Here is a 230686-nt window from a genome sequence, read left to right as displayed (position 1 = left end):
TGTCGTAAACGCTCGGTTAAAGCCTGAATGAATGGCCTGCTGACTCGGCAAACCGTTCGCAAGCTCTTCTTTAATCCGCGAGAATATGAGTACGTTTGCGTCGACCGCCATACCCATTGTCAATACGATCCCGGCTATACCTGGCAAGGTTAAGGTTGCGGACATTAAAGACATGAAAGCCATCAACAATACGATGTTCAGAATCAAAGACACATTCGCAAACACACCGAATACTTTGTAGTAAATCAGCATGAATAACATCACAACCAACATACCAATCTGAGCAGAGGTCACACCCAATTTTATGTTTTCAGCACCTAAGCTTGGACCAATTGTGCGTTCTTCGACAAAGTAGATTGGCGCAGCCAATGCACCTGCGCGAAGTAGCAAAGCCAATTCTGATGATTCACGAGGGCTGTCTAGACCGGTAATACGGAAAGAGTTACCCAAGGTCGTTTGAATCGTGGCCAATGAAATAATGCCTTTTTCACTGTAACTACGACGCACTTCTTTTAACGAGCCGTCTTCTTGTTCTACAAAGCGAGAACGACTTTTATGCTCAATAAACACAACCGCCATATTTCGGCCAACAGCAGATCGCGTTACTTTCGCCATCTGTTTGCCGCCTTTTGAGTCTAGGCTGATGTTTACCTGCGGACGTCCATTCTCATCAAATGAGGAGTTCGCATCTGAGACACTGTCACCTGTTATGATGATGTCTTTCTCTAATTGCGCGGTACGACCACTGCCATTACGGAAGGTTAGCGTTTCGGTATCAGAAGCATTTGCGTCTAGACCCGCTTCTAAACGAAACTCTAGGTTTGCCGTTGCACCGATAATACGTTTCGCTGCCGCTGTATCCTGCACACCAGGAAGCTCTACAACAATACGATTACTACCTTGACGCTGCACTAACGGTTCCGCCACACCAAGTTCGTTAACTCGGTTACGAAGTGTCGTTAAGTTCTGCTCTAATGCATACGCTTCGATTTCTTTCTGTTCGGCCTCACTAAAGCCGATCGTCAAGAAGAAGCTTTTTCCGTCTTCCACAGTACGGTATAGATAATCGCCAAAATCATCTTTTAACAGTGACTCAGCTAAATCACGATCAGAATCTTTTAGGAAACGAATCGACATCACACCATCTTTGATTTCAACACTGCGATAACGGATACGTTCTTTTCGAAGTGCAGCCTTCATTTCACTACCAGCAACCTCTAAACGTTGCTTAAGCGCTGCCGGAGTATCCACTTCCAATAAGAAATGCACACCACCGCGAAGGTCCAAACCTAGTTTAGCGGGACCTGCACCGAGTGACGCTAACCAATCCGGCGTTGTTGGCACCAAATTTAGCGCGGTGACATAACCATCACCTAATGCTGCAGCTATAACTGGCTTCGCTGCCAATTGGTCCTCACCGTTATCGAAACGCAAGGTACCACCAGCAGAGGTCAATTCTGCTGCTTTTAATTCTATTCCAGCTTTATCAAGCGCATTTCGTGCTGTTTTTAACGTTCGCTCATCTACTGTGCTGGTCGCTTTTTGGGTCGAAATTTGTAGGGCTGGATCATCTGGATATAAATTGGGCAATGCGTAAACTACGCCAAACACCAATACGGCCAAGATGAGCAGGTACTTCCACAAGGGATACTTGTTGAGCATGAAAGATCCTTTACACTGGATAATGTTACGGTATTAAAACAAGAAAGCGCCCTCTATCGGGCGCTTTCTCACCATATTAAATGGATTTCAGCGTTCCTTTCGGAAGAACGGAAGTAACAGATGCTTTTTGAAATTTCATTTCAACTTCGTCTGATACTTCTAGAACAATGTAGTTGTCGTCTACTTTGGTTACTTTACCAAGAATACCGCCGCTTGTTACCACTTCAGTTCCTTTCGCCAAAGAAGCAATCAAGTTGCGATGCTCTTTTGCACGTTTTGCTTGTGGGCGCCACATCAAGAAATAGAAAATGATAACGAAGCCGACAAGTAGGACAATATTAAATATGCCTGCGTCTGCTGGTGCGCCACCTTCAGCGTATGCTGGTGAGATCAATGCGATCATGGTGTTTACTCTCCAATGGTTTATGAAACTCTCGTCTCGCTATTTACAGTTACTAAACGCGAAACTATTACTATAAATACGACGCTTTTACTTAAATGCAAAAACGTTATTATTTAGACAAAGGCGGTGTTTCCATTCCGCGTTTTGCATAAAACTCATCAACAAAGGCGTCAAATCTACCTTCATCAAGCGCTGTGCGCAATCCTGCCATCAACGTTTGGTAATATCTCAGGTTATGAATGGTATTAAGTTGTGCACCTACCATTTCTTGACACTTATCTAGATGATGTAAATAAGCCCGAGAAAAGTTTTTACAAGTGTAACAATCACATTCTTCATCCAAAGGACGAGTATCGTGACGATTTTTAGCATTTCGGATACGAACAACGCCGTCAGATGTAAACAAGTGTCCGTTACGAGCATTTCGAGTTGGCATAACGCAGTCGAACATATCAACGCCACGTCGCACGCCTTCCACTAGATCCTCAGGCTTACCGACACCCATTAAGTATCTTGGTTTATCCTCTGGCATTTTGTGCGCCACATGATCAAGCACCTTCATCATTTCGTGCTTAGGCTCACCGACGGACAAACCACCGATCGCGTAACCATCAAAACCAATGTCTGTTAGCCCTTCCAACGATTCATCTCGAAGGTTTTCGTACATACTACCTTGGATAATACCGAACAATGCAGACGGGCTATCACCATGCGCATCTTTCGAACGCTGCGCCCAACGCAAACTCATGCGCATAGACTTAGCGGCTTCCGTTTCGGTTGCAGGGTAAGGTGTACATTCGTCAAAAATCATTACGATATCGGAGCCAAGCTCTCGCTGCACTTCCATCGAGATTTCAGGGTTTAAAAATACCTTGGAACCATCAACGGGAGAACGAAAACTCACACCATCTTCTGTGATTTTTCGCATTTCACCTAACGAAAACACTTGAAAACCACCAGAATCCGTCAGAATCGGTTTTTTCCACTGAGTAAAGTCATGCAAATCGCCATGCTCTTTAACCACTTCCGTTCCGGGACGTAACCATAGGTGGAACGTATTACCCAAGATGATGTCTGCACCGATCTCTTCGATGTCTTTTGTTAACATACCTTTAACGGTTCCATAGGTACCGACTGGCATGAAAGCGGGCGTTTCGACGTTGCCGCGTGGAAAGCTCAATGTCGCACGTCGCGCTTTGCCCGACGTTGCGTGAACTTCAAAGTCCATAAAACATTCTGGACGTTTTTCTGACATTTCTTTTATTCCTCTGACTGCGGACCGCTTGCTTCTGGGTTCCGCGTAATAAACATGGCATCACCGTAACTAAAGAAACGATACTTCTCGTCTACCGCTGCTTTGTAGGCTGCCATCACGTTTGAGTAACCTGCAAACGCACTGATTAACATAATGAGCGTGGATTCTGGCAAATGAAAGTTTGTCACCAACGCATCCACCGTTTTGAATTCATACCCTGGATAAATAAAGATGCTGGTATCATCCGCCATTGGCTCGATCTGCCCAGACTGACTCGCAGATTCTAGCGAACGAACACTGGTTGTCCCCACTGCGATTACGCGCTTACCATTCGCTTTTGCCTGTCGCACTTTATCGACAACCTCTTGCGAAACTTCGGCATACTCAGAATGCATGATATGGTCTTTAACATCGTCGACTTTTACAGGTTGGAATGTCCCCGCTCCTACGTGCAAAGTAACGAATGCCGTATCTACACCTTTCTCAGCGAGTTTCTCCAACAGCTCATCATCAAAATGCAAGCCAGCGGTTGGTGCTGCGACTGCGCCCGGTTTTTCATTGTATACCGTTTGGTATCGCTCCTGATCGCTGTCTTCATCAGGACGCTCAATATAAGGAGGCAATGGCATATGGCCTACTTTTTCGAGCACCTCTAAAACCGGATTCTCAAACTGTAAACGAAACAGATTAGCATCACGCTCAACCATTACCGCTTTGAAGGATTCGTTTCTGTCCGTACCAAGATAAAGTTCATTGCCGGGCTTTGGCGACTTACTCGCACGAACATGTGCCAGTATTTCGGTGGATGAAAGTAAGCGTTCGACAAGCACTTCAACCTTCCCACCTGACGCCTTTTGACCAAATACGCGCGCAGGGATAACGCGTGTGTTGTTAAACACCATTAGATCGCCAGGTTCAACCAAAGAAAGCACATCACTGAACACCCCATGCTTTAACTCTCCAGTTTGACCATGAAGCTGCAACAAACGACTCGACGAGCGTTCTGGCATCGGGTAACGAGCAATAAGCTCATCAGGTAAGTTGAAATGGTAATCGGATACTTTCATAAGGTTTCAATAACGGCAATCTAAAAAAACGACGCGGCATTTTAGCGAATTTCTTGTCCATTTGGTACGATTCAAGCGGAAAACCTGAATGAATAAACCTAGAAGGGCTTAATTAACGGCTTTTTTATAAAAAATTAAATTAAGCATTGACAGCCTTAAAGAAATCACGATAATACGCCTCACCTTTTTCAAAGCCAGTGTGATGGAATTGGTAGACATGACGGATTCAAAATCCGTTGCCTCACGGCGTGGCGGTTCGAGTCCGCCCACTGGTACCAAATTAAAAAAAAGCCCGTTAAGTTCGTTCTTAACGGGCTTTTTTTTAATTTGGTATTTTTACTTTTCTGAGAGTGATAAATTCGCCTCGTCTACTCGCACATATTCCCACTTACCAAGACTCTTATTCAATTGATAAAGAATCATTCCATCTTTATCGAACACCTCTTTAACCAAACGCTGTTTGGATCCAACCCCCTTCAAATTGCGAACCCAAACACCATTAATGTACTCCGTATTCACATATCTCGATTTACCTCGATAGTCTTTATATTCACAGACTCCAATCACAAACTTACAAGCTGAGTCCGAATAATATGGGATCAGATCACCCCCCTTGCCTACTCGATATAAAACACCATTTTTCCACGCTATGACATTTTCATAGGTCTTATCTTCCTCACCTACATATACGGAATAATAGAACGCAGCACCTTCTATTTTAGTAAGTGTCGCATTAAGCGGAACACTTAACTTTCCTTCCGTATCTGCAATTTGATTCTGCAGAATATACCTATGCCCCAAAGATAGATGGGAATGATCAAATTCCTGCTCATCCCCTGGAGCCAGAATTTTGTCTTTATACTTAATCAGCACTTGGTGCAACGCGTTAGATTCTGGCTCAGCCTTGAGCAAAGATTTTGAACTATAGTTAGCTTTACACGCTTCAAGACGATCACTGTTTTCAACCATTATTTCAGCGAGCTCATATTGAGCCGAGGAAGCCCTTCCTCTTACTAACTTACGTTTCAAACCATCAGGAGTAACCTCACTCAGCACATCCACTTGGCACGAACAAAACTCGTCATTCTCTTTATTTCTGATGGAACAAGTTAACTTATTCACAAACCTAAAATCTGCGTCTATTCTTTTCATTTGAGCCTCGGGGTCAGTAGCCCGACCAGCACAAGCGCTTAGAATAACGGCGAACACAACCAGAACAATAGATCTCGCATAACTCACAAAGACAATCTCCTACACAAAATTAATTCACCAACCATTAAATCATTACTAAACGCTAAAATCTCCCTATTAAACTTCCCTCATCCTCTTCCTTTTAGCTCAACCCAGCTAAAGACTCACTGAAAGCAAAAAGCCTCATTCAAAAGCACAGCCTCTAAGCCCCACGAAAATATGTTTTTAACTGTAATATTTCCTTCACTAATATTTTAAACTCAAATAAATACTCATTATATCCAGCAAAACCTTGATAAAAGACCAAAAATAGCCGTATCATTTATTTAGTACTCTAAATATTAAAATAAAAAGGAGCCTATTTTTTGCTAGAAAGTAGAGCAATTCGTTTCCATGAACCGATTCGTCTGAATGGCAAAGAGGTGTATGACCTCGTTAAGAACAGCCCTCCTCTGGATGAAAATTCCATGTATTGTAATTTTCTACAATGCGAGCATTTTTCTGATACCAGCGTCTGTGCAAAGCAAGGGGACACATTAGTCGGTTTTATTTCTGCGTATTTATTGCCCAATAACAACAACACCTTGTTTATTTGGCAGGTTGCTATCTCCAAGGAGGCCCGAGGACAAGGTCTGGCTCTCAAAATGATAGAGCACCTTCTGGAGCGCCTCCATCTCAAAAACGTATGCCACATAGAGACCACGATTACCCATGAAAACCAATCGTCTTGGCGCCTATTTGAAAAAGTGGCAAGCGCCCTATCTTGTGAGATCCACTCGTCTGAATGGTTAAACAAAGAAACCCATTTCCAAAGCCAACATAGCACTGAAATGCTCGTAAAAATTGGCCCTTTTCAAACCCAACACTAGTTACCGGAATCAATATTTAATGAAGATCTTCGAAGAAATCGAATCAGAAGTGCAATGCTATGCCCGCTCATTCCCGTGCGTTTTTAACCGCGCAAAAGGCGAGTTTATGTGGGACGAGGACGGAAACCGCTATTTAGACTTTCTAGCGGGTGCTGGCACGTTAAACTACGGCCACAACAATGCTTTATTGAAAAAAGAGCTTCTTAACTACATAGAAAACGACGGTATTACACATGGTTTAGACATGCATACCAAAGCAAAAGGTGAGTTTTTACAAACCTTTAGCGATAAAATACTCAAACCGAGAAACCTAAGATATACCGTTCAATTTACCGGCCCAACAGGCACCAATGCGGTTGAAGCGGCAATGAAAATTGCGCGAAACGTCACGGGGCAGTCGAACATCGTCACCTTTACAAATGGGTTCCACGGCGTAAGCCTTGGTGCGTTAGCTGCGACAGGTAACTCACACCATCGAGATGCCGCAGGAACGAGCCTCACTGGCACGCATCGCATTCCTTATGATGGCTATCTGGGCGACAACATCGACACGACAGAGTACTTAGACAAGGTGCTTTCTGACTCCAGTAGCGGCATCAACTCCCCCGCTGCAGTTATCGTGGAAACCGTTCAGGGTGAAGGCGGCATCAACGCGGCGCGCATTGAATGGCTACGCAGTCTACAAACGGTTTGCCGCAAGCATAGCATTCTATTGATTATCGACGACATTCAAGCGGGCTGCGGCAGAACGGGCGATTATTTTAGTTTTGAAGAAGCCGGTCTTGAGCCAGATATCGTTACTTTATCCAAGTCACTAGGCGGTTATGGACTGCCCTTTGCCGTTGTTCTTATGAAGCCTGAACTAGATCAATGGAAGCCGGGTGAGCACAACGGTACTTTTAGAGGTAACAACCTTGCCTTCGTCACAGCCAAACATGCAATTGATCACTATTGGTCTGACAACCACTTTTCCAATGAGATAAAACGTAAAGGCCAGTATGTATCGCAGCGTTTAACAGCGATGGCAGACAAGTTTGGCGACGGTAAATTTACTGTCAAAGGCAGAGGTATGTTTCAAGGTATTAACTGCATCAATGGTGAGATCGCGGGAAAAATCACTAAGAATGCATTCACAAAAGGATTGCTGATCGAAACCAGCGGCGCAGACGATCAAGTCGTTAAACTGTTATGCCCTCTTATTATCGGTGACGAAAACCTAAAAGCCGGCTTAGACATCGTTGAACTGGCTATTCAGGAAACCTGTGAGGATTTCGATTCTTTCCCCAATGAAACACTCTACTTCAAAGCCAGTTAAGGAAACCACTCTATGATTGTTAGAAATTTAGCCGATGCTGAGAAGTCGAATCGCCGTATTGTTTCTCCTGAAGGAAGCTGGGAAAGCACAAGACTGCTTCTAAAAGACGACAATATGGGATTCTCATTCCATATTACAACGATTTATAAAGACGCAGATTTCCAGCTTCATTATAAAAATCATCTTGAGTCCGTATACTGCATGTCTGGCAGAGGCGAGGTGGAAGATCTCGCGACTGGAGAAAAGCACCCAATAACGCCCGGAACCGTGTACATTTTAGACAAGCATGACAAGCACATGCTACGTGCATTCGAGGAAATGAAAATGGCGTGCGTTTTCAACCCGCCTATCACGGGGGCTGAAGTACATAATAGCGAAGGTGCGTACGAACTTGAGGACACACCTCTCGCAACGTTATAAGGAGATCGACGCCTGACATGCAAGGTCATGTAACCTGAGAGTCATCAAAAGCGCCCTCTAAAGTGCCATTCGCCTTCGTCTATATCGTTGCGAATGGCTTCTTTAATGTCGTCATCAATTTCATTCGATGCCATATCGTATAGCCCTGACATAGAAAGCGCTTTTTTCCTGTCTAAGCTCTTACCAAGATATTCATAAACAACACGAACACAACACGGTACGCGTTCGCCCGACCCTGATACCCCTAACCGAAGCCCTTTTAGTCGCTCTACGCGATTTTTAAACGATGGATATAAGATCGTCTGAGTAACTTCTACTTTGGTATGTGCTTCATAATCCATCAAGAAGAGACGGTCAGAAAGAAATTGAACCACCCCCTGATAAATACCATGAAAGGGCTTTTTACTTGTTTTTGGATTAAAACGCTCTATGCGCTGGTAATAGGTTTTACCATCTTGCGATTCAATATGAACAAGCGTCCTTAAAATCTGCCCCGGACAGGACATAGAAATATAGTATTCAAAGTAATATCCACAATACTTGTCGAGGTCTTTCTGCCCCACATGATTCAGCCGATCAAAATGAGTTTGCTCGATACTTCGTTCAGAAACCGAGGTGTCCTGATTGATGGGGCGAGCTTGTACCAATCGCTGAAATTGATTATGAGGAAGAAGCATCTCGCTTTGTGTCACACCAAAAAAGTCGCATATGCGTCGCATAGTGCTGTCTGCCGGAACCGTCTTGCCATTTAAATAACGATTAAACTGCGGGCGGTTAATTTGCAAACGGCGACATACTTCGGCGATGGATTTGTAATAACTGCACAGTAAGCGCAAATTATTTTGAAAATCTAAGTTCATCGTTACTACCTACCCCACCCTTTCGTTAACCCCTACGATAGTACTAGAGAAACGCTTGTCATTCATTAGTCACTATGACGCTAGTAGACGCTAATTTAGCACCTAATAGCATCTATTGGTATCAACTTACAAACTCCTTTTATCACCCAAAATTCGTTTCAATATATGAGCAATGATCACCCTTAGCGAGGGCTGATTTGAGAGCTTGATTTAAGCATTATCAGCTCTTGGGCACCCTCGCATTTTTTACGGATTAGCTCGATATGAACACTCGCTCTGAATACGATCTACTTGGCACTCTCGATGTACCCGCTGACGCTTTCTACGGTATTCAAACACTACGCGCCGCAAATAACTTTTCAATTACCGGTGTGGCGATTTCTCATTTTCCTGAGCTTATAAAAGCGATGGCGATGGTAAAAGCCGCTGCCGCTCACACTAATTTCGAATATAAACTATTGGAAGAGCATCAGACTAATGCCATCCTATCAGCCTGTCAGGAACTGATTGACGGGCATTATCACAACCAGTTTATCGTCGATGTTATTCAAGGGGGCGCGGGGACGTCCACCAATATGAATGCGAACGAAGTGATCGCAAATATCGCGCTGACTAAAATGGGGTATCAAAAAGGCGACTATAAAAAGCTGCATCCAAACGATCATGTAAACCGTTCCCAATCTACAAATGATGCCTACCCTACCGCAGCCAGCCTTAGTATCCAATTCGCAGCGGATGCGTTCGTTCCTGTTTTGTCGTCTTTAAAAGCCTCTTTGGAAGAGAAAGGTCGAGAGTTCGCCAGTGTGTTGAAAATGGGGCGCACTCAATTACAAGACGCGGTCCCTATGACGCTAGGTCAAGAATTTGACGCCTTTGCGGTCAACCTAGGAGAAGATATCGACCGCATTCAAGAAGCGTGCACTCTACTATGCGAAGTAAATTTAGGAGGCACTGCAATTGGTACTGGCATCAACACGCCAGCAGGTTATGCAAAAAAAGCCGTGGACCACTTAGCCAAGATATCTGGCAAGCCCGTTGTACCAGCCACAAATTTAGTGGAAGCCACATCTGACATGGGCGCCTTTGTCTTCTTTTCGGGGATTTTAAAACGCCTTGCAACGAAACTAAGTAAAATGAGCAATGATTTACGCTTGCTGTCCAGTGGACCTCGTACAGGCTTTGGCGAAATCAAGCTCCCAGAAATGCAGCCTGGATCATCAATTATGCCAGGAAAAGTAAACCCAGTGATCCCCGAGGCAATGAACCAAACTGCGTATCAAGTTATTGCGTCTGACCTGGCGGTGACGCTCGCTGCCGAGGCAGGCCAGCTTCAGCTAAATGCCATGGAACCCATGATCATTTACAACCTGCTTAACTCTATCAAAATGCTAAAAGAAGCTTGCCACATGATGGAACATCGTTGTATCAGAGGCATTGAAGCAAATGTCGATGCGTGCGCAGCGCATGTCGAAAACAGCATTGGCATTATCACTGCGCTCGTCCCTCACATTGGTTATGCTAACTCGTCGCGCATCGCGCGTAATGCGTTAATGTCCGGTGCGACAATTAAAGCTCTGATTCTGGAAGAAAAGCTTCTAACGGAAGCTCAACTCAATGAGCTTTTGAAGCCCGAGAATATGATCTCGCCGACACCTTCGGCGCAGACATCATCGCAAACATCTTCATATCCATCGCCCTCATCTATATCGCCCTCACCAACAACTGAGGGTGTTTAATGATGAATAAAATACTGATCGTTTATACTGGCGGCACCATTGGCATGATGGAAACCGACAGTGGATTAGCGCCTTCATCAGGCTTACGTACGAGAATCCATCATGCGGTCGGAGACAATCTTGCTGAGCTGCCATTATTTGATGTCATCGAACTAACCCCTCTTATCGACAGCGCCAATATTGCGCCGGATCATTGGGCTCGTATCTATGACACCCTGCAAGACAAATGGAATGAATACGACGGCTTTGTCGTATTGCATGGTACCGACACACTTTCATATAGCGCTTCGATGTTGTCGTATATGTTTGGAGCCTGTAATAAAAACATCGTCATCACTGGGTCTCAGATCCCGTTGGGCATGAAACGAAGCGATGGACTTGCGAATTTAGAGGCGGCAATGAGCGTTGCCGAAACACCCTCTCTTGGCCGTGTTACCGTCCTTTTTCATCACTATTTAATGGAAGGCACACGAACAACGAAATTTAGCAGCCACAAATTCGATGCGTTTAAATCATTCAATACAACGCCACTGGCAGAACTGTCTATAACGCAAGCCTTGCCGAAAAGAGCGTTGTCAGCACTTGTTCCACCAAAAATACGTGATATCGAGTTTAAAACAGAGGCCGTTGGCATTCTTACACTGCATCCGGGTTTACCTTCGTATTCCTATCAAGGGTTTCTAGACGACCAATGCAAGGGTCTTATATTGCAAACCTACGGAGCAGGAAACATCGCTGACCACAATAAAGGCCTGCTGACCTTTCTAAAGCAAATGAAAGAACAAAGAAAAACCGTCGTAAACGTTACCCAGTGTCATCATGGTGGAACCTCTATCGGCTCTTATGCAGCCGGTTCGGCACTTACTGAGCTTGATGTACTCGATGGAAAAGATCTCACCTTAGAAGCAGCTTTTACTAAGCTTCACTGGTTACTTTCGAACAATCTTTCGTATGACGATATAAAAAAAGATTGGAATAAAAATATTAGTTACGAAGCCTCCTTTTAGAGCTATCTAGAAGAGTTGCTGATCTAGAAGAGTTTAAAAGAAGTTTCGTTTTCTAACTTTAGAAAGCACCCTATTCATTACACTCTATAGCCGCCTTACACTATAATCGGGAGCACTGTCATCCGTTACATTCAGAGCTCATCAGGACACTTATTTAATGATTATCACCTTAACGACCCCAGCTATGCTTTTTCCAGCCGTTTCTTTGTTGCTGTTGGCTTACACCAACCGTTTCGTTACGCTGGCGTCGATCATCCGTAATTTCGCTCCTGATGAGAATAATGACGTCATAACAGAACAGATCACGAATCTACGTCAGCGGATATATTTGATTAGGCGAATGCAGGAAGCGGGTGTGATTAGTTTTTTGCTTTGTGTCTTGGCTATGCTTGCCATCTACATCGAGTATCAGAAAATTGGCAGCTATATTTTTGGGGCAAGCCTTGTTTGCCTAATGTATTCGCTATATTTATCTGTCAGGGAAATTCGAATATCGTGTGACGCGCTTGACGTTCATTTGAAGGAGTTCAACGTGTCTTTCAAGAAGAAAAAACGCAAAAGTAACTAGCAGCCAACCCTTCACAAAGATTCATAAAATAGGTTCGTTAAATAAACTTACCCAGATTAATGCGCTTCTTCTAACAAGGAAGTGCATTGAACAGGCACCCACCCAAAACGGCCTTCTTCATTTTGAACGTAGTACCATTGATTGAGCTCTTTGAGCACAACAAGTACATCACCACGGTCAATATTCAGCTCACAGGCATTGTAATCACATTTGGCATACCCGATGAGACCTCTTGAGGTTGGCTCAATGTACTGCACGGGCGCCCATCCGCGATTTTTATCTTCTGTTTCCACGCGAATCCACCCTTCAAACTCTGCGTCCAGCTCTCCTAGTATAAGCTTATCGCCCGGCTGGAACTCAATAGGATTAGGGTAATTCGAAATATGTGAGTTGATTGCTTTAACTTTCATAGTCCTACCTTACGAAAGAATATTGAGTCGATCAATTTCCAAACATGTATTTTTATGTATATAACCATACCGCCTCAGTAGTTTTTTGTACATAAGCACACAATCAGATGGAAATATGTAAATTAGACTTTACATATGAATTAGCTGTATATACTTAAAATAATACGCGAGAACTATCGACCAGAGAGAACAACACATAGAACTAGCAGCCAGATAAAACAACACATAAAACTAGGTTGATCTAGATTCGAGAGTTTTATATATGAAAAAATTAAACATTCACGACTGCCCCTATGACTTAAGCATAGAAAGACTTAAAACAGCGTCTATTTTTGGCGCCCTCGGACCTGATGCTATCGAATTTCTACTCACTAATGGCAATTTGGAAGAATTCGAAGAGGGAGAGACCGTATTTGAAAAGGACGAGGTTGCCGATGGTTTTTATATCATCCTAGATGGTGAAATCGAACTGTTTAAAGACAAAGAAGCCTATGAAAAAGCCATGAAATTTGGCGAAGGCTCAATCGGTTTTGGCGAAGAACTTGGGTATTGCACAATGATCGCCTTACTCCCTCGCGCCGCCAACGCACGCACCAGTAAGAAGACACTTGTCTTAAAAGTCGACTCGTATGTGTTTGGACAGTTTCACGACTATTACGCATTCGATTTCGGTATTCTGATCCTAAACTTATCACGCGATATGGCTAGAAAATTAAGATTGTTAAGCGGCACGTTATCCGAGCATGATATTACAGTTGATAGGTCGTAATCCTAGCACCTCTTTGCTCTCCGGCAATCGTGCCTAAAACGTCACAACCGCTCAATAAAACAGAACGTGTCGCGTAACTGCGTGGCACTAAACATCGCGAGTTCCCCGGTCAAATACTGGCTTGTAGACACGATCCATGATTTCTTATGTCGTTAATTCCTTATAAATTATAGGCTTATATATTCAAATGACATTTAATATGAATGCACTTTGAATCGTTGAAATTGTGTGAAAAAAACGCTCTAAATGCGAGAACAAAACAAATTTTATGAATATTCAATTGACAAGCCTGAGCACTTGAAATTAAATCGATAACCGTTCTCAACTTTGCTTATCGCCAACATGGAGCCGTCAATTTATGTCTACCCCTCGTATTCGTGAACTTACCGTACTTAGAAAGCACTACGTTACAGAAAATATGCTTCGTGTCACACTAGGCGGCGAAAACATGGATACCCTTCCAAAAGATCATGAGGGCGGTTACGTTAAGCTTGTCTTCCCAAAGGGCGACGGTCGATTAATGCGCACCTACACCATTCGAAATCAATCGGAGCAAGAGCTCGACATTGATTTCGTTATTCACGGAGCGCATAAAGAGCAAGTCTCTGGACCAGCATGTACTTGGGCTCGCGAATGCATTCCAGGAGACAAAATCAATGTTGGTGGTCCGGGGCCGAAAAAACTCGTCTCAGAAGACGCTAACTGGATTTTAATCGCAGGCGATATGACAGCACTGCCCGCCATCAGCGTTAATATAGAGAATCTATCCAATACAACAAAGGGTCATGTGGTTATTGAAGTAATGTCTGAGCAAGACATTCAACCACTCACGACACCTGATGGCGTCGAGCTGCATTGGGTTATTAACCCACATCCGGGCAAGGACTCCGATTTCCTATTAAATAAAATCAAATCATTGAATTGGTACGAAGGGAACACTGCTGTTTGGGCTGCCAGTGAATTTAGCTCGATGAAGAAATTACGTCACTTTTTCAAACAAGAAAAAGGACTCGATAGAAAAAACATGTATATCTCAAGCTATTGGAAAAATGGCATTAGTGAAGACGAGCATAAGGTTGTTAAAAGTGAAGATGCAGATAAGGAATCGTAGCCTCATAGCAAGGTTTCGTACCCTGTACCTTAAACCTTAAAACGGATGGAGATGGCCAGTTAAAGCAAGGGAAGGTACGAATAAGTCAGAGAAGCAGCCTAAGACGTTGCCTTTACTTGCAACAAACTAGCACCAAGTCCGACAAAGATCCCGCCGCTTAAGCGATGAAACCAGCTAATATTATTGCCTCTTGAAAGAAAGTGTTTAGCACGGTTTGCTAGTGCGCCATATATCGTCAAACTGATAAATGAGTAAGCCATAAACAGACTTGTCATGATGGCGAACTGAGGGGCAAGCGATGCATTCGTATTCAAAAACTGTGGGAACAAAGCAACGAAAAACAGAATCGGCTTCGGGTTTGTTACGGCGACAAAAAAGCCTTCTTTGAAGTAAGAAAAAAGTGTTTTTCCGCTTTCTTCTTTTTGATAAGAGACTTTTTGAGCACCTTTGAATGTTGCCCAAATTTGCTTAATGCCTAAATAAATCAGGTAACTTGCACCCACTACTTTTACGATGGTAAACAGGGTGGCCGAGGCCAACAACAATGCGCTTAATCCACTGATAGAACAGCTCGATAAGACCAGCAATCCCAATATATTGCCCAGCGCAGAAGACATGACCACTTTAAGTCCGTTGACAGCGCCGTTATACAAAGCGAGGAAAACAGCAGGACCAGGGCTTATAACATAAAAAAACGCGACAACGGCATACAGTAAGAACGTATCAATACTCATTGTTTATCTCCTTATTTTACGTCTTGGTGATGAATACACTAAAAAACTCGGAGGACAATAACAAGCCTTGATCACGTTATTCTTACTGTGTGCACAATATTTAGTAAGCCGCTATATCGTATAATCAATCGCCGCAATGTTATCAACGTACACGCCGTTAAAGCGCATAATATCCTGATGTTTAGGGTGCTCCTGATACGCTCTTAGACTGTCTAACGATTCGAATTTCATAATCAGGATCAAATCCCAGCTACGCCCTTCTTTAAGCTCATCTCTGCCGATCTCTAGATACTTAACGTGCTCAATTTCCTTTTCAAGCGTTCGCATTCGAGCAATAAATTCGTTGATGTGAGACTCTGGTGTCTCTGGTTGATATTTCAATACTACATAATGTTGAAGCATAATCCGTTTCCTATTTCAGCGCAGAGACATCAATTGTTGCGGGAGATTGGTTGAGTTTTTCCATCTCATAACCTGCAGCGGACTTATAGCGTAACATCGCTTCTTCGCGATCCGCCTTTGGAAATACCTCTTCGATATCATCAAACTCGCCATTACAACGTTCATCCAACATTTTTAATAGAATGAATGGGCCCAACCCTCTGTTTCTCAACACGACTTTTGATATGTCTTCACATAAACGCCCATTAAAGGCTTCCAAAGCCTGTGCCGACACACCATTTTCAATCAGGCAAGCACCTAAAATACGTGCATCGACGATGGCTTGAGTCGCGCCATTAGAGCCTGTTGGGTACATTACATGGGCAGCGTCACCCAGAAGGATTACGTTTTTATCTTGCCATGTTGGTACCGGATCGCGATCAATCATCGGGTATTCATATATATCTGATGAACCGCGCAACATTGAAGGAACGTCTAACCAATCGTAATTCCACCCTTCAAAATGGTGAACGATGTCTTCAACGTCTACTTTTTTATTCCAGTCGCCATTCAAACCGTCTGACGTATCCATGGTGACTTCGGCAATCCAGTTTACATCAACCAGACCGGTTTCAGGATCAGGCTCAGAAATAGGGTAAAAAACCACTCGGTGATCGTGACGTCCGACGCCCACAAAAGAAGCGCCCGTACGGATCGGTAAGCTTTTCGCGACGCCGCGCCACATCACAGCACCACCCCAATGTATAGGCGGTTGATTTGGGTGCATTTGTGCACGCACTGCAGAGTGCAAACCATCGGCTGCGACGAGAAGCGAGCCTTGAACGTCAATCAATTCACCTGACGCTAATTTAACCTTCGCGACAACGCCTTTAGAATTTGAAAGGTTCTCGTACCCTACGACTTTGTGTCCCGTTTTAATGGCATCGGAACCTAATCGCTCTTTCGCTAATCGATACAAAAGCATTTGTAGCTCACCACGATACACAGAGTATTGTGGCCATTTATAACCTGCCTCTAAGCCACGAGGCTCGGAATACACGTCTTTACCATTCAATCCAACCAGTGCCCACTCTTTTGTCTTAATGCCTATGGACTCAAGCTCGTCGTCAGTAATCCCCAGATCGTAGAGCTCTCTCACTGCGTTTGGTTGAATATTGATGCCGACGCCCAGCGGTTTCAGCTCAACGACAGACTCGAAAACAATGCAAGGAATACCAATTTGATGGAGGGTTAACGCAGTAGCAAGCCCACCAATTCCACCGCCGGCAATAAGAACAGGAAGAGATGAAGTATGTTGATTTGATGTCATAATTATTTTTTCTTAGAGGGAATCCATTTAGGCACGGACGAGATCAAAATGCGGATTCGACAACCACATAGTCTGGGCATACGTGCCTAAACATTACTTTTTGCTGTTTAAATCAGGAGGAAAGATTATACAGAGACTATCGGGCATTGCACCCGAATCGTCGAGTATTTTGAAATAAGGCTCAGTTTCTTTATCGCTGTCTAGGACTACTTATTCTAGGTAAGTACTATCTAGATAAGTACTACTTAGATAGATACTACGCAAGCTTTGACCAGACCGCCCATTCATTGCCGCACGGATCAAGGAAGTGGAAACGTCGTCCACCCGGAAACTCGAAAATTTCCTGCTCAATGCTACCGCCATACTCTTTGACCCGCTCTAGCGTCGTTTCGAGTTCAGACGAATACAATACCACCAACGCAGCGCCATTCTGTGGCCGAGACGCAAAATCAGCCTGAAAGAAACCGCCATCCAAACCCGCGTTTTCAAAGGCCGTGTATTCCGTTCCAAAATCCTGAAACGACCAACCAAATGCTTTTTCAAAAAACGATTTGTTCAGCGTTAAGTCTTTGGCTGGCAATTCAACGTAATTGATCTTATTTGATTCCATACTCATTCCTCTAATCGTCAGCACTTTTATAACCAGCGCGTTTATACGGCCGCAATGGTGACAAGAATAACACTAATTAAAATCATTGTGCCGCCGACCCATTGCTGCGGTGTCACTTTTTCCTTAAATTTTTTCTTTGAGTAATAAAGCGTCCCCAGTATTTCTATTTGTCCCAATGTTTTAACTAGCGCAGGGTTTACCAAAGCAAAGCCAGTAAACCAACCAATAGAGCCTAAAGAACTCAATACACCCACCTTGCAACTTAGCCCAAATGACTGAGTAATCGGAGCCAATACATTACGCGTTCTATAGATTTGAATACTGCATAATAAAATAGATTGTGTGGCTAGCACATACCACAGCGCCACCCCAGCCGACGTAATCACAGAACCCTCCAAAGCATGACTGGCTTTCGACGCGGTCACCGAGGTTATCGCAAAACACAACCCGCTTCCCAAACCTGCCAGAAGCGACATATCTCTATGGGCGTGGCGAATGTTATTAAATTTTACACTCATTATCAGAGCACCGAACACACCTAACGTAATACCTAACCAAGCCGTCACATCGAGCGAGTAATGCAGCAAAGGAATTCCAATAACAGCCGCCAGTACCGCTTCCGTTTTCGCTAATAATGTCCCTAATGCAAAGCTACCCGATTGAAAAACACGCAACATGAGGTAAGTTGCCAAAATTTGCATGACTGAGCACACACTTGCATAAATGAAAAACTCGGAAGCACTCGGCATTTGAACGCCACCGAACAACCACCAGCACAGCATCAAATACAGAGAAACCAAGGGCAAACCGAACAAAGATCGCGCCATGGTGGCGTGTAAAAAGCCTTGTTTTTGAGAAAGCGTTTTTTGATGAGCCGTCCGCATAGACTGACATGCGGCGGCAAAAAGTGTGACTAAAATCCACATAATAGCGTTATACAAACCAATAGTTAGAGTAGAAATGAAGCTCGCTGTCATAAGAGCCGCCTAAATATCTACGTCAAATAGACATTTAGCTCTCTCTGTTACCTGCGATTTAGGCGTGAGAATGCGCGTTGCTTAAGGATTTGTAAAAGGAATAATTTCTATAGTTTGCATTCCATCTAGGAATTCACATTTTTTTAATGATGCGCGGTATAAAATCTTTTTATGAAAAAGTCTACGTTTATACAGTTTATTAAATTTAGCCTTGTTGGCTTGATTAGCTTTGTCATTGATGTGTTCGCAATGTGGGTATTCAGTCATTGGTTACCCTTAGTGCTCGCTAGAGCAGTCGCCTTTGTCCTTGCAGTATTGACCAACTGGGTATGTCATCGACTCTACACGTTCAAAAGCCACGCGAGCCGCCAAGCGAAGCTGAAAGAAGCGATCACCTTCCTTACCGCTTCTCTGGTTGGCATGATCCCCAATGTCGGAATTTATTGGTGGATTGTTCATTCGGACTGGTATGTAAACTACCATTCCATGTCGCTCGCCCCTCTTATTGCAATGATTCCGGGCATCGTCGCAGGGCAAATCACGAACTTTGTTCTGTCTAAATACTGGGTATTTAAAGAACAACCCGTTGTAGCCGTTCACCCAGACCATTAAACACCAACGTCATTAGACAAACGGCAAAGGATCAGCCCTCGTTAAAGGGCATGAGTATTATGGCGTCTCTTCACGCCCGTCAGCATAGAGCGCAAAACGTCGTGGGGTTTCGCCGTGCGTTTGATCTGACGACGGCCAACGCCAGCCTCCAAATTGCGTTTGCTGGTAGTCAAAAAATGCTTGCTGTAGCTCTTGGCGAGTATTCATAACAAACGGGCCATGTTGTTCCACATTTTCGTTTATCGGCTTGCCTTGCAAGAGCAATATCCTAACACTTTCAGACCCTGTATTTTTGATAGCCAGAGGCGCGTCGCTTTTTACTTGTAGCGCAACATTCACGGGGACAGTGCTATCCTCAGCCTGAACTTGCTCCCCTTCAAAGACATACAAAGTACGACTGAGGTCTCGAACCGACGCAGGCAGTGTCCAACTTGCTTCGACCTCTAAATCGATAATCCAAATGGCCACATGATTTTCTTTGTCATTGGCCCATGAATTCGGCGGACAGGGTAAAGATTGAAGCGCACTCCCATCTACGTTCAAGCTACCAGCCACAACCTTTATCTTGATCCCCTTATCATTTTCATCGCGTAGCGTTGCAATAGGGGTGTCCTCTTTCCAAAGCATGGAAAAGTGAGGTTCAACCATTTTGTTGTACGAAGGTAGGTTAAGCCAAATTTGGAACAATTCGAGAGGGTTGCTCTTTTGAGTATGAACCAGTGGCATCATTTCGGAATGCTGCACCCCCTTCCCCGCCGTCATCCATTGAGTATCACCTTCGCCATAACGACCTGCTGCGCCCATAGAATCAGCATGATCAACATAGCCTTTATTCACAACCGTGACGGTTTCAAACCCTCGGTGAGGATGCGCAGGAAAACCAGGAACCTTACTGCCGTGATACATGCTCCAACCGTCTTTTTGACTGAAGTCCTGACCGATTTGACGGCCGCTTAGTGACGCGTTTGGCCCCAATTTACCATTACCAGCCGGATAGGCGTCGTTATGAAAAGCGCAGAACAAAAAAGGGTCGAACGTCGGCCAAAACATTTGCAGTGGTATCGTTTTAATAATTGCTTTCACAGTCTCTACCTCGTTCTTTTTATCAATATAAATATTTTATATCAGTTAGAGAGACAAAAAACGGGAGATAACAACGAAATTATTGATGAAGATGATCAGAATATTACGGGGAAACACAGATTAAAAAGCAAATAAGGAACATCAAAAAGTCAGAAACTGACTTTTTGATGTTAGTCGTAATAAGTACGATAGCAGCACAGAATGACTGCACCTAAAGCTAAAGCTAAATAGACGGTGTTAGTTTTTCGACATCAAAGGGTAATCGGTATACCCCTCAGCCCCCGGAGAATAAAAAGTTGCTTCGTTTGGTGTATTCAATTCAGCACCGACTTTAATGCGCTCAACAAAATCTGGATTAGCGAGGAACCCTGTTCCAAAGGCAATACTATCGGCTTGACCGCTTGCCAATACTTGATTTGCTTCTTCCGATTGATAACCCATATTAAGCATCAAGTGACCTTTATAATGCGCTCGGGCAACACTGACAACGTCCGCTTGTTGAACACCAAAGAAGTCCGCTCGCATCAAGTGTAAGTAGGCCAAGTTAAAATCATTTAAACGCGTAGAAAGATACTCGGTCAATGCAACTGGGTCACTGTCTTTCATATCGTTAAAGCTGTTTAAAGGAGATAAACGTATGCCCACTTTGGCAGAGCCAATCGCATTTGTCACCGCTTCGACGACCTCAACTAAGAAACGTGCACGATTTTCAACGGAACCACCATAGTCGTCTGTACGTTTATTACTTCCATCTCGCAAGAACTGATCAATAAGGTAGCCATTAGCAGCATGAATTTCGACGCCATCAAATCCAGCCTCAATTGCGTTTACCGCGGCTTGACGAAAATCTTCAACTAACGCTTTTATCTCATCCCGAGAAAGTGCTTTCGGTTGGGAGTAAGGCTGTTTTCCTTCTGGTGTGTGTGTCTCACCGTCAATGGCAATAGCACTTGGTGCGACAGCATCTTGACCACCATTGAAAGAAGGGTGAGCCGCACGACCCGCATGCCAAATCTGCATGAAGATTCGACCACCAGCTTGATGAACCGCTTGTGTGGTTTTCTTCCAGCCCTCTACTTGTTCTTGTGAATAAACACCGGGATCATTACCAAACGCTGACGCACCTTCGGTCACAATTGAGCACTCAGAGATAAGTAGACCTGCAGAAGCCCTTTGTCCGTAGTATTCAGCCATCAGCTCATTCGGTAGATGATTCGTTGCACGACAACGCGTAAGTGGTGCCATGACAAAGCGATTTGCGAGCGCAATGTCGCCAAGCTCCACGGAGCGAAATAAATCAGCATTCAAAGACATGTTCAGGCTCCTGAAACAAAGTTTATATTAGATACTTCTAACATTGGTTTGTTTTGTTCGAATTCAAGCTTATTTTGTTCGAACTCAACTTAGTGCACGTTAGTTCCTTGTTCTGAAGGCTTTTCGACAATAGCGACACATCCGTAGGAGCCAACGCGTTCTGACAGCTCAAACTGATAACCGTATTGATTGCAAATGTCTTTCACGATGACCAAACCTAGACCGTGTCCGTCAGGATTATGAGTGCCACTTAGACCCTCTCCCGAATCCATCAAACCAAATTTATGGTTTGAAACATCCAATGAAATAACCTGCTCTTCGTCGAGCGACTCGACGCCATGTATTACCGCTTCAAACGCATTTTTAAGTAAGTTGACCACCACTATTTTGAAGGCGGGTAACGGCATTGCAAAAAGCACGTCATCCGGCATCGTTAACTCAAACGATACCTGACTCGTTTTACTCGTTACATGCAAATCATCAAAGTGCGTTATCCATTCTTGCACCTCTTTTCGGCTTACATTGATCTCCACCAACTCATCCATTTCGCGGTCAATTTGAGACAACATTAGCAAGGTTTCGATATAGTCGGTCATTTCATGTGTTGCTTGCTCTAGACGATGAACTTGTCGTTGCTCAAATTCGGACGTCACCTTACGTTTAAGCAGATTCGCAGCGCCCCGAATAACCATAAGAGGCGTTCTCAGTTCGTGGCTCGCTCTTCGATTAAATGCCCTTTCGCGTTCAATCAACCGAGCATTTTTTTCCTGTAGCAGATTTAGTTGATTAACAAGTAGCACGATCTCTCGGGTTACGATTCCATCTGGCACAGGAATAGCTGATTGGTCATCTGTTGCGCGGTTTTCAAGATATCGGGTTAAATTCGATAATGGCTGAGTCAGTCGTCGAGCAATGAGCAACACAACGATCAAACTCACGAAAAGCAAAAGAATCGATATCGATAATTGAATAAACTGATTCTTGAATACTTTACCTTCGCTGGCTTCGTATACTTCGTCATAGTGAACTAAGTAAAGATTTCTCTCGATGCCCTTTTCGTCGATGTACTGTTCTTTTACCCCAAACATTTCAAGATCGGGTTTATAACCTTGAATGAGCTCAACCACTTCGCCAGATTTCACTGATTCCGGAAAAAGGACATACGACGGCAGCGACTCGTCTCCCAAATAAGCGCGTGACATTTTCGACAATACGACCTTTTTTTCACCATGATGATGAAAATAGATTTTTGCCTCTTCAACGTCTTTGGATATGCGCTCCTTCGCGTACACTCTCTCCATGGTTTCAATCATGGTGTCTATCATTGCAAAGTGAAAGGTAATAATAGCGAACGCAACAATAGCGAAATAAATGAAGGTAAGTTGTCGAGAGGTTCTAATCGGCGCGTTCATCTGGCCTTTCCAATCGGTATCCGGACTTTGAAACGGTTTTTATATAAGGATGATCAAACGGTTTATCGATCAGATTACGCAGTTGATAGATGTGTGTTCGAAGGATCGAAGGATCTTGCTCTTCTTCCCCCCACAATTCGTGGATGATTTCAGCGCGTGAAACCATGTCCGGCGCTTTTGAAATTAAGAGTTTGATGATTTTATATTGCGATGGGTTCAATGAGTATCTACCCCCTTCTCGCTCCACAATACGACGCCCACAATCAAGCGTTAGCTCGCCAAACGTTAAGGTTTTATTGGATTCACTATCTGCTTTGTTCCTGCGAATCAAAGCGTCCACTCGCGCCCCAAGAATGTCTAAGTCGAACGGTTTTACCAAATAGTCATCCGCTTGGCTTTTAAAACCGTCTAAAATATCTTCCCGTGTGTCACGAGCTGTCAACATGATAACCGGCGTTGTAATGCCTTCACTGCGTAGCGTTCGACAAACGGTTAAACCATCCATCTTAGGCAACATAATATCAAGAATGATCACGTCATAGACGTTTTGTCTTATAAGGTTCAAGCCTTGTTCGCCATTGCTCGCGTAATCAAGAACGTCGTCCCTCAGTTCGAAAAAGTCGTAGATCACGCCTGCAATGTCTTTGTGATCTTCCACTACCAGTATTTTCATAAGCACTCTCATTCATAGGACAGGCGGTTAAGGAAGGTACGAAAACACATTTATAGCACATGAAGCGTTTCGTCGCGTCACAGTAACACTTGCCTATTTTGACACATAAACGTGAAAAAAATGTTGATGACGTTTTTGTCACAGTCGTTTTAGTAACGTTGTAAACATCCTTACTATAAAGAATCACGAAAATGTCTTCACAACTATTGTCTTTAGTCGAGCAACAGAGGCCTATTCCTAGTGGTTTGCCACTGGTTAGCATTGTCGTTCCATTCTTTAATGAATCCAAAAGCATAGAGGCTTGTCATAACGCTTTGGTTAAGGTGTTGGACTCATTACAGACACATTGCGAAATTGTCTATATAGACGATGGTAGCAGCGACGATAGTTGGCGTCAGGTGTGCTCATTCCGATCTCAAAAACACCAAATTTCGCGCATTAAGCTGAGTCGGAATTTTGGTAAAGAAGCCGCCTTGTCAGCCGGATTAAAAGCATCTAATGGGCGCGCTGCTATTCCGTTTGATGCGGATTTACAAGACCCACCTGAATACATCCCTAAAATGATCGACGCTTGGCAGGCTGGTGCCGATATTGTAGAAATGAAGCGCAGCGAAAGGCTTGGCGAAAGTACCATGAAGAAAACCAGCGCTAAGCTATTTTACAAAATACTCAACCTGCTGAGCGACATCGAGTTGTCGGAAAATGTTGGCGATTTTAGGCTACTCGACAAGCGCGTTGTTGACGTGATTAACAGCCTGCCCGAGAGAAGCCGTTATATGAAAGGGTTGCTAAGTTGGCCGGGGTTTAAGCGAAAAACATTACTTTTCAACCGCAACCCTCGACAGACTGGGGAGTCAAAATGGAATTATTTTGCCTTGCTTCATTTGGCTTTTGAAGGCATCACCTCATTCAGTATTAAGCCTTTGAGGTTGGCGACCATTGCAGGTGTTCTAACGTCTTTTATCGCGCTGTCTTACGCACTTATCACCTTATTTAAAACACTGATATACGGAGACCCTGTTGCGGGTTATCCCACTCTCGAAATTACTATGCTGTTCCTCGGCGGAGTGCAGCTGCTTTGTATCGGGTTATTGGGAGAGTACATTGGCAGACTATTTATTGAGTCTAAACAACGTCCACTGTATGTGATTATGGATAAACAACTCACCTCCCCTTGCCATCAAACAGCTAATAAAGAAGAAAAGTAACCGCTAAATGAAAACACTCTCCTTAAATAAGTACCACTTAATCAGTTTAATCGCCGTTTGCCTGATTTTGCGATTAATATCCCTCGGCCTCTACCCTTTGATGGATACAACCGAGGCTCGCTATGCATTGATGGCAAACATCATGCTAGAGACACACAATTGGATTACTCCTATGTTCGACTATGGCGTGCCTTTTTGGGGTAAACCTCCGATGTTTACTTGGATCTCTAGCCTCGGACTCTCCTTATTTGGCAACAACGAATTTGGCAACAACGAATTTGGCGTTAGATGTTTTCACTGGTTTGCAGGTGTTTTCACCATTGTCTGCGTATATCTCTTCTGCAAGAAGCAATTTAATCAAACGATACTTGGCTGGTTTGCCGCTGCGGTGCTTGCCTCGACGACCCCCTTTCTTATTTTTATCGGCGCAGTGATGACAGATTCATTGCTTACACTGTCGATGACCGGAGCCTTGTTGTGTTTTTGGCAGGCCATCAATATTGATGCCGATAAGACTAGCGATCGGCCACATTCTCAGAAATCAAAGAATCAAGGCACTTACTTCAAGTTTGGTTTTTTCGCTTTTCTTGGTATGGGGTTATTGGCAAAAGGCCCCGTTATTCTAATTCTAGTGGCTATTTCAATCGGTTCGTGGGCTCTCTTTTCAGGTGTTTTTTCACAGCTCCCCTTTATTAGCTACCTAATAATGCTTTGGCGCTCCCTTCCCTGGATCAAAGGAACGCTCCTAATGTTAGCGATCGCGTTACCCTGGTATTTACTCGCGGAATACAAAACCCCCGGTTTTCTCAATTATTTTCTAATCGGAGAGCACCTTAAACGTTTTCTCGTATCGGGTTGGCATGGAGACCTATATGGCACCGCACATAAGCATATAAGAGGAACGATTTGGTTATACGGCATTATCGCATTACTTCCGTGGAGCCCATTTTTAATTTGGAAATTGTTCCAGCCAAACAAACGATTTGGTGCCAAAGATAAGCGAGTGAAACAGCAACATGGCGTACTTGAAAATAGAAACGACAGAAAAAGCAACAAGACCCTTTATCGATCAACGCACGATTTCACGTCCTATTTGATCTGTTGGCTAATATCCCCGATGATTTTATTTACCTTTGCGGGCAACATATTGGTCACTTACATCATGCCCGCTATACCGGCCAGCGCCATTTTAATCACACACTTTTATCGCGTTCGCCCGTTTTCATTTAAATGGATTTACCTTGGCTGGCTTAGCCCGCTGACATTGATCATCGTTGTCGTCGCTTTGAATACCTCACTCGTAAACAAAGTAAGCGATAAACACTTAATAAGCGCATGGCAGCAACAACCCGAATGGGCAGCAAGCGAGCTAATATTCGTCAACAAACGGTCTTTCTCGGGAGAGTTTTATGGCGGCAGAGCGGTTTCTTTTACGCCCTCTAATCAATTTGACCTATTAAAAACTAAAAAAGCGTTTTCCAATCAATTTGTAAATGGTGTTTTTATTGTTGATCGCGGTACAAAGAGCGACACTGCGCAACAGTTTGGGTGTCAAAGGCGCTATTCAAACACAATTAAAAGTCTCTATTTTTGCCCGAGTTCAATGAACAAAAAGAACTAATCGATCATCCAAAAGTTACAAAAGACCCTTTTAATTACATTAATACTTTGATGGCTTTCTCTAATGAAATGTATTGATAGACTTGCGCCCGCAAACTCATAACAAACACAAAAAGAGATCCATCCTATGATGATAAATAATGCAATTCATCAGAGTGAGCAGCACACTACGAAAGTCGTACTGGCTCTAGCTGCACTGATCATTCTACTTGCTACATTCAATAATCAAATGCCTGTTGGGATGATAGGTGCACTTGGTGCAATGGTTGTTGTTGGGTACGTTCTAAACTATGTTGGTGATAGAACTCCGATTGTGAATCAATTTTTTGGTGGCGGAGTCATCGTTGTGATCTTTGGTTCATCGTATCTTTTCCACAGTGATATTTTTGCAAACGATATCTCCAAACAAATCACAACGTTTACAAAAAGCGGTGGTTTCCTATCTTTCTATGTTGCGAGCCTTGTGACTGGCTCTATTCTAGGCATGAGTACGGAAACACTGAAAAAGGCAGCGCTAAAGTACATTCCGGTTATCTTAGGTGCTGTGGCGGTGTCGTTCCTATTCACTTGGGTTATCGGCATGATTGTTGGTAAAAATTTCTTTGAATCGGTGATGTTAATCGCTTTGCCTATCATGGGCGGCGGCATGGGTGCTGGTGCGGTGCCTTTGGTGGAAATCATGTCAGGCAATACAGACATGTCCCCTGAAACCTTGATGTCTCTTATGGTTCCAGCATTGGCTATCGGTAACGCGATTGCAATCGTCGTTGCAGGCCTATTAAACAAACTAGGTGAAATCGTACCAAGTTGGACCGGAAACGGCGAACTGATTCGTGGTCAAGAAGCACACGTTGAAGACGAGACTCAAACGACATTAGACATTAAGGTACTAGGTACTGGCGCCCTTCTTGCAATCGCTATGTTCTACCTTGGGACTGTATTGTCAGGCTTCATCAGCATGCACACTTACGCACTGATGATACTGTCTATCGCCATTATCAAGGTCACTGGCCTAATGCCAAAAGTATTAGAAGAAGCCGCTTATTCTTGGTACAAGTTCGTTGTTGGTAATTTAACACCTGCTTTGTTAGTCGGTATTGGTGTGGCTTACACAAACCTAGATCAGATCCTTGCTGCGTTGACTCCTATGTACTTCATCATGGTGTTTACGACAGTGATCGGTGCGGTTGTCGGTGCAGGCATTATTGGTCGTCTAATGGGCTTCTACCCGATTGAAGCAGCGATCACAGGCGGCTTGTGCATGGCAAACATGGGTGGAACAGGTGACGTTGCGGTACTTGCTGCAAGTAAACGTATGCAGTTGATGCCGTTCGCACAAATTTCATCTCGAATCGGCGGCGCCTTTATGCTGATTCTTGCGACTTTTGTGATCGAACTATTTATGTAATAACCCTTTTTACTAAAAAAAGCGGACGGGCAGATAACGCCCATCCGCTTTTTTCGTTTTTACTTTGCTTTTATTTCCACGCTCCCAGACGATTCGTTGCTTTTAGAAAATCTAGGGTATAATCCTATGCTGAATGTTAATGGCTCACGATCTTCTATGACGTTAAAAACCTATTTAGGCCTGATTCTATTTGGCACGACGACGTTTCTTGTCGCTGTGTTTGGCATCATTATCAGTTACAGTGTTCAGCAAACGTATCTAAATGACCTTAGTAGTAAGGGGTTAGAGATTGCTCACATGCTCGCTCTCGATCCATCCATTATTCGAAGTGTGGAACACTCAAATGCAGGTCAGCAAGTCAATATACGCCCTTATGTAGAATCCATTCGCGCACATACTGACGCGTCATTTATCGTTATTACCAACCAAGATGGCATCAGACTAAGTCACCCTATTGCTTCTCGAGTGGGTGAGCATTTCATCGGCGACGATATCGTACCAACCTTAACGGAAGGAAAAAGCCACTCAAATGTCGCCGTCGGGTCGCTCGGCAAAGCCATTCGTAATTTTGCCCCTGTCATATCAAACAACAACGTCATCGGGGCAGTGTCCATTGGCTACCTAACGAGGACAACAGGCGAGCTCGTTCAGGAACACATCAATAACTTTATCATTTGGGTCGCATTCATCTACCTGTTTGTGATCAGTATCATCTCCATCTCTATCTTCAAGCTAAAAAGAACGTTTTTACAAATGGAGCCAGAAAAGATCGTTCAAAGATTTCGCGAACGCGAGCTGATCTTAAACAGTATTCGAGATCGCATTGTCGCGGTCGATCAGCTCCAACACATCACCGCCATTAACGAAGCTGCCTATGAGTGCCTCGTGCCGATATACGATGTAAACGAAGAGGGTCGACAAGACGCTTATTTAAGCGAGCCTCTTGAAAACCTTTCTCGAACACTCTCCAACATTGTGTTTGAAGCAAACGGTAAATTATTACGGACGACAACCCAAATTAGTGGACAAAGTCATGCCATAACCGCCTACCCTGTCACCAACGATGCGCAAACAATGGGTTACGTTCTGGTCTTTCAGCCAGATTACAATGAGACCAAACTAGAAGAAGCATTGCAGGCAAAAACCAACTACGCGAATCACCTAAGAACCAAAACCCACGAACACACCAATAAGTTAAATGTGCTGTCAGGATTGTTACAGACCGGAAAAGTGAACGACGCTATCGAACTGCTTCAGCAAGAAAGCGACGCACACCAACAGATTCTTGGGCAGCTGATCAAAACCATTGAAAACAGTTCGGTGGCAGGAGTGTTGTTAGCGCAATACAACAAAGCCGCTGAATACGACGTATCATTTTTTATCGATGATGATAGTCAACTGGCCGATTACCCCAGTACAATATCGGAACCCATCTCAACCATGCTCGCCAATTTATTGGATAACGCGACGATGGCAGCGTGGGAAAACAATCAAAATAGAACGCCTGAAGTGACACTCTACATCAGTGATCGAAGCAAGCACTTCGTCATCGAAGTTGAAGACTCAGGAAGAGGCGTTCCAGAATCACTCTCCAACAACTTGTATGATTTTGGCGTTTCAAGCAAAGTCAGCAATGAGCAAACAGGGGTTGGGCTATATTTAGTGAACCAAATCGTCCTCCAATTTCAAGGAAGTTTGGATTGGGAACGCAGTGAAAACAACACCACTGTCTTTAGTGTGTATTTAGACAAAAGAGCTTTTAACCTTTTATGACGCCATTAACCGTAATGATTGTTGAAGATGATCCTCGTGCTTCGTATGCGCTGGAAAATGCAATCAATCAACATGACCGATTTAAAGTCATCGCAGCCAGTGAACGTATTTCGGAATCTTTGACTGATGCACTGAATCACAAACCTGATCTCATCATGGTAGACATAACGCTTCCTGATGGCAGTGGTCTAGATTTGATTAGTAGATTGAAACAGTCTGGTATCAACACATCGTATATTATGACAACGGCTGAACGCGACTCTGCCGTGGTCTCCGAAGCCATACAGCTTGGAGTAATGGACTATCTTGTAAAACCTTTACGCGTCTCACGAGTCCACCAAGCCTTAGATGACTTTATTACCTTTAAAGAAACCATCCACAAAATGAAAAAAGTGGATCAAGTGGAAATCGACCACTTGTTTCGTAAAAACACAAGCAACAAAGGTCGACGCACACCTAAAGGCATTGATGAGAACACGCTTAGCAAGTTGATGGATTATATCAATCAAACAGGCGAAAACAGCTTCACTGCCCAACAAGCGGGCGATGCGGTAGAGCTTAGTCGTATTACGGCACGTCGTTATCTGGAATATTTGGAAGAACAAGGCGTTGTTGAAATGAATCTAAACTACAATACAGGTGGTCGTCCTAAACAACATTACAAAAGAAACTATTAGCATCAAAATCGAAAAGAGAGACAATGATAAATGGGTATCTTTCAATTTATAAAAAAAGCCATTACAAAGACAACTCATGCTCATTCATCCAAAAAAATCATTGTAAATGGTGTTGATTACCCTTCTTTTAATCTTGCCTCCGAGTTGCTAAAAACGGGCTGTTACAATATCATCGCCTTTATTGATGAGGAGCCTTGGTCTAACAAAACAGAGCTTCTGGGGACAACTTTACGCTATCCTAGCGATATACAGGCATTAATTTATCGTTATAACGTGGATGCAGTTATTGTATTTGAAAAGACGCCTCCTATTTTTTCCGAATCATTACTCAGGGAAATTAATGACACCAAGGCGACTTTAGTGTCATTAAACAAAACCGATACAGTAACGAAACATGTAAGCGAAGTTGCAAGAAAGTTAACGCTGAGTTCTATATAAACAATAAGAGTGCGGCTTTCTTCAAGCAACGACAGCAACTTTGGAAACCCACCATCTTCTAGGAAGATTGCCGACAAAAGTGCCTAATAAAATACTAACCAGAGCAATTATCAAACCGACTGTAACACTTTCACCAAACAACGGAATGGCTAAAATACTAGCGAAAACGGGCACTAAAGCCATCAATGCGCCCATTTTGGTTGCGCCGATCATTTGAACCGCTTTGCCAAAGCACACCATTTGAATAGCCATTGCTAAGAACCCTTGATAGATTGCTTGAGAGACCAACATCGAAGTTGAAACCTGATCTAGCGCTATTGGCAAAAACAGTAAATAGACAGGAACGTACATCACACAGGTCGTTGCAACGATAGCAAGCATCATTTCGAATGCTGGCACTTTCCAACGCTTTAGCAACACCGTCATAAGCCCCCAAAAAAAGCACGCAAGCACAAAGTACATATCGCCTTTAAGAGTTGCTGTACTACTGATCAAAGTCTCAATCAATAACGCACCAATCCCAATACTACTGAGTAAAATCCCCAGCTTAACTTGATGGGAATGCCTTTCACCTGCTAACAAATAGGCCATAACGGCAATAACGATTGGCATAAGGCCAGGTAGTAGTAGCGCGGCATGTGTAGCCGGTGCATATTCAAATCCGGAAAAAGCACTGAAGCCGTAGGCCACCCCGCCCGTTCCACCCAAGACAAACATTTTCGGTGTAAATAATCGGGCTCTATACTTAACGATAAACGGTAGAAGCAAAATAAAGGCGGTACCAAAACGGATTGTTATCATGTCTGCCGCGCCTAACGCACTTAATGAACCCGCTCGTGATACTAATATAAAACCCACCCAGATAATGACCGCAACCATTCCGTAAAGGTAACCTCTATTCGATGTGTTTAGCGTTTCCATTTTCTTCCCCTATAAAACTGTCTTAGCCATCTCTCATACAGACAGTGTACAAAAATAACTTTTTCAATAATAATGAATAAAAATGAAAGACTCTTTCTAAATATAAGAAGGTTCATCCCATGGATATTAATGATTTATCCGTTTTTGTCGCGGTTATTGAACAAAATGGCATTACACCTGCGGCAAAGCACCTACACCGTGTTCCGTCCAATATAACGGCGCGAATTCAAAAACTGGAAGAGGAGCTTGGGCAAAGCTTATTCTTTAGAGAGAAAAACCGACTGAAGCCCAATAACGCAGGTTTAAAATTACTGGGGCACGCCAAACAAATATTAAAACTCCAACATCATGCACTTCAGGATCTCACCGATCAAGAACCATCGGGGCTTTTAAGGCTTGGCTCAATGGAAAATAATGCGGCCTCTCGATTACCCTACATTCTTTCCCATTTCCATAAGCAATATGATCGAGTTGAAATGGAGCTTAAAACTGGCGCATCGGGGCAACTTGTCGAGATGGTGCTGTCGGGGGCTCTTGATATTGCGTTTGTATCAGATCCACCATCAGACACCCGATTAGAAAAAGCGTTTTGCTTCGACGAAGAGCTCGTAATGATTCTTCCATTGGAATATGCACACTTACCTTTGCCAGAAAAGCTCACCATGGTCGGCTATAATCGTGGTTGTTCTTACAGAGCGCGGTTAGAAAACTGGTTTAAACGCAACAGTCATATATGCGACCGAGTCATAGAAATCCCAAGCCACTACACGATGATAAGCTGCGTCATTGCGGGAATGGGTGTCGGTATTGTTCCGAAATCCGTTCTGGCACTTCACCATTTTAAAGGCGAATTTATTGAGCGAAAGATAGAAAGCGAGCTGGCAATCGCAACGACATACCTCGTATGGCGCAAAGATAATGTGGGTGGTGCCATTAATGCATTTTTACATTCTATAAAAAGCAATCAAGCCTCTCATATGCACAAAGTCAGTTAGTTCCTAAAAGGAGATCGAGTGACAATTAAGACACTCGTTCTTTTAATTTACTTTGTTTTACTCTCAAGTTATGCCAACGCACTTGATTAAGTAACAACGAACCAAGAACAATCGCGATTCCAGCCCATTGAGCTCCCCCCAAATTTTCTCCTATAAACAACACGCCTAATGTCACAGCAGTAACCGGGTTCAACAAAGAGAAGATACCAAATGTGGTCGCGCCAAAAATATTTAACGCCCGAATCATAACAACATAACCAAGTGCCGTATTTAGGCCAACTAACCACACTAAACCGGGTAGCTGCTCAACACTTGGTATCACGATGGGACCCGAAACAACCCAAGCAATCGGAAACAAAAACACGCCCCCTAAAATCAGCTGCCATGCCGCCAGACCGATCACATCATCAGACTTCCATCGATACATTAAAATGGAAGCGACTGCGATTAAGAAGGTTGCAAAAAGCGCAGCGGCAACGCCAATAGGGTCAAGGTCTGCACTTGGGTTTAAAATCAACGCAACACCAATCAATCCAAATATCGATGCCATTAGCGCTTTGACTGCCGGCTTTTTCTTGAAAACTAACCATTGGATTAGAATCAGTTGAAGCGGTAACGTCGCGCCAAGCGTACCTGCAACGCCACCAGGCAAACGATAGGCTCCAATTAAAAGGAAGCTAAAGAAAAGCGAAATATTAATAAAGCCTAAAACCGCCACTCGTTTAAAGGGAACTCTTGGCGCCCTCCTGATCATCAACAATAAAATCAGTCCAGCAGGCAACGCTCTCCAAAAAGCCAGCCATATGGAAGGAATATCAGTCAAGTAAAGACCAATCGCGGCGTATGTACTTCCCCATAGCACGGGTGGCAATAAGCCCAGAAATATATTCATAGTGTACCCAGTCGGTGCGAATTAAAGAGGTTACCCCCGAGAATCTATCTTTTTAGAAAGATTCTTTTTTGAAAGATATTGCAATACAGCCTTTGAATCAAGTATCTTTTTAAAAAGACATTTTGTTTGCACAAAAGGAAAAACATGAACGACCACGTAGACTTTATTTTGCAGCAATGGAAAAAAGCCAGGCCCGAATTAGACTGCAGCCCTATGGGAGCAATTGGACGGTTAAACCGTATATCCAAGTTTTTAGGGACTCAAATAGATGAATGCATTACATCGTTCGGTATTTCTCGACTTGAGTTTGACATACTAGCCACCCTTAGACGTGCGGAAGCGGCCTTAACCCCAACTCAACTGTATAAAGACACCATGCTTTCGTCTGGAGCGATGTCAACGCGATTGGACGCACTTGAGAAACGAGGCTTAGTCGCTCGAATTGCAAGCAAGGAAGATCGTAGAAGTGTTGTCGTGGAATTGACAAATGAAGGAAGAGAGTTCATTGACGAAGTCGTTGAAGCTCACGTAGACAATGAAAAAAATCTATTAGATGTGTTTTCCGACGAAGAAGAAGCTCAACTAAACTCACTCCTTAGAAAATGGCTGTCACACTACGAACAATCACAATGATGGATCGCATCGCCAAAATGCGAAGACTGACGTAATTAGCCATAAAAAAATCCCCGCTGCTGCGGGGATTTTTTAAACTTTAACGTTATTAACGTAAAGTTGGGCTATCTAACAGATCTTACCAACCAGTAAGTTCTTTAAGACCAGCACCGATGTCAGCAAGAGAGCGAACTGTCTTAACACCAGCATCTTCTAGTGCAGCAAATTTCTCAGCAGCTGTACCTTTACCGCCAGAGATGATTGCACCAGCGTGACCCATACGCTTACCAGCAGGTGCAGTAACACCAGCAATGTAAGAAACAACAGGCTTAGTTACGTTTGCTTTAATGAAAGCAGCCGCTTCTTCTTCAGCAGTACCACCGATTTCACCGATCATAACGATCGCTTCAGTTTGCGGATCATTTTGGAACATTTCCAAAATGTCGATGAAGTTAGAACCAGGGATTGGGTCACCACCGATACCTACACAAGTAGATTGACCGAAGCCTGCGTCTGTAGTTTGCTTAACCGCTTCGTAAGTCAATGTACCAGAACGAGATACGATGCCTACTTTACCAGGCATGTGGATGTGACCAGGCATGATACCAATTTTGCTTTGTCCAGGAGTGATAACACCTGGGCAGTTAGGACCGATAAGACGAACACCTAGCTCGTCACACTTAACTTTACAGTCAAGCATATCAAGCGTTGGAATGCCTTCAGTGATACAAACGATTAGTTTGATACCAGCGTTAGCAGCTTCCAAGATAGAATCTTTACAGAAAGGAGCAGGAACGTAGATTACAGATGCTTCAGCGCCTGTTTCTTCTACTGCTTCTTTAACTGTGTTGAATACAGGAAGGCCTAGGTGAGTTTGACCACCTTTACCAGGTGTAACACCACCAACCATTTGAGTTCCGTAAGCAATCGCTTGCTCAGAGTGGAAAGTACCTTGACCACCAGTGAAACCCTGACAGATAACTTTAGTGTCTTTGTTGATTAGAATAGACATTATTATTTGCCCTCCGCAGCTTTAACAACTTGCTCAGCTGCGTCTTTCAAACTTGTAGCAGCGATGATATCAAGATCAGAGTTCGCTAGAACTTCACGACCTTTCTCAGCGTTCGTACCTTCTAGGCGAACAACAACAGGAACGGTTACACCAACCTGCTCAACTGCACCGATGATACCTTCAGCGATCATGTCACAACGTACGATGCCACCGAAGATGTTAACAAGTACGGCTTTAACATTGTCATCAGACAAGATGATTTTGAATGCTTCAGCAACACGCTCTTTAGTCGCGCCACCACCTACGTCTAGGAAGTTAGCTGGCTTACCGCCGTGTAGATTTACGATGTCCATTGTACCCATCGCTAGACCTGCACCGTTAACCATACAACCAACGTTACCGTCTAGAGCTACGTAGTTTAATTCCCACTGTGCTGCATGCGCTTCACGCTCATCTTCTTGAGACGGATCGTGGAACTCTTGCATTTTCTTCTGACGGTATACAGCGTTGCTGTCGATGTTGATCTTACCGTCTAGGCAATGAAGGTTACCTTCATCAGTGATTACAAGCGGGTTGATTTCTAAAAGTGCGAAATCGAAGTCGTGGAACATTTGAGACAAACCTAAGAAGATCTTAGTGAACTGCTTAGTTTGCTCTGGGCTTAAGCCCATTTTGAATGCCATTTCACGAGCTTGGTAAGGTTGTGCACCTACTAGAGGGTCGATGATTGCTTTGTGGATCAACTCAGGAGTTTCTTCAGCAACTTTCTCGATTTCTACACCACCTTCTGTAGACGCCATGAAGACAACTTTACGAGTTGAACGGTCTACAACAGCACCTAGGTATAGTTCGTTTGCGATGTCTGTGCAAGACTCAACAAGAATTTTCGCAACTGGCTGACCATTTTCGTCAGTTTGATAAGTAACAAGGTTCTTACCTAACCAGTTAGCAGCGAATGCTGATACTTCTTCGTGAGAATCAACAAGTTTTACACCACCAGCTTTACCACGGCCGCCGGCGTGAACTTGAGCTTTTACAACCCACTTATCACCACCAATTTTCTTTGCAGCTTCTACCGCCTCTTCTGGCGTATCTACTGCGTACCCTTTTGACACTGGCAAGCCATAATCAGCAAAAAGCTGTTTAGCTTGATATTCATGTAGGTTCATTTGATTCTTCCGCTCATCTTATAATGATTGATATACGCTCTGACTGATGAAAGCGCTAAGTCTAGTCTAACGCTTCCTCAGTCAGAAATTACCGACTCATGGCCGGCAAATCGAATTATTTACGTTTTTTACGGTTAGCAACATGGATTGCGTGGCCGTCTACAGCAAGCGCTGCTTCATGAACTGCTTCACTTACCGTTGGGTGAGCAAAGACAGTAAGCGCGATGTCTTCAGCAGTAGAGCCAAACTCCATCGCAATAACCGCTTGTGCGATCAAGTCTGCCGCGTGACCACCAACAATATGACAGCCTAGGATACGGTCTGTATCTTCACAAGCAATGATTTTAACAAAACCATCTGTGTCATTCGCAGCCATTGCACGACCTGACGCAGCAAATGGGAATTTACCCACTTTGTATTTAACGCCTTCCGCTTTAAGTTCTTGCTCTGTTTTACCAACCCAAGCAAGTTCTGGGTGTGTATAGATAACAGATGGGATGCAGTCGTAGTTCATTTGCGCTTTGTGACCCGCAATGATGTCTGCAACCATAACGCCTTCTTCAGACGCTTTGTGTGCCAACATTGGACCACGAACAATATCACCAATAGCGAACACACCAGGTACCGATGTACGGCACTGCTCGTCAACAAATACGAAGCCACGCTCATCTAGGTTAACGCCCGCATCACCGGCTAAACAGCCATCAGTGAACGGCTTACGGCCTACAGCAACAATCAGCTTATCAAAAACTTCTTTTTGCTCTTCGCCTTTCGCGTCAAGGTAAGTCACTTCGACTTCTTCGCCGTTAATTTGGCTGCCAGTTACACGAGCACCAAGACGAATATCCAGATCTTGTTTCTTAAAGATCTTCGCTGCTTCTTTAGCAACATCTTGATCACATAGGCTTAGGAATTGTTCTTGCGCTTCAAGAACGACAACCTCAGTACCTAGGCGCGCCCATACAGAGCCCAACTCAAGACCGATAACACCTGCACCGATAACGCCTAGACGCTTAGGTACAGAACGGAACTCTAGTGCGCCTTCGTTATCAACGATGATATCGCCAGTACGTGGTGCTGGTGGGATGTTTACAGGAACAGAACCTGTCGCCAAGATCACATTTTCAGCTTCAAGCGTTTTAACTGAACCGTCGTGTGCTGTGAACTCAACTTTTTTGTTTGCAAGCAACTTACCGAAGCCTTCAAAGCTCGTTACGTCATTTGCTTTAAACAGGCCAGCAATACCACCTGTAAGTTGGTCAACGATCTTATCTTTACGATCGATCATTGCGTTCACATCCATAGCCACGTCGCCTACGGAAATACCGTGAACAGAATACTCTTCTTTTGCATCATGATACTTATGAGAAGAGTCCAACAAAGCTTTAGATGGAATACAACCTACGTTAAGACAAGTACCGCCTAAACGTGGCTTTTCATTTTTATCCAGCCACTTTTCAATACATGCTGTTTTAAGACCCAATTGAGCTGCACGAATTGCAGCTACGTAACCACCTGGGCCACCGCCGATTACGATTACATCAAATTTATCAGACATAGGATTTTCCATTTAGTCAGTCGAACAATCGAGGGCGGTAACCCTCGATTGTGTTGAATCATACACCGTTTATTTCTATCAGATAAATAGTTGGTGCGTTCTCTTAGATTTCAAGAAGCAGACGTGATGGATCTTCAAGTAAATCTTTAATCGTCACCAAGAATTGCACGGCTTCTTTACCATCGATCATACGGTGGTCGTAAGATAAAGCTAAGTACATCATAGGCTGAATAACGACTTGACCGTCTACTGCCATGGGACGCTCTTGGATTTTATGCATTCCCAAGATTGCAGTTTGTGGTGGATTCAGGATCGGTGTTGACATAAGAGAACCAAAGATACCACCGTTCGTGATGGTAAAGGTTCCGCCTTGCATGTCATCCATGCCCAACTTACCGTCGCGACCACGTACCGCAAAGTCCATAATACCAGACTCAATATCCGCTAAGCCCATCGCTTCTGTATTACGCAATACAGGAACCATCAAGCCACGGTTAGTTGACACAGCAACACCGATGTCTTGGTAACCATGGTAAACCATATCGTTACCATCGATAGAAGCGTTAACCGCTGGGTAGCGTTTCAAAGCTTCAGTCGCGGCTTTAACGAAGAAAGACATAAAGCCTAACTTAGTGCCGTTATGAGTTTTCTGAAATAGATCTTTGTACTTCTTACGAAGCTCCATCACAGGACCCATGTTAACTTCGTTGTACGTTGTCAACATAGCCGCCGTTTGTTGCGCTTCAACAAGACGTTTTGCAATAGTCGCACGCAAGCGAGTCATTGGAACACGCTTCTCGACACGACCATCAGCACCCAATGCAGGCATTGTTGCAGGTGCAGCAGCAGGCTTAGCTGCAGGAGCCGGCGCAGCCGCTTTCGCTTTAGAAGCCGCTTCTACGTCTTCTTTTGTAATACGGCCACCTTTACCAGTGCCTTTTACATCTGATGCAGATAGACCCGCTTCAGCCAACGCTTTACGAGCCGCAGGACCCGCAACGCCATCTTCGTCACCAGCAGACTCTGCTGCAGGCGCTGCCGCTTCTGCAGGTGCCGCTGCTGCGCCAGAAGCGCCAACAAGGAAGTTAGCCAATATCTCATCGCTAAGAACGGTATCGCCTTCATTCTTAACAATATCACCGATAACCCCTTCAGCAGGTGCTACGACTTCTAAAACAACTTTATCTGTTTCGATATCAACAATGTGCTCATCACGTGCACATGCTTCACCTGGCTGTTTATGCCAAGCAGCAACAGTACCGTCAGCAACTGACTCAGGGAAAGTAGGTGCTTTGATTTGCACTGTTTCTTTCGCCGCAGAAGCTGATGCTGCTGGCGCCGCGCTTGCCGCTGCTGCAGGAGCTGCTTCCGCACTTGCACCAGATTCAAACTTAGCTAAGACTTCATCGCTAAGAACGATATCACCTTCACCTTTCAGTACTTCTACAATGACGCCATCTGCTGGAGCCACAACTTCCAAAACTACTTTATCAGTCTCGATATCAACGATGTGCTCATCACGTGCACAGGCTTCACCTGGTTGCTTGTGCCAAGTAGCGACCGTGCCGTCTGCTACAGATTCTGGAAAAGTAGGTGCTTTTATTTCGATGCTCATTTTATACCCTTATCTCTCTGACAGGCTATGATGCTAGCCAACGATGGCGTCATTAACTAGCGCTTCTTGTTCTTCAACATGGATAGACATGTAACCAGCTGCAGGTGCTGCGGATGAAATTCGGCCCGCAAATCGCAATTTCAGACTTGGATACAGTTTTTCCAAAACTCGGTTCATACGGTGACGGTTAGAATGCCAAGCACCTTGGTTCTTAGGCTCTTCCTGACACCAAACCAGACTTTCAACATTTTTGTACTGTTCTAGGACTTTTTCAAAGTCCGCGTATGGGAACGGGTACAATTGCTCTAAACGAATTACCGCAACATCATCTTTCTCTAGTTCTGCACGACGGTTAATCAAGTCGTAGTAAACCTTACCACTACAGATAACCAATCGCTTAACCTTCTCAGGAGAGATCGTTTCCGATGTCTCTGGCAGAACCGTCTTAAAGCTGCCTTCAGACAACTCTTCCAACGTAGAGATCGCCTGTTTATGACGTAGCAAACTCTTAGGAGACATGATGATAAGAGGACGACGCATTGGACGAATCGCCTGACGACGAAGAATGTGGTAAATCTGCGACGGCGTGGTAGGAACACACACTTGAATATTAAATTCAGCACAAAGTTGCATAAAGCGTTCTAAGCGCGCAGATGAATGCTCAGGTCCTTGCCCTTCATAACCATGAGGTAACAACATAGTTAAGCCGCATAAACGGCCCCACTTGTGCTCACCACTGGTAATAAACTGGTCAATTACAACCTGAGCACCATTGGCAAAGTCACCAAACTGGGCTTCCCAAATGACCATTCCTTTAGGAGATGTCGTTGCATATCCGTACTCGAACGCAAGTACAGCTTCTTCCGACAAGTAGGAATCAAACAAGTCCAAAGGTGGCTGGTCTTCTGATAAATGCTTCAGCGGAATGAACGTACTGCCGTCTTTTTGGCTATGAATAACCGCATGACGGTGCGAGAAAGTTCCGCGTCCAGAGTCCTGACCAGTAAAACGAATAGGATAACCTTGCTCAAGCAACGTACCAAGTGCTAGCGTTTCTGCGTAACCCCAGTTGATTGGCATTGCTCCTGCTGTCATCTTATCGCGATCTTGATAGATCTTCTGAACCTGACGCTGAACAACAACACCGTCAGGGACAGTTGTGGTCTTTTTAGCCAGCTCTTGAAGTTTGGCAATCGGATAAGACGTGTCGCCTTCGTCAGTCCACTCGACACCAAGATACGGTCGCCAGTCAACAAACAACTCTGACTTTGGCTCAAGCACGAGACTCTTAGCAACGTGTCGACCATTATCAAGGTCTTCACGGTTTTCATTTGCCATCGCGTCCGCTTCTTGTTGCGTCAATACATTTTGTTCTACCAAGTATTGCGCGTACAAGGTACGAGTTGTTTTTTGCTTACCAATGATTTGATACATCAAAGGTTGAGTACCAGAGGGCTCATCCGTTTCGTTGTGACCACGACGGCGGTAACATACCAAGTCTATAACAACATCACGTCCGAACTCATAACGGTAATCAAGCGCAAGTTGCGTAACAAACAGCACTGCCTCTGGATCATCGCCATTAACGTGTAAGATTGGCGCCTGAATCATTTTAGCTACATCAGTAGCGTATTCAGTAGAACGCGAGTCTTCTTGACGATTGGTTGTAAAACCTACTTGGTTGTTTATAACTATGTGTACCGTTCCACCCGTTTTGTAAGCGCGTGTTTGAGACATCTGGAATGTCTCCATGACCACACCCTGACCAGCAAATGCCGCATCACCATGGATAGAAATAGGGACAACTGTCTTACCTACTTTATCGTTCCGGCGATCTTGACGTGCACGTACTGAGCCTTCAACTACAGGCGAAACAATCTCAAGGTGAGACGGGTTAAATGCCAATGCAATGTGTACTTCACCACCCGCAGTCATCACATTTGATGAGAAACCTTGATGGTATTTCACGTCGCCAGAGGTATTTACCAGTTTCTTACCTTCAAATTCGTCAAACAAATCTTTAGGGTTTTTACCTAGCGTATTAACCAAGACATTTAAACGACCACGGTGCGCCATGCCAATGACAACTTCCTTCGCACCCAACGCTCCAGAGCGCTGAATAAGTTCGTTGACCATTGGTATTAAGCTTTCACCACCTTCTAAGCCGAAACGCTTAGCGCCTGGGTAGCGACTGGCTAAGTATTTTTCAAGACCTTCTGCCGCGGTCAAACGCTCCAAAAGCGACTTCCGTGTTTCCGCAGAGTAATCTGGCTTAGAGCGCACTGATTCTACACGCTGCTGCAACCATGCTTTCTCTTGCGTATCAACGATATGCATAAACTCATAGCCGACACTTGAGCAATATGTTTTCTCTAATTCAGAAACAATTTCGCTAAGAGGCATGCTCTCTTTATTAAAGAACAAAGAGCCTGAGTTAAAAGCAATATCCAAGTCAGCGCCAGTTAGCTGGTGATAACCGAGATCAAGGTCAGCAACCTTGTCACGCTTTAACAAGCCTAGTGGGTCAATGCTAGCGTGCTGGTGTCCGCGTACACGGTAAGCGTTGATTAACTGAAGAACATTGATTTGTTTTTGCTCATGGTCGGAACCGACCGTGGTGGTAACGCCAGTAGAAACTGGCATAGAGCGGAATTTGTTTTTTCCAATCTCTAGGAACTGCTGTTGAATTACAGAATGTGGAAGGTCTGTTGACTGCGCCTCACTTACTCGAGGTAGTTGGTCAAAGCACTTACGCCATTCCTCCGATACTGAATTTGGATCAACCAGGTAGCTTTCAAACAACCCCTCAACATATTCCAGGTTCCCCCCCGAAAAGTGAGAAGTGCTCCATAGCAACTCCATTAAACTTTCGTGCATTCTCGATCACCCTTATGTTCGAGCCAGTGACCGGTATTACCGGCACTCATTTTTGTATGATCTAATGCTTTCACAGTTCTTTCGACCTCTTCAAGCGTCGATCTTTTTATCTTTCAGCTTACTTCCGTCCTACTGTGTTTAATACCAAATTACTTAACTTGTCTTTCAACAAGCACCCTGCCTGGAGTTGTATTTAATAAGTAACTTCTCTAAGCACATCCGTGTTCACATAGGTCGAATTCAAAATTCTTTATTCTCTGCTTGACCGATATTGTAAAACGAATCGAAGCATCGAAAAACGGCGGCATTGAAAGTTCAAGCCGCCCATTTCGCCATTACATCGCCTTCACACAATGTAACGCTAAAAACATATCAAGTGGCACGCTGAAGTAACATGCTGCGAATGCTGCCGATTGCTTTTGTAGGGTTAAGACCCTTAGGACAAACATTTACACAGTTCATGATACCATGACAACGGAACACACTGAATGGATCATCCAGATCTGACAAACGATCTTGAGTCGCTGTGTCACGACTGTCTGCTAAGAAGCGGTAAGCTTGCAACAAGCCAGATGGTCCGACAAATTTATCAGGATTCCACCAGAACGACGGACAAGCAGTCGAACAACAAGCACACAGAATACATTCATATAGGCCGTCTAGCTTTTCGCGATCCTCAGGACTCTGAAGACGCTCGATAGCTGGTGCTGGCGTATCGTTGATCAAGAATGGTTTGATCTTCTCATACTGTTTGTAGAACTGGCCCATATCAACAACCAAGTCACGCACAACAGGCAAGCCTGGAAGTGGACGTAGAACCAGTTTGTCATTTTTAACCGCTTCTGAAACAGGGGTAATACAAGCCAAGCCATTTTTACCCGACATGTTCATGCCATCAGACCCACATACACCTTCACGGCAAGAACGACGGTATGATACAGCAGGGTCTTGCGCTTTGATGATGTTTAATACATCTAATACCATCAAATCCTTACCAGCAGGCAAATCAATATTGTAATCCTGCATGTAAGGTGCGTCGTCTACTTCAGGATTGTAACGATAAATACTTACTAACATGTTTGTTACTCCTTAGTATGTACGAGCTTTAGGTGGGAAAGCGTCCATTGTCTTAGGCGCGAAGTTAACGTCACGCTTAGTCACTTTCTTATCAGCTGGGTGATACAGTGAGTGCTTCAACCAGTTTTCATCATCACGTTCAGTGTAGTCGTTACGGGCGTGCGCGCCACGACTCTCTTTACGAAATTCTGCTGGTACTGCAGTCGATTCAGCAACTTCAAGCAAGTTCTCGAGCTCAAGTGCTTCAATACGAGCAGTGTTGAAAGCCTGACTCTTGTCTTCAAGATGCAGATTTTCAACACGAGCGCGAATTTTAGCTAACTCTTCCAAACCTGTTTGCATCGCTGCACCTTCACGGAATACACCGAAGTACAACTGCATAACCTTCTGAAGGTCTGCACGAACTTCAGCAACACTCTCACCACCGGTAGAATTATTCAGGCGATTTAGGCGCAACATTGCATTTTCAATGTCTGTGTCTTTGGCATCTAGAGAATCAAAACCATCGTCTAAAGATTTCTTAACCTGAAGACCTACCGCACGACCAAACACAACCAAATCAAGTAGCGAGTTACCACCCAAACGGTTAGCACCGTGAACAGATACACATGCTGCTTCGCCTGCTGCGTAAAGACCATCGATAACGATGTCTTCGCCAGCTTCATTTTGAGTCAACGCTTGACCACCAACATTCGTTGGAATACCGCCCATCATGTAATGACAAGTCGGGATAACAGGAATTGGCTCTTTAACAGGGTCTACGTGAGCAAATGTACGAGACAACTCAAGAATACCTGGAAGGCGCTTATTAAGTGTTTCTTCACCTAGGTGATCCAACTTAAGCAATACATGATCAGCTTCAGGGCCACAACCACGGCCTTCTAAGATTTCCAAGATCATTGAACGAGCAACAACGTCACGACCCGCTAGGTCTTTCGCGTTTGGCGCATAACGCTCCATGAAGCGCTCGCCATCTTTATTGATTAGGTAACCACCTTCACCACGACAACCTTCAGTTACCAAGGTTCCCGCACCGTAAATACCGGTTGGATGGAACTGCCACATTTCCATATCTTGTAATGGGTAGCCTGCACGTAAGGCCATGCCTGCACCATCACCAGTGTTAATATGCGCATTTGTTGTAGACTGGAAGATACGACCCGCACCACCAGTAGCGATTACAGTCGCTTTTGCTTTCAGGTAAACGGTTTCACCTGTTTCGATGCAAATAGCGACCACACCAACGACAGCGTTTTCTTCGTTTTTAACCAAATCAACCGCATACCATTCGTTAAAGAAGGTAGTACCGCCTTTCAAGTTAGCTTGGTAAAGCGTATGCAAGAGTGCGTGACCAGTACGGTCAGCAGCAGCACAGGTACGCGCTGCCTGTCCACCTTTACCAAAATCTTTAGATTGACCACCAAAAGGACGCTGATAAATACGGCCATTTTCTTTACGTGAAAATGGTAAACCCATATGCTCAAGTTCGAACACAGCTTGCGGACCTACAGAACACATGTATTCAATTGCGTCTTGATCACCAATGTAGTCTGACCCCTTTACGGTGTCATACATGTGCCAGCGCCAATCGTCATTTGGATCTTCACTAGCAATTGCACAAGTGATACCGCCTTGTGCTGATACTGTGTGAGAACGAGTCGGAAACACTTTCGTCACACAAGCGGTGTTTAAACCGGATTCTGTTAACTGCAACGCAGCGCGCATGCCAGCACCACCACCACCGATAACGATAGAATCAAATGAAATAGTACGAATATTAGCCATTACTTACAGCCCCCAAAGAACCTGAATACCCCAAACGACATAAACAAACATCGCAAAACCGCACACCGCTTGGAAAAGAAAACGAACACCGGTAGCTTTAATGTAATCTGTAGATACAGACCACAAGCCAATCCAGGAGTGAATACCAATAGACAAGAGCGTCATCAAACTGAAGATGCGCATCCAAGTCGTTTCAAACAGTCCACTCCACTGTTCGTATGTAAGGTCAGGGTTTAAAACCAAATACCCAATAATAAATACGCTGTATAACGCTAAAACGATTGCAGAAATTCTCTGCATCATCCAATCATAAAGTCCTGAGCGACCAAAACTTGTAATTTGAGTTACCATACCCACACCCCTGCAACGACAATTAAAATAGCTGCGATGATAAGGTTGATCTGTGCAGCTTTACGTCCACTTTCTAGCTCTTCAAAGTGCCCCAAATCCATAAATAGGTGTTTCACACCTGCTACGAGATGGTACATCAAAGCTGATACGACACCCCAAATAATGAATTTTGCTAGGAAGCTTGTTTGCAGAGTTTCAACTACAGTGTCAAACCCCTCTTGAGACTCAAGAGAAAGATCGAACGCGTAGAACAGAAAAACCAATCCAATAAAAAGGATGATTCCTGTAATACGATGTAGAATAGAAACAATTGCGGTTACGGGCATTGATATTGTAGAAATATCAAGATTGACTGGTCTTTTTTTGTTCACGACTCTTTACACCACTTTTGTTGATTGAATGGTCAATCACGACCTTAGTTCTAGTCAGACCCACTGCGCTGAGCGAGATGACATAGGCCTGAAGTGAAAATCCCATCGATTTGCTCACCTTACATATTGAAAGCGACTCGTTCTTTCAAAATAACGTCGGCAAATCAATGAAATCATCGGTTGGCAATTATAGACCAGCGTAAAAAGCGAAGACAAATAGACTGAACAAGTGCTTAACAATGATCGTCATTCACCGAATGAATGTAGGTATAAATATAACCAATAGTGGTATAAATTTTCAGATATAAAAACCACAAAAAAAACAAATATTTTACTTATTTATCATAAGGTTAACCAACAAATAACAAAGAAATAAAAAATAGCATTTTTATATTTTTGTAACTTAATTACAGTTAAATTATTTATATTTAGACTAGCATTAGAATAAGTAACATTGACTTTTACTGGTCGAAGAAAGTATTTTTTCCCCAGCTTCTGGGCTAGGGAGGTCTTTTTCACGACTCTTTAAGCCCCGGATCAGAATACGAAGGAGATAATAAATGGCTAATAAAAAAGCTCGACTTTCAGTAGACGGTATCGAACAATCCATCGAATTACCAGTGCTCACAGGCACAGCTGGAGCAGATGTTATCGACGTCCGCTCTCTCGGCTCTCACGGCGTATTTACCTATGACCCAGGCTTTATGGCTACAGGATCATGTGAATCGGCAATCACGTACATAGATGGGGACGCGGGTGTATTACTACACCGAGGATACCCTATTGCTCAACTAGCGGAGCATTCTGACTATCTAGAAACATGTTACTTGCTGCTATACGGAGAGCTTCCTAGCTCAGAGCAAAAAGCCAACTTCATTGAAACCGTTAAAAACCACACAATGGTTTCTGAATCCATGCAGAAGTTCCTTGAAGGCTTTAGACACGACGCTCACCCCATGGCCATCATGGTAGGCTTAGTTAGCGCACTATCTGCATTCTACCAAGACCACATGGACATCAACGACCCAGAGCACCGTGAAATTGCGGCGTTCCGATTAATTTCCAAGATGCCCACACTTGCGGCAATGTGTTTCAAGTATTCTAAGGGGCAGCCTACTATGTACCCGCGAAACGAGCTTTCGTACGCGGAAAATTTCTTGTACATGATGTTCGCCACACCTTGTGAGGACTACAAAGTAAACCCTGTTTTTGCTAACGCAATGGACAAAATCTTTGTACTTCACGCAGACCATGAGCAAAACGCATCGACGTCAACAGTACGCCTTGCGGGCTCCTCAGGCGCCAATCCATTCGCCTGTATTTCCGCCGGTATTACAACGCTTTGGGGACCTGCTCACGGCGGTGCTAACGAAGCAGTTCTTACTATGCTTGAAGAAATTGGCGACGTATCACGCATTGATGAGTTTATCGAGAAGGCAAAAGATAAGAACGATCCATTTAGATTAATGGGATTCGGTCACCGCGTTTACAAGAACTTTGACCCACGTGCCAAAGTCATGCGCGAGACATGCGATCAAGTTCTAGCGGAACTCGGCCAAGCAAACGATCCATTGCTGAAAATAGCGAAACGACTAGAGCAAATAGCATTAGAAGACCCTTACTTCGTTGAACGTAAACTGTACCCTAATGTCGATTTTTACTCTGGTATTATCATGAAAGCCATTGGCATTCCAACTAGCATGTTTACCGTGATATTCGCAATGTCACGCACTATTGGTTGGATTTCTCACTGGAATGAAATGATCAGCGGGCCTTATAAAATTGGTCGCCCTCGCCAGCTTTATGTTGGTAAAACAGAGCGTGATTACCCAACTGAAAAGTAACGCGAAGATTCAATCAAAAAAGCGGCCTTGGCCGCTTTTTTTCTACTCTATTTTATCTTCTAAATTTCGATTGCCGTCTATTTTCATCTCAGTTTCGGCCTATCAACCCCATACAACAAGACCAAAATACAGAACATAAAACACCACACAGCACTACATTCAGAAAACAACTTTAAATCAACTACTCATCTTCGTAAACGATCTCTGTTACCACCTGAGCACCGCAATTCACGCACTCTCCTTCTATCCATAACCGTTCACTCGATTCGAACTCTTTCGGATTTTTCATCCCTAAATCCACTTCCATACACTGATTGCACCAAGTTTGAGAAAGAAAGTCCTGCTGCTCCTCCTCTGAACGCGCATAAAAGTCACGCTCTACAACCTTAGATTCCAAATTACCTTTCTCTACACTCATTTGTTTACACCATTAAATTTATAGAATTCAATTGTATTTGCGCCCGGCTCTAACGCCCCAACATCCAATCGTGAAATAACATGACCCAAAGAAATACTATCGCGAAGCTTTTGCTTGCTACCATTAACCTTCACTTTAAACGATACTCGCGCCCCATCAACAGCACTCACTTGCGCACCATTCACAACACCAATTGAATTAAGATATCGCTCAACTTGCTTAACCGCTTCGAATGTTTTAATACCATCCACATCAAGCAACGCAATACTATTGGCATCAACACCCTGAATAGAAGCATACCTATCCGAAAAACTCTTAGCTAATTTAGACACCACATCAACAGCGACTCCTTCTGCTTCCGCAGACGACAATGGGAGCGATTCGGATTGAGTGTCCGGTAACAATAGGTTGGCTTGCGCCGATACTTTACCAGCAAATTCACTTACCCTAACAACGAGAACCGTGTCTGTTTCGTATCGCTTACTAGCCGATCTAATCGCATCTTCAAACAGCCCCCACGCCTCTCCTGTCGTTAAAGCACCTTTATCAACGTCATCCAAAAGTGGCGCATAGATAGCTAAACCCGCTTCTTTCGCCTGCAACGAAACAGCCCGAAGCAAATCACTAGGCGATAGCGCACCGGACATAGACCTCACACCCGCATGATCCTCTACAAGCCAAAGCAACACTGAAGGTCGATTACTCCCCCAAACAGGCAATGCATTTTCTGATAAAAAACGATCGATAGATTGAGGATAAAAACTCACAGTTACCTGCTTCGCCGGCAACCTCTCATCACCAAACAACTTAAGCTCACCTAGATCGACAATCGAATGTTGCGACACCCAAGCTGGCGCATTCTTCTTTGCTTGCGCCAATACATCGCCCTTTATACGGTCTGCGCGTCCTGACACTCTAACAAGCACTTTTTCGACCGATTCGGAAAAAGCATCTTCCAGCAATGACTGTTCTGCCATAGCAGAAGGCAGTACAGTCTGCTCTTTATATAGGTCATTGGTTTGAGCGGCATACACACTACCAAGATTAAACAGCACCAAAAAAAGAAATATAAACTTCGAAATCATGACGTCACCTTAAATAATTAGCACTATTCTACTTGCTAAACTAGAAAGAAGCATAGCCCTTCGACGCGACTATGTTAGAATGCGCACTTTCTCCCTGATCCATGATAAGGCATAGGCAATGACCCAATCGGAAAAACAATCGATTAGTTATAAAGACGCTGGCGTAGACATTAATGCTGGCAACGAACTGGTTGAGCGCATAAAAGGCGTCAGCAAGAAAACCCGCAGACCTGAAGTATTAGGCGGTTTAGGCGGTTTCGGCGCTTTGACTCGACTACCAACGAAATACAAAAACCCTGTTCTTGTTTCAGGAACTGACGGCGTTGGTACGAAGTTACGTCTTGCCATGGATTTAAACAAACACGACACTATCGGCATCGACCTCGTTGCAATGTGCGTCAATGATCTAGTTGTTGCAGGCGCAGAACCTCTTCTATTTTTAGACTACTACGCAACAGGCAAATTAGACGTTGACGTTGCAGCGAATGTTGTAACGGGTATTGGCGAAGGCTGTCTTCAATCTGGATGCGCTCTTGTCGGTGGCGAAACAGCTGAAATGCCAGGCATGTACCACGATGGAGACTATGATTTAGCGGGGTTCTGCGTTGGCGTCGTCGAAGAAAACGAAGCAATTGATGGAACGAAAGTAAGCGAAGGCGATGTATTGCTTGCATTAGGCTCTTCCGGTCCTCATTCAAACGGCTATTCCTTAATTCGTAAGATCCTTGAAGTAAGCGATGCAGACCTTAACGAAAAAGTAGAAGGCATAGCATTAAAAGACGCACTAATGGCCCCCACTCGCATTTATGTAAAATCTCTCCTTTCTTTAATGGAAGAAATTGACGTTCATGCTCTTGCCCACATCACTGGCGGCGGTCTACTAGAAAATATTCCTAGAGTTCTACCTGAAGGCACCGCTGCGTACATCAACGCTGAGAGCTGGAAACGCCCTGCAATTTTTGACTGGTTGCAGCAAAAAGGAAATGTAGAGCAAGAAGAAATGTACCGAGTACTTAACTGTGGCGTCGGTATGGTTATCGCTGTATCAAAAGACAATGCAGATGCCGCACTATCTAAACTTCAAGCGTCTGGCGAAGAAGCCTGGGTCATCGGCGAAATCCGCACACTTCAAGACAAAGAGGTTATCATCTCAGATCTTGAGGAAAACGCATGAAGTTAGCGGTTGTCGTTCTGATTTCGGGAAGCGGCAGCAATTTGCAAGCTCTGATAGACCAGAGCTTGCATGGTGCAATCGATGTCGAAATCAAAGCCGTTATTAGCAACAAATCTGATGCGTATGGTTTAGAACGAGCAAAAAGCGCAGGCATCCCTGCTCATGCGTTAAGCCATAAAGACTTCGACTCTAGAGACAGCTTTGATAATGCTCTCCAATCGCTGATAGACCAATACAACCCAGAGCTAGTGGTATTGGCAGGCTTTATGAGAATTTTAACAGAGGACTTTACTCGCCATTATGAAGGCAGGATGCTCAATATTCACCCTTCATTGCTGCCAAAATTCAAAGGCCTAGATACGCATAAGCGAGCTATCGAAGCGAATGAAAAAGAGCACGGCGTTTCGGTTCATTTTGTTAGCGCAGAGCTTGACGCAGGCGCAGTCATCCTTCAAGCTAAAACAAACATTGAAGCTAATGACACACCCGAAACGTTAGCAAATAAGGTGCATGCGTTAGAACACAAAATTTACCCATTGAGTGTTCACTGGTTTGCCCAGAAACGTTTAACTTTTGATAACGGAAAAGCTTTTTTAGACAATAAAGCTTTGCCAACTACAGGCATCACTTACCATACGGATCTAAGTTGACGATGTAAAAGGAGCTAGTATGGGAATCAACACACGCATTATATTTGCAACAGGCCTTATCGCCATTGCTCCCGTACTAGCCTCTCCTAATGTACACTCATCTGCCGAGAGTCCAGACTCATTTATCCCTCCTTATAGCGCAACGTATAGCACCGTCTGGAAAAAAGGCATCAGCCTCAAGGTAGAAGGCACACAAACCCTCTCCAAGACAAGCGACAACGTTTGGAATTTCAAATTTAAAGCAAGCACACTGATCGCGTCACTGCATGAAGAAGTCTCCTTTACTAAACAAGATGAGACTATTGTTCCATTGAGCTATTTTTACAAAAGCCAAGTCCTAGGAAAAAAACGCAAAGCAACACTCACTTTCGATTGGGATAAAAACACTGTAAAAAACGACATAAAGAACAAACCTTGGAATATGAAAATCGAAGAAGGGACGATTGATAAGCTTGGCGTCCAGCTTCAAATTCGTAACGACCTACGAAACCACAAAAAGGACCTTACGTATAAAATTGCTGACGGAGGCCACGTGAAACACTGGAGTTTCGCAAGAAGAGGAACGGAAACCATCGACACAAAGATAGGTAGAGTAAACGCAATAAAAGTTGAAAGAACAGACAATACATCAAAAAAGAAGCAAACTTACTTTTGGTTTGCCCCCTCTCTCAACTATCTGCTAGTAAAAATGGAACATTATGAGGATGGCGAATCGTACAAACTAAACTTGGAAAAGCTAAACGAGAAAGGATAGTTGATCAGCAGGACGAAATATAAAGACACTTCAAGCGCCTTCGAAAAAAAGAGAATCACTCACCCTTGCACTAAAAGCGCAAGCGCAAGTCTATCTTTAACATTTAGCTTTTTAAATATCGCAGTCAAATGCGCCTTAACAGTGCGCTCTACAATGTCCATTTCACCCGCAATTTGCTTATTAGTAAGCCCTTTTGCAATAAACAGTGCAACGTCTCTCTCCCTGTCAGACAGCTCATCTAATACAGTGTCATTGGTCAAAACATGCTCTCGCTGAGCCGTCTGCTTGATAAGCTGCTGAATAAACACCTTACCACCCCATATTTCACCAGAATCGACCACAGACAAAACCAACGCTAGCTGATCTTGGGCAATGTACGGGTTACATTGCCCATTCACGCCATTAGAAAGCATACGAAGCGCCGCATCTTGACTAGAGCGATTCGGAAACGCGATCAGCTTCAAGTCACTAAATTGAATTTTAATAGCGACAACATCCTCAACCATTCGAGAAAAGTTTTCATCACCTAAGAAAACGAAACAGTACTCGAACTCAGAAGCCTTTCGATTAAGCGCCTCAAACACCTCTTCACTACTCTGAACACGAATCACATTACTCTGCAAAGGCATCACTTTTGCCCAGTGCTGCCATATCGCGTCATCCGTGTTCCAGCACAATATATTCAAAACAACCTCATAAACTTGGCCAATGCTCGATGGAAATTCTACTCATATTTCAACAATATAGCGTTAACATTTGTAAATTTAGCGACGCATATCGAAGTATAAATGTAACTATCTTTCTCTTAGTGCATTTTGCTTCGCTTTTAATATAGGCTTCAGTAAATAATCAAGTAGTGACTTCTTACCCGTTATGACATCCACCCCCGCCTGCATCCCCGGAATAATGGGCAGTGGACGATCTTCTGTTCCTAGGTAACTCTTATCCGTTCGAACACGAACGGCGTAAAAACTGTTTCCTTCTTCGTCCAATATCGTATCAGCGGATATCGTTTCTACCCTAGCCTGCAAACCACCAAAAACGGCAAAATCATATGCAGTAAGCTTAACCACAGCCGGCAGCCCTGGTTTTATAAAACCAATATCCTCAGGCCTAACTTTTGCTTCGATCAGCAAAGAGTCCTCTAGAGGGACGATCTCAACAAGGTTCATCCCAGGCTTGATAACCCCCCCCACTGTATTGATCTGTATCTGCTTAACAATACCTTTTACAGGCGACCTCACCTGCGTACGAGATACTTTATCTTCCAAAGAGACCGAGGATTCTCTAATTTGATCCAATTTACCCTTTACCTTGGTTAGATCTTCTTGTGCTTCCGCTCTAAATTTAGCATCCACTTCTTTTAGCTTATTCTCAGCTTCTTTAAGCGAAGACCTTGCTCGAGGGATAGCAAGTTCAGTCGCCTCCATATCTCCGCGAAGCGTATTAACCTGCCTTCTCAATTGCAGTAGTTCTACACGAGACACGGCCCCTTGCTCAAAAGCTGGCTCAGTTAATGCCAACTCCTCTTCAGCTAACTCGTAACTGTCCCGTAAGTTAACAAGCTTTGCTTCTTGCTCGATTACCTCCTGTTTTTTTTGGTCTATCTGCTGCTTGAAGACTTGCTGATTTGCCCTTAGAGACGCCAACCGATTATTATACAGCGCCTCTTCACGATCAATTATGTTCGGATACGCATCTTTAATTTCATCAGAGAATTCTGGATCTTTCCCTGATGCCTCTGCAGCAAGGCGCTGCGCACGAGCGTCCAAGTTAAACGATTCGACTTGCTGTTCACGCAATGACGACAGCGCCTCAGTATTTTCAATGATCATCAACAGCTGGCCGCGTTCCACTTTTTGACCAATTCGAGTCGCGATTTCTTTTAAGATACCCCCCTCTAAGTTTTGCACGACTTGCAATTGACTAGACGGAATGACAGTACCCTCGCCCACCGTCACTTCATCTAGCTCAGCGTAATGAGCCCAAATAACACCGGCCGTTAAAAATAAAAAGATCACCCATAATATAATTCTTCCGCCGCGAGGCGTTTTCAGCATTAAGGCGGCGTTACGATCACTCAGAAAGCCCAAATCATTTTGAGCCACATCACCATTCGTTTTAGACATCGTTAACTTACCTTCAACTTACCTTGACGTAATGCTTCATGCACTTGCGCCTTAGGACCATCAGCAACCATTCTTCCGTTATCCATTACGATTATCCGGTCAACCATATCCAACATCGATGCTTTATGCGTAATTAGTACCAAGGTTTTGTCTTTTAAACCCTCCATGAGCCTCCGTTTCATACGAGTTTCTGTCGTGTTATCCATGGATGCCGTCGGTTCGTCTAATATCAAAATGGGCGGGTCGAAAAGAAGTGCTCGTGCAATTGCGATACTTTGGCGCTGCCCGCCTGATAACAACATACCACGTTCACCTACATCGCTGTCCAAACCAGATGCTCTTCGGTTTGCAAACTCAGACACACCTGAAAGATCGGCCGCACGAAGTATCGCCTCATCTTCGATGTAAGGCACGCCCATCACGATATTGTCACGAATTGAACCATAAAACAGAGAAACGTCTTGCGAGACCGCGCCGATATTGCGACGCAAATCAGCAGGGTTTATTTGGCGCATATCCACACCATCAACACGCACAGCCCCTTGGCTAGGCGCGTACAAACCCGTCATAATTTTGCCCAATGTCGATTTGCCCGAGCCGATACGACCAATGATAGCAACCTTCTCGCCAGGCTTAATGGTAAAGCCGACATTACTTATCGCAGTCTGTTCTTGCTCAGGATATGAAAATGCGACCCCATCAAATTGAAAGTTCCCTTCAAATGCAGGTCGATGCACATATTTTACGTCCTCAGGGTTTTCAACGGGCGCAGACATGATTTCATTAATCGCGCCTAGTGCACTTTTCGCTTGATTATAGCGCGTTGCCAGCCCCGCAATTTGTGCCATCGGGCCCAACGCTCTTCCTGTTAACATGACAGAAGCAATAAGCGCTCCCATACTCATGTTACCTTCCGATATCTGGTACACACCCGCAATAACCATAACAACAGTCGTAAGCTGCTGAGCAACTTGCGCGAATGCAGAACACGATTGGGCTAGCTGACGAGTTTTTACACCCCAGTCCGCAATATTACCTACAGCCCCTTCCCATTGTTTCTGCAATACACCTTCTGCCCTGTTTAGCTTCACGCTTTCAGCATTAACCAAGCTTTCAATTAAAAGCGCATTCTTTTGGGAGGCGGTCTTTTGACTTTCTTCAATTGAGCGTTTCAGCGGTCGTTGAATGATGACGCTGTACGCCAAGATTAAGAAAATAGTCACCAAAGGAATAAAGCTAACAGGACCGCCGATGAGCCAAATAACCCCAATAATGAGGAACATAAACGGAAGATCTACTAACGTTGTGATCGTTGCCGAGGTTATAAACTCTCTAATACTTTCAAACTCTTGTAGGTTCTTAGCAAATGCCCCCACAGATTTAGGGCGAGCTTCCATTTTCATATTATTAACACGAGAGAAAATAGAGGCTGACAATAAAATATCGGACTTCTTACCCGCTATATCAATGAAGTAACTTCGAAGCGTCCGCAAAAGAAAATCAAATAGATAAACAGAGGCCGCACCGATGGCAAGCACCCAAAGCGTATCAAATGCATTGTTTGGCACCACCCTGTCATAAACATTCATGACAAACAGAGGGCTAGCAACAGCAAATAGATTAATCAAAAGAGAGGCCACCAGCACGTCTCGATAAATACGCCACGAGCGAGATATCGTACCCCAGAACCAATGCCCTTTCTTAAATCTTTCCGCCTTTGACTCAGAGCGTTTATCAAACCTAAATACAGGCCTAACAAAGAAAACGTAGCCGGTATGTACCTTTTCCAACTTATCTAACTTGATATAGACTTCGCCCTCGCCGGATTCAGGTCGAAATACCTTAGCAACACCCTGCTCCTGATTTACCTCTAACAAAACACAGGCTTTTTTATCTTCTAACAAAAGCACGACAGGCAGCACCATTGAAGAGATATTTTTCAAATTGCGCTTAACAAAACGAGAATTAATGCCTATTCGCTTGGCCGCTCTCTGAAACAACTCTGGGGTCATTTCATTATCTGTAATAGGCAAACCTGCCGCGATTGCATCCGCCGTGTAAGGATTATCAAAATACTTACTCAGTAAAGCCAAGCAATCAAGCAATTGATTTGGGTATTCTAGAAGGGAAGCATCAATCTCCCATTGTTCTTTTTCTTTTGTCGGAGTGTCGTTTACACCTGCCTCTGCAATTTGATCTGCATTTGCATTATCTTCCGTTTGCGAAGGGTTTTGAGTTGACTCCTTTACTGCTTCATTTTCAACATTAGAAGCTTGCTCACCAACTCTTTGAATATCGTTAGGGGTGTCTTTTTGAGACATGTTAACCAATTGCTCCTTTACTACTAGCGATTAGGAACACGCCAGTCACAAATTTCGAATTCGTATATACTAGACTAGAATAGAGTTTATTTCTTATTATGGGAAGCATGATGAGGAATGAGAATGACGTAAGACGAGGAAGCGAACTATGTTATATGCCAAGCTAAATGATGCAGGCGAAATTATTGATGTGGCAACACAACAAAGCGAGGAATATTCAAAATTAGTCGCTCCTGACGACCCAGTCGTCGCTGGCATCGTCGAATCAAAACTTGACGGTAAAGATACGCAAGAGCTGCTAACGACCTCAGACCAAGACATGATGCGTGTTTTAGAGGATTTAATTGACTTGTTAGCGGAAAAACGACTCATTCAATTTACAGAGCTGCCCATAGCCGCTCAGAAAAAGCTATTGAGCAGAAAGTGGGTTCGTGGTGTCCACAACGGTTCAAACGATGCTATTTTGATCAGCGAAGACCTACCTCCTGCAGGTAATGACTCGCTTATTTAGCGTCCTTTTTTCTGGTAACGTTTTGTGCTTTTTTTGTAAATGAGTCAGTAACTTACCGGCTCATTTACGCAAATTAAGAATTTTATTGGATTACCATTTCCTGCGGTCTACCAATTGCGTACCCTTGCACGCTAACAATATCAAATCGTTTCAACTCATCTATCTGACTTGTCGTCTCAACCCCTGTCGCAATCACTTGTATGTTTAAGCTTCCAAACATCTTACACAACGTATGCATGAAGAAAGACTCCGCATCTTCGCCAACCGCCATCTTGGTGTATGAAGGATCTACTTTTACGTAGTCGGGCATTAAGGTCTGCAAATATTGGAAAGCGGAAAACTGCTTACCAACATTGTCTATACCAAACGTGACCTTGTGTCTCTTTAAGGTTTGCACAAGTAGGAAGGAATGATCTTCGGTCGACAGCACACTTTGCTCAGAAATCTCAAAAGCCAACTTCGACTTGATGTCTTGCGACACCCCTTCTAAAAGCACATCCAACCAAGCCACAAAAGACGGCTTCGCGTAAGCCGACGCAGACAAGTTAACAGCAAGCTGTGCGCTCGACTTTTCTTGATCTAAATAGGCTAAAACACGCTTGATAATGACCTGATCCACTTGATCACCCAAGTCAAACTGCTCAGCGAGACCGATAAAGTAACCTGCGTGATACTGCTTACCTTCATGCTCTAGGCTGGCATAGATCTCTTCGTGAAACACATTATCTAAGTCATCAAGCCCAGATACTTTTTGCTTACGCAACGTAAATGAGCTCGACTCGATTGCAGTTTCAAGCATATCACGCCATGCCATACGCCCGATCGCTAGGTCATCACCCGCTTCGCTATCGAATACTCGAACCTGATTTGATCCAGCCGTCTTAGCGGCTCGTAAAGCGGCATCAACTTGAGCCATCGCCGCTGATCTATCATCAGCCTGATCAATCAAGACCGCACCGATATTAGCAACGGACTCAGAATAACTGATTCGAGAGCTCGCAAGCTCATGCAGTGCTGCAATTGTCTCATCAACAAAATGCTTAAGTCGATCAAGGTCAATGTTAGGCAACAGTACAATAAAGTCCGCTCCCCCTAAACGCGCCAATACGGCTTCGGCAGAAGACAAGCTAACCTGACTTTGAATAATGTCGGCGGACGAACGAATAAATAAATCCGTTGCCTCATAACCTCTCTCATTATTGAGGCGACCTAAATCTGCCAAGCTTACAAGCAACAGCCCATCAACCACTCGATCGGCGTCAGAAAAATGAGCCTTTATCTGGCTATCAAAAAAGTTTCGATTGCCTAACCCACTAACGGGATCTTTAAACGCTTTTGCCTGAAGCCATTGTGCCGTTTCTGCTTCCGCCTCAAACTCTTTTTCTAACTTTTCAGCCATGCGGTTCATTGACTGAACAACTGACTTCAGTTCTCGGGTTTTGGGTAGCTTTTCCATCCGTACAAATTTACGCTGCTGAATCGCTTCCGCTTGCTTTTCCACCTCAGCCAATGGCTTAAACAACCACCGAATCATGACCCAACCAACCGCTATCGTCACCAAGCCAATAATCAGGAACGAGAGTAGTAAGCCTCGCGTCGCATTCCACAACTGAAAATAACCATAACCAGCACTTCCTGTGACGTATATTTGACCAAGCTCATTCCAACCATTTGAAACCACGGCTTTGGCTGTTGGCACCTCGAAATCAATAGAGTTTATAAACCACGCTGGCACACCCTGAATGACGGTTTGATTCGACCTTTCAACATCTGAATCCGTATCATAAACATGGACTCGAACCTTAGAAAAATAACCGCTATCAAAGACGGCATTAAGTGAACTATCGACTGACGCATAATCCTCTAATGCCATAAAGTCAGACACCTGCATACTTAGCGATGTGGCAGTGTCTTGGGTCGTTGATCGCAACTGCTCAACCAAGTAGTCTTTTGTCGTCTTAAAGTTAATGGCCATTACTACCATCAAAACAAAAGACAAGAGTATAAAAATGGTCAGCATAAGTTGCCGAAAAAGTGTCATTAGAGTCTCCTACTTTTCAAATTCCGTGAGTCGGTTATTTAAGTCAGTCCACAAGCTAAGTCTTGAGGAGCCACCTACCAACACACCTCGCCCCTTCTCTTTTGATAGCCAAAGGTTTTCAGCATTAAACGAATAAATTGGCAAAAGGTCTCTTCGCTTCGATGCAGGTTTAAGTTCTTTGTCTAAATTGTCCAGAATCACAGGGACAGAGGTAGGTTTATGATAATACGCCAACACCATGTGATGTTGATTGAGTTTCAACGCTTTAACGTAAACAAGACGTAATTTTTCGTCCGGTACGCCAAGCTCTCTAAGTGCAAAATACTTTGCTATGGTAAAATCTTCACAGTCCCCACCGCGTGTGGCGAGAAATTCGACTGGTGTTGCCCAATAATCTTTCTTCCCCCAATGATCAATATCATCAACAAAATCCATTAGGTTAAAGAAGTTATTTACGGCCTTTAATTTATCAACTATCTTGGCATTTCGGTTGTCATCAATCACTTGGCGCCATGCCAAAATACGCTTTTCGGCACGACCTCCATATTCAGAACCAATTTTTGCCGCCAAAGCACGGTACGAATCCGATATTTTCGCATAGAGGCAGTAGCTCGGCACAACCAAGACAAGGGCAAATACAATAGCCCGAAAAGAGGTCATACACTCTTCCCAGTACAAAGGGTAATAGGCAAGTTCAAAAGGCCCATTTTCACCTTCTACTTCTTATTAAACGCTTCGATCTGCTCCTGAGTAGCAGTCGTCTGATATTTGTCTTTCCATTCGGCGTAAGGCTCTCCATAGACCAGTTCACGTGCTGCCTCGTAGTTCACGTCGACTCCACGTTCTTCTGCCGCTGCAGAGTACCATTTACTTAAACAATTTCGGCAAAATCCAGCAAGATTCATCAATTCGATATTTTGAACGTCTTTGCGACTATCAAGGTGTTCTAACAATCGTCTAAACACTGCCGCTTCAATCTCTGTCTCTGTTTTATTTGTCATTCAATGCATACCTTAATTTTGTACTTTACTCTTGAGCAAGCAACAAATGTGAATGCTAAGAAGCAAGCTGCTAACTTTTCAGGTTCAACTGCTCACGTTCAATTGTGCCGGTGCTCTTTAGGCTGATCCCGCCATTGCCAATCTATGGAGCGCGCCATGAATTCGACTAAAGGCTCCAAACGAATATTATTCAACTGCTCTAAAGCATAGACGCCTGCCTCAAACGTTGACAAGTCTTCGGCCGAAGGAGCCTTACGAATACTATATACACTCTTCACAGTCTGACCAAACGTTAAAGCGGGAAACTTCTGTAAGCTCGGGTTTGAGAGTAGAATCCGCTTCGCTCGCCGCCAAGTGGCATCAATCACCACCAACGTATTAATACCAAATTTCCGATCAACATCCAGAGACTCAATAACCTCTGCATGCTCTGAAGGATGCAGTAAGGCAGTATCATCGGGCGAAAAGCCCGTCAGATAAGATGACACATCCTCATCAACCTGCACTTTAATCACTTCAATTTGTGGAAGCGCCAATGAAAGCAAACCAACCGTATTCTTGGCATGGCTCGCCTCTTTTTGATCTTGAATAATGATGACGCGTTGCGGCACTCTTGCCTGTCGTATGAACTGACAAACACACTGCCGATCAATAAAGCCACATTTATCACAATGTTGGCGCTGTCTTCCGGTCATGCTAGCTGAGCTTTTCAAGATACATTTTTACAACATTATCCCAGCCGTATTCTAGGGCTTCGACCGTCAAAGCATGTCCGATAGACACTTCCGTAATCGCTCCGTTCTCACACAGTGCTTCCACGTTACTTAGATCTAGATCATGACCCGCATTTACACCTAAACCAGCATCCAATGCAGCCTGAGCAGCATCCTGATAACGCTGTAAAACCGCAGCTCTTTCTTCTGTATCGTATTGGCTAGCGTATTCTTCCGTATATAGCTCAACCCTATCAGCCCCAACCTCTTTGGCAAGTTTCATGTTTTCAGCGATGGGATCCATAAACAAAACAACGCGAATGCCTTGAGCTTTTAGCTTTCCAATTACCGGACGCAATGCGTCCTGATCACGAGCAATATTCCAACCATGATCAGAAGTTAACTGATTTGGATCATCAGGAACGAGTGTGCACTGGTCAGGTTGAGCCTCTAAAACGACATTCAAAAATTCTTTATCTGGAAATCCTTCAATATTTAATTCTTTGCCTGGATACTTCTTAAGTAAGTTCTTTAAGTCGTGCGCATCTTTGTATGTAGCATGGCGCTGATCAGGCCTTGGATGAATCGTCACCCCAAAAGCCCCTAAATCAAGCGTTCTTTTCGCCATCTCAACCACATTTGGGTAATCTCGACCGCGAGAATTTCGTAACAAGCCAATTTTATTTAGATTCACGCTCAAGTGCGTCATATAGATTCTCTCTCGTTCCGTCCTAACTACTATAGAGGGCGATTATATGTTAAAGCGGTAGGTAGGCACACAAAAAAGTATCAGGAAGACTTATACACCTCAAGGCGTGACTCGCCACTCACTTTTAAGATGATATTATAGGTCGCACAACTTACTACCCCTGCGGAGACAGCATGAATTACGAAGCGTTTGAAAACATTTATGAACGAGCCGTCACCAGATTCACTAACGAAGAGACGTTAAAAGAGCATCTCTTCACTCCTCTTGATAAAAACGCGCTTGAGAGCATCTCGGATGATCGATGGCTATCTGCTTTTTCACAAAAAGTATTTCAATCCGGTATAAGCTGGAAAGTTGTACGCGACAAATGGCCGAATTTCGAAACCGTCTTCTTTAACTTCGATATAGAAAAAATGCTCCTGATCCACAACGAAATGTGGGAAGAGAAGGCGAAAGACACTCGTATCATTCGCCACTTGGGGAAAGTAATGACGATTAGGGATAATGCTGCCATGATTCATGAAATCGCCAAAGAGCATGGGAGCTTTTCAAACTTTGTCAGCGAATGGCCGAGCAGCAATATAGTGGAGCTCTGGCAACAACTAAAAAAACAAGGAAACAGGTTAGGTGGTAATACTGGACCTTACACCCTGAGAAGTATGGGAAAAGATTCATTCTTATTAACCAAAGATGTTGAAGGCTATTTGCGTTCCAATGGTATTATAGAGACGGGACGAGAGACAAAATCAGCGTTAGCGGCTGCGCAATCTGCATTTAATCACTGGCATGATGAATCAGGGCTACCCTATAGCCATATTAGCCAATGCATTGCTTTTGGCGTGAATTAAAATCAGAGTATTTCAACACACTCAAAACAACTCATTTGACGTTATAAATATTAATTGGAGAGATAATGGCAGATATACGCATCGATATCATTGCGGATTACGTATGCCCTTGGTGTTATTTAGGATACAACAGATTGAACCAAGCCATTGAACAACTTGGTGACGACTATAAGTTTGACCTTCGCTGGCAACCGTTCGAATTGCATCCAGAAATCCCAGCAGAAGGCGTCGACCGAGACGCCTACCTTAGCAAAAAATTCGGCAGCCAAGAAAAGCTAAATGAAGTGAGCCATGCTCTGCAACAAATCGGTCAACAAGAAGGCCTCATATTCAACTTCTCTGAAGATGATATCGTGCCTAATACTTTTTTAGCCCATCAACTTATGACGCGAGTCAAATCAAGCGAGCTAAGCACAGCAGTCGCATTAGCTTTGTTTGACGCTTACTTCGCCCAAGGCATCAACATTGGTGATAAATCTGAGCTTATAAAGATAGCGAAAGATGCAGGTGTTGGGCAGTCTGAAATAGACAATCTATTCTGCCTTGAAGATCAAGTCTTGACGGAAAAGAAACTAAAGCACCTTGGTACAATGGGGATAAACTCCGTTCCAACATATGTCGTCAATGATCAATTCATGATTCAAGGCGCACATAGCGCAGAGTCACTATTCAAAACACTATACGACATCATCGAAAACGAAGACTTATCCTAATCAGCTTTAGAAAACGGTTTATCCAAATTCAAAGCTAACCTGTTAAAAACAGCATAACATTCTGCAGTGTATGGCACAGGGAATTGAACATAACTTTTTCTCATACACTGCAGAATGCCTATACCCTTTCAGACCTTCTGATCCCCGCTTATAAAAGACCAACCTAGTAGCTTTTAAAAAAACTATTAATCCAAGAAACCAAATAGTCATTTTTTTATTGATAACCGTTATCATTCTAACTATAGTCTCAATATGATAATTTTATTGAGAGTGATTTACATTCATGTATGTATGTCTTTGTAACGGTGTAACGGATAATCAGATTAAATCTGCGGTTCAGGATGGAGCAACAACCATGCGCGAACTGTATCAAGAAACTGAAGCAGGTTCTCAGTGCGGCAAATGCTGCAAGCACGTCAAGTCGATTCTCAACGAAGAGCTGTTACAGTTAGCGGAATCCGCTGTAAAAGTGGCATAAAAAACCCGAAAAAGCCCCCTCAAATACATCACTTATTCGAGTCTTTTATTTATTACCAATAAAACCGATGCTGCCAAAAGACAGCGCATGTTAACTATTTGTCTACTTGAGACTGCAAATAGTTTTCAAGTCCAGTGCTCTTAATCAACTCTTGCTGAGTTTCTAACCAATCAATTTGCTCTTCTTGCTCTTCTTGGATCGCTTCCAAGACACCGCGACTGATGAAGTCTTGCTTTAGTTCGCACAAACCAATCGCATCAACAAGCACTTTTAGAGACTCTGTCTCAAACTCCATATTCGCTTGGATCATCTCTTGAGCATCTTCACCAATACGCAGTCTTCCGAGATCTTGCAAATTAGGCAACCCTTCCAAAAACAGTACACGCTCGATTAAGCGATCTGCATTTTTCATCTTTTGGATGGACGTTTTGTAATCAGCCTTGTCCAACTTCTCAAAACCGAAGTCTTTAAACATTCTGGCATGTAGGAAATATTGATTAATACCCACAAGCTCATTTGCCAATACTTTATTTAAATGAGAAACAACGTCTTTATCACCTTTCATATCCAGAGTCCCCTAACGTTACATCTGAGATTGATGGTAGTTTTGCATACCAATCTTATCCATAAGACCAAGCTGTTTTTCCAACCAGTAAACGTGATCTTCTTCCGTATCAAACAGAAGCTTCTCAAGCACTTCTCGAGTCTGATAGTCATTTTCTTGTTCACAAACCGCAATGGCATTACGTGCACAAGTAACAACTTCAAGCTCCAAAGTCAGATCATTTTGCATCATAGACTTAACGTTCGACCCAATAAGTAAGTCACGACGTTTGGTCATGCATGGAACACCTTCTAGAAAAAGAATGCGCTTGATCAACCAATCAGCATGATCTTTCTCTTCTTCCATTTCATGATTCAAACGGTCATATAGCTTCTGCAACCCCCAATCATCATACATTCTGGAATGAATGAAATACTGATCAATTGCAGCCAACTCATTGGCAAGCAGACCATTTAATGCGTCTATAACTTTTGCACTGCCTTTCATACTTATTCTCCTAATTGCGTGAAGCGTTTGCACACAAGTTTTCAGCATGCAAACGCACGAATTGTAGTGCCTATATGTTAAAAGTCACTACAAAAACGATTAATTTTTCGTATTGTTACAATAGTGTTTAATAACTAACCGCTTTCCCTTCGCCCTTTTTAACTTCGAGCATATCAATACGCTGGAACCCTCTTGGAAGCTTCAACCCTCTTCGGCCACGCTCCCCTACATACTCTTGGAGGTCTTTCTCAGCCAATGACAAGAAACGTTTACCTGAATGTGCAACGAGCAAATCGTTAGACTGAATCGTCGCCATCGCAATAACCAACTCTTCACGGTCAGCCGCTCTTGAAGAAGGAATACTCAGCATTTTATTGCCTTTACCTTTTGCCATTTGCGGTAAGGACTTGACACTAAACGCAAGCATACGGCCTTCATTAGAGACTACGACGACTTTATCACCTTCTGGGCTCTCCACTTTAACCGGGGAGATAACCTCTGCGTTAGACGGTAGAGAGAGCGTCGCTTTACCTGCCTTATTTTTCGCATATAAATCTTTCAGTTGTGCGACAAAACCATAACCTGCATCACTGGCTAACAGATAATGAGCCTCTTCACTATCAAGCACAGCAGCAACAATAGTCGCGCCTTTTTCTAATGAGATGCGTCCTGTTATCGGTTCCCCCTGTCCTCTCGCGGAAGGCAAAGTATGCGCTTTTAAAGAATATGTTCGCCCATTGGATGCAATCAGAACCAATGTTTGATTCGTACGCCCCTTAGCACTCAACAAAAATTCGTCGCCCGATTTGTAACTCAAACCTGTCACATCGATATCATGCCCTTTTGCAGCACGTATCCAGCCTTGCTTGGACAGTACGACGGTAACCGGGTCATTGGAGAGCAAATCCTCTTCACTAAAGGCTTGTGCTTCCTTGCGCTCTATTAGAGGCGTACGTCGTTCATCACCAAAGTCTTCGATCGCTTCTTTGATCTCTTCTGTAATGAGCTTTTTAAGTTTTCTGTCCGACCCAAGCAGTGCTTCGAGCTGTTCACGCTCTTTATTCAACTCATCTTGCTCAGACTTAATGCGCATCTCTTCAAGCTTCGCTAAATGACGAAGTTTCAGTTCAAGAATTGCTTCAGCTTGACTATCAGACAACCCAAATCGCTTAATCAGCTCTTCTTTTGGCTTATCTTCATTACGAATGATATCAATGACTTCATCGATATTGAGGAAGGCAACCAAGAGACCTTCCAAAATATGTAGACGGTTAAGTACTTTATCTAAGCGAAACTGCAGACGTTTGCGAACAACGTCAATTCGGAACGTTAGCCACTCTTTAATAAAGGCCCTTAACCCCTTAACTTGAGGCAGCCCATCCAGACCGATTACGTTCATATTAACGCGGTAAGATTTCTCTAAATCGGTCGTCGCAAACAGGTGAGTCATGACCGACTCTGTATCTACTCGGCTCGACTTAGGCACAATTACAAAGCGTGTTGGGTTTTCGTGATCAGACTCATCTCTGAGATCAACGACCATTGGCAGCTTTTTCGCCTGCATTTGAGCAGCAACTTGCTCTAATACCTTACTGCCTGATACCTGATGAGGCAGTTCATAAACAACAATTTCACCGTCTTCAATGCGATATCGCGCACGTGCTTTTACCTGACCTTTCCCTAGCTCGTACATTTTACGAAGGTCAGAACGAGACGTGATAATCTCGCCGCCTGTAGGAAAATCAGGACCTTGTACGTGCTCAAGCAACTCGTCAAGTTCGGCTTTAGGGTTATTCAATAAGTGAACGCACGCATTACCAATTTCGCGCAGGTTATGCGGAGGAACATCTGTCGCCATCCCTACCGCGATCCCCGTCGTGCCATTGAGCAATAAGTTTGGCAATCTAGCTGGCAGGACAGAAGGCTCTTTTAAAGTACCATCAAAATTGGGCACCCAATCCACGGTGCCTTGACTGACTTCTCTCAATAAAACATCGGAATATTTCGATAGTCGAGATTCGGTATAACGCATCGCCGCAAACGATTTTGGATCATCTGGCGCCCCCCAGTTACCTTGACCATCGACCAATGGGTATCGATATGAGAAAGGTTGGGCCATCAATACCATCGCTTCGTAACACGCACTGTCGCCGTGAGGGTGAAACTTACCTAGTACATCACCCACTGTCCGAGCAGATTTTTTATACTTTGCTGTAGCCTTAAGACCTAACTCACTCATTGCATACACAATGCGTCGTTGCACAGGTTTTAAACCATCGCCGATATGAGGCAATGCCCTATCCAAAATCACATACATTGAATAATTTAAGTAAGCTTTTTCGGTATATTCTTTTAATGAAAGAGTCTCATTCGACTCAAAGTTCGACAAATCACTCAAACGTCGTATCCTTTATAGATAGCTAGACTCGCACAAAGCGCTTCAATACACAGTTACATTTGAGGCCTACTATAAATAATGCAGCTCTATGCCTGCAACCTTCTATAAAAAGAATACGCAATTGAAGCTATAATCAGGTATAAAGTAGATTATAAAACAATCATATTTTGTTTTTGGACAGCAAAAGGATCAAATTCATGTCGAACGTCGTTAGCGCGTCATCCCATATAACGCACTTAATTGGTAGCCAAAGCACCAAGACGATTCTGCATAATACGCAACAGATTAAAATTAGCCTTGTCGACACGCTACAGGAAGATGCTCCTAGCCAGTTCGCTATTTATCCATGCGACTCTTTTATCTTTGTAATAGAAGGCCAACTTTTTCTCCGAACAACCGATGAAGAAAATACCCTAAAAGCACATCAAGGAAGTTGGCTCCATTACCAAAACTCGTGTCAAACGGTAACCTTATCCGCTCACGCAAAGTACTTAGTATTTGAAGTAAAAAAACAGCTTACAGACTCAGAAACACAGATGATAAAAGTAGCAAACGGACAAGCGCAAAAGCATAAAGACAAAGACGGTTTACTGCACTGGACACTTTCTGAAAGTCATGCGAGTCGCTTTGAAATGCTCTTCTTCCCACCGAACTACAAATCAGCTCGTCACTATTTTAAGAACTCTTCTCAGTTCCTTTATGGCTTGGGTAAACATGGGCATGCGGTTCAACTAAACAATGAAAAGAACGCTCCCGCAGATATCCCAGATTTTGGAATCTTCTTAAACACCAAAGAATCTTTTTCTTTCATCAACCCTAAGAAGTCGTCCATCCCCGTACTTCGCGTATTTACTCCACCACCAAAAAGTGGGCGCGTGTTCGTTTTAAAAAAGCAGGATTAGACGAAAGCGCACAAACACGTGTATTCGAGAGCTCTTCCCTAGTCTCTCATTAGTAGAGCAGTAACAATGTGATCTTCCCAAGATCCATTAATTTTAAGATAGTCCTTCGACACCCCTTCTTTTTCAAAACCAAGGCGTTTTAATACTGCCGCACTGCGGTTATTAGCAGGCATATAACTGGCTTGTATTCGATCAATACTGATCGATTTCATATATTGAATACCCGCTCTCAATGCTTCTGTCATATAACCTTGCCCTTCATACGCTTTTGAAAGGCTATACCCTAAACAACAAGACTGAAAGATCCCGCGGGAGATTGATGAAAAGTTTGTGTAAGCGATCATTTCGGTCTCATCCTTATTCAACAAACACAAGACAACGCCTTTATCCTCTAAAAACTCACGACGCATTTCTTTTACACGCAACTCGCATGTTTTTAGCGTGTAATACTCTTCGTTACGCAGAGGCTCCCACTTTGCAAGATGCTCACGCTCTTTGTTCACGAAACGATGTAATAATGCAATATTGTCGTAAGAAAGCACCTTGAGAACACCTCTAGGCGTTTCAATATAAGGGAAGCGACTCGTATTTGCCTCGATCAAATTGTCCTTCACTCTCTTTTCTTCCTTCACTTCTGCCAATTTTAAAGAGTAAGATGAGAACCAAAATTGGTTACCAATGTTGATGGTTTTTGCATGCATTGGGTGCGCCATCCACTCACGGGCGGCACTGATTGAGCTCCAGTAGGTAATCGAAATACTTTCTTCTTGACTGGTCCATTCATGCCCCAAAAAGCCGTCAAGCCCTTCAGCAAGCTCTAACACTTTTTCCGTCATTATCTTAAACATCAGGTCGTCATATAACTCCGATGTACATAAAGTGACTGAAAAATAAGGCGGGGTAGGTAAAGCAAAATTAGACATAATGTATAATTAAATCGTCAAAGATAAAGAAACAGTTTAAAAATGACACACAAGATAACTTAAAACGAGCTATAATTATCTCTGGTTGGTAATGGATGTGTCTTGGTCAACCAACCTTTCGGAAAGAGCAGCTACTTTTGCCTTCCATTAAGATTTGATCGTACATTTTTTAGATCTTCGTGCCAATAATGCTAAATCATCATCGCTCCCCCCTTTGGCTTTGATGAAAAGGACAGCAATTCAGCCCACTGTAAAGTGGGCTTTTTTTATGCCTAAAGCCCTATAACTAACAATAGCAAATAACCAAAACACCGAGCGGCCCCAAACACACTTCTCACGACGATTAAACAAGGCCTATACAGTAGGCTGCGGAGCAAGCAGAGAGTGAAGTCCACCGCCGTTTCTAAAAAATGGTAAAGCATTGATGGCTATAATATCGTGACCTGGAAATAAAGTTTCATATGCATTTAACGCTATGGTGTCGTGAGGATCATCAAATACTGGAACAAGAATTGCCCCTTTTACCGGATAGAAGTTTACATATGACAACGGCAGTGGTGTGTCATCCCACAATACCGTCATAGGCTGTGGAATTTCAACCACTTGCAGAGAGCGCCCTTGAGCATCCGAACTCATTGAAAGTATTTGCTTATTTTCTTGGAACACCGTGGCATTTGGATGACTTTCATCTTCGCTCAGCATCGTCAAAACCACCCCAGGGGACGCGAAAGAAGCAACACCACTCACATGACCTTCAAGTAAGTTGTCTCCCCATATGCCATGCTCAAGCCAAATAACTTTTTCAGCGCCTAATTCTTTTCTTAATAACGTCTCGATCTCATCATTGGTTAGGCCCTCATCCAGTTTGTCACCTATCATACTCTGCTTGGTGACAAGCAATGTTCCTTCTCCATCAGACTGTATTGACCCAAGACCATGAAGTTCATCGATACAGTCGAACGTGATGGGATCTCCACTTTTAATTGGAACACCAGAGAGCCAGTTAGTTATCGAATAAGAATCACCACTCGATTTAAACTTTTTACTCCAAGCATTGAAGTGCCAACTTCTCGCTATCAACTCCCCTTCAGACGTCTTTAAAAACAACGGCATGATATCTTTGGCCCAATTCAATTGAACTGGAAACACCTCTATATCGAGGGCCAATCCTGTTTTAACAGAGTAAAGCTCATTTACTTCATCTGCATCTTCAGGGTGAACAATAATAGTGACAGGCTCATAGTTTAAAATAGTGTCTATTAGCATCCTTAGACTTGCTTTCATTGATCCAATTTGTTCTTCCGCAGCCTCATCCTTATGTGGCCAAACAATCCAACTTCTAGCATGAGATTCCCAATCTGCGGGCAGCCGTACAATCGTATTTTCATCTACCATCTAGACTCTCTTGTTATTAGGGAAGGTACGAATAAGTCTTATGAGCTTCAGTCTTATCAGAGAAACAGCCTATCAAGGCGAGAGTGAGTAGGAATGTTGATACCTTTCAATCACTCTTAACGAAGATAGGCTGTTTCTCTGAAAGACCCAAAGGGCGAGGGCTAAACTATCTTTAATTCTTGTTAACTTTCTTGCCAATATGCTCATATTGGACGGCGAAACTTGCCTCGAATAAAGAAGAGTTATCCACACGCTGAAGCCAGTGGACTTGTTCATACCTCCCCTTAGCTAAATTAGCCTTATTTCAAGTAGGTTGTTCCTTTTAACACTTTCTTATAAGTATTAAATAAGGCTTCTTTTTCACCCTCTTCTAACAGGCTTTGCGCGATTTTCTCTTCGTAACGTTTAAACAACTCTTTGTCATTATAGCTAACATACGTCAACACATCTTGAACACTGTCACCATGTAATACATGCTCAACTTTGAAGCTATCTTCGGATAAATATACGTCAACAGAACAGGTATCACCAAACAAATTATGCAGATCACCCAAGGTCTCCTGGTACGCCCCAACCATAAAGAAACCCATTAAGTAATCTTCGTCTTTGGGTGGAGGCGGCAACGGAAGAGAAGATTCAAGCCCTTCACCATCCACATAGCGATATAAGCAACCATCTGAGTCACATGTAACGTCTTGGATTTTTCCTCGAAAGCTTGGTGCCATATCGAGCCCTTGTAATGGCAGCACAGGAAAAACTTGATCAATTCCCCATGCGTCCGGCATAGATTGGAATACAGATACGTTAACAAACAACTTCTCTGCCAACCTCTCATTTAAATCATCAATAACAGGTCTATGCGCTCGATTTCGGCTATTTAACCTAGGAAGAAGTAGGCGGCAGGCTGATAAAAACACATTCTCCGCAAGACCTCGTTGCTCCAATGTTAATTGCCCGAGGTTATACAAAGTAAGACTATCATTAAAGTCGTCAGCCAAATCATGATAAATCTCAACTAATGAGCGTTTATCCGACACCTCATTTTTTAACGCCTCATAAGATTCCCATAAACGCTGAAGCTCTGATTCGCTGTCAGATGCCGGCTTAGAAATAGGGAGATGTTCAACACCATGAGAAAACACATCAGCAATAATCATGGCATGATGGGCGGTAACTGCTCGCCCTGATTCCGAAATTATATGAGGATGCGGCAAATTATATTGCTCACAGATATTATGAAACGCAAACACCACGTTGTTCGCGTATTCACTTATACTGTAGTTCGCACTGTAAGCACTTTGACTGCGGGTTCCTTCGTAATCAACCCCCAAGCCACCGCCGACATCAACCCATTGGATATTAACCCCCATTAAGTGCAGTTCAGAATAATAACGAGCGCACTCTTTAAGGCTATTTTGAATGTCTCGAATACGAGTTATTTGAGACCCCAAATGAAAATGAATCAGCTCAAGGCAGTGAACCATATTCTGGTTTTTTAGAAGTTGAACCGACCTCAAAAGCTGCGATGTTGTTAATCCAAACTTAGACTTCTCACCACCACTGTTCCCCCAATGCGTCGAGCAGGTAGAAGCCAGACGAATACGTATTCCAATTCGAGGCGAGACATCTAGTCGTTTTGCTTCCTCTATAATCCATTCGAGTTCATGAAACTTTTCAACCACGAGAAACACTTGATGGCCCATTTTTTCAGCCATTAACGCTAAATGAATGAACTCTTTGTCCTTATAACCATTACAAACAATGATGCCATCGGCACTTTGATGCATTGCCAAAACAGCCATCAGCTCAGGTTTACTACCCGCTTCTAAACCCACTTTAGATGCATTGTCAGGTCGGCAGCTGGTGATTTCTTCAACCACCCTTCTCTGCTGGTTTACCTTTATAGGGTAAACAATCGCATAATCTGCCTTGTACTGATAATGGTCAATCGCGTCACAAAACGATTGTGTAATTCGTTCAATACGAGAATGAAGGATATCTGGGAAGCGAACCAAGCAAGGATAAGAGACATTTTGCTCCTTTAACGCTTTCGCCAGCTCGGTTAAATCGACTTGTTGCTTTTTATTTGGCAGCGCCGTGACGCACCCTTTATCATTAATTGAGAAAAAGCCACCGCTCCAATGATCCACATTGTACAGCTCAATTGAATCCTTCACAGACCACTGTTTCATAGATAAATTCACACTCACATCGCTCTTTAGAACAGAGCTAAATATAATGATTAAAAGGAGGGAAACACCTGAATGCTCATTTTGGTGCGCATTCAGGTGTTAAGAGGTGTATGCCGTTATATTGCATCGATCACGTATTGTGGTAAAGCAAACGCAGCAGCATGTAGTTCAGGTGTATAAAAACGAGTCTTAAAGCCCGCTTTCTCAAAACGCTCTCGAATAACTGACGCTTCGACGGAACGAGCAGATTCATTATCTGTTCCCCAAGCAAAAGTCATGATGCCGCCTACGTAAGTAGGAACGGCAGCAGAGTAAAATGAAACATCGCTAAAGTAAGGAGATAAGCGCTTTGCAGTCGTAGATACTTCGTCAATTTGCATAAAGCTTACGCCATTTTGAGCGACGAATATTCCACCCTCATTCAAACAACGCTTACAACCTTCATAGAATCGAGAACTAAAAAGCACCTCTCCAGGACCAATAGGATCGGTGCAATCCGATATAATGACATCAAATTTATCAGAAGTTTCACTTACATAGTCGACACCATCGGCAATGACAACCGTTGCTTTTGGATCATCAAATGCGCCAGCAGAGTGGTTAGGCAAATACTCTTTACACATATCCACAACAGCTTGATCGATTTCGACCTGCGTTACACTCTCGACTTCAGGATGACGTAATACCTCTCTCAGCATGCCGCCATCGCCGCCACCAATGATTAGCACTCGTTTGGCATCACCGTGTGCAAACAAAGGAACATGCGCCATCATTTCGTGGTAAATAAATTCATCTCTTTCAGTTGTCTGAATGACACCATCCAATGCCATGATGCGTCCAAACGTTTCGTTTTCAAAGATGATTAAATGTTGGTGATCCGTATCAAGCTCAAAAAAGACCTGATCAACATCAAAGCTTTGACCGTATCCGCTATGTAGTGTTTCGCGAAGTGTACGCTTTTCCATAATTTCCCCCAGGAAGTCCATCAGCCGATTCTATTTCTCAACTGAATAAATAATATTTAAAAGCACATAATGAAATAGTTTTCTCGCATAAAAAAAGCGGCATGGTGGAAACTATGTTTCCGGCATCCCGCTTCGTTATTTAAGTAAACTGATTTATGAAACTCGCTCACCATGAGCCTGCTTGTCTGCATGGTAGGAAGATCGAACCAATGGACCACACGCGGCATGCGTAAAGCCTAATTCTTTCGCAACCTGCTCATAGCGCTCAAACTCTTCTGGCGGCACAAAGCGGTCCATAGGGAAATGGTGTTTAGAAGGCTGAAGATATTGACCAATAGTCAGCATTTCTACATTGTGAGCGCGAAGGTCTTTCATCACCTCAACAATTTCCTCAAATGTTTCACCCATCCCAACCATTAAACCAGATTTTGTTGGTACGTCAGGGCAGCGTTCTTTGAAATTTTTCAGTAGATCCAAAGACCACTGATAATCTGACCCCGGACGAACTTGACGATACAAGCGCGGAATCGACTCCAAGTTATGATTGAACACATCTGGTGGCGATTGCGTTAAGATGTCAACAGCGACGTCCATACGACCACGAAAATCCGGTACAAGCGTTTCAATCTCGATGTTTGGAGATAATGCTCGCGTTTCATCAATACAATTCACGAAATGCTGAGCACCACCATCACGTAGATCATCTCGGTCTACCGACGTAATCACCACATACTTAAGCCTCATATCCCTAATTGCTGCTGCAAGCTCTTTAGGCTCGTCTTCGCTTAACGCATTCGGTCTACCGTGCGCAACATCACAGAAAGGGCATCGACGGGTACATATATCACCCATAATCATAAAGGTTGCCGTCCCATTACTGAAACACTCGCCTAAATTTGGGCAATTTGCTTCCTCACATACCGATGCAAGCTTATGCTCTCGTAAGGTACTTTTAATACGTGCAATCTCAGGCGACGCTGGAATTCTCACACGCAGCCAATCAGGCTTACGGGGGATTTCCTCTGTAGGAATCACTTTAACCGGAATACGAGCCATTTTTTCCGCGCCGCGAAGTTTTTCACCTTGTACGACACGCTTGCGTTCTGTGTTCATTAATTCATTTACCCTTTCTGAATCATCGGAGACTGGAATCCGAGATGTGTAGCCAGCTCTAATGCCATGTCTTTCTTAACATCGGACATTAACACTGTTGAGTTGAGGCGTTTCATATCAATCATTTGTAGCCCTTGATAGCCACAAGGGTTAATACGCAAGAACGGAGTCAAATCCATATCGACATTAAGTGCTAGCCCATGGAATGAGCACCCTCTTCGAACCCGCAACCCTAACGAAGACACCTTCATTTCATTAACATAAACACCTGGAGCATCCGGTTTTGGATAGGCATCTATATCATATTTCTTTAGTACAGCGGCAACGGCATTTTCAAGCGCTGATACAAGCTCTCTCACCCCCATCCCCAATCGCTTAAGATCAATCATTACGTAAGCGATTAGTTGACCTGGGCCATGATAAGTCACTTGACCTCCGCGGTCAGCCTGTATTACAGGAATATCACCCGTTTCAATCAGGTGCTCTTCTTTACCAGCTTGCCCTTGCGTAAATAGCGGAGGATGCTCAAGCAACCAAATCTGATCTGGCTGCTCTTTTGTTCTTGTTTGGGTGAAGTCTTTCATCTCCTCCCAAGTTTTTTCGTACTCAACAAGACCGATGTCTCGAACAATCAGCTCTTTCGACATCACATAACCATCTTGATGGATTGAATTGCCTTTAATGCAGCATCCAGTTCTGCTAAATGCGCTTCACTTTGTGCGATTATTCTAAAGCTATAACTGATAAAGCGTCCTTTGCTAGAACGATTGTTTGTGATAGTCGAGCAGTCTAACTCTGGAGCGAGCGTATTTAAACACGCAACCAACTCATCAAAACCACCATCGACATCCAACGCAACGACCTTTATTAGGTAGTTTTCACAAGGAAACTCTATTTTAGGTGCGTCTGCTGGATCGGCAGCAGGCGCACCATTTTTTGTAATCAAAGCCATTTATGTTTCTCAATTGGTTAGGAAGTATGAAGGTACTGCCCCTTTCACACTTCCTTAAAGCGACTATTAAAATAGATTCATAAAGAACCGCTTAATTTTATCAAATAAGCGCTTAAAGAAGCCACCTTCTTCAACAGATTCAAGCGCTACTACTTCTCGCTCAAGTAGTACGTTACCTTCCTGACCAACGATCACTTTACCTAATACATCACCAGCAGAAATAGGCGCTTCTATCACTGGAGCTAAGTCCAATGTAGCAGGAATTGAATCCGCTTGTTGACGAGGCATGGTGACAAGTACGTCGTCTGTAAAACCGACTTTAACCGAATCAGTTGCGCCGCCCCATACATGAGCATTATTCACTACTTGGCCTGCACTGTAGAGCTTACGGGTCTCATAGTATCGAAAACCGTAGTTCATTAATTTCTGAGACTCAGTCGCACGCGCTTCGTCCGACGACGTCCCCATTACAACACTAATCAAACGCGTTCCATTACGAACTGCAGACGCAGCTAGGCAGTAACCTGCGGCTTGAGTATGGCCTGTTTTAAGACCATCTACCGTTTTGTCTCGCCACAGCAGCTTATTGCGGTTTGGTTGGCGAATATCATTGTAGGTGAAGTATTTTTCCGCATACATTTTATAACTTTCAGGGAACTGTAGAATTTTAGCACGAGACAATAAGGCTATATCGTAAGCACTTGAATAGTGATTCTCAGCAGGAAAGCCAGTTGAATTCTGAAAGTGCGTATTTTTCATACCAAGCAACTGAGCATGTTGATTCATTAAGTCGACAAATGCCCCTTCTGCGCCAGCAATGTGCTCCGCAACTGCGACACTCGCATCATTGCCTGATTGAATAATAATGCCGCGCATTAGGTCTTCTAGTTTTACGCGTGTTCCTTCACGAATAAACATACGAGACCCTTTCATGCGCCAAGCGGCCTCACTGACTCTAACTTGATCGTCGTATGAAATATTTCCTCGAGCTATTTCATAATCAGCAATATAAGCCGTCATAAGCTTTGTTAAACTTGCTGGTGGTAATTCTTTGTGGGAGTTTTGCTCTACCAAAACCTCGCCCGTGTAGGCATCCATCAAAATATAACTGCTCGCCGATAACTGAGGGGGCGCAGGAATAAGAGAAGGAGCAGCGTTCACCTCTATTGAGAAAAGACTGGTAAAAACTAATAAAATTCCAATAAGTCGTTTCATATTCTAGAACATCACCTAACTATTAATATATGAGGGAAATAATACTAGACTGCCAAATAAGGCTCTAGTACTTCACTGAGATAACGCAACCTTTACACTTTTTGCAAAACCCGCATCTTCTAATTTTGTTTGCCATTCGGCGAGCATAGCGGGCGAATTATAAGGGCCAACAAGGACTTTATAAAGCCCAGAATCACTTGATATAACCTGCACAATAATCTGTGTATCAAACTGCTCAATGAGCTTATTTTTGAGAGATTCGGCGGAATCCTGAGAACTAAACGCGCCAAGTTGCAGATGCGTAAACGAAGAGGTTACTTTTACAGAAGATGGCTGAGGCGCTTTCGGCACCACTACTGGTGTCTTTGCAACCGCGTTACTATTTGTTTTTACTGTAAGAGTCTGACCAGGCTTGGGGGTAATCGCTTCCACTTTAACCCTCGCCAACCCCTTTTTATGATAATCAAGGCGCACTGCTGCCGCATAAGACAAATCAATCAGACGATCACCGTGAAAAGGGCCACGATCATTGACCCTGACAATAACCGAACGGCCATTATCAATATTAGTTACTTTTAAGTAAGTAGGCAGAGGCAAACTCTTATGAGCTGCCGAAAAGGCGTACATGTCATAGGTTTCGCCATTAGACGTTTTATGCCCATGAAATTTTTTACCGTACCACGAGGCGGTTCCTTGCGCACTATACCCTTCGGCACTAGACATCACATAGTACTGCTTACCCCACACGACATAAGGGCTCTTATTACCACCACGACTTTTAGGCTCCCATTTTGGCACCAAGTCAGGAAGATGGTCTACTTTAACATCAGAAGACGGCCCATGATCTTGCAGTATGGTATAGCGTCCGCCGCCCGTTGCTTTATCTAAATCCGCTGAAGACGATCCGCCTCCATTGATATGCTTGGTGCTCATGCAGCCATTGAGCGACAGCCCTATAACGATGAGTATCAGCAGTCTATTACAGTTCATTTACCTTTAACCTATTCGCTAATTCAATTACAGACATGGCATATCGTCGACTTGGGTTGTAATCCATCACGGTAAAGAAATTTTCAGACGCTAACCAATAACTAACTTGAGTAGGGGCAGTCCGTAATTTAATCAGCCCCATTTTGTCATTACTACTTAATTTAGAATACACACCAAGGTTCGCCCATTCATGGCGATCATAAATGGGCTTTCGACCTTTATTTGAAAGCGAAGACACTTTTTTAGTATCCATTACATCAGCGGAAACAACCCAATTTTTATTCGCTTCCCACCCATGGAAGCGCAAATATCGAGCGACACTCCCAATGGCGTCAGCCGGAGACTCCCACAGATCAATATGACCATTACCATCAAAGTCCACTGCCAGCTTAATATAATTGCTAGGCATAAATTGAACCATCCCTAGTGCACCACTGTAGGAACCGTTTGTATTACCTATCCCCCAACTCTCTTGTCGGGCAAGCAATAAGTAGGCCTCCAACTCTCTCTGAAAGTACTTTCCACGTCTAGGGTAGTCGAACGCTAAGGTCGTCAACGATGTAAATACGTCTCGAGACCCTGTAATTCTGCCATATGCGGTTTCGACACCAATAAGCGCAACAATAATACTCCAATCGACACCGTACTGTTGCTGTGCTTTTTTCAACCACTCTTTATTGCGTTGAGCAAAAGCAATGCCTTCATTAATACGAGAGTCATTAACGAAGCGTTTCTTGTATTCAAAATAAGGCGTTATTACTTCAGGCTGATTATTCGACTTCTTAATAACTTGGGGGCGCTGTTGAATTGAAGAGAACGCTCGAACCAGCGTATTTTTATCATAGTCATGCTTTTGTGCTATTACTTCTACGAACGCCTGTACCTCTTGTCGTAAGTAATAATTATTTGGCGCCCCGGAACGATTTTCGTCCGTTGCCATTACTTCAGACTCACCATTAGGCGAAACAGTATCGACCTCATGCACGGCATCTGAAGGCGTGCTCGAACAGGAAGCGACCAAACACAAACACATTATCCATAACGTAACTTTTTTCATCATCTCGCTCGTTTATGAGTTTGAATAGACATTAATATACCGAACGTTGCCATAATCGTAATAATCGATGTGCCACCGTAGCTGACAAGTGGCAAAGGAACACCTACTACAGGCAGTATTCCAGATACCATTCCAATGTTTACGAACATATAAACAAAAAACGTCAATGTTAAGCTACCCGCTAAAAGCCTAGCGTAATTGTCTTCAGCTGTCGCCGAAATATATAAGCCTCGTGCTATTACGAGCAAATACGCGAATATAAGCACGCCACATCCAAGCATTCCGAACTCTTCACCCAACACAGCAATAATAAAGTCTGTATGGCTTTCTGGTAGAAAATTAAGCTGAGCTTGAGTTCCTTCAAGCCACCCTTTTCCATATACACCACCTGAGCCTATCGCCGTCTTTGACTGAATAATATTCCAGCCAGAACCCAAAGGGTCACTCTCAGGGTTTAAAAACGTTAAAACTCGCTGGCGCTGATAATCATGCATGACATGCCAAAGCAAATACCCAGCAACAGGCGCACAAGCTCCCGCTGAAAGCATGTATATCCAAGGAAGCCCAGCTAAAAACAAGACAAACAAACCGGACACAGCAACTAAAAGAGACGTCCCTAGGTCTGGCTGCTTCGCAATCATTAAAACGGGTATGACGATAATCACTAAAACTGTCGCTATTTGCTTAAATGATGGAGGCAAAGGTCGATGCGCAAAATACCAAGCAATCATCATGGGCATGACAATCTTCATAATCTCAGACGGTTGAAATCTCGGCCCACCCGGAATTTCCAACCAACGTTGGGCGCCTTTCGCTCCCACACCAAACAACAAAACGCCTACAAGTAAACCCGCGATCGCAACAAACAAAAGTGGAGAGGCTCGTAACATATATTTAGGCGGCAGTTGCGCCAATGCCAGACACACCGCAAACCCTAATGCCAAACGAAAGACTTGCCGCTCAACCATTTCCATATTCTGTCCAGAAGCCGAATACAAAACGACTAAGCCTCCAGACATAAGCAACACAAGAGAAGCAGCTAATAGAACATCGATGTGAGTCAAACGCCATAACCTGGCATTTGTAAAACGTATAAACCTTTGATACCAAGTAGCATTCACGATTGATCTCCCTTTAGAAAATCATACTGCTTTGGATAATCATCGTTCAAATATGCATCAAACAATTGCTTAGTGAGATCAGCAGGTTTGGAGCTACTCCCGCCATTTTCAAAAATGGAGAACACGACAATATCAGGCTTGTCTGATGGGGCGAAGCCGATAAATAATGCATGATCGTGAAGCCGTTTTACCAAGTTCTTGGCATCGTATTCCTCATCTTCTTGCAAACTAAATACTTGCCCCGTTCCCGTCTTACCTGCAATTGAGTAATCCGTTCCACGGAGGCGTCTTGCCGTTCCTTTCGAGTCAGTAACTACTTTTCGCATCGCGTTCACCATGCGTTCCCAATTTTTGTTGTTCTTAAGCTTTATCTTATGATCTTCACCGGCAACCCCAAAATCAATCGGTTCCTGCTCAACGGTTTCGACCATACGTGGGGAGTAGTAATGCCCTCGATTAGCCAACGCGGTTACTGCTGTTGCGATTTGAATCGGCGTCGCAACCATAAAACCCTGCCCGATCCCAACGTTTACAGAGTCCCCTGGATACCAAGATTCTTTATATTTCGCTTTTTTCCACTCATTTGAAGGCAACAACCCTTTTCCTGCACCATTCAAGTCGAGAACCGTTCGATCGCCGAACCCGAATTGGGATAGAAAGTTGTGGATAGGTGTAATACCCATTTTATGGGCTAATTGATAATAGTAAGTATCGACAGACTCAATAATGGAGCGCTCTAAATTAATCCAACCATGACCTTCTCGCTTCCAATCTCTATAGCGACGGCCATTTGGATTTATTTGATAGAATCCTTTGGCATAATAGCTTTCGTTCCAAGAAGAAAAGCCGTATTCAAGGCCCGCAAGTGCCATAAATGGTTTTATTGTCGACGCGGGAGGATAACCACCTCGAAGCGCCCTATTAAACAGCGGCAAGCGTTTAGAATCTCTAAGAGACGCGTAGTTTTTTGAGGAGATACCACGCACAAATAAATTGGGATCAAAGCCCGGCTTCGAGACCAACGCTAAGATACCACCAGTATTCGGGTCTAACGCGACAACGGACCCTTTATAATCTCCAAGTAAGTCATAGGCGTATTGTTGTAAACGCGCATCGAGGTAAAGATGAAGATCGTGACCTGGTACTGGGTTTTGTCTCTCCAACTCTTCCATAATTCGGCCACGAGCATTGACTTCAACCTTAGATATCCCAGGGCGGCCAAATAACTCATTTTCATAAAACCCTTCTACACCCGTTTTACCTATAAATTGAGCACCTTGATAGGACTGGTTATCCACTCGCTTTAAGTCTTTTTCGGTTATGCGACCAACGTAACCAATTGCATGTGCAAATGCTTCACCATAAGGGTAATATCGGGTTAATTGAGCCTCAACCTGCACCCCATCAAGTTTGTATAAATCAACTGAAACTTTTGCCCACTCTTCATCCGTCAATTGTGACTTTAGTGTAATAGACTGATAAGGACGCCTATATTCTTTACGTCGTTGATCAAACGTCCGCCACTCATCCTCAGATATGTTCAAAATGCCGGAAAGCATTCCTTTGAGTTTAGGCAAGTTAGAAACACGTTCGGGAGTGATCGTTAAACTGTGGATAGGACGATTGTCAGCTAAGACAACGCCATGTCGATCGTAAATAAGCCCACGCGGTGGTGGCTCAGTGACAAGCATCACTCGATTATCGTCGGCTTTGGTAACGTATCTCTGATGCTCAACGACTTGCAAATAAAACAATCGAGACATCAAAATAAGAGAAAGGATTAATACAAAAACAGCGGAGAATATCACTCGCCTTTGCGTAAGAGATTGCTCTTGCCGATAGTTCCGAAAAATATGATGTTTATGGCCCAAGTTTCACCCTCAACGATGATAAGGATGATTATTCATAAGCGTCCAAGCTCGATACACCTGCTCAGCGAGAATAATTCTAACCATTGGGTGAGGAAGTGTGAGCGCAGAAAGAGACCAAGCTTGATTCGCCATTGCGGTACAGCGAGGATCTAACCCGTCTGGTCCACCGACTAAAAGTGAAATATTATAGCCATCCATACGCCATTGCTCAGCTTGATCCGCCAACTTATCCGTCGACCAATTCTTACCCAGCACTTCTAAAGCAATCACTTTGTCGCCAGAAGGGATGGCATCGAGCATCGCATCCCCTTCTTTCTTTATCGCTTTCGCTATATCGGCATTTTTACCACGCGGCGCCATAGGAATTTCTATTAGCTCTAATGCAAAATCCTTTGGGAGACGCTTGGCATAATCATCATAACCTTGCGTTACCCATTTCGGCATTTTCGTTCCTACTGCAATTAAGCGTATGCGCATTATCGGTTCGCCTATTGCTCTCTGGTCTTAATATCCCAAAGTTTTTCTAGATCATAGAAAGAGCGAGCTTCTTCAGTCATGACATGAACAACAACATCATGTAAATCGACCAATACCCATTCACTACCCATTTCTCGACCTTCGCTGCCAAGAGGCTGAAGTCCATTAGACTTTAAATGCTCAACAACATTTTGGCCCAAGGATTGAACATGGCGTTTTGAAGTACCAGTACAGATAACCATGTAGTCCATCATGTCTGTTAATTCGCCGACTTCAAGAACGGTGATTTTGTCACCTTTCACATCTTCTAGTGCTTCTACAGCATGAGACAGAATCTCGTCAGCTTGCATTTGGTTTTCACTCATATAGTAAAGTTACCTATTTATATAATTGGTTATGATCAATGTATTCTTGTACAGCTTTTGGCAATAGGTAGGCTATAGACAACGATTGCCTACAAAGGTTTCGAATCATACTTGATGAAATCCCTAGAGGTGTTAACGTTTCAAGCCAAACTTTGCCTGCGGGCGCGGATTGTAACTCAATTGCAGACAATGCTCGATGATTTTCGTAAAACGCATTTAACTCAGAAATATACTCCGAATCCCAGCCTGGCCTAGCCACAACCACGATATGACAGTATTCGGTTAAATCCCACCAATCTGCCCATGTTGGCAAGGAAAGAAAACTGTCCGTTCCAAGCACCATAATAAGAGGTTCGGATTCCCCTATTTCAGAGCGTATGGTCTTAAGCGTATCAATCGTATAACTCGGCCCTTCCCTTGTTATCTCACGGTCATCAACACAGAGCCGCGAATCGTTTTCGATCGAAAGACGAACCATATCTAAGCGTTGAAGCGCGCTTACGTTGGGCCTATCTTTATGAACAGGCTGAAAGCAAGGTACCAATCTAAGCTCTTTAAAGCCATGCTTATCGAGAAGATCAATCGCGGACCGTAAATGACCATGATGAATAGGATCAAAGGTGCCACCCATAATGACGACCCCTTTGCTCCTTTGACCAGCCGATAAAGCAGACAAACTTGAATCAATTGTCACGTGTATGACCGTCTCCCATCACTACGTACTTTTGACTCGTCAATCCCTCTAAACCGACTGGGCCTCGTGCGTGGATTTTATCCGTTGATATTCCAATTTCCGCCCCTAGACCATATTCAAAACCATCAGCGAACGCAGTCGATGCATTAATCATGACTGATGACGAGTCAACAGCCGTCATAAACAATCTCGTTTTAGAATAGTCCTGAGACACAATCGCATCCGTATGATGAGAACCGTACTTATTAATATGCTCAATCGCTTCGTTCATACTTGAAACAATTTTCACAGACAATTTAGGCCCAAGATATTCGGTGTACCAGTCTTCTTCGGTTGCTAAGCCTATACCACTCAAAATCTTTTGCGTTTCAGCACACCCAACCAACTCCACACCTTTTTCACCAAAAGCGGCCGCCAATTTGGGTAAAAAAATGTCCGCTATGTCTTTATGCAGCAACAATGATTCCATCGCATTGCAAACACCATAACGTCGAGTCTTTGCATTCATTGCAATAGCGTACGCTTTATCCAAATCAGCTTGATCGTCTACATAAACATGGCAGTTACCATCAAGGTGCTTAATAACAGGCACTCTTGCATCGTTGCTTATTCTAGTAATCAAACCTTTTCCGCCACGTGGCACAATGACATCAACAAACTCAGACATGCTAATTAATTTACCAACCGCATCACGGTCTGTCGTATTTATAACCTGAACAGCATACTCTGGCAGATGTGCCTTCTTAAGTCCGAGTTTTACAGCATGAGCGATCGCCTGATTGGAGTAATACGCTTCGCTACCACCCCTTAAAATAGCTGCATTGCCAGACTTCAAACACAAACTTGCCGCATCAATCGTTACATTTGGGCGGGACTCGTAAATAATACCTATAACACCCAATGGCACCCTCATCTTTCCGAGGTGAATACCAGACGGGCGATACACCATATCAGTGATTTCACCAATTGGATCAGGAAGCGCTGCGACCTGATTCAACCCTTCTATCATGGAGTCAATACGAGCATCCGTTAATTCAAGACGATCCAAAAGAGCAGCATCTAAACCTTTCGCGTGGCCCGCTTCGATATCTTTCGCATTTTCGACTTTTAATAGGGGTCGAGCTGCCTCTAGCGCGTCAGCCATTGCACATAAGGCTTGATTTTTTTCTTCCGTTGACACGCTCGCTAACTTGCGAGATGCAGATCGAGCTTGTTGCCCAACCTCTTTCATATAAGCATCTATAGACATAACTCTTAAACCACCTGAAATACATTATAAGTGCGATTACTTCACCACACAGATTACGTTATCTATGAAAAACTAACCGTAACATTCTTAATTACTAGTAGAATCGGTATACTACCACAAAGTTTTTCTTGCTGGTTATTGAAAAGCCTTCTCTAACAAGTTGCGCGATGACAATCTACCTTAGAAGCATATCGTTACTATTCAGATGCAAATACACAACTCCAGACATTCGGCGCACATATAGCATTCTTAGGTTTTTGTTAGATCCACGCATCCAGCTAGATATGTATTTTGACATTCCACAAGATTATTCGAAAATTGGAGCGAACATTGACCTCTTCCACAACGTTTGAATTCACTCAAATCGGTGTCATTCACTCTTGTTATACTGAAAAATTTGGCATCCCCCGCCAACCTGGACTCGTAGAAGAGACAACAGCCTCTCTGGAGCTGCTCCCTCCGTTCAATCGCGAAGACATACTCGACGGATTGGAAGGCTTCTCTCATATATGGGTTCACTTCGTTTTTCATAAATGCATTCAAGAAAAATGGAAAGCCAAAGTTCGCCCTCCAAGATTAGGTGGTAAAGAGAAAATGGGCGTATTTGCTACACGAGCGACGCATCGACCAAACCCGATCGGACTATCAGTATTAAAAATCGACAAAATACACAAGCATGGCAAGAAAATATTTATTGACTTGCAAGGCGCAGATCTATTGGATGGAACACCCGTTATAGACATAAAGCCCTACCTGCCTTACGCAGATATAAAGACGGATGCATTAGGCGGTTTCGCACCAGAAAAGTCCGCCCCCTCACAAGTCGAATTTAGCGAACTCGCGACACATCAAGCAATCAGCTATGAAAAAAAATTTGGTCGAAACCTGCTATCCTTAATAAAGCAAGTAATTGAGCAAGACCCAAGACCATCCTACCTTTCGAACACGACTGACCGACACCATGGAATTAAACTATGGAATACCAATATAAAATGGCTCGCTAAGGAAGATCACTTGCTTGTAACCGAAATTGAGGTAGAAGACGACGTATGTTAAAAAAAAATATGATAAAGGCGTACCAAAACAACGCGACTCTAAAAAAGCAATCAGATTTATCAACAAGCACGCATCAAGGGCACACAAATCCCAAAAATCAACAACAGAAAGAAAATAAAAATGAGAAGGATCTTTACCGCTCAGATCAGGACGAAAAGTTAATTAAAGACTACCATTATGCGAAGTTTCAAAAAAATTTAGATCAAATTCAAAACAACCAATCACTTCAATCACTTATAGAAAAAGACGAATGGAGTGAAGACGACATCAAAACACTTTTAGCCAACTTTAGATAGCAAAGCGTCATGAACCAAGGCTATATACTCAACCATTAAATCTCTAATCACTTCCCCACAGAGAGAAACTTCCCCATTCACCTATACCCATACTTATCCACATGTTCTGTGTATAGTATTTTTGTCAATTAGTTAGACATTAAAAAAACACTCTGCGAACAAATTTTATCTAATATTTTTTCCAGAAAACACACAATCAAAAAGGCATAAAAAAAGCGAGCCGAAGCTCGCTTTTTATCCAACATAAAGTCAGATTAGTTTTGGTTTTCTAGTTGAGCTTTGATTAGGTCACCGATTGTAGTCGGGCCATTTGCTTCAACTTGTTGCTTCTCTGAGTGAGACTTAAGAGCAGCTTTCTCTTCAGAAGCGTCTTTAGCCTTAACAGAGATGCTGATAGTACGAGCTTTACGATCAACACTTACGATCGCAGCTTCGATAGAATCACCAACATTCAACTCGTTGCGAGCATCTTCAATGCGCTCACGGCTGATATCAGAAACTTTCAAAGAAGCCTCTACACCTTCAGCTAGAGTAACAACCGCACTTTTCGCTTCAACTTCAGTAACAGTACCTGTTACGATCGCGCCTTTGTCATTTTCTGCAACGAAAGCAATAAACGGATCTTCAGCTAGTTGTTTAACACCTAGAGAGATACGCTCGCGCTCAGCGTCGATAGAAAGAACAACGGTCTCAAGAAGGTCACCTTTCTTGTATTGACGTACCGCTTCTTCACCAGTTTCATCCCAAGATAGGTCAGAAAGGTGTACAAGTCCGTCGATACCGCCGTCAAGACCGATGAACACACCAAAGTCAGTGATAGACTTGATTGCACCAGAGATCTTGTCGCCTTTGTTGAAAGAACCAGCAAACTCTTCCCATGGGTTTGGAGTGCACTGTTTGATACCTAGAGAGATACGACGACGCTCTTCGTCGATATCTAGAACCATAACTTCAACTTCGTCGCCGATTTGAACAACTTTAGATGGGTGAATGTTTTTGTTCGTCCAATCCATTTCGGAAACGTGAACAAGACCTTCAACACCTTCTTCTAGCTCAGCGAAGCAACCGTAGTCAGTTAGATTAGTTACACGTGCTGTAACTTTAGTACCTTCTGGGTAACGAGCTTTGATAGCAACCCATGGATCTTCACCCAATTGCTTAAGACCTAGAGATACGCGGTTACGCTCACGGTCAAACTTAAGCACTTTAACATCAATTTCGTCACCTACAGCGATGATCTCGCTTGGGTGTTTGATGCGTTTCCAAGCCATATCAGTGATGTGTAGAAGACCATCAACACCACCAAGGTCAACGAACGCACCGTAATCAGTAAGGTTCTTAACGATACCTTTAACTTCTTGACCTTCTTCAAGAGAAGAAAGAAGAGTTTCGCGCTCAGCACTGTTAGTCGCTTCCATAACAGCACGGCGAGATACAACAACGTTGTTACGTTTTTGATCAAGCTTAATAAGTTTAAACTCAAGATCAACACCTTCAAGGTGAGAAGTATCGCGGATAGGACGTACGTCTACCAAAGAACCTGGCAAGAAAGCACGGATATTTGCGATATCAACAGTGAAGCCACCTTTAACCTTACCGTTGATGATACCTGTAACGATTTCACCCTCTTCGTAGGCTTTTTCAAGAACAGCCCAAGTCTCAGCGCGTTTCGCTTTTTCACGAGAAAGTTTAGTTTCACCGAAGCCGTCTTCAACAGCATCAAGTGCAACTTTAACTTCGTCACCGATGTTTAGAGTGAATTCACCGCTCTCGCTTAGGAATTGAGAACGAGGGATAACGCCTTCAGATTTAAGACCTGCATGAACTGTTACCCAATCGCTGTCGATGTCAACAACGATACCAGTAACAATTGAGCCTGGAGCCATTTCTACGGTTTTAAGGCTTTCTTCAAACAGTTCTGCGAAGCTTTGAGTCATTGTGTTTCCTATAAAAAAAGGACTGTAATTCTACTGAATCACATCCTATCTCCACATTACCAGCAAATATGGGTCAGTTAATAATAGTTGCGGGATTGACTTTGGCTGGTCCAATACCGACTTGGGTAAATTCTAGTCTATTTTAGCACAATTGATACATAGAATAGAACTATCAATTTAGTAAGATAACGAGAAGGCCAAACCTTCCACCAAAACACTTAGCAGGATACTGACGCTATACCCGTTTTAGAAACTTCAGCCAGCACCATAGCAACGACGTCTTCTATGGAAAGATCCGTACTATCTATAACCAATGCTCCTGCTGCGGGAACAAGAGGCGCAACCGCACGATTCGCATCCCGCTCATCACGCTCTTTAATAGTAGCAACCAATTCTTCGTAGTTAACCTCGTCCCCTTTTTGCTGCAATTGCAACAAGCGGCGATTTGCGCGTTCCTCAGCAGTAGCAGTCAAAAACACTTTTACAGGCGCATCTGGAAACACTACCGTACCCATATCTCGCCCATCTGCAACCAACCCAGGCTCTTGAGAAAATGCGCGCTGTCTCATCAATAGCCCTTCACGAACTTCAGGAATTTGAGCCAATTTCGATGCACTGTTTCCAACCAATTCAGTGCGAATAGCTTGGGTGACCGTTTCCCCCTCAAGCACAATATCTACTTTACCTTCTTCACGTTGCTCAAACTGAATGTCTAAGTGTTCAGCAAGCACTCTCAAGGACTCAACATCATCCTCTGTCATACCATGATGCGATACAGCAAGAGCCAGCAGACGATATAATGCACCGCTATCGAGCAAATGCCATCCCAGTTTTTCCGCAACCAACTGACTCACAGTACCTTTACCCGCACCGCTTGGGCCGTCAATCGTAATAACTGGGGACTGATCAATCATAATAATTCCTCTTATACTTTTTTATCGTGCGACGTCGCATTGCAAACCCAATGCCACCATTACACTTTCCAATTCTGTAAATTCTTCTAATAATTTCTGACAGTCATGCACCACACAAGGTTCACGACTTCTAATCCCTAGCGCCAACATAGCCAGGGCAATGTGATAATCCCCAGCAGAGTCCAAATTATTGCCGGATACAGGGTGACCACCTTCGATGTAAACGACATCATTCTCAAATGTAACCTTCACCCCCATATGCCTCAATCCATCGAGCATAGTCATAATTCGATCTTCGTAGTAATACGCAAGAGAGCGTACTCCATAAATTTTCGACGTCCCTTTCGTAAAGGCCGCTAAGACACACACAATTGGCAAACTTTCTCTCAATCGAGTCGTATTTTCTGGCAACAATTCAAAGTTTTTCAATTGGGAAAAGCGAGCCCTCACCCTTCCCTGTGGCAACTTCCCGTTAGCGTCCTTTTCATAACGAATATCAGCCCCTTGTTTACCCAAGAACGGCAACAAACTACCAATATTTTCGCCCGTCAGTGCATTCTCAATGGATAAATCTGAGCCGGGACACAAACACGCAAATGCAAGCAACAAAGCCGTTTTATTTACATCAGCAGGAAGCATTAAATCTGTAGAATGCAACGTAGACGGAGCCGATTTAAATCGCTTGCCCTCGAGCTTCACATTAAAGCCAAATGCTTTTAGTATCTCTACGTCAATCTCGCCATCATCATTTGCCAAAATAACTTGCGACTCACCTGGAGAGAACAAACAAGCCAACATAGCGGACGAAGACAATCGTCTAGAAAACTGAGCCAACGCAATATCCAACGCTTTTGGCACTCTCGACTTTATAGTGACAGGCAAACAATCTGCAGCAGCAGTCTCGACCGTCGCTCCCATTGAGCTCAATATTGCCAACAATGATGAAATAGGACGATTTAAAAGTACCTCATCCGCCGTCACGGAGACTTCAAACTCCTGTCCAGCCAAAACCGGAAGCAAAAGATACAAACTGGTGAGAGATGAATGCACATTAATCGGTGCAATTGGCGCCTTAAGCCCCTTCAACCCCACACCGTGAACTCTCACCTGATTCAATCCAATATCATCAATTACCACACCCATATCACGCAGTGCCTGAACCGTCACTTTAACGTTCCCAGTGAGATCCAGATTATCTATCGTACTCACTCCACAACTAAGGGCGGCGAGTATAACCACTCTATGTGACAAAGATTTGTCACCCGTCAAAGAAACCGCACCTTTCACTGCATTAACAGAAGATAAGGAAATAGAGACGGGTTTAACTTCTGACTGACCTCCCAAGGTACGCTGTTCAAGTAACCTCAAGAAGTGATCTCTTGCAGACTTAGCGCGAGAGAAAACACCAAACATACTCGCCCCATCGCCTTCTACTATGACTTGCCTCATAAAAGACAACCGATCAGTAAAAAGGTCGAGCGTTGCTAACGTCGCTTCTTTGTTAGCCAAAAATACATCACGCCACATAACCGGATCACTCGATGCAATCCGAGTAAAATCACGAAAACCGCCCGCCGCAAATTTAAAGACATCTTGGCTTTTTTCACTGTTCGCAAGCGTATCAACCAAAGTATATGCCAATAAATGAGGTAAATGACTGGATGACGCCAACACATGGTCGTGATGCTCAACATCCATGCCCACGACATCTGAGCCAACCGCTTCCCATAACTTATAAAGCCTGTCCAATAGAACGGGGTCGCTCTCTGGTAACGGAGTTACAATGGCCATATGACGTTCAAATAGATGAGGATTGGCCGCCAATACACCACTTTTCTCGGCACCGGCAATCGGGTGACCAGGGATAAAATTAGCGGGAGCATAACCAAATACCTTTTTAGCCGCCTCAACGACACTCCCTTTCGTTGAGCCTACGTCCGTAATCAAGGTGTCCGGACGAATAAAAGCATGTATTTCTTTTAACACGGAGGCCATTGCGCGCACTGGCGTCGCCAATACAATCACATCCATTTGGGCAATGGTTTCTTGATCCAACTGCGCAGCATAATCAATAACGCCCGTTGAAATACCAAGCGTCAACTCTGCGTCTCTTCTGTCAGCGCCAAACAGGGTAGCCACACCCTTATTTTTAAGCGCCTTCGCAAAAGAGCCACCGATCATACCTAAACCGATAATTAATACATTTCCAAAATGCTCAGACACTTTCTCGTCTTGCATGCAACAACCTATTTTAAATTGAGGCAGCCAAAGCATTTTCTATTGCATCAACCACCAATAACGTCTTTTTTTACAATACCGCGACCGGGTATGAACCAAGCACTTTCACTTCCGAAGCACGCTCTCGAAGCTCACTTATTACCGCTTTACAAGACGCGTCCGAATAATGCCCTACGCAATCGATATAAAAAATATACCCCCATTTGCTGATCAATGAAGGGCGAGTTTCTAGCCGCGTCATATCGACACGATGACGCTCAAACGCTTCCAATAAACGATACAATGCGCCCGGCTCATTTTTAGCACTGATTAGCAAAGAGGTTTTATCGCTGCCACTCGCTGGCACATCTTGATTCCCAATAATCAAGAATCGAGTCGTATTCTCAGGGTGATCCTCGATATTAGAAGATTCTTTCTGCAACCCATATAGCTCACATGCTATTTCACCCGCAATCGCAGCAACAGCCTTGCCGTTACGCCCAGCCTCTGAAACAAGACGAGCAGCCTCTGCATTAGAACTCACAGAAACACGCTCCACGTGAGGCCAATAGCGATCCAACCACGCTCGACACTGAGCCAAAGCCTGCTGATGAGAATAAATGTGCGTAACATCTTCCGCGTTAATATTAGGACTAATCAACAAGTGATGATGAATACGCTCCTCAACCTCACCGCAAATTTTCAGGTGCGATGAACGAAAACTATCCAACGTGTGATTTACAACACCTTCCGTAGAATTCTCTACAGGCACAACACCGTAGTTTGCCGCGCCAGACTCAACTTCACGAAACACCTCATCAATAGCAGCCATAGGAGCACTTACGATAGATTTACCAAAGTGCTTATGAGCAGCTTGCTGAGTAAATGTCCCTTCAGGCCCTAAAAATGCAATACGCATAGGCTTTTCTAACGCCAAACAAGAAGACATAATTTGGCGAAATACTTTCGCCATTTCTTCGTTCCCCAGCGGACCCTCGTTGCGCTCCATAACGCGCCGCAGAACCTGCGCTTCACGCTCGGGGCGATAAAAGACAACGCCCTCTTCACCTTGCTCTGCAACCTTAACATCAGCAACTTTTTGCGCGCACAACGCTCTTTCATTGATAAGTTGCTGAATTTTCTGATCTATCTCATCAATTCGGTCTCTCAGACCAGGAAGCGTATCTGGCAACATCTTTTTATCAAGCATGCTTAAGCTCCGTAACGAGACTCAAAATCTCGCATAAATTCAATAAGCGCCTCAACACCTTCGACAGGCATTGCATTATAAATACTCGCTCGCATACCACCTACAGAACGATGTCCAGCCAATGTCCTCAAACCCGCCGCCTCAGACTCCGCCAAGAACGTCTGCTCAAGAGATTCATCCGCTAACACAAACGGCACATTCATACGTGAGCGATAGGCTACATCGATGGGGTTGCTATACAACTTACTACCATCAATCGCTTTATAAAGGCGTGCCGCTTTTTGCTCATTCACTTTCTCAATAGCTTCTACGCCACCCAACGCTTCCAACCACTCAAACACGAGATCAGCAAGATAAATCGCGAATGTTGGCGGCGTATTTATCATAGAGTTATTTTTGGCAAGGTTTGCAAACGACCAAGTAGAAGGAAGGGCCTCGTTATCAGAACGCTCCAATAGATCTTTGCGGACAATACAGATAACAACCCCTGCCGGCCCTACATTTTTCTGAGCACCCGCGTAAATCATGCCATATTTACTGACATCGATAGAACGAGACAAAATGGTAGATGAAAGGTCTGCAATTATAGGCAAATCCGTTTCAGGCAGATCATCAAATTCAAGACCACCTATCGTTTCATTCGGCGTAATATGAAGGTACGCGGCATTAGGGTCTAGATTGAGCTCCTCCCAACTAGGTACCGTCGTATAATTTTGTTCTTTAGTAGAGCCAGAGACGATGACATCTGCATACTTCTTCGCTTCTTTAATCGCCTTAGCAGACCAAGCACCAGTATCCAAATAACAAACGGTTTTATGATCTGTCACAAAGTTTGCCGGAATTTGTGCAAACAGAGTAGAAGCGCCACCCTGCACAAACAGAATTTCATAATTATCTGGAATATCGAGCAGACGAGTTAAACGTGCTTTGGCGGATTCCAAAATGGAAGTAAATTCACTACTTCTGTGACTCATTTCCATCACAGAAACACCTGCTCCGTGCCAATTTAACAACTCTGCTTGCGCCTTTTTCAATACAGCTTCCGGCAGCGCTGCAGGACCAGAACAAAAATTAAAAGAACGACTCATTCCGCCAATATCCCCATCATCTCACTTACTTAATAAAATCATCCGCCATCACTCAACAAGCAACATCGAACTAAGTAACACTTTTCCAATATCCAACATAAAAGAGGCGCACAATGTGCGCCATCTTTATTTACTCTTCGCCTTCACTGTCGGGCGCTTCGTCCGTTTTTTCAGCCTCTGGTGCATCAGGCGTTGTAGCCTGTTCCTCACCCCGCTCTTCAGACTCAGCATCTTCGCCAGCATCGTCATCTTCATCGACAACACGCTCAACACCAACAAGATGCTCATCATTCATCAATCGAATCAAAGTCACACCCTGAGTATTTCGACCTTGGCAAGAAACCTCAGACGCTCTCGTACGAACAAGAGTCCCCTGATCAGAAATCAGCATGATTTCATCTGTATCCTCGACCTGCGTCGCCCCAACAACTGGACCATTACGCTCGGAAACCTGAATACCAATGACACCTTGTCCACCTCGACCATACACTGGAAAGTCTTCGGTCAATGTACGCTTACCAAACCCATTCTCACAAGCGAATAGAACAGAACAACCTTCTTGCGGAACGATAAGTGAAACCACCTTATACTCATCCGCTAAACGGATACCACGAACACCGGCCGCAGTACGACCCATTGCCCTAACATCACTCTCCTTAAATCGGATCGTTTTGCCGGAACTGGACACAAGCATAATGTCATTTTCGCCTGACGTTTGCGCCACACCCACAAGCTCATCATTCTCATCGAGACTTAAAGCGATCAAGCCTGTTGAACGTGGGCGAGCAAAGTACTCAACAGCAGTCTTCTTCACAGTACCATTCGCTGTCGCCATGAAAATATACGAATCTTCCATTTCATCGTTAAGCGGAAGCAAAGCAGAGATATGCTCCCCTTCTGCTAATGGCAACAAGTTTACAATCGGACGACCTTTAGCAGTACGGCTCGCTACAGGAATCTCAAACACGCGCAGCCAATAGACTTTACCAAAGTTACTGAACAACATAACCGTATCATGGCTACTAGTGACCAAAAGGTGACTAATATGATCTTCGTCTTTCATGGTTGCAGAGGACTTTCCTCGTCCGCCGCGACGCTGAGCCTTGTACTCTTCAAGTGGCTGAGACTTCGCATAACCTGTATCCGAAATAGTCACAACCATTGGCGCTTCATCAATAAGATCTGCAATGGTTAGGTCTTGACGAGAAGTGAGAATTTCAGTCAAGCGCTCGTCACCAAACTGGTCTCGAACAGCCTCCAACTCCTCACAAATAACTTCCATCAAGCGCGTTGGATTACCTAATATTTCCAATAACTCAGCGATAACAGCAATGAGATCTTTGTACTCAGAAAGTAACTTCTCATGCTCCAATCCAGTTAGACGGTGTAAACGTAGGTCCAGTATAGCTTGCGCCTGATCAGGAGATAGGCGATACGCGCCATTATTAAAGCCAAACTGAGGATCTAAGTCATCAGGGCGACAAGCATCTGCGCCAGCCCTTTCCAACATAGCCATCACGTCACCTGGCTGCCACGATTCAGCGATCAACTTCTCACGCGCCTCTGCAGAAGACGGTGAAGTACGAATCAGCTCAATTACGCGATCAATATTAGCAAGCGCAACGGCTAAACCTTCGAGTATATGACCACGCTCACGCGCTTTACGAAGCTCAAAGATAGTACGTCGAGTTACTACTTCGCGACGGTGGCGTACAAAGCACTCAAGGATTTGCTTAAGATTAAGCAACTCAGGACGCCCATCAACCAAGGCAACCATGTTAATACCAAACACAGACTGCAACTGAGTTTGGGTAAAGATATTGTTCACAACGACATCAGGGTTTTCACCGCGACGAAGCTCGATCACAATACGCATACCGTCTTTGTCAGACTCGTCACGCAGTTCACTGATGCCTTCAAGCTTTTTCTCTTTTACAAGCTCAGCGATTTTTTCAATAACTTTTGCTTTGTTCAGCTGATATGGAATCTCAGTAAAGACAATCGCCTGTCGGTTGCCTTTTTCCATATCTTCAACATGATGACGAGCACGCATATAGATGCGACCACGCCCTGTTTTATAAGCTTCAACAATACCTGCGCGACCATTAATGAACGCACCTGTAGGGAAATCAGGACCAGGAATAAACTCCATCAGCTCATCGATCTCAATCTCAGGACGATCGATCAAAGCCAAACAACCATTAATAACTTCAGTAAGGTTATGAGGAGGGATATTGGTCGCCATACCCACAGCGATACCAGCAGAACCGTTTACCAATAAGCCAGGGATTCGTGCAGGAAGCACCTCCGGCATGGTTTCCGATTCATCATAGTTAGGAACAAAGTCAACGGTCTCTTTCTCTAAATCCATCAATAAGTGATGAGAGATTTTGTCCATTCTTATTTCGGTATAACGCATTGCTGCAGCGCTATCACCATCGACAGAACCGAAGTTACCCTGACCATCTACTAAGGTGTAACGCATTGAGAAAGGCTGGGCCATACGGACAATTGTCTCGTAAACCGCGGAATCACCATGCGGGTGATATTTACCTATTACGTCACCAACAATACGAGCAGACTTTTTGTAGGGTTTATTCCAATCATTTTTTAATTCGTTCATCGCATACAAAACACGGCGATGCACTGGTTTCAAACCATCACGCACGTCGGGGAGAGCTCGCCCAACGATAACACTCATTGCGTAATCAAGGTACGAACCTTTTAATTCGTTTTCTATACTGACAGGAATGATTTCTTTGGCTAATTCACCCATAGGTACAACCGATCCTTATGCCTGAAGTCGAAATGACTTCCTACTATCTTTTTATAAGCGCGAAATTATATCACAACCATTTGTGGAACACCCATATTTTGCCAACACGTTTCGTCGGCACACAACAAAATCAGCTCTAATTGACGCAAACTATGACTAAACCGTGACAAGCCTTTGTTTTTTTGTAGTCATTGCATCCTAAGTCGTTATAATGCCGAAAGTTAATAAGAAATTTTTTTCATCTGTAAGCACCTCTCAAGCGTAAAAAGCCTACAGAGCCGTTAGATTTTATGCAGGATATAACAATGACTGAACACCACACATCAAGCCTGAACGTTGACCAAGAAGAGATTGCCAAGTTTGAAGCGCTCGCAAGCAAATGGTGGGACAAGAACAGCGAATTTAAACCACTGCATGAAATCAATCCTCTTCGCGTCAACTACATAAACGAACGCAGTCCGCTAGATGGCAAAAAAGTCATCGATGTTGGTTGTGGTGGCGGTATTCTTTCTGAATCCATGGCACTCATGGGAGCGAACGTTAGAGGCATAGATATGGGTGAAGCCCCGTTGGGCGTTGCCTCTTTGCACGCAAAAGAAAGTGGTGTCGATGTCGCCTACGAACAAATAACAGCGGAAGAAATCGCCGAGCGAGACAGCGAACAATACGACATTGTTACCTGCCTTGAAATGCTAGAACATGTTCCTGACCCGGCATCTGTCATAAAAGCATGCATGAAGCTTTGTAAACCGGGTGGTCACGTTTATTTCTCGACAATAAACCGCAATCCAAAAGCCTATCTTTTTGCCATTGTAGGCGCAGAATACATTCTTGGCTTGCTTCCTAAAGGAACTCACGACTATGCTAAGTTTATACAGCCAGCAGAACTCAACAATTTTTCACGTAACGCTGGGCTAGACGTTCAACACATGACAGGCTTAACGTACAACCCACTCACCAAAGTATATAAATTAAATGACCGCGACGTTTCAGTTAACTACATGATGCACACACAGAAGCCTCATTCTTAACAACACGAGAAGCCACCAGCAGCATCTATACTGAACGACAGCGAATGGAGGTAACATATGCTAGATTACGAAGCCCCTAAAGCGCTATTAGAAGGCAAAACCGTACTCGTTACTGGTGCTGGAGACGGCATAGGAAAGGAAGCAGCTTTACAGTATGCAGCACATGGTGCAACCGTAATTTTACTCGGCCGCACCCCTAAAAAGCTTGAAGACGTTTACGACTTAATTGAAGAACAAGGCTATCCACAACCCGCCATTGTGCCCATCAACCTTGAGAATGCCAATGAGCACGACTATCAAGAGCTTGCCAACACGCTGTCAACTGAATTCCCTCAACTAGACGGCCTGCTATTGAACGCAAGCGTTTTAGGCACACGAACCCCGCTTTCCGACTATGACTCCGAAACATTTGAGCAAGTAATGAAAGTGAACGTGAACAGTCAATTCATGCTCACGCAATCACTCATCCCACTTTTGAGAAACTCCAACAGTGCATCCATCATTTTCACAACCTCCACTGTCGGCAGAAAAGCACGCGCATTTTGGGGAGCTTACTCTATTTCAAAATTCGCAACAGAAGCAATGATGCAGCTTTTTTCAGAAGAGCTTGCTCAAACCAGTAATATTCGTGTCAATGCAATAAACCCTGGCGCCACTCGAACAAACATGAGAGCATGCGCCTACCCAGCGGAAGACCCGCAAACACTCAAATCCCCCGAAGAGCTGATGCCGCTCTATTTATACTTAATGGGGAAAGATAGCGAAAGCACCAATGGCTGCTCAGTGGACGCACAGCCGAAAAATTAGACTAAAAACGGCACACAAGAGCCATGGCATCGAAATACCCAAGCCAATAAAAACAAAAAAAGAGCGTGAATCGCTCTTTTTTTGTTTTTATATCAGAAGAGGCCTTTTTAAGAAAGACCTCTCACTCTAACTATATAGCCACCAGCTATTAGCCACCAATAAGCTGCTCTAACTTCTCTTCATCACTCATCTCCGCCCTATCTTGCGGCGACTCATCCGCAGCTTGATTAGACGTCGCAGGCTTCGTCCCGATTACACGATTACCAGGTGTCACTTCAGAGAACTCACCAACGTCAGGAGCCAATGATTCAGTCTCGTCAGGTTGAGGATTTAACGCCTGCTGATCCTCCTGCAGCTTTTGCAGTTGATCTCCAAAAATTCCGACCTCCGGCATCATGCTCAAACGTTTTTCCTGTATTTCTTCAGGAATATTCCCTGTAAACAGAACCGTAAAGGGAGCCTCTCGGGTACGACGGTTTACCTCATCGTATATTTCCTGCTCCTTTTTGGCCAACTGCACCTCTTCAATATAGGAGCGAGAAGTCGAACCAGAAGACACGATAACGTTAGGCCCCAATTCAAGCTTTGGTTTTTCCGCTGGAATAACCTCTACCTCCAAAGGAGAACTCGTGACCACTTGATGAGTACCGCGATACACATGATCGCCATAAATAATATCCACCGGCTTTTGCTCGACTCTTTGAGCTTGCACACAAAAAGGCAGTAGTAACGATACTATTAGCAGATATTTCATTTTTCACTCACTCAAGCTCAACCTAATGGACACTATAGAAAATACTACCCACAAAAAAAAGGAGGCACAGCCTCCTTTTACAAAAAATATCAGGTTAGAACACGAAACTCTAACAACGAGAGTCTATGCCTACCAAGTGAATACTTAGAGAGTGTGAACGTCAAACTCAACAAGAGGATTAACATCCTCTTCGTAATCCACACCGTCTAAACCAAATCCAAACAGCTTTAAGAATTCATCTTTATAAAGCTGATAATCCGTTTCGGCAAATAAGTTTTCATCATTAATCTGTGCCCAAAGGTCTCGACAAGCTTGCTGAACATCTTCACGCAACTCCCAGTCATCCACACGCAAACGGTTCTTGTCATCAGTCAACTCAGACGGCGTATTGTCATTGTATAAGCGCTCAGCAAACAAACGATATACCTGTTCCATACAACCTTCATGCAAGCCTTTCTCACGCATCACCTTGAAAACCATAGCAAGATACAAAGGCATAACAGGAATAGCTGAAGACGCTTGCGTAACAACAGATTTTAACACCGCAACATTCGCACCGCCCGACAAAGACACCAACTTAGAATCAATTTCGTGTGCAGCACGATCCAAATCCTCTTTCGCCTTACCAAGTGCACCGTGCCAATAAATAGGCCACGTAATGTCAGAACCGATGTAAGAATAAGCAACCGTTCTAACACCATCAGCCAACACACCAGCCTCTTGCAGCGCTGACATCCAAAGTTCCCAGTCTTGACCACCCATAACGGTTGTTGTTGCCGCAACTTCTTCTTCGGTTGCAGGTTCAATTTCCGCGTCAATAATCACATCGCGATTAGTATCGATAGCAGTCGAGCGGTAAGTTTCGCCGATTGGCTTCAATACAGAGCGAACCACTTCTCCTGTATCTGGCAATTTACGCACTGGAGATGCCAGCGAGTAGACAACCATATCAATTTGCCCTAAGTCTTCTTTGATCAGCTCAATGACTTTTTCACGCGCCTCGTTAGAAAACGCATCGCCATTAATGCTTTTAGAATATAGACCTTCTTCCTTTGCAAACTTATCGAAAGCCGCTGCATTATACCAACCAGCAGTACCCGACTTTCTCTCTGTCCCAGGCTTTTCAAAGAACACACCAATTGTCGCAGCACCACTACCAAATGCAGCAGCAATGCGAGAAGACAAGCCATAACCACTAGAGGAGCCAATAACCAACACGCGCTTAGGGCCGTTTTCGATCGCCCCCTTCGCCTTAGTCATTTCAATTTGCTCTTTAACGTTTTTCTCACAACCAACTGGGTGGGTTGTAGTACATATAAAACCACGAATCTTTGGTTTGATGATCATAGCTAACTCTCATTACCGTCCGTTATTGTCGCCACCATGCCACTTAATCTAGGCAAAGGGACATGAAAATTGGCGCTATGATACAATATGGCTTTTAAAAAGTCCTCTTTACAAATCAATTTGGAAGTCTATCCACAGTGAATACTCCCCTTCATGTTTTAATCATCGGTTACGTTTGGCCTGAACCAAACTCCTCTGCAGCGGGCTACCGAATGCTTCAATTAATACAAAGCTTTCGAAAAAGTGAATGGAAAGTATCGTTTGCAACACCCGCTCAGCCGACCGAACATATGACGGATTTAAGCACCCATCAAGTCACTTGCCATAGCATCCAAGTGAACGACGACACCTTTAATCAATTCATTGCGGACGCTAACGCCGACATCGTTGTCTTTGACCGCTTTATGATGGAAGAGCAATTTGGTTGGCGAGTAGAAAAACACTCTCCAAACAGCTTACGCGCCCTCAATACAGAGGACTTGCACTCACTTCGAGAAGCACGCCACAACGCGATAAAACAAAACAGTACATTCAACATTGAAGACATGCACAGTGACATTGGTATAAGAGAAATCGCCGCAATACACCGCAGTGATTTGACACTCATGGTCTCAGAGCACGAATGCAAGATATTACAAGAACACTTTCATGTCCCTGCGTCACACGTTATGCACTTACCCTTTATGACACACTCACTGTCAGAAGAGGAAAAAGCGTTGCGCCCATCATTCGAAAATCGACAACATTTAATTTGGATAGGCAACTTTCGCCATGCGCCAAATTGGGACGCCGTCCTACAGCTAAAGCAGACATTTTGGCCAGCCATTAGAAAGAAGCTAAAAGAAAACGGACTCAGTGACGTCGAGCTGCATATCTATGGCGCATACCCCCCACCAAAAGCCACACAACTACACAACGAAAAAGAGCGCTTTTTGATCAAAGGCTGGGCAGAAAACGTGACTGACGTGATGCAGAACGCAAAACTCTGCGTCGCCCCTATTCGCTTTGGGGCTGGCATTAAAGGCAAACTCTACGACGCCATGCTCTGCGGCACACCAAGCATAACATCACCCATTGGCGCTGAATCAATGCATGGCTCACTACCATGGAACGGTATCATAACAAGCGACATCGAGGAGTTTGCATCGGCAACCGCGTCACTGTACCAAGACCAAGAAAGCTGGAACCTAATGCAGAAAAATGGAGATCGAATCATTGAAGAAAAATATGAAATTAACCACTGGGAACCCAGCCTGATAAAACGACTCAAACTGCAACTCAGTCTAAAAGAGCCACTTAGGAACGCCCATTTTCTAGGAAAGATGATGAGACATCACAGCATGAAGAGCACGCAATACATGTCGCAGTGGATCACACTCAAAAATAACCCAACAAACGACTAATAAAGAGAAATAAACACAGGCGAGAAAAAGCAAAGACACTTAATTTGCTACAAAAGCACTCGCCTGCTCCCTCTCCTTAACCAACTCAAGCACCTCTTGCTGCTCCCGCCCAGTCATCCGCCCCCATGTCGCTATCTCCATGCCAGTGCGATAACAACCAACACAGACATCATCATCATTAAGAAAGCACACGTTCACACAAGGAGAAAGCTGACGATCTTGCTCTAATTTACTCACAGTTAATGTATCCAAACTTTTTGAATGTTTAAAAATAAAAGGGCCTTGCTACTACATCTATAAACCGTAGTCCCAAGACCCTAATACGCTTACCATGCAAACATTACATGCAGCGGCGACCACTTCTTTTTGCTAACTCAGTGGCATTACTTCAGCAACACTCACTCAATCTAATATTCAGCGTTATGGAAAACACGTTGAACATCATCCAGATCATTCAATAAATCAAGAAAGCGCTCAAACTGCTCAACCGTTTCACCTGAAATTTCAGTCGTCACCTGAGGCACAAATTGAATTTCGTCCACGTCAAACTCAACACCAGGATACGCCTCTAAGATCGCCGCACGCGCTTTACCGTATTCATTGTTTGGTGTAAAGACGGTTGCTTTGCCCTCTTCAAGCTCAATGTCAGTGACATCAACATCCGCCATCATCAAGGCTTCCAACACCGCTTCTTCGTCTTCTGCAGAGAACACAAAAATAGCAGAATGATCAAACATGTGAGAAACACTACCCTGCGTCCCTATCTTGCTTTTGACCTTATTGAAACAGGTTCTTACATCACCAAAAGTACGATTAGGGTTGTCCGACAAACAGTCCACGATCACCATTGTATTGCCAGGACCAAAGCCTTCATAGCGAGCAGTATCAAAGTCTTCCCCACCGCCGCCTTGCGCTTTATCGAGTGCTTTATCGATAACATGACCTGGTACTTGGTCTTTTTTTGCACGATCGATCAAACTGCGTAGAGCTAGGTTACCGTTTGGATCACCACCACCAGATTTAGCACAAACGTAAATTTCGCGTCCGTATTTACTGTAGACTTTTGCTTTCTGATCCGATGTTTTCGCCATCGACTCTTTACGGTTTTGATAGGCTCTGCCCATTACTCATTCCTATTCTTTGACGTTCTAAAACCCAAATTTTAACCTGAGTCGATGGTTTATGGGAAGGCGCGATGCCAACCAGAGCAAAATTACAGGGACTCATCCATGATTTCTTTAATGACATCCGCCAAGATAGAAATCGCATTTGACACATCTTCCTCTGATACGCGAGCAAAACTGAGGCGCAAATAACCATCACTTAATTCGGACGCATTCGCGAAAAAAGGCAAACCAGGCAACACCAATACTTTTCGCTCCAGCGCCTGACGCAAAACTCGATCAGAAAAGACGCCACTTGGCAGTTTTACCCAAAAAAACATGCCGCCTGCTGGAAGCGAATAACTCACCAACCCAGATAGATTAACGTCTATTGCTCGCGCCATTGCGTCCCTTTTTTGCGCATACACTCTTCTCAATTTTTTAATATGCTCAGGATAAGCGCCAGAAACAAGGTATTCTGAAATCATAAGTTGGCCGAGACGGTTTGTATGTAGATCTGCTGCCTGCTTAATCTTAACCAAATAAGGAACCAACGCTTCGCAAGAGACAACATAACCCGTTCGCATTCCAGGCCACAATACCTTAGAAAAACTCCCCATGTAGACCCAAGGCGCTGTCTCTAAATAATGCGTAATAGGAGTTCGATCAACATCCTCATAACATAAGTCGAAATATGGATCGTCCTCGATAAGCAATACCCCCTTCTCATCCAACAACGCTGCAATCTCAACACGACGACGCTTGCTATAACAATGACCTGCAGGGTTTTGAAAGTTCGGAATTAAGTAGACTGCCTTTGGCTGATATTCTTCAATAGCACGACGCAACGCATCGGGCACCAGTCCAAACTCATCTGATCGAACGTCTTTTATTTGGGCACCTTGCAGCTCAAATACCTGAATTGCGGCAAGATAGGTGGGTTGTTCAGTCAAAATAATGGAGTTTTCGTCGAGAACAATACGACTAACAAGATCCAACGCCTGCTGAGAGCCATTTGTCACAAGTACTTGGTTATCCTCAACAGCCACACCTCTTTCCTTCACAATCTCAGCGATTTGGTGACGTAGCCGCCCCTCACCTTCAGAAGGGCCATATTGCTGACTCACTTCCAACGCCTCGATCGCAGGATAAGACGGCATATATTTTTCGTCAGGTAATCCTCCGGCTAACGAAAGAATATCTGGTTGTTGAGAATAATGAAGTAACTCTCGCACAAGCGAGCTTTCCATTTTTTGTGCTTTGGGAGTAAGGAGTTTCGAAAGCATTATAGGGCGGCCTTTTTTAAATCTTAAATTTTCGTGTTGGTGATAAAAAATTTAAGAGATAACAAAAAGAAGCAACAGGCACAGTAATCGAAAAATCACACCATACAGTCTAGTCGCTATTCCGTTTAACGCGCTTTTCCCTTTAACGCACTTTATTGGTTAGCAGTATGAATAAGCCTGTCTTTTTCATCCCATAGTACGTTAACCCATTTTTGGAAGCTGGCCTTATATTGCTCGTCAGTTTGATAATCGCCAATCAAGCTTTCATCGACCGTAATTTCCCGAACATAGACTTTCACAGCCTTAACCCGACCACCCAAATAATCGACAAAGCTTGGAACACCTTCTGGGTAGACAATCGTAATATCCAAGAGTTTATGAATTCTTCCCCCCATAGCACTCAAAGCGAAAGACAATCCACCCGCTTTAGGTCTCAAGAGGTGTGAGTAAGGGCTTTTTTGTTTCGCGTACTTTTGGCGAGTAAAGCGAGTCCCTTCAAGAAAGTTCATAATTGCCACTGGCGAATCTTTAAATTTTTCACACGCTTTACGCGTCACTTCGATGTCCTTTCCCCGTAAATGAGGATGCTTAGTTAGCATTGTCTTACTAAAACGGCGCATAAAAGGAAAATCTAAAGCCCACCAAACGAGACCAATAAAAGGAACCCAAATAAGCTCTTTCTTTAAAAAGAATTTTATAAATGGAATGCGGCGGTTGAAGACTCGCTGCAATACAAGAATATCAACCCAAGATTGATGGTTTGCCACAAGCATATACCAATCATTTTCCTTGAGTTCCCTAACGCCATTAACCTCAATTTCTCCGGCACTTGTACTCTTCTGGACAAGGTTGTTCACCGAAATCCAGAACGACGCAATGGCATTTAACGAACGATTAGACGCTTTTCGAATAAATAAAAGAGGAACACAGAGCTTAATAAGCCCCAACAGCATGACAGGAAGGAAACAAAGCAGTGTATTGAAAGCCAGAGCGGCGGCACTCAATACAACAACACAAACAGTTTTAATCATTATAATTATTCTCTATATCTTTTCTGATATGATAATAACAAAATAACATAACAAGAAAAACGCTTTATGGTAAAACCATCGCATGATCAACTGGGCTCATAAAAAGTCCAATTTTTCATGCATCTACTTTCCCTGTGTAAAACAAGGCTATTGCCATTTTCAAAAGGTAAGGCTTAAAAATATCCTCCAACTCAGATCGAAGTAACAAAGACAATAGAAAAGGCATCGCGATACAAATAGGAACCCATGCCCCCACCACAACACTTAGAGGCCCCACAAAAAGCGCACTGATCAACCCAAGAACAACAAGCACCTTTATTACAGCAGTCCGACTTTTTAATATTCCAGAATCAATCAATGTATGAAAAACCGCTCTACGTCGCGTCTTCTTATCTAGCCTGCGAATCAAATCAACGTTGTGGAATTGTAGTGGAACCATAGAAACAACCGATAATACGTTACTTAATTTAGGGACGCGGATTATAAATTAACCACCAAAACTGTTCAACTTTTAACCATATCAACTTAAGATAGCTCTCTTTCCATTTACATTCCTCATTATTTACACCGAAAAAATGGTGTGAATTCGCAAAAAATGTATAGTAAGCAAAGGGTTCTTATAAAAACGGATGATGACGAGAGCCATCGAAAAGAAAGAAGAGAATTCTAGTAAAGAGCTCTATTTCTGTTAATGAGAAGTTGGCTCACGCCATTTAGTTTGAGGTTAAGTACGCTCTTTATGCGATTTTCACGAAACTTCCAGATAAGACACAAATTATTTGCCGTGTTTGTCTTGAGTAACATTCTACTTATTGTATCCATGTGGCAAGTGTTTCAATGGAGCTTCGACCGAGGCTTTGTCTCTTATGCCACGGAAAGAGATCGCGACTTCCTTGAACAAATGGCCAATAGAACCGCCAACTTATATGTTTATTACGATGATTGGTACTTTCTTGCACAAGAAAGCCGACTTGAAGATCGCTGGCAAAAGCAAAAACTGGAAAACCTAAGAGACTTGATACCGCCACCAAGTACGCCTAATTTGGATTTGATCTACCCATCTCAATATTATCGACAACGGTTTTTGTTATACGATCAAAAAAAGGCGCCTATTATCGGCCATGTCCCCTATACCAAAGCGGAAACACACCCAGTGGTAGTGGAAGGCAAAACCGTTGGCTATGTTGGCTTACGATCGATGCGTGATTTGGTTCAAGATAGAACGCTGAGCTTTGTTCGCCAACAAGGAGAAGCATTTTTATTGATCTCGGCCTTCATGCTCATCATTGCCGCCGTTTTGACATGGCCACTTGCTCAATGGTTAAGCAAACCAATCAGTACATTACGTGCGGCCGCTAAACGCTTATCTGCTGGACAGTTCGACACGCGCATCCAAATTCGAGGAACTGACGAGCTTGCCGACTTAGGGCGAGATTTCAACCACCTCGCCTCTACCCTTGACCACATGCGTGACGCTCGTAGAAAATGGGTCGCGGATACCGCTCATGAATTACGAACACCTGTCGCGATTCTTCGAGGTGAAATTGAGGCAATGCAAGACGGTATTATCAAGGTATCACCGGATTCTCTCGCGTCATTGCAGCATGAGACCATTCACATCGCAAGATTGATTGACGACCTGAACCAACTATCAATGCACGACATGGGCAGTCTCAGCTATCAAATGGAAGACTCGGATTTAGAGCACTTATTAGAGCAAGCCGTGAACTCAATGCTCTTACAACTTGATGAGGCAAATATAAACGTTAAGTTGAACAACGAGTGTAAATCTCCGATTATGGTATGTGGCGATACTGACCGTCTACATCAGTTATTCACAAATTTAATGAACAACTCGCTTAAATACACGAATGCGCCAGGCGAGATAAAAATCACCTTAAAGAAACAAAACAAGAAAGCCGTTGTCCTTTTAGAGGATACACCTCCAGGTGTATCGGATGAGGACCTGACAAAAATATTTGATCAATTTTTCAGAGTAGAAAACTCAAGAAACCGAGCAACAGGTGGACGAGGCCTAGGCTTGGCAATATGCACCAGCATTATTGAAGGTCATCAAGGGTCTATCGAGGCTTACCATGCACCAACGGGTGGATTGGGTATACGCGTTGAACTACCTTTAACTAATTAATGGATATTTGGAATCGCATTATGAGTAAAGTACTAATTGTCGAAGATGAACCAAAATTAGCAGAATTAATGAGTGCCTACCTAGAACAGGCAGGTTATGAGCATCACCACCTAGAACGCGGTGATATCGTCGTAGACTATGTAAAAAGCAACCAAGTTGACCTAATTCTACTTGACCTTATGTTACCAGGCCTAGACGGAATTGAAGTGTGTAAACAGGTACGTCAGTTCAGCGGCATCCCTATTATTATGGTGACGGCTAAAGCAGAAGAAATCGATCGCCTAATCGGCCTTGAAATGGGAGCGGATGATTACGTATGTAAACCATTTAGCCCTCGTGAAGTAGTGGCACGCGTTAAAGCGAACCTGCGCCGTGTAGAGCTTGATCATATTGAATCTCCTAAAACAGACGGCTTTGACCTAGATGCAGATCGTTTACGAGCGACCTACAAAGGCGAACTGATCGACCTAACAACAGTAGAGTTCCAGTTATTGCAACTTTTGATCAAAGAGCCAGGTCGAGTATTTGGTCGTGACTTGATTATGAAAAGCATCTACTCAGATAGCCGCGTCGTTAGTGACCGAACCATTGATAGCCACATCAAAAAGCTGCGGAAGAAGATCTCAGCAGTCGCACCGGAGCTTAATGTAATCCACTCGGTATACGGTGCAGGATACCGCTTCGAAAACAACGACTAGTTAGATACGGAAACAAAGAAAAACATACGCTTATTGACCTCTTAGGAGGTCATGAGGGTAACCTAGTGAACGACGGCCAAATGGCCATAATAGATAAGCGAGATTATAAGGGAGGGTAAATTGTCAGATTTTTTAAGCACAATAGCGTTCTCTTTCTCTATTACTGCGCCGATCTTTCTGATCATGATCCTTGGCATCGTTCTCTTTCGGCTGCGCGTTATCAATGACAACTTCAATGATGTTTCGTCTAAGCTCGTTTTTAATATTACGCTGCCCGCTTTACTCTTTATCAATATCTCTAAGACACCCATCAGTGCCGCAACCAACTATTCATTAGTTTTGTACGGCATTGTCGCTACTGTAGTGTGTTATCTCTTCCTAGAAGTTATCTCCAGCTACATCGTACCCAAAAAAGAAGATCGCGGTGTTTTCATTCAAGGCGCTTTTCGTTCTAACATGGGTATTATTGGGCTAGCCTATTGTCTAAACGCCTATGGAGAAGAGGTTTTCTCCGTCGCGTCTATCTACCTTGGGGGCGTCACGATTCTTTATAATATTTTGTCTGTGATTTGCCTGAACCGATCATTGAGCGCCAACAAAAGTTTGAAAAAAACCGTACTGGCTATTTTTAAAAACCCGCTCATTATCGCCATCGTAACAGCTCTTGTATTCTCTAAACTGAATTTACACTTGCCGAACACCATCTACAAAGTTGGCAACTACTTCGCCCAAATGACACTACCGTTAGCATTATTATGCGCAGGCGCGACCCTTAATTTTGGAGAAATGAAACGAGGCATACGCATAGCAGCCTACGCTTCGATAGGGAAACTAATACTCGTGCCTTTCTTTATTACATTAGGTGCCATACTGCTAGGATTTAGAGGTATGGAATTGGGTGCAATATGCCTTCTCTCTTCTGCCCCAGCAGCATCCGCCAGCTACATCATGGTTAGAGCGGTCGGTGGCAATGCCCCGCTTGCCGCCAATATAATTGCAATAACAACACTTGCCTCAATCTTTTCTACCAGTGTTGGTATTACCATTCTCAAGACACTCTCTCTTATCTAATCTCTCTTCTATTTAAGCTCTATTTTATAAAACTCTATCCTATATAAGCGCTCCCCAAACTTAATAAGTAACGTCTACGTCACTTTGCTTTTTTAAAGCAGTCCAGAACACCTACATGAAGCCTTTGCACGACAACCACATCCTCCAATACAGTGTTTAAAAGGGACTCAAAATATTCATTTACAACACATAAACTCCGCCTCCTCTCCTATTTTTGCCCGCCGCAGTGTCACTCGTGACCATGCATGCAGACCTCCCCATAAAATAATTATAAATAAAAAGAGTTTTTTAATGAGAACTACTTGCATTTAGATGCATATAGGTATTTAATGATAACCATTATCAAATGATGGCTAATTAAGAGGCTCTCGATGCAAATTTCTATACATGATCTATTTAACGCAGCAGGCAATGTTCAGGATATCTGGTCCCTGTCTGTTACAGGTCATAGAAATACATTGCACCCAGCGCCGGGCGTTACGCTTTTAGAGCAATCTATCTGCGTGTCACGGAATCTTGAGGTTATAGAAGAAGCAAGGCCGGGCCTATATATATCTTTTTACAGCTCGTGCTCGAAGACGCACGCCGACACATCAAAACAGCACTGTGATTCAGACAACAATGAATGCGTTCAAATTACCTATTTACCAAGAAAAGTAGAAGGCGCTTTCCCGCTCAATATAGATACACATTACCACTTAACTCAGATACACCTGACACCTGAACGCTGTGCCGCTTTAACCGGAGAGCCAGAAGATAAAATAATGTCCTACTTCTTAGAAGCGAGCGATGAGCTTGGGAACAGTACAAACGTCGTCAAATTACCTATAACAGAACAACTTAAGCAAGTGATTCAACCTGTTATAGAAAGAAAGCCGAGCACATCTCGAGCCATATCAATGACAGGAAAAATATATAACATGTTTTTCGAAATCATTGAGCATTTACAAATTGTAAAACATATTAATTCGTGCGGAGACTGCCAAAACAAAGTTCTAAATGGGCAAAATTTGTTAGAAGTGGCTTTTTCGTCCAAACACAGCATTGAAAGAACCGCTCAAACTGTCGGGCTTAATCAAACCGCCTTTGAAGTCGGCTTTTTTTACTTGGTAGGGCAAAGTATTTCTACCTACAAAAAACAGATTCGCATTAAGCAAGCTGCATTAGAGCTAAAAAATGCACCAGATAAAAAAGGTAAAATCGTTACTGATACTGGTCTAAGCATGGAAGAGTTCGAAGAGGCTTTCTTAAAACAGTTTGGCATTTTAAGCCATCATTACGGTCAAATTCATTAGAGAAAACAAGGTACATAAGAATAATGGAACAGTCTCCAATCGCTTTAATTTACGGGACAGACACCAATAACACAGAAGAAATTGGTAAAAAAATTGTCACTCAGTTCGAAGATCTGGGTGTCTCAGTAGAAATGTTTAACATCAAAGACACCGATCCAAGCATTATGGAACAATATGACATGCTTATTTTGGGCATCCCAACTTGGGACTTTGGTGGCATTCAAGCTGACTGGGAAGACCTAGGTGACAACTTAGGCTCACTAAACCTAGCCAACAAAACGATCGCACTTTATGGACTAGGGGATCAATTTGGATACGGAGATTACTTTGTCGACGCTATGGGTTGGTTGTATGAAAAATTAAAACCAACTGGTGCCACTTTCATTGGCGAGTGGTCGACTGAAGGTTACGAATTTGAAGCGTCTCGTGCATGCATTAATGGCAAAGAGACATTTATCGGTCTTGCTGTAGATGAAGACCAACAGTTTGAACTCACTGATGAGCGTGTTGAGCAGTGGGTCATCCAACTTTATGCAGAAAGGAGCGTTGAAGCCGCTTAATCATCCGCTGACTGGCCCCAGCATAGACAGACTCATATTTGGATTACCACTCAATCGCTGCCCCGATTGACCGAATAGTAGATGCTGGGAGGATGAGGCTAACACGTCACTGTATAGAGCACGCCCCACCCCTTTTTCTCTCCTGCTTTGGGGGTGGGGGCGTATTTACTCTCGCTGACAAGCACTTTAAGATAAGCTCCCTTCTTAATAAATATAAGACAACAATGTATATCTCTCTTTCAGATATCTGTATTGCATTAGGGCTTGCCTCTATTTTATATGCGTGGTGGGCCAACATAAGAGCGCGAGAATATGCGCTCAGCTATGTCAAAAAGCACTGCCAATCTTTAGACCTTCAGCTTCTTGACGATACGGTGGCTGGCACCAAATGGCGAATATCATGGAAAAATGGCCAGTTTGGCGTTATTAGACAATATGATTTCGAGTTCACGTCAAACGGAATCGCACGCTACCCTGGTAATGTGATCATGACCCCCTCAAGAAAGATGGACATTTGGCTATCGCCTCATCAAATTTAGAGTTTGTAACATTCATTTAGCCAATTAGATATAATCTCCATACATCTTTTACTAATTCGCTCAGGGTACGATAAAAACACCATAGCAACACACTCATTGGTCTACACCAATAACCAATAACCAATAAGTTATCGCGATAGACTGACACTAGAACGCGCATGGGATAAGAAATAATTGCTATTCATATCAATAAAATGCATTTTTACTAAAATTTAAAAAGTACTGATTGCGCATTCTACTAAAATAGCTCTAAAATAAAATCCATAGAACACAACACAAGATATTGTGCTCTAATTAAAAGACATTCCAATAATAACAAAATGGGTGTTCCTATGATTGCCAATTTAGGTTTTCGCGCGAAGCTATTCTCTCTACTTGGTGGAGCTGTAGTGGGCTTCGTTATTGTCACATTTGTCGCACTGCAAGGGCTAAAAGTTCAAGAAAACGCGTCAGGACAATTTGAGCGCACTACCAAGGTACAAGATGACCTTTCAACGCTCGTAATCAAAATGATGGAACAGTATGAGCGACTTTCTAAACTTGATGGCAGCAGTTATCAAGCCTATCTAGATGATATAAATACAACGACAGAACAATACAAACAGGTTTTGGTGAGCGATATTGATTTGCTTACTGACCCCGCTGCGAAAGACCTTGTCACTACAGTAAGCTCCAACTTTGAAACCTACTCTACTTCCTTAGTGACATTAGTTGAAAAAACCAGTGTCGTTGGTTTTAATGGCTCAAGTGGTTTGAAAGGGACAGTCTCCTCTCTTGGCGAAACAACCACAGAAGAAGTGTCCTTCCTAAGTTTGATTAAGCAAGAGTTCTTACCAGTTAGACAGGCTGAAAAAAACTATATTTTCGAGCCATCTCAAGCAAACCGAGACGAGTTCCAAGCTCGATATGACTCTTTCCACAAGCGAATCGTCAACTTTGGGCTAGAAGAGCGTTTCTCGGAAGTCATCACAAACTACATAGCGGCCATTGATAATTTTGGCCAAGCTCACGATGCTCAGATAAAAGCAGAAGCGGCATTTAATAATGCACGTGAAGCATTTAATACAAGCAGACTTGAATCAACCAACTATTTGAAAGAAGCCGTAGCGAAAGCGCGCGAGAACGCATCTGCAAGCTCTCAACAGGCCAGCATCAGCGTGATTACCGTAAGTATTGTAGTCGCCGTCGCAGCCGCTCTACTCATGTTAGCAATTGGCCGTAGCGTGAATGCAACGTTAAGTCAGATCATTCGTGACTTAGGCAAAGTTAAAAATGGCGACCTAACGGCTCGCTTAAATGTCAATCATAAGCGTAACGATGAGTTCGACAGTTTGTGTGGCTCAGTCAATGAAATGACGGGAGGGCTGGACACCGTCATCGGTGAAGTGGTTCATACTACGGGCGACGTCAATAACATGGTCTCTGAGCTAAAAGGCGCAGTCACCAATATCGCTGACAGTAACCGCTCAACCACCGAGCAAACCAATTCTCTCGCCGCTGCAACGGAAGAAATCTCAACGACGATCTCAAGCATTTCATCAACTACGGATGAGTTGAGCAGTCAATCACAGAACACTTACGAATCAGCGGTTGTCGGCTCCAACACAATCAAAGATGCTCTGTCTAATCTTTCAAAAACGATTGAAGTCGTTAATGAAACAAGCGATCAATTGAACTCACTAGGCAAACTGTCGAAAGACATCGACAGCGTTCTTGCCATGATCAATGACTTAGCAAATCAGACCAACCTTCTCGCTCTGAATGCTGCTATTGAGGCAGCGCGTGCAGGCGAAGCAGGACGCGGTTTCTCAGTCGTTGCTGACGAAGTTCGTTCATTGGCCGAAAAAACGGTCGATGCAACGTCTAAGATTACTGACATCGTAAGTACTATTCAGTCTTCAACTCAGACAGCAATCGAAACAATGGAAAGTGGGCAAGAAAACCTACATGCCATTGAAGAGTTCAGTGAAAAAGCAGAGCTTGCGATTCGCGAGATAGAACACAATGCTCAAACCAGTTCAACCTCTTCATCAGATATGGCACGTTCTATTCAGGAAGTCGCAAAAACAGCGATCCACATGAGTGAAGAGATGGACAGAATTGCCCAACGCTTACAACACGACAGTGAATATATAGCGAGCATAGAAGGCAATACGACACAAATTCACGAGCAGGTCGCAAGACTTGATGAGAAAACCAGCGTGTTTACAACGAAGTGAGTCTAGCTGGTTGACGATCTAACGAGTGCATCATATCTCACAAAAAAAGCGCGGCTTCTCAGCTGCGCTTTTTTATTTAGATTATATATTGAGTTTAGACTACAAAGCCTGAAACTCTTTTTCCCAACGTTTCATTTCTTTCTTCGATGGCCCACCCAATACGGTCACCGCTTTACGAAATCTAGCTCGCGTAATATCGGGACCCAAAATAGCCATTGAGTCAAAAACGGAGACCGATGCGGTTGAGCCTGCGATAGCAATGAAAATCGGCGCATTAAAGTCTTTTAACTTAATATCCATTGTCTGTGCCAACTCTTTGATCGTGTCAAAGATATTTTGCTTTTCCCAGCTGCGCAATGCTTCAAGTTTCCACAATGCAAATTGCATTGCTTTACGAAGTGCTTCTCGCTCGATCTTAACGTTTTCGAAGTCTTGCTCCGTGATTGGCAACATACCTTTAAAGAACAAACCTGCAACATCAGCCACATCAGAGAACGTTTCCACCCGAGGAATCACAAGCGGTAAAATCGCATTAATGTATTCTGGTTGGAATGCCCACTCTGCGTATTTTTGAGCAAAGTTTTCAGGCGTTAAATCTTCACGCATCCAAACGCCGTTTAACCAGCTTAATTTCTCAACATCAAATACAGGGCCACCTAACGAAACACGCTGAATATCAAAGTTCTCTATCATTTCGTCCAATGAGAACTTTTCGCGCTCATCAGGCATGGACCAGCCCATGCGTCCAAGATAGTTAACAACGGCTTCTGGCAAATACCCCATACGTTGATAATACAAAATACTGGTAGGGTTTTTACGTTTTGACAATTTCGATTTGTCAGGGTTACGCAACAAAGGCATATGACACAATGTCGGCATATCCCAGCCAAAGTATTGATAAAGAAGAATGTGCTTAGGCGCAGAGTTAATCCACTCTTCACCACGAATCACATGCGTGATTTTCATCAAATGGTCATCAACGACATTCGCCAAATGATAAGTTGGCATGCCATCCGCTTTAAGCAGAACCTGCATATCGACTTGCGCCCAGTCGATTTCAATTTGACCACGAAGCATGTCCTGAAAGACACACGTTCCTTCTTCCGGTATTTTCATACGGATAACGTAAGGAACACCGGCATCCAGCTTCGCCTGAATTTCTTCCTGTGTCAGATTAAGCGCTCGGCCATCATACTTTTGAGGCAAACCGTTGGCTTTTTGCTCATCACGCATGGCATCAAGCTCTTCTGGCGTTTCAAACGCGTAGAAAGCATGACCATTTTCCACTAACTGCATCGCGTATTGACCGTATATATCACCGCGTTCGCTTTGACGGTAAGGACCATGCGGGCCACCAACATCAGGGCCCTCAGCCCAATCCAAACCTAACCAACGCAGCGCATCTAGAATCATTTTTTCCGATTCTGGAGTACTGCGAGTTTGGTCTGTATCTTCAATACGAAGAATAAATTTGCCGCCCATTTTGCGCGCAAACGCCATGTTAAACAATGCAATGTAGGCCGTACCTACATGTGGATCACCAGTTGGTGAAGGAGCTATTCGGGTTCTAACCTCAGACATACCTTTCTCATCAGCAGGGTTAATAAATGCGGCCATTATAATCGTGTTACATCCATCAAGCTACTGCCATCATAAATGACACGAAAAAAACCTGCTAACCATCAAGTTAATCGCTTTTTAGTCCTGTCTAATTCACAGGTTTGTCGAGCGAATTTCTAACTGAGACAACCTAATACCCAAAGAGACATCTTGTCTCAGTGTCACCATTTTTCGAGCCCATAATGCGTGATCTAAATTGCCTTCTAATTGCGATTGAATACGCGCTGACTGTTGCTCAAGATTAGCAAACACGCTTTCAATACTCTGCTCAGCCTGAAATATAGAGGCCGCGGTTTTAGGGCCGATCCCCTTGATACCGGGAATATGATTCGTTGTATCACCAACAAACGCCCAATAGTCCGTCATTTGTTGAGGAAATACACCGTACTTAGCCACCACCCAATCTTTATCGAAACCCTGCTTACCAAAGTAGTCGTACTGATAAATATTTGGCTCCTCTAGCAATTGAGTAAACCCTTTATCCGTCGATACAATGATGCTTTTAACACCACGCTCCGCACTTTTAGAGGCCAATGTGGCAATGATGTCATCCGCCTCCCAACCACTTAGTCGAATACAATGCCAGTGATTAAAACGAAAAACCTTGGCAAAGCCTTCTATGGCCGCAAATAAAGAATCATCCATTGGCGCTCTCCCCAGTTTGTATTCTGGGTACTCGGTGTGTCGCCACGTTTTTTCAGGAGAATCAAACACAATAGCGATATGGGTAGAATCAAATAACTTAACCAGTTTGGCGATGGCATCAATACATGCGCCCTGAACTCTTTCGATACGTCGTATATCGTCTTTCTCACTTTCTAAAGCCGCATACAATCGGCGAATCAGATTGAGACCATCAATTAATAACAATTTTTTGTCAATTTCAGACAGGGGCACTATGCTATGCTCGCAGACAGGAATTAGAAGACGTTACCTCATATTCGACACAGTTTAATTCGTGACACGAAAATAAGGTTTTAATTTTTGAACAAACGCTGAACATTGTGAAACGAGATGTATAACTGCCAAAACAGGACTCGAATACAATGCGACCAACACAATGTTCGCTATAGTCTACCGTTGAGGATCTAATATGTCACACGGAAATGGAACACTACTGCGCGGCAAAAAAAAGACGCTTATTGCAATATTTTCAATTGGAACAAGCATTATTGCACATGCATCAAATCAAACGAATGTCGTGATCGGCCAAAATGGTAGCCAAATAACCGAGTATGCACACTCGGCCCAAGCGCTTAGCTTCACCCCCAATCTTCATTCTTTTATTCCTTTGAGTGCCAACAATACCGTTGTCTCACATGAAACAAGCACCAACCCTTGGTCACACTATTTAAATAAACGTATACATATCACGAGTAAATACCGAGACCTCAGCTTTAAGGGAACGCTCATTTCAGTCAATGGACATTCAATTACTATCCAATATAGCGGCACGTCTGTCACCTTACCTGCTAACGACTTTTATATAATGGGCAATAAAGCGGCTCCTGACGCAACCTCTTCCGCCATTCATATCCCTAACGACGGCCTAGTGACGTACCACACCGATGAGCTTAGCTGGAAACCAGCTCTTACCTTGGTGTTCGACGAAAATGATGTGTCTGTGATTCAGCAAGCCCTAATATCCAATACCGGTAGCAAACCTCAATCACTAAAAGCGCCCTATTTAAATTATCGTCCACAAGGGGCCCCGGTGATGGAAATGAAGAGCGCAAGAGTCAGTGCGATGGCAGACACCAGTGTCGCCCCGACCTATCAGGAAAACCAGATTACATACCGATTGACAGAGCAATATTATCTGCCAGCTTACACCGATACCATGATCACGCTCAAAAATGAGACTTACCCGATTGATTCAAAGGTCAATGTAGGTAGCGTATATGCTTACCCTAATCAATCAGGCCCTCGCCCCATTACTTTCAACCAAACAACCACCTTCACACTTAAAGATGAGAGTGTCAGCGGTACCTACAAAACATTGTGGCGACAAAATGAGCGTTATGTCGCCGGTCAACCCGTCATGATCCGAAGTGCGCGCTCGAATCAAAAAGTCGATGTGGTCACCAGTAAGAGCTACGACCTGATTGGCACATTAAAACTGATAAACACCACCAGCCGAAAGCTTCCAGCATCTCAAACATGGGAATTAGAAGTCAAAAACTATTCAGACATCAGACAACGAATGGAGTTTACTCATCAAGCAAACGGCATTATTCGATCTGTGTCATCGAGTCACCTTAAGATCAATTCAAACAACACGATTCTCTTTAACAGAGAGCTCGCTCCGAACGAAAAATACATCGTTCGATATCAGATAAGTGTGACCGAATAACGCGTTTTTTCACATTAGGCTTGATCAGTAAATATTAATGTATGATATGGTGATATTGACATAACAGTTATAGATTCTGACCTAATGCCTCAACGCCATTTTATGCGGTAATATAAATTTATTTCATAACAAGGACACACAAAGATCCATGAAAAAGCATATTATCTCTGCCATTGTGACAGCCGCAGCTTGCTCTGCACCACTTCATGCTGAAACCTTGTTGGAAGTCTACCAACTGGCTCAGAAACACGATCCTGGCTTGCGCGCTGCTGCGGCAACTTATCGATCTGAACAGGAGTCTGTCACATCCACAAAAGGTAGCCTTTACCCATCGATTAGCTTCTCTGGTAGCCTAGGTTACGGCCATCAGGAAGCACCGAAATTTGGCACAGACTATACCTCAAACAGTCTGTCACTCGATTTGAATTATCCGATCTATTCACCCGCCCTTGACTATGCGGTCGACGCCGTTGAGATTCAGTTTGATAGCGCGGGGGTAGATCTTGAAAACGCAAAAGAAGACTTGGCATCGAATACGCTGAAAGAATACTTTCAGCTGCTGATCGCAAAAGCCACACTAGACACAGTAGAAGCACAAGTCAAAAGCACCGCCAGCCAGCTTGAGCGCGTCCAAAAACAATACGATGTTGGCCTTGTATCCATTACAGACTTACAAGATGCAAGAGCGGAATACGACTCTGTCAGAGTAACAGAACTAAGCGCTAAATCGGATGTGGTTCTGGCTCAGAAAACATTGCAACAACGCACCGGAAAAGTATTATCTGATATTCCCGCCCTTTCTGAGCGCTACCCAATCAAAGTTGAACCTTCGATTACTGCAGAGTCAATGATTGCAAAAGCCAAACAAAACAATAAATCGCTGCAATCACTTGAGTTAGCCGTGCAAGCAGCGCAAAAGAATGTCGACATTCAAAAATCAAATGGACGAGTGCCAACAGTTGCGATTACAGGCTCTATTTCGCGAGCAGACAACGACTATAGCGATGTAAACCCTGATACAGAAGGCGTAACAACCGATGCAAATATTGGCATAGGTGTTTCTATTCCACTGTACAGCGGTGGCTCTATTTCCGCCAAGGTACGTCAAGCGACCGCAAGCGCAGAAGCGGCTTATGAAACCAAAGCAAGCAACCTTCAAACCATTGAGTTAAGCATCCGAAGCGCCGTCTTAGGGCTACAAACAACGTCGGCTCAAGTTGAGGCCCAGCGTCAACTTATCGTATCGCGCAAAAGCGCTCTAGAAGCGACGCAAGCGGGCTACGATGTCGGTACGCGAAATTTAGTTGAATTACTTAGCGCGCAGTCCAACCTATACAGCGCACAAAGCACATACGAAACCTTACGATACAACTTTGTCATTCAACAGGTTGCACTGTATGAGCTTACTGGGGAATTAACATTGGATAAGATTAACGACCTTAATACCTGGTTGGTCCAATCTTAAGCTCTCTTAAAGAGTGATTTGATAAGCCCTATAATTGGTAAAGCAAAAAAGGCAGAATAAACCATGTTTATTCTGCCTTTTTTGTGGCTTTAATACTTAAAATGATCAGTTCCCAGGTTGAGAAAGAGATCTAGCATTCGGATCCATACGCTCTAGGCGAATAGTCACCCTTCGGTTTCGCTCACGCCCTTGGTTTGTGCGGCTACTTGCCACTGGATAACGCTCACCATGATAACGAGACACGATCATATCGGCAGGAACACCTTGCTCCAGCAAATACGCGGTGATCTTTTCAGCCCGTTTTTTAGAAAGCTCTCGGTTGTCTCGGCGTGAACCAATGGTATCGGTATGGCCGTCGATATAAATGTATTGAATACTCGGATCGTTATTCACATAGAGCGCAACGAGATCTAAACGATGTTTAATACGATCAGTTAAATCAGCGCCATTCGTCGGAAACAATGCGGCAGTTCGAGCAATTTGGTCGTAGTTAACGGGCAATAAATCCGCTAGACAGCGCTGAAACTGATGATAGGCAGGCAAGAAATTGATATTGCTTAATGATACTTCAACCGCTTCTCGGCCATTCTCCCATGCCGTGCCAGCAATAACAGGGTGGCGCCCTCTGTCTAGACTGGTTAACATTTGCTCTGCTACTTTACCGCCTGCCTCGACCGTCAAGCCGTACCCTGGATACTTAAGCACCTCTAGCGTTTTAGGGTTTACGCCAGGGGACCAGCTCGCGGCCTGAGAAATAATGTAAACCTTCCCCGGGCCGATTTTTTCGTTGTTCGGCTTTAGTATAAACTTCATCGGTTCGCCCGCTTCCTTGACGAAATAGCCCGTACCAAAATGGGGAACAGGGTGCGTCAAACTACACGAAAAAATATCGCCACTTAACAGCCATTGCGACTCATCAATTTCTGACTGATAGCGCGTCAACGCCGAAGACGCACTTGAAACAAAGTACACACACATTGCCGCACTTAAATGCCGAAGTGTTTTACGTGTCACTACCATTTATCAATATCTCGTTCTTTAGCAAGTGTGTTATTATCCCATTCAACCACAATCTCTTTTCTGAGCTTAGGGCAGAATTAAGGATACTCTTTTGTCAAACCATGAAATAAAAGACCGTTTTCGCGGTTTTCTACCTGTTGTTATCGACGTTGAGACCGCAGGCTTTAATGAAAAAACCGATGCTCTTCTTGAAATTGCCGCCAGCATCCTAAGAATGGATGAAAATGGCGACTTATATATTCATGAAACACTTGAATATATAGTACAACCTTTCGAAGGCGCAAACCTTGAAAAAGCTGCTTTAGACTTCACTGGTATCGATCCATTCGACCCAGATAGAAACGACATGCCTGAAAGCGAAGCATTAACACAAATGTTATCTAAGGTTCGCAAAGAGTTAAAATCTGTCGGTTGCAAGCGCGCCATTCTAGTCGGTCATAACTCATCTTTCGATCATGGTTTTTTAAATGCAGCAATAGAACGTTGTTCAATAAAAAGAAACCCTTTCCACCCTTTTTCAAGCTTTGATACTGCATCACTCGCCGGTTTAGCCTATGGTCAAACCGTATTAGCTAAAGCATGTGAAGCAGCCAACATTCCGTTTAGTAACTCTCAAGCCCATTCTGCTAAATATGATACAGAGAAAACAGCAGAACTCTTTTGTGAAATTGTAAACAGATGGAAACAAATGGGAGGCTGGTCTCAGTTCAGCGAATCTCAAGAGAGCGCCGAAACCATGGAATCTTTATTTAACAGCAACTCATAACGCGTAAAAACCATAATAGACTCAACGCTACCTGATCGGGCTCCGCTAAATCGATAGCCAATAGCCGATCAGGTATGCGATATTTAAAAACGAGTGATTTTATATAAAGCTGTCACATCACTCACCTATACTGCAGCTTTAACGCGGAGTAATGCCGACCTCTAAGGGAGAACAATGCAAGGCAAACGCATTTTTTACATTGTATTGGGTTGGTTGTCATTGGTCACTGGCGTGATCGGCATCTTTCTTCCGCTCTTACCTACAACACCACTTGTTTTGCTTTCAGCTTGGTGCTTTTCTCGCTCATCTACGCGTTTTCACAATTGGTTAATCAACCACAAATATTTCGGACCGATTATTCTCGACTGGCAATCTGGTGACGGAATACCGAAAAAAGTACGTAACAGAGCACTGATAGTAATGTGGTTAGGCATGTCTATTTCCATGTTCATAGTATGGCGTTTTTGGGCGACAATTGGACTGGTCACAATCGGCGTCTGCGTCAGTATCTATATGCTCAGAATGCCTCTTAAAAAAGACAGTGAATCATGAGTATCTTGTATGACCTCGGATAACAACACCAAAGAAAAGCAACCTATGACCATTCACCATCGTTTGAAACCTCGCAGTCTACTTGCCCGTATAACCTTGTACTTTGCTCTCTTTTTAGTTCTATTTATCTTCGCCATTTGGTTAGCGATCCCACCCGTCGCTAACTGGTATTTAACCGACTTTTACAAACAACAGAACCGTTTATTTAGCGCCGACGACATTAGCGTCAACTTTTTCCCGCCCTCCGTTCATCTTGAAAAAGTGCGCGTGTCTCACGAAGAGTCAACAGAGCTTGAATTAAACCGTCTCGACATACAGGTTTCCGTCGCACCATTGTTTAAAAAAACGGCGTATATCTCCGATGCAAGAATAGATGGCTTGTTTGTCTATGCCTCTCAAAGTCAAAACGCTTGGAACATCGCTGGACTCAATATCCCACTTAACTCAAGCAATGAGAGCAATAACACACAGGATTCGGGATCGGAAATATCGAAAGAAGAGCATACTCAACCTCAAAAGCCATCCGAACAACAAGCACAAGAGAACCCTTCAGATGGCTCAATGGCATGGCGCCTTGTCGTTCCAAAATTCGAGTTTAATAATAGCCAATTTAAAATCCACAACCTTCTGAATGACAATATCACCGATAGCATTGCCATTAAGTACCTTCAAGTAGAAGATCTTCAAAACCAAGGACTGGACGTTTCGGGCAATGTCGCACTTGATCTCAATTTTAATGAATCAAACCTAGCACTTAAATCAAACATCCAATACCTTCAGTTTCTTGCAGACATTAAGCTAAACTCACTCGATATAAATGCAGAAATAAAAGACTTTTTGCACTTCCTTCCTAAGGAATACCGCCCTCTATCTGGAAACATAAATACGTCTTTGCAAGGCAATATTAAACAAGTGGGCGCAACTGAGTTTGAGGTTAGCCTTCCCTCAGTTGATATGAATCTAAATAAGCTGAGCGCAGATGTGCCAAACGCCGTCGCCCAGCTTGATACAGTAAACGTTCGTCTAACAAACTCAAACATCAGCAACACTTCAAATGGGGAACTTAGCGCAACGGGCATATTAAGTACCTCGCTTGAGAAGCTAGATGCCACGTTTGAAGACAACAAGGTTCAAACACAATCTTTCAATCTAGAAGTTAATCAGTTTGCCCTCAATAAAGAAGGCAACGCTATATCGCTGACTGTTCCAAGTATTGAGCTGAAAAACAACAACCTTCAGTACGAAAACGCAAAGACCAAAGTATCGAATAACAGCGTACACCTTCAACTCGGCAATCTAGTCGCAACCATAGCGGAAGATAAAACGCTAAAACTATCCACCTCCTTATCATCAGAACTCAATCAATCAAGTCTTGCACTTGACCAATTGCATTTGAATAATGATCGAATGGCGTTTGACATAGAGCAATTAGAGGTTGTGCAATCAGACGACAAACTCAATGCAAAAACAGCACAAACGAAGGTGAGCAATACCCACTTTATATTGACTGAATCCGAGAACGTATTGGCCTCAGTCGGACAAGTCGACTTAGATTTACCTACATTACGTTATTCTGGCACAGCGTACGCAGCCACCCTCGCCCACTTAAGGCTAGCTGACATCGAGCTTTCTAACCTAAAAGACGCGCCGCCACTTACTGTTCTAGACTCATTAACCATTCAAGACGTTAATGCAGTAGAAACACACGCTGAAATTAAAAGCATCGATCTAAAAGGGCTAAGAGCCCATCTATTACTCGACGAGAATCGACAACTCATCAATTTAGCCACATTGCCTGCTGCTAATGACGCGTCGGATCAAAACAGCACTGCCCATGAAAGTACAACTAACAGCAGTTCAGCTAATAACCGTACCAATGCGAATAACAGCGAAAAGCTTGATAACAGCACCGAACCAAATAAAAACACAGATCTAAACAACGACGAAACCAACTCAAACAAGTTTGCGCTACGGTTACACGAGTTTAGCCTCTCCGACAACTCATACATTCAGATTCTAGATAAGAGCGTTGAGCCAGATCTAGACAGCACAATCGATATTGACCAATTAACGGCAACACATATTGATTCAAAAGACCCCAACAGCGTTACCCACGTTCTCCTTAAAGCGAGGAATGGCAAATATTCAACCATTGACTTGAATGCCGATATTCAACCCTTCGCAAACAAACTGACGATGCAGTCCAAACTGGCAATTAGGGAAACAGAACTCCCACCCTACTCGCCCTATATTGCACAGGCTTTAGGTTACCGGATTGATTCAGGGCAAATGGACATGGATCTGGACTTAAATGCAGACAAAGGACAATTAGAAGGTAATACGCACTTAGTCTTCCGAGAATTTGATCTTGGTGGCCGCCAAGAAAGCAGCAAGGTCGTACAAACGGGTGCGATGCCTCTGAATATCGCCGTCGGTGTGCTAAAAGATGGACAAGGTAACATAGAGCTTGATATCCCTCTTGAAGGTGACGTTGATAATCCTGAGTTCAAATGGACGGGATTCTTAATGCTACCGATTAAACAAGCACTCTATAAAGCGTCTGCAAGCTACCTAATGCAAACGTTCGTTCCTTATGCAAATGTCATCAGTATCGCTCAAATCGCCGGAGAGCAGATTCTTAAAATTCGGGTCGAACCGCTAGAGTTCTCATTCCAGCAAGGGCAAATCCTGCCTGAACAACATAGCTACCTTGATCAGTTAAATGCCTTGATGACAGACAAGCCCGACAGTCAGGTAAAAGCATGCGGAATCGCCGTGCTGGGAGATTTAGGTGAAAGTGACGAACTCACCATTGCCGAACCAGAGCAACAAAACACCTATTTAAACGGCTTAGCAAATGAGAGAGCTAACGCCCTCAAAGACTATTTAGTAGGTAAGGGAATAGCTTCTAACCGTATTTTCGTATGTGCACCTCAAATCGATCGAGATGACGACGCTAAACCGAGGGTTGCGCTGAAGTTTTAATAAAAGACCCCTTAATTCAAACAAGTGCATTCAGAAAAGTTAATTCAGACCAAAGCATCTTGTCTCGACACAACAAAAAAACGCCTTATTCTTTAGCACTAGTCGCAAAGAATAAGGCGTTTTTTGGACCTGATTTTATATCTAGCAAAGCTCAAACAGCATTAAGAACATTCTTAATCTAAAGCTAACTGCTTAATAGCTCACTTAACAAGTCTGATGTCGATGAACTGCTACTCGTTCCGCCACTGGCAACGCTTTGGTACGCTTCGATACCTGGTGGAGGCGGTGGTGGAGGCGTACTTCCAGTTGAGGCTGGATCGTCACCATTGGCGATACTGGTTACCAACTCTTCGACTTCAACGCCCATGCTTTCAGCCATGGCGACAACAGAATCTGGCGCATTTTCAACCAGCTCATCAATGTCGTACTCACCACTTTCAACCGCTTCCAAGATCGACTCGCGATAGTCTTCTGCTTCTTCCATATCTTCAGACGAAAGCATAGACAAAGCACCACTTCCTGGAGGCGGTGGCGGTTGACTGCCCGAGGCGATCTCACTCGCCAGCTCTTCTAAATCAATGTCATTCTCTTCCGCATAGGCAATCAGCTCATCCGATGCCGAAGAAACAAGCTCCTCCGCATCAAAAGAGCCGTCCTCAACAGATTCTAAGACACTGTCGCGAAACGCGGCGGCCGCCTCTTTTTCGTCATCACTCATGCTCGACATTTTAGACATCAATGCACCGAGACTACTCACCTCAACGCTTGAGTTACTTAAATACGAACTTGATAATGAGTTTGAGCTGCTTGAACTCGCACTGGAAGCTTGCGTAAGCGCACTCAAACTAAAATTAGTGCTGGTACTGCTTATTTCCATTTTGGTTCTCCTAAAACACGTGGAATACCCATTCATTCCACACTTATTTTTTAGCAAACCTCATGCAAATAAAACGAAGCAATGCGTCACTCGTTGGTAAAATCTTCGTCAGCAAATTTAGCGAACTTTTCTCGTTAACACTAAGTTTTACAAAGATTGAGTAAAGATCCTACGTACCCAATATTTGATGATTTTTAGGGTGACAAAAAGCGGAAAATCATGAGCGCCGACAGGCAACCTCTGTCCGCTTAATAAAACCGACATAAAAGTTAAATATTTCCTCTTTTTTCATTAGAAACTGACTTAAATCAATCTATACTTATCGAGGTAGTCCTATTCTAAAAGATATCTTAAGTGAAAATTCCTACCAAGTAGGAAGAAAACTAATCGGAAAAACACAGCGTCCAAGGAGAACGGCATGCCGATAGAAAGTCACTCTTTAGCCAAAGAGCTTCCCGAATACAAAGAGGAGATACACCTACTTAAAACGTCTGATAATCATTTTAAAAAGCTGTTTGATGAGTATCACTACCTTGATCGTGAAATCGAGCAAATTGAAAAGGAGATTGTACTCGCCAGCACAATGGAAGAAGAAGAGTTCAAAAAACGTCGACTTTTGTTGAAAGATACACTGTTTCACTACCTACAAAAGTCTCAAAATCAACGCCTAGCAGAAAGCGCCTAGGGCAAATACGTAAATAGATTGCTGTGGTCTAAATTCTAACCACCCTATTCTAAAGAAGCCCCTGCAATGCTGTATCGCAGGGTGCCAGTTCTACCTCAAGCCAACACTTATTCAACCCACATCAACAGACCTTCTAAACTCGATCTTCAACAATGCACATCGGCGTATTGGCAATAGGATCAAGGTGAACCTGTGCTTGAACTTGAAATACTCGCTTTAGCATATCCTCGGTAATCACCTCACTCGGAGCGCCTTGATACAAAAGCGCTCCAGCTTTCATAATAACGAGGTGGTCACAATACCGAGCAGCTTGGTTGATATCATGCAGAACCGTAACAACAGTTTTACCTTGCTTATTTAATTCCTGCAAAATGGCCATTAATTCAACTTGATGATTGATATCCATATAAGTAGTGGGTTCATCAAGCAAAACATAAGGCGTGTCTTGTGCGAGCACCATTGCCAACCACACACGCTGACGCTGGCCGCCAGACAAATCCGAGACATATCTATCTTTTAACTCAAATACGCCAACCTGCTTCATAACATCATTCACAATATCCGCGTCTTTACGCTGAAGCTTGCCCCAAAAACCAGTATAAGGACTTCGTCCATACGAGACTAATTCCCTTACGAGAATCGCTTCAGGAATAGGCTGAGTTTGAGGAAGCAGTGCGATTTGAGTGGCGAGATACTTAGGAGAAAGTGACGCGATATCTTGCCTATTCCAATTGACTGAGCCATGAGTCGGTGTGATGATTCGAGAAATGGATTTCAACAAGGTCGACTTACCACAGCCATTCGGCCCAAGCAGCGCCGTAATTTTACCATCCGGTATGGTTAACGTGACATCCTCTATAACGCGATGGCCTTTGTAGCCCAATTGAACATTTTGAAAATGAATCGACATGACTTATCTCATTTTAACCAATAACCAAAGAAAGTAAGGCCCGCCCAGTATGGCCGTCACAATACCCGCGGGCAGCTCAATCGGTGGATCAATAGTACGCGCAACCAAATCCGCTAATAAGAGAATATTTGCACCCACTAACATGGCCGCAGGCAATAAATACTGATGCCGCCCACCCACTAAAAACCGAGCTAAATGAGGGGAAACAAGCCCTAGAAAACTAATCGGGCCACAAATTGAAACACAGGATGCGGTCAATCCAACCGATATTCCAATCGCCATTTTCTTGGTTCGATTGGGCGACGCCCCAAGCGTCACTGCACTCTCCTCTCCCAAGTCGATTAAATTGATTCTTTTGGCAAGCATTACGCCACACGGCAACAAAATAACCCAAGGAAGAATCAACCCGACTTGACGCCAACCACGTCCCCAAAGGCTGCCTGTTAACCAAAGCAACGCATTGTTAATATCGAGCGGGTGAACCAACATAATGAAATCAATCGCGCTCGCAAACAAGGCAGCGATTGCGACGCCTGTAATGGCGAACTTAACATTACCACTGCGCGAACCAACCAGATACCAAAGCAACACTGCTGCCAGTAATCCCCCAGCCAGCGCGACCTGAGGTAACCACATCATGTTAGCCGCCGGAAAAAATGTCATAAACGCAACGGCAGCCAACCCGGCGCCATGATTGATCCCCAGAATATCGGGCGAAGCAAGCGGGTTTCTGATTACCCCTTGAACAAGCGCACCAGCAAGGGCCAACATACTCCCCACCAGCAACGCCAATATAATACGCGGCAGTCTATATTCATGAATCGTAAAATAGTCTTCACTTGTTGAAGAAAAGCCATTCATAACTCTAGAAAGATCCATCGAGACCGCACCAAGCATAAGGTTGGCGACAATCAGCAATAAAAGGCAACCTAAAGAAACACCGAAAAAGACCTTCACACGCATAAGATTAGGAAGACCTCTTAACCAAATAGATAAAGAAAGGCGCGCCGATCAAAGCCAAAAGCGCGCCCGCTGGCGTTTCCATCGGAAAAACAATGGCCCGACTAAGAATATCGGCACCAACCACCAAACACGCGCCGATCAACATAGAAAGCGGCATGAGTTTGCGGTGATCAATACCCACTAATAAACGCGCCATATGGGGAACTAAGAGACCAACAAAACCCAAACTTCCCGCTGTTGACACCACGCTTGCGACCAAAACCAGTACCAATACACTACCAACGATTTTATACCGCGTCGGTGACATACCAAGGTTGATTGCATAATCATCGCCCAACTGAAGCACATTTAACTTCGCTGAAATCAAAATCGCGCCGATGGAGCCGCACAATACCCAAGGCCATAAGTGAAACCAAGCTGGCCATCGAGCATCCGCAAAGCTCCCCGCCAACCAAATAAAAACGCCCGTCGCCTGATCTTCCTCTAAAATAACCATCGCTTTTGTCAGTGCCGCACATAACGCACTGATCGCCACGCCAGCCAAGACAAGTTTGCTGTGGTCGCTACCTGAGCGCCAACTTGAGCCCAATAACATGACCACAGCCCAAACAATCCCGCCTCCCATTAGTGCGGCGGTATTCGTCCCAAATAATCCCATCCACGGTGCCAAGGTCGAAACAAACGCCATTCCTAACGCAGCACCCGCGCTTATCCCCAATACAGAAGGCGATGCTAACGGGTTATTGGTTATCCCTTGCATAATCACACCCGCAGCGGCAAGCGCACTGCCAGAGAGCGCAGCAACTAACGCGCGTGGTAAACGAATATCACTGACAATACGAAAGCCGATATCAGACAACGTGGCGTCATCGACAAAATGACTAGGGAGCAGCGCAAGTAACGACAACCTCGGGGAAAGAGAAAACGCTGAAAATGAGAACAAACTCACCCACAACAAAAGAAATAATATACAGACAAAGCCAACGACTAAAAGATTAAATCTCAGGCTAGATTGTTTACTGGAAAAAATTATGACGACCCTTATTCATGCACGCCCCAGAATTCAGATTCTAAGTACGCCGACAGCAGATTTTATTGAGATACAAGCCGCGATTTTGCATCAATCCCGAGATAGGATACGAGGTCAGCCGCCATTTTCTCCGATGCCAACACGCCTCTGTTTTTACCCCAAAGCATGGCATCGACACCGAAAATACGATGATTTTGAACGCACTTCAAAAGCGACCATAACGGCTCATGCTGCCATTTACCCAATATACTGGGTTTAACATACTCACCGATAATCAGATTCTCAGGGTTAATCAACAACAATTGTTCCATGCTTGCTTGGCGAGGCGCTGTATCGTCTTTAATACTCTTAGCGAACTTAAGACCTAAACGATCGATAATCCCGCCCGTGTACGAATCACTTGAATGAAGGAACAACGCGTCATCGCGCGCCACACCAACTTGAACTTCCATGCCTTGAGGAAGTTGCTGCTTATAGGCACTCATCAGACGTTCATGCTCACGTAACCGTGCTGTCATTTTTTGATCTTTACCAATCACATTGCCAATGATCGCCGTTGCTTTAAGCAACTCACCATAGGGCTGGCGCTTAGAGGGCAACATTAACGTAGGCGCTATTTTTCGAAGTTCAGAATACACACCCTCATGCCGATAAATATCCGCAATAATGAGATCAGGCTTTAACTCAGAGATCACTTCCAAACTGGGTTGAGAACGTGTTCCCACTGACTGCCAACTTCCAAACGCTGCTCGGATATCCGGCAACAATCGCACAGGGTCTTTGTCATCCGCGACGCCAACCGGTTTAACATCCACAATCGCAAGTGCATCGGCAAAAGAAAACTCCAGCACGACAATCCGCTTTGGTACATAGTCAATTGAAAACGCCCCTTTGCTGTCCTGAACCGTCACCGCCCATGTATTTAGTGCAGTCATCGCCATAAAAAACAAAGAAAAGTTCAACAATATTCGAATCATTCACGCCTCAAAAGTCAGATATTAAGCCGCACGCAGCTCAAAGAGGCCCAATTTTACTTATTTAAGTAATTTTAACAACAATCATTATTGATTTGGTTTGATATTAATTATCATTAGCATTATATTCCCCTCGAATTTCAATTTCCTTTCACAAACCTGTAGAAAAGTTGAGTTATGAAACACCCATTAATTTCCTCTAGTGTTCTTTTATTATCACTTCCCCTATTTGCAGCGACGGATGAACAAGCAAATACGAAACCTGCTGACGAGACTCAGCTAGAAACATTAGTCGTTAAGGGAAGAGCGCTTTCGCACTACAAGGAAGACGAAACTCGTATTGGTACACGTACTGATACGGAGATCGATAAAACACCTCAATCCATCCAAGTACTCTCTAATACATTGATAGAAGATCAAGCCGCTCGTCAGATAACGGATCTCTATCGATCTATTTCAGGTGTGTCTCAAGACAACGTAAATACAGTGACGTTCCGAGGCTTTCATCAAAATGAAGTTCTGTATGATGGCATGCGAGGCAACCCTTACCACGATTTCTTCACCGTACCTCAACTAACAAACATTGATGAAATTCAGGCTATTAAAGGCGCCTCAGGTGCATTGTATGGTGCGGGTGAACCGGGTGGCATTATTAACTATGTCACTAAAAAACCTACGTATGAGCCAGAAACCTTTATTAAGGTCACTGCGGGAAACAAAGACTACCTATCAACTCAGTTCTCATCGTCGGGCCCAATCGATGCCGAGGCGAATCATCGCTACCGACTCTCTCTGTATAAAGATAAGGGTGACTCGTACCGTAATAACGTCGACCAGAATAACGAAAACGTTGACCTAGGTTACGAATGGGACATCAACGATGAATCGACGTTAACCGTTCAATATTCAAACATCTATCAGAAGTTTCACGGTGCACGTTTGCGCGGTATTCCAACCGATGATGAAGGCAACTTCCTTGCAGACGATTCATGGAACGCCAACGAACCTGGCGACTACCAACAGTTAGACGGTGAAACTTTTCAAGCGAAATTAGCAAGCGACATTAATGATACCGTCAGCGCTGATATTGGCTTACGTTATTTTAAAGGGACTGAATTACAGAAGTATCACGAACTGCGTGGCCTCAATAGCACAGAGGATGCGATAGAACGTCAATACCGTGATCAAGTGCGTAAAAACGAAGGTATTAGCCTTTCCAGCAACGTCATTTTCGACTTCGACAAACATACCTTATTGTTAGGCGCAGACTACACAAACAGCACACACTCTCGATTGTTCTATACAGCAAACGCAAGTGAATTAAGCCTAGCAAACCCTGTTTATGATGCTGATATTAGCACCTACAGCATGACACTAAAGCAAAATAATAAACGGGAGTCCGATGAATTCGGCCTGCTTATTCAAGATCAATGGTCGGCAACAAACCGCCTTGATGTTGTTGCGGGTGCACGATTCAATCACTTTGATCAAGATTACACAGACAACAGAACCCCCAGCAACAGTACAAAATACTCAGATGACGGTTACTCGACTCGCCTAGGTGCAACGTACCATTGGTCAGATAACGTAAAACCTTATGTGTCACTTTCTTCAGGTTACCAACCTCACGATGCTGAAGACCAACAAGAATCCAAAGGTGGCCCTTTTGACCCAGAAGAAAGCTTCCAACGCGAAGCGGGGGTTAGAACATACTGGCTAGACAATCGTCTAAACATCAACCTAGCGCTCTACCATATAACGCGTGAGAACGTGCTTCAGGACGACCCAGATGACAGCGATAAAAAAATTGCCATTGGTAAGGTACGTAGCCAAGGTGCCGAAGTGGACGTCATGGCGGACATTACCGATCGCTGGGTTGCGAACATCAGTTACGCCTATAACGACACAATTATAAAAGAAGACAATGAGGATGGAATTCAATTTGCCGCAGGTGATTCAGATCGCTTCTCAAATTCTCCATTACATCAACTGGGAATATGGACGCGTTACGACCTACCCAGCTTATCGTCGTCTGTCTCAGTCGGCGCAGACTACGTAAGCCAGCAATACAACCGCAACCATCAAAAAGTAAAACCTTACACAGTGTATGACGCGTCTTGGCAAACGAAGTGGGATGATTGGACATTGCAAGCGACGATCAAAAACCTAACTGACGAAGTCTATGCGACAGCAGGCTTCAATAAGAACATCGGGTCGTACGTTGGCGAACGTCGCCGTATCTATCTAAGCGCTCAATACGACTTCTAATCGTAACGGGTGACCTGTCATCAAAAGATCGTGGGTAACCAATCTAGAGAGATAGAATAAAAGTCTCAAGAGAGCTCCGCAACAAACGCGAAGCTCTCTTTTTTGTCTCTTTTCTATGAGTTTTAGGTTATTGCTCCAGTGAACCCTACAAACGAGTTTATGCGCAACAACTTACTCTAAAACAACCTTAGACCAAACCATTGCCCAACGTTCTGGTTTCGCTTCTGACGTCAATTGCTTAGGGCTGACCTTTACCGATGATTGAAGTGTATATTTGGATAAAAGTGTTTTTACAACAGCGCCTCTTTCTTCTCCATTATCTCTATGCGTTACTGCAACAATATCTTTGCAATTGCTACATTGCCAAAACGTCGCTTGCCCTGAACCTTGATTTAGTTGATGCATAGTTTGTCTGGGGCTGAAACTTAATGTGCCTTTTACATCTGAGATATACGCGAGCCCATAACTTACGCAAAAATCACAGTCGCATTCACGAGCCTGATACTCTTCAATTGCTTGTGGCAATTGAACTAAAGCCTTATTTTTTCCACAACTACACTCAGTAGAGTAATCCATTTAAGACATAATGACTCCCCACAAGAGCTAGCCTCCAATTCCGTGGGTTAGTGTAAAACCAGAGCCATAATGAGCGTTTATACAACTAAATAATGGAGGCTAGGGTAATCCTCCCCTTAAGTAAAGAGAGGGAATCTGGAACACCGCGGGTACTTCCTCCTAGCTGACAGCAATCAAAATCCACCAAACTTAATATTAACTTAATGACGTTCGTCAGATTACTCTACCGTCTTGCGACTTTAAAGTACTTTCTATCTAATGCTAATATTCGTGCTGCAGAAAATAACTGCCTATACATATGCATACTGAGTCAGCGTGTCAATATACGATTGTTCTGATCAAGATTCAGTTATCTCATTTTTTTCAAAATCAAGTTTATAAAAACTTGGCTATCTATAACTAAAAGGTCATAAAGTGAGCGAAATAAGGAATAGATACTACCTTTCACTGCATCAAGTCATAAGATAAGGTTGTAAAGGTTGGCAAATGCAATGCCAAAAATTGAGTGCATATTGATCGTTACTATAACAATACTAACTAAGCCAAGCCGTCCCTTAAAAGACGCAACGAGAGGCCCTACAATGAAAAAAACAACAATTACATTACTCGCAGCACTATCACTTTCGTCCACAGCAAGTTTTGCTGAATACCCATCTAAAGACCTTCAAGGCGTCATCATGTGGGGAGCGGGAGGCTCAACTGACACCGTTATGCGCTCAATTGCACCTCATGTTGAGGATGCCTTAGGAAAAGACATTATTCTTACGAATAAAAGTGGTGGTGTCGGCGCTATTTCAATGAAATACGTTAACAAGAAAAAAGCCGATGGATACACCTTATTAATGGGCGCCGAAAATCCACAAATGCATAAAGTCTTAGGCCTGTCTAACCTAGACTACAGTGACATGATTCCGATCTCTATATTGGCACGTGGCACACCAATGATTATGGCCAGAAACGATGCACCTTATGACACTATGCAAGAGTTCATCGATTATGCTAAAGCGAATCCAGGCAAAGTAAAAATCGGCTCAACGGGTAAAGGTGGCCTAACGTCAATCGTACTTGCTATGTTGGAGTCTCAAGTAAAACTGGACTACATCAGCATCCCATATAAAGGTGATGGACCAGCACTAACCGCCCTACAAGGGGGAGCAATAGACGTTATGCCTGCTGTACTAGGCGCAGCTATAGAGCAAATTAAAGCAGGCCGAATGAAAGCCATCAGTACCGTTGACGTTGAACGAAATGATTTACTGCCTGACGTTGCGCCGATCACAGACACACTACCTGGCATGAAGTCATACTTGCCTTGGGGACCTTTCTTCGGTGTGTTTGTTAAAAAAGGCACTCCAGATGAAGCCGTTCAAAAACTCAGTGCAGCGTTTCAAAAAGCACCTTTCCAACCAGACTTTGTTAATCTTATGCAAAAACGTGGTTTCACCATCATGAACTACACGGGTGACGAAGCGCGCTACTTCCTAGATGCATACCGTTCAACGTCTTCTTGGTTGGTTTATAACGCAGGTTTCAGCAAATTCTCACCTGAAAAATTTGATATTAAAAAACCTCAATAATCTCGCTTTAAGTTAATACCTTTCGGGCGTGGTTCGTGATCCTATTCACGGCTGCGCCCTACTTATCATTTCTTCTGGAGTCTCAATGTCCAGTCAATTTTCTGCTCAAAAAACTCGCAAACCAGGTGAACGCTTGTTCTGCTTTTTGCTCGTTTTAGGTAGTGTTTATTTATTTTGGCAAGCTTATAAAATATCCGGTTTCAGCGAGTTAAGCTCTCCCGGAGCTTTCCCTTTAGCAGCATCCGCAGTTATGATATTAGCGTCCTGCATCACCTTTTTAAACACCTTAAAGTCTCCCGCAGTTGAGGGAATGCGCTTTAAAGATCACTGCCTTCCACCCATTGTCGCAATCGTCATGACGTTGATTTTGGTGTACTCCGTTATACTGGAAAGTCTAGGATTCATCCTTTCTAGCTTTGCATTTTTATTTGTTACGATTCAATTTTTATACCGTCGCAGCTTAATGTATACGCTATCCATAAGTTTGCTGGCATTGATCGTCGTATACATCATTTTTCGACTCGTTTTCCAAGTGGTACTACCAGAAGGCATCGTACCTGAACGCGAGATTCTCTCCTCAATAAAATCGTTATGGAGATAATCAAATAATGGATGCTTTTACGTATTTTGCCATGTCATGGCTTTCACCAGAGTTATTGGGGCTTACCGCTTTAGGCACTTTTTTGGGCATTTATGTCGGTGCGATTCCTGGTCTTTCTGTCACCATGGCAGTTTCGATTCTAATATCCTTTACCTTTTCATGGGATGTAAATTACGCTCTGTGTTTGATGGTGGGTGTGTATATGGGCGGTGTATACGGGGGTTCTCGTACCGCGATATTGTTAAACATTCCCGGAGCACCTTCCGCCATCGCCACCGCATTAGATGGCTACCCACTTGCAAAGCAAGGTTTAGCTGGCGAAGCTATTGGTCTATCCACAGTCATGTCCGTGGTCGGTGGTTTTGTGGGTATCATAGTGCTAGCACTGGCCGCCCCGACTGTCAGTGAATTCGCCATAACATTTCAACCGAGAGACTATATGATGCTCGGTGTATTAGGCATTATGCTCGTTGGGTCTTTATCTGGCAGCAGTTTAGCGAGAGGAATCTTTGCAGGCGCACTCGGGTTGCTCATCGGTACGGTTGGCCTTGATCCTATGACGGCAGAAGAGCGCTTTACCTTTGGTGTCATCGAACTTTGGGATGGAATTAACCCTGTTGCTGTGATGATTGGCATGTTTGGTATTTCCGAAGCCCTTCACCAGTTACACCATATGAATAAAGCCGTCATTAAGCAGAAGATTTCACGCATTATTCCGAAGTGGTCAGATATCAAAAAATACATGCCGTTGAGTCTACAAACGTCTTTTATTGGCGTCATAGTTGGAGCACTGCCCGGAACGGGTGGAGACATTGCCGCTCTAATGGCATACGACCATGCAAAACGCACGACCAAAAACCCGAAAGTGCCGTTTGGTCAAGGTGCTAAAGAAGGCTTAATCGCACCAGAAGCAGCAAATAACGCTGCGGTCGGCGGCGCTTACATTCCTATGCTAACGTTAGGAATCCCCGGCGATGCCGTGACTGCCGTATTTATCGGCGCCCTCTTTATTCATGGTTTAAATCCTGGTCCGTTGTTACTCGTTGAACAACCTCACATGTTCTGGTTTACCGTTGGAAACCTGACTCTTGCGAATATCTTCGTACTCATCTTTGGATTAACGGGCATTAAGCTTTTCTCTAAAATCGTTGAATGCCCAAAAGGCATTTTGATCCCACTGATCTTCTTACTGTCTATTGTCGGCGCTTATGCGATTAATAATGCCATTATAGACATTTGGTGGATGCTGGCCTTTGGTGTCTTTGGCTATTTTATGCGCCTATACGGTTTTCCTGTAGGACCTGTAATTTTAGGGGTGATTTTGAGTTCATTAACGGATGAAAACTGGCGTCGTGCGATATTAAGTGAACGAGGCAGTGTGAGCGATTTATTCGTTAATACACTGCACAGCCCACTTTCCGTCATACTGCTCAGTATCATCGTATTTATCCTCGTAAGCCAAACACCAATATGGAGAAAATGGCTTAGGCCTAAGCGCTTCCGCTAATAACAAACGGATTTAGAAAACCTTCTCTAGGGAAGGTGTGAACAAGCCCAATGGCTTCAGCGTGTGGATAATGCTTCTTTATTCGAGGCAAGTTTCGCCGTCCAATATCGAGCGTATTGGCAAGAAAGTTAACAAAGAATTAAAGAGAGTTTAGCCCTCGCCTTTTGGGCCTTTCAGAGAAACAGCCTACCTTCGTTAAGAGTGATCGAAAGGTATTAACATTCCTGCTCACTCTCGCCTTAATAGGCTGTTTCTCTGATAAGACTGAAGCTCATAAGACTTATTCGTACCTTCCCTAGCCAACCACTCGATCTTTAAAGACAGTGGTTGGCTATCTCAACTTTCGATTTATCAACTGCGTTTAACATTCTTCCTGTCTTGCTTGAGCGGCAAGCCGCACAAAGGCATTAGCCTCACCATAACGATCATAATGACCGGCTCTTTGCACGACTTCAAAAAAGACGCCATGAACTTCTTCTGTATAAAAATGAAAGAATTCTCCATCTTCATCTTCATCGTACATAATATTATGTTGCTGTAGCTTATTAACTTGCTCCACAGACAATCCAAAACGCGCTTCGATATCTCGATAATAGTTTTGTGGGATCGGCAACTGCTTTTCGCTATCGATGTTTTCAGCGGCAGTAAAAATATCTTCACACGCAAATGCAATTTGTTGCACGCCCGAGCCTTTTGATTTCTGAATGAAGCGTTGCGCGGATGCCCCACGGGCATTGGTCATATTGAGCGGTATTCTTACCTGCTTGTCTTTGCTTAATGCCGTTCGGCTCACGACCAAACCATGGATGTCTGGCAGATCCTGACTCGCTTCAATATCAAAGCCAAACAAGGATTTATAAAAGAATGAGGCCGACAGAAAATCCGTGTTTGAAACCGTTTGCCCAATATGATCAATGCGCGTTAAGCCAGCGCCCTGCGTATCTTCCACGCCCTGAATAGGTTTAAAATCCACATCGTAAAAACGCACGGTAGTGTCATCTGGAACGAGATAGACTAAGCTGTCCCCGATACCCCGAAGCGCGGGGATATTAAGCTCGCCTGGGCCAGCTTGATTATCAAATCGCTCTACACAATAACGCTGTGCGAGTGACAGCGCCGCTTTTACATCGTCGTTTGCAAACGCCATTGCACAAACAGACACGCCGTGTTTTTTAAAATGTTCATGAGCCTGACTTTTAGGTTCTCGATTTAAAATCAAATTGATATTGCCTTGCCGCATAAGGCTTACGCTCTTCGAGCGATGCTCATGGGTTTCTTGAAAACCCAACTGAGCAAGCGTATTTGTCAACGCAACCCCCGCCTCCCCTTCGATGGCAAACTCTAGAAACTCGACGTCTTTTACTTGAGGCGCTTTAATTGGGGTCGTCTTCTCTTCTCGCTTGCTAACCGTTTGATCGTCCAACCAAATGAGCGAGCGCATTCCGTCTACTGCTTTTTCCAATGGCGACGACGAACGAAATTCATCGTTGAATATTTCATGCGATAAATAGTCATCAAATCCTTTGTCTTTTAAAACCTGCAAGAATTCAACGACTGGCATATCACCTTGGCCAGGAAAACAACGGAAATGTCGGCTGTATTGCAGCACATCCATTTGCAAACTGGGCGCATCGGCCACCTGCACTAAAGCAATTTTATTCAGAGGGATTTCCTCTCGTAATACGTCTAAACTATTACCGCGAGAAAACATATGGAATGTATCTAAAATAATGCCTAAATTAGCGTGGTCGACTCGCTTTACAAGATCCCAAGCATCATAGTAATCAGCAATATGAAAACCCCATGCTAGCGCCTCATAGCCAAGTATGATGCCCTCTTTTTTCGCAATGTCAGCCAACGCATACAAATCCGACGCGCAAACATCACGATCAGCAGAAGAATACGGCTGAACATTACTGCAAAATAGTAAACGGTTCACACCCAGTTCATGAGCAACCTCTATCTTATGCTGTAACATATTCACTTTTTGCTTACGCATCTCTGCTGGCATACCTTCCATGTCACGAAATGGCTGCAAGGCAATGATTTCCAGCCCTAAATCATACGCCATATTACGCACATCTTTTGGCGTACCATCAAACTGCGTTAAGTCATTTTCAAAGATCTCAACACCCTGAAATCCGGCTTTAGCAGCCGCTTCAAATTTTTCCCTCAGTGTGCCAGATAAAGTCACCGTTGCGAGCGCTGTTTTCATTTTTTATGCCTTGAATATCTATGTTCCATAACGGCTTTTATAGCCACTTTTTTTATAACCGTTTTCTATAACCAAACTGATACCTAAAAACAGAATGATCACTTAATCTAAGTCGTTGTTCAGTGATGCTAGCACAGAGAATAAGCGTTTAGCGGAGCCTAATAATGAAATAACGAGCCTTAAACATATCAATAATGGAATACATAGACTCTTCCAAAATGCTTATTTAAAGCGTGTAATAAATGTTGTTCTCAACGTTAGCGCCAAAAACAAAAAATGCTTATAGCGGGAGAGTTCCTCATGATGGAAAATCGAATTAAATATCGTCATCTTCAATGTTTCTTAGAAGTCACTCGCCAAGGCAGTGTCGTTCGTGCTGCAGACGCATTAGCCCTCACACAACCTGCCGTTTCGAAGAAACTAAAAGAACTGGAAGATATCTTAGGAGTTCGCCTATTAGAACGTAGCAAAAAAGGCGTCGAATTAACGCCTTTTGGCGATGTTTTTCTAGAACACGCAAGCACCAGCGTGGCAGCATTAAGAGAAGGCACAGAACACATTGCTCAAGTACAAAAAAAATGCATAAACCATATCAGCATTGGCGTGCTGCCGACCGTCGCCACCAGTGTTTTGCCCGAATCGGTTAAGCGCTTTCGAGCCGACAATATTGAAGCCCATCTGCACTTGATCTCTGGCCCTAACTCATCACTGATGGCACAACTGCGAGTAGGCGAACTGGATTTAGTCGTCGGTCGATTAGCCGTTCCAGAAGCGATGTCTGGTCTATCTTTTCAACACTTGTACTCTGAGCAAGTCACCTTTGCTGTTCGTCCCGAACACCCACTCCTGTCAAAAGATGATTTTCATATCAGTGACATTGCCAACTACACCATTTTGTATCCACCAAAAGGCTCCATTACGGGCCCTTACGTCGACCGATTCTTATTGTCCCAAGGTGTCGGTGCATTAAATGATCGTATCGATACCGTTTCAGACTCGTTCGGCAAAGAATTCATTCGCAATAATGACGCCATTTGGATCATATCTCGTGGAGTAGTTGCCCGTGAAATTGCTGATGGAGCATTATCTGAATTACCGATTGATACCAAAGAAACATTAGGCGCTGTCGGATTAACAACGCGTTCAGATTCAACACCGTCAATGGCATTAAAACTCTTTATGAAAGCCATCCGAGATACGGCAAAAAATCTCGATAATTACTATAACCCGACGGAGCATCAACCCAAAAGTAACACCACAGTTATAGAAAATGATAGTTAATACTTTAAAATGAAGTTCAGCGAATAAACGGTCCATTTGGGATATATAGAATTGACTCACCTTCCATTCTGAAAACGAGAATATTCAATACATCCCAAAAACTTTAAATAGAACCTTCTAAATAATAGTTCCTAAATAAGGTCGCTCTTTACATCATACTTTGTGCAAAACAGGTCGAAAACGGGTTTTTCATCCAATATTTTCTCACCTGTAAAAATTTCAAATGCATCGATTCCCTGATAAAAAAACAAATCAAAACCCGATACAATTTTGAGCCCTTTTTTATTAGCGGCAACCAAAAACTCAGTATCCATCGGAGTATAGACTGCATCAAATGCCCATTTTTGGTTCTCAATTAATTCAGCTGATATCGGCATCCCCAAACTTTTGAAGTGACCTACTGGCGTACAGTTCACCAACCCATCAACTTCCTTAGCCGCAGCGGGAATATCGTCTTTTGCAACATAACGCGCTTTGTAGCCTGCGTCATTAATCGCGTTGACTAACGAGAGCGCACTTTTTTCATTTAGATCCGTCACGAATACTTCGGTCGCTCCCACCTCAAACAACGCAAAGCCAATTGCTCTACCGACGCCACCCGCACCAATAATCAATACTTTTCCCGCCTGAAGATCCCCCACACGCCCCTTAAAACCACGAATAAAACCCGTGTAATCGGTATTAAAAGCACACACTTTATCGTCTTTAAGCAGCAAGGTATTTGTAGCGCCCACTTTCTTTACGGCATCATTTACTTCATCAGCACTGTCGATCGCTATTTGTTTATAGGGATAGGTTACATTCACACCAACAAAACCCTTAGAACGAATTTCAGCCAATTTAGTATTATAAGCCTGTGCGGAATCATCTTTAGGCTCTTGTAGCTGATAATCCACTGATATTTGATTAAGCCGACCCAACAGCGTATGCAAAGAAGGAGATCGAGACGCGGTAATAGCCTGACCAATTAAACCAAGATTTAGCATAACACTTGCCCTCTATATAACGAAAGATAAACAAATCCTATACTAAGATAGCGCTAATGAAGTATGAAAGTTACGCCTTATACAAACGCAAAAAATCATAGATTTATTACTCCTGAATTCATTATCAATAACAACCTCTTCCGTGAGGCAATTATTGGAGCTAAATAATAGCTACCCTAAAAACACAGCGACGACATCCACTGATGTTGCTTTCCTGATGCCGCTACCCCATATACCCAAACAGCCGTGGGACGAACAAAATCAAATCAGGAAAGAGCGTCATAATTGCCAGTGCAAACAACAGCACACCCGTGAACGGAATAACACCTTTGATAATATCCGCCAGCGGAATACGAGTCGTACCATTAATCACGAACAACAATATGCCGTAAGGAGGAGTGATCATACCAATCATCAAGTTAACCAATGTCACCACGCCAAAATACACCAGATCAATACCCAGCTCCCGACACGCAGGAATAAGCAATGGAACGATGACAAGCACAACCGTCGCCGTATCCAGCAAACACCCTAGCAATAAAAACAAAACGTTGATGGCAAGCATAAATTGCAAAGGCGAAAGATCCCAAGCAACTAAGGTATTCGCGACCGCCGTAGGAATATTTTCTGTCGATACGATGTAATTGAAAATAAGCGCTGCACTTATAACCAAACCGACGGAAGCAGACGACAACGCACTTTGCTTAAAGACATTAGCCAGCTCTTTAAGTGTGATGGAACGATATACGGTCGCAGCCAACAACAAAGCGTACGCAGCCGCTACCGCTGCGGCTTCTGTTGGTGTCGTTACCCCGCCGTAGATACCATACAGCAAGATGGCCGGCATCATTAAAGCCGGAAAAGCCTGCCAAGCGACCTTTGGGATGTCTTTTGTTGGCGTTCTTGGCTCTTTGGCAATGTTAAGTCTGCGAGCTTGGTAGGCGTTAAACGCCATTAACACCATACCCATAAACAAGCCTGGCACCAAGCCTGCAATAAAGAGATAACCAATAGATACATCCGAGACCAACGCGTAAATAACCATCGGAATAGAAGGAGGAATGATGGGGCCGATCGTCGCAGAAGCAGCAGTAATCGCAGCAGCGTACCCGGGTGGGTAGCGGTTGCCTTTGACCATCATTTCAATAACAACTTTGCCAACGCCTGCGGCATCCGCTACTGCGGAACCCGACATTCCAGAGAAGATCAAACTTGAAACAACATTGACATGGCCCAATCCGCCGCGTAAATGCCCAACAACAGCGACACAAAAGTTCAGTAGACGCTCGGAGATTGTCCCAGCATTCATGATGTTAGCAGCGACAATAAATAAGGGAACAGCAAGCAAAATAAAGCTGCCATATATGCCTTGAATAATTTGCTCACCCGCTAACGCAATATCTTGACCACTTGCAGCCAAATACGCGATGGCACCTACTATCATTGAAATTGCAATGGGTGCTCCAAACGCCGCGAGAGAGAAAACCACCAGCAGACAAAGGGAAAATTCAAAACTCATGATGGACTCTCATCATTAAATAAAGAGTGTAATCGAGGGAATACTTGGATCAGAGCTGACCACGAATAGCGGATGACAATTACAGCGATGAACAAGCCATAAATGCTGAACACATAGTTCAATCGAATGCGTAAATTCGCACTTTTCTTGATTTTGTAGAAACTAATGTAATCCCAAGTTGGAAGAAACGAATACGCCATCGCGCCCGCGATCCCAAGCGCAGCAATAAGTGCCATAATTCGTTGGGCTTTGCGTGGTGAGACCGAGTAAAGAACATCGAACTTGATATGGTCTCTTTCTTTTAAACAAAAAGCACTGGCCCAAAACACCAACCATAACCACAACGTAATGCAGACTTCTTCCGTCCATGCCAAAGGCATATTAAAAAAGTATCGGCTGATAATTTGTACCAAAAACACAACAAACATAGCCGCCAACATGGCGGCGGCTATGTTATCTGCCGTACTTTGTAAAACGCGTAAAACTCGTTTCACAAGAGACCTCTATTTACTTCCAAGTGCATTGATTTTTTCAAGCATACCTGTCGGCCAGGTTTTTGAAAGATCAGACTTCAAGTACTCTTCCTGTACATGAGTACGGAATGCCTCAACATTAGGCGTGTACACTTTTAAGCCTTTATCTCTAAAGAACTGCACTAGGTTTTCTTCAAGAGATAGCTGCTTTTGACGCGCACTTTCTGCAGCGTTGTCAGCCGCTTTTTGAATACGAGCCTGTTCGTCTTCAGAGAACTCTTCCCAAGCAGACATAGAGATCGCGATGTAATTGAAATCCACCAAGTGGCTTGTCAAAACGATTTGCTTAGTCACCTCATAGAATTTTGCATCTTTATCAGTAGGTAGAGGGTTATCTTGTCCATCGATCGCGCCTGTTTGTAGGCCTGTATATACTTCGCTAAAAGGCATAGGCGTTGCATTTGCGCCTAATGAGTTGCCTAGAAACTGCCAAGATTCAGTACCTGGCATGCGCATTTTCACACCTTTTAAATCAGCAGGAGTCTCGATCACATCATCAGTACGCAAATTCACTTGGCGGCGACCAAGATACATAACAGAAAGCAACTTAACACCTAAGTCTTCTTCTACTTTTTCTTTCAACGGCGTCATAAAATCAGCGTTAAATACGCGTTGCTGATGCTCTGCATCCTGCATTACATAGCCCGCTGTAAAAATAGAAAACTCAGGGAAAAACTCAGAAATTTGCTGAGCCGACGAGATCGTCATGTCTAAGTTACCACGCGCCATCGCCTCAAGTTCAGTACCTTGTTTAAACAACGCGGCATTCCAATGAGGCTCAAAGGTCGTAATATCTTGAATCTCTTTTGCAAACACTTCTGTCAGCGCAATAGCACGCTGATCCGTAGGGGAAGTGGCAGCAGAAAGACGAAGCTTTTCTGGCGCTGCAAAAGACGATTGGGCAAAAAGCACAGAAGCAATAAGGGTGGTTCCTGTAATCCAACGCTTGGTGGATCTTAGGGGATGTTTTAGCTTACTCATAGATATCTCCATTTTTATTATTTAGTGTCTTGCGTAAGTATGTGTTGCTTTATTTGTGAAATAAGCGCAACGGTATTCGCTTCAGGCGAACTATTATCAAAAGAGAATTTATTGATATTTTTCCAACAACAACGTTGATTGAGAATCTGTTGCGAGAACTCATCCCAATGGTTAAGTTTCCAAATATCGCGTTTCTCTCCTCTTTGAATAAGTCGTTTCTTTGTGACCTCTATACTCGCCGTTACTTCCACCACATGTAGATCAACAACGGACGAACGAAAAAAAGTTCGTTGTTTGTCTATGTAATCAGGGTCGTCAAAAAAACTGATAAAAGGCGCATCAATCACGACACATGAACTTGAAGACAAGGTGTCGTTCGCGACTTTAAACAACGTTTGATACTCTAGCGGCATGATTTTTTCTTTGTATAAAGCAGAGTTATCACGAGCGTTTGGCGCTTCACCATTTTGTTCGAGCAAAAGTCCGGTTAAACTATTGCAAATGGTATCTTTGTCTAAGTATGTTGCGCCTAGGCTGCTTGCAATAGCTCTGGCAATAGTCGACTTCCCTGATCCAGGAAAACCGACTATTAAAATCACTGCATGACTCACTCTTACCGCCTTACAATTCACATATGAGAATTTGGTTCGTATATACGAACGAAAGTAGATCGTTCAATTGATTTGATAGCGGTTGAGTATATCCAAACCACAATAAAAGTAAAATAAGTTTGTTAATTGATTGAGTTTTGAGTAAATTATCAATACTCATATTCATATATAAGAATTAAGTTCGTATATGCGAATACTGATAGACGGTGAATTATATGGAAACGATTAAGTTAAATAAGTCAGCCGAGCGAGTTGTCGATGTCTTATTTTTGCTCTCTAAAGCAGAACAGGCACTTACTCTAAACGAAATCTGCAAGGCATTAACCTTGCCTAAAAGCAGTGGTTTTGAGTTAGTACAAACCTTGGTTTATAAAGGCTTTTTAGAAATAGAAGACACTCGATTAAAAACCTACAAGTTAGGAATTGGCGCATTTGAAACAGGCATCGCTTATTTATCTAAAATGAGCGTGTCTCAATTGGCGCGTCCTCTGCTTCAAGAACTGAATCGACAAACAGGCAGCACAGTGTTTCTGGGTGTTGAAGATAAAGGAAAAATTGTTTATTTGGATAAAGCTGAAAGCTTTTCAGTCGTTCGACCCACAGCAAAACTTGGCTCTCGTCGGTTTATGCATACAACGGGGCTCGGTAAAGCATTGCTGGCTGCTTTAAACGATGAAAAAATTCACTATATCCTAACCCAAGATGACTTGCTTCCAAAAACAGCACATTCCAATGTGTCAATACAGGATGTTTTAAAAGACGTTCAAGCAATTCGTGATCGGGGCTACTCGATAGATGATCGAGAAGACAACATAGAAACCTACTGTATTGGTTCCGCCATATACGATCAATGGTCTCAACCTATTGCCGCTATTAGTGTTGCTAGCATGTACTCCGCGATGAATTCAGAACGTGAGCAAACCATCATTACATTGGTAAAAGAAACAGCATTAAAACTTTCGCAGCAGTTAGGCTACGGAGGGAACAAATTATATGCAAACTGATGTAATGGAGATTCAATATTACTAAGGATAATAAAACGATGTGGAAAAAGTTTGAAAACCTAAAAGCCATAGCTGATACAGGTATTCTATTAATTATTCGTCTCGATGATGAAAGCGAAGCACTGGCCGTGGCTGAAGCAGCCATTGCGGGCGGAATAAAAGCACTAGAAGTAACATTAAGCGTACCCAATGCCCTTGGCGTCATTTCCACATTGTCCAAAAAGTATAAAGATCAAGGCATCTTGATTGGTGCAGGCACCGTGCTGGATGCTGAAACAGCGCGCGCTGCGATCTTGGCAGGTGCGGAGCTTTTAGTAAGCCCTCATGTCACAACCAGCATGATCCAAATGGCCAATCGCTATCAAGCAGTGAGCGTTTGTGGCGCTTACACACCAACAGAAAGTGTAGCGGCCATCGAAGCTGGCGCTGACATTGTGAAGCTGTTCCCAGCAGATATGCTAGGGCCAAAGTATGTTAAAACAATTAAAGCGCCACTAGAACAAGCTCCGATCGCTCCAACAGGAGGCGTCACTCCAGAGAACGCTCGAGAATGGTTTGCCGCGGGTTGCGTATCAGTAGGCGTAGGCAGCTATATCTCCAAAGCCGCTCAAGGTACTGGTGATTACTCAAAAGTGACTGAAGCTGCTAAAACCTTCTTAGCCGCTGTCAAGGATGCTCGAAGCTCACTGTAATTTGTAGCATATAGCATTTTGCAGTGCAGGCAATCCATTAGAACAACAAACAAAGCCCTCGCCCTTCAGGGCTTTACCTTAAAAGGCCACACCTTCTTAACGTGTGGCCTTTTAATATATCAAAGAAAATCCCCTTCGCTCTTACAATCCACTAGTAATTATTACCTAATCACGGTTGCTCCCTTCTTTATCGCAACCACTGAATAGGTGTGCCAGTATTACATCTTACCCAGCGAGGTTTTGGCGTTTTCATCTCGTTCAATGAACGTAACAATATCAAACTCTACAAACAAATCCCGTACCTCAGATTCGGATAATGGCATGGTCGGGACACGAAAATTGGAAGCCCAACCGTCGTTTAACCCCATAAAATCGCCACTTTTAAGTTTGATTCGTTTAACGTTACGGCGGATTCCGTTTGTTTAGAATGTGGGTGAGAAAACGCACGTATATAGTATTGCTGCCAAATTTCCGTATTTTTATCCATACATCACTCCTGATACTGCAAGACGCGACCTTTAAGACCAATCAAGTTGTTAAATGGGACTTCTATCTGACACATCGACAACCCTTCTTCTATACGCATTGGGCCTCGGTATAAAAAAGCACCAATAAAAAGAAAATACGCTATAGCTAGAGCGCATTACCCATCGCTCCCGTCATTCTTTTGGCAATGACGCGGTGAACTGGCGCAACCGGTAACATATATAATCTTCCCATCCAGTTTTTTATATGGACGACAGTAGAAACCGTTACCATTGTCTCTGTGTCGTTAGCGTTTCTGCTTTTATGGATTGAAACAACGACACTTAGGTGATTGTCTTCGTCTCCTAATAAAACTTCATTTTCACTGTTTTCAAGGAGTGTAAAAATGCCAACCCGCTCACCCACTTTGTAGTCAGCACTAGGCTTTAAGGGATCAATATCAGACAGCACGCCTAAGTTTTTGAGGCCTAATAAGTGAACCAATCGGTTTCTCAAGACCATCATTAAATCAATCCAGCTTGGCGTTTTCTTCGCTACTCGGATAAATTGCGCTAGAGGATCTAGATCTGCCATTGCAGCTTGTACACTCCAAGCATCGTAAAAATAAGCTCCTAACGCACGAGGTTCAATTTTACTATTCTCTGGGAGTGCAGTCTTAAACGGTATGTTCATAACGTTACCTCACACACGGATGGCATCATCACTGTCCGTGTGATCTTATTAGTTAAAAGCATGGATTAAACGTATTAGTTAAAAGGCATTAGTCGAAAGGTTACGTAGGCCTGTCATATGAAACCGACCGTAGTTTACAGCCTCTCTTCTCAAAACCAAGAAACAGACCAAAGGCTGCATTGGTGTCTGTTGTACCACTAAAGTGTACTCCGATGAACTCGCCTACAAGAACATCGCCATTAATGTACGCTGTTTTTCGATTGAACGGAGTGTTTGACTGATAAAACTGATTACCCGTACTGAGGCGACGAACGATTCCGACCGACTTTAACCCGGATACAAATTGATCGTAGCGTTCACCCTCTTCCTCAACCAGCTCGACAATGTTTTCAAACGTCATATCTGACGTCGCTTGGTTTACTTCAGTTATACAGCCATCAGCATAGGCGACCTCGCTAACAAGGCCACTTATAAGACAGGCACTTACGATTGAAAGATACTTAATACTTCCTCTCCATATTAAAAAAAGGAGTGATAGGAACGATCGCGCCTTTAGAAAGGGAGTTTGTAATTGTCATGATGTGTTCCTTATTGTTGAACACTAGGACATCCCTGTTTCTAGCGGAGCGCTTTCCTGTTATTTTGAGGCTAAATCAACGTCTGCAAACGATCATTTGGGCTTCACTGCCCACGGTATTTTGTACGTGTTTAACCTTTGTTAAACATTTTTGCCCAACGCCATTAAAACAGGCATATTTCCTTTTGAACTGTTCATTGTAAAAGGGCTTGCCAGCTCGATATCTACAAAGCCGTTTTCAACCAACGCGTGTTTGACTCGTTTCTCTGACAATCCCATACCAGAGGACTCATCGTTAGAAAGCCAATCCCATTGCACAAAAACGCCGTTTCTTTTTAATAGTGATTTGAGCACACTTAATGTTTCTTCATAGTTGGGTAGAAAGCTGCAAACAGACGAGGCTACTATTAAGTCAAATTTGCGGTCTAATTCAGGGGAATTTTGAACAAGCTCTGTTGATAGATAGTCTGAGATAGACAATACGTTATTCAGCGCCTTGTTATCCAAATGCTTTATCATTTCTGAAGACGGATCTATCGCTACAATGCTTTTAACGTAAGGGCTCATTAGCTGAGTCAGCGCACCGGTTCCACAACCAAAATCCAGTACTGTAAGCCCGTTTATATCGATATTTTCTAATAGTACTGAAAATGCATTCTTCGCATACTCTTCAACCGTCGGATCTATATCCCAGTTTTCAGCATACTCGTCCCACTCGTTATTCAAAATCATCTCCCGCAGTTCTGTTTTTGAAAGGTCTTCGAAACCCAACTTGGTGTAAAATGCGTGTGCCAACACGACATATCGACGTTTTTACAAAAAACAGGTGTCTTATTTAAACTATTGTATTCAGCGCTTTGTTCGCTCTAATGCCTTATTAGTTTCATTTACAACAGTTGATATTACAGTACTACCTTCCCCACTTTTAATTTGTTCCAACAAAGAATAGAGTTTTTCATCAGTAGATATAAATAGCTTTGCTATTGCTGCTTTTGATTTTCGATAATTATCAATATTCTGATTTTTATCGCTAGTCCAAAATTTAGCAGGCGTGTCAAGACTTATTAACTGAGTAAATTCTGCTTGATCAATAGCATTGAAGGATGTGTATTTCTTCCTGTAGTCTACTTGCATTGCCGCCCCTTCATCGAACCATGCGGGAATCTCAAATTGCCGCTTGAAATAACCAACCCTGCTGAAAATTTCAGCATGAACCAACTCATGTGCTGTTACATCAATTTCGGCCTTATCAAATGCTAGCAATAAGTAACCACCCCAAGGAGCAAACAAAAAAGTTCCTGGAGGGCCATTAAGCCCATATCGTCCTTGTTCTTTTTTATTTCCTAACACCACCGTGACGGGGGATGCAACGGGGTCGCCGTACTTGGCAGCAATTCGCTGTCTGGCGTTTTCCAATAGAGCCAAAGTCTTTTTTTCAGCATCTTTAGGCAGGGATTTCGAAAGGTATACATTGTCTTCAATTTTTCTAAAATCTGAAAAGTCAATCAATGCAAGTCTTACTAAATTGGCATATGCATAACCACTGCCAAATACCACTAGAAAAAGTAAAGCTGTAACAATTTTCATGGTTTTCAATACACTCTCCCTTTAGAAATTAACGCTTAGTTAATCTGCACGAAACCTTGGCATACACTTTTGGCACTCCGCATTGACGCTCTTGTTGGCATTTTTTCCGTTGACTACCTAAATCTACCACTCATTCTAAGGCCATCTTTCATATTCAACCCCATTAGAATGAGATTGATTGCACCAGCAAGCAATTCAATGCCTTGCACTATATAAAAGTTGGTATCAATAGTGCCAACGGATGCCCAACGATCAAGAAATACGGCACAAGGTATTAGCACCAATATTCCATTGACACCAATAAACGGCATCCTCCTCATTTTTTGTTGTACGAGTTTTCCGCTTCTCCCTTTAGCTAGGGCGAAACCACTAACACCAGTTAATGCAATGGAAGGGACAAGAATAAATAGGCCTGGCCATACAATAAGACTTTTCAGATTCGCAGTAGACTCTAAAGTTCCTAAAATAATAACAAAAATAGTTGTTGAAAAAAAAGTGGCTATGCACGAGACAGCTATAAGCGCTGCAAGCCGATGGAGTACGAGCATCATGGTTTCCTCCAGAAGGAATAGTTGGTAACATATTGTCATTATGTGGGCAGCAACCAATGTTGTCAACATGTTGTCAATTTATCCGGAGGATGACAGATGAATGAGTCCAAAAAAGGTACAATGTTCACCGAAATTGTTCTTGAAGTATTCAAACTAGGAGGGCTTCTTGTCAGTGAAGGTGATCAAATGGGCCAAGAATTTGGCATTACGAGTGCCCGTTGGAAGGTCTTGGGAGCCCTCTCCCTAGCTGGCGAACCGCAAACTGTGCCACAAATAGCCAAAAGCATGGGGCTAACAAGACAAGCGGTACAACGGCTTGTTGACGCCATGTATGACGATGAACTGCTGTTGTTCAACGAAAACCCAGACCACAAGCGAGCAAAACTGATAAGCCTCTCGAAACTTGGAGGCGCCGTATTCTCGACGCTGGAAGAAAAGCAATTAGGGTGGGCGACAAAATGCTCAACTGATATCACCAAAGTAGAACTTACGGCAACGCTCTCTGTTCTTAAGCGAATCTCTACCGCTATTGACCGCTAACGTGCCGTAGCGACGAGAGGCTTCTGCTATGAATAGCGCAAACGCCGTGGAAAGCAAGTCTCTCAACCGCCATTGTTATATCCATTTATACCACTAAGCCTATATTGTAGAGGCCCTACTGGAATACATACCTCAATAAAATGTTTATTCTTAGGATGCTAAGACGCGAAAAACACTTGACCGTACGTAGGCCGCAAGCCAAGCGTTTTACGTCCTTTCTTGAGCAACTTTTTATATGCTTCTTTCGTTATTCAAAGAAAGAAAATAATCTTTTAACGTTTGCTTCCCGTACATTGGCGCACTCATTTCGATAACCATGACATTCATGAAAAACTCTATCGGACCGTATTTACTAGTACTTAGCAACAGCTTTGACGTTCTCAGTATAACCCGCCTAATCCAATCAGGAATGAATGTTATTTTCAAAGGTTTATTCACAGCCTCAAAAGCTATCTTTGCAATATCAATTTGACTCAGTATTTCAGGGCCGCCCACTTCAACTTCTTTTGTGTCGCCATTTATTGAATCAATACATACTTTGGCTAAATCATCACCATGAATAGGGTTAGACTTCAATTGGCCATTACCAAACAAATAAATACGGCCTTTCTCCGCCATATTATAAAACTCAGTTATATCAGAAAAGAAGCCACTAGGGCGGATTATGCAGTAGTCCAACCCTGACTTTTTGAGTTCCTCAACAAACTTCTCTTTTGCTTTACAGATTTGTAATGCTTTTAACTCTTCTCCGTGAAGAACGGAGATGTATATAAATTTTTTGACACCACCACGTTTCGCTTCATTAAGTAAATTTAGATTTGCTTGGAAATCAACGTCCATATAAGACAATCCGTCAGTCTGCTTTGTGATGCCTAATGTTGAAATCACTACATCAATACCATCACAACAATTTTCCAAGCTTAATGGATTTGTTACCTCAGCTTTCAATAAACTAACAGGTAAGTTTAGGTCCTTAAATTTTGATGGGGTGCGAACAAGTGCCGTAGTATGAAGACCTCTATCAACAAGGTTTTTAACAATGTGCATCCCAAGGTAACCAGTTGCTCCTGCCACGAGTATTTTATTCACTTGCTCTTCTCCATATTATGTAAATAATGATTGAGTACATTTCGGACGTATAGACATAATGAATCCCCACGGGGGCTAGCCTCCAATTCCGCAGATTAGTATAAAACCAGAGCCATAATTAGCGTTTATACAACTAAATAATGGAGGCTAGCATGTCTGACCATAACATATTATTTATCGATTTGGACTCTTACTAAGAGTTTTTTGAAATCGCTTATATTGAAGGCCAACGAAGCGCTAAACCCATCCACTTCGTCGTATCGCCAGCAGGTTCCCAAGACATATATGGACGTCTATGGAAAATATTTGAGCAAGAAATAAAAGACGGTTTTCAATCCAACCGCGACGATGTTCAAAGCTTTTGCCCGTGACAGAATCCTCTCCACAAAGAAAAGCGCGGCGAACACATCTCGAAATACAATGGTAGTAAGGGGTGTCAGACAAACTGACTTGTTGACTTCTTGGGCGCGGCATACGGAAACTCCTTTTTCCAAAGAAAAACACTGTTAATTTATAAGGGCTATCCATTTAGAGCAACCAGACACTATATCTAGTGTTTACCTCGTTTTAATGCCCTCATAGGTTAAGGGTTTTGTTGCTACTGATTGCTCAAGTAATCGATAAAATAATAGCCCTCTAGACCGCGATTTTCTTCTGTTAAATCTAAAGGTATATTCATCCAAGTAGTAATCAAGCTGCTTGGTTTGAACGGCACCTTGGTAGGCTCCCAATAGCCAGCGTTTCAACAAAGCAGCCACTCTATGAACTCCTGGCATGGTTTCGTGTGCAGGTATATCTGAACCAAGATGAACGGTCTTTTTTCTTGAGTATCCCATGTTATCAACCGAGCTATAAATCGCGGAACCGTCTGTATGAATTTGACTATTTGGCTCAATAACGTCCGCTATAAATTCCTCAATATTTCTTTTTGTCGCGCTATCTACTTGTCGTAATCTGATACGACCAAACCCTTTTGGCTCTATTAACTCTATCGCAATCAACACAACAAACTTCTTCTTATCCTGTTGATTTATATCGACTATACATCCTACGAAGGTTTCATCTACTTCAACAATTCCGGATAACTTATCTCTTTCTGAATTGATCATTACGTAACGCAATCGATGTAGTATTGCCCAAGCAGTTTGATAACTACCAAGTCCAAGTAGACGTTGTATACCAAGAGCACTTACACCATTTTTTTGATTTGTGAGATACCAAATCGCAGCAAACCAATCTTTAAGAGGCGTTCTCGTTTTATCAAAAATAGTTCCTGCCGTTACAGAAGTTTGTTTTCGACACTGAGAACATTTCAGTTTATTTTTAGGAAGGGTATAGGGAACACTATGAGTCAAACAATTTGGGCATATGAATCCATTCGGCCAACGGAGCGTTTGCACCTTTAAAAGCGCGCTCATACCATGCGAGTGCTTCTTCTACATTCTGGACATGCACCAGCATTGCACTTGGTCTCATGTATCTATATCCTTAAGCGCATCTACGCCGCTTTTTACAAACGCTCGAAGTTCCCCATTTAGGAAATATATTAATACGGAGCACCGTCAATTTTTCGGACTGGAATACTTGAAAGCACGTCGATGTCAGCCATGTTCACATTGACTGCTAGACTTCTTCAACGCACTTTTCTGTTGTTACATAATGAGTAACACAGCCACATGAATTACAACGATGAAACTCAACGTCTTTATCGCCCCAACAGTAAAAAACCGTTTCTTCATTACATGTAATTTGTACATCTTTTGGCACGAAATGAGCCCAAGAAGAAGCATAACGGCGACGAATTGAAGCTAATGCGGGTATCGCAGCCTATGTACTTGGAACATGTTTCAACTGGTCGTAAGACGCATCTAAGACAATACCAAAATAATCTTCCAATGCCTTCATATAAGACTCTCCAGGCGATAGTTCAATCACCTCGGTACGGTCTCCTTCAATCTTCTTAAGCGTAAAGTTATACAATGAATACATTCCATTGCTAAGAGGCTGTACCGCGACACGTGCAGAAAAGAAAAAAGAGTTAGGGTGAGTCGATGTAAAATGATTCGCGTAATCAAGGTCCCCCTGACAAACATAGCCTAAATCGAAGCTGTATAAATCAGCCCACTCACCTTCTATCTTAGTTTGGAATAAAATCCCAAGGCACGCATCCTCGACGTAACGATAAGTTTTATCTCTAATGCTAATGACTTGATTGAGAATTAACGGTAACGGCGCTATCGGAGTATTCGAACCAAACCCAGCATCAACAACCCATTTATCATCACCCAATGTAACAACTGAAAATTGATGGCTTCGACCAGAAGGCGAGCCAGAAAGATGCACTCTGCCCAGTATCGGTTGGGCATCAAATCCATAGTGCTTTAATGCCATCAACATCAAACCATTGAGCTCATAACAATACCCACCACGCCAGCGATAAACTAACTTATCGTATATGTGACTAGGATCTAGACTAACCCCTTGATTTAGACAAATATCAAAGTTTTCAAACGGAATCGACAGCAATTGGGCTGCATGCAAATCGTGCAGTGAATCCCGTGTGACCGACACAGCGCTAGAGATACCGACTCTTTTGGTGTAATCAGAGGGATTGAACTTAAATTGTTTCATCTATACAACCTTTTATCGAATCAACCATCTATTTCGAACTCATATATTGTTTTTTCATGCTCTTCGCTGACAAAACACGCTTCTGCTTTAGTTTAACGTTTACCACCTATTAGTGCTAAACCTAAACGAATGAGCTAAAAAACGCCCTTAAAAAGCACCATTTTATGTTAATAAGCTTTAAAACGCCCCAATAGTAAACACTCCAACACTAAGCCAACCTTGCATTCTTTTGCACCCTTATTGATAAACCACTAGAAATTAGCTCAACAATAGGACGAACTTTTTTGATTTCTTTTGATACGAGAACATCAAACTAAAGTTTCCCATACATCAAGCATTGGCGAATTTATTGCATTTTTGCGACACAAATATCCACCACAACGACGTGTGTTGATATAAATGCAACGGAGCATATTTGAAATGACCTTGAAAAGTAAAAACATGGCCCTTTCACAAACAGAACTGAAATGGCTACCTTGGTTTGGCGCTAATGGCGCTTTCTCTCTATTTAAGTCCTGTTATCTGAATCGAGATACATACCAAAATGTTGAAAAAACCTTTGAAGGCATCGCCAACACGCGAGTGAAGCTATTAAACACGTGGGTGAATAACCAATGGTCCCAACTCGAAGTTCTACTCGAACTCGTATCTGAAAATTTTCCGAACGTTGAACTGTCGGCTCTCGAAGAGCGACTCAATATTGTCAAAGACGTAAGCGAATACTTTGTCATTAACCCTGAAGGTGAGGTCATCCAATCGACAGAAAAAAGCCGAATAGGAAGCAAAGACTTATCCAGCAGAGCTGTTTCAAAAGGACTAGAAGACTATTTTTTACATGGCCCTTATGTTGACTCGAACACGCTAAAAATTGGCCCTTCTAGCTCTAAATTTCACGACGCCGTGAGTTTAATGTTTTACCTGCCCATCAAACACAATGGTAAAAGCCTTGGGGCTATCTGTGCTCGTGTCCCAAACGATGTTTTGGGGGATTTGATTCAACGAGAGGCGGGTCATATATACAAAGAGTCGGGCGACAACTATCTCTTTATGGTTAAGTCAGTATTCGATAGTAACACTCTACCTGGCACGGCATTATCTCGGTCACGCTTTGAAGACAATACCTTTAGCCATGGAGAGAACCTCAAAAGCGGTGTTAATACTCGCTGGGGACAAGTGAAAGTAGAACGCCATACTGAATTTGAAATTCGCTTCACAGATCCAGCAACCAAAGAACTGCATCCCGGAGTGAGAGAAACAATAAAGCGGGGAGAAAACCTTTTTGTCACCTACCCCGGCTATTCTGACTATCGACACATTCCGGTTATTGGCAAAGGCGTCACCTTTCAACTTAAAGGCAGCCCTGATACTTGGGGGATGATGTGTGAAGGCGATTTAGAAGAAGTTTACCGACGTCGCTCAATCAATATTAAGCTTATGAAAAGCTTCTTATTGTCCGCCAGCACACCTTTGTCGATCCATTTGGGGCTACACCACTTTACAGACCTGTCCGCGACCAGCACCAGCATCATCGCTTTTTTGAGCCTAATTTTGACCTGTCTGTCTTTCAATCATTTTAGCTCTAAGAAAATAAGCCGCAATATGACGCAAATGACAGAAGTGATTCAAACCGTCGCAGAAGGCGAAGGCAACTTACAACAGCGACTCGACGGCGAGCTCAGTAACGATGAAACCGGCGATTTAGGCCGCTGGATGAACAGTTTCATTGATAACCTAGATAACACAATCGGCAACGTCATCTCTGCGAGCAACAACGTCAAAAACTCCAATAATTTTATGGCGCATACTAACGAAGAAGCCAAAAGCGCATCGCATTACCTCGCTTCCACTGTGGAAAACATGCTCGATATGTTCCAACGACAGGTAAACGAAGTTGAGAGTGCTTCCCAAACCGCCAACCAACTAAAGCAAACCATGGACAAAGTCGTTGAGAAAGCCAAACAACGACTGATAGAAGCGAAAACTGGCACGCAGGAAATTCGTAATGTCGTAAAAACTACCGCTGAGTCTGTTCAATCACTCGATCATAAAACAAATGAAATTGCGGGCATTATTACGACAATTTCAGACATCACGAACCAAACCAATTTACTTGCGTTGAACGCAGCCATTGAAGCTGCACGAGCAGGTGAACACGGACGAGGATTTTCTGTCGTAGCCGACGAGGTAAGAAGCTTAGCCTTAAAAACCGCAGAGGCAGCAGAAGAGATTCAAACCATGCTAGAAGGCATTCAAGAAGAAACACGTAATGCCGTCAGCTTCATGGAAAAAGGCGCTGCTAACGTTGACCGTAACCTTCAAGTAAACGAAAAATCCGGGGACGAAGACAACGTGCTATACGAACTCGTCGACTCCCTCTTTGAAGCCATGCACTTACTCAATGAAGGCAACAAAACAAACTCAAACACAGCACACGAAATGAGCGTGGCAACCGAACAAATGAAACTTTCAATCGCAGATTTACAAAGACGTTCATCTCGCATGGGTCTTTCTGCCTTAAAACTCAACTCTTTAGTCGGTCAGTTTCAGGTCAGCTCGAAAGCGTAAGGCAATTTCGAGTCAAGAAAATTAGGGGCAGATGAAAAATAGCTCAATTTTTTCATCTGCCCCTAATTTTATTTTTCACGAGTGCACTCCCTACTCCTGCTTAGAACTCTCCAAGCAGCGATGAGTAAAGTGCTATATACAATCCATTCAGCCAGTCTTTGTAGACCGCCGCGTACAGGTGAAAAAGAGCCATCCATCATAAGAGAAAATAGCACGATCCACACTATTGAACAGGAAAGCCACAAAATTCGCCTATTGATTCTAATTTTAGGAGCAAACGCAAATAGCAACAATGCTGACCATGTTCCAATATAAGTAAAAATTCCGAGTGCATTATGTACCGCTTGGCTAGTGCCACCTGTGGCAGGACAACCAATATCACATGGCGCAATGGCCGAACCAATATATGCAACAGGTTCAGCAAAAAGCAGCCAAACACCCACTTTAGTTACACCGTGTATTGGAGCTTGACTAAATACAAACACGATTAGAATGGCAGAAAGTACTCCAAAAGGGACAAAACCAAGATAGCCAATTAGCGAGGTATACGGTGTGTCTGTCGCATTCAATTCACTAATATACTGAGCTAGATGAGAATAATTTGGCTTTACCATGCCGCCACCAAAGAGCATCGCCAAGTAACTTATGGCAACAGCACAAATTAGGGAAGCCGATATTTTTCTCTTGATACTAAGATCCATAGAATTGTTCCGTAATGCTATGAGATGAGCGTTCTAGGTAAACTCGCTACTAACCAGATGGATGTCCTATATACACTGTCTCTTGGTATATTTGAGATAATAGGTACATCTCAGAAAAATCGTTGTATTATTAACGGCGGTCATAACACGGGAGGCTTTGCTCAGTCACCCTCGATTGCGATGGCGGTAATTGCAGCCCTCAAACGTGAGGAAAACGCAATGCACTCAGCCTATAACCCTAATCGCTTTGATAAGCTTCAAGTAGAGTATATCATGTATGACAAAACGCTTGCTGGGTGATTCGTCATCCATTACATTAGAAAATATAATGGATGGGCTGTATGTTAATTTACGTCCCATGCAACCCCAATATCACGCCAAACCGTTATATGAGATTTTATTAACTCAGCAGTCCTTGTTTTTGTGGGACTACCTACGAGATGGACCTTTTGATTCTGTAGATCACTACTGTTCACACCTCTTACAGCTTTCCAGACAAGCCTCTCATGGGGCGTATATCATTGAAGATAGGCGGAACCAATCCATATTGGGCAAGCTCTGCTTGCTACATTTTGATTCCGACGCTAAATCTTTAGAACTTGCCTATATCGTTTTTGGGGCAAAGGCTCGAGGAACATATTTGGGTAAGGAGGCAGCTTTCCTTGCGATTAACTCTGTATTTGAAATACATGATTGTCGTATTTGTTGCTGGCGTTGTGACTCAAGAAATATAGCTTCGATTAAGTTCGCCCAAAAATTCGGTTTTGAACAGATATCAATAATTAGCAATCATATGGTTGTAAGAGGAGAGGTAAGAGATACACTCTGTTTTGAGCTTACCAGAGACAATTGGTTTAAGGCCAAAAACAGTCTAAGGGAACTTATTAAGCTTTAATCAGTCAGGTCCCAGCAATATTTACGCTAATTATTTAAAAGAACGATAAAAATAAGCGATATTTTAGCCTTGCTATCATTCGAGAAAAACCACCACCGAAACCCTGCCAGTGTCGCCTCTGATTTAGACACTAGAGCAAACACGCAAGACACCCACTACATAGAATCAGGAAATACTTCCCTGCCCCAAAATCGAATCCGTAGCTTTAAAACCAGAAATTAGAGTGGCGATCTTGGAAGTTCGCGGTGAGCAGGAAACCATTCTAAATTTTCACGCGATAAACAGCCTCATAACGCTCACATTTCATGATCTTAGATCCGTTTAGGAATGATGGGTAAATTACGCGAGTAGCCTTGTGCAGCTTAGGTTTGGTCTGGCTTTAGGATTTGAGTGCGAATATTCCTTTAAGCTTGCTTCCGCTCCTACGATACTGCTTGAGTTTGATTCGAACTGAGTTGCAATTGTTATCCAATTCTCGTGAGAAATGCCTACTCTTTGAAAAATAGGCGAAAGTGATAGATCGATTGAACCTCTTTTATCCTCCCGAACAACGCGTCCGGTGAGGTCAACAAGATCAAAGTAATCTTTAAGCTTAAAGGCAATTCCAATGGGTTGGTTCTCTCTTTCATTGCCTATAAACGGCATCAACTCTTTTGGTTGCTCTGCACGCTTCGCTGACTTAACTCGTTTCTTTACGCTGGTAAATTGAGAGGTTTCAGGCGTGTCTGCGATATTCGCTCTGAGTGGATTGAGATCGACATACGCCATGCAAGCAATTAACGCTGCTTCATCCAAGAGTGCCTGAGACTTGAAGCGTCCTTCCCACAAATTTGTCGGGAACAAATTTGAACAGCTTTAGCGGGCCCGAAGAGTAAAACGCTGGACGCGTTTTATAACAAGGCCTGTACAATTATCTTCAAAATTTGCTTGTCTTGCTATTGGCTCACTTAGATCTCTCACTTGTGCCATTGTGGTATGAACCAGCTAATATCCATGAGCCGTTTACGATAAGTCTCGGCCGTCACTTCCAACATCTCCATCACAGCCTTTGGCAGCTCTTTACCTCGAATATATTTCTGACTCCCTTATGGAGCTTGTGCCAACGCTCAATGACTTCACGAGTTGTCCATTCCTTAGCTTCTTGCTCATTCACATGCAAAACAACATGAACGTGGTTACTCATCACAGCATAAGCACACACATCGATGGCAAATATTTAAGCTAGAAATAAAAGACGGTTTTCGATCCAGCCACGACGATGTTCGAAGCTTTTGCCCGTAACGATATCTTCTCCACAAAGAAAAGCGCGGCGGACACATCTCGAAGTACAATGGTAGTAAAGGGTGTCAGATAAGCTAACCTGTTGACTTCTCGGGCTCGGCATACGGAAGTTCCTTTTTCCAAATGAAATATACTGGTTATTCATACAGTTTAAAATATACGCCGTCAATTCGAATGAGGGTCTTAGATAAACTTAGCATGAGTACCAGATGTCTACTTTTTCATTGCAGAAATTTCTGATCGAGTTATGCTAGGGCGAACTGATTAGACGCTTTTTTAGTGATACTCATTTCAATCGATATCTTGTTTTACTGAGCTGTTTTAAGAAAATCTAAAGGAATAAACCTTATGGGATTCGCACTTAATATCCAAGATGAAACCACTTCTGGTGACGTCATCAATTCCACCATTATCCAATTCCCCGCCGAAACCGTTTCAGTTCGAACTTTGATAGAGACCCGAGTCGCTGCAGAAGTCGAAAAATATCGGGAACAAAAGCAAGAACACTTTTTGGGCCTGGTTCGTCCAAAAGATGCAGAGGAAGAATTGAATGGTTTTCGCCTTAAGGAACTGAAAAATATCGACCTTGACGAGCAAAAAAAAGTTGCCCTTGATGCATTTAAAACTAATGGTTTTTTTCTCTTGGTAAACGATAAGCAACTCATTGAGCTTGATGACGAAATCGTTATCACCCCCAAATCGAGAGTTGTATTTCTAAAACTCATTCCACTTGTCGGTGGGTAATCCCAAACAAGGACGTATTTTTAGTGAATCTTTTTAGTAATGTTTTGAAGTTCGTTTCAAAAAATTCTACAGAGCCTTCCATTCAACGTGTTTCTAAAACAGACATTGATTTATCACAGTTAATTGAAAAAGTAATTTGTGAGTTGAAATCTAAAAAACGCCTCTATGATATTTCTCTATCATATCTAGAGAGTGGCAAGGCAGTTATGGCTCTTACTCCAGAAGAATCCCTGGATATATTAATGGTTGCGCTAGTACGCTTAGGAAATAGAAGACATAAACAAGCTGATAACTGGGGAATTGATAGATATGAGTTTGCTGGGGAAGAAGCCATTATTAGGGGTGTGCTAAAACGTAGTTTACCTTACACTCGTGATCACATTCTATTGATGTTGAAAGTCTTGTCTGAAGCTAAAACTCTTAGTACCTATCAATTTCCAATAGCACCAATCGTAAAAGCTACAGAAATTTTTTATTCTGATAGTAATGAAGATATGGAAGCAAAAAAATTACTTGAAAAAATCGCCGAGAACATTCATAAAACGAGCGAAGGCAGAGCTGATGAAAGGCGCCTGGCAGACCGTGTGTTAAGAATACTGAGTTCAGATGGTAACGCTGTTATTCCTATAAGTATGGGAGAAGCGTGGGGTGACCAAGCTGTTAAGGATATTCAATCATTTGACGAAAGTATTCAGCTCGCGTGGAGTGATTTATTTAAGACTTGCCAAAATACCAAGCCATCTAAACCGTCAAAAAAATGGATTAAAGAAGCGCAGACTTCGCTTGATAAAATTGGGAGGGAGAACTTTGTCAAATACACAACCACATGGTTTAGCCTATTGGATAAGCCTCGAACGATTACGCTGACGAGGCGAAACGAATTTAAGACGGACCTTAATTTAGTATTTAATGATAGCAATGCAGACCTGATAAAAGGTTTGGTTTGGTGTTGTTCGATTGAAGAGAGCAGTGAGATTGCTAGCGCTCTTACAAAAGTCGGTATTATTTCATTTAAAAAAATACCGGGGGTAGGAGCAAAATCCACACGCATTGGTAACGCAGTTATTTACGCGTTATCTGCAATGCCTGGAAGGTCGGGCCTTTATCAGCTTGCTGTACTCAAGATTAAAGTAAAATATCGTCACGCTATTAGCCTTCTTGAAAAGTCTCTAGCAGCGGCGGCTGAGCGCGAGGGATTCTCAGTAGATGAGTTAACTGAAATGGGAGTGCCTAGCTTTGGTTTAGATGATGTAGGCCTTGGTGAAGAGGTTTTAGGCGATTTCACTGCATTGCTGACTGTTAGTGGGTTTAATAGTATTGATCTAACTTGGCGAAAAGAAGATGGGAAAATTCAAAAAACTGTCCCTTCTTTAGTGAAAGAGAATTTTGGAGCTGAACTAAAAGAATTAAAGGGAAATATTAAAGATATCAAATCCATGCTTTCCATACAAAAAGAGCGTTTGGAGAATCTGTTTCTAATCGCTAACATCTGGGATTTTGATACGTGGAAAGATCGCTACATTAATCATCCACTCGTGGGGGTGTTTGCTAGAAAATTAATTTGGATGTTTGAGGATGGCGATAACAAATGCCTTGCGATATTCGAAGACGATTTATTTAAAAATGTTTCAGGTGATGATGTCTCCGAAATAGTAAAAGAGAGCAAGGTATCGCTTTGGCATCCCATCTCCTCCTCTGTTGAAGAAATTCGTGCTTGGCGGGAGCGACTGTATACACTGGAATTAACACAACCCTTCAAGCAAGCACACAGAGAAGTGTATTTGCTCACAGACGCAGAGAGAACAACAAATACGTATAGTAACCGGTTCGCCTCACATGTTATTAAGCAGCATCAATTTAACGCTTTAGCATCAACACGGGGCTGGCATTACACTCTTCAGGGAGCATGGGATGGCGGCTATGATGACATCTGTAGTATCCGGTTGGATCAATATAATTTATATGCCCAGTTTTGGGTGAATACCATTGGTGAATATGGAAATGATACGTCGGAGTCAGGCATCTTTTTATATGTCAGCTCAGATCAAGTACGTTTTTATGAAGTTAGACCAGATATGAATGGTTTAAATGACGCAAATATCAATCGCGATCAACCTATACCATTAGAGCAAGTACCAGCTTTGGTATTTAGTGAGATATTTAGAGATGTCGATTTGTTTGTTGGTATCTGTTCTGTGGGTAATGACCCAGAGTGGTCTGATGGTGGACCGGATGGCCGATATAGCAACTACTGGCATGAATTCAGTTTTGGTGATTTATCTGCTAGCGCGCAAACAAGAAAAGAAATTTTTAAGTACCTTGTACCTAAATTAAAAATTGGATCGCAATGTAAGTTTATCGATAAGTTTTTGGTGGTAGAAGGTAAGCGTCGAATCTATAAAATTCACTTAGGTTCTGGAAATATTTTGATGGAACCGAATAACCAGTATTTATGTATTGTTACTGATTCGAAAAAACACACAATGGACAAAGGTGTATTCTTGCCGTTTGAAGGCGATAAAACACTTTCAATGATTTTATCTAAGGCCGTATTGTTAGCTGCAGATGACAAAATCAAGGATCCTTTAATCAATGCACAAATTGATCATCGGTAAATTAGGAGATAAATCATGCAAGGCGCCCACTACATAGAATTTGAGCTAGAAATAAAAGACGGTTTTCGATCCAGCCACGACGATGTTCGAAGCTTTTGCCCGTGACGACATCTTCTCCACAAAGAAAAGCGCGGCGGACACATCTCGAAATACAATGGTAGTAAGGGGTGTCAGATAAGCTAACCTGTTGACTTCGCGGGCGCGGCATACGAAAATTCCTTTTTCCAAATAAAAGATACTGGTTATTTATATAGTTAAAGATATACGCCGTCAATTCGAATGGTTGTCTCAGATAAACTTTGCCAAGTCCGAATGCTTTGACTTTTTAGCTGTGACCACACTCATACCTTTAAATAAGCTCATGCTCTACCAGAGCCTCTTCCCACAAAGCAAACCTATTCTCACGAAAATACTTTCTCAGTATGCTTATGATTTCAGGCGATTGAAAACTATTATTTTCTATACAGGCTTTTAAAATCTCTGAACTTACAACGTCCATTTCTTTAATTTCAGTCTGTGGTTCGCAACAGCCATAACCATCAAAAGATATTCGTACCAAGTAAAGGCAGCCATTTGGGTCTACATCAAAGTCGGCAAAGACCGAATCCTCCTGCAAAGCCAAGCAATACTTACACGGTCGGGTCGGGATTGGTTCAAATTTACGAATATCCATGTTTTTCGTATAGCTAACGATTTGAGTAAGGGGCCATAGCGAAGCGGAGGTCCCAGCGAACGCAGGGAGCGAGCTTGACCGACTGATTAGGTTGGCACTTCACCTCTCTGCTTCCATAGTTCTCACAATAGATTTTGATTTTAAAGACTCGAGAACAGGCTGCAGCTGCGCCAGTATTTTTACCACTTTATCAAGATCCGTCTTTTCAGCTTTGCTTGATGAGAGCGTAATGATTTCTTTCTCCAGCATTTCTATGCTGTCGATTACTTCCTCTAATTGAGCGGTAATATCAGGTGAACCATCTGGTGGATATAAAAGCTTCTCTATCTTTGCCACTCTATCTTGTAAATTTTTGACATCGCTTTCTGTAGTGCTCACTGCCGTCCCCCAAAGATTAATACCACTTACTATTGCGACCATAACGAATACAGCCGTCGTTGATTTAGATTCCAGCGCCCTCTTTTTCTCCGCCGCTTCAATAGTAGTTTTACAACTTAGTTCGTTCTTGAATAGATAGGGGGAAACAAAGAGGTCAAATATGCTCTTTATAAACGTAATTACAAATATAAGAATGCTTGTCAATAGAGTCATGATCTACAAGCCAATCTACGCCATTGCCACAGGCTTGATTGGAGTGGAGCCTTTTGCAGTACAATTGCGAAGCAATGGCAAAAGATGTAATCGAAATTAAGTCCTGTGCACAAACTTGTTAAGCGATTTTTGACCATAGAGCCTCAGCTAAATTTTTTGTTTTATCTATTAAGTTTGGCATTTCTTCTTTGAAGTACTTTAATCCACCAGAGTGGTTATCAGTACAATAAAAGTCTTCGTCGATATGATAACCGAACATGACTTCTGGAAGACTTAGATCTTCTCCTAAGCTTGCAGAAGCAACCCACTCCCTAAAGTGATCGCAGTCTTCTTCTGACTCTAGGTTTAACTTTGTTGCTCTCAGTGCAAAACGCTCTGAATAAGTGAGCTGCTTTGCAATTGGGAAGTCAGTTGAAGGCAATGATAAGCAGTGCCTTGGGCCTTTCAAAGAAAGCATATACAAGTAATCGAAAGGTTCTTCCTCTTTCAGAATTTTATCATCTGCCCAATCAATAACTTCTTTATCAGTTAGATAGTCTTCTTGATATAAAGCGATGATTATTTCGATACTCATGTTTTCCATTCACCTAACATTTTATTAATAGTCATACCCAGCCGCACAGGCATGATTTTCACCCAACCTCTAACACTCTGATCTAAATAGGATTTCAGCTTTATATAAAAACCGTGCCATGTGGATAGGCATACATCTATATATTTATCGCGATAACACCTTATTTCGGCCATCCATTCACTATATCCTCGATACTAATACACTTTCAAAAAGCATGGTAGACGAAGTAAGAAAGTGAATTTCATTCACCTCAAAAATAGTTTAAAGCTCGTTCAAGCCATCGCAGTCGCTTAGAGTTTATTGATAGAAATTACTATTAAAGTGACACTCTCATTTTTCGACCGCCGACTGGTTTCAGTCCATTCAGCTGGTAAAAAGAGAGTGTTTTGTCAAATTCGGGCAATGGTGGGGTGCATAATTCAATGTAAGACCAACGATGTTGGATGCCATGTTCTTTGACTTGATTTAACAACCTATCTCCCACGCCTAAGGAGCGCTGTGTGGCAGAAACATAGAATTCTTGAATCAAGCCAATTTTACCACCACAGTACAAGGCATAGGTTTCTGTAAATGTTGCAACGACACTAGCGCTGCGCTTCAAAAGCTAAACGCCGAAAGCTAGGCTTCTGAGAAATCCACGTCTTCCACAACGTTATTCTGAGCGCGAACAACAAGGGTACCCGCCATTTTATCGTGCCAGCCTTGCTTCTTACGGTCCCATGCAATCCATATAACCCCTAAAAACAGAGGGATAAAGGCAATAAAGTAGCCAACATATCGGATGATTGATTGTTGAATAGACGGTGGGTTTCCTGTTTTAGCGTCAACGACTTTTAGTTTCATGGCCATTTTCCCAGGCGTTGCCGACTTATAAACCCAGAATAGGATCGTCACGGAAATGGGGAAAACATAACTAATGAGGAGATCCGGCACACCGCGAAACACGGCAGAGGAATCAAAATACGAAGCGCCGTATATTGAATAGAGAAGCGGCATCGTAATGAACATCATCAATATTGAATCAATCAACGTCGCGACCATTCTTATCCAAAAGCCCGAATATTTATATGAATCGTGTAAGTTTTCCATTTCCATGCTGCCCATGATGTTTCCTTTTTCGTGATTTAACAGCAGCCCTCCGTTGCCTCTCAAAAAGTAGAGGTACTTGATCTATCGGACAGCGGTGTGATCAGTGTTAAGCGTTGCTTTCTTAGTTGAAAGTGTCTTGACCGAAAGTATCTCGACTGAGTGTCACGAACGTCCATACGTCGTTTTCACACAGTAGAAAGCGTCCTTCTGCTTTTAAGTCTGCTCGTGTTTCGTCTTTGACAAAGCCAATTTTTTGTAGAATTTTACCAGAAGGGGCATTAGCGATTTCTAGGTAGTGAGCATTGAGTTTTTTGAAGCCAAGGATGTTGAATGCGTTTTCTGCCATCAATCTGGCGGCTTTCGTGCCGAGCCCTTTTCCCCAGTAATCGACGCCTAGCCAATACGATAATTCAGCCTCGCGTTTATCCCAATCTATTTTTTTAAGGATACAGCATCCGCAAACGCTGTCGTCTATTGAAAGAACGAAGTGCATTTCGGCGCTAGGCACGGTTAAGCTGGTGTTCATCCAACCCGTAACGTCTTTTTCATTGCAGTTTTCAGGGACACCGCTGGTATCTGAGATACGAGTGTCACAGGCAATCTGCACTAGAGGCAGAATGTGTTTTTCTTGAATCAGTTCTAACTTCATGGATCGGTCTATAGAAAAATAATTATAAGCAGCGTTTAACAGCCGCTGTTAAACTCTCTACTCTATGCGCACATTAATCCTTGCTTGAACTAGTGCGCGCCGTGAAAGGCATTATGCAATCTTAGGCGGCGTCTTGCTAATGGCTTTGGGGCTCTTTTCCCAACGTACTTTGATCTCGAATTGCTGACGATCATCTTCTTCAGACGCCGTTACTTTCAAGCGCAAAAGACCTTGTGGTTCCAAGGTCAGTTCGCCGTCTTTGTCATCACTGAATTCGAGTTTGCCTTTGCCTACACCTTTCGAGATAGCTTTCAATACATCTTGGATGTCGCTCGCGTCGAGCAATGCTTCATGCTTAAATTCAGTTTTTGATTTCATAGTCCATCACGCGTAAATATTATGAAGTTCTTTTGGTCGTAGTACTTTCGCCAGTGGGTAATCACAGCTGATACCAACAACCCCTTTTTTCTTGTCAATTAATGTCGCACCGATGCCATAGCTGTCCAAGCCTTCTTGTTGACGCGAATGCTCATCTAGCGTGACATCGCCTTCAATATGAACAAGGCCTTTTTTAATGGCGATTCGCTGACCTTCATCTCGGTTAACATGGCCTTGCACGACGACCTTTATACCCGCTCGGTGAATCGCAGTGACACCCCGCTCTGTTAAAGGTAAATCTGCATCACGGTATTTTGTACGGAAAGTATTGGCAATAGAGCTGTAGTAGAAACCAAATAAGTCGCGGCGCTGTAGATTCTTATGGAACGCTTTGTTGGCGTATTTGGTGCCATTTTTAAGCAACAGTTCGCCCATGGTATCGTCTAGTCCAGCGTGTAAAAATAAGAAAGACCCACGCTTAGCAACCAACTCCATTTTACGATAGAACCAGTTAAACTCGCCTTTTTTATGTAGAAACAGTTTCTGACATACTAAAGAGGCGGCATAAACTTGGCGAAGGCTTAAGCCTGCGTCTCGGCAATGCTGTTCAAAACTGTGAGATTTTGATTCCATCTTGCGCACTTCTCGATCGATGCCCTCTGCCGTTAGAAAGCCAGCGGCATGAAACGGGAATTCATTAAACCATTCATCACCGGGAAAGAGCTTCTTACGACACGTGTCTTCATCTGGAATTTTTTTATCCCACTTTTTGCCATCAAGGTACTGATCGAACACTTCACGAAACAGAGGAACAACTTTTTTCCCCATACGAACGAAAAGGTGTTGGTTACCCACGTCTTTTTTACGTGCAATTGCAAGCAAGCCCATGAGTAGTCGCAGGTCATGATTGCCTGCCAATAGGGTTACGTTTGCCTTGAGGCGATAGAGGTGTTTTACGCTACGTAATAGGTCAAGATTACTGGGGCCTTTATCGAGACAGTCGCCACCAATAATAATCTCTGTTTTCTTGCCCACTTTGGTAAGTCGGTATTTGCACAGGCCGTCTTTTTTTGATCGGCGTTCTGCCAATCCCGCACCAATCAACGATGCTTCGAATGCCGTTGCATCGGCATGAGGATCGGAGATGAACACAACGGGCTTTTTAGGCCAGTAGACTTTCTTCTTCCAATACTTATTATTGGGTGCTTCGTGCGGTTCACGAACAGCGGCGTTGCATGAGCTTTTATCATGTGGCCAAGGCGTCCATTTTTTTGGAAGTCGGGCGATGATGTCTTTGTGCTGAGGACGTTTGGAGACCTTGGGTAGAGGATTTTGCATTATTAACCTATATTTTCAGAGTGGGCAGGATCAATCTGGTACTTCTTGGATCTGACGCTTTTTCCAATCCCCGAAAAGTTTGGTCGGATGCTGATCATTGGCAAATTCCAAAACCACAGGATGCCCATAGTACATACTAAGCTGCTTAATATCGCAAAAGTTTATGACATTTATATGAAATGCTGCATGCCGTATGGACGCTCCGTGGCCAATAAACAACTTAATTAATTCAGATTCGTTTAATTTAGATTCACTAGTGTTTTCACTGTGATCGACGCGACTTTGCCATTGTAAGATATGATTTGCGACACGCTCGCCCGCCTCAATAAGCGACTCAGCGCCATCAAATGGCAGTTTGTAATAGCTGTCCGATTTCCAGTTTTCAGCGGGGACTTCAAATCGAGGGTCTAACGCCAATAGCCTTTCTATCTCTGGAATCGTTAGGTTTGCGACAGCGCCAACACTGCGCTCACATAACTCAGGGTATCCTGTCAGAGTCGGTGTCGAAACAAAGAAATCTTTTAGCTCTTCCATGTAAATGGTGGCCGTCTGCCAAGCTCGCAATAAGCTAGATGAATCGACGTTCGGATCCAGCTTCATGCCTGACGCGTTGAGCCAATCACCAAACTGGCATGCCTGACGGCGAACTTCGTTCTTCCCCTCTTCAGTGAGAGGAAATGGCTGTAGAGCGCTAGGCACGTTTTTCAACTGCTCGTAGGCTCCGTGTCGAATCAATGCGCAGCGTGTCATATTGCGTTGGCTCATATCTTTACTTTTTAATGCGTGAGTTTTAAATAACTGCTTTTTAAATAAGTGCGTTGCTTTTAACAATGAGTGAACTTACCCTAAAAGTGGGTAAATTCACTCCATTTCTTAGACTGTTTACTGAGCCTTCTGTAACCCATTGATCAGTTCAAACGCCCGATCAAAATCAATCTTTCCGGTTAACCGATACACATTGACGTTACTCAGTTCTGTGCAATACGTTTCAGTTGAATCCATCACATCGAGGTCTGCAAATTTGCCAGTCTCATCTTGATAGAATGGCCCTGGACGTTTACGTAGCCCTTCGATTTGGGTTGGCTCTTTCGTTAAGTCAACCAATTCAAGGCGTGTGGATTCGTCTGAATTGAGTGACCAGTCTAACATAATTAAATGGCAAAGCTCGCCCACTAAAGCGACGCGGTCTTTGCCATACTCGTCTTCGATCTGAACATCGTATTTCTCTTCGAGAGACCAAAGCTCAGATTGCGGCATGTCTAAAAGGGCTTTCTGACGCGCCTCAGGTAAAATGTGACGCAGACGTTCTGAATACAATAACGTACCAGGATTGACTCTTGGAAGTTTCGCAAGACCGACCGCTTGAGTTTTGGGCGTTTGATCATCAAGCGTTTTCTTTTCGAAGAGTATTCGATCGTTCGTTAAGAAAAGATTTGAACTGTCTTCAAGGCAGCGCAACATGGTGGTCGATTTGCCGCCACCTGACCCTGCTGCAATCGCGGTTACTTTTGCCACACCGTTAGCATCAACACGAGAAAACGCCGCCGCGTGTCCTAATATGAACCCCTGACGAAGGTGGTGGTTCAAAAACTGATTGTTAATGAAGTTTACCATTTGGGCCAAGTTTTCAGAGCATCGACCAACGGCCACTGGGTTTGCTTTGCGTTGCAAAAAGCACATGCCCGTTTTGAATTTTTTAATCCAACGGCCATCTTCTACATCAAGATAGCCTTCTTTTCTGCCTGTTTTTCCCACTTCTCGCGGTACTTCTAGCCAATCCAGATCATCACCAACATTATCTTGCTCAACAAAATAAATGTTCATCGTGTGATTTGACGCGTTGTCTGCTGTATTAGAAGAAGCGTCATCAAGAGGACTAGCGTAGCTCTTGTAGTAGGCAGTCAGCTCTTTCAATAGCGCATTGTGATTACTGAACACTTGAACCTGAAGTTCACCAAATACGAAGTTCACATGGAAACGACACGCTGACAGTGTTTCCGCTAAGCTATCCTCAGTGAATAAATAATTAGGAGATTGCGTCGACTCATTCATTTTATTTTGTGTCGTTCCCATTATTTAGCGACCTCTTCCAGTACGTAATCTGCATACGCTGCCGCAGCATCAATACCACACCCTTCGAGCGCACCTTTAAACCCACCGAAAGCAGACACCTCAAACACAACAGGGCCTTGGTTCGTTAAGGCAATGTCTACAGTCGTAAAGCTTAAGTTAAAGCAGCCTTGAGCTTGGCGTCCTAGTTCAATCAGTTCAGGCGTTGGCTCAAACAGCTCGTACTTCCCGCCACTGTTAATTGTGGTGTTCCAAGAGTCTTTATTTCCAACACGAGCATAGGTACATAGGTATTCACCACCTAGGAACACCATTCCTAGATCACGACCATCCAGCTCTACGGTTTGTTGAATGTAGAAGATGGAATTCGCTTTGCGGTATGCCGCCAAGGTTGCCTTGACGCTCTCGTCGGAGTCATTCTCTGTCAGAATTTCCATGCCACGCGCTTTCGTTGAGTAAAGCGGCTTTAAAATAGCGGAGCCAAACTCTCGAACGCTAGCAAACGCCTGCTCTTCACTCTCGGTAATACGTGTTTTTGGCATAGGAACATTGCCTGCTTGCAATGCCAACGTGCCACTTAGTCGATTAATCAGCTTACCCATACTTTGGGCTGGGCTAAATATTTTAATGCCCAGATTTTCCATATGAGACAACATATGAATACGATCTTCGGTTGCCGGCGAATACACTTCGCTTATTTTCTTTACAATCAGCCCATCCAATTGAGCAAGGTCGACATCCTTATACATTAATTGATTGGTATCCAATCGAAGCTCAACATCCTTCATGTCAATAACGAGGCTGTATCCAGTACGTTCTTTTAAACGTTCAGCCAATACTTCTGTTGACCATTTTCCCGGAGTACCAATGACTCCGATTTTGGGCTTATTCAATGTAAAGCTCCTTCAGTGGAATTTTAAACTTAGATTCTTTTTCTTGCGGTAATTCGGCTAATTTTTCTAATAGGTATCGCGATCTTAGATGCATTCTAGACGACAGTTTTTTATCGAAAATAAAGCGTGTCGACGTAGCGAAAGACCGCGCGAGTCCTGCGGCCAGACGAAGCTCAAAGGTGGTGTCATTGTGGCGTTTGGCGAATCGTCGACCAAATTTGTAAACTTCTTTGGCGCTTTCCATCATTAGATTTCGCGTCGACCCACTTAACACTTGAAGACGATAAATCGATACCATCAAGACAGAGATATCCTGCACGTAATCAAAGTAATCAGATCGATGCAAATCAATAAAATAAATACGATCTTCAGCGTCATCGTAGATCAAATTATCGACATTGAAATCGCCGTGGATAAGCACTGAGAAAGGCGCTCGCCAACTGGACTCTTTCTTGGCAACGCACTGAGTCAAATCATCAAAGCCCAACCGGCGAAGACCACATACAACTTGTTCAGACGAGAAAAAGTCAGGGTGCACTTTCTTGCTGTCTTCAATGCGCTTTTGAAGCTGCTGCATAAACTTGGCGTAAGATTGCTCTTTAGTATAAGTCGCTTGCCACGTTCGATTGAGCGTTTTAAATAAGGCTTTTAACGCCTGTTGAATTCCTTTCTTGCGTTCTTCCAGCAACAGCGCCTCAAAGGTGCTGCCTGGAATGTGTTCAATCAACAACGCTGAGTTTTCACCATCGGCTTTCGCTTGAGCAAGCACATCAGGAGCAAGTTTCGGATCGACTTTGCGCCAATGCTTAACCCCTTGCACCTCTTCTTCAATCTTGGTGTGATCCCCTTCTTTGTATACCGCTAAGATGTCTTTGCCATTTTCATTTTTATGGGAAATAGCAGCAATAGCACTACCAGAGCGGGTCAACGCTAAACGCCTCACTTTTAAATCATTGAGATCATAATTTAACGATGAGGCAGTATCTCTAAGGTGATCGAAATTTTGTAAGGTCGCAACTTGCCCAAGATCTGCTTTGATGAGCGCCTCACCCACCAGCGCGAGCTGTTTGATTAAACGTTTAAGGCCGTAATTACACAGAATGGCAGCTCTTAGCTGGTCATCGGTTAACGTGTGTTTAGCATCGAGCGTTTTCGCTTGGATATCGTCGTACAAATCCAGTAAGCGTCGTGTTCGTCGAGCAAGTTTGATCCCTGTACGACGCTGGGACGTATCCATTCCGAGCTTTACAAGATTGATCGAGCGGTCGACACGACGAATGAGCTTTCGACACATATCGTTGCTAGGGTGCTCATAGGATTCGGCCAGCGTTCCCTCTTGCACACATTCTATACAGTGAGCAGAGATACCTTGCAGCGCGCTTGCTAATGCTCGGGTGGCGATAACTTGATTATAAAACGCGGTGCCCGGTTTACGGCGCTCGATCATTCGAGCACATTCCCGTTCTATTTTTTCTCGCAGCGTTTGAACGTAACCACGACGGGCGCGAATACGAGGTAACAACTCAACGGAGTGCGTTTTAAAAAAAAGTTCAACAAAATGGCAGTGCTTTTCTACTTCATTCAGGAGAAAATAGATATTCTCTTGTACTGCCGAAGAGGATGGCGATGTTGGCATGCTTTCCTTACCGTTATAAATTGCCGACTACTATACTTAATTCAATGAGTTCGTTTGTTAAGTTTCCATGACAATACTCAATATAGCACTAGGGATTAAAAACATGAACCTCAATAAAGACAGCCAAGCGATCATAATCAATATTGTTCGCAACGCTGCCCGTGACATTATCATGCCGCATTTCAGACACTTAGATGCGGATCAAATTGCACGTAAATCCACTCAACTTGATTTGGTGACCGTCGCAGATCAAGCGTGTGAACGCTATATCGCCGAAAAAGTAGCGGACGAGTTTCCTGATTGGTCTATTGTGGGCGAAGAAGCCGTTGCTGACACCCCAGAACGCCTAAAGGACATCGCGACAGCCGAAACCTGCATGATTATCGACCCGATCGACGGTACATGGAACTTTGCCAATGGTTTGTCCGATTTCGGCGTGATAATTGCGGTTGTCGTAAAGGGCGTCACCGTCTTTGGCTTGCTTTACGACCCGGTACACGACGACTACGTCTACGCAAACAAAGGAGAAGGCGCCTTTTTAGTCAGACCAGATAGCGAACCTGTGAGCTTATCAGTTACGCCTGAATTAGAGATCGAAAAGATGCTAGGAATATTGTCTTTCTATTCCTACGCTCCAGAAGTCAATCGACAGTTGGCCGTTAAATCCACCGCGTTTGCTCGCACACACAGCCTTCCGTCTTGTCACGCTTATCGCCAATTGGCAATTGATCACTTCAACTTTGGCCTCTTCCTGAAGATGAACCCTTGGGACCACGCCGCTGGTGTCATGATCCTTGAAGAAGCAGGCGGATATTGCCGACTTCTAAATGGCTCTGAGTACTCTCCGACCATGCCAAACGGTAAATTGCTTATCGCTCAATCAAAAGAGCAATGGGAAAAACTGGCGGAGTGGTTTGAGGTTGAGCCTTAACAAGCTGAACACCCTCTCATTAAAAGACAAGATAAAAAGATATAATCAAACCTTACGAACCTGCGGTGATACTGGATGCCTACACCGGAGGTTCGTACGTGACAAAGCAATAAGAAATAAGAACAGAGAGATGAGAACTGGGCTAGTACAACTGAGCAATGACAGCTGAGACGGCTAGCGTGCTGCGCTTACCGCCTCTTTTTCCTCACCTTCGCCTGCTTGACCTTTGTTTTCTGAGTCTACCGCGCCTATCAGCTTATCCTGAATATTCAGAGTCATCTGACTAAATTCGGCTTCTTGCACGGCTTTACTAACAAGAAAACCTTGCCCAGTATCGCAATAGTATCCCCCTAACATTTCCATTTGTTTGACTGTTTCAATGCCTTCAGCAATCACTTCCATTTTTAACTTATGCGCCATCGCAATAATCGCCTCGACGATCATTCGGTCATTCTGATCTCGCTCAATATCCTTCACAAAACAGCGGTCAATTTTTAATATATCAATTGGCAAATTCTTCAATTGCCCCAGCGATGAGAAACCAGTGCCGAAGTCATCGATAGAAATACACACTCCTAACGCTTTGATCGCGCAAAGTATTTCGACGACTCGATCCAAATCTTCGACCAATACAGTCTCGGTAATTTCTAAGCCGATTAGGTTACCCGGCACTTGGTAGATATGAACCATCTTTTTAATGAAATCGAGCAAATGTGGATCATTTACATGCAATGGCGAAACATTAACGTGAAGACGCATGACAGGAAGCCCCTGTGCAATTCGTTTCGCCTGATATTCAAACGTCTTCTCGATAACATAATTGCCCAAAGCGACGATTAAACCTGTCTCTTCGGCCATCGGGATAAAGCGGTCTGGAAACAATAATCCACGTTTTGGATGATTCCACCTTACCAACACTTCCGCACTTACGATCATTCCGCTTTGTAAGTCGAACTGAGGTTGATAATAAAGTTCAATCTCGGACTCGCGGATCGCTCTTTCTAACGAAATTCTGCCCTGGTTTAACTCAACGGTCGCTTGACGTAAATTTTCCGCGAACACTTCATAGCGATTTTTACCTTTGCGTTTTGCTTGATACATAGCAACATCGGCATTTTGCATAAGATTGAGAATGTTGGAGCCATGCAAGGGAATAAACACAATACCTAAGGACGTACTGAGCCTAAACTCCCTATCACCCACTTTTAGCGTGTGCTGAATCACCTCAAGAATAGAGTCTGCCATTTGAATAACGTGCAATTCACAGCCCGCATCGCCTAACAAAATGCCGAATTCGTCACCGCCTAAGCGAAGAACTTTATCGGCATCGCCCATCACTTTTTGCAATCTAATAGCAACCTGAGACAAGACTTCGTCACCAACATCATGGCCAATAGAATCATTGATCGACTTAAAGTTATCGAGATCAAAATAGATAAACGCGCCAAACCGCTTGTACTTAATAATATTCTGTATCAACAACGGCACTTGCTCATTGAGATAGCGGCGGTTAGGTAAACCTGTCAACGGATCGCCATAGGCTAATTCCTGTAATTCTTTGGTTTTATCTACCACTTGTTTTTTTAGTCTACGGGGCTGCAACAGTATCAAATAAAGCGCGATAGCAAGCGCTATAGCCACCAAGAAACTAATCACGGCTCCCCCAATGGTTCGACTCAGTATGCCTTGCTTAGCACTATGAGAAATCGTTAACGCCCACGTTGCTGAAGGCAGCTTAATCTCAGAAGTCGTAATAACATCATGTTCAAGATTCGCAGCAGAGTGATAAAACTCTAATGACGCCCCAGTATCTTTGTGTTCGCGAGTCAGTCGAAAGCAATACCCCTCTTCTTCCAATTTATCAAAACCACTGCCTTTAAACAGGGAGTCTAGCTTGACGAGCGCAGACGAGAATCCCCAAAAAGAGTCATTGCCGTTTTGCCCTTCTATAAAAATCGGGTAACGACCAATAACCGCAATGCCACCTTGACGTAATGTCACTGGCCCGACAGTAATCATGCTTTTGGTTGCAATTGCATGTGATGACGCTTCGCGATACTTCGGGTGTTCTAATACATTGATTCCAAGTGCGACTTCATTTCCTTTCCGTGGATAAACTTGCTCAATCACACCATTAGGCGAAAGGTTTAAACTCGTAATACCGCCCACAGATTGACTGATGTTGGCCGCAAAATCTTCAAAATCAGGCAATACCCCTCCAACGCGTTTTACTTCATAGGCTAATATTCTCGCCGACGTAAAGGAGTGAGAAATCTGTCTCTCGATATCGGACGCTTTAGATCGTGCAATACCAGACAACAACAATCTTTGGCTGCTTAGAAAGTTCTCATTTGAAAGTTTAGTGATGTACAAACCAGCAGCCAATACTGCTAAGAAAACAAAAAACGCAATGAGCCGCTCTTTTGCACTCTTAAACATTGTTTCGACCATATTCTCTATATCCCTGCTATAAGCAATTTTTCTAGAACCAAGTGTACTTAAGGTTCAGCGAAGAACCTACGTTAGGCTAACGACCTATTGACCCACATCAGTGTTATCCACTCTTGTTATTCGAATTATACGGTCTGTCTATTCGACAAAAGTATCACTTTTTACAAAAGCATTAAAACGCCATCGTAAATTTGCTTGCCAAGATAAGAGGAAAGCACCGCCAAAAGACATACAAAAGGCAATTTTAGAAAGAAAGTCCCTGATATTTCATTTCAGATTAATGAACTTATGGTTTTTCTCTCACTCGGCTCGAAAGCTAATTTTAGTCATTCAATTCGTCACATTCTTACTGTATGGTGGAGGCAGGTCTCACACCTTCATTGCTTATATACCGTCACTTTTTGGCTGTTGAAGACTTTCCTGAGACGGCTACCTGACGGTATCTCGCATTACATATAATACAAAGGAGTTTAAAATGCGTAAGGTACATTTCATTGGTGGAGAAAAAGGCGGCGTTGGTAAATCTATGACCGCTCGCTTACTGGCTCAGTATTACATAGACAAAGAGCTGGACTTTGTTGGCTTTGATTGCGACTCATCCCACACAACCTTCTCTCGTTTCTACAGTGACTTCGCTTCGCCCGTTATCGTTGGTGATGACGACAGCCTAGATGGCATGCTAGCCACGATCGAAGCGTTTCCCGATAAAGATCTCATCATCGACCTTGCTGCGCAGTCAGCCCAACCGCTCGGCAAATGGATCGCCGAAACTGACGTGTTTGGGTTGTTAGACGAGCTTGGTTATCAAGTATGCTTGTGGCATGTCATGGATGATGGTGCAGACTCTGTGTCTCTCTTAGACAAACTACTGACGCAATACAAAGAGTCTGAAGTAGACTTTGTGGTTGTTCAAAACTATGGACGTGGCTCCGATTTCTCTCGCTTTAAGTCGTCTGACACATTTAAAGCAGCAGAAGACAGCGACGCTTTAATCATCGAGTTGCCTAAGCTTCAAACCAAGTTAACACAAAAGATAGATTTCAATAACAGTAGCTTTTGGGCTGTTGCCAATAACAAAAGCCTTATGAACATTGCTGAGCGCCAGCGTATGCGCGTATGGTTGCGCAATGCCTATGAGCAGCTGGATCAGCTAGGCTAGCTGATAAGAAACGCTTAACGAGGTCAGAAACCTCTGTTTCAAACAGTAGCGCACTGATGCAGTGCGCTACTGTTCTTTTCACGTGAAAATGCACTTATTTGTCAGGCTAGCCCATTCACTCAGCCTTCTTGAATTTCACTTAATATCATTTAGTCACTAATATAAGCCAACGATATACCTCGATATAACCTCAATCTAAATTACACCCCACAAATTAGGCACTCAATTTGCATTGTCGCCTATTCAAAAATGCTTATTCACGAAAACGAATTTGCAACATAACTACTATAAGATCAATTATTTAAGGATGCGCGAATCCTTCGACAAGCACCATCATGCAGGCGTTTTCAGCATTTCCTTAAAACACCAGCCGTTAGATTTGAGGAGAACTCAAGTGGAAGAAATTCAATCAACGCTCGATATCATGTGGATCATGATAGCGGCGTCCTTAGTCATGTTTATGCAAGCAGGCTTTACCGCATTTGAAGCAGGCTTAACACGCGCCAAAAACTCCATCAACGTCGCCATGAAAAACATGACAGACTTTGTTGTTGCCATTTTTGCTTTTTGGCTGCTGGGCTATGGCCTCATGTTTGGCCAAGATTTGTATGGTTTGTGGGGCACAGACGCATTCACGTTAAGCGGTTTAAGTGAACCCGCCGACATCGCGTCTTTTGTGTTTCAAGCAACCTTTGCTGGCACCGCGGCGACCATTGTCAGTGGTGCAGTGGCAGAACGTATAAAGTTTATGTCGTACGTGCTTGTTTCCTTAGTACTAACTGCGATTATTTACCCTGTATCCGGCCACTGGATTTGGAATGGCGAAGGCTGGTTAGCAGAAAAAGGCATGATTGACTTCGCCGGCTCAACCGTCGTTCACTCGGTCGGCGCATGGGTCGGATTAGCGGGAGTCATTATGCTTGGCGCTCGTATTAGTCGTTTTGACGACCAAGGTAACCCTAAAAAAATTCACGGACATAGTTTGGTTCTCGCCGTCATTGGCACCTTTATTTTATTCTTTGGTTGGTTTGGCTTTAATGGTGGCAGTACGTTAGAAGCGACGACGGATATCGCAGGTATCATGGCAAACACCATGTTAGCCGCCGCGTCTTCTGCCATTGTGTGTTTTGTGATGACGCTGTTCAGCCAAGACAAAGTAATCAATATCGAAAAAATTCTAAGTGGTGTCATTGGTGGCTTAGTTGGCATTACCGCAGGATGCGCAGTCGTCACCCCCATGGGCGCCGTTGTTATTGGCATCGTAACGGGGATCATTGTCTTCTATAGCGAGGAGGTTCTATTGCGAGTGTTTAGACTTGATGACCCAGTCAATGCCGTCGCTGTTCACGGCGTTGCAGGTGTCGTGGGTACCCTGCTGCTCGCACTTGTCGCCCCGATTGAAAACTTGAATTTCGACAGTCGATTTGAGCAGTTCATGGTACAGCTGACTGGCGTGAGTTCGGTATTTATTTGGTCGTTCTTTACCGGGCTGGCTATGTTTTGGGGGCTCAAGTCGATCAATAAGCTACGCGTCGACCCAGAGCATGAAAAAGAAGGGCTTAATATCATCGAACACGGTGCCTCTAGCGGTGTGATCGAAGCCCTTCAAGCGATGCAAGAATTTGTAACGGCACACAGTGACCCTGCCGCCGTTGCGGATCTAACAAAACGATTGTCTGTTGAAAACGGCACCGAAAATGGCGACATCGCAACCATGTTTAACCGTCTGCTAGATCAGGTCGAAAAAACCTATGCCACCTTCAATCAAGGTGTCGAAGATCTTAAATCGCAAACACACAATATGAATAAAAATACGTCAGACATCAGTACTGCTGTTCAAAAACAGTTAATGGATATTGCAAGCGTCACTCAAGCAACCGCTGCCTTGCATAAGTCTCTGCACGACTTCGCAGATTTAACGTCAGATATTACAGATCGATCTGTGCACGTTAAAGACCGTTCTTCTGACTCGTTGAAGATGGTCGAAGACATGAAGGCTATGATGTTAAATATGCAACACAAAGCCGACAACGCCTTCGATATCATGCAAGCCCTTAAGACTGACAGCGATCAAATTGTTAGCATTCTGTCGGGCGTACAAGACATCTCAGAGCAAACAAATCTCCTTGCGCTAAATGCTGCAATAGAAGCGGCTCGGGCAGGAGAAAGCGGACGAGGCTTCGCAGTTGTCGCGGACGAAGTTCGACAACTTTCAAGCAAAACAAACGAAGCAACAAGAGAAATATCGGCCGTCATCGAAAGCCTACAGGCCAGAACCTCTAGTGCGAATGATTTGATGAGCGATAACCAAAAAATGGTGCGTGAAAGTAACGAGTTAATGACACGAACCATTGATAGCCTCTCTGAAAGTAACGACGAAATCGTAAAAGTACAAAGCGCTAACTCGTCCATTAATGAGATGGCTCAAACCGAAAAAGACAACATTTCGGTACAGCTTCAAGCGGTCGAAACGATTGAAGCCTCTTGCACAGACAATTTAACCAAAGTGTCTGAGATCGACGAGTCAAGCACCCAATTACTGGATGTGACTAACTCATTTGAACAAGTAACATCCAGCTTTAAAACCAGTACACGGTTACAGTAGTCAGAAGAACGACAACGACGGCAAATTGCCATCAAGCTAAAGAGCTAAAGAGCCAGGTAAATAAAAGCGAGTATTTGTTTACTTGGCTCTCCGCCCATCCCAAAACTATGCGTAAAAAGTGATATCTTTCCCAATTCCCTCCTCTTTTGGATATATAAACGACTCCTCATCTATTCGTGTTTCATATAAGCTGATTCTTCGCGATGTCTTATTTATGGAGAGACATTTATATAGCGACTTTTACGGAGTGACGTTTATGAAAGCCCTACTAATAGAAAATAATAACAATGTATATCAAACAGAACTAAAAGAGTTCGACGACAGTTTACTGCCAGAAGGCAACGTAATGGTTGAGGTCGAATACTCAGGTTTAAATTACAAAGATGCGTTAGCCATCACGGGAAAATCCCCTGTTGTTCGTCAGTTTCCAATGGTGCCTGGAATCGATTTCGCAGGTAAGGTCATTCAATCTGACTCAGACAAGTTCAAAGAAGGCGACACCGTTGTTTTAAACGGATGGGGCGTTGGCGAACGTCACTGGGGAGGCTTAGGTCAACGAGCACGAGTGAATGCCGATTGGCTTATCCCTCTTCCCAGTGCCTTTACGACCCGACAAGCAATGGCCATCGGCACGGCGGGTTATACTGCGATGTTATGTGTCTTGGAGCTGGAAAAACACGGCGTCAAGCCCGACGACGGCGAAATATTAGTAACAGGCGCGGCTGGCGGTGTAGGCAGTGTTGCGATAGCCCTTCTCGCCAAACTCGGTTATCAGGTTATGGCGCTAACAGGACGGCCATCAGAAGCGGATTATCTCAAATCGCTTGGCGCACAAGGTATTATTGATCGCTCAGAAATGTCTGAACCTTCACGCCCTCTTGGCAAAGAACGTTGGGCTGGCGTGATCGACGTGGTTGGCTCACATGTACTAGCCAATGCTTGCGCCACAACAAAGTACGGCGGAATCGTTGCAGCATGCGGCCTAGCGGGTGGTATGGACCTACCTGGATCTGTCGCGCCATTTATTCTGCGCGGCGTCAAACTCGCAGGTGTCGACAGTGTAATGTGTCCCTATGAAAAACGCCTTGAAGCATGGACTCGCTTAGCCACTGACCTAGATCTAGAACTGCTTGAGTCACTTACTACTGACATACAGCTCGAAGACGCCATCGAGAAGTCAAAAGCACTTCTTGCTGGCGAAATCAGAGGCCGATTGGTGGTTAAGACAAGCTCTTAGTGCGTTTTCGCTCTGACGTTACAACTGACTTTGAACCGGAAAATAGAGTGTGAACTTTGTTCCTTTTCCCGGTGTGCTTTCGAGGTCGATGCGTCCTTTATGGTCTTTCATAATGCCGTAAACAATGGACAATCCGAGACCCGTTCCTTTTCCTACTTCCTTGGTGGTAAAAAACGGGTCGAAGATCTTTTTCTTCATTTCCGCCGGAATCCCACAACCGTTATCTCGAACGGAAACAAACACCTCAGAGCCCAACACGCCGCTTTGGATTTGTATAAGTCCGTTTTCCTCAATCGAATGGTTCGCGTTGATCACTAAATTAAGCAAAACTTGTTGAATCTGGCCGACGTTGCATTCGACAACAGGAATGTCTTTCAGTTTGGTCACAACCTTAGACTTATACTTAAGTTCGTTATGGGCGATTTTCAGAGTACGCTCTATGGCCTCGTTAAGATTAGCGAACTGCATAACCGTATCAGGAGAGGAATGAGAGAACTCCTTAAGACCTGAGACAATATCACGTATCCGTTCCGTGCCATCCACCGTATCTTTCACCAAATCTAGCGTGTCTGATTGAATAAACTCAATATCTTGTTCGTCAAACCACGACCCCATGCTCTCTATAGACGCTATGAGCTCAGATTCAGAAGCATGGATATCCAAGGCACGTATTTTAGAAATCGCCTCCCGGTAAAACTCAATGTACTCGGACAGCATTCGAACATTACTCATGACGTAGCCAACAGGATTGTTTATTTCATGGGCAACGCCAGCTGCTAATGTACCTATCGACGCCATTTTTTCAGATTGAATAAGTTGGGCATGTGTCTGCTTGAGGGCTTCGTTCATCTCTTCTAACTTAACAATATTGTCACGCAATTGCGCAGTACGACGCTCCACACGCATCTCTAAGGTGCTATTAAGAGATTTCAGTTCTTTTTCATAAGCTGTTCTTCGTTCTGACTCCTGACGTAACCGCGACGACATTTGAATAAAGGCCTGAGCAACTTCTGCAACCTCATCACTCCCCTTTGCGTCCAACTTTATGTCCATATTGTCATGTGAAATGTCGTTGGCGGCTTCTCTGAGTTTACTTAAACGATTGGTAAGATAAGAACCTAGAATGTAAGAAAAAAGCGCCACCAGCAACATTTCGCCGAAAGCGATGGTAGCACTCCAGTATCGCGCTTCGGTAATGGCTTGAGTTAAACCAGACGTATCAATCCCAATACGTATTTCTCCAAAAAATTGCCCTCCTTCGCTAATTTCAGCGCGCACATCAAATACGCCGTCATTGATCATCGAAACATCGATATCTTCAATAAAATCTCTTTCTAAATATTTCTGTTCGCCTGCTTGAGCAAATATCTGCCCGTCGGGGTTGAGCACCTTGACGTAGACTAAATCAGGGTTTTTCATCAGCTCACTTGAGAAGGCATCCAGTGACGCAAGGTCGTAGGAAATAACAGCGTCTTTTGTGGTTGTGGAAAAAAAAGTCGCCGTTGTGGTTGCTCGCTTATAAAGCCCCTCATAGTTGGTCGTTTCTAAATAATTCAGCGTCATCGAAATCAACACTGCAAGCAGAATCGCTTCAATAAAAGCAACTCCTAGAATCGTTTTAAGCTTGAGAGACATCGTTGTATTCCTATCTTGCTTTTACGCCCTGCCTTTGCTTGAAATCATTCCTCAATCATGTGCTCCAGTAGATGGATATTTAAGCCTCTAATGTCATCCCAGCGGTCATTGGTTGCTTCCTCTAATCCCTTAAAATTTAGTGTTTTTAATAACGCAATGCCTTGTGGGTCATCGTTCATCTGCAACATAGCCTGTAAAATTTTCTGCACTTTTTCCTTTGCCACACGCGGATGAGCCGCAATCGCATGGGACGTGTACGGCTGTGTGGTCCAAAGCACTTTCAACTGTTCACGAACCTTAGGAGAGGTGTTGTTGAACGTGCGCAACACGCCACCGCCTGCGGGGAAAAAGCCTTTCGATACGTTTAAATACACGGAATCATGAGAAGACACATATCGCGGTGTAAACGCGATATTATCTTTCGCTAACTGAGCACGGGGTAAAATACTTGCAGCAAACGCTGCAGGCGACGGGAACGCTAATTGCGCGTCTTGCAATTCCGATAAACTTTGAATCGTGCTGCCTTTTCGGACAACCACAATCCCTTTGATTTGCTTATTCTTCTGCTTAGCGACCGCTTCGTATCCCGGCTTTTCATGAAAAACGATGTAGTGATAGGGATTCATGTAAGCAAGATCATATTCTCCCGCCAACAAACGTTTTTCAAATTCAGGAATATTTTTCGCGGTTGTAAAGTGTATATCGACACCAGAGGCATCGCTGATGTACTGCAAAACAGGCGACCATTTTGCCGCCAGCTTTTTAGCAGACTGTTGGGGGACAACACCAAAGGTCAAGCCTTGTGCACTCACAACTGCTGAGAACAACAATGAAACCATCATCAAAATACGAATCGTCATATTTCCTCCTTTTGCATGACATGCTTGCGACTAAGTCGCCGTTTTGTATTCTAACTATAGATTCCTCTCACCAAATTTCCTGCAATATAACAATACATTACATGATCAAAGCGCTAAGAAAGTTTGCGCCTGTTGCGCGTGCCCCCTTCGATATAAATCCGACCTTAAAAAAATCTATTTGCAACTAGTTTCAATTTATTTTGCATCTAGTTGCAAAATGTCATGTCTCTGCAACATTCAGCTTCTATTGTTGTTCGCAAATCAACCAACATAAGAGGATGGCATGATCGCTGTTACCGATTCTAAACACTTGTCGCCCATAAGAAGACTGCGGCACAAACTTGTCATTGCTCAACGAGATCCGACCCTTTTGATCGGTCTCTTACTACTGTTTATTTTCGCTTGGTTGATTGCCGCGCCGATTCTAAACGTGATGCTTGAGATCATGACGGTCCAATCTGGCGACGAAATGCGTACTGGTGCGGAAGCAGGTGGCATGACGACCTATTACCTTGAGCGCGTTTTCTCTTCTCGCATGTCGTCGATCATTTTTTGGCGACCGCTTTGGAACACGCTTATGGTCGCTTTCACATCCATGATCCTCGCGATGGTGATTGGCGCGATACTCGCTTGGTTGCTCGTTCGCACCAACTTAATGGGTCGCCGCTGGTTATCTACTGCTCTGATCATTCCATTTATGTTACCGGCTTGGACCTTTGCACTTGCTTGGACCACTCTGTTCAAAAACGCGACTATAGGCGGCCAACCCGGTTGGGCAGAAGCAATGGGACTTCAGCTTCCTGATTGGGTCTCATATGGCGCGTTTCCAACGATCGTCATTATGACGCTCAACTACATTCCATTTGTTATCTTGCTGGTGGGCAATGCATTACGCCGCTTAGACAGTCAGCTTGAAGAAGCGGGACAGATGCTCGGCGCAAGTAAAGGTCGTGTCGCACTATCGATTGTCTTTCCATTAATGCGCCCCGCTATTATGTCTGCTGCGCTATTAATCTTTGCAGACGCTATTGGGGAGTTTTCCGTTCCTTATGTGCTTGGCCTTCCTGTTCAATTTGAAACACTTGCCACCTCGCTTTACCGCGCGATAGGCACACAACAGAACGGGGTTGCAGCCGTCTTCGCTGGCGTTATTTTAGTGGTTGGAATGGCAACACTCGCACTGGACACATGGATGATGCGAGAAGCACGCCGCTTTGCCATTATCGGTTCAAAAGGCGCGATGGAACGCCGCCAGTCTCTGGGTATTCTAAAATGGCCCGCCTTTTCGATTGCATTGCTCATGTTTTTTATCAGTGTCGTCATTCCGATGGGCGCACTCGCCCTTTCCACTGTCATGCATTTACCGGGGCGATTCAATTTATCGAACTTCACCCTCGATTATTGGATCGGAACAAACCTAGACACCATCGCGTTACGCAACGGTATTCTACTGTCATCGGAGTTTTGGAACGCGGCATGGAGTTCTGTTCGAATCGTCGGCAGTGCCTCTATCTGTGCTGGTATCTTAGGGTTGCTAACGGGTTACATCGTATTGAGGTCGCCTTTACGCAGCGTGTCAATCACGTTACGCCAGATCACGTTCTTCCCTTACCTTGTTCCGGGGATTGCGTTCGCTGCCGCCTTTTTAACCTTATTCGCCGTACCGCATGGTCCTATACCGGCCTTATATGGCACCCCTATCATTCTATTTTTGGCCTTAGTTGCTGACCAAATGCCTTTTGCCAGTCGCGCCGGAATCTCCGCCATGACGCAACTCGGCAGCGATGTCGAAGACAGTGCTCGCGTGGCTGGCGCTGGCTGGTTACGACGCATGTTTTCGATCATATTACCGATTCAGCGAAACGCCCTTGTCACTGCCGTACTGATGCCTTTTATATCCGGCATTAAAGGAGTCAGCTTGTTTATTATTCTCGCTGTTCCTGCAACGGATGTATTAACCACTTTCTCAATTCGTCTTATCGATTTCAATTATACCCAGGCCGCTAACGCCGTTGTGTTGATGATTGCACTGATCGCTCTATTGGGCACCTTACTTATTAATCGTCTCACCGGAACGGGCTTAGCCCAAGGACTTGAGAGCTAACCATATGTCGAACATTACCCTTACCAATATTTCTAAACGCTACACCGCAGATCATCCACCTGCCGTCGACAACGTATCGATGGAGATCGAAGACGGTGCCTTTATGTGTGTCCTCGGTCCTTCAGGCTGCGGAAAGTCGACGATACTGCGGATGATTGCAGGCCTTGAACACCTTAGTGATGGGGAAATAGCCGTTGACTGCAAGCCGCTTGATAACGTTTCGAAAGGGATTTTCATACCGCCTGAAAAACGTCATATCGGCTTAGTCTTTCAGTCTTATGCACTTTGGCCTCATATGACAGTGAGCCGCAATATAGAATTTGGCCTCAAATTAAAAGGCATGTCCAAAGAAGAGCGCCTTGAGCGCGTCGCGAAAATGATCATCATGCTTAAGATCGAAGGTTTAGAGGATCGTTATCCTGCTCAACTTTCTGGCGGGCAACAACAACGCGTTGCACTGGCCAGAACTCTGGCGATGAATCCAGGAATTCTTCTTCTAGACGAACCCTTATCCAACCTAGATGCAGCACTTCGTTTATCAATGCGCGCTGAACTCACCCGCCTGCATCAGGAATTTGGAACCACGATTGTCTTTGTTACCCACGATCAATGGGAAGCCATGACATTAGCCACCAAGATTGCGGTTATGAGCAAAGGCGAGTTACAACAACTTGGCACGCCAGACGATATATATGAACGCCCAGCAAACCGTTTTGTGGCCGAGTTTATTGGAAACCCTCCAATAAACATGATCCCAGCCAATACAAGCGCAGCGCAAACCTTCTTACAAGCAATAGGCTACCAAGATACACCACCTATTGGCGCTCAACTGGGGCTACGCCCAGAAGGTATAGACCTTCGACGAGATACCAGCTTATCCAGTGTGCTCGCAACCGTGACCGACATATTACCAACAGGCGGAGCGTGGATTATTGAGCTGAATGTCGAAAGCAACGAGACCGGTAGCGATGGCTATCACCTCGTCCATACGACACAGACTCCGCCACACTGGAAACAAGGAGAAGCCGTTTACGTGCACGTTGCCCCACACGCCGTGCATTTATTTTCCGCTGAAGGGGATCGATTGTCCCTCGAAGCACAACCTGAAGTCAGGGTTTCGTCTTCCAATTCGGAACTTGCTTCGCCTACTTTCGTTCAAACAAAACTTGAGGACACCCCATGATTCGTAATACAGCTAACGCACTCTTGGTCAGTGCGCTTGTTTCCACCTCCGCGATGGCTGAAGATTTCAATATCGATGCCTTGATCCAAGCCGCTAAAGCCGAGCCACCTCTTTCGGTGTTCGATTCAACCGGTAAAATCAAAAAACAAGCAGCCGCTTTTGCTAAAAAGTACGGAATTGAAACAACTGGGACGAAAATAAAAGCAGGGGCAAACATCAAAATGGTAACAGGCGAGACCAAAGCCAATAACGTCAAATCCGACGTGGTTATTATCTCCGACGTACCCGCTGCAGCCGTTCAGTTGCTTGCTACAGGTTACACAACGAGCTATCTACCAGCCGATATGACGGATAAGATTCCGGCGGAATTCCGTGATCCATTAGTAGTATCAACCTCACCTGTTGTTTGGTCATATAACACAGCACTAAACGACAGTTGCCCAGTAGATAACATTTGGGCGCTGACAGATCCTAAATGGAAGGGACACATTGCGATGCCTGACCCTCTGAACAAGTCGATCTATACTGACTGGTTCAATCAGTTTGCCATGCATCATGATGCTGACATTGCCGCGGCCTATGAAGCGCACTATGGAAAACCGCTTAAAACAGACCTAGACAGTGCAACAGCGGCTTTCGTTGCGGCTTTGGCTGGTAATCAGCCATTGCTCACTAACTCGGATAGTGATGTTGCCTCCGCCGTTGGCGCACCCGATACGAAAGAAAATTTCATTGGTATCATGTCCTCAGCAAAATTCCGTGAAAACAAAAACGGTATGAAGTTAGGCATTTGTGACTCAATGAAACCGATGGTCGGCATGCTGTATCCTAAGTTTATGATGATTACGGCTGGCACAGACAGCCCGAATGCAGCGAAACTCTTTGTTCATTACATGCTAACCAGCGAAGGTTTTGCACCTCAGGCAATCGACGGTAAGATTTCAACCAACATCGACAACGAGATTCCGGCACAAGAGCCTTCTGGTGTTGCCGCTCATCTTGATCAACTCTTTAAATACAATCCAGCGACGTCGAAAGACGATTGGGCAAGCCGTCAGGATTGGCAGGATCTTTGGGCTCTTGCACGAGCAGGTCAGCTTTAAGGAAACGTCCAGCACACCCGGAGCAGGCCCGTTAAGGGCCTGCTGATTTCATACCATGAAAACATGCCATAAAAAGGAGGCTTATGAATATAAAAAACACTATTGACACTCGGGCTACGTTTTTGAAGTCACTTGTCCAACGTGCGGCGGATTGTGCGTTAGAAAGCTACAACAATCGCAGTGCGGGCGACTATAGCTTGAAAGGACCGCAAGATTACCTTACTGAAACCGACCTAGCCGTTGAGAATCTGATTCGCGACGAAATCAGTCGTGCCTTTCCCGAAGATGCGATATTGGGAGAGGAAACAGGAGGCGAGCCGAATGAAATGACGTGGATTATCGATCCAATAGACGGCACTGAAAATTTCGCTCGAGGCACGCCCCATTTTTGCGTCATCATCGCATTTTGTTTAAATGGACGAGCGGTACTTTCTGCTATCGCTCAGCCAGTGTTAAAGACAATTTACTTTGCTCAGCAAGGCAAAGGCGCCTATAAAAATGACCAGCCGATCCACACCTCAAAAACCGCCTCGCTGAATCAAGCGAGTCTGGAATTTGGCTGGTCTCGCAACATAACAATAGACGAACACCTTAGCGTCCAGCGATATTTACTTGAACAAGGCGCCAGTATTCATCGTCGCGGCTCCGGCGGACTCGCATTAGTCTGGGTGGCAGAAGGATGGTCTGACGCGTACCTAGAACTGTCAATGAACAGCTGGGATTGCGTCGCGGGCATGCTACTCGTCGAAGAAGCTGGTGGTCGCGTCGGTCAGTGGCCAAATTCCGTTGCCGACTTAGCCAAGAAAGGCCCTGTTATCGCGTCTTCCCCTTTAATTGCAAACGCAATTGAAGGTATCAACTACCCTAATATGAAACTGAAGGACAGCTTATGAGCACTGTCGAAATAGCCAACAAAAAGCAAGTATTTCAAGAAGCGGACGAAGCCCGTGGACCAATGCACCTTATTCATGAAAACTTTCTAGGCCGAGGCATCGACCTGTATATTGGTAATAAGCAAGCGGCTTCTGATCCAAGCTTACTCAAGAAACACAATATCGGCACGGTATTCAACTGTGCAGTAAACTTAGATATAAACATTGTGGAGAAGAACGACCCACTGAGCAAAGTACAAGCGTTCGGCTGGGCATCGGTTCGATACTACAAGCATGGTATTGTAGACGGTCCCGGTAACCCGCACCCAATGATACTGGCTGGATACTATCAATTGCGCAGTGTCATTGATCAAGAGTTGCCAGATAAACCGAGTTACCCTTGGAATGGCACAGGTAATATTTTGATCAACTGCCGTGGTGGCCGCAGTCGCTCCGTTACCTTAACAGCTCTTCTTTTGCACCTTGATGAGACGGAGACGTATCCAACCCTTGACGCCGCCATCGATCACATTAGAGTAGCAAGACAACTGATTAAAGAAGAATGGCCAGAAGCACCGAAACCAATCTTAGTGGACGCTGCACGTTGGGCCGCAGAACAAGTAAAACGAATCACCCCCTACGTTCCGAAAGAGAGTTAACCTATGCACAAGCCGAAAGGCCCTAGTAAAAGCCGTGCGGCTTCCGCTGCTGATGTCGCTCGACTCGCTGGCGTCTCGCGCTCGGCTGTCTCAAGAACCTTTACCGACGGCGCGAGCGTGTCGACAAAGACACGGGAGAAAGTCCTCGCCGCCGCGGAGGAGTTGAACTACCACGTCAATCATCTGGCACGTGGCTTGTCTCAGGAAAAAAGTCGCCCCGTTTGCTTACTCGCAGCAAACCTTGATAAGCCGTATCACAACCTTTTGCTCGATGCGTTAACGCGCCAATTGCAAGCAGATGGCCGTATGGTCATGGTGATTAATGTCAGTGCCGACCCAACCAGTGCGGGCGAAGCTCTCAATAGAGCGCTGCATTACCGAGCGGCAGCCAGCATCGTGATGTCAGGGACGCCACCAGAGGAAATGGTGCAGTCCTGTATAAAAGCGGGGCAAAAAGTCATACTGATCAACCGCCACAATGATCTACAAGACGTGCACCATATACAAATCGACTACGCGCAGGCGATGCAGGAAGCCGTCGAATTTTTTGTTCAAGCAGGCTGTCAGACATTAACACTCGTTAGCTCGTCAAAGGGAACCCCGAGTCTCGTTGCCCGCGAACGCTTTTTTATCCGCTCTGCACAGGAACGAGGTCTGCAATTGACTATCTGGCGGGGTGAGAATACAAATTACGAAGACGGACAACTCGCCGCTACGACATTGTTATCGAAACCAACACGAGACGATGGCTATTTCTGTATTACGGACCTAGTTGCCTGTGGATTTATCGATACGGCGACTCATGAGTATCATGTGGACATTCCTAACGACCTCTGTGTGCTCGGCTTTGATGACATTCCTCAAGCCAGTTGGAAAGGCTACAACCTGACAACATTCGCACAACCTTATAACGCCATCGCAGAACGTGTGACCGACATTCTAAACTGTGATCAAGTTGACCTGCTCGATCAAGAAACCATTCAGGACGGCTATCAGAAAAGCAGTCAGGACGGCAATCAGGAAAGCAACGAAGAATCCAGCACCAACACAGAGCGTCAAAACCACACTCAAACTGAAAAACGAGATTTGCGATCAAAACTGCAAGCCATCCCAAAATGGCGTCGCACGGTTAGAAGCACTGAATCTAGACTGGAACAATAGGTTGAAGTCGATTAGCATCGTTGCAACACAAACATCAGTAGGAAATTGATATGCCAAAGGCAAGTGACATCAAAAAGAACATGGCGATCCAATATCAGGACAAAACATGCATTGTTAAAGACATCGAGCGCTCCGTACCACAGGGCCGTGCGGGCGGAAGCCTTTACCGTATGCGCATGTACGATGTTGTGTCAGGCCGCAAAATCGATGAGACCTTTAAAGATTCCGAAATGCTAGACCTTGCTGACCTTATTCGTCGTCCAGCGAACTTCTCCTACATCGACGGCGAAGAATACGTATTTATGGATGAAGAAAACTACACGCCTTACAACTTGAATAAAGAAGCCATTGCCGACGAAGTCTTGTTTTTAAATGAAGACACTCAAGGCATGCAAGTCGTATTGGTTGATGACGCACCAGTGGCGTTGGATATGCCGACTGTGGTTGAGTTAGAAGTCATCGAAACAGATCCATCCATTAAAGGCGCGTCAGCGACCTCCCGAACTAAACCAGCAGTTCTCGCTACTGGCGCAATAGTACAAGTACCAGAGCATATCTCTACGGGTGATCGCATCCGCGTTAACGTTGAAGAACGCAAGTTTACTGGCCGCGCTTAGTTCCCCTCCTTGGTTTAACAACCCATAAAAAGCGCTGTCATTTCATAGTGTAACGTGTTCGTATCTTCCATAGGAAAGATACGAACACTGTTATTAAAACGAAAGCCGCTTACAATCCCGCTTTTTCATATACGTCATGCGTCCAAGCACCGGTCGGTTTCTTCGTAATAACAGGCGCTGATTCACCGCTCATTAATACGTCGACTGTACGCTCATACGCAGCGGGGTCTAAGTAGCCAACGCCTTGAGGATTGCCCGCGATCAATTGCGCCACGGCTTTTGCCATGCGCACTTGGTGCTCTAGCGTTTGCGCGCCAGTATCGTCATACTCTAGTACAATTTCTGCGGCCTCTTCTGGGTATTTAGCAGCCCATTCCCAACCTTTTACGGATGCTTTTAGGAAGCGTGCCAGTTTGTCCACCATCGCTGGGTCTTTCAGCTTCGCCTCAGTGGTGTACAAGCCATCTTCCAACATAGCAACGCCTTGGTCTTGATAGCTAAATACAGTCAATTCTTCTGGTGTTAAACCGCCATCCAAGACTTGACCGTATTCGTTGTATACCATGGTTGATACACAATCGGCCTGTCCCTGAAAAATAGGGTCGACGTTAAAACCTTGTTTCAGTACGGTCACTCCCCCTTCGCTTCCGTCAGTTGGAAGACCGAGTTTCGACATCCATGCAAGAAACGGATACTCATTACCAAAGAACCAGACACCCAATGTTTTGCCTTTAACATCCATTGGTTTTTCGATACCAGACGATTTAAGGCAAGTTAGCATCATGCCTGATTTATTAAAAACCTGACCGATGTTTACGAGAGGAAGGCCTTTCTCACGAGACGCAAGGGCCGCTGGCATCCATTCCACGATAACATCAGCGCCACCACCTGCAATGACTTGTGGAGGGGCAATATCAGGACCACCCGGTTTAATCGTCATGTCTAGGTCTTCTTCTTCATAGAAGCCTTTTTCCAATGCGACATAGTAGCCAGCAAATTGCGCTTGCGTTACCCATTTAAGCTGCAATGTAAGTGGATCAGCCGCGTGCACCAAGGAGGCGGACACAGCTGAACACGCTAAAGTACAACCTGCTATCAACGAACGGATACTCTTCTTCATACTTATTGCTCCTGTCTTAATTAATGGTTCTCTCGTTTTTTACATTGGATCGTTTTACTCGACGTCTATTAATTCCCCCGTTAACGCGTCCCTCTTCTTGATGGGTGCCAAAATGTTAACTTGGATTCCAGTAACGCCAGCAAGCCATAGCTAGCAGAGCCTGCCAGCGCGGCGACTAAAATCGTTGCCCACACCATGTCCATGTTCATTCGACCCACTTCGGTTGAAATTCTAAACCCCATTCCGACAATAGGCGTTCCAAAGAACTCAGCGACAATCGCACCAATCAGTGCGAGGGTTGAATTGACTTTTAGCGCGTTAAAAATGAAAGGGAGAGCGGCGGGCAATTGCACGTACCAAAGCACCTGATATCGCTTGCCAGCGTAGGTTTGAAGCAAATCGAGATGCAATGAATCTCGCGCTTGCAAACCTGCAAGCGTATTCACTAGCATAGGGAAAAACGTCATGATGACGACCACGGCGGCTTTTGATTGCCAATCAAACCCAAACCACATCACCATTATGGGTGCGATTCCGACGATCGGAATTGAAGACATTATGTTGCCGACGGGAAGTAAGCCTTTTTGCAGAAATGGGCTCCCATCGATTAACAAGGCAGCAATAAAGCCACTTAGACAGCCAATGATCCACCCCACCAAGACCGCTTTTAACCACGTTTGCGCGAAGTCTTTCCCAAGTACATCAAGGTGCGTCACAAAGGTGGTAAGAATGGTACTCGGCGCAGGTAAAAGTACTTTTGGTACATTAAACCCGGTTACGACTAACTGCCAAAGTACAAGCAGGATAAACGCAAATAAACTCGGTATGGCAAAATGGATAACTTGCGTCGCAACCTTCGATTCAATCCGATCAGACAGTGTCGTCATCGACGCCATCGCAAACCAAGTCCCTAACAGCAAAAAAGGAATCAAGGCCAACCAAATAGGATACTGGAGATAAAGCCCATCGTAGTGCCCGACCAATTGCAAACTGAGAGTCAAAGCAAACGCGCCTGCGACGATAAATACAGCGTGTTTCATAGTTGACTCCCCATACGGCGATTGACCCGTTTTTCGAAATACCCCACCACAACAACCAGAACGGCACCTAAAACCGCGGCGACGACCAGTGCTGACCAAATCTGTATGGTTTGCCCATAGTAAGAACCACTTAGCAAACGCGAGCCCAATCCACCTTGCGCGCCAGTAGGCAGCTCGCCCACAATCGCCCCAACCAAGGACGCGGCAATGGCAATTTTCAAGCTTGCAAACAAATACGGCATGGCGCTCGGCCAACGTAACTTACGAAAGACCTGCTCTGAGGACGCGCTGTAGGTAGCTAACAACTCCATATGAAGTTTTTCAGGCGCACGTAACCCTTTCACCATGCCAATCGTGACAGGGAAAAACGACAAGTACATTGAAATAATGGCCTTCGGTAAAACGCCGGTAAAATTCATCGCACCGAGCACAACAATGATCATGGGGGCAATGGCGAGAATCGGAATGGTCTGCGATGTGATGACCCACGGCATTAAGCTACGTTCTAACGTGCGACTGTGCACAATGCCAATGGCAAGCAGAATGCCAAGCAATGCGCCCAGCAAAAAACCTAATAGGGTTGAGGAAAGGGTAATGCCGGAATGGTAGACCAGCGAACGCTTTGAACTTACCTTGGTATCAAAGATGGATTTATACAACTCTGCGCCAATTTGGTCTGGTGTCGGCAACAGAGGTCGCTTCATCGAGTAAGCGTCTGAAATCAGCTGCCCGAACGTCCAATCAATACTGCGACGCTCATACCCTTTAATCAATAAATCGCTGTTTAACCACAGAGCGCCAAGATACCAAGCAATCGCCAGCACAGCCAAGACCAATAGTAACGCCGCGGCTTGACTACGTCTGAGTGAATCGAATGAGGGAAAGGCTGTTGAGATATTCATGCACATCGTTCCTCAATCTATCCGATGATCGTTTGCCAGCGCTTCGCGTACTTCTTGCATCACGGCGACAAATTCAGGGCTTTCTCGATCTTCTAATCGTCTGTCTTTCGGCAATGGGCTTTTGATCACCTTTGCAATCCGGCCAGGTCGTGGGGACATCACTACAATGTGCGTAGACAGCAAGACCGCTTCGGGGATCGAGTGCGTCACAAAAACCACTGTCTTACCGGTTTCTCGCCAAATTTTAAGTAACTCTAGGTTGAGATGATCTCGGGTAATTTCGTCCAGGGCACCGAAAGGTTCGTCCATTAGCAATAACTGAGGCTCAAAGCACAATGCTCGCGCGATCGAAGCACGTTGTTGCATTCCGCCCGACAATTGCCACGGAAACTTATTGTGGAACGCTTGCAGCCCAACCAGCGCCAGATATTTGTCCGTTTTTTGTTGCTGTAGCGCTTTCGACACACCAAAAATTTCAAGCGGTACTTTGCAATTACTGTCAATGGTGCGCCAAGGAAACAAAGCGGGCGCTTGAAAAACATAACCGTAGAGCCGATTTAACCGAGCGTCTTCGGGCGAGGTACCGTCCACAAAAATTTTACCTGACGTAGGCTTCTCAAGATCCGCAATCACGCGTAACAGCGTGGTTTTACCACACCCTGAGGGTCCAATGAAGGACACAAAGTCACCCTCACCTATGTCTAAATCAATGTGAGACAACGCATTGACTGACCCGTCATTTGTCTCAAATACGAGGGATAGATCCTCGATGGAAATCATTGCCCGATTGTTTTGTGTCTTACTCAGTGGTGTGGCGACTTCGGAGTCTTCAGACGCGCGTTCGATCTCGGTTTCTGTCTCTGTCTTTGTTGCAGTCTCTGAAATTGTCATATCACTCGATCCGTTTTTATTACGACCAACTAACAAGGCTTATCTCAATACCTCTACCAAGCGCCGCTAGATAGATTAAAGCGTGCTACCTACATTCAGATAACCACGTTGGTAATAGAGTAACGCGCCGCTGTTATCGGTCGTTTGGATCGCGACAACTTCGCAAAAGAAGGCATCGTGAGTTGCAATACTTTGACGGTGAATCACCTGACAATCAAAGCTTACCGCCGCGTCAGTTAACACGGGGGATTGCGTTTGCTGAGTCGACCAGTTGCCCGTTTCGAACCGCTCTGCCATGGGCGCTTTACCACCAAATAGATTAGAAAGTGCGTCTTGCCCACTTGCTAGGGTATTAATGGCCACATTTGGCGCATTCTTGAATGTCTCGTAAACGGATGAACCTCGGTTTAAACAAACCAGCAAGGTCGCAGGGCTATCACTAACGCTGCATACTGCGGTCGCGGTAAACCCAGCTCGCACGCCATTGACCTCCGTCGTCACTATGTTGACCGCACCTGCAAGGTTCGCCATGCCCTCTTTAAACGCCTGAGCGGAGATTGGTTCCGCTTTTTCAATTGGTCGTTCTTCACGTTGTAATTCGTTCGTCTCGCTCATTCTTATGTTCTCTCATTGTGATTTTTCTTGGCGACTCTTATCGGCGCTCGTTTTTATCGGTATTACAAATGTTATGGTTATTGCCCTTTCTAAAAAGAAGCACCTGTTTAAAAAGAGGTGCCTAAAAAGAAACGCTTGGCTTAAATCAGTACTGAGCTAAATGCGCCATTAGCAGAGAATTAAATGCATCGGTCGCGGTCACCGTTGACGCATGACCACCGTAGTCGAGTATTTTTAATGTCGAGCTAGATAAACCTTCATCCAATATCATCGAGCGCTGCCAAGGCACCAACAGATCGTCTTTATTTGCCACGATTAACGCGTCGATGGCGATGTCGCTAAGTTGGCTTTCAATATCAAATTCACTCAATGCGGCGATTCGCTTTAATAAATTGCTCTCTTCTGGGAAATACTCAAGCAAGTGCGCTTCTTCTGCTTCTAGTGCTTCAATGTTTTCTGCAATCCAATCAGGTGGATAGAGAATTAAGGCCTGCATTTGCAGAAATACGCGTTTTTCGCAGCTGGCGAGAATCGCCTTACGAATATTGAAGCACCGCAACGTATGCGGGTTTGGACTGCTCCACGCGTTGATCAGCACCATGCTTGTCAATCGCTCTGGTTGCTTTAATGCCATTTCCATTGCGACTAATCCGCCCAACGCATGTCCGACAACATGACAGGTTTGAATGCCTGCGTGATCAAGCAGCTCAAGCAGTTCATCCGCCATGTTCGAGATGCGGTACTGATCAGGCAGAACGGCGGGACTCCGCCCTGTTCCGAGTTGATCATAAACAACCACACGATAAAGCTGCGTTAACTCAGACAATTGAGGCTTCCAAAAATTGGCTGAGCCGCCCAAACCTGAGCTAAGAACCACCGTTTGCGCGCTTGGGTCGGTCGAACCCAATACTTCGAAATACATAATGTGCCCTTAATATCTGAAGCGTTCTTTACGAGTCACTTACCCAATGTGCGCGAAGCTCGCGATCTCAACTAAAGCATCAGGCTTCACTAGCCCACATTGAATGCAGTAACGCGCCGGTTTTTCACCCGGAAAATACTCTGCGTAGACTTCGTTAACGGCTGCGTAGTTATCCCAATCGGTAATCAAGATGGTGTTAAACGTCACGTCATCCATCGTGCCACCCGCTTCTTCGACCACGCCTTTTATGGTTTCCAATACGTGGCGTGTTTGCGCAGCTGCATCGCCGACATGAACCACGTTGTTGTCTTTGTCAAAGGGTAAAGTACCGGATACATACAGCACGTTATCCGCCATGGAGCCCGGTACATAAGGTGCTAGTGGTTTGCCTGTGCCTGCTGGAATGATTGATTTTTTACTCATGGTTAAAGTCCTCTCAAGTTGTAAGTCGCAAATCCTGTAAAAAAACTAAAAACTAAACCTGTTCCACCTTTTCGCAGAAAGTATCAACGTCGGACACCCAGCCAAAAAAGGTTTCAATGTTGTAAAGCGACGCGGCTTGAATGGCATCCGATCCCGCCTGATGAGTCGCGTCAGCCAATACGATGCCGAAGTACTCCAAAAAGAAGCCATCTCGCAACGTGGATTCGACACAAACATTGGTTGCTATGCCGGTGAATACGAGGTTTTTAATCCCTCGACTTCGTAACATGCTGTCTAGGTTTGTGTTGTAAAAACCGCTATAGCGCGTTTTAGGAATGACAATATCGCCAGCTTGCGGAGCCAGTTCATCAACCAGCTCGTAATCCCATGTCCCTTTTGCTAATAGCGTTCCCATGAGTTCAGGTTGCTTGCGCATGGTCTTGAGTGCGTTGGATTTATACCAATTCGGTGACCCCGGCCCACCCGCTTCGGTATATTGAGGGTCCCAACCGTTTTGAAAATACACAACGGGCATATTGGCCTTCCTTGCGACATTCAAAACCTTGGCGGTTTGCTCAATGACCGGCCCCGTACTTGAGATATCGAAGCCCGCTTTGTCTAAATAGCCGTTTTTTGTCGCGTAGGCATTTTGCATATCGACAACGATAATCGCCGTTTCAGAGAGATCGATGGCTAACGGTTCAGGCTTAGCGGGTAAGACGATTTCATTAGGCTTGCTGCCATCACAGTAACCCGCCACAGTGAATTCACTGACTGTTTCACTCGTGCTCGTACTCATACTCTAAACCGCCGCAGAATGATTAATATGTTGGCGAGATTTCATAAGTGGCTGGATCTTCTTACCGTAGTCGTCCATACCTTGAATAAAGTCGTCAAACGTTAATAACACACCGCCGCATCCCGGTACCGTTGCGATTTCATCGAGCATTGCTGCTACTTTTTCGTAAGACCCCACTAAAGTTCCCATATTGAAGTTCACAACCGATGTTGGGTCCGTCATGTCACGAACGTTGGTATCTTTACCAGATTTTTTGTCGGCTGCGCCCTGTTGTGTCATCCAGTCGGTCGCACCAAAGTCCTGCCCTTCTTTATACAGCTCCCACTTTGCCATTGCTTTCTCGTCTGTTTCGTCTGCAATAACCATCATCAGCACGGCGGAATCCACTTCTCGTTCCGCTTTCTCAGCGGCTTCTTGCAAACGCGCTGCCGTTGGCGCAAACGCGGTTGGCGTGTTTACCCCTTTACCGAAACAGAAGTTATAGTTGCCGTGCTTCGCCGTAAACGCCATACCAGACGCACTTTGCCCTGCACATATAATTGGAATTTCACGAGAAGGTTTGGGGAGCATGCGGCAGTCGTCCATTTGAAAGAACTCGCCTTTAAAATCGCTCTTTCCTGTCGCCCAAAGTTCTTTCACGACTTTGATGTATTCGTCTAGATAGTCATAACGGCTTGCGAAGTACTCGTCACCCGGCCACATTCCCATCTGAGAATATTCAGGGCGCTGCCAACCCGTCACTAAGTTAACACCAAAGCGGCCATTTGAGATTGAGTCGATCGTGGTCGCCATTCGCGCCATAATAGCCGGTGGTAAGACCAAGGTTGCTGCCGTCGCATAGAGTTGAATTTTACTTGTTACCGCAGCAAGACCCGCCATCAGTGTGAAGGATTCTAGGTTGTAATCCCAAAACTCGGTCTCACCTCCAAAACCTCGGAGCTTAATCATGGACAGTGCGAAATCCATGCCGTACTCCTCCGCTTTTACGACGATCTCTTTATTTAGATCGAAGCTCGGTTTGTACTGCGGTGATGTTTTAGAAATCAACCAGCCATTGTTACCAATCGGAATAAATACACCTACGTCCATAATCGCCTCTCTTATCTTGCTGTCTTTTTATTTAACTGCTTTTATTCAATTGCTTTTACTCATAGATACCTCTGTCTTAGCATCATGCATGCCAAAAAAAATTAACCTTTATTTTCAATAAGTTAACTAATTAAAATTTTCTAATTTAGACCAAATGGTCTAATCTGGATCAATAAGTCAGGATTATTGCTCGAATTTTGTGCAGGTACGATTTTGCGCAAACGGCAGGTTTAAAAAGAATGTGCGTCAAAAGGCTTTAGGCACAAAGAGCAGTGTTCACACCTTCCCTAAATAAAAGTGGAATTATGGATAAAAGTACGTGTACCTTTTACAATGAAAGAAGCCTTTTTCTGAATAGAGAAATGAAAAAAGAAACAACCTTCTCTGTTTAGGACGCTTTATAACCATTGAAGTAAGCAGTATGTCATCAGATAACGTCACACCCGACACAGAAAAAGAGAAATCGCCACGCACGTATAGCGCAAGCACACAAAGAAGACGATCTGCAGCGAAGCAAGACAAGCAGAATAAAATTATGGAAGCGGCGTTGGAGCTCTTTTCACGCAGCGGATTGGGTGGCACCAGTATTGATCAAGTAGCAGAACTTGCCGATGTATCCAAAAGTAATTTGCTCTACCACTTTAACAGTAAAGAGCAGCTTTATATTGAAGTTATTAAACACGTATTGGATGTGTGGGTGACGCCATTAGAAGGCTTTTCTGAAGACCAAGATCCAATAGAAGCTATTTCAGGATATATCAAAGTCAAACTTGAAATGTCTCGCGATAACCCCGAAGAATCTCGCCTTTTTTGCATGGAAGTCGTTCATGGCGCACCTCTGCTCTCCTCAGAATTAAAAAAACCATTGCATGATCTAGTTGAAGCGAAAGCCGCTGTCATTCACGCTTGGATCAAAGCGGGAAAAATGCAGAAAGTAGACCCCTATCACCTGTTATTTACAATTTGGGCCACCACTCAGCACTACGCTGACTTTGCAGTGCAGATAGAAGCCATAACAGGGAGAAATCTAAACAATAAGGCGTTTTTTAACGAGACACTCGCAACCTTATATCAGCTGATTTTGAAAGGAATAGAAATAACGGATCGTGAATAAATGACCAAAGTTAAACGCCGATTTATAATCAAAAGGATAAATCGCCGTTTAACTTAAATAACGAGGGACTTAAGGAAGATTAGTTGAAATGCAATAAAACAGCGTTAAAAGCCACGGCTGTTTAATACACGGGAAATCCAACCCGTTGCTTTTACTTCTACCGCACTTAATACAGAAAGCCCTAATCGTTCTGCAACCGACTTTGGCTCGCTGTACTCTACTTTGAATACATTAGCATTGTCATACTGATCAACAATGTAGGTGTCACTGGTTTTCACTTCGTCGATTAACTTGTTTTCAACCGCTTGGCTACCGTACCAAGTCTCGCCCGTCGCAACTGATTCAATGTCCAAGACAGCACGCTGAGACGCGACAAAATCTTTAAACAACACATGAGTATCTTCCAAATCTTGTTTGAATTTTTCACGCCCTTCGTCGGTGTTTTCACCAATAACCGTCAATGTACGTTTAAATTTACCTGCTGTGTGCAGTTCGACATCGATGTTGTTTTTATCAAGTAAACGATGGATATTTGGGATTTGCGCGACAACGCCAATGGAGCCCAAAATCGCAAACGGGGCAGCGATGATTTTATCAGCGACACAGGCCATCATATAACCACCACTGGCCGCGACTTTATCGACACAAATGGTTAGAGACACACCAGCGTCTTTAATACGTTGCAACTGAGACGCTGCAAGACCATAGCTGTGCACCATTCCGCCGCCGCTCTCTAAACGAACGACCACTTCGTCGTCTTTTGTTGCCACCGCTAAGATTGCCGTAATTTCTCGACGCATAGATTCCACGGCAGACGCTTTGATATCGCCATCAAAATCCAAGACAAACACTTTTTTCTTATCCGTCGCGGGTGACTTCTTCTCTTTTTTCTGTTCATTCTTACGCGCTTTTGCCTTCGCTTTTAGCGCTTTTTTATTAAGCAAAGCGTTTTCCATCAACGACTTCGCCTTATCGTATCCGTCATTAAGTTTGTTGATACTTAATCCAGAGTTTTTTTTGCTCTTTCCCGCCGTCAACAACACTAAAACCAACGCAAATAAAACGATGACCGTTAGGATGCGGACAAGAAAGCCTGCATATTCCGTCAAAAATTCCAAAGTAACCCCCGGCAATATCTAAAATTATTCGTGTTTATATGGGGATAGATTGACCAATAACAATGACATAGACAAAGATTTCATAGCATGCTTCTACGTATTCCCCTATCATCTAGCTCGAAAAATGATCGATAACAATAAAAATCAGATAACAACCAAGGAGTAAATGAATGAAGTCAGCGTTTGCCCAGTCGTTTGGCAATAATTTCCTCGGCGCTTCGCCACTTTGGTACAAGCAAATCATAATCGTTTTTTTGATCGCAAACCCTATTATTTTAAATGCGTTTGGCCCTTTTATAACGGGCTGGTTGCTGATCATAGAATTTATCTTTACGCTCGCGATGGCGTTAAAATGCTATCCGCTTCAGCCCGGTGGTCTGATCGCACTCGAAGCCATTATGCTGAACCTAACGACGACCGACGGTGTCTACAACGAAGTCATCCATAACATCGATGTGATTCTACTTCTTATGTTTATGGTCGCCGGCATTTACTTTATGAAAGACATGCTGCTGTTTATTTTTAATAAACTGCTCGTACGGATCAAATCCAAAACCGCTATATCGCTCGTTTTTAGCTTAACCGCTGCTATCCTTTCCGCCTTTTTAGATGCGTTAACCGTTACCGCTGTTCTTATCAGTGTGAGCGTTGGTTTCTACTCGGTGTATCACAAGGTGGCATCCGGCCAGCCAAGTGGCGGGAACGCATCAGGCAGCACGGACGACAGTGATATTTTGGAAGTCAATAAGGAAGATCTCGCTGAATTTCGCGCGTTCCTAAGAAGCCTACTAATGCACGGTGCGGTTGGTACGGCATTAGGAGGCGTGGCAACGATGGTGGGCGAGCCTCAAAACCTGATCATCGCAAAAGTGGCAGGTTGGGACTTTATCGAATTCTTTTTACACATTGCCCCTATTTCGCTCCCCGTCCTTGTATCAGGGTTGTGTACCGTCATTTTGTTAGAAAAGACAGGTTGGTTTGGGTACGGCGCCAAGCTACCGGAAAACGTTCGAAATATTTTGAAAAATTTCTCAAAAGAAGAGAAATCAAAATACACGGCAAAACGTAAAGCAACGATCGTTGTTCAAGGCATCGTTGCGGTTATTTTGGTGCTGTCATTGGCATTTCACGTCGCGGAAGTGGGTCTTGTCGGCTTAATGGTCATTGTCTTACTCACGGCCTTCAATGGCGTCACCGATGAGCACCAAATTGGTCACGCGTTCGAAGAAGCTCTTCCTTTTACAGCCTTGCTGGTGGTGTTCTTTACGGTGGTCTCGGTTATTCACGCTCAGCATCTGTTTGAACCCATTATCGCTTACGTGCTTGCTCTGCCGACTCACAGTCAGCCAATCATGTTTTTTATCGCCAACGGTGTGTTATCAGCAATTAGCGACAACGTTTTCGTTGCTACCGTTTACATTGGGGAAATAAAAGAGGCCTTGGAGGCTGGAGCAATCTCACGTGAGCAGTTTGAAATCCTAGCGGTCGCCGTCAACACAGGGACAAATCTACCCAGTGTCGCGACGCCTAATGGTCAAGCAGCGTTCTTGTTCCTGCTGACGTCTGCCATTGCGCCGCTAGTACGCTTGTCTTATGGAAAAATGGTTTGGATGGCATTGCCATATACCATCGTATTGAGCATTGTTGGTGGCATCTGTGTCATCAACTTTTTGTAAATACTTACGTTCGTACAATGAGTTCAGACACGTAGTTCAAACAAGCAGTTCATATAAGCACTCAATACATGCTTTGAGAAACGCTAAAAAGCCCGAGTAGATAGTCTCTACTCGGGCTTTTCTATATCTGTCAGTCTAGCCTTTTACCACGTGCTTTAATCTCAAAAGCACTTTGATCTAAAAAGCGCTTCAATCACAGACACATCAACTGGAGGTGACACCAGCTAGCTTACTGCCACTCTCAGCTTCCTGAGTTTTGGGTTCTTCGGCCGCTCCGTTTTCCGGCATAACATCAGGGTCGATCAACCTAGCATTACGAAGAGATTTAAACCCAGCGGCCATTAGCACAGTCACACTTGCACAGCCTAAACCGAGTGTCGTTAAGCTGGTAAGAGGAGCAAGTATTTTTCCAAGCGCACCAATTCCCATAGCGCCAGCAGAATCGCCAACCACATCTTGAGCCGTCCAGAAACTGCCCATTCGACCTAGCATTTGATCCGGTGTATGACCTTGTACAATCGAATACTGTAATAAACTGCCGATGGAACCAAAGTAACCGAACATTCCCAAAATGAGTAAAGTCGGAACTAAGTGACTCATTAGACCCAACGAAGCGACACACATGAAGGCTAAAAAGGCCGTTGTCAGCATAACGACACCGGGTTTATTGACAGATCGAACCCAGCCACTTGTCAGTGCTCCGAACGTCGAACCTACGGGAACCGCGGCATACATCAAGCCAACTTCAAACGCCCCACCACCAAACGCGGTCAGTGCAAGCGCTGGGAAAAGAACCCTGATAGAAGTAGTAACGGCTTCTAACGTGCCAAGCGCAACGACACTCCGAATCACTTTGTGATGAAAGACAAAACTGAAACCACCGATCATGGATTTAATTGGGTGATCTTCAGTGGGCTTTTCAGTCGGTTTCATACTCGGTAAGAACACCAGTGAAAGCAGTGTACACAAGGTGCCTGCTGCTGCCAATCCATAGTTCCACGTTACTCCGAGCGACACAATAACCACACCCGCAAGTGCCGGTGAAACCACAGATCCAATACGTACAATGAGCATACTAAGCGCACCTGCCGTCGGTACATTCTCGCGCCCCACCAAATGAGGAATGGAGGCGAGCAAGGCCGTCATGCCAATCGCGCTGAAAAAACCATCCCAAAGAGAGATCGCATACACCGCCCAGACGGATGACGCAGAAAGGTAGCTGTTCAAAGCCAGCAACACAAAACCAATACCACATATAAATCGAGAGAAAAGAATCAACTTTCGACGGTCATATCGATCCGCCATTACCCCCCCTAACATTAAGCCGACGAACATACCAAAGCCATCGAGCGCGACGGCAAAACCCACTTGTAAACTGGATCCCGTCAGTTCATAGATTTGTATCGGTACCGCCACGTTGAGCATTCCAATACCAAGCACAGACATAAGTCGCGCGATAAAAATAGCCCGAAAGTTTTTATTAGTTTTTAATAAGCTGAAATCCAGCATTATGTTTGATTTAGACATGTTTCATCCAACTGGTTATGCGTCGAGCGCGTTTACTATTTGATTCATTAAAGGTCCCAGCTCCGCCAACGCATCAGGGGACATGATGTCTTCATGAGGGTAATCGAAATGGTGCTTTTCTAATGTATCGACAAACGGCGCCCACGTTGCGTCGATGTCCATTCCCTCGGGTACCGTTCGATCAGCGACAAACAACACCGCTTTGCCATTGAACCTAGGCGTTGTCGCCTGCGATAGATGACGAATTGAGTCCGCGTAGTTTGCAACGATGTCGTCAAACATCACGTCTTTTTCTTGCGTTTCCGCGTCGTTCATAAACTGCGCTTTTTCTCGCTCAACTTCCTGTTGTGCTTCTTCGTCTGTCGGACCGCTCCAATCTTGATCATCTGGCGGATAAGTATCCAACAAGCCAAGGAAACTGACCTCTTCCCCCATACTTTGCAATCGCACCGCTAAGCCGTGAGCAATCACACCTCCTAACGAGTAACCCATCAATCGATAAGGCCCTGCTGCTTGCTGAGATCGAAGTTGTTGGAGGTGTTGCTCTATCATGCCATCTAAGTTCGCCTGCGCCGCTATCGGGCCGTCAGGGCGCGGTGATTGAAGTCCAATAAGGGGGCTTTCGCCTTCAAGGTAGCGGCTAAGTCCAGTGTATTGCCACGCAAAGCCTGATGCTGGGTGGACACAGAATATTGGCGTAGATTTGCCCTGACGAATAGGAAGAACCAGCCCAAACCCCGCTAAGTCTCGGTTATTAGCCAATTTTTCATCTGACAAAACCTTGGCTAATTTCTCTATCGTGGGGGAGACCATAACTTGACCAACAGACACGGTCAGTTGCCACTGTTTTCGAAGCTCTGAGACTAACCTAACCGCCAGTAGAGAATGTCCTCCTAAGGCAAAGAAGTCATCGTCTGCATACACATGATCCGTCTCAAGGACTTGAGCGAACGTCGTCGCCATTTTGGTTTCTATACCTGGTCGGGGCTCTCGACCTACCGTTACATTGGTTTCACTTGGTACTGGCAAAGCCTTGCGATCTAACTTGCCATTTGCGCTCAATGGCAATGCATCCAATGGAATAATAACGGCAGGTACCATGTGCGACGGCAAGGTTTCAACGAGATGCTTACTAATGTCCACCGTATCAAGTGACAAGCCCACATCGGAAACCACATAGCCAATCAATTGCCGAGTATCTCCTCCGACCATACCGGCTGATTGTCCCCAGGTCTTCGCGACCACTGCGCACTGATCAACGCCGTCAACGGCACTCAGTACACGTTCAATTTCGCCAAGTTCAATGCGTTGCCCACGAATTTTAAGTTGGTCATCACTTCGGCCAAGGTATTCGACAGCACCATCCTCCAACCAGCGTACAACATCCCCCGTGCGATACATTCGCTCGCCATTTCCGAATGGGTCAGCCACAAATCTCGTTGCGGTAAGATCAAATCGATTCCAATACCCTGTCGCCAACTGTACGCCGCATAGATAGAGCTCACCCGGAACGCCTACCGGCACGGGGCGAAGATAGTTGTCCAATATGCGAAGTTGGGTATTCCAGACTGGCTTACCGATCGGGACAGAAACGCCCGACACTTGTTCAAGATCCGCCCCAAATGCTGGGTGATAAGTCACGTCTACCGCCGCTTCAGTTGGACCATAAAGATTATGCAATGGCGTATTGAAGACAGATTCAAATGCCACAGACAGCTCTTTGGATAACGCCTCACCGCTGCAAAACACTTGGCGCAAACTAGGACAAACAGAACGGCCGTTTACCTGCGTTTCGTGTTGTGCCGTTGGCGTTGCAGTCATGCTGTCACTGACAAAAGCCGCCAGCATGGAAGGAACAAAATGCAAGGTGGTGATGTGGTGCTTGTCCACCAGCTGTCGCAGCCATTGCGGGTCACGATGCGCTTCCGGCGGTGCCATCATCAGTTTGGCTCCGACCATGGCAGACCAGAAAAATTCCCAAACGGATACGTCAAAGCTGCACGGTGTCTTTTGTAGTACAGTATCACGCTCATCCATTGGGTAAGCGTCTTGCATCCACAAAATACGATTGACGATCGCATAATGAGACACCAACACCCCTTTCGGTCTTCCAGTTGAACCAGACGTATAGAGCAAATAAGCCGCGTCAGTGGGTAATAACCGAGGGGCGTTCCACTGATTTTTAATAAGTAACTTTAGACTACTGTCTATGTCGATTAGACGCTCATATAAAACAACAGTCGCCTGACTATTAAAACGGCTCGCCTCGTCGGGCAAGGTGATCAATGCTTTGGGCGAGGCGTCACTCAGCATGTAGTTCAAGCGATCGTCTGGGTACCCTGTATCAAGCGGCAAGTAAGCAGCCCCAACTTCTATCGTTGCCCACAGCGCAATCGTTAGACGAACGGATCTAGGTAAGGCGACCGCCACGATGTCCCCAGGCTGAACGCCGATAAGCTGTAGCTGATGCGCCAAGGCAATCACCTGCTCACGAGCTTGGCAGTAGGTCAAAGATATATCGCTATCGACTAAGCAAATTTCGTCAGGTGTTCTGGCTGCCTGATGCTGCATTTGATGTCGTAGGGTTGACGGCTCTAAAGCATAAGTGGTGTCGTTTATCTGGGCAATTAGCGACTTTTCATGCTCTGTTTGCAGATTCAATCTCGCAATCGTATCGTCGCGCAACCAATTCGATAAAGACTGCGACTCGCACTTAACTTGAGACTGAACATCAGGCTGAATTTTAGACGAGGCTTGAAAGTCAGAAACGGCATTGACGACTGAACTGTCAATCATTCGATTCAGCAGCAATTCAAAACGCGCCATGATGGTTTGAATACTTTGTTCATCACCACGATATTCGAACAAGAGCTCAAGCTCGTTACTCGGTAATGCTAAGATGGTTAACGGGTAGTGAGTATAACCTCGGTTTTTAACCTCAGTAAGTTGTACTCCATGAAACGATTGTCCACTCAGACCATCTTGATCTGGGAAGTTCTCAACAACCAACAAGGTATCGAAGACATTCCCACTCGCTTGGTTCGTAGGCTGTATGAGGCGTTGGATCTCAGCCAACCCGAGCCCATCGTGCTCAAGTAATTGAACTTGATCATTTTGCACGTTTTGAGCTTGTTCCCAAAGTGTCACATCGGGCGATAGTGTCACACGTACTGGCACAGTATTACTAAACAACCCAATATGCTCGACCACCCCCTCGACTGAATTAAAGCGCCCTGATATTGGCGTTCCGAATACCAGATCAAATTTACCCGTCATTGCACTTAACACATTGGCCCAGATCGTTTGCAATACAGAATTAAGCGTAAGTCCACGACGTTGATACGCTTGAATTAAGGACTGAAACATCGCCTCATCGAGACAAAGAGAGTAAGTTCTAACCTGATCGGCAGGCGGCTGTTCGCCAAAAACCAATGTTGGAGTGACGCCATCAAGAGCGGCTTTCCATGCAGCTTGCATTTCTTGTTTGTCACGCGCCACCATACTCGAAACGACTTGATGGTATGGCACGCTGGTGGGCGTTAGCGCCTGTCGCTCATCGCCATAGGCGACCATCAAGTCATTTAACATGATCGGGGTTGACCAACCGTCCACGACCAAATGATGCGCATTTAAGAACAATTCGTGTTTATTCGACGCGCACTTGACTAAAACGGCATGCAATAAAGGCTGTCCTGCGGAGTGCAAAACATTAAAGTCGCGACAAAGCTCTTTACGTTCAATCTCTTGAATACGCTCTGCCTGCTCATGCTCGGAAGCACTTGAGAGATCAATCACCTTTAACGGCCACTTACCGATGTCTTTTTTGCGTTGACCAGTACTCCCCTGTTTAGAGGCAGTAGCCGTTAACTGTTTAGAGGTATTCGCTGTTAAAATTTGAATGGGATCTGACAAGACAGACACATCAAAAATAGCGGCTAATTGAGGGTGTTTATCAATAACAGCATCCAACGCTCTTTGCAGTCGTGACACATTCAAGTTTCCTTCCAATGTCAGTTTCGCCAACGAACTGTAGCTTGAATCACGTTCGTGCTGTTCAGACACGTCCGTCGTTTCGTTCATTTGAGCATGAAAGAGCAGCCCTTCCTGAAGCGGCAATACCGGCAACACTTTATCAAGTGCGCCGTACTTTCCATTCAGCAACGTCAGTGACCCTTCTGGGATATCCAAGGATGTCATTTCATCACGCGTTGCAGTATTCATCGCATTAGCTGGGTGTCGCTTCGCATACTGATGCATACACTGAGCATACGCAGCGATGGTTTCAGTCAAGGCATTGATGTCTTCATCAAGGCAGTGCTGAGGCAACCAACTCCACTGCAAGGCGAGCTGTGCGCCCTCGGACCCTTCTTGAACAAAAATATTAAGCTCAATTGGATAATACTGTGGCATGTCCTCAGATTGATGAACAGCAAAAGCATCCTTAAACACACCTTGCGTTTGTTGAGGCGTCCAAAAGGCCTGCCCCTCTCTGAATCGACCAAGATAATTAAATAGCACATCGGGACGATTGTTTTGTTCGAGCGTTTGAAGTTCTGATTTGTTCTGAGAATCTAGATACCTTAAAACACCATACCCAATGCCACATTCACCGGCCTTTTGGAGCTGAGTACGAACGCGGCGAACGGTTTCTTCATAGGGCAGGTCGAGGTTTTTTAGAAGATCAAACAGTCTGCCACTGAGATCAAAGCGAATCGGGAACTCTGAGGTTAACCACCCTAAAGTACGCGACAGATCACTTGAAGCACCGTGCCTATCATCGAGCTCGGCTCTGCCGTGCGACTCTAAACCAAAACGTACATCGCTTTGCTCGAAATGACGTGCATACGCCAGCGCGATCACCGTCATCAGGATCTCGTCCACGTTAGCCTTGTAGTCTTGCGGTAATTGTTCAAGCAGCGTTTTTGTCGATTCAACGCCCAGTAACACCCGGTCATGTTTTAAATCGCTTCGCAACGCATCAGGGCGTACGGTTTTATTAGGCCGAGTAGCAAGTTGTTCTTTCCAAAAAGCGCTTTGCTGTCGATAGACATCGATGTTGTCTAACAGTGTGGCTTGCCATTGACGAAGTGAGGTTTCTTCAATAGCGCTTGTATCATCACGAATACTGTCATTAGAAGGGCCAGAGCGTTTATTAGAGCCTTTTTTGTCTATTTTAAGGTCTTCTGTTATCGCATTAAGTTCTTGCAGCAGTATACGCCACGAGACACCATCAACGGCCAGATGGTGGATACCAATGACCAGTCCAGCGGAGCGTTTTTCTTCATTGTTTGGCGCCTCTTCTGTCTCTTCAAAAGATGCGAGGTAGGCGGCTTTCAAAAGCTGCCCGCGTTGTGGTGCAATAGCGTGTACAACCTGTGAAAATGCGCCATCGGCCTGCTGCTCAATGCGGCTATTTCTCGATTTGAGCTTGGCGTTTGCCTTGTCATCAAATTTAATTAGCCAATCCTGACCCTCTATTGTCTCGGGTATATGCAGCGTATCGCCATCCACATAAGCAACCAGCACGGGGTGACGCTGCGCCAGCAAAGTAAGCGCTTGGTGGATCTGGTTCGGTGTTACATCCGACGGGGTCTGGACAAATACACCCTGTACGTACGATTGCTCAAGACCTAATGTGGTTTGCTCATTAAACCATTGTAAGATAGGCAGATTTTTGAGTTCTCCATGACTAGAAACCTTAGGTAAAACTTCGTGCGTACTTCTATCTTCGTCTAGTCGAGACAGGGTTTTGGCGATGGCTTCTGGCGTTTTTCCTGCAAATACATCCTTCGGACGTACTCGAAAGCCCTCTTTGCGTAATATGTTCCCTAGCGACATGGCTGTAATGCTGTCGCCGCCTAAATGAAAGAAATCATCGTCGGCAAACACATTTTCCAACCCTAGACAGTTCGCTATCGCGCTGCAAAGCAGCTGCTCTGGCAAAGTTATCGGCGTCTTTCCAGATTGACGCTGTGGCGCGTCAATTGGTGGCAATGCCGTACGATCGATTTTGCCGTTCACATTAAGCGGGAATGCCTGCATAACTTTAAGCACACTAGGAACCATATAATCAGGCAAGGCTTTCGAAATATCGCTAAGCACTCGGGCGGTGATCCTAGCTTCATCGCTCTCAATTTGAGATGCAGTTAGGGGGGCTGTCGGGGAAACAGAAAGCGACGGACAGACGCAATAGGCAATCAGTCGATTGCTCGCACCCTGCTCAACCGCATAGACCTTAGCGGCCGTGATGCCCGCAACGGAGGCAATGACATTTTCAATCTCTTCAAGCTCGACTCGATATCCTCGAACCTGAACTTGATGATCACTACGGCCCAAATATTCGATTTGGCCTTGAGACGTCCATCGAGCGAGATCTCCCGTTCGATACATTCTAGAATTCGCCTCAAACGGGTTCGCAATAAACCGACTGGCCGTCTGGCCAGAGCGATTAATGTAGCCATGTGCCAATCCGGGGCCGGATACATACAATTCACCGACAACGCCTGCTGGCACAGGGTTTAAACCGTCGTCTAAAATATAAGATTGAGTGCCAGCAATCGGCTTGCCAATAATGACCTTTTCAGAGTCTGAAACGGAACACCCGACACTGTCTACACTGTTTTCCGTTGGACCGTAGTAGTTCCTGACATCAAAGTTAGGTGTCGACTTTACACGCTCCCAAAGCGCTGGCGACGCAGCTTCCCCGCCAATAAATGAGCGAGTGGGGTAATGATGTCCTTCCTCGACTAAATCTGCGTCCAGCATTTGCATTAGAAAAGAAGGTGGGACGTCTATCGTATTGATTTTCTCTTGACGCACGTACTGAACAAACTCAATCGCATCTTTTCGCATCTCGTCATTTACAACATGTAACGCCTGCCCCATCCACAGCAAAAGTAACATATCCCAAGAACTATCAAAGGAGAATGAGGCGGTGTGTGCAGCCTGCACGCTTCCATTACATTCCGCTAATAGAGGCTCATAATCGGCCACACGATGCGCGTGAAATAGATTCGTAATTCCTTGATAGGGAATGGCGACTCCTTTTGGTTTCCCTGTCGAACCGGAGGTGTACATGATATAAGCCAAGTCCAGAGGTGATGTCGTTAGATCTGCCTCCCCCTTCCGCGTGCCCCACGGTTCACTAGATTGCGACTCTATAAGCGACTCTAGATCAGGGTCATCAAGTAGCACTTCATCAAATAACATTTCATCAATAAATTGTGATTGCTTTGTATTGGTTCTAGAAGCAGGTAGCCGTGACGCTAACAATGACGTGGTAATGAGCGCTTTTGGAGCCGAATCCTCGAAAATCCATTCAAGTCTAGAAGCTGGGTATTCAGGATCGATTGGAATAAACGTCGCTCTTAACTGCATTAACGCTAATGTCGCAAGAACGATACGTTCATCTCTTGGTAGCACAATTGCAACAGCATCACCCTGTTTTAGGCCAAGATGTTTAAACGCTCGTGTCCATTGGCTTACTTTCTGAGTCAGCTGTTTATGTGACAAGTCTCCACGGTCAGTTTTTAATGCGAGAGTCTGAGCGTAGCAATTAGGCCGAGAGAAGAATAATTCGGCAATGTCAGTCTCAATATCTCCTTTGAAAAAGGCTGAAGGACTGGTGTAGTTGTCGGTATAAGGACTCTTTTGCCAAGATTGAAGTTGTTGTCTTTCTTGTGCACTTGCGACGCGATGCAATGCAATACTCCGCTCCGGTGCTTTGGCAAGCTGCTTAACAAATTCGATAAAACGCTGAGCGTGCTGTAATAGCTCCGTTTCGAGATAGCGTTGACGATTCGCGACCCATTCGATATACAGATCGCCGTCTTTGAAATGCATCCCGAAATCCAAATCTTCCACAGGCCCTGCCGCCAAGTGTTCGATCTGTGCCGTCGCATCGCCAAAGGAAAGGTCGTAATCAAACAAGCGTAGATTAATCGTTGCAGCAAACAGCGGGAACGATTCACCGACTCGACCCACATCGCGGGCAATTTGTTCTGCATTGTACTTTTGATGCTTACGAACCTTTTTTAGCTCCGCTTTAATATTGACGATCAAATCATCCAGAGAGTCCTCAAAACCCAGCTCAATTTGCAAAGGAAGAACGTTGACTACAGGCCCCAACGCCAACAAAGACGCGCTGCCAATTCGTCCCATAAATGGGAAACCAACGGGAATATTTCGAGCACCTGTCATTTTATGTAGATACGCAAAAACGAGCGCAATAGATAGATCGGCCGGATTCACTCGCTTCACGTTGGACGCCGTGATCAAGGTATCGAGAATGGTTTTTGAAATAAGTGAGTTTGCCCTCAAAAGCGATGATTGGCGCTCTGATTGCGCGCTTTCAAACGTTTTTTTCCCGGAACTTAGAGAGGCAATTTTATCGATGTTCGACGCATACTCGGTCCAAAATGCACGATCATCTTGATACTTTTTCGAGGCTTTGTAAGCCAGCTCTTCCATAACAACATCATAAAAAGGGGTAAATGGCGTTTCACTACTGTGGCCTTCTGACAAACGCCCCTCTTTGGACTGCATCGCCCACACGTAGTGATTCGACACTTGCTTAGTAAAGACATTAAAACTAAAGCCATCTAACATGATATGGTGAAACCTCTGATACCATATCACCTTAGTTTCTGAGACCACATAGAGCACTTGACGACAAAGTGGCTTATCAGAGTTTAAAGACAACTCCGCATTTACATCCTCTTGTATAGCGCTACGCGCAATACGTTCCGCATCTTGGCAACCAACAAGGTTAACGACGTGCGTTTTCACTCTCGCCAGTTCGACGCACAATTGCTGAACAGGCTGACCATCGTCATTTTCGTAATACAACGTGCATACTGTGTCCGCTTTCAATAGCGTTTCATTAATACTTTCAGCTAACTGACGAACATTGATCGCCCCTTTCACATCAACTGAGTGCGCTATCGTAAAGGCATTCCCCTGTTCAGCGACTTGATCTCCCAACCAAATGCCTAACTGGACATCCGTTAATGGGGATATAAGGCTTTTTTCTTGATTCATTGCATTGTCTTGGAGAGCCATATTGGCGCACCTCTTTAGAAAAAATAACTAAGGTAAATAAACGGTAAACGGTAAACGGTAAATTAAGCAGTCCGCGAAACTGGGCGAATATCCGTCCAATGTTGGTCAATAAATACGAGGCATTCAGCATGAGAAGCGGGTCCGAAGACAGATTCCCAACCCAATGGAATAACCGCAAATTCAGGCCATAAACTGTGCTGATTTAAGTCATTGACCAAAACGGAAAACGTTAGTGATTCATTGTCAAAAGGGTTTGTAGATGTGTCGCTCATGATGATCATTCCATTATGATGAGTGGTTAAAAACGGGGCGAACCGATGATACGGAAGGGATTAAAGCGCACAGCCCATTGATCAAACTCGAACGCCACGCAAGCCAATCATGGCCTCCAATGAAACGTTCAAATTGAAATTGAGCATTTTTATTTTTTAGGATCCTTGCCAACATATCGTTATAAACGTTCATGTCACCTTCTCCAGAACCCACGCTGACAAACAGCTCTAAATGGTCAACCGCTACCTTGTTTAATTGGAGGTCTTCTAGCGGCCCGCCAAGAGGCGTTCCCGTTATAAGCCCCATTGAGTTTCGTGTGGTCTGACCATCAGTTGTTTGAGAATAAGCTGTTTTAGAGTCTGCAGCTTGATGAAGCATCGTTCTATCCACATCTGGCCACCAATAAGAACCGGACAAGCTAACGACTTTCTTTACATACGTCTGATAATGTAAGCCTGCATATAAAGCAGAAAGACCACCAAGACTCTGCCCTGCGACAAGCACATTCTGTTCGAAGGAAGGCAACCCGTAGCCATCAAGCACTTCGTTTTTTAGTTCGCTAAACACGGCGTCCCAAAATTGAGCGTTACAAGAAAGCTCTCCCCAACGTGTCTTACCGTCGATGGAGTCAATGAGTAAATAATGCGCTGGCGCTAACATGCCGATACGAGTTAAGTATGCCAATACCGAAGGAGCGCCGGATGGCATCGACCAGCGCTGACCATCAAGTAATATTACGATTGGCTTTTGCTGAATGTCAGATAACGAATGATCGTTATCAAGGCCCGTTTCAAAATGCCATACCCTACGCGCATTATTGAGCAGGCGGCTATTCCAACGAATGGTGGATATTTCATCTCTTTTAAATTCGGGAAGCTCGCCTTTATCCCATTGAGTCCAACCTATTTCGGTGTCAGCGCTCTTCATAATGAGAGGCGATGCTAGGCAACCTCTCCCTGATACAATGTCAGGACGAGGGTTTAATGGATCACTAATCGCTTGATCCATAATAGAGATATACCATTCACGCTGTGCTTCTGACGATCCATCGGAGCTTGCATAGGCAACTTGAGACGTTTGCTCTTTAGACAGTGGGATAAAGCCATAGCTGCCACGCCATAGAGCGTCGACCTCTATCGCCTGATGCCAAACATCCGTATTTTTTACACGATTTAACGATACTGGATCCCAGCTCTTATGATTCGTAACAGAGTTAATATCCAAGAGTACTTGAGCGGTATTTGAGAGCTTCTCCCCTTCTGGATCGCGCCAAAAAAAGTCGACTCTTTTCGTTCCTTTCACCCTTTTACTAGAGCAATCGTCTGATTCAAATGGCCCGCCAAGCCTCAATAAACACTGCCACCAAAGGTCTGAACCAACATGATCGCTAGTCAACCATATGCGCGGTTCCGATTTCATAAGAGCTTTTAAATCCGAGCACATTGATCCACTCGATTCCTTAATCTGCATACACTTTTCCTGGTCTTTCTTGCCGCTGCTTTGAACTCAAATGCAGACCTTTCGATACGGATAAAAAGGCGAGTTCAAATTTTGTGTAAATGCTATTGCAAACCATTATCATTATCAATAGACTTCACCCCGTCTTTACGATTTGAATGCAAACTTTAAACAGAGTGCAAATTCAATCCATAAAGGCACCATCAATTTTTCGAACCTAACCTTTTGGTTGCATGAAGGAAGTAAAAAATCATGGCTCTTGAGAATAAAGCGCGTAATGCTTACGCCCCCTCCTCACTATCATTAATCGCTCTTTCGGTTATTGGCTTTAATTCAATGATTATTTCGTCGACTGCGGGAGCCGAGGAAATCGCATTGGATACCTTAGTGGTAACAGGTGAGAAAATTGATAAGGATATTAAAGACACGACGACGGCAGTGACGGTAGTCAGTGGGGAAGATATCGAAAATGGTGATGCAAAAACAATAAATGATGTTGTAACTCAATCACCAAATGTGGTCACGGCGGGTTTCGGTACAGTTAATATTCGAGGAATTAACGGCAGTGGCGCAACAACAGGTTATTACGCAACAGTAAGTGGTAGCCGTCAAAGAATTGATACTTCAGTAGACGGCGTGTCCGATGCATTCACAGGCTATAACTTTAATGGCTCGGGCGTATGGGACCTTCAACAAGTTGAGGTTCTGCGAGGCCCGCAGTCGACCACTCAAGGGGAAAACTCGATAGGCGGAGCCATTGTTGTCAAAAGTAATAATCCGACTTTCTATTCCGAATCAGCTGCGCGGCTAGGCTTAGAGACCTACGAAAACGGTAACGTGATGAAAAACCTCGCGGTGATGAATTCTGGAGCGATAACTGACAACCTAGCTTACCGTATCGTTGCAGACGGCACCGATGGGAAAGGTTTCCTTAGTTATGATGGTGAAACTGATAAAGTTCCAGTAGATCCTGAGGAAAGTAACACATTAAATCTACGCGGCAAACTTTTATGGATGCCAACTTCCAATGAAGACTTCACAATTAAATTGACCGCAAACCATAGAAAGGCAGACGGCAGTTACTTGAATTGGGCTAATTGGAAAAACGGCAGTGGAAACGAAGACGAAACATTTACCTTGAATGAATCCAATTACGATAATACTCGTATTCAAGACTCAGAAACAAACAACCTATCGGTCGAGGTTAATTACCCTATATCTAAGGGTATAGCAAGTGCGACAACAATCTCAACCAATTCCCAGAAAAACCGATTCGACCAGTACCCTGAGGAAGAAACCTATACCTTTAAAGACGAAACAAATGCGTTTGAAAGCAAGTTGTTATATAACGCTCCAGATTCAAACCTAAGTGGTGTAGCGGGTATAATGGTAGCAGATCGCGACAATACTCTAGATAACGTAAATACTAAAGGCAAAACTTCAGAAGAGCGAGCAGGTTTCTATACTGATGTAACATACAAGCTAACTCAGAAATTTGCTTTCAATGCAGGCGGTCGATTCCAATACGAGAAGCAAAGTCGTTACTATAAAAATAGAGGTACTGTAAATATAGACAAAGATATGTCTGATGATATTTTCTTGCCGAAGATTGGCGCTTCGTATGTAATCAACGATAGTACTAACGTCGGTTTTATCGCGCGAAAAGGCTATAACTCTGGCGGTATAGGATACGATGACGGTTGGCGATCAGGACAAGGGCAAGTATATAGCGCAGAAACCTATGAGTATAAATCAGAAACCGTTCATGCATATGAGCTCAGCTCAAAAACACAATTCGACAATGGCTCCAGTGTTCGAATTGCTTTGTTCTATAATAAATACTCAGACTATCAAGCGCTATCAGATAGTAGAATTCGAAATGTGTCCTCAGCTCATACCACAGGCTTAGAAATGGAAGCGACACAACGCTTAAACCCTAATCTAGAGTTACGTCAATCTATCGGTTATTTAGAGTCAGAGATAGATAAAAACGACTCTTATAAAGGTAATGAGCTTTCAAATGCTCCAAACTGGAATGCAGCCGTTGGAGTTACAGCGCTAGTCGGAGACAACCTTACAATTAATGGTGATGCGACCTACGTAGGCGAAAGTTATTCCGATTTATCAAATACGGAAGACTACACTGTTGGTAACTATACTCTACTTGATGCAAGTGCCGACTATGAAATTGGAGATTTCACCATTAGTGCTTACGTCAAAAACCTAACTGATGAAGATGTTGTATATACTATTAATGCAGGCTCTAGAGCTGCCGTTGGCCAAACAAGAACAGTAGGTGTTAGCGCGACCTACCGTATGTAATACATTCCCCTAGCGCTGAATAAAAAAAAGAGGCTCAACTGAGCCTCTTTTTTTTATTAAAACGTATACATCACCTGTTAGTCTCGACCGTACCAAGCGAGTTTTTCTTGTAGCATCACAACCTCGCCAATGATCAGAAGTGCAGGCGACTTCACATCATTGTCTTTTACAACACCGCTTATACTCTTGATCGTAGATGTAAAGACTCGCTGATCTTTCGTTGTACCTTTTTCAACGACGGCAACCGGCATAGACGGCGGCATACCAAAGCGAATAAGCGCCTGGCTAATCGACTCAATTCCAGTTAAGCCCATGTAAATAACCAAGGTTTGCGACGGGTGGACAAGCTCATCCCATGGCAGCTCCGTTGTACCGTCTTTTAAATGACCTGTCAAAAAGCGAACAGATTGAGCATAATCACGATGCGTAAGTGGAATACCCGCATAGGCCGCACAACCTGCCGCAGCGGTTACACCAGGCACAACTTCAAAAGGGATACCTTCTTCTACCAGTTCCTCAAGCTCTTCACCGCCACGACCGAAAATAAACGGATCACCGCCTTTTAAGCGAACGACCGTTTTACCTTCTTTCGCTTTTTCACCAAGCAGTACATTGATATCTTCTTGGGGAAGGGTATGTAACGATTTTGCTTTACCGACGTACAATTTCTCTGCATTTTCAGGAATCATGTCAATGATTTGCTCGCCGACGAGTCGATCGTAAAGAACAACATCTGCCTGACTCAGTAAGCGATGAGCTTTTATTGTTAACAAGTCTGGATCGCCAGGACCCGCACCAATTAAATAAACTTTTCCGGACATGAATAACCTTTTAGAGAAGCGGTTTAAACGCGATTGTTTCGATTTGAACGACTATTATCTAGTTTTCTATAAAATATGCAAAAATAAAGCCTCTTACGAGGCTTTATTTTTATAACTGAACAGCAAATTTTGTCTGCTCTATTAAACGGGTCGATATAGAAATCGAATCATCCACCAAGCTTGGTTTTACCACCCATGTATGGCACAAGTACATCTGGAATATCGATACTGCCATCTTCATTTTGATAATTCTCAAGCACAGCGACCAGAGTACGTCCAACCGCTAAACCAGATCCATTTAGCGTATGCGCTAATTCTGGCTTACCTGTTTCAGGGTTACGCCAACGAGCTTGCATACGGCGCGCTTGGAAATCCCACATGTTAGAACAAGAAGAAATTTCTCGGTACTTACCTTGGCCTGGCAACCATACTTCAATGTCATATGTTTTATGAGCAGAGAAGCCTAAATCACCGCCGCATAAAATAACAGTTCGATACGGTAATCCCAGTTTTTGCAGGATCGTTTCTGCGTGACCAACCAACTCTTCAAGAATCTCTGTTGAGCGATCAGGGCGACAAATATGCACCAACTCCACCTTTTCAAATTGGTGTTGACGGATCATACCGCGCGTGTCACGGCCATAACTGCCCGCTTCACTACGAAAACATGGCGTGTGCGCCACGTACTTATGATGCAGATCTGAATCATTAAAGATTTCATCACGTGCGATATTAGTGACAGGAACTTCCGCAGTAGGAATCAAGTACAAATCACTGTTGCCGCTGTCTTTATCAACTGGCACTTTAAACAAGTCTTTTTCGAACTTAGGTAATTGTCCAGTGCCCTTCAGTGAATGCGCATTCACCAAATAGGGAACATATACTTCAGAGTAACCATGCTCATCCGCATGCGTGTTAATCATAAACTGTGTTAACGCACGATGAAGACGAGCTAGATCCGCGCGCATTACAGCAAAACGAGAACCTGTGATTTTTACCGCTAACTCAAAATCTAAGCCGCCTAGCGCTTCCCCTAGGTCGACATGATCTTTTGCCTCGAAGTCAAATGTACGAGGCTCACCCCAGCGACGAATTTCTATATTGTCGTCCTCTGAAACACCTTCAGGAACAGACTCATGAGGAATGTTAGGGATACCTTCTAGCAACAGCTCCAAATCGGTTTGAACTTGGTTTAGCGCTTCTTTTGCTTTTGTTAGGTCATCGCCCAAAGTCGCCGTTTGTGCTTTTAGCTCATCCGCCTTCGCTTTGTCGCCAGACTTCATTGCCTGACCGATTTGTTTTGATACTGAGTTACGGGACTGTTGCAGGTTCTCCGTTTCGACTTGAATTGCTTTGCGACGTTCCTCAAGCGATGAGAACGCAGCAACATCTAATTCAAACCCTTTCTTTTTTAGTTTAGCCGCGATCGCGTCTGGGTCTGTACGGAGTGCTTTAATGTCTAACATTGTTGCAACAGTTTCCTCTGTCTAATTCGTTGTTATTCATCCTACTTAGACGAATAAAAACGCGTTGTTAAAAATAAGTGTTGTCATTGGTATCCGCATCGGCAGAGACCTGCGCGGAAAATTAAATCAAACGCGCTATAAGAATACCTGCTGCAAGTGCTAACACACCAAGCAGGCAGCTCAATAATAAATAGCTTACGGCGCTAAGCCAAGCCTGCTGATTAATTAGTGAGACAATTTCTAGTGAAAAGGTGGAAAAAGTCGTAAATGCACCTAAAAAACCAACCATCAACAATGGACGATAGCTCTCAGGAATGGCCATTTTTTCCGTAATAAGAATAAAGACGACCCCCATCAAAAAGCTGCCTAGGACATTAATTGAAAAGGTCGCCAATGGAAAAGCGTGATTCCAATAGCTCGAAATCCACTTTCCCAAGGCAAAGCGACTCATTGCACCGAACGCTCCGCCCACAGCAATCATAAAATACATCATGCTTTTCACTCTTTTGTTGGTGAAACGATTAGCGTCGATATCGCTTTATCGCGCTGCTTTCGTTTAATTGATTCAGCCAATCCAGTTTTTCAGATATTTTCTTCTCTAAACCACGATCCGTTGGTTGGTAGTATCGCTGCTCTGCAATCTCTTCAGGCAGATAGTTTTCCCCTGCGGCAAAAGCATTATCTTCGTTATGAGCGTAGCGATAGTCTTCACCGTGCCCCATTTCTTTGGCTAAACTCGTTGGCGCGTTTCTTAAATGATTAGGAACATCATAACTCGGCTGTTGTGACACATCCCTCATTGCATCTTTGTATGCTTGATAGACCGCATTGCTTTTCGGTGCACTGGCCATATAGACCGCCGCTTGAGCAATCGCTCTATTCCCTTCAGCAGGTCCAACTCGCTCGAAAATATCCCAAGCATTTAGCCCAATTTGAAGTGCTCTTGGGTCTGCGTTTCCAATGTCTTCTGACGCAATGGCAAGCAGTCTGCGCGCGATATAAAGCGGATCACAACCGCCGTCTAGCATTCGAGCCATCCAATACAAGGCGCCATCAGGCGACGAGCCTCGAACCGACTTATGAAATGCCGATATCTGATCGTAAAACACATCACCATTACGGTCATAACGTCGAATGCTACTACCCAGTACACTTTCCAGTATCTCTGGCGTGACAGGCATATCTGGCTCAATGAAGTCAGATAAAATCTCCAACAAATTCAATGAACGACGAATATCTCCGTCCGCCGCGCGCGCTAATATTTCAAGCTGTTCATCGTTAATGCAGATATTAAGCTGCCCGAGCCCCTTCTCAGAATCGTTCAATGCAGTGAGAAGCACCTGTTTAATGACGTCCACGGAAGGGTTTGTCAATCGATAAACTCGTGCCCGTGAAAGTAACGCCGAATTTAGCTCGAAAGCGGGATTTTCCGTCGTCGCACCAACAAACAAGAACGTGCCATCTTCGATAAACGGTAAAAAGGCATCTTGCTGAGATTTATTAAAACGATGAACTTCGTCGACAAACAGTAATGTCGAACTATTATGCACCGTGCGCCACTGTTTGGCTTTTTCTACCGCTGCGCGAATATCTTTTACGCCGGACATAACCGCCGACAATTCAATAAATTGTGCCGACATCGACTTGGCAAACAGTTGAGCAAATGTCGTTTTTCCAACGCCAGGCGGCCCCCAAAGTATAAACGAATGGCCATGCTGGCTTTCGATCATTTTTCGAAGTGGTTTGCCTTCACCAACCAAATGCTCTTGCCCGAAATAGTCACTTAAAGACATCGGGCGCATTCGAGCAGCAAGAGGTTGATACTGTTGCTCGCTGCTTTCATCGAAAAAAAGATCTTTCATGATGGTTATTGCTCGACAATCAGATCAACGTTTTCAGGCAAATCTATTTTGAAATTCTCGGCGGATACGCCTTCGTGATGCTCTAAGTTCGTAAATTCTATAACTGTGGTTTGTCCTAGCGCATCTTTCAAACTCATCGCGGAAATGAGGTCACCTTTAAAAGACAAAGTCAGGGTTTGAAATAGATCGTCTTCATCTTTTGGTATCAAACGATATTTATTACCGGCGAGCGTCAACACCTTATAGTGCGGCAACACATCAACAGCCGGCTGACTTAATAGTGCGGCTGGCGAATTACCGACTGTCTTTGCCAATGGCCTTTGCGTTGCTTGTTCCAAATCAACATCCCAAATCGTAACAGTTTCACCATTCGAAACGATACGCTGCGGGAAGGGAGAAATACTATCCCAAACGAAGCGGTTGGGCTGTGCAAGCAAGAACACGCCTTCGCTATTTTGAAGCTCTTTACCCTCTTCTGTATAGGTAATCTGACGAAACTCACCTTCAACATTGCGATTCTTTTCTAACAAATCAACTAACGCCTGATGAGTCTCTTGCGCTAATACCAGTGATGAAAAGCAAGACAACGACCAAAGGCAAAAAACTACCGCAACTTTCTTAAACATGTACTCTCCAAATTCAATCATTCAGGAATTAGAACTTCTCGTTGTCCATTGGTTCCCATAGGCCCAACCAATCCAGCAGCTTCCATCGCTTCAACTAGGTTTGCCGCTCGGTTATAGCCAATTTTCAAACGTCGTTGTATCGATGATATAGACGCTTTGCGTGTTTCTATTACAATTTGAACGGCCTGATCATAAAGTTCATCTTTATCTTCACTAGAATCGCCTCCCATCAAATCTTCAGGGTTAGCAACAACACCGTTGATGTATTCAGGTTCACCGCGAGCCTTCCACTCCTCTACCACTGCATGCACTTCATCATCTGAAACAAAAGCACCATGTACACGAATCGGAGTCGGCAATCCGGCAGGAAGATAAAGCATATCACCCTGCCCCAATAATTGATCTGCTCCCCCTTGATCAAGAATGGTTCTAGAGTCAATTTTAGAGGACACCTGAAACGCCATCCGCGTCGGAATATTCGCTTTAATCAGACCTGTAATTACATCCACAGAAGGTCGTTGGGTCGCAAGAATCAAGTGAATCCCTGCAGCACGGGCTTTTTGAGCAATCCTAGCAATCAGTTCTTCTACTTTTTTGCCGACGATCATCATCATATCGGCAAATTCATCGACCACTATTACAATGTAGGGCAACGGCTCTAAATGTGGGACGGTTCTTGCGACACCGTCTTGAGAGAACATGGCCTCTTCGGGCTGCCACAATGGATCTTCGATGGGCGTACCGGCATCGATCGCGTCTTGAACTTTTTTGTTATAGCCTGCAATATTACGCACACCCATTTTAGACATCAGTTTATAACGGCGCTCCATTTCATCAACAGACCAACGCAAGCCATTCGCAGCGTCTTTCATATCGGTAATAACAGGAGTTAACAGATGTGGAATGCCTTCGTATATAGAAAGCTCCAACATTTTTGGGTCTACCATGATCATGCGAACGTCATCAGGCGTCGATTTCAATAGCATACTCAAGATCATGGCGTTAACACCGACCGATTTACCCGAGCCCGTTGTACCGGCAACAAGTAAATGTGGCATTTTCGCCAAATCAACGACGACGGCTTCACCAGAAATATCATGACCTAATGATAGGGTAAGTGGCGACGTTGCATTGTCGTAAATGTCCGTGTTTATCACTTCTGAGAAAAAAACCGTATCACGAATTTGATTCGGAATTTCGATACCAATAGTGGATTTTCCAGCAATGACTTCGACCACACGTACGCTTAAAACACTCAGAGAGCGCGCTAAATCTTTGGCAAGATTCGTGATTCGAGAGACCTTTACACCTGGAGCAGGCTGGATTTCAAATCGAGTGATCACAGGGCCTGGGTTGACTTCAACCACTTCAGCCTTTACACCAAAATCGGCTAAACGTTGCTCAAGCAACTCCGACAAATCTAAAAGCTGCTCTTCGGTATAACCGCCCTTTTTAGGCGTTGGCTTTGTTAATACGGCACGATCAGGAAGAGAATAGATCTTATGCTCTTTTTTCTCCGTCAGCGCTGACGTTGATACAGGCCCTTCGATATTCGTTAACTGTTTTGCTTCTGATAACGTTCTTACAGCAGGGCGATGATGCCCCTCTTTTAGGTTTTTCGATTCCGTCACGTCTTGCGATAATTCGTTGTCTGAGTCCCAAGGCAAATCAGATTCGAGCGTTTCCTGTGGGTTATTAGTATCAATATCCGATTGTTTTGCAGGCTTAACGTGTTGGACTGAACGTTTATCCGGTTCTGACAGAGGTTCTGAACGAGGTTCTGACATGGGTTGTACACGCTTAGATTGCGCGTTTGACTTTGCAGGAATATCAAGAGATTCTAGCGCCGCTTTTGGATCAGATAAATCATGCTGCTCTTTAGTCTCGACGCGACTTTCTTCGACATAGAGAGTGTCTTTTGCATCTACTGCGCCGTCAGCATAGAGAGAGCCTTCTGCATAGAGAGAACCTTTAGCATCCAGATCATTGCTTAGCTCAATGTCGTTATCAGGAATGCGATCAACATCAAAATCTAGGCTATCGAAGTCTAAGCTGTCGACATTAGGCTCTTTAGATTCGTTAGTAACCGAGGTTCGTTTGTCTTTTTTACTAAACAGTTTGCCAATTGAGAAACGAGAGTGCTTTTCTGCCTTTTCCAACTCTTGCTCGCTTTCATTTGCAGCTGGATCAAGACCTTTATCCAAAGGTTCAACTACCGTGGTTTTAGCATTAGCGCCGAGTTTGATTTTTCTCGAGCGCTTTCGCTCAATTGCTGGAACATCCAATTCATTCTCTAACTCATTAACATCGTCAGAGACTGCGCCAGAAGAAGAGTCTTGTTCTATTTTTTCTACGTGCTCTTTCTCAGCTCTCTTCTGATCTCGTTTTTCCTGAAGGTTGGACACCTTGCTTGAAAGACGCGCGACCAAAGATAAGACGACTTCACCTACTCGCTCTATTACGGTTAGCCAATACACCTGACACACCAGTGTCACCGCGAGAAGAAAGAGCGCCAAACTAACCAATGTCGCCCCATCGTATCCAATAACATGATACAACGCTGCCCCTAACGCACTTCCCAAGATGCCACCCGCGCCATATTGCAGTTCATCTGAGCCGACGGTATGTAGAAAGCATAAACTAGAGCCAAATGAGAGATACGTAACACTGCCGATCGTGGTCAACAATGCGTTATTCAACGGAAGGAGTTGATGTGGGTTACGCCATATAATAAAAGCGACCAGTAAAAACAGGGGAGGCAGAGAATAAAATAATGATCCAAAAAACGCCGAACTTAAATCCGCAACCAATGCGCCAACCGGCCCCATCGAGTTTCGAGTTACCCCATCAGCTCCCGAGTAAAACCACCCAGGATCATTTGGGTTATAGGTGTACGTTGCGAACGCAAAAAATGCAAAAACAACAAGTGCAAAGATAAATGCAGCTTGCTTTGAAAACGTGCCCCAAATGGGTGATCGTACCGACTCACTCCGACTTTCTGACAAACTCTACCTACCCTAGAAATTTATAAATTCCAAATAAAAACAATCCCATTGTAAAGCATACAGATCGAAAAGAAATACATGCTTTACAATAGGATTTACAGCGCATTAGCTTAACATAAAAAAAGCCAGCCCGAAGGGCTGGCTTTCGCTTTCACTAAGATAGGGAAATCTTAGAAAGAAGCAGTTACACCAAGAACGTTTTTCTCTGTACCGATGTCACCGTTGTAGTTTTCGAATGAATAAGTTAGATCACCCGAAACGTATTCAGCAACGAAGTAAGTACCATCAGTCTCTTTGTCTTTAGCGCCTGCTGTACCAGCATTTGTAGTTTGATTCGCATACTGTAACGTTAAGGTTAATGCATCAGAAGCGGCAAACGCCACAGAGAAACCATATTCCGAAGCTTCTTCTATACCTTTAACACCACGATCACCCATGCCATAGTTAACCGCTAAAGTAACGGCATCCATAGAAGTTTTCGCACCTAAGTTAACAGCTGTTGCGTCGTCGATAGAACCTGCAGACACACCTACTTCGAAATCACCCATGTCAGCTACGTATGCAGCTGCAAAACCGATTTGAGAATCTTCTTTGCCTGCAGCCTCAGTAGCTTCAAGAGATACAGTCAATTCAGGCGTCACTGAGTAACGAACGCCTGTGTTGTCTGTGTCGCCTTTAGTACCTTGGTCAGTGTTTAGATCAACACCAGAGAAGCCGATTTCATCCATGCCCATGAATGCTTTCGTAGCGACAGTGCCGTCGAAACGACCGAATTTAACGTCGCCTTGCTTAACGTAAAGTTTTTCCATGCCAATTGTAGTGCCTTCGTCAGCACCAGATGTAGCAATTTCAACTTCAGCGTAAACAACACCAGTGTCAACTGAGAACTCAACCTCACCAACATCAGTACCGTCTAGGCTATCACCTTTCTTCGCATCGCTTGCGTAAGAAGTGTATTCAATGCCAGCTTCACCAGAAAATACTGGCTCAGCAGCAAAAGTAGTAGTAGAAACAGCAGCTGCTACGGCAGATACCGCAAATACAGAAGCAAGTTTAATCGCTTTCATTCAAGATTCCCCTTTGTATTATATATATATTGGTCTGTAGACCTATTGAACGACTTCATTCTGTCAATAAGCGCTGACAAATCAACGACTCAAGCATCATAAAATCGATCAGTTTCATTTTTGTGACAATTCACACAAAAATCAAAAGATTCATGCAAATTCCCCGACAAAAAATACGAATCGTTTTCGCATCGTCTTGGAATATATCGATTAAAACCAAGTTTTCCTTTGTCGGTCAAGCATTCAGAGCACATTTTTTAGGTTTTTTTTTCATTTTGTGCCGATATATGACATTTATGACACATCGACATGCAAAAAACAAACATTCGCGTATATTTTTTGCTCAACTGAGAAAAATAGAAAAAATAAAAGCATGAGAAAAACTAATCGATAAAAAACTTTTTCTAGCCACCTTCACAGATCATTTTGAGTTGTTGATAATATGGCACTTAAGTCGTCGCACAAAAAAATCGCATTAACTAAGAGCTTACCCATTGAGTCATTCTAAAAAAACGGAAAAAGAACTGCTCCTTCTAAGTGAAAACCCTTACGACACCCCTAACCCTCATCTTGCTCTAGATGAGCCTGATGGCCTTGCGGCTGTAGGAGGCGACCTTTCATTGGATAGGCTGGTACATTTATATCAGTTAGGTTTTTTCCCTTGGTATAGCGACCCAGACCCCATTCTATGGTGGCATCCGCCGCAGCGGTGCTGCTTATATCCAGAAGAGTTTCATACATCTCGTTCCTTAAAAAAGGCGATTAGGCACGCAGACTGGCGCTGGAGTGTTAACGGAGATTTTGACACGGTCATTGATCATTGTGCCTCATTACGAGCTCGCAACGAAGGCACCTGGATATCAGAAGACATTAAAAGCGCGTATACAAATTTAAACAAAAATAACTACGCATTCTCATTCGAAGTTTGGCTCGACGATGAATTAGCCGGAGGCTTCTATGGCGTCGCCTTGGGCAATGTATTTTTCGGCGAATCTATGTTCTCATTAAAACCGAACGCTTCAAAAGTTGCACTCAAATTATTTTCTGAAAAATGTAAAGATTGGGGAATAAAATTGATTGACTGCCAAGTGGAGTCAGAACACCTCTTATCACTTGGCGCTTGCAACCTTCCTAGAGAGCAATTTATCCCTACATTAGCCTCTTTCGTTAAGACACCCTCTAAGAATGCCTCGTTAATAGAGCTCTCACGATCAAAACAAAAGTATTTCCTAGATATTTAGACATACAATTTGCCTTAGGCTCACAAATTGGGCAAAATACGGCCGATAAATTTAGCGCAATTGCTTGCGAGTGACATATCGTAACCTTGAATAGGCTAAAATGCCTTCAGAAAACGATTTACATCACGCACCAACTACGCCAATACGCGCACTTCGATTAATTATATAGGACACTTATTGTGGCAAAAGAAGACAGCATTGAAATGGAAGGTACTATCATTGATACCTTGCCTAACACTATGTTTCGTGTAGAACTTGAAAACGGTCACGTTGTAACAGCGCATATCTCTGGAAAAATGCGTAAAAACTACATCCGTATCCTTACGGGTGACAAAGTCAAAGTTGAGCTTACTCCTTATGACTTATCTAAAGGCCGTATTGTCTACCGCGGCCGTTAATAGAAAGTAGAAAAGTAAAAAGCCGACAACACTCAATATGCTGTCGGCTTTTGCTATTCTCTTATATAGTATCTAAGTATAGACCAAGCACCTACTGTGCAGCGCCAGCTAGATACCAAAAATAATCCTACCTCTGTATAAAAAAGTCAGACCTTAGTGCTAGACTTACCCTCCGCTACTGCTTCAAAAGCAAGCTCGTCTTTCTCGTCATCCAATGTAATCTTAAGCACGCCACCTTCAGATAAATCACCAAACAAGATCATATCGGCCAATGGCTTTTTAAGTTGCTCTTGAATAACTCGAGCCATCGGACGCGCGCCCATCTGACGATCATAACCTCTGTGAGCCATCCAACCTCTCGCCGTATCCGACACTTCCAATAAAATGCCTTTCGGATCAAGTTGAGCTTGTAACTCGACAAGGAACTTATCGACAACATTGAAGATAATCTGCTCATCTAATTGCTTAAATTGAACAACTGCATCCAAACGGTTTCTAAATTCAGGTGTAAAAGTACGACTGATCACTTCCATCCCATCGGTTGAATTATCCTGAGTGGAGAAGCCAATTGAACGCTTAGCCAACTCTTCTGCACCCGCGTTGGATGTCATAACGAGAATGACATTTCTAAAGTCTGCTTTGCGTCCATTGTTGTCCGTTAGCGTTCCGTGATCCATAACCTGTAATAACAAGTTAAAGACTTCAGGATGCGCCTTCTCGATCTCATCCAACAACACGACACTATGCGGATTCTTCGTCACAGCCTCAGTAAGCAAACCACCTTGGTCAAAACCAACGTAACCTGGCGGAGCACCAATTAGACGTGATACGGCATGACGCTCCATGTACTCGGACATATCAAACCGAATCAGTTCTAGGCCCATTTGCTTAGCAAGCTGACGAGTCACCTCGGTTTTACCAACACCTGTCGGTCCAGCCATCAAGAACGAACCAATTGGTTTCTGATCGGCTTTCAACCCTGCACGAGACAGTTTTATCGCATCCGACAACGTCTCAATAGCTTCATCCTGCCCAAACACCACCATTTTAAGGTTGCGCTCAAGGTTACCAAGCACTTTACGATCATCTGAATTCACCGCTTTCACAGGAACGCGAGCAATCTTAGAGACAATATCTTCTATATCTTCAACGGTAATAAGCTCTTTACGCTTACCTTCTGGCTGAAGACGCTGAAAGGCCCCTGCTTCGTCTACAACGTCGATCGCCTTGTCAGGCATATGACGATCCGTCACATAGCGATCAGCAAGCTCTGCTGCAGCCAAAAGCGCCGCTTCTTCGTACTTTATAGCGTGGTGTTCTTCGAATGACCCGATAATGCCCTTCAATATTTGATAAGTATCATCAACACTTGGTTCATTCACATCGACTTTTTGGAAACGTCGAGCAAGCGCGTGGTCTTTCTCAAAAATTCCACGAAATTCTTGGAATGTGGTTGAGCCAATGCAACGCAATTGACCAGAGCTCAGTGCGGGTTTAAGAAGGTTAGATGCGTCCATCACACCACCAGAAGCGGCACCAGCACCAATAATGGTATGAATTTCGTCAATAAACAAAATCGCGTTGGGTTGTTTTTTCAGTTCCCCCAACAGGTGTTTAAGACGTTTTTCAAAATCACCTCGATATTTCGTGCCTGCTAACAACGCACCTAAATCAAGTGAATAGACAACGCCATCCGAAATCACGTCAGGAACTTGGTTATCAACAATACGTTTCGCTAAACCTTCAGCAATGGCCGTTTTACCAACGCCTGATTCACCGACAAGCAACGGGTTATTTTTTCGACGACGTGACAAGGTTTGAACCACACGTTCAACTTCCTGTTCACGCCCTATTAATTTATCAATACGCCCCGCTTTTGCTTCTTCATTTAAGTTGGTAGCAAATTTTTGCAACGGCGCTTTTGTCGACTCTTCGCCATCTTCCTCATCTTGCTCCGAGCCGTCAGTTTGTGACGCATCGCCAAGCTTAGAAATACCATGCGCAACATAGTTCACCACGTCAATACGAGCGACGTTATGACGTTTCAGTAGATAAACAGCCTGACTTTCTTGTTCACTAAAAATAGCAACCAGTACATTCGCTCCGGTTACTTCTCGTTTTCCAGAAGATTGAACATGGAAAACGGCCCTCTGCAACACTCTTTGGAAACCTAGAGTCGGCTGAACTTCACGCTCAGAATCGTCTTCAGGGATCAAAGGTGTTGTGCTATTTACGAATTCTTCCAGTTCTCGGGTCAATACTTCTAATCGAACTCCGCAAGCCGTTAACACTTTGGAAGCCGCATCATTGGTGATAAGAGCGAGTAATAAATGCTCCACGGTCATAAATTCATGGCGTTTGTCGCGTGCCGCTTTAAACGCTGTATTCAGGGTTTGCTCTAGTTCTTTATCTAGCATAGCCTGTCCCTCGTCTCTATCCGTCGACTTTCTGTAAGTCGCACATTAAAGGGTGTTCATTTTGTTGCACAAATTGTTGCACTTGCGCAACCTTGGTTTCAGCGATGCCGAATGGGTATACTCCACATACGCCTTTACCTTTCATATGAACCTCTAACATCACCTGCTCTGCCTTTTCACCGTCCATGTTGAAAAAGCGCTGTAGGACAAATACGACAAAATCCATTGGCGTATAATCATCATTGAA

Annotated in this window: 206 protein-coding genes, 1 tRNA gene and 4 pseudogenes (2 of these 211 running past the window's edge); 74 read left to right on the top strand and 137 right to left on the bottom strand. The window is 44.0% G+C overall.

Annotated features, from left to right (window positions below):
• The 4 genes from secD to queA form a co-directional block, all read right to left on the bottom strand.
• Positions 1 to 1662, bottom strand: partial view of a protein translocase subunit SecD gene (secD, locus tag MARME_RS07800; protein ID WP_013660723.1) — the 5' portion only. The gene continues 192 nt to the left of window position 1, outside the view; the window shows 1662 of its 1854 coding nt (coding positions 1-1662); the start codon lies at positions 1660 to 1662; its stop codon lies off the left edge, out of view.
• Positions 1663 to 1738: 76 nt separating this feature from the next.
• Positions 1739 to 2065, bottom strand: coding sequence for a preprotein translocase subunit YajC (yajC, locus tag MARME_RS07795; RefSeq protein ID WP_013660722.1), 327 nt, complete (start codon positions 2063 to 2065; stop codon positions 1739 to 1741).
• Between the two features lie 109 nt (positions 2066 to 2174).
• Positions 2175 to 3293, bottom strand: a complete 1119-nt coding sequence (tgt, locus tag MARME_RS07790) for a tRNA guanosine(34) transglycosylase Tgt (protein WP_190273431.1) — start codon at positions 3291 to 3293, stop codon at positions 2175 to 2177.
• A 32-nt stretch (positions 3294 to 3325) separates the two neighbouring features.
• Positions 3326 to 4387: a tRNA preQ1(34) S-adenosylmethionine ribosyltransferase-isomerase QueA gene (queA, locus tag MARME_RS07785; RefSeq protein ID WP_013660720.1), complete on the bottom strand. Its 1062-nt coding sequence runs from the start codon at positions 4385 to 4387 to the stop codon at positions 3326 to 3328.
• Positions 4388 to 4580: 193 nt separating this feature from the next.
• Between queA and MARME_RS07780 the strand changes: the two genes are divergently transcribed.
• A tRNA-Leu gene (locus MARME_RS07780) sits at positions 4581 to 4665 on the top strand.
• A gap of 58 nt (positions 4666 to 4723) precedes the next feature.
• Here the strand turns inward: MARME_RS07780 and MARME_RS07775 are convergent.
• Positions 4724 to 5626, bottom strand: a complete 903-nt coding sequence (locus MARME_RS07775; RefSeq protein ID WP_013660719.1) for a hypothetical protein — start codon at positions 5624 to 5626, stop codon at positions 4724 to 4726.
• Between the two features lie 317 nt (positions 5627 to 5943).
• Between MARME_RS07775 and ectA the strand changes: the two genes are divergently transcribed.
• The 3 genes from ectA to MARME_RS07760 are packed head-to-tail and all read left to right on the top strand — an operon-like array spanning position 5944 to position 8182.
• Entirely contained in the window at positions 5944 to 6447 is a 504-nt protein-coding gene (gene ectA, locus MARME_RS07770) for a diaminobutyrate acetyltransferase (protein ID WP_013660717.1), read from the top strand.
• A 19-nt stretch (positions 6448 to 6466) separates the two neighbouring features.
• Positions 6467 to 7762, top strand: a complete 1296-nt coding sequence (gene ectB / locus MARME_RS07765) for a diaminobutyrate--2-oxoglutarate transaminase (protein ID WP_013660716.1) — start codon at positions 6467 to 6469, stop codon at positions 7760 to 7762.
• A gap of 12 nt (positions 7763 to 7774) precedes the next feature.
• A complete protein-coding gene (locus MARME_RS07760) occupies positions 7775 to 8182 on the top strand; it encodes an ectoine synthase (protein ID WP_013660715.1) in 408 nt (135 codons plus the stop codon).
• Positions 8183 to 8226: 44 nt separating this feature from the next.
• On the opposite strand, the gene MARME_RS07755 is transcribed toward MARME_RS07760, so the two are convergent.
• On the bottom strand, positions 8227 to 9042 hold the full coding sequence (locus MARME_RS07755) for a helix-turn-helix domain-containing protein (protein WP_013660714.1): 816 nt from the start codon (positions 9040 to 9042) through the stop codon (positions 8227 to 8229).
• Positions 9043 to 9305: 263 nt separating this feature from the next.
• Here MARME_RS07755 and MARME_RS07750 point away from each other — a divergent pair, with 263 nt between their 5' ends.
• From MARME_RS07750 to MARME_RS07740, 3 genes are all read left to right on the top strand, one after another.
• Positions 9306 to 10778 (top strand): aspartate ammonia-lyase, encoded by a 1473-nt coding sequence (locus MARME_RS07750; RefSeq protein WP_013660713.1) that lies wholly within the window; start codon positions 9306 to 9308, stop codon positions 10776 to 10778.
• Positions 10778 to 11785, top strand: a complete 1008-nt coding sequence (locus MARME_RS07745) for an asparaginase (RefSeq protein ID WP_013660712.1) — start codon at positions 10778 to 10780, stop codon at positions 11783 to 11785. The genes MARME_RS07750 and MARME_RS07745 overlap by 1 nt, the downstream gene beginning before the upstream one ends.
• A 157-nt stretch (positions 11786 to 11942) precedes the next feature.
• Entirely contained in the window at positions 11943 to 12353 is a 411-nt protein-coding gene (locus MARME_RS07740; protein WP_013660711.1) for a DUF2721 domain-containing protein, read from the top strand.
• Positions 12354 to 12409: 56 nt separating this feature from the next.
• Here the strand turns inward: MARME_RS07740 and MARME_RS07735 are convergent, their stop codons facing one another.
• Positions 12410 to 12763, bottom strand: a complete 354-nt coding sequence (locus MARME_RS07735) for an SH3 domain-containing protein (RefSeq protein ID WP_013660710.1) — start codon at positions 12761 to 12763, stop codon at positions 12410 to 12412.
• A 262-nt stretch (positions 12764 to 13025) separates the two neighbouring features.
• Here MARME_RS07735 and MARME_RS07730 point away from each other — a divergent pair, with 262 nt between their 5' ends.
• A complete protein-coding gene (locus MARME_RS07730; protein WP_013660709.1) occupies positions 13026 to 13532 on the top strand; it encodes a cyclic nucleotide-binding domain-containing protein in 507 nt (168 codons plus the stop codon).
• Positions 13533 to 13890: 358 nt separating this feature from the next.
• Positions 13891 to 14643: a siderophore-interacting protein gene (locus tag MARME_RS07725; protein ID WP_013660708.1), complete on the top strand. Its 753-nt coding sequence runs from the start codon at positions 13891 to 13893 to the stop codon at positions 14641 to 14643.
• 98 nt (positions 14644 to 14741) lie between these two features.
• On the opposite strand, the gene MARME_RS07720 is transcribed toward MARME_RS07725, so the two are convergent.
• The 5 genes from MARME_RS07720 to MARME_RS07700 all read right to left on the bottom strand — a co-directional run bounded on the left by MARME_RS07720 (position 14742) and on the right by MARME_RS07700 (position 18675).
• Positions 14742 to 15377 (bottom strand): LysE family translocator, encoded by a 636-nt coding sequence (locus tag MARME_RS07720; RefSeq protein WP_013660707.1) that lies wholly within the window; start codon positions 15375 to 15377, stop codon positions 14742 to 14744.
• A gap of 111 nt (positions 15378 to 15488) precedes the next feature.
• The gene (locus tag MARME_RS07715) at positions 15489 to 15779 is read right to left on the bottom strand and encodes a Dabb family protein (protein WP_013660706.1); all 291 of its coding nucleotides are present in this window, start codon (positions 15777 to 15779) and stop codon (positions 15489 to 15491) included.
• 10 nt (positions 15780 to 15789) lie between these two features.
• Positions 15790 to 17088: a flavin-dependent oxidoreductase gene (locus tag MARME_RS07710; protein ID WP_013660705.1), complete on the bottom strand. Its 1299-nt coding sequence runs from the start codon at positions 17086 to 17088 to the stop codon at positions 15790 to 15792.
• A 256-nt stretch (positions 17089 to 17344) separates the two neighbouring features.
• On the bottom strand, positions 17345 to 17698 hold the full coding sequence (locus tag MARME_RS07705; RefSeq protein ID WP_013660704.1) for a VOC family protein: 354 nt from the start codon (positions 17696 to 17698) through the stop codon (positions 17345 to 17347).
• Positions 17699 to 17739: 41 nt separating this feature from the next.
• Complete coding sequence (locus MARME_RS07700; RefSeq protein ID WP_013660703.1) at positions 17740 to 18675, bottom strand: EamA family transporter; 936 nt, start codon at positions 18673 to 18675, stop codon at positions 17740 to 17742.
• Positions 18676 to 18846: 171 nt separating this feature from the next.
• Here MARME_RS07700 and MARME_RS07695 point away from each other — a divergent pair, with 171 nt between their 5' ends.
• The gene (locus MARME_RS07695; RefSeq protein ID WP_013660702.1) at positions 18847 to 19287 is read left to right on the top strand and encodes a GtrA family protein; all 441 of its coding nucleotides are present in this window, start codon (positions 18847 to 18849) and stop codon (positions 19285 to 19287) included.
• Between the two features lie 57 nt (positions 19288 to 19344).
• Here the strand turns inward: MARME_RS07695 and MARME_RS07690 are convergent, their stop codons facing one another.
• The 4 genes from MARME_RS07690 to MARME_RS07675 form a co-directional block, all read right to left on the bottom strand.
• On the bottom strand, positions 19345 to 20370 hold the full coding sequence (locus MARME_RS07690; RefSeq protein ID WP_013660701.1) for a pirin family protein: 1026 nt from the start codon (positions 20368 to 20370) through the stop codon (positions 19345 to 19347).
• Between the two features lie 237 nt (positions 20371 to 20607).
• On the bottom strand, positions 20608 to 21684 hold the full coding sequence (locus tag MARME_RS07685) for an alkene reductase (protein WP_013660700.1): 1077 nt from the start codon (positions 21682 to 21684) through the stop codon (positions 20608 to 20610).
• A gap of 89 nt (positions 21685 to 21773) precedes the next feature.
• Entirely contained in the window at positions 21774 to 23096 is a 1323-nt protein-coding gene (locus tag MARME_RS07680) for a sensor histidine kinase (RefSeq protein ID WP_013660699.1), read from the bottom strand.
• Positions 23080 to 23769 (bottom strand): response regulator transcription factor, encoded by a 690-nt coding sequence (locus MARME_RS07675; protein ID WP_013660698.1) that lies wholly within the window; start codon positions 23767 to 23769, stop codon positions 23080 to 23082. The genes MARME_RS07680 and MARME_RS07675 overlap by 17 nt, the downstream gene beginning before the upstream one ends.
• Positions 23770 to 23960: 191 nt before the next feature.
• Between MARME_RS07675 and MARME_RS07670 the strand changes: the two genes are divergently transcribed.
• The 6 genes from MARME_RS07670 to MARME_RS07645 all read left to right on the top strand — a co-directional run bounded on the left by MARME_RS07670 (position 23961) and on the right by MARME_RS07645 (position 30893).
• Positions 23961 to 24977, top strand: coding sequence for a glycosyltransferase family 2 protein (locus MARME_RS07670; RefSeq protein ID WP_013660697.1), 1017 nt, complete (start codon positions 23961 to 23963; stop codon positions 24975 to 24977).
• Positions 24978 to 24984: 7 nt separating this feature from the next.
• A complete protein-coding gene (locus tag MARME_RS07665) occupies positions 24985 to 26598 on the top strand; it encodes an ArnT family glycosyltransferase (RefSeq protein ID WP_013660696.1) in 1614 nt (537 codons plus the stop codon).
• Between the two features lie 126 nt (positions 26599 to 26724).
• Positions 26725 to 28005: a 2-hydroxycarboxylate transporter family protein gene (locus MARME_RS07660; RefSeq protein ID WP_013660695.1), complete on the top strand. Its 1281-nt coding sequence runs from the start codon at positions 26725 to 26727 to the stop codon at positions 28003 to 28005.
• A 126-nt stretch (positions 28006 to 28131) separates the two neighbouring features.
• The gene (locus tag MARME_RS07655; protein WP_013660694.1) at positions 28132 to 29778 is read left to right on the top strand and encodes an ATP-binding protein; all 1647 of its coding nucleotides are present in this window, start codon (positions 28132 to 28134) and stop codon (positions 29776 to 29778) included.
• The gene (locus tag MARME_RS07650) at positions 29775 to 30455 is read left to right on the top strand and encodes a response regulator (protein WP_013660693.1); all 681 of its coding nucleotides are present in this window, start codon (positions 29775 to 29777) and stop codon (positions 30453 to 30455) included. The genes MARME_RS07655 and MARME_RS07650 overlap by 4 nt, the downstream gene beginning before the upstream one ends.
• 30 nt (positions 30456 to 30485) lie before the next feature.
• Complete coding sequence (locus MARME_RS07645; RefSeq protein ID WP_041647814.1) at positions 30486 to 30893, top strand: nucleoside-diphosphate sugar epimerase/dehydratase; 408 nt, start codon at positions 30486 to 30488, stop codon at positions 30891 to 30893.
• Positions 30894 to 30914: 21 nt separating this feature from the next.
• On the opposite strand, the gene MARME_RS07640 is transcribed toward MARME_RS07645, so the two are convergent.
• Complete coding sequence (locus tag MARME_RS07640; protein ID WP_013660692.1) at positions 30915 to 31814, bottom strand: DMT family transporter; 900 nt, start codon at positions 31812 to 31814, stop codon at positions 30915 to 30917.
• Between the two features lie 119 nt (positions 31815 to 31933).
• On the opposite strand from MARME_RS07640, the gene MARME_RS07635 reads away from it, so the two are divergent.
• The gene (locus MARME_RS07635) at positions 31934 to 32809 is read left to right on the top strand and encodes a LysR substrate-binding domain-containing protein (protein ID WP_013660691.1); all 876 of its coding nucleotides are present in this window, start codon (positions 31934 to 31936) and stop codon (positions 32807 to 32809) included.
• Between the two features lie 25 nt (positions 32810 to 32834).
• On the opposite strand, the gene MARME_RS07630 is transcribed toward MARME_RS07635, so the two are convergent.
• Positions 32835 to 33701, bottom strand: coding sequence for a DMT family transporter (locus MARME_RS07630; RefSeq protein WP_013660690.1), 867 nt, complete (start codon positions 33699 to 33701; stop codon positions 32835 to 32837).
• Between the two features lie 144 nt (positions 33702 to 33845).
• Here MARME_RS07630 and MARME_RS07625 point away from each other — a divergent pair, with 144 nt between their 5' ends.
• Complete coding sequence (locus MARME_RS07625) at positions 33846 to 34334, top strand: MarR family winged helix-turn-helix transcriptional regulator (RefSeq protein WP_013660689.1); 489 nt, start codon at positions 33846 to 33848, stop codon at positions 34332 to 34334.
• Positions 34335 to 34452: 118 nt separating this feature from the next.
• Here MARME_RS07625 and sucD read toward each other — a convergent pair whose 3' ends face one another.
• The 9 genes from sucD to sdhC form a co-directional block, all read right to left on the bottom strand.
• Complete coding sequence (gene sucD, locus MARME_RS07620) at positions 34453 to 35325, bottom strand: succinate--CoA ligase subunit alpha (protein ID WP_013660688.1); 873 nt, start codon at positions 35323 to 35325, stop codon at positions 34453 to 34455.
• Positions 35326 to 35327: 2 nt separating this feature from the next.
• Positions 35328 to 36494, bottom strand: coding sequence for an ADP-forming succinate--CoA ligase subunit beta (sucC, locus tag MARME_RS07615; RefSeq protein ID WP_013660687.1), 1167 nt, complete (start codon positions 36492 to 36494; stop codon positions 35328 to 35330).
• Between the two features lie 115 nt (positions 36495 to 36609).
• Positions 36610 to 38052, bottom strand: a complete 1443-nt coding sequence (gene lpdA / locus MARME_RS07610) for a dihydrolipoyl dehydrogenase (protein WP_013660686.1) — start codon at positions 38050 to 38052, stop codon at positions 36610 to 36612.
• 103 nt (positions 38053 to 38155) lie between these two features.
• The gene (gene odhB, locus MARME_RS07605) at positions 38156 to 39667 is read right to left on the bottom strand and encodes a 2-oxoglutarate dehydrogenase complex dihydrolipoyllysine-residue succinyltransferase (RefSeq protein WP_013660685.1); all 1512 of its coding nucleotides are present in this window, start codon (positions 39665 to 39667) and stop codon (positions 38156 to 38158) included.
• 33 nt (positions 39668 to 39700) lie between these two features.
• On the bottom strand, positions 39701 to 42544 hold the full coding sequence (locus MARME_RS07600; protein ID WP_013660684.1) for a 2-oxoglutarate dehydrogenase E1 component: 2844 nt from the start codon (positions 42542 to 42544) through the stop codon (positions 39701 to 39703).
• A 372-nt stretch (positions 42545 to 42916) separates the two neighbouring features.
• Positions 42917 to 43621 (bottom strand): succinate dehydrogenase iron-sulfur subunit, encoded by a 705-nt coding sequence (locus tag MARME_RS07595; protein ID WP_013660683.1) that lies wholly within the window; start codon positions 43619 to 43621, stop codon positions 42917 to 42919.
• 12 nt (positions 43622 to 43633) lie between these two features.
• Positions 43634 to 45406, bottom strand: a complete 1773-nt coding sequence (gene sdhA / locus MARME_RS07590; protein ID WP_013660682.1) for a succinate dehydrogenase flavoprotein subunit — start codon at positions 45404 to 45406, stop codon at positions 43634 to 43636.
• A gap of 3 nt (positions 45407 to 45409) precedes the next feature.
• The gene (gene sdhD / locus MARME_RS07585) at positions 45410 to 45757 is read right to left on the bottom strand and encodes a succinate dehydrogenase, hydrophobic membrane anchor protein (RefSeq protein WP_013660681.1); all 348 of its coding nucleotides are present in this window, start codon (positions 45755 to 45757) and stop codon (positions 45410 to 45412) included.
• Positions 45751 to 46128 carry a succinate dehydrogenase, cytochrome b556 subunit gene (gene sdhC / locus MARME_RS07580; protein ID WP_041647812.1) on the bottom strand — a complete coding sequence of 126 codons (378 nt, stop codon included), beginning with the start codon at positions 46126 to 46128 and terminating at the stop codon, positions 45751 to 45753. The genes sdhD and sdhC overlap by 7 nt, the downstream gene beginning before the upstream one ends.
• Before the next feature lie 560 nt (positions 46129 to 46688).
• On the opposite strand from sdhC, the gene gltA reads away from it, so the two are divergent.
• Entirely contained in the window at positions 46689 to 47972 is a 1284-nt protein-coding gene (gltA, locus tag MARME_RS07575; RefSeq protein WP_013660680.1) for a citrate synthase, read from the top strand.
• A 181-nt stretch (positions 47973 to 48153) separates the two neighbouring features.
• Here the strand turns inward: gltA and MARME_RS07570 are convergent, their stop codons facing one another.
• Both MARME_RS07570 and MARME_RS07565 read right to left on the bottom strand, forming a co-directional pair.
• Positions 48154 to 48390, bottom strand: a complete 237-nt coding sequence (locus tag MARME_RS07570; protein ID WP_013660679.1) for a hypothetical protein — start codon at positions 48388 to 48390, stop codon at positions 48154 to 48156.
• Entirely contained in the window at positions 48387 to 49475 is a 1089-nt protein-coding gene (locus tag MARME_RS07565) for a DUF2066 domain-containing protein (protein WP_013660678.1), read from the bottom strand. The genes MARME_RS07570 and MARME_RS07565 overlap by 4 nt, the downstream gene beginning before the upstream one ends.
• A gap of 118 nt (positions 49476 to 49593) precedes the next feature.
• On the opposite strand from MARME_RS07565, the gene purM reads away from it, so the two are divergent.
• From purM to MARME_RS07550, 3 genes are read left to right on the top strand one after another with little or no spacing between them, the layout of a single operon-like run.
• Positions 49594 to 50649 carry a phosphoribosylformylglycinamidine cyclo-ligase gene (purM, locus tag MARME_RS07560; protein ID WP_013660677.1) on the top strand — a complete coding sequence of 352 codons (1056 nt, stop codon included), beginning with the start codon at positions 49594 to 49596 and terminating at the stop codon, positions 50647 to 50649.
• Entirely contained in the window at positions 50646 to 51299 is a 654-nt protein-coding gene (gene purN / locus MARME_RS07555; RefSeq protein ID WP_013660676.1) for a phosphoribosylglycinamide formyltransferase, read from the top strand. The genes purM and purN overlap by 4 nt, the downstream gene beginning before the upstream one ends.
• 19 nt (positions 51300 to 51318) lie before the next feature.
• Positions 51319 to 52053 (top strand): DUF3108 domain-containing protein, encoded by a 735-nt coding sequence (locus tag MARME_RS07550; protein ID WP_013660675.1) that lies wholly within the window; start codon positions 51319 to 51321, stop codon positions 52051 to 52053.
• 59 nt (positions 52054 to 52112) lie between these two features.
• On the opposite strand, the gene MARME_RS07545 is transcribed toward MARME_RS07550, so the two are convergent.
• The 3 genes from MARME_RS07545 to MARME_RS07535 all read right to left on the bottom strand — a co-directional run bounded on the left by MARME_RS07545 (position 52113) and on the right by MARME_RS07535 (position 56503).
• The gene (locus tag MARME_RS07545; protein WP_013660674.1) at positions 52113 to 52739 is read right to left on the bottom strand and encodes a response regulator transcription factor; all 627 of its coding nucleotides are present in this window, start codon (positions 52737 to 52739) and stop codon (positions 52113 to 52115) included.
• A gap of 108 nt (positions 52740 to 52847) precedes the next feature.
• The gene (locus tag MARME_RS07540; protein ID WP_013660673.1) at positions 52848 to 54182 is read right to left on the bottom strand and encodes an HlyD family type I secretion periplasmic adaptor subunit; all 1335 of its coding nucleotides are present in this window, start codon (positions 54180 to 54182) and stop codon (positions 52848 to 52850) included.
• A 2-nt stretch (positions 54183 to 54184) separates the two neighbouring features.
• The gene (locus MARME_RS07535) at positions 54185 to 56503 is read right to left on the bottom strand and encodes a type I secretion system permease/ATPase (protein WP_013660672.1); all 2319 of its coding nucleotides are present in this window, start codon (positions 56501 to 56503) and stop codon (positions 54185 to 54187) included.
• Positions 56504 to 56651: 148 nt separating this feature from the next.
• Between MARME_RS07535 and MARME_RS07530 the strand changes: the two genes are divergently transcribed.
• The gene (locus MARME_RS07530) at positions 56652 to 57014 is read left to right on the top strand and encodes a hypothetical protein (RefSeq protein ID WP_013660671.1); all 363 of its coding nucleotides are present in this window, start codon (positions 56652 to 56654) and stop codon (positions 57012 to 57014) included.
• Between the two features lie 82 nt (positions 57015 to 57096).
• Here MARME_RS07530 and MARME_RS07525 read toward each other — a convergent pair whose 3' ends face one another.
• The 5 genes from MARME_RS07525 to MARME_RS07505 all read right to left on the bottom strand — a co-directional run bounded on the left by MARME_RS07525 (position 57097) and on the right by MARME_RS07505 (position 61478).
• Positions 57097 to 59055, bottom strand: a complete 1959-nt coding sequence (locus MARME_RS07525) for a bifunctional diguanylate cyclase/phosphodiesterase (RefSeq protein ID WP_013660670.1) — start codon at positions 59053 to 59055, stop codon at positions 57097 to 57099.
• A gap of 9 nt (positions 59056 to 59064) precedes the next feature.
• On the bottom strand, positions 59065 to 59715 hold the full coding sequence (locus MARME_RS07520) for a transglutaminase-like cysteine peptidase (RefSeq protein WP_013660669.1): 651 nt from the start codon (positions 59713 to 59715) through the stop codon (positions 59065 to 59067).
• Between the two features lie 56 nt (positions 59716 to 59771).
• Positions 59772 to 60056 carry a DUF1244 domain-containing protein gene (locus MARME_RS07515; protein ID WP_013660668.1) on the bottom strand — a complete coding sequence of 95 codons (285 nt, stop codon included), beginning with the start codon at positions 60054 to 60056 and terminating at the stop codon, positions 59772 to 59774.
• Positions 60057 to 60154: 98 nt separating this feature from the next.
• Positions 60155 to 60751, bottom strand: coding sequence for a tRNA-uridine aminocarboxypropyltransferase (locus MARME_RS07510; RefSeq protein ID WP_013660667.1), 597 nt, complete (start codon positions 60749 to 60751; stop codon positions 60155 to 60157).
• Position 60752: 1 nt separating this feature from the next.
• The gene (locus tag MARME_RS07505; RefSeq protein WP_013660666.1) at positions 60753 to 61478 is read right to left on the bottom strand and encodes a pyridoxine 5'-phosphate synthase; all 726 of its coding nucleotides are present in this window, start codon (positions 61476 to 61478) and stop codon (positions 60753 to 60755) included.
• A 173-nt stretch (positions 61479 to 61651) separates the two neighbouring features.
• Between MARME_RS07505 and MARME_RS07500 the strand changes: the two genes are divergently transcribed.
• The 3 genes from MARME_RS07500 to MARME_RS07490 all read left to right on the top strand — a co-directional run bounded on the left by MARME_RS07500 (position 61652) and on the right by MARME_RS07490 (position 63517).
• Entirely contained in the window at positions 61652 to 62326 is a 675-nt protein-coding gene (locus tag MARME_RS07500; RefSeq protein ID WP_013660665.1) for a DNA-3-methyladenine glycosylase I, read from the top strand.
• Between the two features lie 65 nt (positions 62327 to 62391).
• Positions 62392 to 63039 carry a DsbA family oxidoreductase gene (locus MARME_RS07495; RefSeq protein ID WP_013660664.1) on the top strand — a complete coding sequence of 216 codons (648 nt, stop codon included), beginning with the start codon at positions 62392 to 62394 and terminating at the stop codon, positions 63037 to 63039.
• Between the two features lie 283 nt (positions 63040 to 63322).
• Positions 63323 to 63517: a bacterioferritin-associated ferredoxin gene (locus tag MARME_RS07490; RefSeq protein ID WP_013660663.1), complete on the top strand. Its 195-nt coding sequence runs from the start codon at positions 63323 to 63325 to the stop codon at positions 63515 to 63517.
• Between the two features lie 94 nt (positions 63518 to 63611).
• Here the strand turns inward: MARME_RS07490 and bfr (MARME_RS07485) are convergent, their stop codons facing one another.
• The 3 genes from bfr (MARME_RS07485) to parC all read right to left on the bottom strand — a co-directional run bounded on the left by bfr (MARME_RS07485) (position 63612) and on the right by parC (position 66966).
• Positions 63612 to 64082, bottom strand: coding sequence for a bacterioferritin (gene bfr, locus MARME_RS07485; protein ID WP_013660662.1), 471 nt, complete (start codon positions 64080 to 64082; stop codon positions 63612 to 63614).
• Between the two features lie 18 nt (positions 64083 to 64100).
• Positions 64101 to 64568 carry a bacterioferritin gene (gene bfr / locus MARME_RS07480; RefSeq protein WP_013660661.1) on the bottom strand — a complete coding sequence of 156 codons (468 nt, stop codon included), beginning with the start codon at positions 64566 to 64568 and terminating at the stop codon, positions 64101 to 64103.
• Between the two features lie 127 nt (positions 64569 to 64695).
• The gene (gene parC, locus MARME_RS07475; RefSeq protein WP_013660660.1) at positions 64696 to 66966 is read right to left on the bottom strand and encodes a DNA topoisomerase IV subunit A; all 2271 of its coding nucleotides are present in this window, start codon (positions 66964 to 66966) and stop codon (positions 64696 to 64698) included.
• Positions 66967 to 67163: 197 nt separating this feature from the next.
• Here parC and MARME_RS07470 point away from each other — a divergent pair, with 197 nt between their 5' ends.
• On the top strand, positions 67164 to 67868 hold the full coding sequence (locus tag MARME_RS07470) for a hypothetical protein (RefSeq protein ID WP_013660659.1): 705 nt from the start codon (positions 67164 to 67166) through the stop codon (positions 67866 to 67868).
• Positions 67869 to 67906: 38 nt separating this feature from the next.
• Here MARME_RS07470 and MARME_RS21395 read toward each other — a convergent pair whose 3' ends face one another.
• From MARME_RS21395 to MARME_RS07390, 16 genes are all read right to left on the bottom strand, one after another.
• Positions 67907 to 68716: a GNAT family N-acetyltransferase gene (locus tag MARME_RS21395; RefSeq protein WP_223295020.1), complete on the bottom strand. Its 810-nt coding sequence runs from the start codon at positions 68714 to 68716 to the stop codon at positions 67907 to 67909.
• A 429-nt stretch (positions 68717 to 69145) separates the two neighbouring features.
• Positions 69146 to 70186 carry an agmatine deiminase family protein gene (locus MARME_RS07460; protein WP_013660657.1) on the bottom strand — a complete coding sequence of 347 codons (1041 nt, stop codon included), beginning with the start codon at positions 70184 to 70186 and terminating at the stop codon, positions 69146 to 69148.
• A 299-nt stretch (positions 70187 to 70485) separates the two neighbouring features.
• Positions 70486 to 72378, bottom strand: a complete 1893-nt coding sequence (gene speA / locus MARME_RS07455) for a biosynthetic arginine decarboxylase (RefSeq protein WP_013660656.1) — start codon at positions 72376 to 72378, stop codon at positions 70486 to 70488.
• Between the two features lie 116 nt (positions 72379 to 72494).
• Positions 72495 to 73343: a polyamine aminopropyltransferase gene (gene speE, locus MARME_RS07450; RefSeq protein WP_041648387.1), complete on the bottom strand. Its 849-nt coding sequence runs from the start codon at positions 73341 to 73343 to the stop codon at positions 72495 to 72497.
• A 153-nt stretch (positions 73344 to 73496) separates the two neighbouring features.
• Positions 73497 to 74456, bottom strand: coding sequence for a lipoyl synthase (gene lipA / locus MARME_RS07445; protein WP_013660654.1), 960 nt, complete (start codon positions 74454 to 74456; stop codon positions 73497 to 73499).
• A gap of 8 nt (positions 74457 to 74464) precedes the next feature.
• Complete coding sequence (lipB, locus tag MARME_RS07440; RefSeq protein ID WP_013660653.1) at positions 74465 to 75103, bottom strand: lipoyl(octanoyl) transferase LipB; 639 nt, start codon at positions 75101 to 75103, stop codon at positions 74465 to 74467.
• On the bottom strand, positions 75103 to 75408 hold the full coding sequence (locus MARME_RS07435; protein ID WP_013660652.1) for a DUF493 domain-containing protein: 306 nt from the start codon (positions 75406 to 75408) through the stop codon (positions 75103 to 75105). The genes lipB and MARME_RS07435 overlap by 1 nt, the downstream gene beginning before the upstream one ends.
• Before the next feature lie 66 nt (positions 75409 to 75474).
• Positions 75475 to 76623: a D-alanyl-D-alanine carboxypeptidase family protein gene (locus MARME_RS07430; RefSeq protein WP_013660651.1), complete on the bottom strand. Its 1149-nt coding sequence runs from the start codon at positions 76621 to 76623 to the stop codon at positions 75475 to 75477.
• A 72-nt stretch (positions 76624 to 76695) separates the two neighbouring features.
• Positions 76696 to 77613, bottom strand: a complete 918-nt coding sequence (locus MARME_RS07425) for a septal ring lytic transglycosylase RlpA family protein (protein ID WP_013660650.1) — start codon at positions 77611 to 77613, stop codon at positions 76696 to 76698.
• Entirely contained in the window at positions 77603 to 78673 is a 1071-nt protein-coding gene (gene mltB / locus MARME_RS07420; protein ID WP_049787760.1) for a lytic murein transglycosylase B, read from the bottom strand. The genes MARME_RS07425 and mltB overlap by 11 nt, the downstream gene beginning before the upstream one ends.
• Complete coding sequence (rodA, locus tag MARME_RS07415; RefSeq protein WP_013660648.1) at positions 78670 to 79791, bottom strand: rod shape-determining protein RodA; 1122 nt, start codon at positions 79789 to 79791, stop codon at positions 78670 to 78672. Before rodA ends, mltB begins: the two co-directional genes overlap by 4 nt.
• Positions 79788 to 81662: a penicillin-binding protein 2 gene (gene mrdA, locus MARME_RS07410; RefSeq protein ID WP_013660647.1), complete on the bottom strand. Its 1875-nt coding sequence runs from the start codon at positions 81660 to 81662 to the stop codon at positions 79788 to 79790. The genes rodA and mrdA overlap by 4 nt, the downstream gene beginning before the upstream one ends.
• Before the next feature lie 9 nt (positions 81663 to 81671).
• Complete coding sequence (gene rlmH / locus MARME_RS07405; protein ID WP_013660646.1) at positions 81672 to 82139, bottom strand: 23S rRNA (pseudouridine(1915)-N(3))-methyltransferase RlmH; 468 nt, start codon at positions 82137 to 82139, stop codon at positions 81672 to 81674.
• Between the two features lie 11 nt (positions 82140 to 82150).
• Positions 82151 to 82504, bottom strand: coding sequence for a ribosome silencing factor (rsfS, locus tag MARME_RS07400; RefSeq protein WP_223295019.1), 354 nt, complete (start codon positions 82502 to 82504; stop codon positions 82151 to 82153).
• Positions 82505 to 82517: 13 nt separating this feature from the next.
• A complete protein-coding gene (nadD, locus tag MARME_RS07395; protein WP_013660644.1) occupies positions 82518 to 83198 on the bottom strand; it encodes a nicotinate-nucleotide adenylyltransferase in 681 nt (226 codons plus the stop codon).
• A complete protein-coding gene (locus MARME_RS07390; protein WP_013660643.1) occupies positions 83188 to 84447 on the bottom strand; it encodes a glutamate-5-semialdehyde dehydrogenase in 1260 nt (419 codons plus the stop codon). Before MARME_RS07390 ends, nadD begins: the two co-directional genes overlap by 11 nt.
• Positions 84448 to 84777: 330 nt before the next feature.
• Here MARME_RS07390 and tsaA point away from each other — a divergent pair, with 330 nt between their 5' ends.
• Both tsaA and MARME_RS07380 read left to right on the top strand, forming a co-directional pair.
• The gene (tsaA, locus tag MARME_RS07385; protein ID WP_013660642.1) at positions 84778 to 85503 is read left to right on the top strand and encodes a tRNA (N6-threonylcarbamoyladenosine(37)-N6)-methyltransferase TrmO; all 726 of its coding nucleotides are present in this window, start codon (positions 84778 to 84780) and stop codon (positions 85501 to 85503) included.
• The gene (locus MARME_RS07380; protein ID WP_013660641.1) at positions 85497 to 85799 is read left to right on the top strand and encodes a hypothetical protein; all 303 of its coding nucleotides are present in this window, start codon (positions 85497 to 85499) and stop codon (positions 85797 to 85799) included. The genes tsaA and MARME_RS07380 overlap by 7 nt, the downstream gene beginning before the upstream one ends.
• A 254-nt stretch (positions 85800 to 86053) precedes the next feature.
• On the opposite strand, the gene rpsA is transcribed toward MARME_RS07380, so the two are convergent.
• From rpsA to gyrA, 6 genes are all read right to left on the bottom strand, one after another.
• The gene (gene rpsA, locus MARME_RS07375; RefSeq protein WP_013660640.1) at positions 86054 to 87736 is read right to left on the bottom strand and encodes a 30S ribosomal protein S1; all 1683 of its coding nucleotides are present in this window, start codon (positions 87734 to 87736) and stop codon (positions 86054 to 86056) included.
• 218 nt (positions 87737 to 87954) lie between these two features.
• Complete coding sequence (gene cmk, locus MARME_RS07370) at positions 87955 to 88650, bottom strand: (d)CMP kinase (RefSeq protein WP_013660639.1); 696 nt, start codon at positions 88648 to 88650, stop codon at positions 87955 to 87957.
• Positions 88651 to 88671: 21 nt separating this feature from the next.
• Complete coding sequence (locus MARME_RS07365) at positions 88672 to 90888, bottom strand: prephenate dehydrogenase/arogenate dehydrogenase family protein (RefSeq protein WP_013660638.1); 2217 nt, start codon at positions 90886 to 90888, stop codon at positions 88672 to 88674.
• Between the two features lie 70 nt (positions 90889 to 90958).
• Complete coding sequence (gene pheA / locus MARME_RS07360) at positions 90959 to 92077, bottom strand: prephenate dehydratase (RefSeq protein ID WP_013660637.1); 1119 nt, start codon at positions 92075 to 92077, stop codon at positions 90959 to 90961.
• A 2-nt stretch (positions 92078 to 92079) separates the two neighbouring features.
• On the bottom strand, positions 92080 to 93165 hold the full coding sequence (serC, locus tag MARME_RS07355) for a 3-phosphoserine/phosphohydroxythreonine transaminase (protein WP_013660636.1): 1086 nt from the start codon (positions 93163 to 93165) through the stop codon (positions 92080 to 92082).
• A 130-nt stretch (positions 93166 to 93295) separates the two neighbouring features.
• On the bottom strand, positions 93296 to 95941 hold the full coding sequence (gene gyrA, locus MARME_RS07350) for a DNA gyrase subunit A (RefSeq protein ID WP_013660635.1): 2646 nt from the start codon (positions 95939 to 95941) through the stop codon (positions 93296 to 93298).
• Between the two features lie 305 nt (positions 95942 to 96246).
• On the opposite strand from gyrA, the gene ubiG reads away from it, so the two are divergent.
• On the top strand, positions 96247 to 96972 hold the full coding sequence (gene ubiG, locus MARME_RS07345) for a bifunctional 2-polyprenyl-6-hydroxyphenol methylase/3-demethylubiquinol 3-O-methyltransferase UbiG (RefSeq protein ID WP_013660634.1): 726 nt from the start codon (positions 96247 to 96249) through the stop codon (positions 96970 to 96972).
• Positions 96973 to 97029: 57 nt separating this feature from the next.
• Positions 97030 to 97779, top strand: a complete 750-nt coding sequence (locus MARME_RS07340; protein ID WP_013660633.1) for a YciK family oxidoreductase — start codon at positions 97030 to 97032, stop codon at positions 97777 to 97779.
• 148 nt (positions 97780 to 97927) lie between these two features.
• On the opposite strand, the gene MARME_RS07335 is transcribed toward MARME_RS07340, so the two are convergent.
• Complete coding sequence (locus MARME_RS07335) at positions 97928 to 98533, bottom strand: hypothetical protein (protein ID WP_013660632.1); 606 nt, start codon at positions 98531 to 98533, stop codon at positions 97928 to 97930.
• A gap of 144 nt (positions 98534 to 98677) precedes the next feature.
• Complete coding sequence (gene fabV, locus MARME_RS07330) at positions 98678 to 99880, bottom strand: enoyl-ACP reductase FabV (protein WP_013660631.1); 1203 nt, start codon at positions 99878 to 99880, stop codon at positions 98678 to 98680.
• 137 nt (positions 99881 to 100017) lie between these two features.
• Here fabV and MARME_RS07325 point away from each other — a divergent pair, with 137 nt between their 5' ends.
• Entirely contained in the window at positions 100018 to 101283 is a 1266-nt protein-coding gene (locus tag MARME_RS07325; protein ID WP_013660630.1) for a glycosyltransferase family 4 protein, read from the top strand.
• Positions 101284 to 101322: 39 nt separating this feature from the next.
• Here the strand turns inward: MARME_RS07325 and MARME_RS07320 are convergent, their stop codons facing one another.
• From MARME_RS07320 to MARME_RS07300, 5 genes are all read right to left on the bottom strand, one after another.
• Positions 101323 to 101520, bottom strand: a complete 198-nt coding sequence (locus tag MARME_RS07320; protein WP_013660629.1) for a DUF1289 domain-containing protein — start codon at positions 101518 to 101520, stop codon at positions 101323 to 101325.
• A 170-nt stretch (positions 101521 to 101690) separates the two neighbouring features.
• Positions 101691 to 102407: a YebC/PmpR family DNA-binding transcriptional regulator gene (locus MARME_RS07315; RefSeq protein ID WP_013660628.1), complete on the bottom strand. Its 717-nt coding sequence runs from the start codon at positions 102405 to 102407 to the stop codon at positions 101691 to 101693.
• A gap of 89 nt (positions 102408 to 102496) precedes the next feature.
• On the bottom strand, positions 102497 to 103672 hold the full coding sequence (locus MARME_RS07310; RefSeq protein ID WP_013660627.1) for an aminotransferase-like domain-containing protein: 1176 nt from the start codon (positions 103670 to 103672) through the stop codon (positions 102497 to 102499).
• 152 nt (positions 103673 to 103824) lie between these two features.
• The gene (locus MARME_RS07305; protein WP_013660626.1) at positions 103825 to 104703 is read right to left on the bottom strand and encodes an acyltransferase; all 879 of its coding nucleotides are present in this window, start codon (positions 104701 to 104703) and stop codon (positions 103825 to 103827) included.
• A gap of 115 nt (positions 104704 to 104818) precedes the next feature.
• The gene (locus MARME_RS07300) at positions 104819 to 105142 is read right to left on the bottom strand and encodes a hypothetical protein (protein WP_013660625.1); all 324 of its coding nucleotides are present in this window, start codon (positions 105140 to 105142) and stop codon (positions 104819 to 104821) included.
• Positions 105143 to 105487: 345 nt separating this feature from the next.
• Here MARME_RS07300 and MARME_RS07295 point away from each other — a divergent pair, with 345 nt between their 5' ends.
• The 7 genes from MARME_RS07295 (at position 105488) to MARME_RS07265 (ending at position 113234) form a co-directional block, all read left to right on the top strand.
• Positions 105488 to 106852, top strand: coding sequence for an ATP-binding protein (locus MARME_RS07295; RefSeq protein WP_223295036.1), 1365 nt, complete (start codon positions 105488 to 105490; stop codon positions 106850 to 106852).
• Positions 106853 to 106872: 20 nt separating this feature from the next.
• Positions 106873 to 107550 carry a response regulator gene (locus MARME_RS07290; RefSeq protein WP_013660623.1) on the top strand — a complete coding sequence of 226 codons (678 nt, stop codon included), beginning with the start codon at positions 106873 to 106875 and terminating at the stop codon, positions 107548 to 107550.
• Between the two features lie 120 nt (positions 107551 to 107670).
• Complete coding sequence (locus MARME_RS07285; RefSeq protein WP_013660622.1) at positions 107671 to 108621, top strand: AEC family transporter; 951 nt, start codon at positions 107671 to 107673, stop codon at positions 108619 to 108621.
• A gap of 371 nt (positions 108622 to 108992) precedes the next feature.
• Positions 108993 to 109916, top strand: a complete 924-nt coding sequence (locus MARME_RS07280; RefSeq protein ID WP_013660621.1) for a hypothetical protein — start codon at positions 108993 to 108995, stop codon at positions 109914 to 109916.
• A 23-nt stretch (positions 109917 to 109939) separates the two neighbouring features.
• Entirely contained in the window at positions 109940 to 110476 is a 537-nt protein-coding gene (locus MARME_RS07275) for a flavodoxin (RefSeq protein ID WP_013660620.1), read from the top strand.
• A gap of 224 nt (positions 110477 to 110700) precedes the next feature.
• Positions 110701 to 111015 carry a DUF3301 domain-containing protein gene (locus MARME_RS07270; RefSeq protein WP_013660619.1) on the top strand — a complete coding sequence of 105 codons (315 nt, stop codon included), beginning with the start codon at positions 110701 to 110703 and terminating at the stop codon, positions 111013 to 111015.
• A gap of 332 nt (positions 111016 to 111347) precedes the next feature.
• Positions 111348 to 113234, top strand: coding sequence for a methyl-accepting chemotaxis protein (locus tag MARME_RS07265; RefSeq protein ID WP_041647807.1), 1887 nt, complete (start codon positions 111348 to 111350; stop codon positions 113232 to 113234).
• Between the two features lie 99 nt (positions 113235 to 113333).
• On the opposite strand, the gene gltX is transcribed toward MARME_RS07265, so the two are convergent.
• Positions 113334 to 114815, bottom strand: a complete 1482-nt coding sequence (gene gltX / locus MARME_RS07260) for a glutamate--tRNA ligase (RefSeq protein ID WP_041648374.1) — start codon at positions 114813 to 114815, stop codon at positions 113334 to 113336.
• A gap of 132 nt (positions 114816 to 114947) precedes the next feature.
• Positions 114948 to 115751, bottom strand: coding sequence for a flap endonuclease Xni (gene xni / locus MARME_RS07255; protein ID WP_013660616.1), 804 nt, complete (start codon positions 115749 to 115751; stop codon positions 114948 to 114950).
• Between the two features lie 196 nt (positions 115752 to 115947).
• On the opposite strand from xni, the gene MARME_RS07250 reads away from it, so the two are divergent.
• Together MARME_RS07250 and MARME_RS07245 are read left to right on the top strand one after the other, a co-directional pair.
• Complete coding sequence (locus tag MARME_RS07250; RefSeq protein ID WP_013660615.1) at positions 115948 to 117207, top strand: SIMPL domain-containing protein; 1260 nt, start codon at positions 115948 to 115950, stop codon at positions 117205 to 117207.
• 148 nt (positions 117208 to 117355) lie between these two features.
• Positions 117356 to 118672: a TolC family outer membrane protein gene (locus MARME_RS07245; RefSeq protein ID WP_013660614.1), complete on the top strand. Its 1317-nt coding sequence runs from the start codon at positions 117356 to 117358 to the stop codon at positions 118670 to 118672.
• 105 nt (positions 118673 to 118777) lie between these two features.
• On the opposite strand, the gene MARME_RS07240 is transcribed toward MARME_RS07245, so the two are convergent.
• Positions 118778 to 119692, bottom strand: a complete 915-nt coding sequence (locus tag MARME_RS07240) for a flagellar protein MotY (RefSeq protein ID WP_013660613.1) — start codon at positions 119690 to 119692, stop codon at positions 118778 to 118780.
• Between the two features lie 91 nt (positions 119693 to 119783).
• On the opposite strand from MARME_RS07240, the gene rnt reads away from it, so the two are divergent.
• From rnt to MARME_RS07225, 3 genes are all read left to right on the top strand, one after another.
• Positions 119784 to 120458, top strand: a complete 675-nt coding sequence (gene rnt / locus MARME_RS07235) for a ribonuclease T (RefSeq protein WP_013660612.1) — start codon at positions 119784 to 119786, stop codon at positions 120456 to 120458.
• A 174-nt stretch (positions 120459 to 120632) separates the two neighbouring features.
• Entirely contained in the window at positions 120633 to 121010 is a 378-nt protein-coding gene (locus MARME_RS07230; RefSeq protein ID WP_013660611.1) for a YbaN family protein, read from the top strand.
• 9 nt (positions 121011 to 121019) lie between these two features.
• A complete protein-coding gene (locus MARME_RS07225; protein WP_013660610.1) occupies positions 121020 to 123995 on the top strand; it encodes a DUF748 domain-containing protein in 2976 nt (991 codons plus the stop codon).
• 184 nt (positions 123996 to 124179) lie between these two features.
• On the opposite strand, the gene MARME_RS07220 is transcribed toward MARME_RS07225, so the two are convergent.
• Positions 124180 to 124872, bottom strand: coding sequence for a hypothetical protein (locus tag MARME_RS07220; protein WP_013660609.1), 693 nt, complete (start codon positions 124870 to 124872; stop codon positions 124180 to 124182).
• Between the two features lie 418 nt (positions 124873 to 125290).
• On the opposite strand from MARME_RS07220, the gene MARME_RS07215 reads away from it, so the two are divergent.
• Entirely contained in the window at positions 125291 to 125557 is a 267-nt protein-coding gene (locus MARME_RS07215; RefSeq protein WP_013660608.1) for a YdcH family protein, read from the top strand.
• 133 nt (positions 125558 to 125690) lie between these two features.
• Here MARME_RS07215 and fecE read toward each other — a convergent pair whose 3' ends face one another.
• From fecE to MARME_RS07195, 4 genes are all read right to left on the bottom strand, one after another.
• Positions 125691 to 126467, bottom strand: coding sequence for a Fe(3+) dicitrate ABC transporter ATP-binding protein FecE (fecE, locus tag MARME_RS07210; protein WP_013660607.1), 777 nt, complete (start codon positions 126465 to 126467; stop codon positions 125691 to 125693).
• Positions 126468 to 126470: 3 nt separating this feature from the next.
• Positions 126471 to 127430: a Fe(3+) dicitrate ABC transporter permease subunit FecD gene (fecD, locus tag MARME_RS07205; protein WP_013660606.1), complete on the bottom strand. Its 960-nt coding sequence runs from the start codon at positions 127428 to 127430 to the stop codon at positions 126471 to 126473.
• A 4-nt stretch (positions 127431 to 127434) separates the two neighbouring features.
• Positions 127435 to 128385 carry an iron chelate uptake ABC transporter family permease subunit gene (locus MARME_RS07200; RefSeq protein WP_396627735.1) on the bottom strand — a complete coding sequence of 317 codons (951 nt, stop codon included), beginning with the start codon at positions 128383 to 128385 and terminating at the stop codon, positions 127435 to 127437.
• 137 nt (positions 128386 to 128522) lie between these two features.
• Positions 128523 to 129437: a Fe(3+) dicitrate ABC transporter substrate-binding protein gene (locus tag MARME_RS07195; RefSeq protein ID WP_013660604.1), complete on the bottom strand. Its 915-nt coding sequence runs from the start codon at positions 129435 to 129437 to the stop codon at positions 128523 to 128525.
• Positions 129438 to 129611: 174 nt separating this feature from the next.
• On the opposite strand from MARME_RS07195, the gene MARME_RS07190 reads away from it, so the two are divergent.
• A complete protein-coding gene (locus tag MARME_RS07190) occupies positions 129612 to 131702 on the top strand; it encodes a TonB-dependent siderophore receptor (protein WP_013660603.1) in 2091 nt (696 codons plus the stop codon).
• A gap of 171 nt (positions 131703 to 131873) precedes the next feature.
• On the opposite strand, the gene MARME_RS07185 is transcribed toward MARME_RS07190, so the two are convergent.
• Positions 131874 to 132278, bottom strand: coding sequence for a glutathione-dependent formaldehyde-activating protein (locus MARME_RS07185; protein ID WP_013660602.1), 405 nt, complete (start codon positions 132276 to 132278; stop codon positions 131874 to 131876).
• 581 nt (positions 132279 to 132859) lie between these two features.
• Between MARME_RS07185 and MARME_RS07180 the strand changes: the two genes are divergently transcribed.
• From MARME_RS07180 to MARME_RS07170, 3 genes are all read left to right on the top strand, one after another.
• Positions 132860 to 133855, top strand: coding sequence for a tripartite tricarboxylate transporter substrate binding protein (locus tag MARME_RS07180; protein WP_013660601.1), 996 nt, complete (start codon positions 132860 to 132862; stop codon positions 133853 to 133855).
• An 85-nt stretch (positions 133856 to 133940) separates the two neighbouring features.
• Positions 133941 to 134456, top strand: a complete 516-nt coding sequence (locus MARME_RS07175) for a tripartite tricarboxylate transporter TctB family protein (protein WP_013660600.1) — start codon at positions 133941 to 133943, stop codon at positions 134454 to 134456.
• A gap of 7 nt (positions 134457 to 134463) precedes the next feature.
• Positions 134464 to 135963 (top strand): tripartite tricarboxylate transporter permease, encoded by a 1500-nt coding sequence (locus tag MARME_RS07170; RefSeq protein WP_013660599.1) that lies wholly within the window; start codon positions 134464 to 134466, stop codon positions 135961 to 135963.
• 361 nt (positions 135964 to 136324) lie between these two features.
• On the opposite strand, the gene MARME_RS07165 is transcribed toward MARME_RS07170, so the two are convergent.
• Positions 136325 to 138178 carry a bifunctional sugar phosphate isomerase/epimerase/4-hydroxyphenylpyruvate dioxygenase family protein gene (locus tag MARME_RS07165; protein ID WP_013660598.1) on the bottom strand — a complete coding sequence of 618 codons (1854 nt, stop codon included), beginning with the start codon at positions 138176 to 138178 and terminating at the stop codon, positions 136325 to 136327.
• Between the two features lie 300 nt (positions 138179 to 138478).
• Here MARME_RS07165 and pcaQ point away from each other — a divergent pair, with 300 nt between their 5' ends.
• Positions 138479 to 139459: a pca operon transcription factor PcaQ gene (pcaQ, locus tag MARME_RS07160; RefSeq protein ID WP_013660597.1), complete on the top strand. Its 981-nt coding sequence runs from the start codon at positions 138479 to 138481 to the stop codon at positions 139457 to 139459.
• 131 nt (positions 139460 to 139590) lie between these two features.
• Here pcaQ and MARME_RS07155 read toward each other — a convergent pair whose 3' ends face one another.
• From MARME_RS07155 to MARME_RS07135, 5 genes are all read right to left on the bottom strand, one after another.
• On the bottom strand, positions 139591 to 140445 hold the full coding sequence (locus MARME_RS07155; RefSeq protein ID WP_013660596.1) for a shikimate dehydrogenase family protein: 855 nt from the start codon (positions 140443 to 140445) through the stop codon (positions 139591 to 139593).
• Positions 140446 to 140668: 223 nt separating this feature from the next.
• Complete coding sequence (locus MARME_RS07150) at positions 140669 to 141964, bottom strand: TRAP transporter large permease (RefSeq protein ID WP_013660595.1); 1296 nt, start codon at positions 141962 to 141964, stop codon at positions 140669 to 140671.
• Entirely contained in the window at positions 141961 to 142458 is a 498-nt protein-coding gene (locus MARME_RS07145; RefSeq protein WP_013660594.1) for a TRAP transporter small permease, read from the bottom strand. Before MARME_RS07145 ends, MARME_RS07150 begins: the two co-directional genes overlap by 4 nt.
• Before the next feature lie 9 nt (positions 142459 to 142467).
• Positions 142468 to 143478 carry a sialic acid TRAP transporter substrate-binding protein SiaP gene (locus MARME_RS07140; RefSeq protein WP_013660593.1) on the bottom strand — a complete coding sequence of 337 codons (1011 nt, stop codon included), beginning with the start codon at positions 143476 to 143478 and terminating at the stop codon, positions 142468 to 142470.
• A 17-nt stretch (positions 143479 to 143495) separates the two neighbouring features.
• Entirely contained in the window at positions 143496 to 144089 is a 594-nt protein-coding gene (locus tag MARME_RS07135) for an AAA family ATPase (protein WP_013660592.1), read from the bottom strand.
• 215 nt (positions 144090 to 144304) lie between these two features.
• Here MARME_RS07135 and MARME_RS07130 point away from each other — a divergent pair, with 215 nt between their 5' ends.
• On the top strand, positions 144305 to 145093 hold the full coding sequence (locus MARME_RS07130; RefSeq protein WP_013660591.1) for an IclR family transcriptional regulator: 789 nt from the start codon (positions 144305 to 144307) through the stop codon (positions 145091 to 145093).
• Between the two features lie 38 nt (positions 145094 to 145131).
• Positions 145132 to 145785 (top strand): bifunctional 4-hydroxy-2-oxoglutarate aldolase/2-dehydro-3-deoxy-phosphogluconate aldolase, encoded by a 654-nt coding sequence (locus tag MARME_RS07125; protein ID WP_013660590.1) that lies wholly within the window; start codon positions 145132 to 145134, stop codon positions 145783 to 145785.
• A gap of 218 nt (positions 145786 to 146003) precedes the next feature.
• Here MARME_RS07125 and MARME_RS22455 read toward each other — a convergent pair whose 3' ends face one another.
• The 7 genes from MARME_RS22455 to MARME_RS07100 all read right to left on the bottom strand — a co-directional run bounded on the left by MARME_RS22455 (position 146004) and on the right by MARME_RS07100 (position 149658).
• Positions 146004 to 146153 (bottom strand): hypothetical protein, encoded by a 150-nt coding sequence (locus MARME_RS22455; protein WP_223295018.1) that lies wholly within the window; start codon positions 146151 to 146153, stop codon positions 146004 to 146006.
• Positions 146144 to 146272, bottom strand: coding sequence for a hypothetical protein (locus MARME_RS22675; protein WP_263053296.1), 129 nt, complete (start codon positions 146270 to 146272; stop codon positions 146144 to 146146). Before MARME_RS22675 ends, MARME_RS22455 begins: the two co-directional genes overlap by 10 nt.
• A 146-nt stretch (positions 146273 to 146418) precedes the next feature.
• Positions 146419 to 146943 (bottom strand): DUF2867 domain-containing protein, encoded by a 525-nt coding sequence (locus MARME_RS07120; RefSeq protein ID WP_013660589.1) that lies wholly within the window; start codon positions 146941 to 146943, stop codon positions 146419 to 146421.
• Between the two features lie 100 nt (positions 146944 to 147043).
• Positions 147044 to 147343 (bottom strand): hypothetical protein, encoded by a 300-nt coding sequence (locus tag MARME_RS07115; protein WP_013660588.1) that lies wholly within the window; start codon positions 147341 to 147343, stop codon positions 147044 to 147046.
• Between the two features lie 318 nt (positions 147344 to 147661).
• Positions 147662 to 148252, bottom strand: a complete 591-nt coding sequence (locus MARME_RS07110) for a class I SAM-dependent DNA methyltransferase (RefSeq protein WP_041648365.1) — start codon at positions 148250 to 148252, stop codon at positions 147662 to 147664.
• A 117-nt stretch (positions 148253 to 148369) separates the two neighbouring features.
• Positions 148370 to 149116 (bottom strand): hypothetical protein, encoded by a 747-nt coding sequence (locus MARME_RS07105; protein WP_148231009.1) that lies wholly within the window; start codon positions 149114 to 149116, stop codon positions 148370 to 148372.
• Positions 149117 to 149220: 104 nt separating this feature from the next.
• Complete coding sequence (locus tag MARME_RS07100; RefSeq protein ID WP_013660585.1) at positions 149221 to 149658, bottom strand: hypothetical protein; 438 nt, start codon at positions 149656 to 149658, stop codon at positions 149221 to 149223.
• A 96-nt stretch (positions 149659 to 149754) separates the two neighbouring features.
• On the opposite strand from MARME_RS07100, the gene MARME_RS07095 reads away from it, so the two are divergent.
• Positions 149755 to 150198, top strand: coding sequence for a MarR family winged helix-turn-helix transcriptional regulator (locus tag MARME_RS07095; RefSeq protein ID WP_013660584.1), 444 nt, complete (start codon positions 149755 to 149757; stop codon positions 150196 to 150198).
• Between the two features lie 231 nt (positions 150199 to 150429).
• Here the strand turns inward: MARME_RS07095 and MARME_RS07090 are convergent, their stop codons facing one another.
• The 5 genes and pseudogenes from MARME_RS07090 to MARME_RS07080 form a co-directional block, all read right to left on the bottom strand.
• Positions 150430 to 151287, bottom strand: coding sequence for an SDR family oxidoreductase (locus MARME_RS07090; protein ID WP_013660583.1), 858 nt, complete (start codon positions 151285 to 151287; stop codon positions 150430 to 150432).
• 288 nt (positions 151288 to 151575) lie between these two features.
• A pseudogene (locus tag MARME_RS21810) lies at positions 151576 to 151761 on the bottom strand (Type I secretion system protein TolC); the annotation flags it as partial.
• An 83-nt stretch (positions 151762 to 151844) separates the two neighbouring features.
• Positions 151845 to 152678, bottom strand: a pseudogene (locus MARME_RS07085) (IS1595 family transposase); the annotation flags it as partial.
• Entirely contained in the window at positions 152632 to 152763 is a 132-nt protein-coding gene (locus MARME_RS22670) for a hypothetical protein (RefSeq protein ID WP_263053314.1), read from the bottom strand. The gene MARME_RS22670 and the pseudogene MARME_RS07085, both read right to left, overlap by 47 nt.
• Positions 152764 to 153114: 351 nt before the next feature.
• Positions 153115 to 153918 (bottom strand): arylamine N-acetyltransferase family protein, encoded by an 804-nt coding sequence (locus MARME_RS07080; RefSeq protein ID WP_013660580.1) that lies wholly within the window; start codon positions 153916 to 153918, stop codon positions 153115 to 153117.
• Between the two features lie 420 nt (positions 153919 to 154338).
• On the opposite strand from MARME_RS07080, the gene MARME_RS07075 reads away from it, so the two are divergent.
• Entirely contained in the window at positions 154339 to 156483 is a 2145-nt protein-coding gene (locus tag MARME_RS07075; protein ID WP_013660579.1) for a methyl-accepting chemotaxis protein, read from the top strand.
• Between the two features lie 68 nt (positions 156484 to 156551).
• On the opposite strand, the gene MARME_RS07070 is transcribed toward MARME_RS07075, so the two are convergent.
• Positions 156552 to 157184 carry a DUF998 domain-containing protein gene (locus tag MARME_RS07070; protein WP_013660578.1) on the bottom strand — a complete coding sequence of 211 codons (633 nt, stop codon included), beginning with the start codon at positions 157182 to 157184 and terminating at the stop codon, positions 156552 to 156554.
• A gap of 24 nt (positions 157185 to 157208) precedes the next feature.
• On the opposite strand from MARME_RS07070, the gene MARME_RS07065 reads away from it, so the two are divergent.
• Positions 157209 to 157484: a hypothetical protein gene (locus MARME_RS07065; protein WP_041647801.1), complete on the top strand. Its 276-nt coding sequence runs from the start codon at positions 157209 to 157211 to the stop codon at positions 157482 to 157484.
• On the top strand, positions 157462 to 158079 hold the full coding sequence (locus MARME_RS07060; protein ID WP_013660577.1) for a GNAT family N-acetyltransferase: 618 nt from the start codon (positions 157462 to 157464) through the stop codon (positions 158077 to 158079). Before MARME_RS07065 ends, MARME_RS07060 begins: the two co-directional genes overlap by 23 nt.
• A 339-nt stretch (positions 158080 to 158418) precedes the next feature.
• Here MARME_RS07060 and MARME_RS07055 read toward each other — a convergent pair.
• Positions 158419 to 159262, bottom strand: a pseudogene (locus tag MARME_RS07055) (transposase).
• A 446-nt stretch (positions 159263 to 159708) separates the two neighbouring features.
• Between MARME_RS07055 and MARME_RS07050 the strand changes: the two are divergent.
• Together MARME_RS07050 and MARME_RS07045 are read left to right on the top strand one after the other, a co-directional pair.
• Positions 159709 to 160104 carry a hypothetical protein gene (locus MARME_RS07050; protein ID WP_013660576.1) on the top strand — a complete coding sequence of 132 codons (396 nt, stop codon included), beginning with the start codon at positions 159709 to 159711 and terminating at the stop codon, positions 160102 to 160104.
• 23 nt (positions 160105 to 160127) lie between these two features.
• Positions 160128 to 162719, top strand: coding sequence for a DUF4132 domain-containing protein (locus MARME_RS07045; protein ID WP_013660575.1), 2592 nt, complete (start codon positions 160128 to 160130; stop codon positions 162717 to 162719).
• Positions 162720 to 162756: 37 nt separating this feature from the next.
• On the opposite strand, the pseudogene MARME_RS22450 reads toward MARME_RS07045, so the two are convergent.
• The 13 genes and pseudogenes from MARME_RS22450 to MARME_RS06985 all read right to left on the bottom strand — a co-directional run.
• Positions 162757 to 162927: pseudogene (locus MARME_RS22450) on the bottom strand (transposase); the annotation flags it as partial.
• Between the two features lie 141 nt (positions 162928 to 163068).
• Positions 163069 to 163392 (bottom strand): hypothetical protein, encoded by a 324-nt coding sequence (locus MARME_RS07040; RefSeq protein WP_013660573.1) that lies wholly within the window; start codon positions 163390 to 163392, stop codon positions 163069 to 163071.
• 99 nt (positions 163393 to 163491) lie between these two features.
• Positions 163492 to 163983 carry a hypothetical protein gene (locus tag MARME_RS07035; RefSeq protein ID WP_013660572.1) on the bottom strand — a complete coding sequence of 164 codons (492 nt, stop codon included), beginning with the start codon at positions 163981 to 163983 and terminating at the stop codon, positions 163492 to 163494.
• 118 nt (positions 163984 to 164101) lie between these two features.
• Positions 164102 to 164557: a hypothetical protein gene (locus tag MARME_RS07030; protein ID WP_013660571.1), complete on the bottom strand. Its 456-nt coding sequence runs from the start codon at positions 164555 to 164557 to the stop codon at positions 164102 to 164104.
• Between the two features lie 316 nt (positions 164558 to 164873).
• Positions 164874 to 165158, bottom strand: coding sequence for an N-acetyltransferase (locus MARME_RS07025; RefSeq protein ID WP_190273424.1), 285 nt, complete (start codon positions 165156 to 165158; stop codon positions 164874 to 164876).
• Positions 165159 to 165175: 17 nt separating this feature from the next.
• Positions 165176 to 165661 carry an RDD family protein gene (locus MARME_RS07020; protein WP_013660569.1) on the bottom strand — a complete coding sequence of 162 codons (486 nt, stop codon included), beginning with the start codon at positions 165659 to 165661 and terminating at the stop codon, positions 165176 to 165178.
• Between the two features lie 106 nt (positions 165662 to 165767).
• Positions 165768 to 166295, bottom strand: coding sequence for a GNAT family N-acetyltransferase (locus tag MARME_RS07015; protein WP_013660568.1), 528 nt, complete (start codon positions 166293 to 166295; stop codon positions 165768 to 165770).
• Between the two features lie 111 nt (positions 166296 to 166406).
• Positions 166407 to 166673 carry an amphi-Trp domain-containing protein gene (locus MARME_RS07010; RefSeq protein WP_013660567.1) on the bottom strand — a complete coding sequence of 89 codons (267 nt, stop codon included), beginning with the start codon at positions 166671 to 166673 and terminating at the stop codon, positions 166407 to 166409.
• A gap of 6 nt (positions 166674 to 166679) precedes the next feature.
• Complete coding sequence (locus MARME_RS07005; protein WP_013660566.1) at positions 166680 to 168011, bottom strand: metallophosphoesterase; 1332 nt, start codon at positions 168009 to 168011, stop codon at positions 166680 to 166682.
• Between the two features lie 30 nt (positions 168012 to 168041).
• Positions 168042 to 168776, bottom strand: a complete 735-nt coding sequence (locus tag MARME_RS07000) for a histidine phosphatase family protein (protein WP_223295017.1) — start codon at positions 168774 to 168776, stop codon at positions 168042 to 168044.
• A gap of 117 nt (positions 168777 to 168893) precedes the next feature.
• A complete protein-coding gene (locus tag MARME_RS06995; protein WP_013660564.1) occupies positions 168894 to 170084 on the bottom strand; it encodes an HprK-related kinase B in 1191 nt (396 codons plus the stop codon).
• Complete coding sequence (locus MARME_RS06990; protein ID WP_013660563.1) at positions 170084 to 170974, bottom strand: GAK system ATP-grasp enzyme; 891 nt, start codon at positions 170972 to 170974, stop codon at positions 170084 to 170086. Before MARME_RS06990 ends, MARME_RS06995 begins: the two co-directional genes overlap by 1 nt.
• A complete protein-coding gene (locus MARME_RS06985; protein WP_013660562.1) occupies positions 170967 to 172610 on the bottom strand; it encodes a phosphotransferase in 1644 nt (547 codons plus the stop codon). Before MARME_RS06985 ends, MARME_RS06990 begins: the two co-directional genes overlap by 8 nt.
• 103 nt (positions 172611 to 172713) lie before the next feature.
• Here MARME_RS06985 and MARME_RS06980 point away from each other — a divergent pair, with 103 nt between their 5' ends.
• Positions 172714 to 173541 (top strand): inositol monophosphatase family protein, encoded by an 828-nt coding sequence (locus MARME_RS06980; RefSeq protein ID WP_013660561.1) that lies wholly within the window; start codon positions 172714 to 172716, stop codon positions 173539 to 173541.
• Positions 173542 to 173715: 174 nt separating this feature from the next.
• Here MARME_RS06980 and MARME_RS06975 read toward each other — a convergent pair whose 3' ends face one another.
• Positions 173716 to 175992 carry a bifunctional diguanylate cyclase/phosphodiesterase gene (locus tag MARME_RS06975; RefSeq protein WP_013660560.1) on the bottom strand — a complete coding sequence of 759 codons (2277 nt, stop codon included), beginning with the start codon at positions 175990 to 175992 and terminating at the stop codon, positions 173716 to 173718.
• 475 nt (positions 175993 to 176467) lie between these two features.
• Here MARME_RS06975 and MARME_RS06970 point away from each other — a divergent pair, with 475 nt between their 5' ends.
• The 3 genes from MARME_RS06970 to acuI all read left to right on the top strand — a co-directional run bounded on the left by MARME_RS06970 (position 176468) and on the right by acuI (position 180993).
• Entirely contained in the window at positions 176468 to 177151 is a 684-nt protein-coding gene (locus MARME_RS06970; protein WP_013660559.1) for a nucleotide-binding protein, read from the top strand.
• Positions 177152 to 177545: 394 nt separating this feature from the next.
• On the top strand, positions 177546 to 179756 hold the full coding sequence (gene amt, locus MARME_RS06965) for an ammonium transporter (protein WP_013660558.1): 2211 nt from the start codon (positions 177546 to 177548) through the stop codon (positions 179754 to 179756).
• Between the two features lie 256 nt (positions 179757 to 180012).
• A complete protein-coding gene (gene acuI, locus MARME_RS06960) occupies positions 180013 to 180993 on the top strand; it encodes an acrylyl-CoA reductase (NADPH) (protein ID WP_013660557.1) in 981 nt (326 codons plus the stop codon).
• A gap of 18 nt (positions 180994 to 181011) precedes the next feature.
• Here the strand turns inward: acuI and MARME_RS06955 are convergent, their stop codons facing one another.
• Together MARME_RS06955 and MARME_RS06950 are read right to left on the bottom strand one after the other, a co-directional pair.
• The gene (locus MARME_RS06955) at positions 181012 to 182628 is read right to left on the bottom strand and encodes a sensor histidine kinase (RefSeq protein WP_013660556.1); all 1617 of its coding nucleotides are present in this window, start codon (positions 182626 to 182628) and stop codon (positions 181012 to 181014) included.
• Positions 182629 to 182672: 44 nt separating this feature from the next.
• Complete coding sequence (locus tag MARME_RS06950) at positions 182673 to 183488, bottom strand: phosphate/phosphite/phosphonate ABC transporter substrate-binding protein (RefSeq protein ID WP_013660555.1); 816 nt, start codon at positions 183486 to 183488, stop codon at positions 182673 to 182675.
• 283 nt (positions 183489 to 183771) lie between these two features.
• Between MARME_RS06950 and MARME_RS06945 the strand changes: the two genes are divergently transcribed.
• From MARME_RS06945 to efpL, 7 genes are all read left to right on the top strand, one after another.
• Complete coding sequence (locus tag MARME_RS06945; protein ID WP_013660554.1) at positions 183772 to 185592, top strand: ABC transporter permease; 1821 nt, start codon at positions 183772 to 183774, stop codon at positions 185590 to 185592.
• Positions 185593 to 185596: 4 nt separating this feature from the next.
• Positions 185597 to 186775 carry an ABC transporter ATP-binding protein gene (locus tag MARME_RS06940; RefSeq protein ID WP_013660553.1) on the top strand — a complete coding sequence of 393 codons (1179 nt, stop codon included), beginning with the start codon at positions 185597 to 185599 and terminating at the stop codon, positions 186773 to 186775.
• Positions 186772 to 187878, top strand: a complete 1107-nt coding sequence (locus MARME_RS06935; RefSeq protein WP_013660552.1) for an ABC transporter substrate-binding protein — start codon at positions 186772 to 186774, stop codon at positions 187876 to 187878. The genes MARME_RS06940 and MARME_RS06935 overlap by 4 nt, the downstream gene beginning before the upstream one ends.
• An 83-nt stretch (positions 187879 to 187961) precedes the next feature.
• Positions 187962 to 188771, top strand: coding sequence for an inositol monophosphatase family protein (locus tag MARME_RS06930; protein ID WP_013660551.1), 810 nt, complete (start codon positions 187962 to 187964; stop codon positions 188769 to 188771).
• Complete coding sequence (locus MARME_RS06925) at positions 188768 to 189409, top strand: dual specificity protein phosphatase family protein (protein WP_013660550.1); 642 nt, start codon at positions 188768 to 188770, stop codon at positions 189407 to 189409. Before MARME_RS06930 ends, MARME_RS06925 begins: the two co-directional genes overlap by 4 nt.
• Positions 189410 to 189412: 3 nt before the next feature.
• Positions 189413 to 190570, top strand: coding sequence for a LacI family DNA-binding transcriptional regulator (locus MARME_RS06920; RefSeq protein WP_013660549.1), 1158 nt, complete (start codon positions 189413 to 189415; stop codon positions 190568 to 190570).
• Between the two features lie 50 nt (positions 190571 to 190620).
• Positions 190621 to 191187, top strand: a complete 567-nt coding sequence (efpL, locus tag MARME_RS06915; protein ID WP_013660548.1) for an elongation factor P-like protein EfpL — start codon at positions 190621 to 190623, stop codon at positions 191185 to 191187.
• A 109-nt stretch (positions 191188 to 191296) separates the two neighbouring features.
• Here the strand turns inward: efpL and MARME_RS06910 are convergent, their stop codons facing one another.
• From MARME_RS06910 to rutA, 9 genes are all read right to left on the bottom strand, one after another.
• Entirely contained in the window at positions 191297 to 192307 is a 1011-nt protein-coding gene (locus MARME_RS06910; protein ID WP_013660547.1) for an ABC transporter substrate-binding protein, read from the bottom strand.
• Between the two features lie 80 nt (positions 192308 to 192387).
• Positions 192388 to 193347, bottom strand: a complete 960-nt coding sequence (locus MARME_RS06905; protein ID WP_013660546.1) for an ABC transporter permease — start codon at positions 193345 to 193347, stop codon at positions 192388 to 192390.
• A complete protein-coding gene (locus MARME_RS06900; RefSeq protein WP_013660545.1) occupies positions 193344 to 194249 on the bottom strand; it encodes an ABC transporter permease in 906 nt (301 codons plus the stop codon). Before MARME_RS06900 ends, MARME_RS06905 begins: the two co-directional genes overlap by 4 nt.
• A gap of 12 nt (positions 194250 to 194261) precedes the next feature.
• Entirely contained in the window at positions 194262 to 195140 is an 879-nt protein-coding gene (locus MARME_RS06895) for an ABC transporter ATP-binding protein (protein WP_013660544.1), read from the bottom strand.
• Positions 195141 to 195215: 75 nt separating this feature from the next.
• Entirely contained in the window at positions 195216 to 195755 is a 540-nt protein-coding gene (locus tag MARME_RS06890; protein ID WP_013660543.1) for a flavin reductase, read from the bottom strand.
• A gap of 145 nt (positions 195756 to 195900) precedes the next feature.
• Positions 195901 to 196677: a pyrimidine utilization protein D gene (gene rutD / locus MARME_RS06885; RefSeq protein ID WP_013660542.1), complete on the bottom strand. Its 777-nt coding sequence runs from the start codon at positions 196675 to 196677 to the stop codon at positions 195901 to 195903.
• 39 nt (positions 196678 to 196716) lie between these two features.
• Entirely contained in the window at positions 196717 to 197100 is a 384-nt protein-coding gene (gene rutC / locus MARME_RS06880) for a pyrimidine utilization protein C (protein ID WP_013660541.1), read from the bottom strand.
• A 52-nt stretch (positions 197101 to 197152) separates the two neighbouring features.
• Entirely contained in the window at positions 197153 to 197899 is a 747-nt protein-coding gene (rutB, locus tag MARME_RS06875; RefSeq protein ID WP_013660540.1) for a pyrimidine utilization protein B, read from the bottom strand.
• Between the two features lie 3 nt (positions 197900 to 197902).
• Entirely contained in the window at positions 197903 to 198988 is a 1086-nt protein-coding gene (rutA, locus tag MARME_RS06870; protein WP_013660539.1) for a pyrimidine utilization protein A, read from the bottom strand.
• Positions 198989 to 199409: 421 nt separating this feature from the next.
• Between rutA and rutR the strand changes: the two genes are divergently transcribed.
• Positions 199410 to 200102: an HTH-type transcriptional regulator RutR gene (gene rutR, locus MARME_RS06865; protein WP_013660538.1), complete on the top strand. Its 693-nt coding sequence runs from the start codon at positions 199410 to 199412 to the stop codon at positions 200100 to 200102.
• A 104-nt stretch (positions 200103 to 200206) separates the two neighbouring features.
• Here rutR and sohB read toward each other — a convergent pair whose 3' ends face one another.
• Positions 200207 to 201220: a protease SohB gene (gene sohB / locus MARME_RS06860; protein WP_013660537.1), complete on the bottom strand. Its 1014-nt coding sequence runs from the start codon at positions 201218 to 201220 to the stop codon at positions 200207 to 200209.
• Between the two features lie 170 nt (positions 201221 to 201390).
• Between sohB and nhaB the strand changes: the two genes are divergently transcribed.
• Positions 201391 to 202896: a sodium/proton antiporter NhaB gene (nhaB, locus tag MARME_RS06855; RefSeq protein WP_013660536.1), complete on the top strand. Its 1506-nt coding sequence runs from the start codon at positions 201391 to 201393 to the stop codon at positions 202894 to 202896.
• Between the two features lie 204 nt (positions 202897 to 203100).
• On the opposite strand, the gene entS is transcribed toward nhaB, so the two are convergent.
• The 4 genes from entS to fes all read right to left on the bottom strand — a co-directional run bounded on the left by entS (position 203101) and on the right by fes (position 215226).
• Positions 203101 to 204423, bottom strand: a complete 1323-nt coding sequence (gene entS, locus MARME_RS06850) for an enterobactin transporter EntS (protein ID WP_013660535.1) — start codon at positions 204421 to 204423, stop codon at positions 203101 to 203103.
• A 15-nt stretch (positions 204424 to 204438) separates the two neighbouring features.
• On the bottom strand, positions 204439 to 213483 hold the full coding sequence (locus tag MARME_RS06845; protein WP_013660534.1) for a non-ribosomal peptide synthetase: 9045 nt from the start codon (positions 213481 to 213483) through the stop codon (positions 204439 to 204441).
• A 62-nt stretch (positions 213484 to 213545) separates the two neighbouring features.
• Positions 213546 to 213755, bottom strand: a complete 210-nt coding sequence (locus tag MARME_RS06840; protein ID WP_013660533.1) for an MbtH family protein — start codon at positions 213753 to 213755, stop codon at positions 213546 to 213548.
• Positions 213756 to 213768: 13 nt separating this feature from the next.
• The gene (gene fes, locus MARME_RS06835) at positions 213769 to 215226 is read right to left on the bottom strand and encodes an enterochelin esterase (protein WP_013660532.1); all 1458 of its coding nucleotides are present in this window, start codon (positions 215224 to 215226) and stop codon (positions 213769 to 213771) included.
• Positions 215227 to 215466: 240 nt separating this feature from the next.
• On the opposite strand from fes, the gene MARME_RS06830 reads away from it, so the two are divergent.
• A complete protein-coding gene (locus tag MARME_RS06830) occupies positions 215467 to 217536 on the top strand; it encodes a TonB-dependent receptor (protein WP_013660531.1) in 2070 nt (689 codons plus the stop codon).
• A 77-nt stretch (positions 217537 to 217613) separates the two neighbouring features.
• On the opposite strand, the gene cobA is transcribed toward MARME_RS06830, so the two are convergent.
• The 7 genes from cobA to MARME_RS06795 all read right to left on the bottom strand — a co-directional run bounded on the left by cobA (position 217614) and on the right by MARME_RS06795 (position 226383).
• Entirely contained in the window at positions 217614 to 218357 is a 744-nt protein-coding gene (gene cobA, locus MARME_RS06825; RefSeq protein ID WP_013660530.1) for a uroporphyrinogen-III C-methyltransferase, read from the bottom strand.
• 167 nt (positions 218358 to 218524) lie between these two features.
• Complete coding sequence (gene serS / locus MARME_RS06820) at positions 218525 to 219823, bottom strand: serine--tRNA ligase (protein ID WP_013660529.1); 1299 nt, start codon at positions 219821 to 219823, stop codon at positions 218525 to 218527.
• A 121-nt stretch (positions 219824 to 219944) separates the two neighbouring features.
• The gene (crcB, locus tag MARME_RS06815; RefSeq protein WP_013660528.1) at positions 219945 to 220316 is read right to left on the bottom strand and encodes a fluoride efflux transporter CrcB; all 372 of its coding nucleotides are present in this window, start codon (positions 220314 to 220316) and stop codon (positions 219945 to 219947) included.
• A 28-nt stretch (positions 220317 to 220344) separates the two neighbouring features.
• Positions 220345 to 221685, bottom strand: a complete 1341-nt coding sequence (locus MARME_RS06810) for a replication-associated recombination protein A (RefSeq protein WP_013660527.1) — start codon at positions 221683 to 221685, stop codon at positions 220345 to 220347.
• Positions 221686 to 221690: 5 nt separating this feature from the next.
• Positions 221691 to 222311, bottom strand: a complete 621-nt coding sequence (gene lolA / locus MARME_RS06805) for an outer membrane lipoprotein chaperone LolA (RefSeq protein ID WP_013660526.1) — start codon at positions 222309 to 222311, stop codon at positions 221691 to 221693.
• Positions 222312 to 222328: 17 nt separating this feature from the next.
• Positions 222329 to 225316: a DNA translocase FtsK gene (locus MARME_RS22790; protein WP_013660525.1), complete on the bottom strand. Its 2988-nt coding sequence runs from the start codon at positions 225314 to 225316 to the stop codon at positions 222329 to 222331.
• 170 nt (positions 225317 to 225486) lie between these two features.
• Entirely contained in the window at positions 225487 to 226383 is an 897-nt protein-coding gene (locus MARME_RS06795) for a porin (RefSeq protein ID WP_013660524.1), read from the bottom strand.
• A 494-nt stretch (positions 226384 to 226877) separates the two neighbouring features.
• Between MARME_RS06795 and aat the strand changes: the two genes are divergently transcribed.
• Positions 226878 to 227624 (top strand): leucyl/phenylalanyl-tRNA--protein transferase, encoded by a 747-nt coding sequence (aat, locus tag MARME_RS06790; protein ID WP_013660523.1) that lies wholly within the window; start codon positions 226878 to 226880, stop codon positions 227622 to 227624.
• A 179-nt stretch (positions 227625 to 227803) separates the two neighbouring features.
• Positions 227804 to 228022 carry a translation initiation factor IF-1 gene (gene infA, locus MARME_RS06785; RefSeq protein ID WP_013660522.1) on the top strand — a complete coding sequence of 73 codons (219 nt, stop codon included), beginning with the start codon at positions 227804 to 227806 and terminating at the stop codon, positions 228020 to 228022.
• Positions 228023 to 228168: 146 nt separating this feature from the next.
• Here infA and clpA read toward each other — a convergent pair whose 3' ends face one another.
• Positions 228169 to 230439 (bottom strand): ATP-dependent Clp protease ATP-binding subunit ClpA, encoded by a 2271-nt coding sequence (clpA, locus tag MARME_RS06780; RefSeq protein WP_013660521.1) that lies wholly within the window; start codon positions 230437 to 230439, stop codon positions 228169 to 228171.
• 16 nt (positions 230440 to 230455) lie between these two features.
• A protein-coding gene (gene clpS / locus MARME_RS06775) for an ATP-dependent Clp protease adapter ClpS (RefSeq protein ID WP_013660520.1) crosses the window boundary here: on the bottom strand, positions 230456 to 230686 show its 3' portion. The gene runs 123 nt beyond the window's last position; 231 of the gene's 354 nt are visible here — the last part of the coding sequence; the start codon falls outside the window, past its right edge; the stop codon is at positions 230456 to 230458.

The organism is Marinomonas mediterranea MMB-1 (assembly GCF_000192865.1).
In the GTDB taxonomy this organism is placed as follows: Bacteria; Pseudomonadota; Gammaproteobacteria; order Pseudomonadales; family Marinomonadaceae; genus Marinomonas; species Marinomonas mediterranea.
This window is presented reverse-complemented; position numbering and strand designations above follow the sequence as displayed.

What these genes read in the sequence shown, in the direction of transcription:
- yajC (WP_013660722.1), bottom strand. Translation starts at nt 2,065, where the DNA reads ATGATCGCATTGATCTCACCAGCATACGCTGAAGGTGGCGCACCAGCA.
- tgt (WP_190273431.1), bottom strand. Translation starts at nt 3,293, where the DNA reads ATGGACTTTGAAGTTCACGCAACGTCGGGCAAAGCGCGACGTGCGACA.
- queA (WP_013660720.1), bottom strand. Translation starts at nt 4,387, where the DNA reads ATGAAAGTATCCGATTACCATTTCAACTTACCTGATGAGCTTATTGCT.
- ectB (WP_013660716.1), top strand. Translation starts at nt 6,467, where the DNA reads ATGAAGATCTTCGAAGAAATCGAATCAGAAGTGCAATGCTATGCCCGC.
- MARME_RS07760 (WP_013660715.1), top strand. Translation starts at nt 7,775, where the DNA reads ATGATTGTTAGAAATTTAGCCGATGCTGAGAAGTCGAATCGCCGTATT.
- MARME_RS07755 (WP_013660714.1), bottom strand. Translation starts at nt 9,042, where the DNA reads ATGAACTTAGATTTTCAAAATAATTTGCGCTTACTGTGCAGTTATTAC.
- MARME_RS07750 (WP_013660713.1), top strand. Translation starts at nt 9,306, where the DNA reads ATGAACACTCGCTCTGAATACGATCTACTTGGCACTCTCGATGTACCC.
- MARME_RS07745 (WP_013660712.1), top strand. Translation starts at nt 10,778, where the DNA reads ATGATGAATAAAATACTGATCGTTTATACTGGCGGCACCATTGGCATG.
- MARME_RS07740 (WP_013660711.1), top strand. Translation starts at nt 11,943, where the DNA reads ATGATTATCACCTTAACGACCCCAGCTATGCTTTTTCCAGCCGTTTCT.
- MARME_RS07735 (WP_013660710.1), bottom strand. Translation starts at nt 12,763, where the DNA reads ATGAAAGTTAAAGCAATCAACTCACATATTTCGAATTACCCTAATCCT.
- MARME_RS07730 (WP_013660709.1), top strand. Translation starts at nt 13,026, where the DNA reads ATGAAAAAATTAAACATTCACGACTGCCCCTATGACTTAAGCATAGAA.
- MARME_RS07725 (WP_013660708.1), top strand. Translation starts at nt 13,891, where the DNA reads ATGTCTACCCCTCGTATTCGTGAACTTACCGTACTTAGAAAGCACTAC.
- MARME_RS07720 (WP_013660707.1), bottom strand. Translation starts at nt 15,377, where the DNA reads ATGAGTATTGATACGTTCTTACTGTATGCCGTTGTCGCGTTTTTTTAT.
- MARME_RS07715 (WP_013660706.1), bottom strand. Translation starts at nt 15,779, where the DNA reads ATGCTTCAACATTATGTAGTATTGAAATATCAACCAGAGACACCAGAG.
- MARME_RS07710 (WP_013660705.1), bottom strand. Translation starts at nt 17,088, where the DNA reads ATGACATCAAATCAACATACTTCATCTCTTCCTGTTCTTATTGCCGGC.
- MARME_RS07705 (WP_013660704.1), bottom strand. Translation starts at nt 17,698, where the DNA reads ATGGAATCAAATAAGATCAATTACGTTGAATTGCCAGCCAAAGACTTA.
- MARME_RS07700 (WP_013660703.1), bottom strand. Translation starts at nt 18,675, where the DNA reads ATGACAGCGAGCTTCATTTCTACTCTAACTATTGGTTTGTATAACGCT.
- MARME_RS07695 (WP_013660702.1), top strand. Translation starts at nt 18,847, where the DNA reads ATGAAAAAGTCTACGTTTATACAGTTTATTAAATTTAGCCTTGTTGGC.
- MARME_RS07685 (WP_013660700.1), bottom strand. Translation starts at nt 21,684, where the DNA reads ATGTCTTTGAATGCTGATTTATTTCGCTCCGTGGAGCTTGGCGACATT.
- MARME_RS07680 (WP_013660699.1), bottom strand. Translation starts at nt 23,096, where the DNA reads ATGAACGCGCCGATTAGAACCTCTCGACAACTTACCTTCATTTATTTC.
- MARME_RS07675 (WP_013660698.1), bottom strand. Translation starts at nt 23,769, where the DNA reads ATGAAAATACTGGTAGTGGAAGATCACAAAGACATTGCAGGCGTGATC.
- MARME_RS07670 (WP_013660697.1), top strand. Translation starts at nt 23,961, where the DNA reads ATGTCTTCACAACTATTGTCTTTAGTCGAGCAACAGAGGCCTATTCCT.
- MARME_RS07665 (WP_013660696.1), top strand. Translation starts at nt 24,985, where the DNA reads ATGAAAACACTCTCCTTAAATAAGTACCACTTAATCAGTTTAATCGCC.
- MARME_RS07660 (WP_013660695.1), top strand. Translation starts at nt 26,725, where the DNA reads ATGATGATAAATAATGCAATTCATCAGAGTGAGCAGCACACTACGAAA.
- MARME_RS07655 (WP_013660694.1), top strand. Translation starts at nt 28,132, where the DNA reads ATGCTGAATGTTAATGGCTCACGATCTTCTATGACGTTAAAAACCTAT.
- MARME_RS07650 (WP_013660693.1), top strand. Translation starts at nt 29,775, where the DNA reads ATGACGCCATTAACCGTAATGATTGTTGAAGATGATCCTCGTGCTTCG.
- MARME_RS07645 (WP_041647814.1), top strand. Translation starts at nt 30,486, where the DNA reads ATGGGTATCTTTCAATTTATAAAAAAAGCCATTACAAAGACAACTCAT.
- MARME_RS07640 (WP_013660692.1), bottom strand. Translation starts at nt 31,814, where the DNA reads ATGGAAACGCTAAACACATCGAATAGAGGTTACCTTTACGGAATGGTT.
- MARME_RS07635 (WP_013660691.1), top strand. Translation starts at nt 31,934, where the DNA reads ATGGATATTAATGATTTATCCGTTTTTGTCGCGGTTATTGAACAAAAT.
- MARME_RS07630 (WP_013660690.1), bottom strand. Translation starts at nt 33,701, where the DNA reads ATGAATATATTTCTGGGCTTATTGCCACCCGTGCTATGGGGAAGTACA.
- MARME_RS07625 (WP_013660689.1), top strand. Translation starts at nt 33,846, where the DNA reads ATGAACGACCACGTAGACTTTATTTTGCAGCAATGGAAAAAAGCCAGG.
- sucD (WP_013660688.1), bottom strand. Translation starts at nt 35,325, where the DNA reads ATGTCTATTCTAATCAACAAAGACACTAAAGTTATCTGTCAGGGTTTC.
- sucC (WP_013660687.1), bottom strand. Translation starts at nt 36,494, where the DNA reads ATGAACCTACATGAATATCAAGCTAAACAGCTTTTTGCTGATTATGGC.
- lpdA (WP_013660686.1), bottom strand. Translation starts at nt 38,052, where the DNA reads ATGTCTGATAAATTTGATGTAATCGTAATCGGCGGTGGCCCAGGTGGT.
- odhB (WP_013660685.1), bottom strand. Translation starts at nt 39,667, where the DNA reads ATGAGCATCGAAATAAAAGCACCTACTTTTCCAGAATCTGTAGCAGAC.
- MARME_RS07600 (WP_013660684.1), bottom strand. Translation starts at nt 42,544, where the DNA reads ATGCACGAAAGTTTAATGGAGTTGCTATGGAGCACTTCTCACTTTTCG.
- MARME_RS07595 (WP_013660683.1), bottom strand. Translation starts at nt 43,621, where the DNA reads ATGTTAGTAAGTATTTATCGTTACAATCCTGAAGTAGACGACGCACCT.
- sdhA (WP_013660682.1), bottom strand. Translation starts at nt 45,406, where the DNA reads ATGGCTAATATTCGTACTATTTCATTTGATTCTATCGTTATCGGTGGT.
- sdhD (WP_013660681.1), bottom strand. Translation starts at nt 45,757, where the DNA reads ATGGTAACTCAAATTACAAGTTTTGGTCGCTCAGGACTTTATGATTGG.
- gltA (WP_013660680.1), top strand. Translation starts at nt 46,689, where the DNA reads ATGGCTAATAAAAAAGCTCGACTTTCAGTAGACGGTATCGAACAATCC.
- MARME_RS07570 (WP_013660679.1), bottom strand. Translation starts at nt 48,390, where the DNA reads ATGAGTGTAGAGAAAGGTAATTTGGAATCTAAGGTTGTAGAGCGTGAC.
- MARME_RS07565 (WP_013660678.1), bottom strand. Translation starts at nt 49,475, where the DNA reads ATGATTTCGAAGTTTATATTTCTTTTTTTGGTGCTGTTTAATCTTGGT.
- purM (WP_013660677.1), top strand. Translation starts at nt 49,594, where the DNA reads ATGACCCAATCGGAAAAACAATCGATTAGTTATAAAGACGCTGGCGTA.
- purN (WP_013660676.1), top strand. Translation starts at nt 50,646, where the DNA reads ATGAAGTTAGCGGTTGTCGTTCTGATTTCGGGAAGCGGCAGCAATTTG.
- MARME_RS07550 (WP_013660675.1), top strand. Translation starts at nt 51,319, where the DNA reads ATGGGAATCAACACACGCATTATATTTGCAACAGGCCTTATCGCCATT.
- MARME_RS07540 (WP_013660673.1), bottom strand. Translation starts at nt 54,182, where the DNA reads ATGTCTAAAACGAATGGTGATGTGGCTCAAAATGATTTGGGCTTTCTG.
- MARME_RS07535 (WP_013660672.1), bottom strand. Translation starts at nt 56,503, where the DNA reads ATGTCTCAAAAAGACACCCCTAACGATATTCAAAGAGTTGGTGAGCAA.
- MARME_RS07530 (WP_013660671.1), top strand. Translation starts at nt 56,652, where the DNA reads ATGTTATATGCCAAGCTAAATGATGCAGGCGAAATTATTGATGTGGCA.
- MARME_RS07525 (WP_013660670.1), bottom strand. Translation starts at nt 59,055, where the DNA reads ATGACACTTTTTCGGCAACTTATGCTGACCATTTTTATACTCTTGTCT.
- MARME_RS07520 (WP_013660669.1), bottom strand. Translation starts at nt 59,715, where the DNA reads ATGACCTCTTTTCGGGCTATTGTATTTGCCCTTGTCTTGGTTGTGCCG.
- MARME_RS07515 (WP_013660668.1), bottom strand. Translation starts at nt 60,056, where the DNA reads ATGACAAATAAAACAGAGACAGAGATTGAAGCGGCAGTGTTTAGACGA.
- MARME_RS07510 (WP_013660667.1), bottom strand. Translation starts at nt 60,751, where the DNA reads ATGACCGGAAGACAGCGCCAACATTGTGATAAATGTGGCTTTATTGAT.
- MARME_RS07505 (WP_013660666.1), bottom strand. Translation starts at nt 61,478, where the DNA reads ATGACGCACTTGAGCGTGAATCTAAATAAAATTGGCTTGTTACGAAAT.
- MARME_RS07500 (WP_013660665.1), top strand. Translation starts at nt 61,652, where the DNA reads ATGAATTACGAAGCGTTTGAAAACATTTATGAACGAGCCGTCACCAGA.
- MARME_RS07495 (WP_013660664.1), top strand. Translation starts at nt 62,392, where the DNA reads ATGGCAGATATACGCATCGATATCATTGCGGATTACGTATGCCCTTGG.
- MARME_RS07490 (WP_013660663.1), top strand. Translation starts at nt 63,323, where the DNA reads ATGTATGTATGTCTTTGTAACGGTGTAACGGATAATCAGATTAAATCT.
- bfr (WP_013660662.1), bottom strand. Translation starts at nt 64,082, where the DNA reads ATGAAAGGTGATAAAGACGTTGTTTCTCATTTAAATAAAGTATTGGCA.
- bfr (WP_013660661.1), bottom strand. Translation starts at nt 64,568, where the DNA reads ATGAAAGGCAGTGCAAAAGTTATAGACGCATTAAATGGTCTGCTTGCC.
- MARME_RS07470 (WP_013660659.1), top strand. Translation starts at nt 67,164, where the DNA reads ATGTCGAACGTCGTTAGCGCGTCATCCCATATAACGCACTTAATTGGT.
- MARME_RS21395 (WP_223295020.1), bottom strand. Translation starts at nt 68,716, where the DNA reads ATGTTTAAGATAATGACGGAAAAAGTGTTAGAGCTTGCTGAAGGGCTT.
- MARME_RS07460 (WP_013660657.1), bottom strand. Translation starts at nt 70,186, where the DNA reads ATGGTAGATGAAAATACGATTGTACGGCTGCCCGCAGATTGGGAATCT.
- speA (WP_013660656.1), bottom strand. Translation starts at nt 72,378, where the DNA reads ATGAAACAGTGGTCTGTGAAGGATTCAATTGAGCTGTACAATGTGGAT.
- speE (WP_041648387.1), bottom strand. Translation starts at nt 73,343, where the DNA reads ATGGAAAAGCGTACACTTCGCGAAACACTACATAGCGGATACGGTCAA.
- lipA (WP_013660654.1), bottom strand. Translation starts at nt 74,456, where the DNA reads ATGAACACAGAACGCAAGCGTGTCGTACAAGGTGAAAAACTTCGCGGC.
- lipB (WP_013660653.1), bottom strand. Translation starts at nt 75,103, where the DNA reads ATGTCGAAAGAGCTGATTGTTCGAGACATCGGTCTTGTTGAGTACGAA.
- MARME_RS07435 (WP_013660652.1), bottom strand. Translation starts at nt 75,408, where the DNA reads ATGGCTTTGATTACAAAAAATGGTGCGCCTGCTGCCGATCCAGCAGAC.
- MARME_RS07430 (WP_013660651.1), bottom strand. Translation starts at nt 76,623, where the DNA reads ATGAAACGACTTATTGGAATTTTATTAGTTTTTACCAGTCTTTTCTCA.
- MARME_RS07425 (WP_013660650.1), bottom strand. Translation starts at nt 77,613, where the DNA reads ATGAACTGTAATAGACTGCTGATACTCATCGTTATAGGGCTGTCGCTC.
- mltB (WP_049787760.1), bottom strand. Translation starts at nt 78,673, where the DNA reads ATGATGAAAAAAGTTACGTTATGGATAATGTGTTTGTGTTTGGTCGCT.
- rlmH (WP_013660646.1), bottom strand. Translation starts at nt 82,139, where the DNA reads ATGCGCATACGCTTAATTGCAGTAGGAACGAAAATGCCGAAATGGGTA.
- rsfS (WP_223295019.1), bottom strand. Translation starts at nt 82,504, where the DNA reads ATGAGTGAAAACCAAATGCAAGCTGACGAGATTCTGTCTCATGCTGTA.
- MARME_RS07390 (WP_013660643.1), bottom strand. Translation starts at nt 84,447, where the DNA reads ATGTCTATAGATGCTTATATGAAAGAGGTTGGGCAACAAGCTCGATCT.
- MARME_RS07380 (WP_013660641.1), top strand. Translation starts at nt 85,497, where the DNA reads ATGTTAAAAAAAAATATGATAAAGGCGTACCAAAACAACGCGACTCTA.
- rpsA (WP_013660640.1), bottom strand. Translation starts at nt 87,736, where the DNA reads ATGACTCAAAGCTTCGCAGAACTGTTTGAAGAAAGCCTTAAAACCGTA.
- cmk (WP_013660639.1), bottom strand. Translation starts at nt 88,650, where the DNA reads ATGATTGATCAGTCCCCAGTTATTACGATTGACGGCCCAAGCGGTGCG.
- MARME_RS07365 (WP_013660638.1), bottom strand. Translation starts at nt 90,888, where the DNA reads ATGCAAGACGAGAAAGTGTCTGAGCATTTTGGAAATGTATTAATTATC.
- pheA (WP_013660637.1), bottom strand. Translation starts at nt 92,077, where the DNA reads ATGCTTGATAAAAAGATGTTGCCAGATACGCTTCCTGGTCTGAGAGAC.
- serC (WP_013660636.1), bottom strand. Translation starts at nt 93,165, where the DNA reads ATGAGTCGTTCTTTTAATTTTTGTTCTGGTCCTGCAGCGCTGCCGGAA.
- gyrA (WP_013660635.1), bottom strand. Translation starts at nt 95,941, where the DNA reads ATGGGTGAATTAGCCAAAGAAATCATTCCTGTCAGTATAGAAAACGAA.
- ubiG (WP_013660634.1), top strand. Translation starts at nt 96,247, where the DNA reads ATGACTGAACACCACACATCAAGCCTGAACGTTGACCAAGAAGAGATT.
- MARME_RS07340 (WP_013660633.1), top strand. Translation starts at nt 97,030, where the DNA reads ATGCTAGATTACGAAGCCCCTAAAGCGCTATTAGAAGGCAAAACCGTA.
- MARME_RS07335 (WP_013660632.1), bottom strand. Translation starts at nt 98,533, where the DNA reads ATGAAATATCTGCTAATAGTATCGTTACTACTGCCTTTTTGTGTGCAA.
- fabV (WP_013660631.1), bottom strand. Translation starts at nt 99,880, where the DNA reads ATGATCATCAAACCAAAGATTCGTGGTTTTATATGTACTACAACCCAC.
- MARME_RS07315 (WP_013660628.1), bottom strand. Translation starts at nt 102,407, where the DNA reads ATGGGCAGAGCCTATCAAAACCGTAAAGAGTCGATGGCGAAAACATCG.
- MARME_RS07310 (WP_013660627.1), bottom strand. Translation starts at nt 103,672, where the DNA reads ATGCTTTCGAAACTCCTTACTCCCAAAGCACAAAAAATGGAAAGCTCG.
- MARME_RS07305 (WP_013660626.1), bottom strand. Translation starts at nt 104,703, where the DNA reads ATGATTAAAACTGTTTGTGTTGTTGTATTGAGTGCCGCCGCTCTGGCT.
- MARME_RS07300 (WP_013660625.1), bottom strand. Translation starts at nt 105,142, where the DNA reads ATGGTTCCACTACAATTCCACAACGTTGATTTGATTCGCAGGCTAGAT.
- MARME_RS07290 (WP_013660623.1), top strand. Translation starts at nt 106,873, where the DNA reads ATGAGTAAAGTACTAATTGTCGAAGATGAACCAAAATTAGCAGAATTA.
- MARME_RS07280 (WP_013660621.1), top strand. Translation starts at nt 108,993, where the DNA reads ATGCAAATTTCTATACATGATCTATTTAACGCAGCAGGCAATGTTCAG.
- MARME_RS07275 (WP_013660620.1), top strand. Translation starts at nt 109,940, where the DNA reads ATGGAACAGTCTCCAATCGCTTTAATTTACGGGACAGACACCAATAAC.
- MARME_RS07270 (WP_013660619.1), top strand. Translation starts at nt 110,701, where the DNA reads ATGTATATCTCTCTTTCAGATATCTGTATTGCATTAGGGCTTGCCTCT.
- MARME_RS07265 (WP_041647807.1), top strand. Translation starts at nt 111,348, where the DNA reads ATGATTGCCAATTTAGGTTTTCGCGCGAAGCTATTCTCTCTACTTGGT.
- gltX (WP_041648374.1), bottom strand. Translation starts at nt 114,815, where the DNA reads ATGTCTGAGGTTAGAACCCGAATAGCTCCTTCACCAACTGGTGATCCA.
- MARME_RS07250 (WP_013660615.1), top strand. Translation starts at nt 115,948, where the DNA reads ATGTCACACGGAAATGGAACACTACTGCGCGGCAAAAAAAAGACGCTT.
- MARME_RS07245 (WP_013660614.1), top strand. Translation starts at nt 117,356, where the DNA reads ATGAAAAAGCATATTATCTCTGCCATTGTGACAGCCGCAGCTTGCTCT.
- MARME_RS07240 (WP_013660613.1), bottom strand. Translation starts at nt 119,692, where the DNA reads ATGGTAGTGACACGTAAAACACTTCGGCATTTAAGTGCGGCAATGTGT.
- MARME_RS07230 (WP_013660611.1), top strand. Translation starts at nt 120,633, where the DNA reads ATGCAAGGCAAACGCATTTTTTACATTGTATTGGGTTGGTTGTCATTG.
- MARME_RS07225 (WP_013660610.1), top strand. Translation starts at nt 121,020, where the DNA reads ATGACCTCGGATAACAACACCAAAGAAAAGCAACCTATGACCATTCAC.
- MARME_RS07220 (WP_013660609.1), bottom strand. Translation starts at nt 124,872, where the DNA reads ATGGAAATAAGCAGTACCAGCACTAATTTTAGTTTGAGTGCGCTTACG.
- MARME_RS07215 (WP_013660608.1), top strand. Translation starts at nt 125,291, where the DNA reads ATGCCGATAGAAAGTCACTCTTTAGCCAAAGAGCTTCCCGAATACAAA.
- fecE (WP_013660607.1), bottom strand. Translation starts at nt 126,467, where the DNA reads ATGTCGATTCATTTTCAAAATGTTCAATTGGGCTACAAAGGCCATCGC.
- fecD (WP_013660606.1), bottom strand. Translation starts at nt 127,430, where the DNA reads ATGCGTGTGAAGGTCTTTTTCGGTGTTTCTTTAGGTTGCCTTTTATTG.
- MARME_RS07195 (WP_013660604.1), bottom strand. Translation starts at nt 129,437, where the DNA reads ATGATTCGAATATTGTTGAACTTTTCTTTGTTTTTTATGGCGATGACT.
- MARME_RS07190 (WP_013660603.1), top strand. Translation starts at nt 129,612, where the DNA reads ATGAAACACCCATTAATTTCCTCTAGTGTTCTTTTATTATCACTTCCC.
- MARME_RS07185 (WP_013660602.1), bottom strand. Translation starts at nt 132,278, where the DNA reads ATGGATTACTCTACTGAGTGTAGTTGTGGAAAAAATAAGGCTTTAGTT.
- MARME_RS07180 (WP_013660601.1), top strand. Translation starts at nt 132,860, where the DNA reads ATGAAAAAAACAACAATTACATTACTCGCAGCACTATCACTTTCGTCC.
- MARME_RS07175 (WP_013660600.1), top strand. Translation starts at nt 133,941, where the DNA reads ATGTCCAGTCAATTTTCTGCTCAAAAAACTCGCAAACCAGGTGAACGC.
- MARME_RS07170 (WP_013660599.1), top strand. Translation starts at nt 134,464, where the DNA reads ATGGATGCTTTTACGTATTTTGCCATGTCATGGCTTTCACCAGAGTTA.
- MARME_RS07165 (WP_013660598.1), bottom strand. Translation starts at nt 138,178, where the DNA reads ATGAAAACAGCGCTCGCAACGGTGACTTTATCTGGCACACTGAGGGAA.
- pcaQ (WP_013660597.1), top strand. Translation starts at nt 138,479, where the DNA reads ATGATGGAAAATCGAATTAAATATCGTCATCTTCAATGTTTCTTAGAA.
- MARME_RS07155 (WP_013660596.1), bottom strand. Translation starts at nt 140,445, where the DNA reads ATGCTAAATCTTGGTTTAATTGGTCAGGCTATTACCGCGTCTCGATCT.
- MARME_RS07150 (WP_013660595.1), bottom strand. Translation starts at nt 141,964, where the DNA reads ATGAGTTTTGAATTTTCCCTTTGTCTGCTGGTGGTTTTCTCTCTCGCG.
- MARME_RS07140 (WP_013660593.1), bottom strand. Translation starts at nt 143,478, where the DNA reads ATGAGTAAGCTAAAACATCCCCTAAGATCCACCAAGCGTTGGATTACA.
- MARME_RS07130 (WP_013660591.1), top strand. Translation starts at nt 144,305, where the DNA reads ATGGAAACGATTAAGTTAAATAAGTCAGCCGAGCGAGTTGTCGATGTC.
- MARME_RS07125 (WP_013660590.1), top strand. Translation starts at nt 145,132, where the DNA reads ATGTGGAAAAAGTTTGAAAACCTAAAAGCCATAGCTGATACAGGTATT.
- MARME_RS22455 (WP_223295018.1), bottom strand. Translation starts at nt 146,153, where the DNA reads ATGGGGTTAAACGACGGTTGGGCTTCCAATTTTCGTGTCCCGACCATG.
- MARME_RS22675 (WP_263053296.1), bottom strand. Translation starts at nt 146,272, where the DNA reads ATGGATAAAAATACGGAAATTTGGCAGCAATACTATATACGTGCGTTT.
- MARME_RS07120 (WP_013660589.1), bottom strand. Translation starts at nt 146,943, where the DNA reads ATGAACATACCGTTTAAGACTGCACTCCCAGAGAATAGTAAAATTGAA.
- MARME_RS07115 (WP_013660588.1), bottom strand. Translation starts at nt 147,343, where the DNA reads ATGACGTTTGAAAACATTGTCGAGCTGGTTGAGGAAGAGGGTGAACGC.
- MARME_RS07110 (WP_041648365.1), bottom strand. Translation starts at nt 148,252, where the DNA reads ATGATTTTGAATAACGAGTGGGACGAGTATGCTGAAAACTGGGATATA.
- MARME_RS07100 (WP_013660585.1), bottom strand. Translation starts at nt 149,658, where the DNA reads ATGATGCTCGTACTCCATCGGCTTGCAGCGCTTATAGCTGTCTCGTGC.
- MARME_RS07095 (WP_013660584.1), top strand. Translation starts at nt 149,755, where the DNA reads ATGAATGAGTCCAAAAAAGGTACAATGTTCACCGAAATTGTTCTTGAA.
- MARME_RS22670 (WP_263053314.1), bottom strand. Translation starts at nt 152,763, where the DNA reads ATGAGACCAAGTGCAATGCTGGTGCATGTCCAGAATGTAGAAGAAGCA.
- MARME_RS07080 (WP_013660580.1), bottom strand. Translation starts at nt 153,918, where the DNA reads ATGAAACAATTTAAGTTCAATCCCTCTGATTACACCAAAAGAGTCGGT.
- MARME_RS07075 (WP_013660579.1), top strand. Translation starts at nt 154,339, where the DNA reads ATGACCTTGAAAAGTAAAAACATGGCCCTTTCACAAACAGAACTGAAA.
- MARME_RS07070 (WP_013660578.1), bottom strand. Translation starts at nt 157,184, where the DNA reads ATGGATCTTAGTATCAAGAGAAAAATATCGGCTTCCCTAATTTGTGCT.
- MARME_RS07065 (WP_041647801.1), top strand. Translation starts at nt 157,209, where the DNA reads ATGAGCGTTCTAGGTAAACTCGCTACTAACCAGATGGATGTCCTATAT.
- MARME_RS07060 (WP_013660577.1), top strand. Translation starts at nt 157,462, where the DNA reads ATGACAAAACGCTTGCTGGGTGATTCGTCATCCATTACATTAGAAAAT.
- MARME_RS07050 (WP_013660576.1), top strand. Translation starts at nt 159,709, where the DNA reads ATGGGATTCGCACTTAATATCCAAGATGAAACCACTTCTGGTGACGTC.
- MARME_RS07040 (WP_013660573.1), bottom strand. Translation starts at nt 163,392, where the DNA reads ATGGATATTCGTAAATTTGAACCAATCCCGACCCGACCGTGTAAGTAT.
- MARME_RS07035 (WP_013660572.1), bottom strand. Translation starts at nt 163,983, where the DNA reads ATGACTCTATTGACAAGCATTCTTATATTTGTAATTACGTTTATAAAG.
- MARME_RS07030 (WP_013660571.1), bottom strand. Translation starts at nt 164,557, where the DNA reads ATGAGTATCGAAATAATCATCGCTTTATATCAAGAAGACTATCTAACT.
- MARME_RS07020 (WP_013660569.1), bottom strand. Translation starts at nt 165,661, where the DNA reads ATGGGCAGCATGGAAATGGAAAACTTACACGATTCATATAAATATTCG.
- MARME_RS07015 (WP_013660568.1), bottom strand. Translation starts at nt 166,295, where the DNA reads ATGAAGTTAGAACTGATTCAAGAAAAACACATTCTGCCTCTAGTGCAG.
- MARME_RS07010 (WP_013660567.1), bottom strand. Translation starts at nt 166,673, where the DNA reads ATGAAATCAAAAACTGAATTTAAGCATGAAGCATTGCTCGACGCGAGC.
- MARME_RS07005 (WP_013660566.1), bottom strand. Translation starts at nt 168,011, where the DNA reads ATGCAAAATCCTCTACCCAAGGTCTCCAAACGTCCTCAGCACAAAGAC.
- MARME_RS07000 (WP_223295017.1), bottom strand. Translation starts at nt 168,776, where the DNA reads ATGAGCCAACGCAATATGACACGCTGCGCATTGATTCGACACGGAGCC.
- MARME_RS06995 (WP_013660564.1), bottom strand. Translation starts at nt 170,084, where the DNA reads ATGGGAACGACACAAAATAAAATGAATGAGTCGACGCAATCTCCTAAT.
- MARME_RS06985 (WP_013660562.1), bottom strand. Translation starts at nt 172,610, where the DNA reads ATGCCAACATCGCCATCCTCTTCGGCAGTACAAGAGAATATCTATTTT.
- MARME_RS06980 (WP_013660561.1), top strand. Translation starts at nt 172,714, where the DNA reads ATGAACCTCAATAAAGACAGCCAAGCGATCATAATCAATATTGTTCGC.
- MARME_RS06975 (WP_013660560.1), bottom strand. Translation starts at nt 175,992, where the DNA reads ATGGTCGAAACAATGTTTAAGAGTGCAAAAGAGCGGCTCATTGCGTTT.
- MARME_RS06970 (WP_013660559.1), top strand. Translation starts at nt 176,468, where the DNA reads ATGCGTAAGGTACATTTCATTGGTGGAGAAAAAGGCGGCGTTGGTAAA.
- acuI (WP_013660557.1), top strand. Translation starts at nt 180,013, where the DNA reads ATGAAAGCCCTACTAATAGAAAATAATAACAATGTATATCAAACAGAA.
- MARME_RS06955 (WP_013660556.1), bottom strand. Translation starts at nt 182,628, where the DNA reads ATGTCTCTCAAGCTTAAAACGATTCTAGGAGTTGCTTTTATTGAAGCG.
- MARME_RS06950 (WP_013660555.1), bottom strand. Translation starts at nt 183,488, where the DNA reads ATGACGATTCGTATTTTGATGATGGTTTCATTGTTGTTCTCAGCAGTT.
- MARME_RS06945 (WP_013660554.1), top strand. Translation starts at nt 183,772, where the DNA reads ATGATCGCTGTTACCGATTCTAAACACTTGTCGCCCATAAGAAGACTG.
- MARME_RS06940 (WP_013660553.1), top strand. Translation starts at nt 185,597, where the DNA reads ATGTCGAACATTACCCTTACCAATATTTCTAAACGCTACACCGCAGAT.
- MARME_RS06935 (WP_013660552.1), top strand. Translation starts at nt 186,772, where the DNA reads ATGATTCGTAATACAGCTAACGCACTCTTGGTCAGTGCGCTTGTTTCC.
- MARME_RS06930 (WP_013660551.1), top strand. Translation starts at nt 187,962, where the DNA reads ATGAATATAAAAAACACTATTGACACTCGGGCTACGTTTTTGAAGTCA.
- MARME_RS06925 (WP_013660550.1), top strand. Translation starts at nt 188,768, where the DNA reads ATGAGCACTGTCGAAATAGCCAACAAAAAGCAAGTATTTCAAGAAGCG.
- MARME_RS06920 (WP_013660549.1), top strand. Translation starts at nt 189,413, where the DNA reads ATGCACAAGCCGAAAGGCCCTAGTAAAAGCCGTGCGGCTTCCGCTGCT.
- efpL (WP_013660548.1), top strand. Translation starts at nt 190,621, where the DNA reads ATGCCAAAGGCAAGTGACATCAAAAAGAACATGGCGATCCAATATCAG.
- MARME_RS06910 (WP_013660547.1), bottom strand. Translation starts at nt 192,307, where the DNA reads ATGAAGAAGAGTATCCGTTCGTTGATAGCAGGTTGTACTTTAGCGTGT.
- MARME_RS06905 (WP_013660546.1), bottom strand. Translation starts at nt 193,347, where the DNA reads ATGAAACACGCTGTATTTATCGTCGCAGGCGCGTTTGCTTTGACTCTC.
- MARME_RS06900 (WP_013660545.1), bottom strand. Translation starts at nt 194,249, where the DNA reads ATGAATATCTCAACAGCCTTTCCCTCATTCGATTCACTCAGACGTAGT.
- MARME_RS06895 (WP_013660544.1), bottom strand. Translation starts at nt 195,140, where the DNA reads ATGACAATTTCAGAGACTGCAACAAAGACAGAGACAGAAACCGAGATC.
- MARME_RS06890 (WP_013660543.1), bottom strand. Translation starts at nt 195,755, where the DNA reads ATGAGCGAGACGAACGAATTACAACGTGAAGAACGACCAATTGAAAAA.
- rutD (WP_013660542.1), bottom strand. Translation starts at nt 196,677, where the DNA reads ATGTATTTCGAAGTATTGGGTTCGACCGACCCAAGCGCGCAAACGGTG.
- rutC (WP_013660541.1), bottom strand. Translation starts at nt 197,100, where the DNA reads ATGAGTAAAAAATCAATCATTCCAGCAGGCACAGGCAAACCACTAGCA.
- rutB (WP_013660540.1), bottom strand. Translation starts at nt 197,899, where the DNA reads ATGAGTACGAGCACGAGTGAAACAGTCAGTGAATTCACTGTGGCGGGT.
- rutA (WP_013660539.1), bottom strand. Translation starts at nt 198,988, where the DNA reads ATGGACGTAGGTGTATTTATTCCGATTGGTAACAATGGCTGGTTGATT.
- rutR (WP_013660538.1), top strand. Translation starts at nt 199,410, where the DNA reads ATGTCATCAGATAACGTCACACCCGACACAGAAAAAGAGAAATCGCCA.
- nhaB (WP_013660536.1), top strand. Translation starts at nt 201,391, where the DNA reads ATGAAGTCAGCGTTTGCCCAGTCGTTTGGCAATAATTTCCTCGGCGCT.
- entS (WP_013660535.1), bottom strand. Translation starts at nt 204,423, where the DNA reads ATGTCTAAATCAAACATAATGCTGGATTTCAGCTTATTAAAAACTAAT.
- MARME_RS06845 (WP_013660534.1), bottom strand. Translation starts at nt 213,483, where the DNA reads ATGGCTCTCCAAGACAATGCAATGAATCAAGAAAAAAGCCTTATATCC.
- MARME_RS06840 (WP_013660533.1), bottom strand. Translation starts at nt 213,755, where the DNA reads ATGAGCGACACATCTACAAACCCTTTTGACAATGAATCACTAACGTTT.
- fes (WP_013660532.1), bottom strand. Translation starts at nt 215,226, where the DNA reads ATGCAGATTAAGGAATCGAGTGGATCAATGTGCTCGGATTTAAAAGCT.
- MARME_RS06830 (WP_013660531.1), top strand. Translation starts at nt 215,467, where the DNA reads ATGGCTCTTGAGAATAAAGCGCGTAATGCTTACGCCCCCTCCTCACTA.
- cobA (WP_013660530.1), bottom strand. Translation starts at nt 218,357, where the DNA reads ATGTCCGGAAAAGTTTATTTAATTGGTGCGGGTCCTGGCGATCCAGAC.
- serS (WP_013660529.1), bottom strand. Translation starts at nt 219,823, where the DNA reads ATGTTAGACATTAAAGCACTCCGTACAGACCCAGACGCGATCGCGGCT.
- crcB (WP_013660528.1), bottom strand. Translation starts at nt 220,316, where the DNA reads ATGATGTATTTTATGATTGCTGTGGGCGGAGCGTTCGGTGCAATGAGT.
- MARME_RS06810 (WP_013660527.1), bottom strand. Translation starts at nt 221,685, where the DNA reads ATGAAAGATCTTTTTTTCGATGAAAGCAGCGAGCAACAGTATCAACCT.
- lolA (WP_013660526.1), bottom strand. Translation starts at nt 222,311, where the DNA reads ATGTTTAAGAAAGTTGCGGTAGTTTTTTGCCTTTGGTCGTTGTCTTGC.
- MARME_RS06795 (WP_013660524.1), bottom strand. Translation starts at nt 226,383, where the DNA reads ATGAAAGCGATTAAACTTGCTTCTGTATTTGCGGTATCTGCCGTAGCA.
- clpA (WP_013660521.1), bottom strand. Translation starts at nt 230,439, where the DNA reads ATGCTAGATAAAGAACTAGAGCAAACCCTGAATACAGCGTTTAAAGCG.